This window comes from Paracoccus pantotrophus (genome assembly GCF_008824185.1).
Classification (GTDB): domain Bacteria; phylum Pseudomonadota; class Alphaproteobacteria; order Rhodobacterales; family Rhodobacteraceae; genus Paracoccus; species Paracoccus pantotrophus.
The window spans coordinates 1,028,148-1,252,647 of record NZ_CP044426.1; the positions used below are offsets into that span (position 1 = coordinate 1,028,148).

Annotated in this window: 214 protein-coding genes, 4 tRNA genes and 14 pseudogenes (2 of these 232 only partly in view); 112 read left to right on the plus strand and 120 right to left on the minus strand. The window is 64.9% G+C overall.

Annotated elements, in window-relative coordinates; translation table 11 throughout:
* On the minus strand, positions 1-2,113 hold the 5' portion of the coding sequence (gene putA / locus ESD82_RS15530; RefSeq protein WP_024844379.1) for a bifunctional proline dehydrogenase/L-glutamate gamma-semialdehyde dehydrogenase PutA. 1,307 nt of this gene lie to the left of the window's left edge; 2,113 of the gene's 3,420 nt are visible here — the first part of the coding sequence; the start codon lies at positions 2,111-2,113; its stop codon lies off the left edge, out of view.
* Between the two features lie 109 nt (positions 2,114-2,222).
* Here putA and ESD82_RS15535 point away from each other — a divergent pair, with 109 nt between their 5' ends.
* The 4 genes and pseudogenes from ESD82_RS15535 to ESD82_RS15550 all read left to right on the plus strand — a co-directional run bounded on the left by ESD82_RS15535 (position 2,223) and on the right by ESD82_RS15550 (position 4,448).
* Positions 2,223-2,687 carry an Lrp/AsnC family transcriptional regulator gene (locus ESD82_RS15535; protein WP_024844378.1) on the plus strand — a complete coding sequence of 155 codons (465 nt, stop codon included), beginning with the start codon at positions 2,223-2,225 and terminating at the stop codon, positions 2,685-2,687.
* A 270-nt stretch (positions 2,688-2,957) separates the two neighbouring features.
* Positions 2,958-3,523, plus strand: a pseudogene (locus ESD82_RS22690) (IS110 family transposase); the annotation flags it as partial.
* Positions 3,517-4,203: pseudogene (locus ESD82_RS15545) on the plus strand (IS256 family transposase); the annotation flags it as partial. The pseudogenes ESD82_RS22690 and ESD82_RS15545, both read left to right, overlap by 7 nt.
* Before the next feature lie 14 nt (positions 4,204-4,217).
* A complete protein-coding gene (locus tag ESD82_RS15550; RefSeq protein ID WP_036765689.1) occupies positions 4,218-4,448 on the plus strand; it encodes a hypothetical protein in 231 nt (76 codons plus the stop codon).
* Between the two features lie 138 nt (positions 4,449-4,586).
* Here the strand turns inward: ESD82_RS15550 and dnaE are convergent, their stop codons facing one another.
* On the minus strand, positions 4,587-8,057 hold the full coding sequence (dnaE, locus tag ESD82_RS15555; protein WP_147427964.1) for a DNA polymerase III subunit alpha: 3,471 nt from the start codon (positions 8,055-8,057) through the stop codon (positions 4,587-4,589).
* 92 nt (positions 8,058-8,149) lie between these two features.
* On the opposite strand from dnaE, the gene ESD82_RS15560 reads away from it, so the two are divergent.
* Genes ESD82_RS15560 through ESD82_RS15575 form a run of 4 tightly spaced genes read left to right on the plus strand, consistent with a single transcriptional unit; the run spans position 8,150 to position 12,705 of the window.
* Positions 8,150-9,664: an ABC transporter ATP-binding protein gene (locus tag ESD82_RS15560; RefSeq protein WP_147427963.1), complete on the plus strand. Its 1,515-nt coding sequence runs from the start codon at positions 8,150-8,152 to the stop codon at positions 9,662-9,664.
* Complete coding sequence (locus tag ESD82_RS15565; RefSeq protein ID WP_147427962.1) at positions 9,651-10,721, plus strand: ABC transporter permease; 1,071 nt, start codon at positions 9,651-9,653, stop codon at positions 10,719-10,721. Before ESD82_RS15560 ends, ESD82_RS15565 begins: the two co-directional genes overlap by 14 nt.
* A complete protein-coding gene (locus ESD82_RS15570; protein ID WP_024844373.1) occupies positions 10,718-11,605 on the plus strand; it encodes an ABC transporter permease in 888 nt (295 codons plus the stop codon). Before ESD82_RS15565 ends, ESD82_RS15570 begins: the two co-directional genes overlap by 4 nt.
* Positions 11,606-11,628: 23 nt before the next feature.
* Positions 11,629-12,705, plus strand: coding sequence for a BMP family ABC transporter substrate-binding protein (locus ESD82_RS15575; protein ID WP_024844372.1), 1,077 nt, complete (start codon positions 11,629-11,631; stop codon positions 12,703-12,705).
* A 55-nt stretch (positions 12,706-12,760) separates the two neighbouring features.
* Here ESD82_RS15575 and dps read toward each other — a convergent pair whose 3' ends face one another.
* The 5 genes from dps to ESD82_RS15600 all read right to left on the minus strand — a co-directional run bounded on the left by dps (position 12,761) and on the right by ESD82_RS15600 (position 16,887).
* The gene (gene dps / locus ESD82_RS15580; protein WP_256233597.1) at positions 12,761-13,252 is read right to left on the minus strand and encodes a DNA starvation/stationary phase protection protein Dps; all 492 of its coding nucleotides are present in this window, start codon (positions 13,250-13,252) and stop codon (positions 12,761-12,763) included.
* Positions 13,253-13,379: 127 nt separating this feature from the next.
* The gene (locus ESD82_RS15585) at positions 13,380-13,613 is read right to left on the minus strand and encodes an acyl carrier protein (protein WP_011748063.1); all 234 of its coding nucleotides are present in this window, start codon (positions 13,611-13,613) and stop codon (positions 13,380-13,382) included.
* Between the two features lie 136 nt (positions 13,614-13,749).
* The gene (fabG, locus tag ESD82_RS15590; RefSeq protein WP_024844370.1) at positions 13,750-14,487 is read right to left on the minus strand and encodes a 3-oxoacyl-ACP reductase FabG; all 738 of its coding nucleotides are present in this window, start codon (positions 14,485-14,487) and stop codon (positions 13,750-13,752) included.
* A 63-nt stretch (positions 14,488-14,550) separates the two neighbouring features.
* Positions 14,551-15,477 carry an ACP S-malonyltransferase gene (gene fabD / locus ESD82_RS15595; protein WP_024844369.1) on the minus strand — a complete coding sequence of 309 codons (927 nt, stop codon included), beginning with the start codon at positions 15,475-15,477 and terminating at the stop codon, positions 14,551-14,553.
* Between the two features lie 72 nt (positions 15,478-15,549).
* The gene (locus tag ESD82_RS15600) at positions 15,550-16,887 is read right to left on the minus strand and encodes an ATP-binding protein (RefSeq protein WP_024844368.1); all 1,338 of its coding nucleotides are present in this window, start codon (positions 16,885-16,887) and stop codon (positions 15,550-15,552) included.
* A 58-nt stretch (positions 16,888-16,945) separates the two neighbouring features.
* Between ESD82_RS15600 and ESD82_RS15605 the strand changes: the two genes are divergently transcribed.
* Together ESD82_RS15605 and ESD82_RS15610 are read left to right on the plus strand one after the other, a co-directional pair.
* Entirely contained in the window at positions 16,946-17,812 is an 867-nt protein-coding gene (locus ESD82_RS15605) for an MBL fold metallo-hydrolase (RefSeq protein WP_147427961.1), read from the plus strand.
* Positions 17,813-17,915: 103 nt separating this feature from the next.
* Positions 17,916-17,990 (plus strand) — tRNA-Asn (locus tag ESD82_RS15610).
* Positions 17,991-18,068: 78 nt separating this feature from the next.
* On the opposite strand, the gene ESD82_RS15615 is transcribed toward ESD82_RS15610, so the two are convergent.
* From ESD82_RS15615 to ESD82_RS15685, 15 genes are all read right to left on the minus strand, one after another.
* Positions 18,069-18,365 carry a hypothetical protein gene (locus ESD82_RS15615; RefSeq protein WP_147427960.1) on the minus strand — a complete coding sequence of 99 codons (297 nt, stop codon included), beginning with the start codon at positions 18,363-18,365 and terminating at the stop codon, positions 18,069-18,071.
* Positions 18,365-19,438 carry a phage portal protein gene (locus tag ESD82_RS15620; RefSeq protein WP_147427959.1) on the minus strand — a complete coding sequence of 358 codons (1,074 nt, stop codon included), beginning with the start codon at positions 19,436-19,438 and terminating at the stop codon, positions 18,365-18,367. The genes ESD82_RS15615 and ESD82_RS15620 overlap by 1 nt, the downstream gene beginning before the upstream one ends.
* Positions 19,431-19,943 carry a hypothetical protein gene (locus tag ESD82_RS15625; protein ID WP_147427958.1) on the minus strand — a complete coding sequence of 171 codons (513 nt, stop codon included), beginning with the start codon at positions 19,941-19,943 and terminating at the stop codon, positions 19,431-19,433. Before ESD82_RS15625 ends, ESD82_RS15620 begins: the two co-directional genes overlap by 8 nt.
* Entirely contained in the window at positions 19,943-20,545 is a 603-nt protein-coding gene (locus tag ESD82_RS15630; protein WP_147427957.1) for an HK97 family phage prohead protease, read from the minus strand. The genes ESD82_RS15625 and ESD82_RS15630 overlap by 1 nt, the downstream gene beginning before the upstream one ends.
* Entirely contained in the window at positions 20,545-21,768 is a 1,224-nt protein-coding gene (locus ESD82_RS15635; protein ID WP_147427956.1) for a phage major capsid protein, read from the minus strand. The genes ESD82_RS15630 and ESD82_RS15635 overlap by 1 nt, the downstream gene beginning before the upstream one ends.
* A 39-nt stretch (positions 21,769-21,807) precedes the next feature.
* Positions 21,808-22,197: a hypothetical protein gene (locus ESD82_RS15640; RefSeq protein ID WP_147427955.1), complete on the minus strand. Its 390-nt coding sequence runs from the start codon at positions 22,195-22,197 to the stop codon at positions 21,808-21,810.
* Positions 22,197-22,487: an HNH endonuclease gene (locus ESD82_RS15645; RefSeq protein ID WP_147427954.1), complete on the minus strand. Its 291-nt coding sequence runs from the start codon at positions 22,485-22,487 to the stop codon at positions 22,197-22,199. The genes ESD82_RS15640 and ESD82_RS15645 overlap by 1 nt, the downstream gene beginning before the upstream one ends.
* Positions 22,487-24,016, minus strand: a complete 1,530-nt coding sequence (locus ESD82_RS15650) for a terminase large subunit domain-containing protein (RefSeq protein WP_208852080.1) — start codon at positions 24,014-24,016, stop codon at positions 22,487-22,489. Before ESD82_RS15650 ends, ESD82_RS15645 begins: the two co-directional genes overlap by 1 nt.
* A 164-nt stretch (positions 24,017-24,180) precedes the next feature.
* Entirely contained in the window at positions 24,181-24,615 is a 435-nt protein-coding gene (locus ESD82_RS15655; protein WP_147427953.1) for an HK97 gp10 family phage protein, read from the minus strand.
* A gap of 101 nt (positions 24,616-24,716) precedes the next feature.
* Positions 24,717-25,010, minus strand: coding sequence for a hypothetical protein (locus tag ESD82_RS15660; RefSeq protein WP_147427952.1), 294 nt, complete (start codon positions 25,008-25,010; stop codon positions 24,717-24,719).
* A 108-nt stretch (positions 25,011-25,118) separates the two neighbouring features.
* A complete protein-coding gene (locus tag ESD82_RS15665; protein WP_147427951.1) occupies positions 25,119-26,318 on the minus strand; it encodes an AAA family ATPase in 1,200 nt (399 codons plus the stop codon).
* Positions 26,315-26,794, minus strand: a complete 480-nt coding sequence (locus ESD82_RS15670) for a hypothetical protein (RefSeq protein ID WP_147427950.1) — start codon at positions 26,792-26,794, stop codon at positions 26,315-26,317. Before ESD82_RS15670 ends, ESD82_RS15665 begins: the two co-directional genes overlap by 4 nt.
* 99 nt (positions 26,795-26,893) lie before the next feature.
* Positions 26,894-27,073, minus strand: coding sequence for a hypothetical protein (locus ESD82_RS15675; RefSeq protein WP_147427949.1), 180 nt, complete (start codon positions 27,071-27,073; stop codon positions 26,894-26,896).
* The gene (locus ESD82_RS15680; protein ID WP_147427948.1) at positions 27,073-27,300 is read right to left on the minus strand and encodes a helix-turn-helix transcriptional regulator; all 228 of its coding nucleotides are present in this window, start codon (positions 27,298-27,300) and stop codon (positions 27,073-27,075) included. The genes ESD82_RS15675 and ESD82_RS15680 overlap by 1 nt, the downstream gene beginning before the upstream one ends.
* A 64-nt stretch (positions 27,301-27,364) precedes the next feature.
* Entirely contained in the window at positions 27,365-28,522 is a 1,158-nt protein-coding gene (locus ESD82_RS15685) for a tyrosine-type recombinase/integrase (RefSeq protein ID WP_147427947.1), read from the minus strand.
* 790 nt (positions 28,523-29,312) lie between these two features.
* Between ESD82_RS15685 and ESD82_RS15690 the strand changes: the two genes are divergently transcribed.
* The gene (locus tag ESD82_RS15690) at positions 29,313-30,749 is read left to right on the plus strand and encodes an alanine/glycine:cation symporter family protein (RefSeq protein ID WP_231486722.1); all 1,437 of its coding nucleotides are present in this window, start codon (positions 29,313-29,315) and stop codon (positions 30,747-30,749) included.
* A gap of 118 nt (positions 30,750-30,867) precedes the next feature.
* Here ESD82_RS15690 and ESD82_RS15695 read toward each other — a convergent pair whose 3' ends face one another.
* Both ESD82_RS15695 and ESD82_RS22000 read right to left on the minus strand, forming a co-directional pair.
* Positions 30,868-32,367 (minus strand): inorganic phosphate transporter, encoded by a 1,500-nt coding sequence (locus ESD82_RS15695; protein WP_147427946.1) that lies wholly within the window; start codon positions 32,365-32,367, stop codon positions 30,868-30,870.
* A 212-nt stretch (positions 32,368-32,579) separates the two neighbouring features.
* Positions 32,580-32,765, minus strand: a complete 186-nt coding sequence (locus ESD82_RS22000) for a hypothetical protein (protein ID WP_208852081.1) — start codon at positions 32,763-32,765, stop codon at positions 32,580-32,582.
* An 88-nt stretch (positions 32,766-32,853) separates the two neighbouring features.
* Here ESD82_RS22000 and ESD82_RS21845 point away from each other — a divergent pair, with 88 nt between their 5' ends.
* Positions 32,854-33,774: a cupin domain-containing protein gene (locus ESD82_RS21845; RefSeq protein WP_167521754.1), complete on the plus strand. Its 921-nt coding sequence runs from the start codon at positions 32,854-32,856 to the stop codon at positions 33,772-33,774.
* Positions 33,775-34,253: 479 nt separating this feature from the next.
* On the opposite strand, the gene ESD82_RS15710 is transcribed toward ESD82_RS21845, so the two are convergent.
* A protein-coding gene (locus tag ESD82_RS15710) for an IS630 family transposase (RefSeq protein WP_147427944.1) occupies positions 34,254-35,196 on the minus strand; the annotation gives its coding sequence in 2 pieces (ribosomal slippage) (positions 34,254-34,865 and positions 34,867-35,196; 942 coding nt in all).
* Positions 35,197-35,304: 108 nt separating this feature from the next.
* On the opposite strand from ESD82_RS15710, the gene ESD82_RS15715 reads away from it, so the two are divergent.
* The 4 genes and pseudogenes from ESD82_RS15715 to ESD82_RS15730 all read left to right on the plus strand — a co-directional run.
* Complete coding sequence (locus ESD82_RS15715; protein WP_147427943.1) at positions 35,305-35,970, plus strand: IS110 family RNA-guided transposase; 666 nt, start codon at positions 35,305-35,307, stop codon at positions 35,968-35,970.
* 47 nt (positions 35,971-36,017) lie between these two features.
* A protein-coding gene (locus ESD82_RS15720) for an IS5-like element ISPso2 family transposase (protein WP_147427942.1) occupies positions 36,018-36,775 on the plus strand; the annotation gives its coding sequence in 2 pieces (ribosomal slippage) (positions 36,018-36,342 and positions 36,342-36,775; 759 coding nt in all).
* 238 nt (positions 36,776-37,013) lie between these two features.
* Positions 37,014-37,145: a transposase gene (locus ESD82_RS22635; protein WP_198019401.1), complete on the plus strand. Its 132-nt coding sequence runs from the start codon at positions 37,014-37,016 to the stop codon at positions 37,143-37,145.
* 121 nt (positions 37,146-37,266) lie between these two features.
* A pseudogene (locus ESD82_RS15730) lies at positions 37,267-37,647 on the plus strand (transposase domain-containing protein); the annotation flags it as partial.
* Between the two features lie 147 nt (positions 37,648-37,794).
* On the opposite strand, the gene ESD82_RS15735 reads toward ESD82_RS15730, so the two are convergent.
* The 7 genes from ESD82_RS15735 to ESD82_RS15765 form a co-directional block, all read right to left on the minus strand.
* Positions 37,795-38,055 (minus strand): hypothetical protein, encoded by a 261-nt coding sequence (locus tag ESD82_RS15735; RefSeq protein ID WP_036714651.1) that lies wholly within the window; start codon positions 38,053-38,055, stop codon positions 37,795-37,797.
* 155 nt (positions 38,056-38,210) lie between these two features.
* Positions 38,211-39,980, minus strand: coding sequence for an alpha/beta fold hydrolase (locus tag ESD82_RS15740; RefSeq protein ID WP_028714576.1), 1,770 nt, complete (start codon positions 39,978-39,980; stop codon positions 38,211-38,213).
* 341 nt (positions 39,981-40,321) lie between these two features.
* Positions 40,322-41,944: an ABC transporter ATP-binding protein gene (locus ESD82_RS15745; RefSeq protein ID WP_147427941.1), complete on the minus strand. Its 1,623-nt coding sequence runs from the start codon at positions 41,942-41,944 to the stop codon at positions 40,322-40,324.
* The gene (locus ESD82_RS15750; RefSeq protein ID WP_028714574.1) at positions 41,937-42,851 is read right to left on the minus strand and encodes an ABC transporter permease; all 915 of its coding nucleotides are present in this window, start codon (positions 42,849-42,851) and stop codon (positions 41,937-41,939) included. Before ESD82_RS15750 ends, ESD82_RS15745 begins: the two co-directional genes overlap by 8 nt.
* Before the next feature lie 3 nt (positions 42,852-42,854).
* On the minus strand, positions 42,855-43,769 hold the full coding sequence (locus ESD82_RS15755; protein WP_028714573.1) for an ABC transporter permease: 915 nt from the start codon (positions 43,767-43,769) through the stop codon (positions 42,855-42,857).
* A gap of 52 nt (positions 43,770-43,821) precedes the next feature.
* Positions 43,822-45,324, minus strand: coding sequence for an ABC transporter substrate-binding protein (locus ESD82_RS15760; protein ID WP_147427940.1), 1,503 nt, complete (start codon positions 45,322-45,324; stop codon positions 43,822-43,824).
* A gap of 28 nt (positions 45,325-45,352) precedes the next feature.
* Positions 45,353-46,234 (minus strand): DMT family transporter, encoded by an 882-nt coding sequence (locus tag ESD82_RS15765; RefSeq protein WP_230376507.1) that lies wholly within the window; start codon positions 46,232-46,234, stop codon positions 45,353-45,355.
* 245 nt (positions 46,235-46,479) lie between these two features.
* Here ESD82_RS15765 and ESD82_RS15770 point away from each other — a divergent pair, with 245 nt between their 5' ends.
* From ESD82_RS15770 to ESD82_RS15805, 8 genes and pseudogenes are all read left to right on the plus strand, one after another.
* Positions 46,480-47,667 (plus strand): sialidase family protein, encoded by a 1,188-nt coding sequence (locus ESD82_RS15770; RefSeq protein WP_028714570.1) that lies wholly within the window; start codon positions 46,480-46,482, stop codon positions 47,665-47,667.
* Positions 47,664-48,614, plus strand: coding sequence for a 4-hydroxythreonine-4-phosphate dehydrogenase PdxA (gene pdxA, locus ESD82_RS15775; RefSeq protein ID WP_028714569.1), 951 nt, complete (start codon positions 47,664-47,666; stop codon positions 48,612-48,614). Before ESD82_RS15770 ends, pdxA begins: the two co-directional genes overlap by 4 nt.
* A complete protein-coding gene (locus ESD82_RS15780) occupies positions 48,611-49,522 on the plus strand; it encodes a dihydrodipicolinate synthase family protein (RefSeq protein WP_028714568.1) in 912 nt (303 codons plus the stop codon). The genes pdxA and ESD82_RS15780 overlap by 4 nt, the downstream gene beginning before the upstream one ends.
* Positions 49,519-50,628 carry an iron-containing alcohol dehydrogenase gene (locus tag ESD82_RS15785; RefSeq protein WP_176224566.1) on the plus strand — a complete coding sequence of 370 codons (1,110 nt, stop codon included), beginning with the start codon at positions 49,519-49,521 and terminating at the stop codon, positions 50,626-50,628. The genes ESD82_RS15780 and ESD82_RS15785 overlap by 4 nt, the downstream gene beginning before the upstream one ends.
* Before the next feature lie 11 nt (positions 50,629-50,639).
* Positions 50,640-51,656, plus strand: a complete 1,017-nt coding sequence (locus ESD82_RS15790) for a four-carbon acid sugar kinase family protein (protein WP_028714566.1) — start codon at positions 50,640-50,642, stop codon at positions 51,654-51,656.
* Positions 51,656-52,414, plus strand: a complete 759-nt coding sequence (locus tag ESD82_RS15795; protein WP_010397930.1) for a FadR/GntR family transcriptional regulator — start codon at positions 51,656-51,658, stop codon at positions 52,412-52,414. The genes ESD82_RS15790 and ESD82_RS15795 overlap by 1 nt, the downstream gene beginning before the upstream one ends.
* Positions 52,415-52,939: 525 nt before the next feature.
* Positions 52,940-53,161 (plus strand): annotated as a pseudogene (locus tag ESD82_RS15800) (IS256 family transposase); the annotation flags it as partial.
* 191 nt (positions 53,162-53,352) lie between these two features.
* Positions 53,353-53,772 (plus strand): annotated as a pseudogene (locus ESD82_RS15805) (transposase); the annotation flags it as partial.
* Here ESD82_RS15805 and tnpC (ESD82_RS15810) read toward each other — a convergent pair.
* Positions 53,736-54,746, minus strand: a pseudogene (gene tnpC, locus ESD82_RS15810) (IS66 family transposase); the annotation flags it as partial. The pseudogenes ESD82_RS15805 and tnpC (ESD82_RS15810) overlap by 37 nt on opposite strands.
* 139 nt (positions 54,747-54,885) lie before the next feature.
* Entirely contained in the window at positions 54,886-56,277 is a 1,392-nt protein-coding gene (locus ESD82_RS15815; protein WP_147427939.1) for an FAD-binding oxidoreductase, read from the minus strand.
* A gap of 56 nt (positions 56,278-56,333) precedes the next feature.
* Between ESD82_RS15815 and ESD82_RS15820 the strand changes: the two genes are divergently transcribed.
* Positions 56,334-57,254: a LysR family transcriptional regulator gene (locus ESD82_RS15820; RefSeq protein ID WP_147427938.1), complete on the plus strand. Its 921-nt coding sequence runs from the start codon at positions 56,334-56,336 to the stop codon at positions 57,252-57,254.
* 5 nt (positions 57,255-57,259) lie between these two features.
* Here the strand turns inward: ESD82_RS15820 and allE are convergent, their stop codons facing one another.
* The 10 genes from allE to ESD82_RS15870 all read right to left on the minus strand — a co-directional run bounded on the left by allE (position 57,260) and on the right by ESD82_RS15870 (position 67,180).
* Positions 57,260-58,024, minus strand: coding sequence for a (S)-ureidoglycine aminohydrolase (allE, locus tag ESD82_RS15825; protein ID WP_322789443.1), 765 nt, complete (start codon positions 58,022-58,024; stop codon positions 57,260-57,262).
* Positions 57,996-59,120, minus strand: a complete 1,125-nt coding sequence (locus ESD82_RS15830) for a M20 family metallopeptidase (RefSeq protein WP_147427937.1) — start codon at positions 59,118-59,120, stop codon at positions 57,996-57,998. The genes allE and ESD82_RS15830 overlap by 29 nt, the downstream gene beginning before the upstream one ends.
* A 3-nt stretch (positions 59,121-59,123) precedes the next feature.
* Positions 59,124-60,062, minus strand: a complete 939-nt coding sequence (locus ESD82_RS15835) for a polysaccharide deacetylase family protein (protein ID WP_147427936.1) — start codon at positions 60,060-60,062, stop codon at positions 59,124-59,126.
* A 4-nt stretch (positions 60,063-60,066) separates the two neighbouring features.
* Positions 60,067-60,960 carry a polysaccharide deacetylase family protein gene (locus ESD82_RS15840; RefSeq protein ID WP_147427935.1) on the minus strand — a complete coding sequence of 298 codons (894 nt, stop codon included), beginning with the start codon at positions 60,958-60,960 and terminating at the stop codon, positions 60,067-60,069.
* Entirely contained in the window at positions 60,957-61,766 is an 810-nt protein-coding gene (locus ESD82_RS15845) for an aspartate/glutamate racemase family protein (RefSeq protein WP_244314595.1), read from the minus strand. Before ESD82_RS15845 ends, ESD82_RS15840 begins: the two co-directional genes overlap by 4 nt.
* Complete coding sequence (locus ESD82_RS15850; RefSeq protein ID WP_147427934.1) at positions 61,729-62,541, minus strand: ABC transporter permease; 813 nt, start codon at positions 62,539-62,541, stop codon at positions 61,729-61,731. Before ESD82_RS15850 ends, ESD82_RS15845 begins: the two co-directional genes overlap by 38 nt.
* Positions 62,538-63,380: an ABC transporter permease gene (locus tag ESD82_RS15855; RefSeq protein ID WP_147427933.1), complete on the minus strand. Its 843-nt coding sequence runs from the start codon at positions 63,378-63,380 to the stop codon at positions 62,538-62,540. The genes ESD82_RS15850 and ESD82_RS15855 overlap by 4 nt, the downstream gene beginning before the upstream one ends.
* An 11-nt stretch (positions 63,381-63,391) precedes the next feature.
* Positions 63,392-64,453, minus strand: coding sequence for an ABC transporter ATP-binding protein (locus tag ESD82_RS15860; RefSeq protein WP_147427932.1), 1,062 nt, complete (start codon positions 64,451-64,453; stop codon positions 63,392-63,394).
* A 3-nt stretch (positions 64,454-64,456) separates the two neighbouring features.
* Positions 64,457-65,488 carry an extracellular solute-binding protein gene (locus ESD82_RS15865; protein ID WP_147427931.1) on the minus strand — a complete coding sequence of 344 codons (1,032 nt, stop codon included), beginning with the start codon at positions 65,486-65,488 and terminating at the stop codon, positions 64,457-64,459.
* A 72-nt stretch (positions 65,489-65,560) separates the two neighbouring features.
* A complete protein-coding gene (locus ESD82_RS15870; protein WP_147427930.1) occupies positions 65,561-67,180 on the minus strand; it encodes a thiamine pyrophosphate-binding protein in 1,620 nt (539 codons plus the stop codon).
* A 210-nt stretch (positions 67,181-67,390) separates the two neighbouring features.
* On the opposite strand from ESD82_RS15870, the gene ESD82_RS22640 reads away from it, so the two are divergent.
* Positions 67,391-67,579, plus strand: coding sequence for a transposase (locus ESD82_RS22640; RefSeq protein WP_407672834.1), 189 nt, complete (start codon positions 67,391-67,393; stop codon positions 67,577-67,579).
* Positions 67,580-67,801: 222 nt separating this feature from the next.
* Here the strand turns inward: ESD82_RS22640 and ESD82_RS15880 are convergent.
* Positions 67,802-68,158, minus strand: a pseudogene (locus tag ESD82_RS15880) (IS5 family transposase); the annotation flags it as partial.
* A gap of 61 nt (positions 68,159-68,219) precedes the next feature.
* Between ESD82_RS15880 and ESD82_RS22010 the strand changes: the two are divergent.
* A pseudogene (locus ESD82_RS22010) lies at positions 68,220-68,704 on the plus strand (transposase); the annotation flags it as partial.
* A gap of 66 nt (positions 68,705-68,770) precedes the next feature.
* Positions 68,771-69,343 carry a terminase gpA endonuclease subunit gene (locus ESD82_RS22015; protein WP_244314600.1) on the plus strand — a complete coding sequence of 191 codons (573 nt, stop codon included), beginning with the start codon at positions 68,771-68,773 and terminating at the stop codon, positions 69,341-69,343.
* 17 nt (positions 69,344-69,360) lie between these two features.
* Here the strand turns inward: ESD82_RS22015 and ESD82_RS15890 are convergent, their stop codons facing one another.
* The 3 genes from ESD82_RS15890 to ESD82_RS15900 all read right to left on the minus strand — a co-directional run bounded on the left by ESD82_RS15890 (position 69,361) and on the right by ESD82_RS15900 (position 72,272).
* Positions 69,361-71,355 (minus strand): tetratricopeptide repeat protein, encoded by a 1,995-nt coding sequence (locus ESD82_RS15890; RefSeq protein ID WP_147427927.1) that lies wholly within the window; start codon positions 71,353-71,355, stop codon positions 69,361-69,363.
* 2 nt (positions 71,356-71,357) lie between these two features.
* Positions 71,358-71,702: a hypothetical protein gene (locus ESD82_RS15895; RefSeq protein ID WP_147427926.1), complete on the minus strand. Its 345-nt coding sequence runs from the start codon at positions 71,700-71,702 to the stop codon at positions 71,358-71,360.
* Between the two features lie 159 nt (positions 71,703-71,861).
* Positions 71,862-72,272, minus strand: a complete 411-nt coding sequence (locus ESD82_RS15900; RefSeq protein WP_147427925.1) for a hypothetical protein — start codon at positions 72,270-72,272, stop codon at positions 71,862-71,864.
* A 229-nt stretch (positions 72,273-72,501) separates the two neighbouring features.
* Between ESD82_RS15900 and ESD82_RS15905 the strand changes: the two genes are divergently transcribed.
* From ESD82_RS15905 to ESD82_RS15925, 5 genes are all read left to right on the plus strand, one after another.
* The gene (locus ESD82_RS15905; RefSeq protein ID WP_147427924.1) at positions 72,502-73,914 is read left to right on the plus strand and encodes a phage portal protein; all 1,413 of its coding nucleotides are present in this window, start codon (positions 72,502-72,504) and stop codon (positions 73,912-73,914) included.
* A gap of 28 nt (positions 73,915-73,942) precedes the next feature.
* On the plus strand, positions 73,943-75,781 hold the full coding sequence (locus ESD82_RS15910; RefSeq protein ID WP_407672835.1) for a prohead protease/major capsid protein fusion protein: 1,839 nt from the start codon (positions 73,943-73,945) through the stop codon (positions 75,779-75,781).
* Positions 75,781-75,990: a phage head-tail joining protein gene (locus ESD82_RS15915; protein WP_147427923.1), complete on the plus strand. Its 210-nt coding sequence runs from the start codon at positions 75,781-75,783 to the stop codon at positions 75,988-75,990. Before ESD82_RS15910 ends, ESD82_RS15915 begins: the two co-directional genes overlap by 1 nt.
* A gap of 1 nt (position 75,991) precedes the next feature.
* Complete coding sequence (locus ESD82_RS15920) at positions 75,992-76,336, plus strand: DUF2190 family protein (protein WP_147427922.1); 345 nt, start codon at positions 75,992-75,994, stop codon at positions 76,334-76,336.
* Between the two features lie 84 nt (positions 76,337-76,420).
* Positions 76,421-76,645 (plus strand): hypothetical protein, encoded by a 225-nt coding sequence (locus ESD82_RS15925; protein ID WP_147427921.1) that lies wholly within the window; start codon positions 76,421-76,423, stop codon positions 76,643-76,645.
* Here ESD82_RS15925 and ESD82_RS15930 read toward each other — a convergent pair.
* A complete protein-coding gene (locus ESD82_RS15930; protein WP_147427920.1) occupies positions 76,621-77,535 on the minus strand; it encodes a restriction endonuclease in 915 nt (304 codons plus the stop codon). The two genes, ESD82_RS15925 and ESD82_RS15930, sit on opposite strands and share 25 nt — an antisense overlap.
* Positions 77,536-78,133: 598 nt before the next feature.
* On the opposite strand from ESD82_RS15930, the gene ESD82_RS15935 reads away from it, so the two are divergent.
* The 7 genes from ESD82_RS15935 to ESD82_RS15965 all read left to right on the plus strand — a co-directional run bounded on the left by ESD82_RS15935 (position 78,134) and on the right by ESD82_RS15965 (position 84,703).
* Positions 78,134-78,694 carry a TetR/AcrR family transcriptional regulator gene (locus ESD82_RS15935; RefSeq protein WP_223191456.1) on the plus strand — a complete coding sequence of 187 codons (561 nt, stop codon included), beginning with the start codon at positions 78,134-78,136 and terminating at the stop codon, positions 78,692-78,694.
* 3 nt (positions 78,695-78,697) lie between these two features.
* Positions 78,698-79,843 carry an efflux RND transporter periplasmic adaptor subunit gene (locus tag ESD82_RS15940; protein WP_147427918.1) on the plus strand — a complete coding sequence of 382 codons (1,146 nt, stop codon included), beginning with the start codon at positions 78,698-78,700 and terminating at the stop codon, positions 79,841-79,843.
* Positions 79,840-80,973 carry an ABC transporter permease gene (locus tag ESD82_RS15945; protein WP_147427917.1) on the plus strand — a complete coding sequence of 378 codons (1,134 nt, stop codon included), beginning with the start codon at positions 79,840-79,842 and terminating at the stop codon, positions 80,971-80,973. The genes ESD82_RS15940 and ESD82_RS15945 overlap by 4 nt, the downstream gene beginning before the upstream one ends.
* Before the next feature lies 1 nt (position 80,974).
* Positions 80,975-81,667, plus strand: coding sequence for an ABC transporter ATP-binding protein (locus tag ESD82_RS15950; protein WP_147427916.1), 693 nt, complete (start codon positions 80,975-80,977; stop codon positions 81,665-81,667).
* Between the two features lie 76 nt (positions 81,668-81,743).
* Positions 81,744-82,226, plus strand: a complete 483-nt coding sequence (locus ESD82_RS15955; RefSeq protein ID WP_062562808.1) for a cytochrome b/b6 domain-containing protein — start codon at positions 81,744-81,746, stop codon at positions 82,224-82,226.
* Positions 82,227-82,322: 96 nt separating this feature from the next.
* Entirely contained in the window at positions 82,323-82,703 is a 381-nt protein-coding gene (locus ESD82_RS15960) for a hypothetical protein (RefSeq protein ID WP_062562807.1), read from the plus strand.
* A gap of 59 nt (positions 82,704-82,762) precedes the next feature.
* Positions 82,763-84,703: a heavy metal translocating P-type ATPase gene (locus ESD82_RS15965; RefSeq protein WP_147427915.1), complete on the plus strand. Its 1,941-nt coding sequence runs from the start codon at positions 82,763-82,765 to the stop codon at positions 84,701-84,703.
* Between the two features lie 15 nt (positions 84,704-84,718).
* On the opposite strand, the gene ESD82_RS15970 is transcribed toward ESD82_RS15965, so the two are convergent.
* From ESD82_RS15970 to ESD82_RS15980, 3 genes are all read right to left on the minus strand, one after another.
* Positions 84,719-85,369: a DUF924 family protein gene (locus ESD82_RS15970; RefSeq protein ID WP_167521776.1), complete on the minus strand. Its 651-nt coding sequence runs from the start codon at positions 85,367-85,369 to the stop codon at positions 84,719-84,721.
* A 73-nt stretch (positions 85,370-85,442) separates the two neighbouring features.
* Positions 85,443-87,362: a heavy metal translocating P-type ATPase gene (locus ESD82_RS15975; protein WP_104494091.1), complete on the minus strand. Its 1,920-nt coding sequence runs from the start codon at positions 87,360-87,362 to the stop codon at positions 85,443-85,445.
* Between the two features lie 64 nt (positions 87,363-87,426).
* On the minus strand, positions 87,427-87,645 hold the full coding sequence (locus ESD82_RS15980; protein ID WP_028714023.1) for a heavy-metal-associated domain-containing protein: 219 nt from the start codon (positions 87,643-87,645) through the stop codon (positions 87,427-87,429).
* A 107-nt stretch (positions 87,646-87,752) separates the two neighbouring features.
* Here ESD82_RS15980 and ESD82_RS15985 point away from each other — a divergent pair, with 107 nt between their 5' ends.
* Positions 87,753-88,658 carry a LysR family transcriptional regulator gene (locus tag ESD82_RS15985; protein WP_028714024.1) on the plus strand — a complete coding sequence of 302 codons (906 nt, stop codon included), beginning with the start codon at positions 87,753-87,755 and terminating at the stop codon, positions 88,656-88,658.
* Between the two features lie 33 nt (positions 88,659-88,691).
* Here the strand turns inward: ESD82_RS15985 and ESD82_RS15990 are convergent, their stop codons facing one another.
* The 8 genes from ESD82_RS15990 to ESD82_RS16025 form a co-directional block, all read right to left on the minus strand.
* Positions 88,692-89,165 carry a hypothetical protein gene (locus tag ESD82_RS15990; protein ID WP_028714025.1) on the minus strand — a complete coding sequence of 158 codons (474 nt, stop codon included), beginning with the start codon at positions 89,163-89,165 and terminating at the stop codon, positions 88,692-88,694.
* Positions 89,166-89,307: 142 nt separating this feature from the next.
* Positions 89,308-90,300, minus strand: coding sequence for an FAD:protein FMN transferase (locus tag ESD82_RS15995; RefSeq protein ID WP_028714026.1), 993 nt, complete (start codon positions 90,298-90,300; stop codon positions 89,308-89,310).
* Entirely contained in the window at positions 90,281-92,488 is a 2,208-nt protein-coding gene (locus ESD82_RS16000) for a PepSY domain-containing protein (RefSeq protein WP_147427914.1), read from the minus strand. The genes ESD82_RS15995 and ESD82_RS16000 overlap by 20 nt, the downstream gene beginning before the upstream one ends.
* 9 nt (positions 92,489-92,497) lie before the next feature.
* Positions 92,498-92,968: a DUF2271 domain-containing protein gene (locus ESD82_RS16005; protein ID WP_147427913.1), complete on the minus strand. Its 471-nt coding sequence runs from the start codon at positions 92,966-92,968 to the stop codon at positions 92,498-92,500.
* 26 nt (positions 92,969-92,994) lie between these two features.
* Positions 92,995-93,375 carry a PepSY domain-containing protein gene (locus ESD82_RS16010; protein WP_147427912.1) on the minus strand — a complete coding sequence of 127 codons (381 nt, stop codon included), beginning with the start codon at positions 93,373-93,375 and terminating at the stop codon, positions 92,995-92,997.
* Between the two features lie 111 nt (positions 93,376-93,486).
* Positions 93,487-93,789 (minus strand): PepSY domain-containing protein, encoded by a 303-nt coding sequence (locus ESD82_RS16015; RefSeq protein WP_147427911.1) that lies wholly within the window; start codon positions 93,787-93,789, stop codon positions 93,487-93,489.
* A gap of 189 nt (positions 93,790-93,978) precedes the next feature.
* Positions 93,979-94,611, minus strand: coding sequence for a cytochrome b/b6 domain-containing protein (locus ESD82_RS16020; RefSeq protein ID WP_104494095.1), 633 nt, complete (start codon positions 94,609-94,611; stop codon positions 93,979-93,981).
* Positions 94,604-94,918, minus strand: coding sequence for a PepSY domain-containing protein (locus tag ESD82_RS16025; RefSeq protein ID WP_104494098.1), 315 nt, complete (start codon positions 94,916-94,918; stop codon positions 94,604-94,606). Before ESD82_RS16025 ends, ESD82_RS16020 begins: the two co-directional genes overlap by 8 nt.
* A gap of 141 nt (positions 94,919-95,059) precedes the next feature.
* Here ESD82_RS16025 and ESD82_RS16030 point away from each other — a divergent pair, with 141 nt between their 5' ends.
* The 3 genes from ESD82_RS16030 to ESD82_RS16040 all read left to right on the plus strand — a co-directional run bounded on the left by ESD82_RS16030 (position 95,060) and on the right by ESD82_RS16040 (position 97,474).
* A complete protein-coding gene (locus ESD82_RS16030) occupies positions 95,060-95,719 on the plus strand; it encodes a response regulator transcription factor (RefSeq protein ID WP_028710783.1) in 660 nt (219 codons plus the stop codon).
* Positions 95,716-97,086, plus strand: coding sequence for an ATP-binding protein (locus ESD82_RS16035; RefSeq protein WP_104494096.1), 1,371 nt, complete (start codon positions 95,716-95,718; stop codon positions 97,084-97,086). The genes ESD82_RS16030 and ESD82_RS16035 overlap by 4 nt, the downstream gene beginning before the upstream one ends.
* A 163-nt stretch (positions 97,087-97,249) precedes the next feature.
* Positions 97,250-97,474, plus strand: a complete 225-nt coding sequence (locus tag ESD82_RS16040; RefSeq protein ID WP_084637888.1) for a LysR family transcriptional regulator — start codon at positions 97,250-97,252, stop codon at positions 97,472-97,474.
* On the opposite strand, the gene tnpC (ESD82_RS16045) is transcribed toward ESD82_RS16040, so the two are convergent.
* From tnpC (ESD82_RS16045) to ESD82_RS16065, 5 genes are all read right to left on the minus strand, one after another.
* A complete protein-coding gene (gene tnpC / locus ESD82_RS16045) occupies positions 97,423-98,922 on the minus strand; it encodes an IS66 family transposase (RefSeq protein ID WP_058099329.1) in 1,500 nt (499 codons plus the stop codon). The genes ESD82_RS16040 and tnpC (ESD82_RS16045) overlap by 52 nt on opposite strands.
* A gap of 59 nt (positions 98,923-98,981) precedes the next feature.
* Positions 98,982-99,329 (minus strand): IS66 family insertion sequence element accessory protein TnpB, encoded by a 348-nt coding sequence (gene tnpB / locus ESD82_RS16050; RefSeq protein WP_018000156.1) that lies wholly within the window; start codon positions 99,327-99,329, stop codon positions 98,982-98,984.
* Positions 99,326-99,889: a replication initiator protein A gene (locus ESD82_RS16055; protein ID WP_449302614.1), complete on the minus strand. Its 564-nt coding sequence runs from the start codon at positions 99,887-99,889 to the stop codon at positions 99,326-99,328. Before ESD82_RS16055 ends, tnpB begins: the two co-directional genes overlap by 4 nt.
* Before the next feature lie 18 nt (positions 99,890-99,907).
* Positions 99,908-100,189 (minus strand): helix-turn-helix transcriptional regulator, encoded by a 282-nt coding sequence (locus ESD82_RS16060; protein WP_012092626.1) that lies wholly within the window; start codon positions 100,187-100,189, stop codon positions 99,908-99,910.
* 608 nt (positions 100,190-100,797) lie between these two features.
* Positions 100,798-101,259, minus strand: a complete 462-nt coding sequence (locus ESD82_RS16065; protein WP_147427910.1) for a c-type cytochrome — start codon at positions 101,257-101,259, stop codon at positions 100,798-100,800.
* A gap of 94 nt (positions 101,260-101,353) precedes the next feature.
* Here ESD82_RS16065 and ESD82_RS16070 point away from each other — a divergent pair, with 94 nt between their 5' ends.
* The 7 genes from ESD82_RS16070 (at position 101,354) to ESD82_RS16100 (ending at position 109,213) form a co-directional block, all read left to right on the plus strand.
* Positions 101,354-101,734 carry a hypothetical protein gene (locus tag ESD82_RS16070; RefSeq protein ID WP_244314528.1) on the plus strand — a complete coding sequence of 127 codons (381 nt, stop codon included), beginning with the start codon at positions 101,354-101,356 and terminating at the stop codon, positions 101,732-101,734.
* Positions 101,735-101,807: 73 nt separating this feature from the next.
* A complete protein-coding gene (locus tag ESD82_RS16075; RefSeq protein ID WP_147427908.1) occupies positions 101,808-103,316 on the plus strand; it encodes a multicopper oxidase family protein in 1,509 nt (502 codons plus the stop codon).
* Between the two features lie 158 nt (positions 103,317-103,474).
* Positions 103,475-105,859 (plus strand): heavy metal translocating P-type ATPase, encoded by a 2,385-nt coding sequence (locus tag ESD82_RS16080; RefSeq protein ID WP_147427907.1) that lies wholly within the window; start codon positions 103,475-103,477, stop codon positions 105,857-105,859.
* Positions 105,860-105,967: 108 nt separating this feature from the next.
* Positions 105,968-106,453: a DUF411 domain-containing protein gene (locus ESD82_RS16085; RefSeq protein WP_147427906.1), complete on the plus strand. Its 486-nt coding sequence runs from the start codon at positions 105,968-105,970 to the stop codon at positions 106,451-106,453.
* 115 nt (positions 106,454-106,568) lie between these two features.
* Positions 106,569-106,979, plus strand: a complete 411-nt coding sequence (locus ESD82_RS16090) for a hypothetical protein (RefSeq protein ID WP_147427905.1) — start codon at positions 106,569-106,571, stop codon at positions 106,977-106,979.
* A gap of 131 nt (positions 106,980-107,110) precedes the next feature.
* Positions 107,111-108,664: a CopM family metallochaperone gene (gene copM, locus ESD82_RS16095; RefSeq protein ID WP_244314529.1), complete on the plus strand. Its 1,554-nt coding sequence runs from the start codon at positions 107,111-107,113 to the stop codon at positions 108,662-108,664.
* 129 nt (positions 108,665-108,793) lie between these two features.
* A complete protein-coding gene (locus ESD82_RS16100; protein ID WP_147427903.1) occupies positions 108,794-109,213 on the plus strand; it encodes a c-type cytochrome in 420 nt (139 codons plus the stop codon).
* Between the two features lie 266 nt (positions 109,214-109,479).
* On the opposite strand, the gene ESD82_RS16105 is transcribed toward ESD82_RS16100, so the two are convergent.
* From ESD82_RS16105 to ESD82_RS16155, 12 genes are all read right to left on the minus strand, one after another.
* Positions 109,480-110,556 carry a DUF2793 domain-containing protein gene (locus tag ESD82_RS16105; protein WP_147427902.1) on the minus strand — a complete coding sequence of 359 codons (1,077 nt, stop codon included), beginning with the start codon at positions 110,554-110,556 and terminating at the stop codon, positions 109,480-109,482.
* Positions 110,557-110,565: 9 nt separating this feature from the next.
* Positions 110,566-114,531, minus strand: a complete 3,966-nt coding sequence (locus ESD82_RS16110) for a baseplate multidomain protein megatron (RefSeq protein ID WP_147427901.1) — start codon at positions 114,529-114,531, stop codon at positions 110,566-110,568.
* A gap of 9 nt (positions 114,532-114,540) precedes the next feature.
* Positions 114,541-114,975: an NlpC/P60 family protein gene (locus ESD82_RS16115; protein WP_147427900.1), complete on the minus strand. Its 435-nt coding sequence runs from the start codon at positions 114,973-114,975 to the stop codon at positions 114,541-114,543.
* Positions 114,972-115,856, minus strand: a complete 885-nt coding sequence (locus ESD82_RS16120; RefSeq protein WP_147427899.1) for a DUF2163 domain-containing protein — start codon at positions 115,854-115,856, stop codon at positions 114,972-114,974. The genes ESD82_RS16115 and ESD82_RS16120 overlap by 4 nt, the downstream gene beginning before the upstream one ends.
* Positions 115,853-116,062 carry a hypothetical protein gene (locus ESD82_RS16125; RefSeq protein ID WP_119896236.1) on the minus strand — a complete coding sequence of 70 codons (210 nt, stop codon included), beginning with the start codon at positions 116,060-116,062 and terminating at the stop codon, positions 115,853-115,855. Before ESD82_RS16125 ends, ESD82_RS16120 begins: the two co-directional genes overlap by 4 nt.
* On the minus strand, positions 116,059-116,703 hold the full coding sequence (locus ESD82_RS16130; protein WP_147427898.1) for a lysozyme: 645 nt from the start codon (positions 116,701-116,703) through the stop codon (positions 116,059-116,061). Before ESD82_RS16130 ends, ESD82_RS16125 begins: the two co-directional genes overlap by 4 nt.
* A 5-nt stretch (positions 116,704-116,708) precedes the next feature.
* Positions 116,709-116,840 (minus strand): hypothetical protein, encoded by a 132-nt coding sequence (locus ESD82_RS22475; protein ID WP_269846609.1) that lies wholly within the window; start codon positions 116,838-116,840, stop codon positions 116,709-116,711.
* Positions 116,833-117,183 (minus strand): hypothetical protein, encoded by a 351-nt coding sequence (locus ESD82_RS16135; protein WP_058248933.1) that lies wholly within the window; start codon positions 117,181-117,183, stop codon positions 116,833-116,835. The genes ESD82_RS22475 and ESD82_RS16135 overlap by 8 nt, the downstream gene beginning before the upstream one ends.
* Positions 117,180-117,806 carry a DUF2460 domain-containing protein gene (locus tag ESD82_RS16140; protein ID WP_147427897.1) on the minus strand — a complete coding sequence of 209 codons (627 nt, stop codon included), beginning with the start codon at positions 117,804-117,806 and terminating at the stop codon, positions 117,180-117,182. The genes ESD82_RS16135 and ESD82_RS16140 overlap by 4 nt, the downstream gene beginning before the upstream one ends.
* A gap of 3 nt (positions 117,807-117,809) precedes the next feature.
* Positions 117,810-120,245 (minus strand): phage tail tape measure C-terminal domain-containing protein, encoded by a 2,436-nt coding sequence (locus tag ESD82_RS16145; RefSeq protein ID WP_147427895.1) that lies wholly within the window; start codon positions 120,243-120,245, stop codon positions 117,810-117,812.
* Positions 120,238-120,381, minus strand: coding sequence for a DUF7697 family protein (locus ESD82_RS16150; protein WP_244314530.1), 144 nt, complete (start codon positions 120,379-120,381; stop codon positions 120,238-120,240). Before ESD82_RS16150 ends, ESD82_RS16145 begins: the two co-directional genes overlap by 8 nt.
* Positions 120,382-120,917: 536 nt before the next feature.
* Positions 120,918-121,675 (minus strand): IS5-like element ISPso2 family transposase gene (locus ESD82_RS16155; RefSeq protein WP_147427659.1). Its coding sequence is split into 2 segments (ribosomal slippage): positions 120,918-121,351 and positions 121,351-121,675, totalling 759 coding nucleotides; the frame shifts between segments, so codons are not numbered across the junction.
* A gap of 290 nt (positions 121,676-121,965) precedes the next feature.
* Here ESD82_RS16155 and ESD82_RS16160 point away from each other — a divergent pair.
* The 4 genes from ESD82_RS16160 to ESD82_RS16175 all read left to right on the plus strand — a co-directional run bounded on the left by ESD82_RS16160 (position 121,966) and on the right by ESD82_RS16175 (position 128,373).
* Positions 121,966-123,972, plus strand: coding sequence for an AAA family ATPase (locus ESD82_RS16160; RefSeq protein WP_147427891.1), 2,007 nt, complete (start codon positions 121,966-121,968; stop codon positions 123,970-123,972).
* 39 nt (positions 123,973-124,011) lie between these two features.
* Entirely contained in the window at positions 124,012-125,346 is a 1,335-nt protein-coding gene (locus tag ESD82_RS16165; protein WP_208852060.1) for an SIR2 family protein, read from the plus strand.
* Positions 125,343-127,538, plus strand: a complete 2,196-nt coding sequence (locus ESD82_RS16170) for an ATP-binding protein (RefSeq protein ID WP_147427889.1) — start codon at positions 125,343-125,345, stop codon at positions 127,536-127,538. The genes ESD82_RS16165 and ESD82_RS16170 overlap by 4 nt, the downstream gene beginning before the upstream one ends.
* A 77-nt stretch (positions 127,539-127,615) precedes the next feature.
* Positions 127,616-128,373, plus strand: a protein-coding gene (locus tag ESD82_RS16175) for an IS5-like element ISPso2 family transposase (RefSeq protein ID WP_147427659.1) whose coding sequence is annotated in 2 segments (ribosomal slippage) — positions 127,616-127,940 and positions 127,940-128,373 — 759 coding nt in all. Because the reading frame shifts where the segments join, the coding sequence is not laid out codon by codon here.
* Here the strand turns inward: ESD82_RS16175 and ESD82_RS16180 are convergent.
* Positions 128,361-128,660, minus strand: a complete 300-nt coding sequence (locus ESD82_RS16180; protein WP_147427888.1) for a DNA -binding domain-containing protein — start codon at positions 128,658-128,660, stop codon at positions 128,361-128,363. The two genes, ESD82_RS16175 and ESD82_RS16180, sit on opposite strands and share 13 nt — an antisense overlap.
* Before the next feature lie 463 nt (positions 128,661-129,123).
* Here ESD82_RS16180 and ESD82_RS16185 point away from each other — a divergent pair, with 463 nt between their 5' ends.
* The 8 genes and pseudogenes from ESD82_RS16185 (at position 129,124) to ESD82_RS22020 (ending at position 135,257) form a co-directional block, all read left to right on the plus strand.
* Positions 129,124-129,393: a helix-turn-helix transcriptional regulator gene (locus ESD82_RS16185; protein WP_147427886.1), complete on the plus strand. Its 270-nt coding sequence runs from the start codon at positions 129,124-129,126 to the stop codon at positions 129,391-129,393.
* Positions 129,394-130,470 carry a replication initiator protein A gene (locus ESD82_RS16190; protein WP_147427884.1) on the plus strand — a complete coding sequence of 359 codons (1,077 nt, stop codon included), beginning with the start codon at positions 129,394-129,396 and terminating at the stop codon, positions 130,468-130,470. It begins immediately after the preceding gene.
* Between the two features lie 58 nt (positions 130,471-130,528).
* On the plus strand, positions 130,529-131,047 hold the full coding sequence (locus tag ESD82_RS16195; protein ID WP_147427883.1) for a DUF2840 domain-containing protein: 519 nt from the start codon (positions 130,529-130,531) through the stop codon (positions 131,045-131,047).
* The gene (locus ESD82_RS16200; protein ID WP_147427882.1) at positions 131,044-131,589 is read left to right on the plus strand and encodes a S26 family signal peptidase; all 546 of its coding nucleotides are present in this window, start codon (positions 131,044-131,046) and stop codon (positions 131,587-131,589) included. Before ESD82_RS16195 ends, ESD82_RS16200 begins: the two co-directional genes overlap by 4 nt.
* Before the next feature lie 35 nt (positions 131,590-131,624).
* On the plus strand, positions 131,625-131,960 hold the full coding sequence (locus ESD82_RS16205; RefSeq protein WP_147427880.1) for a DUF736 domain-containing protein: 336 nt from the start codon (positions 131,625-131,627) through the stop codon (positions 131,958-131,960).
* Positions 131,957-132,889, plus strand: a complete 933-nt coding sequence (locus tag ESD82_RS16210; protein ID WP_147427878.1) for a lytic transglycosylase domain-containing protein — start codon at positions 131,957-131,959, stop codon at positions 132,887-132,889. The genes ESD82_RS16205 and ESD82_RS16210 overlap by 4 nt, the downstream gene beginning before the upstream one ends.
* A gap of 460 nt (positions 132,890-133,349) precedes the next feature.
* Positions 133,350-133,808, plus strand: a pseudogene (locus ESD82_RS22645) (hypothetical protein); the annotation flags it as partial.
* 327 nt (positions 133,809-134,135) lie between these two features.
* Positions 134,136-135,257, plus strand: a complete 1,122-nt coding sequence (locus ESD82_RS22020; RefSeq protein ID WP_244314601.1) for a DUF3363 domain-containing protein — start codon at positions 134,136-134,138, stop codon at positions 135,255-135,257.
* Positions 135,258-135,346: 89 nt separating this feature from the next.
* On the opposite strand, the gene ESD82_RS16220 is transcribed toward ESD82_RS22020, so the two are convergent.
* The 3 genes from ESD82_RS16220 to ESD82_RS16230 form a co-directional block, all read right to left on the minus strand.
* Positions 135,347-135,883: an AAA family ATPase gene (locus ESD82_RS16220; protein WP_147427874.1), complete on the minus strand. Its 537-nt coding sequence runs from the start codon at positions 135,881-135,883 to the stop codon at positions 135,347-135,349.
* An 18-nt stretch (positions 135,884-135,901) separates the two neighbouring features.
* Complete coding sequence (locus tag ESD82_RS16225) at positions 135,902-136,537, minus strand: LysE family translocator (protein WP_208852061.1); 636 nt, start codon at positions 136,535-136,537, stop codon at positions 135,902-135,904.
* A gap of 94 nt (positions 136,538-136,631) precedes the next feature.
* Positions 136,632-137,231, minus strand: a complete 600-nt coding sequence (locus tag ESD82_RS16230) for a TetR/AcrR family transcriptional regulator (protein ID WP_147427872.1) — start codon at positions 137,229-137,231, stop codon at positions 136,632-136,634.
* Positions 137,232-137,381: 150 nt separating this feature from the next.
* Here ESD82_RS16230 and ESD82_RS16235 point away from each other — a divergent pair, with 150 nt between their 5' ends.
* The 18 genes from ESD82_RS16235 to ESD82_RS16320 all read left to right on the plus strand — a co-directional run bounded on the left by ESD82_RS16235 (position 137,382) and on the right by ESD82_RS16320 (position 153,772).
* Entirely contained in the window at positions 137,382-137,744 is a 363-nt protein-coding gene (locus ESD82_RS16235; protein WP_147427871.1) for a DoxX family protein, read from the plus strand.
* A gap of 25 nt (positions 137,745-137,769) precedes the next feature.
* Positions 137,770-139,191, plus strand: a complete 1,422-nt coding sequence (locus ESD82_RS16240; protein WP_147427870.1) for an MFS transporter — start codon at positions 137,770-137,772, stop codon at positions 139,189-139,191.
* Between the two features lie 9 nt (positions 139,192-139,200).
* Positions 139,201-140,193: a LysR family transcriptional regulator gene (locus ESD82_RS16245; protein ID WP_147427868.1), complete on the plus strand. Its 993-nt coding sequence runs from the start codon at positions 139,201-139,203 to the stop codon at positions 140,191-140,193.
* Between the two features lie 129 nt (positions 140,194-140,322).
* Complete coding sequence (locus tag ESD82_RS16250; RefSeq protein WP_147427866.1) at positions 140,323-142,311, plus strand: conjugal transfer protein TraG; 1,989 nt, start codon at positions 140,323-140,325, stop codon at positions 142,309-142,311.
* Between the two features lie 10 nt (positions 142,312-142,321).
* Entirely contained in the window at positions 142,322-142,786 is a 465-nt protein-coding gene (locus ESD82_RS16255) for a CopG family transcriptional regulator (protein WP_208852062.1), read from the plus strand.
* A 30-nt stretch (positions 142,787-142,816) separates the two neighbouring features.
* Positions 142,817-143,335, plus strand: coding sequence for a ClbS/DfsB family four-helix bundle protein (locus ESD82_RS16260; protein ID WP_147427864.1), 519 nt, complete (start codon positions 142,817-142,819; stop codon positions 143,333-143,335).
* Between the two features lie 15 nt (positions 143,336-143,350).
* The gene (locus ESD82_RS16265; protein WP_147427862.1) at positions 143,351-143,980 is read left to right on the plus strand and encodes an NAD(P)-dependent oxidoreductase; all 630 of its coding nucleotides are present in this window, start codon (positions 143,351-143,353) and stop codon (positions 143,978-143,980) included.
* Between the two features lie 269 nt (positions 143,981-144,249).
* Positions 144,250-145,197, plus strand: a complete 948-nt coding sequence (trbB, locus tag ESD82_RS16270; RefSeq protein ID WP_456152431.1) for a P-type conjugative transfer ATPase TrbB — start codon at positions 144,250-144,252, stop codon at positions 145,195-145,197.
* On the plus strand, positions 145,194-145,526 hold the full coding sequence (locus ESD82_RS16275) for a TrbC/VirB2 family protein (protein ID WP_147427858.1): 333 nt from the start codon (positions 145,194-145,196) through the stop codon (positions 145,524-145,526). Before trbB ends, ESD82_RS16275 begins: the two co-directional genes overlap by 4 nt.
* Positions 145,526-145,807 (plus strand): VirB3 family type IV secretion system protein, encoded by a 282-nt coding sequence (locus ESD82_RS16280; protein WP_147427857.1) that lies wholly within the window; start codon positions 145,526-145,528, stop codon positions 145,805-145,807. Before ESD82_RS16275 ends, ESD82_RS16280 begins: the two co-directional genes overlap by 1 nt.
* Before the next feature lie 10 nt (positions 145,808-145,817).
* Positions 145,818-148,310: a conjugal transfer protein TrbE gene (gene trbE, locus ESD82_RS16285; protein WP_147427856.1), complete on the plus strand. Its 2,493-nt coding sequence runs from the start codon at positions 145,818-145,820 to the stop codon at positions 148,308-148,310.
* Positions 148,307-149,080 carry a P-type conjugative transfer protein TrbJ gene (gene trbJ, locus ESD82_RS16290; RefSeq protein WP_147427854.1) on the plus strand — a complete coding sequence of 258 codons (774 nt, stop codon included), beginning with the start codon at positions 148,307-148,309 and terminating at the stop codon, positions 149,078-149,080. Before trbE ends, trbJ begins: the two co-directional genes overlap by 4 nt.
* Before the next feature lie 14 nt (positions 149,081-149,094).
* Positions 149,095-149,361 carry a putative entry exclusion protein TrbK-alt gene (gene trbK-alt / locus ESD82_RS16295; RefSeq protein ID WP_147427852.1) on the plus strand — a complete coding sequence of 89 codons (267 nt, stop codon included), beginning with the start codon at positions 149,095-149,097 and terminating at the stop codon, positions 149,359-149,361.
* A gap of 2 nt (positions 149,362-149,363) precedes the next feature.
* Positions 149,364-150,722: a P-type conjugative transfer protein TrbL gene (trbL, locus tag ESD82_RS16300; protein WP_147427850.1), complete on the plus strand. Its 1,359-nt coding sequence runs from the start codon at positions 149,364-149,366 to the stop codon at positions 150,720-150,722.
* Entirely contained in the window at positions 150,719-151,408 is a 690-nt protein-coding gene (trbF, locus tag ESD82_RS16305) for a conjugal transfer protein TrbF (protein ID WP_147427848.1), read from the plus strand. Before trbL ends, trbF begins: the two co-directional genes overlap by 4 nt.
* Positions 151,405-152,400 carry a P-type conjugative transfer protein TrbG gene (trbG, locus tag ESD82_RS16310; RefSeq protein ID WP_147427847.1) on the plus strand — a complete coding sequence of 332 codons (996 nt, stop codon included), beginning with the start codon at positions 151,405-151,407 and terminating at the stop codon, positions 152,398-152,400. Before trbF ends, trbG begins: the two co-directional genes overlap by 4 nt.
* Positions 152,397-153,533: a TrbI/VirB10 family protein gene (locus ESD82_RS16315; RefSeq protein ID WP_147427845.1), complete on the plus strand. Its 1,137-nt coding sequence runs from the start codon at positions 152,397-152,399 to the stop codon at positions 153,531-153,533. Before trbG ends, ESD82_RS16315 begins: the two co-directional genes overlap by 4 nt.
* Before the next feature lie 2 nt (positions 153,534-153,535).
* Positions 153,536-153,772 (plus strand): DUF2274 domain-containing protein, encoded by a 237-nt coding sequence (locus ESD82_RS16320; RefSeq protein ID WP_147427844.1) that lies wholly within the window; start codon positions 153,536-153,538, stop codon positions 153,770-153,772.
* Positions 153,773-153,819: 47 nt separating this feature from the next.
* Here ESD82_RS16320 and ESD82_RS16325 read toward each other — a convergent pair whose 3' ends face one another.
* On the minus strand, positions 153,820-154,239 hold the full coding sequence (locus tag ESD82_RS16325) for a VOC family protein (RefSeq protein ID WP_147427843.1): 420 nt from the start codon (positions 154,237-154,239) through the stop codon (positions 153,820-153,822).
* A gap of 210 nt (positions 154,240-154,449) precedes the next feature.
* Between ESD82_RS16325 and ESD82_RS22255 the strand changes: the two genes are divergently transcribed.
* The 5 genes from ESD82_RS22255 to ESD82_RS16350 all read left to right on the plus strand — a co-directional run bounded on the left by ESD82_RS22255 (position 154,450) and on the right by ESD82_RS16350 (position 157,858).
* Complete coding sequence (locus ESD82_RS22255; protein ID WP_147427841.1) at positions 154,450-154,770, plus strand: hypothetical protein; 321 nt, start codon at positions 154,450-154,452, stop codon at positions 154,768-154,770.
* Positions 154,767-155,120, plus strand: a complete 354-nt coding sequence (locus ESD82_RS16335) for a toxin-antitoxin system TumE family protein (protein ID WP_147427839.1) — start codon at positions 154,767-154,769, stop codon at positions 155,118-155,120. Before ESD82_RS22255 ends, ESD82_RS16335 begins: the two co-directional genes overlap by 4 nt.
* Positions 155,117-155,506, plus strand: a complete 390-nt coding sequence (locus ESD82_RS16340) for an HVO_A0114 family putative DNA-binding protein (RefSeq protein WP_147427837.1) — start codon at positions 155,117-155,119, stop codon at positions 155,504-155,506. Before ESD82_RS16335 ends, ESD82_RS16340 begins: the two co-directional genes overlap by 4 nt.
* Complete coding sequence (locus ESD82_RS16345) at positions 155,503-157,191, plus strand: recombinase family protein (RefSeq protein ID WP_147427835.1); 1,689 nt, start codon at positions 155,503-155,505, stop codon at positions 157,189-157,191. Before ESD82_RS16340 ends, ESD82_RS16345 begins: the two co-directional genes overlap by 4 nt.
* 280 nt (positions 157,192-157,471) lie before the next feature.
* Positions 157,472-157,858: a hypothetical protein gene (locus ESD82_RS16350; RefSeq protein ID WP_147427833.1), complete on the plus strand. Its 387-nt coding sequence runs from the start codon at positions 157,472-157,474 to the stop codon at positions 157,856-157,858.
* A gap of 597 nt (positions 157,859-158,455) precedes the next feature.
* Here the strand turns inward: ESD82_RS16350 and ESD82_RS21855 are convergent.
* Both ESD82_RS21855 and ESD82_RS22650 read right to left on the minus strand, forming a co-directional pair.
* On the minus strand, positions 158,456-158,878 hold the full coding sequence (locus ESD82_RS21855; RefSeq protein WP_167521778.1) for a hypothetical protein: 423 nt from the start codon (positions 158,876-158,878) through the stop codon (positions 158,456-158,458).
* A gap of 132 nt (positions 158,879-159,010) precedes the next feature.
* The gene (locus ESD82_RS22650; protein ID WP_147427831.1) at positions 159,011-159,133 is read right to left on the minus strand and encodes a helix-turn-helix domain-containing protein; all 123 of its coding nucleotides are present in this window, start codon (positions 159,131-159,133) and stop codon (positions 159,011-159,013) included.
* A gap of 69 nt (positions 159,134-159,202) precedes the next feature.
* Here ESD82_RS22650 and ESD82_RS16365 point away from each other — a divergent pair.
* Positions 159,203-160,392, plus strand: a protein-coding gene (locus ESD82_RS16365; RefSeq protein WP_114669626.1) for an IS3 family transposase whose coding sequence is annotated in 2 segments (ribosomal slippage) — positions 159,203-159,455 and positions 159,455-160,392 — 1,191 coding nt in all. Because the reading frame shifts where the segments join, the coding sequence is not laid out codon by codon here.
* Between the two features lie 19 nt (positions 160,393-160,411).
* Here the strand turns inward: ESD82_RS16365 and ESD82_RS16370 are convergent.
* A pseudogene (locus ESD82_RS16370) lies at positions 160,412-160,846 on the minus strand (recombinase family protein); the annotation flags it as partial.
* A gap of 444 nt (positions 160,847-161,290) precedes the next feature.
* Between ESD82_RS16370 and ESD82_RS16375 the strand changes: the two are divergent.
* The 3 genes from ESD82_RS16375 (at position 161,291) to ESD82_RS16385 (ending at position 164,202) form a co-directional block, all read left to right on the plus strand.
* On the plus strand, positions 161,291-162,223 hold the full coding sequence (locus ESD82_RS16375) for an IS5 family transposase (RefSeq protein ID WP_147427828.1): 933 nt from the start codon (positions 161,291-161,293) through the stop codon (positions 162,221-162,223).
* A 441-nt stretch (positions 162,224-162,664) separates the two neighbouring features.
* Entirely contained in the window at positions 162,665-163,090 is a 426-nt protein-coding gene (locus ESD82_RS16380; protein WP_147427826.1) for a transferrin-binding protein-like solute binding protein, read from the plus strand.
* A 188-nt stretch (positions 163,091-163,278) separates the two neighbouring features.
* Positions 163,279-164,202 carry a hypothetical protein gene (locus tag ESD82_RS16385; RefSeq protein WP_147427824.1) on the plus strand — a complete coding sequence of 308 codons (924 nt, stop codon included), beginning with the start codon at positions 163,279-163,281 and terminating at the stop codon, positions 164,200-164,202.
* A gap of 24 nt (positions 164,203-164,226) precedes the next feature.
* Here ESD82_RS16385 and ESD82_RS16390 read toward each other — a convergent pair whose 3' ends face one another.
* From ESD82_RS16390 to phaC, 5 genes are all read right to left on the minus strand, one after another.
* Entirely contained in the window at positions 164,227-165,558 is a 1,332-nt protein-coding gene (locus ESD82_RS16390; protein WP_147427822.1) for a tyrosine-type recombinase/integrase, read from the minus strand.
* Between the two features lie 114 nt (positions 165,559-165,672).
* Positions 165,673-165,762, minus strand: a tRNA-Ser gene (locus ESD82_RS16395).
* Positions 165,763-165,812: 50 nt separating this feature from the next.
* Positions 165,813-166,400, minus strand: a complete 588-nt coding sequence (gene phaR / locus ESD82_RS16400; RefSeq protein WP_024844657.1) for a polyhydroxyalkanoate synthesis repressor PhaR — start codon at positions 166,398-166,400, stop codon at positions 165,813-165,815.
* A 148-nt stretch (positions 166,401-166,548) separates the two neighbouring features.
* Positions 166,549-167,022 carry a phasin gene (locus tag ESD82_RS16405; RefSeq protein ID WP_024844658.1) on the minus strand — a complete coding sequence of 158 codons (474 nt, stop codon included), beginning with the start codon at positions 167,020-167,022 and terminating at the stop codon, positions 166,549-166,551.
* A gap of 113 nt (positions 167,023-167,135) precedes the next feature.
* A complete protein-coding gene (gene phaC / locus ESD82_RS16410; RefSeq protein WP_244314532.1) occupies positions 167,136-169,175 on the minus strand; it encodes a class I poly(R)-hydroxyalkanoic acid synthase in 2,040 nt (679 codons plus the stop codon).
* A 395-nt stretch (positions 169,176-169,570) separates the two neighbouring features.
* On the opposite strand from phaC, the gene phaZ reads away from it, so the two are divergent.
* Complete coding sequence (gene phaZ, locus ESD82_RS16415) at positions 169,571-170,914, plus strand: polyhydroxyalkanoate depolymerase (protein ID WP_051419784.1); 1,344 nt, start codon at positions 169,571-169,573, stop codon at positions 170,912-170,914.
* A gap of 33 nt (positions 170,915-170,947) precedes the next feature.
* Here the strand turns inward: phaZ and ESD82_RS16420 are convergent, their stop codons facing one another.
* Positions 170,948-171,691, minus strand: a complete 744-nt coding sequence (locus ESD82_RS16420) for an alpha/beta hydrolase (RefSeq protein WP_147427820.1) — start codon at positions 171,689-171,691, stop codon at positions 170,948-170,950.
* A 166-nt stretch (positions 171,692-171,857) separates the two neighbouring features.
* On the opposite strand from ESD82_RS16420, the gene thrS reads away from it, so the two are divergent.
* The 5 genes from thrS (at position 171,858) to ESD82_RS16445 (ending at position 179,013) form a co-directional block, all read left to right on the plus strand.
* Complete coding sequence (gene thrS / locus ESD82_RS16425) at positions 171,858-173,804, plus strand: threonine--tRNA ligase (RefSeq protein WP_024844662.1); 1,947 nt, start codon at positions 171,858-171,860, stop codon at positions 173,802-173,804.
* 226 nt (positions 173,805-174,030) lie between these two features.
* Positions 174,031-174,237, plus strand: a complete 207-nt coding sequence (locus ESD82_RS16430) for a cold-shock protein (RefSeq protein ID WP_011747293.1) — start codon at positions 174,031-174,033, stop codon at positions 174,235-174,237.
* Between the two features lie 211 nt (positions 174,238-174,448).
* Positions 174,449-175,939 (plus strand): class I adenylate-forming enzyme family protein, encoded by a 1,491-nt coding sequence (locus ESD82_RS16435; RefSeq protein ID WP_147427818.1) that lies wholly within the window; start codon positions 174,449-174,451, stop codon positions 175,937-175,939.
* A complete protein-coding gene (locus ESD82_RS16440) occupies positions 175,936-176,595 on the plus strand; it encodes a DsbA family oxidoreductase (protein WP_024844664.1) in 660 nt (219 codons plus the stop codon). Before ESD82_RS16435 ends, ESD82_RS16440 begins: the two co-directional genes overlap by 4 nt.
* Positions 176,596-176,748: 153 nt before the next feature.
* The gene (locus ESD82_RS16445; RefSeq protein WP_147427816.1) at positions 176,749-179,013 is read left to right on the plus strand and encodes an adenosylcobalamin-dependent ribonucleoside-diphosphate reductase; all 2,265 of its coding nucleotides are present in this window, start codon (positions 176,749-176,751) and stop codon (positions 179,011-179,013) included.
* Positions 179,014-179,756: 743 nt separating this feature from the next.
* Here ESD82_RS16445 and hisD read toward each other — a convergent pair.
* Positions 179,757-181,067 (minus strand): histidinol dehydrogenase, encoded by a 1,311-nt coding sequence (gene hisD, locus ESD82_RS16450; protein ID WP_024844666.1) that lies wholly within the window; start codon positions 181,065-181,067, stop codon positions 179,757-179,759.
* Positions 181,068-181,230: 163 nt separating this feature from the next.
* On the opposite strand from hisD, the gene ESD82_RS16455 reads away from it, so the two are divergent.
* On the plus strand, positions 181,231-182,214 hold the full coding sequence (locus ESD82_RS16455) for a LacI family DNA-binding transcriptional regulator (protein ID WP_024844667.1): 984 nt from the start codon (positions 181,231-181,233) through the stop codon (positions 182,212-182,214).
* 108 nt (positions 182,215-182,322) lie between these two features.
* Here ESD82_RS16455 and ESD82_RS22260 read toward each other — a convergent pair whose 3' ends face one another.
* The 7 genes and pseudogenes from ESD82_RS22260 to ESD82_RS22265 form a co-directional block, all read right to left on the minus strand.
* On the minus strand, positions 182,323-182,481 hold the full coding sequence (locus ESD82_RS22260) for a histidinol dehydrogenase (RefSeq protein WP_244314533.1): 159 nt from the start codon (positions 182,479-182,481) through the stop codon (positions 182,323-182,325).
* 138 nt (positions 182,482-182,619) lie between these two features.
* Entirely contained in the window at positions 182,620-183,564 is a 945-nt protein-coding gene (locus ESD82_RS16465) for a pirin family protein (protein ID WP_024844668.1), read from the minus strand.
* A gap of 43 nt (positions 183,565-183,607) precedes the next feature.
* Positions 183,608-184,000 (minus strand): DoxX family protein, encoded by a 393-nt coding sequence (locus ESD82_RS16470; protein WP_147427815.1) that lies wholly within the window; start codon positions 183,998-184,000, stop codon positions 183,608-183,610.
* 54 nt (positions 184,001-184,054) lie between these two features.
* The gene (locus tag ESD82_RS22480) at positions 184,055-184,456 is read right to left on the minus strand and encodes an MFS transporter (RefSeq protein ID WP_276330373.1); all 402 of its coding nucleotides are present in this window, start codon (positions 184,454-184,456) and stop codon (positions 184,055-184,057) included.
* Positions 184,342-185,202: an MFS transporter gene (locus ESD82_RS22485; RefSeq protein ID WP_276330372.1), complete on the minus strand. Its 861-nt coding sequence runs from the start codon at positions 185,200-185,202 to the stop codon at positions 184,342-184,344. The genes ESD82_RS22480 and ESD82_RS22485 overlap by 115 nt, the downstream gene beginning before the upstream one ends.
* Positions 185,166-185,582: an MFS transporter gene (locus ESD82_RS22490; protein ID WP_256233628.1), complete on the minus strand. Its 417-nt coding sequence runs from the start codon at positions 185,580-185,582 to the stop codon at positions 185,166-185,168. Before ESD82_RS22490 ends, ESD82_RS22485 begins: the two co-directional genes overlap by 37 nt.
* 414 nt (positions 185,583-185,996) lie before the next feature.
* A pseudogene (locus ESD82_RS22265) lies at positions 185,997-186,972 on the minus strand (amidohydrolase family protein); the annotation flags it as partial.
* A gap of 17 nt (positions 186,973-186,989) precedes the next feature.
* Here ESD82_RS22265 and ESD82_RS16485 point away from each other — a divergent pair.
* The 3 genes and pseudogenes from ESD82_RS16485 (at position 186,990) to rhaI (ending at position 189,407) form a co-directional block, all read left to right on the plus strand.
* Positions 186,990-187,932: pseudogene (locus ESD82_RS16485) on the plus strand (IS5 family transposase).
* 51 nt (positions 187,933-187,983) lie between these two features.
* A pseudogene (locus ESD82_RS16490) lies at positions 187,984-188,127 on the plus strand (SDR family oxidoreductase); the annotation flags it as partial.
* Between the two features lie 5 nt (positions 188,128-188,132).
* Positions 188,133-189,407 (plus strand): L-rhamnose catabolism isomerase, encoded by a 1,275-nt coding sequence (rhaI, locus tag ESD82_RS16495; protein WP_147427814.1) that lies wholly within the window; start codon positions 188,133-188,135, stop codon positions 189,405-189,407.
* 273 nt (positions 189,408-189,680) lie between these two features.
* Here rhaI and ESD82_RS16500 read toward each other — a convergent pair.
* Positions 189,681-189,764 (minus strand) — tRNA-Leu (locus ESD82_RS16500).
* Positions 189,765-189,938: 174 nt separating this feature from the next.
* Complete coding sequence (lipA, locus tag ESD82_RS16505) at positions 189,939-190,886, minus strand: lipoyl synthase (RefSeq protein WP_024844672.1); 948 nt, start codon at positions 190,884-190,886, stop codon at positions 189,939-189,941.
* A gap of 142 nt (positions 190,887-191,028) precedes the next feature.
* Here lipA and ESD82_RS16510 point away from each other — a divergent pair, with 142 nt between their 5' ends.
* Positions 191,029-191,577 (plus strand): peroxiredoxin, encoded by a 549-nt coding sequence (locus ESD82_RS16510; RefSeq protein WP_024844673.1) that lies wholly within the window; start codon positions 191,029-191,031, stop codon positions 191,575-191,577.
* Positions 191,578-191,653: 76 nt separating this feature from the next.
* On the opposite strand, the gene ESD82_RS16515 is transcribed toward ESD82_RS16510, so the two are convergent.
* Positions 191,654-192,841: a DUF6456 domain-containing protein gene (locus ESD82_RS16515; RefSeq protein WP_147427813.1), complete on the minus strand. Its 1,188-nt coding sequence runs from the start codon at positions 192,839-192,841 to the stop codon at positions 191,654-191,656.
* Positions 192,842-193,053: 212 nt separating this feature from the next.
* Here ESD82_RS16515 and ESD82_RS16520 point away from each other — a divergent pair, with 212 nt between their 5' ends.
* Positions 193,054-193,386: a DUF6477 family protein gene (locus tag ESD82_RS16520; RefSeq protein WP_147427811.1), complete on the plus strand. Its 333-nt coding sequence runs from the start codon at positions 193,054-193,056 to the stop codon at positions 193,384-193,386.
* On the opposite strand, the gene ESD82_RS16525 is transcribed toward ESD82_RS16520, so the two are convergent.
* Positions 193,373-194,947 carry a helicase HerA-like domain-containing protein gene (locus ESD82_RS16525; RefSeq protein WP_024844676.1) on the minus strand — a complete coding sequence of 525 codons (1,575 nt, stop codon included), beginning with the start codon at positions 194,945-194,947 and terminating at the stop codon, positions 193,373-193,375. The genes ESD82_RS16520 and ESD82_RS16525 overlap by 14 nt on opposite strands.
* Before the next feature lie 475 nt (positions 194,948-195,422).
* On the opposite strand from ESD82_RS16525, the gene ESD82_RS16530 reads away from it, so the two are divergent.
* Positions 195,423-196,169: an invasion associated locus B family protein gene (locus ESD82_RS16530; protein ID WP_244314534.1), complete on the plus strand. Its 747-nt coding sequence runs from the start codon at positions 195,423-195,425 to the stop codon at positions 196,167-196,169.
* A gap of 78 nt (positions 196,170-196,247) precedes the next feature.
* Here ESD82_RS16530 and ESD82_RS16535 read toward each other — a convergent pair whose 3' ends face one another.
* The 7 genes from ESD82_RS16535 to ESD82_RS16565 form a co-directional block, all read right to left on the minus strand.
* Positions 196,248-197,792 (minus strand): DegQ family serine endoprotease, encoded by a 1,545-nt coding sequence (locus tag ESD82_RS16535; protein WP_147427807.1) that lies wholly within the window; start codon positions 197,790-197,792, stop codon positions 196,248-196,250.
* A 213-nt stretch (positions 197,793-198,005) separates the two neighbouring features.
* Positions 198,006-198,257: a hypothetical protein gene (locus ESD82_RS16540; RefSeq protein WP_028710835.1), complete on the minus strand. Its 252-nt coding sequence runs from the start codon at positions 198,255-198,257 to the stop codon at positions 198,006-198,008.
* 59 nt (positions 198,258-198,316) lie between these two features.
* Positions 198,317-201,934, minus strand: coding sequence for a vitamin B12-dependent ribonucleotide reductase (locus ESD82_RS16545; protein WP_147427805.1), 3,618 nt, complete (start codon positions 201,932-201,934; stop codon positions 198,317-198,319).
* A gap of 393 nt (positions 201,935-202,327) precedes the next feature.
* A complete protein-coding gene (locus tag ESD82_RS16550) occupies positions 202,328-202,912 on the minus strand; it encodes a 5-formyltetrahydrofolate cyclo-ligase (RefSeq protein WP_147427803.1) in 585 nt (194 codons plus the stop codon).
* Positions 202,897-204,282, minus strand: a complete 1,386-nt coding sequence (mgtE, locus tag ESD82_RS16555) for a magnesium transporter (protein WP_024844682.1) — start codon at positions 204,280-204,282, stop codon at positions 202,897-202,899. The genes ESD82_RS16550 and mgtE overlap by 16 nt, the downstream gene beginning before the upstream one ends.
* 91 nt (positions 204,283-204,373) lie before the next feature.
* The gene (gene hisN / locus ESD82_RS16560) at positions 204,374-205,189 is read right to left on the minus strand and encodes a histidinol-phosphatase (protein WP_024844683.1); all 816 of its coding nucleotides are present in this window, start codon (positions 205,187-205,189) and stop codon (positions 204,374-204,376) included.
* Between the two features lie 83 nt (positions 205,190-205,272).
* Positions 205,273-205,632 carry a helix-turn-helix domain-containing protein gene (locus ESD82_RS16565; RefSeq protein ID WP_024844684.1) on the minus strand — a complete coding sequence of 120 codons (360 nt, stop codon included), beginning with the start codon at positions 205,630-205,632 and terminating at the stop codon, positions 205,273-205,275.
* A gap of 179 nt (positions 205,633-205,811) precedes the next feature.
* Here ESD82_RS16565 and ESD82_RS16570 point away from each other — a divergent pair, with 179 nt between their 5' ends.
* From ESD82_RS16570 to ESD82_RS16590, 5 genes are all read left to right on the plus strand, one after another.
* Complete coding sequence (locus tag ESD82_RS16570; protein ID WP_024844685.1) at positions 205,812-206,780, plus strand: NADPH:quinone oxidoreductase family protein; 969 nt, start codon at positions 205,812-205,814, stop codon at positions 206,778-206,780.
* Positions 206,781-206,902: 122 nt separating this feature from the next.
* Positions 206,903-207,673, plus strand: a complete 771-nt coding sequence (locus ESD82_RS16575) for a Bax inhibitor-1/YccA family protein (protein ID WP_024844686.1) — start codon at positions 206,903-206,905, stop codon at positions 207,671-207,673.
* Positions 207,674-208,252: 579 nt separating this feature from the next.
* Positions 208,253-209,254: an ABC transporter substrate-binding protein gene (locus ESD82_RS16580; RefSeq protein ID WP_024844687.1), complete on the plus strand. Its 1,002-nt coding sequence runs from the start codon at positions 208,253-208,255 to the stop codon at positions 209,252-209,254.
* Positions 209,255-209,390: 136 nt separating this feature from the next.
* Complete coding sequence (locus tag ESD82_RS16585) at positions 209,391-210,278, plus strand: ABC transporter permease (protein ID WP_024844635.1); 888 nt, start codon at positions 209,391-209,393, stop codon at positions 210,276-210,278.
* Positions 210,271-211,305 carry a quaternary amine ABC transporter ATP-binding protein gene (locus ESD82_RS16590; RefSeq protein WP_024846080.1) on the plus strand — a complete coding sequence of 345 codons (1,035 nt, stop codon included), beginning with the start codon at positions 210,271-210,273 and terminating at the stop codon, positions 211,303-211,305. The genes ESD82_RS16585 and ESD82_RS16590 overlap by 8 nt, the downstream gene beginning before the upstream one ends.
* 19 nt (positions 211,306-211,324) lie before the next feature.
* On the opposite strand, the gene ESD82_RS16595 is transcribed toward ESD82_RS16590, so the two are convergent.
* On the minus strand, positions 211,325-211,747 hold the full coding sequence (locus ESD82_RS16595; RefSeq protein ID WP_147427801.1) for a DUF1489 family protein: 423 nt from the start codon (positions 211,745-211,747) through the stop codon (positions 211,325-211,327).
* A gap of 302 nt (positions 211,748-212,049) precedes the next feature.
* On the opposite strand from ESD82_RS16595, the gene ESD82_RS16600 reads away from it, so the two are divergent.
* From ESD82_RS16600 to ESD82_RS16610, 3 genes are all read left to right on the plus strand, one after another.
* The gene (locus ESD82_RS16600; RefSeq protein ID WP_147427798.1) at positions 212,050-212,745 is read left to right on the plus strand and encodes a carbonic anhydrase family protein; all 696 of its coding nucleotides are present in this window, start codon (positions 212,050-212,052) and stop codon (positions 212,743-212,745) included.
* Between the two features lie 94 nt (positions 212,746-212,839).
* Positions 212,840-214,054, plus strand: coding sequence for a Bcr/CflA family efflux MFS transporter (locus ESD82_RS16605; RefSeq protein WP_147427796.1), 1,215 nt, complete (start codon positions 212,840-212,842; stop codon positions 214,052-214,054).
* 111 nt (positions 214,055-214,165) lie between these two features.
* Positions 214,166-214,240, plus strand: a tRNA-Glu gene (locus tag ESD82_RS16610).
* 280 nt (positions 214,241-214,520) lie between these two features.
* Here ESD82_RS16610 and ESD82_RS16615 read toward each other — a convergent pair.
* From ESD82_RS16615 to ESD82_RS16640, 6 genes are all read right to left on the minus strand, one after another.
* The gene (locus ESD82_RS16615; RefSeq protein WP_024846076.1) at positions 214,521-215,999 is read right to left on the minus strand and encodes a nucleobase:cation symporter-2 family protein; all 1,479 of its coding nucleotides are present in this window, start codon (positions 215,997-215,999) and stop codon (positions 214,521-214,523) included.
* A gap of 200 nt (positions 216,000-216,199) precedes the next feature.
* Positions 216,200-217,246, minus strand: coding sequence for a quaternary amine ABC transporter ATP-binding protein (locus tag ESD82_RS16620; protein WP_147427794.1), 1,047 nt, complete (start codon positions 217,244-217,246; stop codon positions 216,200-216,202).
* Positions 217,243-218,124: an ABC transporter permease gene (locus tag ESD82_RS16625; protein ID WP_024846074.1), complete on the minus strand. Its 882-nt coding sequence runs from the start codon at positions 218,122-218,124 to the stop codon at positions 217,243-217,245. The genes ESD82_RS16620 and ESD82_RS16625 overlap by 4 nt, the downstream gene beginning before the upstream one ends.
* Positions 218,125-218,198: 74 nt before the next feature.
* Positions 218,199-219,194 (minus strand): ABC transporter substrate-binding protein, encoded by a 996-nt coding sequence (locus ESD82_RS16630; RefSeq protein WP_024846073.1) that lies wholly within the window; start codon positions 219,192-219,194, stop codon positions 218,199-218,201.
* A gap of 427 nt (positions 219,195-219,621) precedes the next feature.
* Positions 219,622-220,695, minus strand: coding sequence for a tyrosine-type recombinase/integrase (locus tag ESD82_RS16635; protein WP_028710941.1), 1,074 nt, complete (start codon positions 220,693-220,695; stop codon positions 219,622-219,624).
* A 199-nt stretch (positions 220,696-220,894) separates the two neighbouring features.
* The gene (locus ESD82_RS16640) at positions 220,895-221,137 is read right to left on the minus strand and encodes a hypothetical protein (protein ID WP_240540236.1); all 243 of its coding nucleotides are present in this window, start codon (positions 221,135-221,137) and stop codon (positions 220,895-220,897) included.
* A gap of 118 nt (positions 221,138-221,255) precedes the next feature.
* On the opposite strand from ESD82_RS16640, the gene ESD82_RS16645 reads away from it, so the two are divergent.
* Positions 221,256-221,864, plus strand: coding sequence for a helix-turn-helix domain-containing protein (locus ESD82_RS16645; protein WP_028710979.1), 609 nt, complete (start codon positions 221,256-221,258; stop codon positions 221,862-221,864).
* Positions 221,865-221,886: 22 nt separating this feature from the next.
* On the opposite strand, the pseudogene ESD82_RS16650 reads toward ESD82_RS16645, so the two are convergent.
* The 3 genes and pseudogenes from ESD82_RS16650 to ESD82_RS16660 form a co-directional block, all read right to left on the minus strand.
* Positions 221,887-222,330, minus strand: a pseudogene (locus ESD82_RS16650) (integrase core domain-containing protein); the annotation flags it as partial.
* A gap of 132 nt (positions 222,331-222,462) precedes the next feature.
* The gene (locus ESD82_RS16655) at positions 222,463-222,951 is read right to left on the minus strand and encodes a crossover junction endodeoxyribonuclease RuvC (protein WP_147427792.1); all 489 of its coding nucleotides are present in this window, start codon (positions 222,949-222,951) and stop codon (positions 222,463-222,465) included.
* A 390-nt stretch (positions 222,952-223,341) separates the two neighbouring features.
* On the minus strand, positions 223,342-224,500 hold the 3' portion of the coding sequence (locus ESD82_RS16660) for a PriCT-2 domain-containing protein (RefSeq protein ID WP_167521780.1). The gene runs 1,115 nt beyond the window's last position; the window shows 1,159 of its 2,274 coding nt (coding positions 1,116-2,274); its start codon lies beyond the right edge, outside the window — the gene reads right to left on this strand; it ends in the stop codon at positions 223,342-223,344.

The window sequence follows — 224,500 nt, forward strand, 5'->3', positions numbered from 1 at the left end:
CCGCCTGATGCAGCAGGCCGATGGCATAGGCGGCGATGACGGGCGTCGGCTCGGCCGGCTTGGCGATGACGGCATTGCCGGCCATCAGCGCCGCCGCGATCTGGCCGGTGAAGATCGCCAGCGGGAAGTTCCACGGGCTGATCGCGCCGACGATGCCACGCGGGGCATCGGAGCAATTCTCGCCCTCGGCGGCGTAATAGCGCAGGAAGTCCACCGCCTCGCGCAGTTCAGCCACCGCATCGGCCAGCGACTTGCCGGCCTCGCGGCCGAGAATGCCGAAGATCGGGCCGTAATGCGCCTCGTAAAGATCGGCCGCACGGCGCAGCACCGCGGCGCGCTCCTCCGCCGGCGCGTCCCAGATGCGCGCGTCCTCGATGGCGCGGGCGGCGGTCTCGGCATCGACCATCATCACCCGGGCGATCCTTTCCCCCGTCGCCGGGTTGACCACATCCTGCATCTTGCCCCTGGGCTCCGAGACGGTCAGCGGCATCGCATCCGGGATCGCCACGTCGCGGGCAGCGTAGATACGCGCAAGGGTCTCCTCGTCGGTCAGGTCGAAGCCGGTCGAGTTCCGGCGCGAGGCGCCGAACAGCGCCTCGGGCGCCACCAGCGAGCGCGGCGGGCGGGCGTCCGCCAGCGCCTCGAAGGGATCGCGTGCGACCTCCTCGGGCGAGACGGATTCGTCCACGATCTGGTGTACGAAGCTGGAATTGGCGCCGTTCTCCAGCAGCCGGCGCACCAGATAGGCCAGCAGGTCGCGATGCGCGCCGACCGGCGCATAGATGCGGCAGCGACCGTTATAGTCGCGCAGCACGATGTCGTGCAGCCGCTCGCCCATGCCGTGCAACCGCTGGAACTCGAAGCGGGTCTCGCCCGCCATCTCCAGGATCGCGGCGACGGTATGGGCGTTATGGGTGGCGAATTGCGGATAGATCCGGTCGGCATAGCCGATCAGCTTGCGGGCATTGGCAATGTAGCTGACATCGGTCGCGACCTTGCTGGTGAACAGCGGAAAGCCCGGGAAGCCCTCGACCTGCGCCCGCTTGATCTCGGTATCCCAATAGGCGCCCTTGACCAGCCGCACCATGATGCGGCGGTCCAGCCGCGTGGCGGTCTGGTAGAGCCAGTCGATCACCTGCCCGGCGCGCTTGCCATAGGCCTGCACCACCACGCCGAACCCGTCCCAGCCGGCCAGAGAGGGATCGGCCAGCACCGCCTCGATCACCTTCAGCGACAGCACCAGCCGGTCCTGTTCCTCGGCGTCGATATTCATGCCCATGCCGGCAGCCTTGGCTTGCCGCGCCAGCTTCAGCACCACCGGCACCAGCTCGGTCATGACGCGGGCCTCCTGCGCCACCTCATAGCGGGGATGCAGGGCCGAAAGCTTGATCGAAATGCCGGGATTCTCCTCGACCGAGCCCTTGGTGCAGGCTTTCGCGATGGCCGCGATGGCGTCGGAATAGGCGCGGTCGTAGCGCGCCGCATCCGCTCCGGTCATCGCCGCCTCGCCCAGCATGTCGTAGCTGTAGGTAAAGCCCTGCGCCTCGCGTTTGCTGGCGCGCTCCAGCGCGGCTTCGATGGTCTGGCCCAGCACGAATTGCCGGCCCATCTCCTTCATGGCGCGGCCGACGGCGGTGCGGATCACCGGCTCGCCCAGCCGCCGCACGGCGCGGCGCAGGGTGCCGGCAATCCCGGCCTGGTCGTCGTCCAGCACCTTGCCGGTCAGCATGAGCGCCCAGGTCGAGGCATTGACCAGCGAGGACGACGCCTCGCCCAGGTGCCTGCCCCAGTCCGATGGCGCGATCTTGTCCTCGATCAGCGCGTCGATGGTCATGCGGTCGGGGACGCGCAGCATCGCCTCGGCCAGGCACATCAGCGCCACGCCCTCGCGCGTGGACAGCCCGTATTCGGCCAGGAAATGCTCCATCATCGTGGGCTTGGCCTCGTCGCGGATGCGGCGTACCAGATCGGCGGCCCGGCGCGTGATCGCGGCGCGGGCCGCGGGGCTCAGCGCCGCCTGCGCGACCAGCCGGTTCAGCAGTTCCGCCTCGTCGGCGAATTTCGCCTGGGTGGAAAACGCGCCGGAAAGCTCGGTGGGGTTGACACGTATCATGCCGATCTCCTTATTCGATAGGGCAGTATTACCAGATGCCGACTAGGCGGTGCGCCTGAAAATGGGCCACTTTCTAGGCTGTTGGAACAAAATCGAGGCGATTTTCAGAATGGACCTGAACTTGGACGCGCAGGACCGCAGGATCCTGGCGGAACTCACGCAGAACGCCCGCATCCCGATCGCCGAGCTAGCGCGGCGGGTCGGGCTGTCCAAGACCCCGGTGGCGCAGCGCATCAAGCACTTGGAAGAGATCGGCCTGATCACCGGCTATCGCGCCATCCTGTCGCCCCTGAAGCTGGGCCTGACCCATGTGACCTATGTCGAGGTCAGCATGAACGACACCCGCGAGCATGCGCTGCAGCAGTTCAACGCCGCCGTCCGCGCCATCCCCGAGGTCGAGGAATGCTACATGATCGCCGGCGGCTGCGACTACCTGATGAAGGTCCGCTCGCGCGACATGGCCGATTTCCGGCGCATCCTGGCCGAGAAGATCTCCACCTTGCCCCATGTCAGCAACACCTCCAGCCATGTCTCCATGGAAGCCGTCGTCGAGCAAAACTTCCGCCCGGGGTGAGGAGCCGGCACGCCGGCGGCGAACTGCTGCAAACAGCGTCGCCTTGGCCTTGCGCATGGCGGCCTTGGCCCGCATTGATTGGGACGGTATGGGCTCCGAACCGGGCCAGCCGCCCGGCACCGCGGAAAAGGCCGCCAAGCCGGTCCGCCCCCTATCCTGAGCCCTGAGATGCGGTGACGGGGCCTGCGTCGCGCGCCACCCGTTACCGCTTGCAAGATCAGGGGCAAGCTGTCGCCGTTCCCGTATCGGATCCAGGCGGAGGATTACAGGATGAAGTTGTTTGCTGGATTGGATGTATCGCTGGAAAAGACCGCTATCTGCGTGATCAGCGAACATGGAAAGTTCATGATGGAGGCGCAGGCTGCCAGCGAGCCTGAAGCGCGGACGCGCCGGATCCGGGAATGAGAGGACACCATCGCCGCCATTGGCCTTGAAGCAGGGCCCTTGTCGCAATGGCTGCACCGAGGGCTGACCGAGGCGGGACTGGAGGTCGTGTTGATGGAAACCCGGCAGGTGAAGGGCGCTCTGCAGGCCATGCCGGTCAAGACGGACCGGCGGGACACAGAAGGCATTGCGCGCCTGCTTCATCTCGGTTGGTTCCGGCCCGTTCATCGCAAGTCGATCTCGGCGCAGGAACCGCGCGCGGCTTGGTGCCCGCAAGGCCGGTCTGCAAGGCTTCATCGCTCTGGAGCTCTCCCTGCGGGGCTGCTGCGGAACTTCGGGTGAAGGTCGGCGCGATCTCCCCTGGCAGGTTCGAACACCCTGTCCGGGAGCTGGCGGCAGACAACCCGATGCCGGTCGCCGCGACAGAGCCGATGTTGCGGGCGCGGGCATCCGCGACGGCCTGCGCGAGGTTCTGGGCCTGTGGATCGCCGAGAGCGAGGGCGCCAAATTCTGGCGCTCGGCGATGAACGAATTGAAGAACCGCGGCCTCCAGGACCACCTGATCGCGGTGGTGGACGGGCTGAAGGGCTTTCCGGAGGCGATCACCGCCGCCTTTCCGGAGGCCATGGTCCAGACCTGCCCTCGCCATGGTCTCTCGGACCAGTGGCGTTCCCATGGCTCGATGCATCTGGTTCGCCATAGCCTGAACTTCTGCTCATGGAAGGACCGCAAGGCGGTGGCAGCCGATCTGCACCGGATCTACCGGGCCACGACCGCCGACATGGCCGCAGCCGAGCTTGATGCTTTCGAGGAAAAATGGGCCGGGAAACACGCCTCCATTGCCCCGGCCTGGCGCCGGGCATGGGCCGAGGTGATCCCGTTCTTCGCCTTCGATCCGGCAATCCGAAAGGTGGTTTATACGACCAGCGCCATTGAGAGCCTGAACCGCGTGATCCGGAAAGCCATCAAGGCACGCGGATCGCTCCTGATGGACAAGGCTGCGACCAAGCTGATCTACCTGGCGATCCGCAGCTTCGAGAAGGATGGCCGCAACGTCCGGGAATGGTTTGCGGCCCGCAACCAGTTCGCCATAACGTTCGGCGAGCGCTTCGCCGCTCGCGTAGCCGCTTGAGTATCTGAAACCGCATGGGACCGGCCAGATACACAAAATGCAGGACACTCCCTCTGCGGCATATCCTGTTCCAGGCCGCCCTCGTCGCCGCACATCACAACCCCATACTGAAGGCCTTCGCGCAGCGACTGCGCGACGCCGGAAAACCGCACAAGGTCATCATCACTGCGGTCGCCCGCAAGCTCATCACGATCGTCGACGCTCTATGCAAAGCGCGCAAAACATGGGGGCTTCAAGTCGCCTGACAGATACAGTTGCTGGCAGATGCATCGCCTGCCGACCGGCAATGGTGCAAGCTGAAGCCCGGCGCGCCCGCGCGCAGGCCCGGCTTGCGGAACGCCGGGACGGGAATGCCGGGACAATGCGGGCACCGCACCCGGCCCCTATTCCTCCAGCACCTCCAGCACGCCGGGGATCACGCGCAGGGCCTGGCGGGCGGGCGTGGTCAGCGGCGCATCCTCGGCGATCTCGATATCGACCAGGTCCGCGCCATCCTTCAGCCGCAAGGCGATGGGGCCGCGGGCGCGGGCGGGGGCGTTCAACTCGGCCAGGATGCGGGACAGCGCCTCGGCAACGGCGGGCACGGCGTCCAGCCCGGCGATCTCGACCGCCAGCCGGTTCGCCCCGGCATCCGCCACCGCCTGCTCCAACGGCATGACCGAGCGCGCCAGCAGCTTGACCTGGTCGCCCGAAGGCTCGACCTGGACCTGCAGGACGACGTTCTCGCCCGGCTCAAGGTGCTGGCGATGCGCGTCCAGCGTGTCGGAAAACACCGTGACCTCGTAAAGCCCGCTCGGGTCGGACAGGCCGACAAAGGCGAAACGGGTGCCGCGGGCGGATTTCTTTTCCTGCCGATGCGCCACGGTGCCGGCCAGTTGCGCCACCAGCGCCCCGTCGGCCGCCGCCTGCGTCACCTCGGCAAGCGTCTGCACCCCCTTGCGGCGCAGCGCCGGCTGATAATCGTCCAGCGGATGCCCGGACAGGTAGAAGCCCACCGCCGCATGTTCCTCGGCCAGCTTCTCGGCCGGCATCCAGACCGGCGCGGCAACCGGCCGCGGCGGCGGCAGATCCTCGCCCCCGCCGAAAAGCGAGGACTGGCTGGAGGCCGCCGCCGCCTGCACCGCCGCCGACCAGGCGACCAGCCCGTCCAGTGATTTCAGCACCCGCGCCCGGTTCGGTTCCAGCGCGTCGAAGGCGCCGGCGCGGGCCAGCATCTCCAGCGGCCGCTTGCCGACCCGGCGCATGTCCACGCGGCGGGCAAAGTCGTGCAGATCGGCAAAGGGCCGCTCGCCGCGGGCCTGCACGATCAGGTTCATCGCCTCGACGCCCACGCCCTTGAGCGCGCCGAGCGCATAGAGGATCTTGCCGTCCTTGACGCTGAAGGTGGCCTCGGAGCGGTTGACGCAAGGCGGCATGGTCTCGATCCCCATCCGGTCGGCCTCGCGCTTGTAGACGGCGAGCTTGTCGGTCAGGTGGATATCGCAGTTCATCACCGCGGCCATGAACTCGACCGGGTGATTGGCCTTGAGCCAGGCGGTCTGGTAGCTGACCACAGCATAGGCCGCCGCATGCGACTTGTTGAAACCGTAATTGGCGAATTTCTCAAGCAGGTCAAAGACCTCTCCGGCCTTCTTCGCGTCGATTCCCTGCTGCTTGCAGCCCTCGACGAATTTCGGCCGTTCCTTGGCCATCTCCTCGGCGATCTTCTTGCCCATGGCGCGGCGCAGCAGATCGGCGCCGCCCAGCGAATAGCCGGCCATGACCTGGGCGATCTGCATCACCTGTTCCTGGTAGACGATGATGCCCTGGGTCTCGGCCAGGATGTGATCGATGGAAGGATGAATGGATTCAAGGGGTCGCAGGCCGTTCTTCACCTCGCAATAGGTCGGGATGTTCTCCATGGGGCCTGGGCGGTATAGGGCGACCAGAGCCACGATATCCTCGATGCAGGTCGGCTTCATGCGCCGCAGCGCGTCCATCATGCCCGAGCTTTCGACCTGGAACACCGCCACGGTGCGGGCGCTGGCGAACAGGTCATAGCTGGGCTTGTCGTCCAGCGGGATGGCGTTGATCTGGTTCTCGGCCCCCTTGGCCGGCTCGTAGAGCACCCGGCCGTCGGCCGCGACATGCAGCGGCCGCCCGCCGGCATTGATCAGATCGACCGCATTCTGGATCACCGTCAGGGTCTTGAGGCCGAGGAAGTCGAACTTGACCAGCCCCGCCTGCTCGACCCATTTCATGTTGAACTGCGTCGCCGGCATGTCCGAGGCCGGATCGCGGTAAAGCGGCACCAGCCGGTGCAGCGGCCGGTCGCCGATCACCACCCCCGCGGCATGGGTCGAGGCATTGCGCAGCAAGCCCTCGATCTTGGCGGCATAGTCCAAGAGACGGCCGACCACCTCTTCGCGGGCCGCCTCGCGCAGGCGCGGCTCGTCGGCCAGCGCCTTGGTGACGCTGACGGGCTTGACGCCCTCGACCGGGATCATCTTGCTGAGCCGATCCACCTGGCCGAAGGGCAGTTGCAAGACGCGGCCCACGTCGCGCACCGCGGCCTTGGACAGCAGCGCGCCGAAAGTGATGATCTGGCCGACCTTGTCGCGGCCGTATTTCTCCTGCACGTATTGGATCACCTCCTCGCGGCGATCCATGCAGAAGTCGATATCGAAGTCGGGCATCGACACCCGTTCCGGATTAAGAAACCGCTCGAAGAGCAGGCTGTAACGGATTGGATCCAGGTCGGTAATCGTCAGCGCATAGGCGACCAGCGACCCCGCGCCCGAGCCGCGGCCGGGGCCGACGGGAATGCCGTGTTCCTTGGCCCATTTGATGAAATCGGCCACGATCAGGAAATAGCCGGGAAAGCCCATCTGCTCGATGATGCCCAGCTCGAAGCGCAGGCGTTCCTCGTATTCCTCGACCGGGGCGGAATGCGGGATCACCGCCAGCCGGGCGCGCAAGCCGTCCCAGGCCTGGCGGCGCAGCTCCTCGACCTCGTCATCGGCAAAGCGCGGCAGGATCGGCTTGTGCTTCTTGACCGCGAAGGCGCAGCGGCGGGCGATCTCGACGGTGTTCTGGACCGCCTCGGGCAGGTCGGCGAACAGCGTCGCCATCTCGGCGGCGGTCTTGAAGTAATGCTGCGGGGTCAGCCGGCGGCGCGGCGCGGTCTGGTCGACATAGGCGCGTTCCGAGATGCAGATCAGCGCGTCATGGGCGTCGAAAAGCTCGGGCTTCGGGAAATAGACGTCATTGGTCGCGACCAGCGGCAGGTCCAGCGCATAGGCGATGTCGATCATGCCGCCTTCGGAACCCGCCTCTTCGGGGACCGGCTGGCCCTCGGCATCGTGATGGCGCTGCAATTCGACGTAAAGCCGGGTCGGAAAGGCGGCGGCCAGCCTTTCCGTCAGCGCGCGCGCCTCGGCCTGCCGGCCTTGCAGCACCAATTGCCCCAGCGGGCCGCCGGCGCCGCCGGTCAGGCAGATCAGCCCCTCGGCATGGCTCTCCAGCTCCTCGACCGTCACATGCGGCAGGGCATGGTCGTCGCGCAGGTAAAGGCAGGTCGAAAGCGCCATCAGGTTCAGCCAGCCCGCCTCGTTCTGCGCCAGCAGCACCACCGGGCCGGTGACATCCCTCGCCAGCGCGACCTGGCAGCCGATGATTGGCTGCACGCCGGCATCCTGCGCCTTGACCGAAAATTCCAGCGCCGCGAACAGGGCATTGCTGTCGGTCAGCGCCACGGCGGGCATGCCGTTCTGCGCCGCAAGATCGGCCAGCTTCTTGACCGGCACCGCGCCTTCCAGCAGCGAATGTTCGGAATGGGTGCGCAGGTGGATGAATCGGGGAGAATTTTCAGGCATGGCGCCAATCTAGGGGCGACCTGCCCAACTGTGCAATTGCCCCTCGGCGGAAAACCGCTAATCTTGCGCAAAAAGCAGCGAGGCGCGCAACAGTGAGCAATGTTTTCCGGGCCGAGGGCCTGGGCAAGACCTATCCCGGCGTGCGCGCCAATGACGATGTGTCCTTCGCGGTCGAGGCCGGCGAAATCCATGCCCTGCTGGGCGAGAACGGCGCCGGCAAATCCACGCTGGTCAAGATGATCTATGGCCTGGTGCGGCCGGACGAGGGGCGGATGGCGCTGCTGGGCGCGCCCTACGCGCCGCATGATCCGCGCGCCGCTCGTGCCGCCGGCGTCGCCATGGTGTTCCAGCATTTCAGCCTGTTCGACGCGCTGACCGTGGCCGAGAACATCGCGCTGGGGATGGAGAACCCGCCGCCGCGCGCCGAACTCTCGCGCCGCATCGCCGAACTGTCGCAGAGCTACGGCCTGCCCCTGAACCCCGCGCGCCGCATCGCCAGCCTTTCCGCGGGCGAGCGGCAGCGGGTCGAGATCCTGCGCTGCCTGTTGCAGAGCCCGCGGCTGCTGATCATGGACGAGCCGACCTCGGTGCTGACCCCGCAAGAGGCCGAGATCCTGTTCGCCACCCTGCGGCAATTGGCCGGGGCCGGCACGGCGATCCTGTATATCAGCCACAAGCTGGAAGAGATCCGCAGCCATTGCGACCGCGCCACCATCCTGCGCCAGGGCAAGCTGGTGGGCACGGTCGATCCGCGCGCCCATTCCGCGCGCGAACTGGCGGCGATGATGGTCGGGGCCGAGATGCGGCTGGTGGACCGATCGGGGCGCAAGCCCGCCGCGCCGGTGCTGGAGGTGCGCGGCCTGTCCACGGTCGGCGGCGAGGGCATGGCGCTGAAGGATGTCGCGCTGTCCCTGCGCTCGGGCGAGATCCTGGGCATCGGCGGCGTCGCCGGCAACGGGCAGGAGGAACTGCTCTCGGCGCTGTCGGGCGAGACCGCCACCGCGCCGGGCACCATCGCGCTGGAAGGCCGCGACCTGTCGCGCGCCGGCCCCGAGGCGCGGCGCCGCGCCGGGCTGCTGGCCGCGCCCGAGGACCGGCTGGGCCATGCCGCCGTGCCCGAATTCAGCCTGGCCGAGAACACGCTGCTGACCGCGGGCGCCCGGCAGGGGCTGATCCGCAAGGGCCTGATCGACCGCAAGGCGGCCACCGCTTTCGCGCAAGAGGTGATCCGCGCCTTCGACGTGCGCACCCCCGGCCCGGATACGGCGGCGGGCGCGCTGTCGGGCGGCAATTTGCAGAAATTCGTCATCGGCCGCGAGGTGCTGGGCCGGCCGCGGGTGCTGGTCGTCAACCAGCCGACCTGGGGCGTCGATGCCGCCGCCGCCGCCGCCATCCGCCAGGCGCTGCTGGACCTGGCCGCACAGGGCGCGGGACTGATCGTCATCAGCCAGGATCTGGACGAATTGCTGGAGCTTTCGGACCGCTTCTGCGCCCTGAACCAGGGGCGGCTGTCCGCGCCCCGCCCGACCGAGGGGCTGACGGTCGAGGAGATCGGGCTGATGCTGGGCGGCGCCCATGGCATGGAGGTGGCGCATGTTCCGGCTTGAACCCCGCGCTTCGGCGCCGCTGGTCTGGCAGGTCGCGACCCCGGTCCTGGCGGTGCTGGCCACGATGATCGTCGGCGGCGGGCTGTTCGCCGCCATGGGCTTCGACCCGCTGGCCGCGATCCGCACCATCTTCTGGGATCCGCTGTTCGGCCCCGCCGCCGGCTATTCGCGGCCGCAACTGCTGGTCAAGGCCGGGCCGCTGATCCTGATCGCCTCGGGCCTGGCGCTGGGGTTCCGCGCCGGGATCTGGAACATCGGCGCCGAGGGCCAATACATCATCGGTGCCATCTGCGGCGCCGCGGTGGCGCTGGCCGCCTATCCGCTTGACGCCTTCTGGATCTTCCCGGCGATGATCCTGGCCGGCGCAGCGGGCGGCTGGGCCTGGGGCATGGTCCCGGCCATGCTGCGCAACTGGTTCGGCGCGTCCGAGATCCTGGTTTCGCTGATGCTGGTCTATGTCGCGCAGCGCATCGCAGCCTGGATGGCCTTCGGCCCGATGAAGAACCCCGAGGGCTTCAACTTCCCCGGCTCGCGCAACCTGCAGCAATATGACCCCGCCGCGAACCCCGAGTTGATCGCCAATTCAGGCCTGCATTGGGGCGGCGTGGCGGCGGTGCTGGCCCTGGCGGCGATCTGGTTCGTCATGTCGCGGCATGTCCTGGGCTTTCACATCCGCACCGCCGGCGCCGCGCCGCGCGCCGCCCGTTTCGCCGGCGTGCGCCCCGAGCGGCTGGTGGCGCTGTGCCTGGGCGTCTCGGGCGCGCTGGCGGGCCTCGCGGGGCTTTTCGAGGTCGCAGGCCCGGCCGGGCAGATCACCGAAAGCTTCGGCTCGGGCTACGGCTTCACCGCGATCATCGTGGCCTTCCTGGGCCGGCTGCACCCCTTGGGCATCCTGCTCGCCGGGCTCTTGATGGCGCTGACCTATATCGGCGGCGAGCTGGCGCAGATGATGCTGAACCTGCCCGCGGCGACGGTGCAGGTCTTCCAGGGGATGCTCTTGTTCTTCCTGCTCGGCTTCGACCTGCTCACCCGCTACCGCATTCGGAGGCGCGCATGATCGACCCGCTGTCCGTCTTTATCCTGCTGCTCGGGGCGGCGACGCCGATCCTGTTCGCCGCGCTTGGCGAACTGGTGGTCGAGCGCGCCGGCGTGCTGAACCTGGGCGTCGAGGGCATGATGATCACCGGCGCGTTGGCCGGCTTCGCCGCCGCCCATGCCAGCGGCAGCCCGGCGCTTGGCTTCGCCGCCGCCGCCCTCGCCGGCGCGGCGCTGTCGATGGGCTTTGCCGTGCTGACGCAATTCCTGCTGTCGAACCAGGTGGCGACGGGGCTGGCGCTGACGTTGTTCGGCCTGGGCCTGACCGCGATGTTCGGCAAGCCCTATGAGGGGATGAAGGCCCCGGCGATGATCTCCGGCCCCCTGGGACTGAACTGGATGATCTGGCTGGGCATCGTCCTGGTGCCCGCGGTCTGGTGGTTCCTGGCCCGCACCCGGCCGGGCCTGATCCTGCGCGCGGTGGGCGAGAACCACGACGCCGCGCATGGCCTGGGTTATCCGGTGCGGCGGGTGCGCATCCTGGCCATCGGCTTCGGCGGCGCGCTGGCGGGCATGGGCGGCGCCTATATTTCCATCGCCACGGTGCTGCAATGGACCGAGGGCATGACCGCCGGCGCCGGCTGGATCGCGCTGGCCATCGTGGTCTTTGCGCAATGGAACCCCTGGGGGGCGCTGGCCGGCGCCTGGCTGTTCGGCGGCGTCACCGTCCTGCAGCTGCGCCTGCAGGCGGCGGGCGTCGCTGTGCCGGTGCAACTGCTTTCCATGGCGCCCTATCTCGCCACGATCATCGTGCTGGTGCTGATCTCGGCCCGGCAGAAATTCGGCCGCTCGGGCGGGGGTGCGGCCCCCGCCAGCCTGGGCCGGCCCTTCCACGCATTAAAATAGCCACAACCTGCAAGGAGCATGACATGAAACGCAGAACCCTTCTTGGCAGCGCCGCGGCGCTGGTGGCCAGCACGGCCCTGCCTGCCTTGGCGCAAGAGGAAAAGCTGAAGGTGGGCTTCATCTATGTCGGCCCGGTGGGCGACGGCGGCTGGACCTATCAGCACGACCTGGCCCGGCAGGCGGTCGAAAAGGAATATGGCGACCGGGTCGAGACCACCTATATCGAATCCGTGCCCGAGGGCGCCGATGCCGAACGCGCCATCACCCAGCTGGCGCTCTCCGGCCACAAGCTGATCTTCACCACCAGCTTCGGCTTCATGGACGCGACGATCAACGTCGCCAAGAAGTTCCCGGACGTGAAGTTCGAGCATGCCACCGGCTACAAGACCGCCGAGAACGTCGCCACCTACGACGCCCGCTTCTACGAGGGCCGTGCCGTCATGGGCACCATCGCCGGGCGCATGACCAAGTCGAACAAGATCGGCTATATCGGCTCTTTCCCGATCCCCGAGGTGGTCCAGGGCATCAACAGCTCGTATATCCACGCCAAGAAGGTGAACCCGGATGTCGAGATGAAGGTGGTCTGGGCCTATAGCTGGTTCGACCCCGCGAAAGAGGCCGACGCCGCCGCCGCGCTGATCGCCGAGGGCGTGGATGTGATCCTGCAGCACACCGATTCCACGGCGCCGCTGGCCAAGGCGCAGGAGGCCGGCGCCATCGGCTTCGGCCAGGCCAGCGACATGGCGGCCTTCAAGCCCAGCCCGCGGGTTTCCTCGATCATCGACAACTGGGCGCCCTATTACGTCAAGCGCGTGGGCGAGGTGCTGGACGGCAGCTGGACCTCGCATTCGGTCTGGCTGGGCATCGGCGATGGCGAGGTCGAGATCGGCGAGATCACCGAGGCCGTCCCCGCCGAGGTCAAGGAGGAGGCGCTGGCGCTGAAGGACAAGATCGCTGCGGGCGAATACCACCCCTTCACCGGGCCGCTGAAGAAGCAGGATGGAAGCGACTGGCTGGCCGAGGGGCAAGTGGCCAGCGACGAGGAACTCTCCTCGATGAATTTCTATGTCGAGGGCATCACCGCGCCGATGCCGAAATAACCCGCGGCACAAGCGGCAAACCGGGGCCCTGGCCCCGGTTCACCCTGCGGAAAGCCTATTCCAGATGGCTTTCCAGGAACCACAGATCCTTGTCCGCCGTACGCGAGGCGGCGGTGAACAGGTCGGCCGTATCGGCATCGCCGGCCTCGTCGGTCGCGTCTATGGCGGCGCGCACCTTCTCGCCATAGTCGCGCATCCGCTCGCAGACGGCCTTGATATGATCCTCGGCCTTGGTCAGGTCGGTGGGGTATTCCTTCAGCGTGCTGGCCTTGGCCACCTTCTCGACCGTGCCGACGGCCACTCCGTCCAGCACCTGCACGCGCTCGGCCATCATGTCCACATGCTCGTCCAGCCGCGCCTTCACGGTGTCGAACAGCTCATGCACCGCGATGAAGTTGCGGCCCTTGACGTTCCAGTGCGCCTGCTTGATCGCCGCCGACAGCGCCAGCGCATCGGCAAGGCGGGCATTCAGCTCGGCGATCGCGGTCTTGCGGGCATTGTCGCTCAACCCTTTGACATTCACGGCCATGAAACTCTCCTTCGTCAGGTTCGCCCTTGAAACGAAGGCAGCCGCGCGGCGGTTCCCCGCGACGCTGGGTCAAACCGCCGCAGCCAAGGAAAAGGGCGGCGCCTTCCACCGAAAGCACCGCCCCGAAAAGCTGCTCAGAGCTGGATCAGACCGCGCCCTGGATGAATTTCACCGCATCGCCAAAGGTCTGGATGGTCTCGGCGGCATCGTCCGGGATCTCGATGCCGAACTCTTCCTCGAAAGCCATGACCAGCTCGACGGTGTCCAGCGAATCGGCGCCGAGATCGTCGATGAACGAGGCGGTCTCGGTGACCTTCTCTTCATCGACACCCAGGTGCTCGACGACAATTTTCTTCACGCGATCAGCGATATCGCTCATGTCTCTTCCTCGTTTTCGCGGGCAATCCGCCCAGATGTTCCAGCGATTGCCGGTCAGAGCCCAGGGCGGTTCCCCTGCGGCCTTGTTTGCGGGATATAGCACGGGAACGTGATCTTGCAACCCGCATAAACCATCATCAGATCATCGCCATGCCGCCGTTGACATGCAGCGTGGCGCCGGTGACATAGCCCGCTTCGGGGCTGGCCAGATACAGCACCGCAGCGGCGATTTCCTGGGCCGAACCCATGCGCCCGGCGGGGATCTGCGCCAGGATCCGGCCCTTCTGCTCGTCGTTCAGCTTGTCGGTCATCGCCGTCTCGATGAAGCCCGGCGCGACGCAGTTCACCGTGATCCCGCGCGAGGCGACCTCATAGGCCAGGCTCTTCGACATGCCGACCAGCCCGGCCTTGGCAGCGGCGTAATTGCCCTGCCCCGGATTGCCGGTGGCGCCCACGATCGAGCCGATGTTCACGATCCGGCCCCAGCGCGCCTTCATCATGCCGCGCAGGACAGCCCGGCACAGCCGGAAGCTCGAGGTCAGGTTGACCTCCAGCACCTGTGCCCATTCCTCGTCGGACATGCGCATGAACAGGTTGTCGCGGGTGATCCCGGCATTGTTGACCAGGATGTCGACCGAACCCATGGCCTCGGCCGCCGCCTTGGGCAGCGCCTCGACCGCCGCCGCATCGGCCAGGTTCGCGGTCACGACATGCGCCCGCGCGCCCAGCTTCTCGGCCAGCTCGCGCAACGGCGCCTCGCGCGTGCCCGACAGCGCCACCGTGGCGCCGGCGGCATGGAGCGCCTCGGCCACGGCACCGCCGATCCCGCCCGAAGCGCCGGTCACCAGCGCATTCCTGCCTGTCAGATCAAACATCAAGCTCTTCTCCGTTTTCCAAATACCCCGGGGGAATCCCGCAGGGATGGGGGCAGAGCCCCCTCATGCCTTCAGCGCCGCGATATCCGCCGGAGCGCCTATGTTCCTGACCGCGGCATCCTTGGCGATGCGCTTGATCATGCCCGACAGCGCCTTGCCGGCGCCGATCTCCCAGAACTCGGTGACGCCGGCGCCCGCCAGGAATTCGACCGACTCGCGCCAGCGCACGGCGCCCGTCACCTGCTCGACCAGCAACCGCCGGATGGCGCCGGGCTCGGCCACCGGCTCGGCGCGGACATTGGCCACCAAGGGCACCGCCGGCGCGGCGATCTCGACCGCAGCCAGGGCCTCGGCCATCGCCGCCGCCGCCGGCTGCATCAACGCCGAATGGAACGGCGCCGAGACCGGCAGCATCAGCGCCCGCTTGGCGCCGCGCTCCTTGGCCAGCGTCGCGGCGCGCTCGACGGCAGCCTTGTGGCCCGAGATCACCACCTGCGCCGGGTCGTTGTCATTGGCGGCCTGGCAGACCTCGCCCTCGGCCGCGTCGCGCGCGATCTGGTCCACCGCGGCGAAATCCAGGCCCAGGATCGCCGCCATGGCGCCCTGGCCGACCGGCACCGCCTCCTGCATGGCCTGGCCGCGCAGGCGCAGAAGCCGCGCGGTATCGGCCAGGCTCAGGGCACCGGCCGCGCAAAGCGCCGAATATTCGCCCAGGGAATGGCCGGCGACGAAATCCGCGTCCCCGATGCCGAAGCCCTCGGCCTCCAGCGCCCGGAAGGCCGCGATCGAGGTCGCCATCAGCGCCGGCTGGGCGTTCCGCGTCAGGGTCAGCGTCTCGATGTCGCCGTTCCAGACCAGCTCGGACAGGCTCTCTCCCAACGCCTCGTCCACCTCGGCAAAGACCTCGCGCGCCGCCGGATAGGCCTCGGCCAGCTCGCGCCCCATGCCGACGACCTGCGCGCCCTGCCCCGGAAATACGAATGCCCGCATCGCGGAATCCCTTCTGTCTTATGTCCTTGCGACAGCCTTAGCCCGCGACGTCCCTTGCCGCAACCGCGCCGGTCAGCGCGGAATCACGATCTCGGCCCGCAGGCCGCCCAGCCGCTCGCCCCGGCCCAGCCGCAGCTGCCCGCCATGGGCGCGGGCGATGTCGGCGGCGATGGACAGGCCCAGCCCCACGCCCTGGCCGCGATTCTGGTTGCGGGCGGGATCGAGCCGGGTAAAGGGCTTCAGCGCCTCCTCGCGCCGCTCGGGCGGGATGCCGGGCCCGTCATCCTCGACCGAGATGCGGAAATAGCTCGGCCCCAGCGCCGCCTCGACCTCGGCACGCTCGCCATAGCGCACGGCATTGCCGATCAGGTTCTCGACGGCGCGGCGCAGGCTGTCGCGGCGAAAGGTGGCGCGGCCTGCCTCGTCGCCGGCCACCGAATGCAGGACAACCCGCTGCCCGCCGCGCTGCGCATCGGCGACGATGCCACGCACGAAATCCAGCGCCGGCACCGGCTGGGGCGGTGCGTCCTGCGCCGCGTCGCGGGCATGGTCCAGGAAGGCATCGACCATGGTGCCCATGGCCGCCACGTCGCTTTCCAGCGCCGCGATCTCCTCGGGCTCGGGCGGATAGTCGGGGCTCAGCATCGACAGGCCCAGCCGCAGCCGGGTCAGGGGCGTGCGCAGGTCGTGGCTCACGCCCGAGAGCATCTGCTTGCGCTGCTCGTTCTGGCGCTCGATGCGGGCGCGCATCTCCAGGAAGGCGGTGCCGGCGCTGCGGATCTCGCTGGCACCGGCGGGGCGATAGGGGATGATCCGCCCCTTGCCGTATTCCTCGGCCGCGCGCGCCAGCCGCTTGATCGGGCGCAGCTGGTTGCGCAGGAAGATCGTCGCGATGGCGGTCATCAGAAGCGAGGTGCCCACCATCAGCACCAGCAGCTGATGCGGGTTCGAGGCGCTGACCCGGCTGCGCGGAAAGACCAGCCGGTAATGCCCCCAGCGGCCCTGAAGCGTCACACGCACCTCGCGCCGGTGACTCAGGTCGACGGCGCGCACGGCGGGCACCTGCCGGTGCAGCTCGGCGATGACGATGCGCCCCGACAGGTCGTAGAAGGTCCGCCAGTCCGCGCCCGGTGGGGCGGGCAGGAGCAGCTTCAGCCCCAAAGGCCCCGCGACCTCGCCCGCCGAATCGCGCGCCGCCGCGATATCGGGGACCGCGTCGATGCGGGCCGCGACCAGCGCGACCTCATGCGCCATGCCGGCGGTCATCTGCCGGGTCACGTCCTCGAAATGGCGCTGCAGGAACATGATGGTGACGACGACGGTCACCACCACGACCGGCAGGAACAGGATCAGCGCCGCCCGTCCGTAAAGCCCGCGCGGCATGGTCCGTTTCAGCCAGTCGAAATTCATTGCCTCATGTCCCACCCGGCCCTTGGAATATGGGCCCTGCCATGGCTAGGTTATCGCCATGACAAGCGCCGAGAAAGCCCTGCGGATCATCACCGCCGACAATCCCTCGCCCTTTACCGGGCCGGGCACCAACACCTTCCTGCTGGGACGCGAGCGGATCGCCGTGATCGACCCCGGCCCGGACCTGGCCGCGCATCGCCTGGCGATCCTGGCCGCGGCCGGCTCCGGCCGCATCAGCCATATCTTCGTCACCCATGCGCATCTGGACCATTCCGGCGGCGCCCACGCCCTGGCCCAGGCGACCGGCGCGCCGGTCCTGGGCTTCGGCCCCGCCGAAGCCGGCCGCTCGGCGGTGATGGCGCGGCTGGCGCGCGAAGGCGCCATCGACGGCGGCGAGGGGCTGGACCGCGGCTTTGTCCCTGACATCGCCCTGGCCGACGGCGCGGTGGTCGAGACCGAGGAATGGCGCCTGACCGCGCTGCACACGCCCGGCCATTTCGCCGGCCACCTGGCCTTTCGCCAGGACGAGACGATCTTTTGCGGCGACGTGGTGATGGGCTGGTCCTCGACCATCATCTCGCCGCCGGACGGCGATCTGGCGGATTACTTCCGCTCGCTGGCGCGGCTTGATTCGGCGGGCGCGCGCCTGCTGCTGCCGGCGCATGGCGATGCGGTGCGCGATCCCGCCGCGCGCCTGGCCGAGCTTGCCGCGCATCGGCGCGAGCGCACGATGCAGATCCTTGCCGCGCTGCGCGACGGTCCCGCCACGGCCGAGGCGCTGGCGCGTCGAATCTACCGCATCCCGCCGGCAATGATTCCCGCGGCGACGCGCAACGTGCTGGCGCATCTGATCGCGCTGTCCGAGCTTGGCGCGGTCTCGACCCCTGGGCTGATCGGCTCGGATTCGGTGTTTGCCGCGCATTGACCCGGCCGGGCTTAGGCCGGCCGGGAATTTTTCGGATGGATGAAAAAAATCCGCAAACCCCTCTGGACGACCCCAAAGAGCGAGGCTATACACCGCCCCGTGTTCCGGCGTAGCTCAGCGGTAGAGCAGTTGACTGTTAATCAATTGGTCGTAGGTTCGATCCCTACCGCCGGAGCCAAATAAAACAAGGGCTTAGCTAGAAATAGCTGAGCCCTTCTTCGTTGCCGGGGCACAATGGGGGCACATTCCCGTTGCGCTAGGCGGCTCTTTCCCGCTGCCATTTCGAGTTGTAGCGCCTCACAGGCTCGGGGTTGTAGCCGCGCATATAGTCAGCCGCCCATTCGTGATAGGCTTCCGTCCTGTGCCGTTCACGCTCGCACCGCAGGCATATGGTGCTGGACGTATAACGCTCGGCAATGTGACCATACTTGCAGGGTTCGCCGGTAAAGTAGCGTTTCGCGCCTTGGCTGATCGCATGTGCCCGGCTGATCTGCGGCCCGTCATAGCAGGTCACGGGCGGATCACAGACGGCAACCTTATACTTCACGCCCATCAGAATGCCCCATCGTCGTTGCCCCAGTTCACAAGCCGCAGGGCAGCATCAGGATCAATGCCCGCCTCTTTCGCCTGTGCCAGCCCCTGCACCAGCGTTGCCATCGCGCGGGCACGGCCCGACACGTCATAAGCCTGCACAGGGCGCATCACGTCGATCTCAACTTTGCCGCCCAGCTTCTCGCTGGCTTCCTCGGCCATCAGCATCGCCATCGGCTGCAACGTCCAGCCTGCCAGATGCCGCTGCACCTCGCGCACCATCGGCCCCGTGGTCGCCGCATCAAAGCCACCCGGCAGGATACCGAACGCGGTCAGGACGCTATCACGCGCGGCCTTCCAGTTCTGGGTTGCCATGCTAGCTTCTAGGTTCGGGGTCAGCCCCTGCGGTCGCCAGTCGCCATTGGGGGCAACGCTACCCTGTGCCGCCACATTGACAGACTCACGCAGCAGGACGCGCCCACGACGCCCTTTGAAGCCCCGTGCCAGCGTTTCCAGATCGGTGCCGGTCGATTCCGGGAATGGGACCACAGACGAACCCAGCGGCGCGTTGGCATAGGTTTCCGATAGCGCGGTTTCCAGCACATGCAGCATCTCGGCAGTCAGCTTTGCGCGGCGCAGCGGGCTGGTGCCGGTCCAAGGTGCCGACGAATCCACGCCGATCTTGAAGTGCAGAACCTCAGACGCCAGCGCGGTCACGGAACGCCCGCCGCCCGCATCGGGGATCGTCAGCCGGTAAGCCTTGATCTTGCCGTTAGCCGTGCTGAAATCGTAATCCGAAACAGGCTGCAAGCCATTGTCCGAGATATACCACAAGGACTCGCCCCGTAGCGCCAAGGAACGCGCCGCCTGCGCCATGACAGCCCGGGTCAGTAGATCGGTGCCCTGAACGTCAGATGCCGCCAGAGCGCCCTCCCAGAGGCCCACAGCAGCTTGCACGGTTGCAGTCAGATCAGCCAGACCGGTTTGCCCGGCGATCCAGTTTTCCCGCAGAGCCATCACTTGGCCGGTAAAGCCGTCCTGCACGGAGCGGGTTTCAGGGGCAGGTTCAGCCTTGCGCTTGAACAGATTAAACATGCGAGATACCCGCCTTTCTATATTTGGTCAGCAGATCAGCAGCGCCGGAATTGGAAAGCGCGGTTGCATCCCTGCGCCGTGACCAGCTTTCGGAAATGTCGCCGCCGATGCTCACCGAATAACGGGAATAGCCGCGCATATCCTCGCTGGCATAATATGCAGCCATCCGGCGATAGGCTTCCTCAATACCCGGCGTTACGTCCAGCCCGCCAATGGTGCATTGCACGATATGCCGACCGGCAGTCAGGTGAACCTCGCCAAACTGGTTTACTGTGGCAACCTCGCCATCAACCAAGTCGATAACATACGGATTATACGGAGGACGCCAATCCACAGCGCAAGGGCAGTTAACTTCAAAGGCAACCACAGCAGTAGACCAGCGCGTCGCAACGTAGCTTTCCAGTTTTCCCCAGATCGCAGCAGGAATACTCCCGTCAACATCAGCAGGAGCATCGGGATAAGAAATGGATAGTTCATTCTCGGCCTCAATATAAAGACTGGTCATCAGCGCCACCTATATGCAGCGGGTTTAGCAGGAACGATCAGACCGCTATCCAATTGCCGCAGGTCCAGCGCGGTATTCGGATATGCAGGACGCGTCACAAGCGACAATTCAAACAGGATTGCGGCGAATATCCAGCGGATGAGCGCATTGCCGAGTGTCTGGTCTTCCTCGACAGTTTCTTCCGGCAGCGGCACCACTTCACGCGGCGCCACACGAAAGCCGGGCGAGATGCCGCCAATCAACCCCGCAGAGAATTGCGCGTTGAAGTCAGACCACCAAGTCGATTCCTGAATTTCCGGCGTGATAATAGCCTCGAACCCTAGCGCCTCGTCAGTGTCATTCAGTAGGAAAGTGCCAGCCTTTTTGCTGGCAAGCGGTTTCCCGAAGTCATGCCCGATCAGGAGGTGAATGTCGCGCTCAGGATCATCAACGGCATAGGAAAAGGCTTTCGGCGCGAACGCTTCTTTTCGCGGTTTCTTGCCGTTTCCGCCGCTGTGGATCGTGGCGAGGGATTTATACGGGAACCGACCGGATAGCCTCCGGGTGCCGTCGCCAGCAGCCCGGAGTTCCAGCCCGCCCGAATAAACGGACAGGCTTTCCATTATTCGACCGTCAGGATGCGGGTTTGCAGGCCGCGCGTCGCGGTGAAGTCCAACGTCACGATACCGGTCAGCACCAATTGCCCAGACGCCGCTTTCGTATACGGATCGCGAATCAGGTCAACGGCACCGTAAAGGCCAAGAACAGCCGGCGCCACGCCCTGAACTGTCGTGGTCAGGATCGCGGTATCTGCGGGGATTTGATTCGCCAGAACAGGCTTGATCCCGTGCGACGCCATCCGATCCAGTTCCGTGACGGCGGTTCCGCTGACGTAAGCACCATCAAGCCCCGCCCAGATCGCAGGCGGGAACGCGAGTCGAACCTGCGAAGCGTCGGTGATCGCGTTGGCCTCCATAAATTCAACGACTTCCGCGCGGAAGTTCGCCCACGTCGCCAGCGACGCAACATCCGTGCTGGCAATGCCATAGGTCGCCGCGCCGGGGATCAGGCCCAGCGGTTGACCTGTCGCGCCCGTGCCGTTGATAACCGCGTCATCCAGAGCCGCGGCAATTGCGGCAGACATATCGGCCCGAATTGCGTTCTCGATCCCGGCAGTCTGTTTCAGCGACTTGCGCGAAATCACCATCTGAGCGCCGAGATTGTGATCCGGCTTCAGGGTAATCTCGGTAGTCGCGGCAGTCTGGGGCGCACCAACGTCACCCAATTCCGTGCCAGCCCAGCCAGCAACAGCCCCGGCGGTAAGGAACGGATATTCGACCGCGCCGAACGGGATATTGACCGACTGAACGCCGATTTTAGACGCGACACTTTGCGGGAAGATACGCCCGACCAGATCGCGGGTTTGCTTCGGTTCATAAAGCCCAGCGGCAACGGTTTCGCCCGCGCGCTGTTCCAGAACTTCCAGCGGCACCGGAATACCTTGGAAACTTCCCTGCGACCGCAATTCCGCGACAACCTCGGCAGTGCGGCCCGACAGTTGCGCGCCGTGGTCCAGCGCCTCAGCAACCTGCCGCGCTTCAAAACCGGCGATCAGGTCGCCCCATTCCTTGCCTTCGCGCTTTTCGAGTTCCGCCCCGGCTTCGCGACGCTCGGCATCTTCGGAAATCAGCGCAGCACGATACCGGATTTCGTTATCCTGATAACGTTTATCGAGTTCGTTCATTTGACGAATTTCGGTTTCGTCAGGTTGATCTTTACCCGACAGTTCAGCGAGTTTCTGGCGCAGTTCACTCTGCTCACGCTGAATCTTAGTGCTATTAAGCATTACTTCATCCTTTTACCACCAATTGGTAACAGGATAATATCAAACCCAGTCTAATCCTGCGAATAGGGCCGAATCCTCTTCAGCAGCCTCAAGCGCGATCATTCCCGTATGGGTCATATTCAGAATGTTGTCGGTATTCGTGATAAAACCTTGCCGCAAACAGCTATTCACAACGGCAACAGCATTCACGACAGCGCGGAAACCAAAAAACTGCCGCATCTCATCCTTTTCATAAGGTAGATGCCCGCCATTATCAGCAATTCGCGACAATAGCTTTTGTTCCGGCTTTTGCATGATAACATCGCTGTCCTGCCACGTCGGGATAATCATTCCGCGATCATACAGCACTTGCCGATCAGCCTTTACCTGCGCAATCAACGCCTCGCGCAGTTCGTCCTCGCGCCCGATCCATTTATCGAAACCATCCATTACATGCCACCCCGTAGCAAGCGCGACCATTTCTGCTTTTCAGGATCAATCTTGCCGCCAAAGACTTCCGCCCGGGTCTTGGTCGAGTGGCACCGCTTGCAGAGCATCTGTAAATTAGCCGGGTCATATTCTGCACCGCCATTCCGCACAGGCTGGATATGGTCGCATTCCAGAATCCCGGCAGCACCGCATTGAACGCATTTGTAATTGTCGCGCCGCAGGATTTCCCGCCGTAGCCTGCGCCAACGGGCCGTCTGGGTCACATGCCGGGAATGCCGATGCCACGTCATCAGTTAGCCCATGCAATACGGGCAGGGCCGCGTTTAACAGCAGCGCGGCGCTGTCCTTCAGCAACCGCGACCACAAGCGCACTGGCGGCATCAATACGGCCAAGGCTGCGTTTCTTGGTCAGCTTCTCATTGCCGCTATCATCAATGACCACGATAGCCTCAGACATGGCCGACCGTAGCAGCAGGCTGGGCAACGTCCTGACCTTCCCATCGAACAGGGCCGAACGGAACCGTTCAACATCCTCGCCGCCGTCCTTGAATCCGTTTCCGCGTGGCACGAACGGCATTCGCATCCCGGCAGCCTGCATCGCTTCCCGAAATTCAGCCTCACGGAACCTGTCGCCCACGATGCAGGCGATAGGATAGCCGTCCGCTACATCCAGCATACGCCGCAGCCAGTCAGCAGGCGGAACGATCAGATCGCCAAGCGTCCACAGTTCGCCCCGGTCAGCCATATCCACATACCTACGCCCGACGCCATCAGCCGCGCCCCTATCGGCAAGGCTGGGGTTGCTAGGGAACGCCCCCCACACCTCGGCACGGCCCGTCTGCGGCCAATACAGCGCCCCTGCCGTCTGGCTACGGGAACCGCCCAAGTCCGCACCAAAGATGCAAATACCTTCACGCGGCGGCAGGGTTGCAACCTCGGCAGCAAGCCATTCGTCTGTCGTGACCAGAACAGAACCTGTTTCCACGTTCACGCGCTGATTCAGGTTCAGGTTGCGATAGGACGCCAGCGCCGAACCGCCCCTTGCAATCGCCCGCGCAGCCTGTGCCTTGAGCCAGTCAATCGTTGAGCCGATACCCTCAACAGCGCCGGGGTTCGCGATCTTGATAGCGTCCACATCATCAGGGGCGCAGCCTTCCTCTGGCCTATGCTCCTGCACATATGTTCCCGGCGGGGGCTGATCGAGCCAGCGGGAAAAAGCGTTGGCATCATCCGGCGCACTGGTCGAGATGATGAACGCCCGGCCATCACGCTTCCCCAGGCCCGAAAGAATGGCGTTCTCAAGTTCCTGGCCCTTGTCGGGATTCCACGATGCACGCTCGTCCAGAATTGCCATTGTAGGGGCACCGCCGAGGATAGACTTACCATCGGCAGGGATCACACGAACAATGCCCCCGCCTGAACCGTGGTATTCCGCCTCAAGCCGTTGCCCGCGCCGAATGTCGAACAGTTCCCGTTCCTCATCAGGCAGGCCCTCAATGAAGCCTAGAACGAAATTGAAAGCTACCTTCCCTTGATCCCGATTTCTCGCTACGAGTAATACTTCTCGCTTCGGCTGCGGATCGTCATGCAACGCGCCCATGACCTCAGCCAGCGCCAACCCCGCGCACAGAGCAGTTTTTCCGTTGCCGCGCCCGATACTAAGGCACGCCACCATCACGTCAGGTTTCAGCGCACCATTAAGGAATTGCCTTTGATACTTAGCGAGTTTAACCTTATTCCCGGCCAGCTTACCCTCGGGAATATGAAGGTTCTCAAAGAAGCGAATTGCTAAAGAGGCTTGTTTCGTTGGTCTAGCCATCTATCTATACATTCAGAATTGGGAATGTGAACAGGACAGGCCCCCCGCGTGTCGCGCGCCCCAAAGGTTGCCAACGGTGGCCCCGCTGCCAATCACGCCGCAGAGCCGCACAGTTGCCCCGCTGGCTGGCATCTTGCTGCGCCCATGACCCACGACGCCACACATCACCGAACCGCCCTGTTGCGCTTCTGTGCAGCCCTACGCACAAGGCCCTTCCACTTGCTCATCGTGGCAGTAACGGCATGAGTGCCGGGGATGTTCTTATGCGTTCCGTCGCTTGACGTGCTGATGTAACCAAACTCACGACGCGCGGCATATGCAGCCCTGACACCCAACGCGATCTTGTCGCCCAATTCCACATTACCCAGCACGGCCTCATCATTGGGCCGGGGATCAGGGAATTGCTCATCATTCGCGCCCTTGGTGATGTTCCGATCAGGCGACAGCACTACACTATTGGCTAGGTTGCCAGTATCACGCGGCACAGCTTGGCGAACCTCTTCAGCCAACGTGCGGGTGGCGTCCTTGAAGATGTCTAGGCTGTCAGCCTTAGCCCGCTCGATCCACTGTTGAACAGCCTTTTCGAAATCCCCAGCCATGTGCATCTCCTTAACTACGGACCAGTATACCAAAGGCACGGCATGGCTGCGATTAGGGCGGGATGGAAAACCCCGCACTAGGCGGGGTCTCTATGGATCGATTATCTGGGTATCCACTGTTTCCATTCATACGGCCACGCGGCATAACGAACGTGATACGCGCCTCTCACTTGGTCGGCATCAGTCCAAACCACAACTAGACTTTCACCGTCGTCAATGATGATGTCATACTTCTTTGGCGCAAGTTCGCTTTCCACGAATATTTCGCCAGTGATTCTTTGGGTATTATGGTCAATGATTTTCTCGCGTATATTTTCCGGGAAACCACCGCCCACAATCGTAACTTCGTAGTCCTCTGCACTGTCGCCAGTCAGTCGTTTAAACTTCATCTTCATTTCTTCCCTCAATAAAATTCTGGGATAGCGTGACAGCGTGACACCCCTATAGGGGTGTGTCACGTCACGTCACGCCTATTTCCGGTTTCTTGTCACGTCACGTCACGGTCACGTCACGCTTGTCACGCCCGGAAGCGTCAGGATGTAGGGCGCTTCCATCTGGTTTAGCAGACCTGCCGCAATAAGTTGCTTTTTTGCGCGTCCCCAAGCCTGCCGGTTAGCTTCTGGGCTGCCGCCCTTCAACCTATTGAACTCATCCCGCCATGGCGCTTCCTCCATGCCTTCGGGTCCGCAAAACTCTTGCACAGCGGCCCACGCGTCCATGGCTAGCTGCCCATCCACTTTAACCGCTATACCTGCGGGCTTGGTCTTTTTAGGCGTTCCCGCATGCACAGGGACCAGCGATGCCCCTACAGTGACTAATTCAAACGCCATCGCATCGGGTTCGGCTGCATCCTTCATGGCCGTGCAGTCCAGATTGATATTCCCATTTGCAGCCCGCGTTACCCGATGCTCTGCATCCACTGATGCAAGCAGGTTGATTGACCCCATGGCGCGATCCTCATTCCCATGTCCGCTATGGTGAACAATCACGATAGCGGTGTCAGGGAAGAACTCGCGTATACGGTCACAGCCTGCAACAAAGGCCTGCATATCTTTCTGGGTGTTTTCATCCCCGTGGAAGTTGCGCTTCAACGTGTCGATCACGATCATTGCAGGCGCACCACCCGCAGCTTGCCTGATGACTGGAATGATATTGGCAACGCCGTTAGGGTTGATCATGGTCGGGCCGCTAGATAGCAGCACGTTTTCCATGGGGTCAGCGCCGTTATGTTCAGCCCACGCCGCAAACCGTGCGCGAATACCATAGCGGCCTTCGCCTGCGATATAGACAACCTTGCCGGGCTTTACGGGGTGCCCGTGGTAGGGCGTTCCGGTTGCGATGCAGCAAGCCATGTCGATAGCCACGAATGATTTCCCGGATTTCGGCTTGCCAAAGATTACCGACATGCCATGCTGCGGGATAATATCTCCCACAGCCCATTGAATAGGCGTATCGTCAATTTCCGATAGCGGCGTCAGACTCCACGTGTTGTTATTGGCGTTTACAACCACAGGGCCGCTTAGCGGCACGGCAGGCTCTTCTTGTTTGCGAATCTTATCGCGCAACTGAACAACCTCAGCCAAAGGCTTGTCGCTGGCCAGCACGTCACGCAGATCAACCCGCACAGCTTTGCGGAATGCATCCCCAAAGGCTTCAACGGCGCTATCGGTTTCTGCTCGGCTCATGGTAATTACGCGGCTCAATGGACCACCTCCCACTCAATATTACTGTTGTAAAGGGTTACGTCTGGCAAAAATAAGTTTTTGATGGATTCCCATTGCAGAAGATCAGCCATCAAAAGCCAAAGGCGGGCAATATGTGCCCGCTTGCGTAAAAACTTTCCTTGCCTGCTCTTGATGCTTTGCGCGATCTCGTCAGCTTCCTGCTGGCAGTCATTCGCATCGCAGCCCTCAATGGTCAGGTTCCCCTCGCCATCCAAGGCGATCTCTCGCAGCAGGTGGGCCGCCTGATTGTAAACCTCCACCTCATCGCGAATATGGCCGGGGTGAATCGCTTTCCGGCTGACTATTGCCTCAGCCACTTCATCAATCGCGGGATGATAGAAGAAAGCCCCCGTTGGCGGATGGGCACCTAATGTCTCAATGAACTTTCGGTATGTTTCGTTCCACGCGGTCACCCGCCGCCTTGCATTATCCGCCAGAGCGTCTATATTACTCATATGTGATCCCTATCACTTTATGGGGCTTCCCAACCCCGTTGCGATCCTACAAAAACTAAGGCCGGGCAGCTTGAGGGAGCGCCCGGTCTTCTCTTTTTATCAACCCATTGCTTTCAAGTTCATGCGCTTGCCTGCGGGCTTCTCTGGCGCAACCAGCTTTTCAATTTCAGAAGCAGCAGTCCGAATCTGGGCAACGTGATATCCATTTTCATCGCCTTTGATGTGAATGCACTGATTGCGGATATCTTGCAGCAGTTTCTCGATCTTCTTGATATCCATCACGCCGCACCTCGCGCCTGTGCGAAGTAATCCGCAATCACGCTTTCCGGCCAGAAGTGCTTGCCACCCACAGCCGCAGGCTTCGGAAACTTCATCGCCTCATCCTTCAACCAGCGATAAATTGTGACCCGGCCCACCCCGATGCGCTTGCACAGTTCAGCCGTCCCAATGTGTCTTTCCAGCATGTCAACCCCATCTTTGCCCTTGACAAGCAGAATATAGCGCATGAATACAAAAGAATCAAGTAGGCCCCTTGACAGCTGTATTTATGTGTTATAAGAGTAACTCCCCTCACGATTCGGCCAGCGTTTGCAGGTGATTCGCCCATGCCTCTAGTGCGGCGCGTTTCTCGGCAGCGTAATCGTGGCGGTTGTAGACGCGCCTGATGGTCGGTTGCCCGCTGATGTGGTTCGTTATCCGGTCGATCAGGCTTTCCGCCACGCCAAGACGCGCCAAGCCGGTCTCAACCGTTCTGCGCAGGTCATGTGGCCGCCAGCGTTCAATTTCTGTCCCGGCCAGTTCAATCATCGCGGAAAGGGCGTCGTTCGCCTTATCGTTCAGGTTGGTGATCGGGCTGGTGCCGTTGGTCGTGAAGATAAGCCCGGCGTCGCCCATGATGGGAATTGCTTCCAATTCGTCCAGCGCCGCCTGTGTAAGCGGCACGTCATGGGCAAGTCCGTTTTTAGAACGCGCGGCAGGAAGGTGCCACATATCCCCGACTATCTCCGCTCTGGTCATACCCACAACCTCACCATGCCGCTGCCCGGTCAGCAGCAGGAGCCGCAGTGCCTGCCGGTAAGGGGCAGCCATGATTTCGGTCGCCTGCAAGAACAATGAGATTTCAGCATCGGTCAGGAACCTGTCGCGGGATTCCTCTTTCGTGGGCATCTTCATGCGGTCTGTCGGAGCTTGGTTGATATAGCCATGTTCTGCGCACCAGTTGAAGAACTTGCGCACATGGGCAAATGTCCTGTTAGCCGTAACCTCTCGACCACTGGCGACGATATTGAGTAACAGGCGGGAAACATCGCGCTTGGTGATGTCCCGCACGGGGCGGTGCCCCCATTCCTTCACGATAGAACGTTGCAGGAAGCCAAGGGCGTTCTTGCCGCTTTTCAACGTGGATAGATGGAAGCGGTCAAACTCATCGACCACGGATGCCACCGTGTCCGTTTTGGCCTGTTCCTTATCCCCCTGCGGGTCTTTCCCGTCCTGCACATCAGCCATGACGTTGCGGGCTGTGGTGCGAGCCTCTGCAAGCGGCATATGGGGATACTGGCCAAGTGTCATGCGGCGCATCTTCCCGCCCGTCCGATAGCGCACCGCCCATGACTTCCGCCCTGTCGGCTGCACAATAAGTTGCAAGCCCGGCGTTAAATCGTCGCTGATCTGTTGCCGCTCATCTGTCGGCTTGATTGCCGCAACGCCCCTGTCTGTCAAACGTGCCATTGAAACCCCCTTTAGCTGTGCCCCCAAAGATATGGGGGCACACTTGGGGGCACAAGATGCAGATTTAGAATGAAGCAGGTTGAAACTGAATATCTATCTAATTTGTTGTTTTTACTATTATTTTGCGATACATCTGCATACGGGTGAAACTATGTGGAATCGCATCGCAGTTGACTGTTAATCAATTGGTCGTAGGTTCGATCCCTACCGCCGGAGCCAAAAATCCTTAGATTTCAGCTACATGCGGCACCGCCCTAGGCGGTCCGTCCGACCGTCCGAATGCGTCCGCGTCGGACGGTCTTGCGATGTTTCATTCCCGGCCCCCACAGCCCGTGGCCAGGCGGGCCGGCGTGACCATCCCCGTGCTGCCTGCGCCGGTGGTTCGTGATGCTTGCCCCCCCGACGCCCTCCGACGCCCCCGGCCGCGGTATCCGGCATCCGCCGCGCTTGGCAAGCCGAAGGGAGACCACCAAGGCCCTCGCCCCGCCCCAGGCCTTGCTTGCCACCGGACCATGCCATGCGCCGGGTTTCCTTCGGCAATGTCTTCGAAGCGCGCCCTCCCGCGCCCTGCCATCCCCGACCGGCACGCGCGGGGGCTTTCGCCTCGGCCCTCGGGCGGAGTGCCAGTTCCGCGGGATGTATCCTCTTGCGCGGGCCTCCGCTCGGGGTCGCCTGCCGCGGACCGTCTTGCGGTCGCCGGGCTTGACATTTCGCGCCCGGCCCCGCCGTTTGCGGGCCATTGCAACAACAAGAGACGGGATTGATGGGACTCGAACGGATAGAAGAAGTCTTGGGAAGGATCGGCGGGATCGTCTGGGGGCCGTATCTGCTTATCCCCCTGCTGCTGGGCACCGGGCTTTACCTGACGATCCGCCTGCGGGGCATCCAGCTTGTCCGGCTGGGCGCAGCCCTGCGCCTGGGCTTGCTGAAGCGCAAGGATGACGACGCCGAAGGCGACATCTCGCAATTCCAGGCGCTGACCACCGCCATGGCCGCCACCGTCGGCACCGGCAATATCGTCGGCGTGGCGACGGCCATCGCCGCCGGTGGACCCGGCGCGCTGTTCTGGATGTGGGTCACGGCGATCCTGGGCATGGCCTCGAAATATGCCGAGGCCTTCCTGGGCGTGCGCTTCCGCACCACCGACGAGGTCGGCGAGAAGAACGGCGGCCCGCAATACTACCTCGAGCGCGGCATCCCGAACGGCTTCGGCAGGGCTCTGGCGCTGTGCTTTGCCATCTTTGCCGTCTGCGCCTGTTTCGGCATCGGCAACATGACCCAAGGCAATTCGATCGCCTCGAACCTCGAGCGCAGCTTCCTGATCCCGACCTGGATCACCGGCATCGTGCTGGCCGGCCTGACGCTGGTGGTGCTGGTCGGCGGCATCAAGTCCATCGGCCGCGTGACCGCCGGTCTGGTGCCGGCGATGATCCTGTTCTACGTGCTGGGCGCGCTCTACATCCTGCTGGTCAACATCCAGGCGCTGCCCGCCGCCCTGGCCGAGATCTTTTCGCAGGCCTTCACCGGCACGGCCGCGACCGGCGGCTTCCTGGGCTCGACGATCATGATCGCGGTGCAGTTCGGCGTCGCGCGCGGCATCTTCTCGAACGAATCCGGCATGGGCTCGGCCGCCATCGCCGCGGCTTCGGCGCAGACCACGCATCCGGTGCGGCAGGGGCTGGTATCGATGACCCAGACCTTCATCGACACGATCATCGTGGTGTCCTGCACCGGGCTCGTCATCATCACCACCGGCGTCTGGAAGCAGGTCGATCCGCAGACCGGGTCGCAGATCTCGGCCTCGATCATGACGGCAGAGGCCTTCAGCCACGGGTTGCCGGGGCAATGGGGGCACTGGATCGTCACCGTCGGGCTGGTGCTGTTCGCCTATTCGACCATCCTGGGCTGGGCCTATTACGGCGAGCGCAACCTGGAACGGCTGGTCGGCCATCGCGGCGTCCTGCCCTTCCGCATCCTGTTCTCGCTGGTTGTGCTGCTGGGCTGCACGGTGCAGCTGGGCGTGGTCTGGAACTTCTCGGACGTGATGAACGGGCTCATGGCGATTCCGAACCTGATCGGCCTGCTGATCCTGTCGGGCCTGATCGCGCGCGAGACCCGGTTCTACCTGCGCCACGATCCCCGGCTGGAGGCCAACCGCCAGCAGATCGAGGCTTTCATGAAGGGCCAGCCCAGCTGGGAGGAATGGAAGGCAAGCGAGCGGTCCTGACGCATCGCCGGGCCGAAACCCGGGGCCGACCGGACCGCCGGCCGGCCCTGCGCGGACCGCCTTTCCCTGCGCTGCCCCTTTCTGTTCTTCTGCTGATTGGTCTTTGTTGTCGGGGGTATCAGGCTGCGATCTGGCGCAGGACGAGGAAGAGGATGGCCGAGAGCATTGCCGCGGCGGGGACGGTGACGACCCAGGCGGCGGCGATGGTCAGCACGTGCAGCCGGCGCACCAGCTTGCGGCGCCGGCGCTCGTCGGGGGGCAGATCGGCGGCGGGCAGGTCGGCGGGCCGGGGAACGGCCATGCGGGCCTGCCTCAGCCGCCGCTCGGCATCCCATTCGCGGAAAAAGCCCACGCCGAAGATCGCGCCCACCGCGATATGGGTCGAGCTGACCGGCAGCCCCAGCGCGCTGGCCAGGATGACCGTGATCGCCGCCGACAGCGCCACGCAATAGGCCCGCATCGGGTTGAGCCGGGTGATCTCGCTGCCGACCATGCGGATCAGCCTGGGCCCGAACAGGCTCAGCCCGAAGCTGATCCCGAAGGCGCCGATCAGCATCACCCACAGCGGAATGGTCACCTCGCCGCTGAAATCGCCGGTCTGCACCGCCTGCACGATGGCCGCCAGCGGGCCGACCGCATTGGCCACGTCATTGGCGCCATGCGCAAAGCTCAGCAGCGCCGCCGAGGCGACCAGCGGGATGCCGAACAGCACCTTCAGCGACTTGTTGCGGTTCTCCAGCCCCGCGGACTGCCGCCGCGTCACCGGGATCATCGCCAGCCAGCAGCCCAGCCCCACCAGAAGGCCCAGAAGCAGCGCCGCCCCCATCGAGATATCGACCAGCTGCCTGAGCCCCTTCATCACCAGATAGGCGGCAAAGGTGCCCGCCATGATGCCGACCAGAACCGGCACCCAGATCCGGGCCGCCGCGATCTTGTCCTCGCGATAGATGATGCGGCTCTTGATGAACCACAGAAAGCCCGCCGCCACCACGCCGCCCAGCAGCGGCGAGACCACCCAGCTGGCCGCGATCGCCGCCATCTGCTCCCAGCTGACCGCGCCGAGGCCGGCCCCGGCCATGCCCGCGCCCATGACCCCGCCCACCACGGCATGCGTGGTCGAGACCGGCGCCCCGATCCAGGTCGCCAGGTTCACCCACAGCGCCGAGGCCAGCAGCGCCGCCATCATCGCCCAGACGAAGGTCGCGGACGTGTCCAGCGCCTCGGGCGCGACGATGCCCTTGGCCACGGTCGAGACCACGTCGGCCCCGGCGATCAGCGCGCCGGCGCTTTCGAAGACCGCCGCGATCACGATGGCCCCGCCCATGCTGAGCGCATTGGCCCCCACCGCCGGGCCCATGTTGTTGGCCACGTCATTGGCGCCGATATTGAGCGCCATATAGGCGCCGAACACCGCCGCCGTGACCACGATCAGCGTCTCGCCGCTCTGCCCCAGCAGCACCGCCGCGGCCAGCCCGGCCAGGATGACGAAGACCAGGCCGATCCCCGGCGCCACCAGCGGCCGGGCGATATAGGCCGTGGCCGCCTCGATATGCGCGAAGCGGCCGAGATCGCGGTCCAGCGTCTCCAGGTGCCGCGGCTCGAAATCCTTGTCAGACATGTTCCGCCTTTCTGCTCCGGCCGGGTGCTAGGCGGGAATCGGCCCCATATCAAGACGGCGCCGGCACCGGAAGAACAGATCCGCCCGCCACCGCCGCCAGCCAGGCCCGCGAAAACCGCCCCGCAAAAAACCGGGAGCCGGGGGCCGAGACGTCGCGGGAGCGGCAAGGCCGGAGAGCAGGCGGTCCGAAAGCCATTGGAATTGCCCAGCCTTCAGACACGGGCTAGTCTTTCCGGACAGGCGTCAACCGCATCCATTCCGCCCGAACCGGAGAATCCAAGGTGACGACAGTTATCGGCTTTCTGAACACGATCTTCTGGGGATATGTCCTGATCTACGGCCTGCTGGCCGTCGGGATCTATTTCACCATCCGGCTGCGCTTTCAGCAGATCCTGCACCCTGTCGATCCGACGATTCCTGCGCCCCGTCAGCTACCAGAACTTCCCGGTGGCGCTGGTGCCCGGCGATCTGGCCGAGGGCTGAACGATGCCCCTGCCCGTAAGCCGCCGCGCCTTCTGCGCGCATCACTACCGCGACGATCCCGACCTGGTCGAGCGGGGCGGCAGCCGCACATGGATCACCCGCGGCGTGAACCTGGTGATCGCCGTCACCGAGGCGCAGCCGGGCGCGGTGCTGGCGCGGCAGGGACAGCCCGACGAATACATGGCCCTTCTGCCCGACGGAACCGAGGCTCTCCTCACAGCCGGCAAGCAGCACATCCCCTGCGCAGACGAAATCCTTGCCATCATGCCGCCCGCCGCATCAGCCATCCATCTGCCCAAGGGCGGGCGCATCGTCCGCTTCTTCACCTCGCGCGCCACGGATCTGGCGGCGCTGGCGGTGAACGCGGGGGATTATGCCGGCCGGCCCGACAGCGACGTGGCTCCGCTTTGCGACTGGCCTGCCCCGCCCGACGGGTTCCGCATTCGGGTCTATGATCTTGCACGCCATCTCACGGCCGATGGTCCACGCATCCAGCCAAGGGTGTTTCGCCGCACCAACCTGATGGTGAACGTCTTCGCACCCTGGCACGACCGGCGCGATCCCGCCTCGCTCAGCCCACATTGGCATGAGGATTTCGAGCAGGCGTCGCTGGGGCTACAGGGACATTTCATCCACCACATCCGCTATCCTTGGGGCAGCGACTCGACACGCTGGCAAGCGGACGAGCATATCGCCTGCACCAGCCCCTCGGTCGCGATCATCCCACCCCCCGCCATCCATACGACGCAGGATGTGGGCGAGGGCACGGCTCGGCTGGTCGATATCTTCGCTCCGCCCCGTGCCGATTTCGCCCTGCGGCCAAGCTTCGTCCTGAACGAGGCCGACTATCTCGTGCCGGAAGGCCTGGAAGCTGCCGCCAAAAGGTCGGGCGGCGCGATGTCAGCATGGCAGACGGGCACATAGCCCACTCTCGATACGCCTCCTGTCGCGGGCAGGATGGCATAACCCCGAGCGAGGTGATCAAGTGATGCCCGCCCTCGGCACGACTTGCTCAACCGCGCGACGATCATGCGCAATGTCGGGGCCCTCTGCATCATCAGAGGCACCTATCCGGAGTGATCCGCGAGCGTTCCAATATCCGGCAGATCGTGCTGCCCGAAAGGCGGTGGCAGAACTGTTCCGCCCGACAGTTACACGCAGCGATTCCTCGCGGCCCGCAACTGCATTAGTGAGCATTGGAAAGGCAACGATAGAACAGTCCGCTCGCAACCGGGGTAGAGGCGTTAACCTTTGGCTCGTCCTGCCCAATATGGAGAAGCGCTGGCCAAAATTCACCTAATATACTGTTATATATTGATTATCAGCGAATTATGACAGCGGTGGTTGCGGGGGCACGCAACTACCGATGCCGACATTCCTTGGCAGTAGAAATCTAGAGCGTTTCAGGTTTTGACGGAAGCGTATCCTGCGCTTTCGAGATAATTGCTGCATTCGGTTGGTTGGATTGTCGAGACGAGATGTCCGACGTGGCGCCAGGTATCCTCGATGGTGCGCTTCTGGGCGGCTCGCATCCAGTGCTTGATCTTGGCGAAGGCCTGCTCGATGGGATTGAGATCGGGCGAGTAGGGCGGCAGATACCAGAGCCTGGCACCGGCTGCCCGGATCCTCTGTTTGATGGCGGCCGATTTGTGGGAGCCGAGATTGTCCATGACGACGATGTCGCCGGGTTCGAGCACGGGGACAAGCTGTTGCTCGACATAGGCGCGGAAGCACTGGCCGTTGATCGGCCCGTCGAACACGCAAGGTGCCGTGAGCCTGTCGCAGCGCAGCGCGCCGAGGAAGGTCCGGGTGCGCCAGTGGCCGTGCGGGGAGAAGCCGCGCAGGCGCTTGCCCTTCTGCCCCCAGCCACGCAGGGGGGCCATGTTGGTCTTGATCCACGTCTCATCGATGAACACCAGCCGCCGTGGATCGAGATCGGCCTGAAAGGACCGCCAGCGCCGTCGCCGCCGCGCGATGTCGGCGCGGGCCTGCTCAAGGGCGAACAGCGTTTTTTTTGAACCGGAGCCCCTCGCGGCGCAGGAACTTCCACACCGTGTCGTGCGATACCTTCACCCCGCGCGCCGCCAGTTCATCCTTCAAGCCATGCAGCGTCAGATGCGATGTCTGGTTGATGCGCTGCACGATGAACGCCCGGTGTGGCTCCAGTACGCGCTTGCGACGCCCACCCATCTTGCCTGGCGCAACCGAACCGGTCGCCCGGTAGCGCTGGTGCCACTTCACCGCCGAGGAAACGGCAAAGCGGGTCGCAGCCGACCGGCAGCTCTCGTCGGCCTCGATCGCACCGACCACGCGCTCACGAAGATCATTGGATAGAGGTGCTGTCAAAAGATGCCGGCCTCCTTCCCAGCAAGCATCTTGATGATGTGGACGCCGTCGGCCGCGCAGCCGCGTGTATTGTGCTGAGAAAGAATGGAACTGGGAAGGAGCATCGAAATGCACATACGAACAATGGGCCTCGATCTTGCGAAGAGTGTCTTCCAGGCTCACGGCGTGGATGACGCCGGTAATACCGTTCTGGTGAAGAAGCTGCATCGCAAGCAGATGATACCCTTCTTCTCCAAACTCGCACCATGCCTGATCGGAGTGGAGGCATGTGGAACGGCGCACTATTGGGCACGGACGCTCATCGCCATGGGGCATGAGGTTCGGATAATGCCGCCTTCTTATGTCAAGGGATATGTGAAGCGGGGTAAGAGTGACGCCCTGGATGCCGAGGCTATCTGCGAGGCCGTGCAACGTCCGACGATGCGGTTCGTGCCGGTCAAGACCGTCGAACAGCAGGGCATTTTGATGGCGCATCGCACCAGAGCGCTGCTTGTGCGCCAGCGTACGATGGCAGCAAACGCATTGCGTGCTCACTTGGCCGAGTTCGGATTCGTCGCCAACCCGGGTGTCGCCAATCTGGTGAAACTGGCGGATCAAGCCTTCACCGATGAGGTTCTGCCTACCTACGCCCACCGGGCCCTCGAAATTCTGATCCGGCGAATGGCGGAGCTGACTGAAGAGATCGGAGAGCTCGATCAGGAATTGCGTACATGGCATGAAGGAAGTGGCGTCAGCCGAAGGCTCACCACCATCCCTGGGGTCAGGATGCATTGATTTCTGTTGCGCTGCGTGATTCACGCCTCCGAAAACGGAGCGGTGACATGAGCGATCTCTTCTGGCTGACCGACGCGCAGATGGCGCGCCTGGCTCCCTTCTTTCCCAGGTCGCACGGGAAGCCCCGGGTTGAAGACAGACGGGTGCTGAGCGGGATTATTTTCATCAATCGCAATGGCTTGCGTTGGCGCGATGCGCCCGCCGCGTATGGCCCACATAAGACGCTCTACAGCCGGTGGAAGCGTTGGAGCGAAAAGGGCATCTTCGCGCGGATGATGGCCGGGCTGGCGGCGGAACACGGCGAGAAAACGACCGTGATGATCGACGCAACATACCTCAAGGCCCATCGAACGGCGACCAGCATGGCCGCCAAAAAGGGGGGCGTGGTCGCCTGATCGGTCGAACCAAAGGCGGTATGAACACCAAGCTGCACGCCATCTGCGACAGTCAGGGGCGACCGATCGACCTGTTCGTCACCGCTGGACAGGTCAGCGATTATATCGGCGCTCGGGCCCTGCTGAGTGGTCTGCCAAACGTCAAATGGCTACTCGGGGATCGTGGCTATGACGCTGACTGGTTCAGAGAAGCGTTGCAGGACAAGGGGATACGTGCCTGCATCCCAGGCCGGAAGAAACGCAAGACGCCGATCAAATACGATAAGCGGAGATACAAGCGGCGTAACCGCATCGAGATCATGTTCGGCAGGCTCAAGGACTGGAGGCGCGTCGCGACCCGCTATGACCGATGCCCCAAGGTGTTCCTCTCAGCCATCGCCCTCGCGGCTCTCGTCATCTATTGGTTATGAATCCTGACCCTAGAAATGCGGCTTGGGACAGGACGGACGGTGTCGGTGAAGGAGATCAGAAGCAGCTTTCTGGGTATCCGTCCTTTGCGTCCCATTCAGATTTGCGGTTTCCGACCTGCGGCTGAGGGGCGATTTTTCTTCTGAAGTTTCAGAAGGGTGTCGGAATGGCGGAGATGGATTTGTTGGGCAGTTCGAGGTTGGGGAGGCTCGACGGAGCAACCGGCATTGGCCTGACGATGTGAAGGCGCGGATTGTCGCAAAGACTTTCAAACCTGGGGCGACGGTGGCGGCTGTAACACGGCGTCATGACGGGCAGCCCCACCACCATCTTTTGGAATGGCGAAGCCGTGCAGGCGGAAGCTCTGTTTGAGGGGCTGGTGGCGCGGCCGGTTGCGCGGCGCGTTGCGAGACCGACTGCGGCGGGGTGATCCGTCGGGTATATTTTGACTTGTTTTAATGGGCTTTCCGGTCCGGATCGGATAGGGAGGCATATGTCGCAGCCTATCGATCTCAGCTTGTTTCCCGATCTGCCTTCCGAGGTAAGGAGGGCATTTGCGGCGATGCAGTTCGAGCTATCGGTCGAACGGGCGGCCCGCCAGCACGAGCAGGCGGCGGTGGTCGAGAAGGACACCTTCATCATCGAATTGAAGGCCCTGATCGAACGGCTGGAAGGCCAGGTTCAGGATTACCGGCACACGAAGTTCGGGCCTAAATCGGAGAAGCTGGATCCGGCGCAGCTGTAACTAGCGCTGGAAGACCAGGAGACCGCCATCGCCGAGACGCAGGCGCAGGCGCAGACCACCGCGCTCGAAGCGAGGATCGCGACCAGGGAACCCGATCCCGAGAAGCGCCAGCCTCGGGGGGCTGCAGCCGCAGCTTACCCTTCTCTGCTAAGCGGGTCGAAACATGGCTCAGAATGATGCATTGCAAACCGCATTCCCTGCCGATGGGAAGAAGTGACGATATTCCAAAAACTAAGACGGAGAAAATGGCCCGAAAACCCGGTGCTGCCGGCTTGTTCAGGCAGCCTGATTCCTCAGGGAGTTTTCGATGTAACGAAGCGCCCCGAGGGCCATATCGGCGGTTACCCGCGCAGCGACAGCGTCACCTTGCCCAGAGGCGATCCTTGCCAGATGCCTGTGTAGCGTCTCGACGGAAAGCACGCCATCTTCCCTCAACCTAACAAGGGCGATCTGCCCGATGGTGAAGGCTGCCATGTCTGGATTGGCCACGTATTCCGGGGCCCGGCGGGGCGGCCGCATGATGGTTGCGTCGCTCATCAATCCCTCCTTGCATTGCAAAGCCGTCAGCCCAAAGATCGGTCTGGCGCTCAATATCCAAGCTGAACAATTTATTACGCACCAACCGTGCGCCCTGCGCGGTCGCTCTAGAGGATGGCGAACCGCGTTGTCATACGCCGAATGGTGTATGCAGCTCAGTTTCGGTGTGCCGCGGCGATGATGCGATCCAGAATGAGGTCATTGCGCTGATAAAAAACCAACTCGGCCGCATCGGTGACGGGCTCGACGGTGATCAGGGGATTGATCCTTTCCAACTGCCTGCACGCAGCCAGATCGATGCCGGGATCTTCGGTGGGCGCCAGATATCGCATGGGTATGAGCAACTCGCGCAGCGCGGTGTCCATGCGGTGGCGTGAAAGCTGCAACTCCCGAACAAAGGTCGCGTGGCCCTGTTTCAGCAGATGTTCACAGGCGTTCCGGATCAATGCCGTCCAATCGGGGTTGCGCACCGTTTGCTGGTTCAGCGGCGTATGGCGGAAGGCGCGTTCCAGATACCAGTCCAGGCCGTGCTGGCGCATCATCCGGTGTCCCGATTTGGCCATCAGTTCGGCGACCCATGGCGCACTGTCTGCGAGTTGCAGCATGATGCGTTGAATCTGCGGCAAGCGCTGGACTCCCGAAGGGTCGATCCCGGACGAGAAACCGACTGCCAGTATCCCGTGGAAGCGCGTGGGATTTGCCACCGCTTCGACGACCAGAGGCAAGGTGCCGCTGGCCAATCCGACGCCAAGGCAAGGGCGGCCGATGACCTGGTCGAGAAAGACCCGCAATGCGACAAGATTGTCGCTCATCACATCAAGCGAGGAGTCCATGGTGCTGTTCCCGTGACCGGGTCGCGACGGAACATAGAGGCAGATGCCCGCGTCGCGCAGCCGGGCCTCTCCATCGCCCGGCAGCAGATAGGTCATCGGCAATCCCCGCAGCATGACCACGGGGATGCCCCGCTTCGCGCCCATCCAGGTCCAGGCGATCTTGCGGCCATCGGGCATCTCGATCAGCTTTTCGCGGCCCAGGGGATCGTGCCAGACAGGGGCTTCGCCCCGAAGCCCGACATGTTCACGGCTGGCGATCATGGCCAGCAGGCGCATCAGGTCGATATTCGAGGGGGCGCCCATCTTGGCCATGATCGTCTTGATCTGGGTGCGCACCGTCAGCAGCGACACGCCTCGCTCTATCGCGATCGATTCGAGGTTGCGCAGACGAAAGAACAGATGCGCGACCTCGGATTCGGCCTGCGTCAGGCCGAAGGCCTGTTGCAAGCGCTCGGCGATCCGCGGCCCCCAGGCGATTTCCAGGGAACGGATGGCGATATGGGCGCCGCTCTGGCCCGGCACGCGGATCAGGTAGCCCTCGGCCAGGAAGGATTCGCCATAGCCCTCGGTGGCCGGCAGGATCGTCAGGATTGCTTGCGCCGCGTTGCCCTGACCGGTGGCGGCACGCAACAGGGCACGATAGTCCTCCAGAGAATTCGGCGCGATGACTGCAGCGTCCATGAACGCGCCCTGGCGCTTGCCGAACGCGCGTTCGCCCGCAATGTTGATGACCGCGACATTGCCGTTTGGAGACAGCACAGTCGCCGGTCCCGGCACTTCGGAAACCGCCAGTTTCAGCGGGTCGTTCTCGGTCGGGACGTCCAGCTTTTCCAAGGTGTTGCGGAAGGTCAGCAACTGGCTGAACAGCCCCTTGGAGACTTTGGGATGCTCGGCATCTCCGCCGGACGATGCGAGCTTGGCTTCCCAACTCGCCACCATCTCATCGAAAGCATGCTCATCGATGATCGAGCGATAGGTGCTGGCGATGATGTTCAGATCGATATCGTCGTCCGAACTCTGGCCTTCGCTCAACTGAGGCGACAGAAAGAAATGCTGATCGGCCAGTAGCGTCCTGGATTTGGAATCGGGCATGAGCAGGCCTTTTTCAGGCGGACCCTTCCCACATTGCATTTTGCCCGGCTGCTTTCAACCGGGACGGACGTGGTATCGGAATGACGCCAAGGGCGGCGCTTCAGCGATCCCGCCTATCTTTGACCCTCACCACAAACTTGGCACGGTTCATCCCCTGACAACGGGGCTTATCGTAGTTTAGCGTATTCTGGCGTAGGTTCCGCTCCAGGGCATGCAACCAACGATACTTGCGATTGGTCGAACAGCAGGTGCCAAAACTTGCCGCGTAGCATATCCGCACTGGGCATCGGGACGATGCCGATCAGGTCAAACGGCCCGAGTAAGCCGTTCCGCGCGACCTTTCAGCCTGCCGCCATCGCCAGGCGCGCGGCCCGGCGTTCGGCCTGCACATCCGGGTCGGGGTCCAGTCCCGCCGCCAGCAGCGCCTGCGTATAGGGTTGGCGCGGGTTGTCGAAGATCTGGCGCACGGTGCCTGCCTCGACCACCCTGCCCTTCTGCATCACCATGACGTGATCGGCGAAGTCGCGCACCACCGGCAGGTCATGGGCAATGAAGATGAAGGCGATGCCCAGGGACTTGCGCAGCCCGTCCAGCAGCTCGATCACCTGCGCCTGGACCGACACGTCCAGCGCCGAGACCGCCTCGTCGCAGATGATCAGTTCCGGCTCCAGCGCCAACGCGCGGGCGATGGCGATGCGCTGGCGCTGCCCGCCCGAGAACTGGTGCGGATAGCGCCCGGCCATCTCGGGCTTCAGCCCGACCTGATGCAGCAATTCGGCCACGCGGGCCTTCCATTTCGACCGGGGCAGGATGCCGGGATGGATGACCCAGCCCTCGGTGATCAGCTGCCAGACGGTCATGCGCGGGTTGAGGCTTTGCGTCGGGTCCTGGAACACCATCTGCAAGTCGCGGCGCAGCGCGAACAGCTGGCGTTCCGGCATGGAAAACAGGTCCTGGCCCTTCCACAGGGCCTGGCCGCCAGTTGGCTCCTCCAGCCGCAGCAGCATCTTGGCCACGGTCGATTTGCCCGAGCCGCTTTCGCCGACGATGGCCAGGGTCTCGCCCGCCATCAGGTCGAAGGAGACATCCTCGACGGCGGCGAAATCGCCATAGACCTTGCGCGCATTGCGCACCGACAGCACCGGCTCGGCGGGCGGCAGCGGGTCGTGCATCGCGCCCTTGCCAGGCGCCGCACCGATCAGCTTGCGGGTATAGGGATGGGCGGGGTTGCGATAGACCTGCCGCGTGTCGCCGGTCTCGACCACCTCGCCCGCATTCATCACCACGACGCGGTCGGCGATCTCGGCCACGACGCCAAGGTCGTGGGTGATGATCAGCACGCCCATGCCGGTTTCCTGCTGCAATTCCTCCAACAGGGCCAGGACCTCGGCCTGAACGGTCACGTCCAGCGCGGTGGTGGGCTCGTCCGCGATCAGCAGGTCGGGCTTCAGCGCCAAGGCCATCGCGATCATCAGCCGCTGGCGCTGCCCGCCCGAGAACTGATGCGGATATTTCCCCATCGAGCCCTCGGGGTCCGGGATGCCGACGCGGCCCAACAGCTGCAAGGCCTCGGCCCGCGCCTTCGACCGGGCCATGCCGTGGGTGGTCATCGTCTCGACGATCTGCCAGCCGACGGTATAGACCGGGTTCAGATGGCTCAGCGGGTCCTGGAAGATCATCGCGATCTTGTGGCCGTTGACCTTGCGGCGTTCCGAGGCGCTCAGCTTCAGCAGGTCGCGGCCCTCGAAGATGATCTGGCCGCTGGTGATCCTGCCCGGCGGCATGTCGATCAGGTCCATGATCGCCGAGGACGACACGGACTTGCCCGAGCCGCTTTCGCCCAGGATCGCCAGCGTCTCGCCCCGGTCCAGATCGAAGCTGACATTCCTGACCGCGCGGACGGTGCCGGCCGCCGTGTGAAACTCGACCGACAGGTCTTTCACCTGCAACATCGGCTCAGCCATTCCTGCGCCCCCTCATTTCAAGCCGCCAGCGTTGGGTCGGGTCCAGCGCGATGCGCATCCAGCCCGACAGCAGGTTCAACGACAGCGTGGTCAGGATGATCGCAAGGCCCGGCCAGAAGGACAGCCACCACGCGGTCGTCAGATATTGCCGCCCCTGGCTGATCATCAGCCCCCAGGTGATTTCCGGCGGCTGGATGCCGATGCCGAGGAAGGACAGAGAGCTTTCCGCCAGCATAACGAAGGCGAAATCCAGCGTGGCGATGGTCATCAGCGTCGGCAGCACCACCGGCAGGATATGGCGGAAGACGATCCGCCGGGACGAGGCGCCCATCACCTTGGCGGCCTGCACGAACATCCGCTCGCGCACCTCCAGCACCTCGGCGCGGGTGGTGCGCAGATAGACCGGGATGCGGGTGATCGCCAGCACGATCACCAGGTTCAGGATCGACGGCCCCAGGATATACAGCACCACCACCGCCAGCAGCAGCGACGGAAACGACATGATCACATCGGCCAGCCGCATGATCACCTGCCCGGTGCGCGGCCCGGCATAGCCCGCGACCAGCCCCAGCACCGTCCCGATCAGGGCCGAGAAGAACACCGCGCCCCCGGCCACCATCATCGTGTTCTGGGTCGCGACGATGATCCGCGCCAGCAGCGGGCGGCCAAGCGCATCCGCGCCCAGGATCCACAGCCAGCCGCGTTCCCACTCGAAGGGCGGCGCGTTGCGCCCGCGCAGGTTCTGCTTTTGCGCCACCTCGCCCAGCCACGAGGGGCCGATCAGCGCGAGGACCAGCACCAGCGTCAGGAACAGCACCGCCGCCAGCGCGAACTTGTCGGCCCAGAGCATGCGGGCGAAACGGACCAGCGGCTTCGGCTCGTCGGGAATGATGTCGATGCTGGTCATGGCTCAATACCGGATGCGCGGATCGAGCAGCGCATAAGCCAGGTCGATCAGCAGGTTCATGATGAAGATGGCGATGGCGGTGACCATGATCGCCGCCAGCACGACGTTGAAATCGCGTTGCAGGATGGAATCGATCATCAGCTTGCCGACGCCGGGAAAGCCGAAGATCGTCTCGATCACCACCGCGCCGTTCAGCAGCGCCGCCGCCTGATCGCCGATCACGGTGATGACCGGCAGCATGGCGTTGCGCAGCGCGTGGACGAAGATGATCGGGCGCGTCCTCACGCCCTTGGCCCGCGCGGTCTTCACATAGGCCGAGGACAGCGCGTTGATCATCGAGCCGCGCACCACCTGCACGATCAGCCCGAAGGGGCGGATGAACAGCACCCCGATGGGCAGAATCCAGTGCCAGAGGCTGCCCGTCCCCGAGGTCGGCAGCCAGCCCAGCCCCACGGAAAAGACCACGATGGCGACGATGGCCACCCAGAAATCCGGCGCCGAGGCCCCGATCAGCGAGGTCAGCGAGGCGATGCGGTCGAAGAACCCGCCCACCCGGAACGCCGCCAGAGAGCCGACGACGATGGCCGCCCCCGTCACCAGCGTCATGGTGATGACGGCCAGTTGCAGCGTCCACAGGAAGGCCTCGCTGACCACCTCGAAGGCCGGGCGCGCGCGGCGCACGGAATCGCCGAAATCCAGATGCAGCAGGTCCCAGACATAGCGACCGAACTGCACCAGCAGCGGATCGTTCAGCCCGTGTATCTCGCGGAACTGCCGGCGCATCTCCTCGGAGGCTTCCGAGGGCAGGTAGAGCGCCGCCGGATCGCCCGTCAGCCGCGACAGGAAGAAAACGGCGACGACCAGCAGGATCAGCGAGATCAGGCTGGCGAAGGCGCGTTTGCGTATGAAACTCATCATGGCCGAAGGCTCCGGTCGTTTGGGCGGGGATGGCCCCCGCCCGGCTGTCAGGTCACTTGAAGGCGATATCCGCCAGCGGAAGCTGCGAATTCGTCGCCATCGTCGGCTTCCAGTCCAGGCGCTCGTTCACGCGGCTGAAGCCGACCATGTGGAACAGCAGCAGGTCGGCCACCACCTCGTCGTGCAGATAGGCGTGAAGCTCCTTCCACAGCGCCTCGCGCTCGTCCCCGGTCGCGGCCTGCGCGCGGTTGATCAGATCGTCGACCTTGGGATCGCTGATCCCCGACTGCCGCCCGTCCGAGGCATATTTGAAATACATCGAGAAGGACGGATCGCCGCGCGAGTTGTCATGCATGGCGACGACCACCATCGGCCCGCGGCCTTCCGGGTAAGGCTTGGAGTAAAGCTTCTCGAACTCGGCCACTTCGTAGAATTGCAGCTCGACGGTGAAGCCCGCCTCTTGCAGCATCTGCTGGACCGCCTCCAGGATTTCCACGTTGTTGGGGAAATTCGCGGTGCGGCCGATCAGAGTGATCGGCGTATCGACGGCGACGCCGTCGGCCTTGGCTTCCTCCAGCAGGCGCGCGGCCTCCTCGGGGTCGTAGGGCCAGACCTCGACGCTCTCGTTCCAGCCAAGCGTGGGGGGCGGATAGACGGCGCTGGCCAGCAGCGCGCCCTCGGGGACCAGCGTGCCGATGAAGGCCTCGCGGTCGATGGCCAGGTTCAGCGCCTTGCGCACCCGCAGGTCGTCGAAGGGCGCGACCGAGTGATCCAGCCGGCCATAGACCGTCTCGCTGTCCAGATAGGAAAAATCGGTCGCCGGATTGGTCGCGTCCAGCGCCGCGATCGAGGGCGAAATGTCGGCCTCGCCCGTCGCCACCATCGCCGCGCGAACCGCAGGATCGGCCCGGAACAGATAGGTCGCCCCGGTCACCGCGGGCATCTCGCCCCAGTAATCGTCGCGCTGGCTCAGCACGATGCGCTGGCCCGGCGTCCATTCGGTCAGGGTATAGGGGCCGGTGCCGATGGGCTCGCGCACGAATTCGATCGGCGTTTCCTCGGGCACGATCGAGATCAGGGTCAGCAGCAGGGGCAGGATCGGCTGCTGGGGATCGGCCTTGAAGTCGATGGTATGGTCGTCCACCACCTCGGCCTCGATGGTCATGCCGCCGAAATAGCGCGGCACCTCGCAGGTGATCGAGGGGTCCATCGCCCGGTCGAAGGAATGCTTCACGTCACGCGCGTCGAAACCCGTCCCATCGGAAAAGGTCACGCCCTGCCGCAGGTGGAAGCGCCAGGAACCGTCCTCCAGCTGTTCCCAGCTTTCGGCCAGCTTCGGCTGCAACCCACCGCCCTCGCGCAGGTCCAGGAAGGCCAGCGTCTCGTTGATGTTCTGAAGCGTCACCCGCCCGATATTCGAGCGCGTGGACATGCAGGGCTCCAGCAGGTCCACCTCCTCGTTCAGCACGATGCGGACGGTGCTGTCCTGCGCGAAAGCCGGGGTCAGCATCGTCGCGACGGCAAGCGTCCCCCATATCAAGGATCTTTTGATCATTCGTTCCTCCCGTGGATATCGGATCAATTCATTCGACGGCTCTTGCGCGGCGCGAGGCGCGGGACGCGATCAGGGCCGCAAGGCAGATCAGCACGCCGCCGATCCAGACCGAGGGCTTCGCCACTTCCGAAAACAGCAGATAGCCCAGCACGGCGACCAGCGGCAGCCGCAGGAAATCGACCGGCGCGACGATGGACGCATCGGCCAGGCTGAAGGCATGGGTCATCAGCGCCATGCAGCCTGCGCCCAGAACGCCTTGCAATGCCAGCAGGCCCAGCTGTCCGGCGCTCGGCATGGTCAGGAATGGCAGCGCCAGCAGGAAGGCCAGCGGGACGGTCAGCAGCAGGTTCCAGATCACCAGCGTCGCCGTCCGGTCGCCCGAGGACATGCTTTTCAGCATCAGCTGGATCACCGCCTGCACCACGGCCCCGATCAGCGCGAAGCCGATCGCCGGCGTCAGGCCGGCACCGGCCGGTCCGGCCACCAGGAACGCCCCGCAAAAGCCGGTGGCGACGGCCAGGATCTTCAACCCGCCCAGCCTTTCGCCCAGCATCAGCGATGCGCCAAGCACCACGAAGATCGGCGAGGTGAAGGCGATGGCCGTCACATCCGTCAGCGGTCCCTGCGCGAAGGCGGCAAAGAATGCGACCAGTGCGACCAGCTTCAGCGCCGCACGGATCAGATGCTGGCGCAGCGGATAGGCCGATTCCAGCACCGAGGGCCGCATCACCGCCATCGGCAGAACCGCCAGCGCGCCGAACAGGGCGCGGGTGAAGGCAATCATCATCGGATGAACGCCGCCGTCCAGCTGCCGCACGATGGCGGCATCGACGGCAGAAAGCGCGGCACCCATCGCCGCCAGCCCGACCGCCAGCATCGCTGTCCCGCCTCGTGCAACCGTCCAGGCCATGCCCCCTCCGAAAACCCGCGCCGACACCCCTCCAGCACGGTTGCCGAACCATCGGACAGGCCATCAATTTTGTCAATAAAAAATCCCCAGAAGATCACGGCCTCATGATGCTCGCATTTATATAACTGTTTTTACTTAATTAATTTACACAACGCGCAACGCATTCATTCAGTTTTTAATCTTTCAACTTGACAACTGCTTTCGTTATGCGCTGTCTTCCCGTCAATTCGACGCAGGAGGAGCATATGCGACCAGAGGATATCGCGCAGCGCATGGACGGGCGCCTGACCAGCGCCGCGGAGGGGATGCAGCAGGCATTCCTGCCCTCGCCCATGGTGCAGAATCATGCCGCATTCCTGTCGCTGGCCGATGACGGCGCGCTGATCTGTGCCTGGTTCGGCGGCACGCTGGAGGGCAAGTCGGACATCTCGATCCATGCCTCGGTGCTGCTGCCCGGCGCGGATGCGTGGGGACCCGCGCAAAGGCTCAGCCACGATCCCGATCACTCGGAACAGAACCCGGTGATCTTCGCTGCACCCGATGGCGGGCTGTGGCTGTTCCACACCTCGCAACCCTCGGGCAATCAGGACCAGTGCCGCATCCGCATGGCGGCGCTCAACCGCGACGGGGTGGCGATCACCGCCGAGGAGGGGCGCTTCCTCGACCTGCCGCGCGGCTGTTTCGTGCGCGCCCCGGTCCGGCTGCGCGACGACGGCGCCTGGCTGCTGCCGATCTTCCGCTGCGTTCAGCGCCCCGGCCGGAAATGGAACGGCAGCCACGACACCGCCGCGATGGGCGTCTCGATGGATGGCGGGCAAAGCTGGCGGCTGGAGGACGTGCCGGACTCTGTCGGCTCGGTCCATATGAGCCCGGTCGATCTGGGCGAAGGGCGCATGGCCGCCTTCTATCGCCGCCGCCAGTCCGATTTCGTCCACCGCTCGGACAGCGCGGATGGCGGGCACAGCTGGGCCGCGCCGGTGGCGACGGACGTGCCGAACAACAATTCCTCGATCGCCGCCATCACCCTGCGCGACGGGCGGATCGCGATGATCTGCAACCCGGTCAATGCCGCGATGTCGCCCGACCGCCGCGCCTCGCTGTATGACGAGCTGGGCGAGGAGGACGACCGCCCGGACGCCGATCCCGCAGGCGGCTGCACCCCGATCTGGGGCGTACCGCGCGCGCCGGTGACGATCTGCATCTCCAGCGACGGCGGGCGAACCTTCCCGCGGCGTTACCTGGTCGAGGACGGGCCGGGCACCTGCACCTCGAACGATTCCACCGACGGGCGCAACAAGGAAATGTCCTATCCCTGGCTGCTGGAGGGCCCGGACGGCACCCTGCACCTCGCCTATACCTACCACCGCCGCGCCATCAAATACCTGCAACTGCAACCTGGCTGGGAAAGCCGCCTTTCGGAGGCTCTGACATGAGCGACATCATCGGCATCACCATGGGCGACCCCGCCGGCGTCGGCCCCGAGATCAGCGTCAGGGCGCTGGCCGACATGTCGCCCGAGGACCGGGCGCGGACGCTGATCTATGGCAACCGCGCCACTCTGGAGGCCGCGAAGGCGGTCGCAGGCATCGAGCTGGACCTGGCCGAGCGGGTGGTGAACATCGACTATGACGGCGCCCCCCTGCCCTGGGGGCAACTGTCCCCGGTCGCGGGCGACGCGGCCTTCCGCTTCATCGAACGCGCCGTCCAGGACGCGCAGGCCGGCCGGATCGGCTGCATCGTCACCGCGCCCATCAACAAGGAGGCGCTGAACGCCGCCGGCCATCACTATGACGGCCATACCGGCATGTTGCGCAGCCTGACAGGGGCCGAGGCCGCCTATATGCTGCTGGCGTCCGAGCGGCTGAAGGTCATCCATGTCTCGACCCATGTTTCGCTGAAGGACGCCATCGCCCGCGCCACGACCGAGCGGGTGCTGGCCACGATCCGCGCGGGCAACGCCCATCTGAAGCGCATCGGCGTCAGTGCGCCACGCATCGCGGTCGCCGGGATCAACCCCCATTGCGGCGAGAACGGGCTGTTCGGGACCGAGGACGCCGACCAGATCGCCCCCGCCATCGCCGCCGCCCGCGCCGAGGGGATCGACGCCTACGGCCCGATCTCGGCCGATACCGTGTTCCACCGCGCCTATTCCGGCGCATTCGACCTGGTGGTCGCGCAGTATCACGACCAGGGCCATATCCCGATCAAGCTGGTGGCTTTCGACACGGCGGTGAACGTCTCGGTCGAGTTGCCCATCGACCGCACCTCGGTCGATCACGGCACCGCCTTCGACATCGCGGGCCAGGGCGTCGCCGATCACGGCAACATGAATTCCGCCATCGCCTATGCCCGCAAACTGGTTTCCGGAGGATCGAGATGAGCTTCGCCATCGAGGGCGTCTATTGCGCCGCCGCCACGCCCCTGAAAGCCGACGGCACCCCCGACCTGCCCCTGTTCGGCGCCCATGCCAAGGCACTGATCGAGGAAGGCTGCCACGGCATCGCCATGCTGGGCTCGACCGGCGAGGCGAACAGCTTCTCCGTGCGCGAGCGCATGGACCTGCTGGAAGCCGCGATCGCCGGCGGCACCCGGCCCGACCAGATGCTGCCCGGCACCTCGTCCTGCGCGGTGACGGATGCGGTCGAGCTGACCCGCCACGCGGTGCAGGCGGGCGTCAAGGGCGTGGTGCTGCTGCCGCCCTTCTATTACACTGCCTTCAGCGATGAAAGCCTGTTCCGCTTCTATGCCTCGATCATCGAAAAGGTCGCGGATGATCGGCTGAAGGTGATCCTCTACCACATCCCGATGCTGACCGGCGTACCGATCAGCCATGAATTGATCGCGATGCTGGTCGAGGCCTTCCCCGATACCGTCATCGGCATCAAGGACAGCGACGGCAAGATCGAGAACATGCACGCGATGGCCGCCCGCTTCCCCGGTTTCGCCGTGCTGGCCGGGGCCGATCCGCTGCTGCTGCCGGTCCTGCAAGGCGGCGGCGCGGGCTGCATCACCGCCAGTTCCAACCTCGTCGCGCGGGAATTGCGGGTGGTTTACGACCATTGGAACGACCCGGCGAAGGCCGCCGAGGTGAAGGCCGCGCAGGACGTGATCGTCGCGTGGCGCAACCTGACCAACAGCTACACCCAGCTTCCCACCGTCAAGACCATGCTGGCCCGGCGCCGCGGCGACATGGGCTGGATGAACGTGCACCCACCCTTCTCGCCCCTCTCCGAGGGCGAGGCCGCGAAGGTCTGGGCCGTCATGGACGAATTGGAGAGCAAGGCATGAGCATGAGCCGCATCATCACCCTGCATCAGCCGAAACGGCTGGAAATCGGTGCGGGCGCCTCGGCCCGCACCGGCGCATGGGCGCATGACGCGCGGAATGTCCTGGTCATCGCCAGCCCGCATACCGCCGGTTTCGCGGACAGGCTGGGGCTTGCGGGCCAGGTCTCGGTCTTCGACGCCATTCCGGGCGAGCCCGACATCGCGACCTTCGACGCCGCCATCGCCGCCGCGCGCGAGGCCCGGCCCGACCTGGTGATCGGGCTTGGCGGCGGCTCGGTCATGGACGTGGCCAAGTTGGTCGCGGCGATGTGGGACGGCGAGCAGTCGCTGGCCGATGTCGCCGGCCCGAACCGGGTCTCGGGGCGCCGCTCCGGCCTTGTGCAGGTCGCGACCACGGCGGGCACCGGGTCCGAGGCGGGCATCCGCGCGCTGATCACCGATCCCGGCAAGGGCAACAAGATCGCGGTGGAAAGCCCGCATCTGATCGCCGACCTGGCGGTGCTGGACCCCGAGCTGACCTTCTCGGTCCCGCCTGCGGTGACGGCCGCGACTGGGATCGACGCGATGGCCCATTGCGTCGAGGCCTTCACCAACCGCAACGCCCATCCGGTGATCGACGGCTTCGCCCGCATGGGGATCGGCCTCGTCGGCCGCTACCTTGCACGCGCCGTCCGCGACGGTTCCGACACCGAGGCGCGCGAGGGGATGATGCTGGCATCCTTCTACGGCGGCATCTGCCTTGGCCCGGTCAACACCGCGGCGGGACATGCGCTGTCCTATCCGCTTGGCACGCTGCTGCACCTGCCGCACGGGCTGGCCAATGCGATCATCTTCCCGCATGTGCTGGCCTTCAACGAACCCGTGGCCCAGGCCAAGACCGCCGAGATCGTGGCCGCCCTGGGACTTGGCGAAGGCGATCTTCTGACCCGCGCCCATGCCTTCTGCGCGGATCTGGGGGTCGAGATGCGGCTGTCCGCGCATGGCGCGACCGAGGACCAGCTGCCCCGCTTCGCCAGTGACGCCCATGCCATCCGCCGCCTGATGGACAACAACCCCCGCGACATGACGCCCAAGGAGGTTCTGGCCATCTATCGCGCCGCTTTCTAGGGCGCGCGCCGATGAAGCTGTGCATCATCGCCGACGACCTGACCGGCGCGCTGGACAGCGCCGCGCCCTTCGCCGGGCGCGGGCTGGCAGTCCAGGTCGCGCTGTCGCCCGAGGCGGTGGCCTCGGTCGCGGCAAGCGGCGCGCAGGTGATGGCGGTCAGCACCCGCTCGCGCGATGGCACCAAGGACGCGGCGCGCAAGGCGATGGCGCAGGTCGTGGCGGCGCTGCCCGCAGGCGTGCCAGTCCTGAAGAAGATCGATTCGCGGCTGAAGGGGCATGTCGCCGCCGAACTCGCGGTGCTGGACCCGGCGCGGATGCTGGTCGCCCCCGCCATTCCCGATTTCGGGCGGATCACGCAGGCCGGCCATGTCGGGGGCTACGGCGTCGCCCGGCCCCTTTCCATCGCCGAAGCCCTTGGCCCGCTGGCCGGCCGCGCCGTCATCCCCGACGTGACCAGCGCCACTGAGTTGGCCGCCGCGCTGGACAGGACGCAACCGGGCGACCTGCTGGTCGGCGCGCGCGGGCTGGCCGAGGCGCTGGCGATCCGCATGACCGGGCAGCCCGCAGCCACGCCGGTCCTGCCGCGCGCCGCGCGCAGCCTGCTGGTCATCGGCTCTCGCGATCCGATCACGGTGGAACAGGCACGACAGGTGCAGGCCTCGGGACTGGCGGCGGTCCTGCCCGCCCCCGCGGGCGAAGCGGTACCAGACGCCACCGCGCCGCATCTGCTGGTGCAGGCAGTGGCGGGGCAGGCCACGCGAACCGGATCGCAGGTCGCCGAAGCCCTGGCCCGCAGCGTCCATCCCCGGCTTACCGCCGGTCGGCAGGCGCTGCTCTTGTCCGGCGGCGCGACTGCCGAGGCGGTGCTGGCGCATATGGGCATCACCTCGCTGCGGCTTGCGGGCGAATGCCTGCCTGGGTTAGCTGTGGCATATGGGGGCGAAATCAGCATCATCGCCAAATCCGGGGGCTTCGGCGCGGCCGATACCCTCGCCACCTTGCTGGAGATGTTTCGGGGGCAGAACTGATGGCGGAGCCGGAAAAGCGGGCGCGGAAATCCCTCAGCGAGATCGTCTTCGAACGGATGGAACGGGCGATCAAGTCGGGCTCTTATCGCCCCGACGAAAGACTGCCGACCGAACATGACCTGGCCGCCGAATTCGAGGTCTCGCGCCCCGTGATCCGCGATGCGCTGAAAAAGCTGCGCGAGCGCGGCCTGATCTATTCGCGCCAGGGCGCGGGCAGTTTCGTGCGCACCATCGGGTTGAAGCAGCCGCTCGGCTTCGGGCCGCTGGAAAACGTCTCGGACCTGCTCAGCTGCTATGAGTTCCGCCTGACGCTGGAACCCGCCGCCGCCGCCTGCGCGGCCGAGCGGCGCGACGACGCCGCGCTGGAACGGATCGCCGCCGCGCTGGAGCTGATGCGCGACGCCACCAACCGCCAGAGCCACCGCGAGGATGCCGATTTCCAGTTCCACCTGGCCATCGCGATCGCGTCCGAGAACAGCTATTTCTCGATCGCGATGGAGGCGCTGAAGGACCATATCGCCGTCGGAATGCGCTTCCACGGCGCCTCGGTCAAGCGCGAGGCCAGCGGGCTGGCGCGGGTCTTCGACGAGCATGCGGGGATCTTCGAGGCGATCCGGCTGCAGGACGGTGCCCGCGCGCGCGACCTGATGCGCGATCACCTGACCCATTCGCGCGACCGGCTGTTCACAAGGCGCAAGCCCGCCCTCGTCTCCGACGCCGGCAACGGCCCGCCGCTGGCCACCCAAGGCCAGCCCTGACAGCGGGCATGCCGTGTTTCCGCTGTTCGCAAAATTCCTCGACCTGCTTTTCCTCGCCCAGACCCCGCAGCAAGAGCGCAGCGCCAGTTAAAGCAAATCGGGCAGACAGAGCCCCGGACGCTCCTCAGCTAGTCGGGGTCCCGGCGTACGACCCATAGTGCCCGATCCAGCTCGCCTCGTAATTTGTCAACGGCGGCGCAAAAGTCGGCCATGGCGGCGGAGCAAAACCAGGCCAGTTGGTGAGGGTGTGCGCCATGGCACGCGCGCTTTCCACATACCCAAGCGTTCCGGGGCGGCTTCCTGGTTGCGCGCAGAGCCGGCGAAAGAGGGCCCGTCAAAGCCAACAGCCCGGAAGTAGGCAGCCTTCGAGATCGAGCGAGTGTATCGGTCACCCACTGGATCAGCACGAACCCGGTCGACGCCGAACTTGCGAGCCTGGCTGACTGCCCACGAAGAATGCCCGCAACAGCGTTTGCCAACCCAGTCCAGGATCGATTTCCCGCAGCACCACAGCGGAATCGTCACCGGACGTCAAACCCGATCGAGAGCACCTTCGCCACCGTCCGGCACCGCACCCGGCGAACCAAGGGCTGCCTGAGCCGAAAGACCGGGCTCGCCATGGCCTTCCGGCTGATGATGTCGGCGCAGAAGAAATGGCGAAAGCTAGACGGTCGGAACCGCCTGCCCGAGGTCATTAGCGGGGTTGAGTTCCGCGACGGCGTCCGCCACATTCAAGCTGCCGCCTGATCAAGCGTCACCAACTTTCGCCCATATCTCGGGGTCAGGCCACCGAGGGTCTTCAGCCTGCGTGCGAAATTGTAGGCTGAGCTGCTGCCGGTTTCGTGGACAGCGGGTTTAACACGTTGCTGAAAAACGCCGGGGTCGACGCTGGACGCAGAACATGATTCACGGTTCCTGCAAGACGAGAGGGAAAGTGGATGCGGGGATCGGACGAGGCGAGCGGTTCGCTTTTCAGCTATGTTGATCTTGAGCAGCGTATCCCTGCCCGGCATCCGTTGCGCAAGATCCAACAGGTGGTGAATGACGCGCTCGTCAGCCTCGATGGTGAGTTCGATCGGATTTATGCCATGGGCGGTCGCCCCTCGATCGCACCTGAACGTCTGATCCGGGCCAGTCTGCTGCAAATCCTGTTCTCGATCCGCTCCGAGCGGCAACTGATGGAACAGATGCAGTATAACCTGTTGTTTCGCTGGTTCGTCGGCCTCGGGATCGATGATCCAGTCTGGGTCCCGACGGTCTTCACCAAGAACCGCGACCGGCTGCTGACGATCGAGATGTCGCGCAAGGTAATGGCGGCAATCCTCGCGCATCGCGACGTGGCACCGCTTTTGTCGGACACCTGGAGGATGCCGCCGTAGCGGCCGAGATGTCGGCGCACGCATTCTCCGGATCGGCTGTCCTCGAAGCGATAGGCCACCATGGGTGGCCCGCTGCCGCCGAAGGTGCTGTCGTCGCGGGCATAGGCCCAGAGCCAGGCCTTTTTCACCGCGCCGGTGCCGGGCGCGAGGGTCGGCAGGCTGGTTTCATCGGCGAAGACGCGCGGGCCCTTCAGGATTTCGCCCAGCACATGCGCAGCGAGGATCTCCAGCTCGAAGCCGACCCGGCCCATCCATTGCGCCATCAGACGCCGGTCGATCTCCACCCGGTCGCGGGCATAGATCCCTTCCTGCCGGAACAGCGGCAGGCCATCGGCATATTTGGAGACCGCGATCTGGGCCAGCAATGCCTCGGTCGGCAGGCCGCTTTCGATGATGTGGGCCGGGGCGAGCGCCTGGACGACGCCATCCGCGTCCTTGAACGCATATTTCGGGCGGCGGGTCACGATGACACGGAACCTGGCCGGAATGACATCCAGCCGCTCCGAGATGTCTTCGCCGATCAGCACTTTCTTTCGGCCCGCGTGTTCCGGCAGGTTCTCGGGTTCGATCACCACCTCGACCCGCTCGAGATGGGGCGCAAAGCCCTTGCGCGGCCGCGGAGCCTGCTTCTCGCCCGAGGTCCGGCCTTGACCTGTCTACGACTTCAGCGCCGAGATGCCGGTCTCGATCTCCTCGAAGACGAAGGCCTGCTGCGCCTCTTCGTCAGCACCAGCCCCAGCAGTGCCAAGCTTCTCGGAGCGTCGCCCGAACCGGGCCCGGTCATAGGCCTTCAGGATCTGCATCAGCCGCTTGATCCGCGCGTCGGCATCGAGGCTGCGGGCCTTCAGGGCCGCATTCTCGTCCTCCAGCACGGCCGTCTTCTCCGCCATGGCGCGGACCATGGCCTTGAGCAGGTCCATGTTATCGGGCAGGGAAAGATCGTCGGTGCGCATGCCGCTGAGGATAGCAACGACTAATTCAGCGGCCTGCTAAACCGCGACAGGTCCAGCCCCCTCGAAAATACCGAAGAAGCGCAACTGTGTTGGGTCTTCTGCGGCACATAAGTGCCGTACACAGCAGCTATCCAACCCATCATTTAAAAATCAACGCGCCCGGGTTCATGATCAGCTTTGGATCCAAACTTTCTTTAAATCTCTGCATCAGAGCAATCTCCACAGGAGTCCGGCAGTAGGTCAGCCAAGGCGCTTTGACACGCCCGATACCATGCTCTGCAGTGATGGTTCCAGAATAACCCCGAAGCAGGTCATAGACCATCGTCTCGATCCTGGCCTTCGCTTCATCCCTGTCGGCACAAGCGACCAGAAGATGGACGTTGCCGTCCCCGATGTGGCCGACCTTCAGCGTACTTGCCGGGAAAGGCAGGTCCTTCAAACTTTGATCAACCGCATCGCAGAACCCACCAAGCTGGGACGGCGCAATCCCGATGTCGAAATTTACATGCGGGCCGAAACTCGCATCAACCTCACCAACCACTTCACGGATCTGCCACAGCGCCTGTGCCTCAGCCAGAGATTGCGCAAGTACGCCGTCCTGCACCAGCCCGGCCTCATGCGCGGCTTCGAAAAAGCCTTCCATCTGCACTGTGTCCTGAGGCTGGTCGCACGCGGCCTCGATTAGCAGATAAAAGCCGTGCCGCTCGTGAAACGGCGAGCGGGCAAGACCATGCTGGCAAACATGGTCCCAATAATCCGGCCACATTCCCTCGAACGCGGCGAGAGCGTCTTTGAAATGGCTGCGTGCCAGCGCCAGACATTTCAGTGCAGCTTCATGGTTGCGTAGCCCCAGCAGCGCGGTGGAATACCCCGGCGTCATCGGGCGCAGTTGTAAAACCGCGCGCGTGATGATCCCGAATATGCCTTCAGATCCGATGAAAAGCTGTTTCAGATCAAGTCCGGAATTATCCTTGATGGTCTTGCCCAGCCTGCACATGATCGAGCCATCGGGCAGCACAGCCTCCAGCCCCAGGACATTCTGCCGGGTCATCCCATGGCGGAGAACCCTGACCCCGCCAGCATTTGTCGCGATGGTTCCGCCAATGGTCGCGCTGCCGCGCGCGCCGATATCGACCGGGTAATCAAGACCCTGTTCACGGGCGGCCTCTTGCACGACCTGAAGCGGGGTTCCTGCGTGGACGGTCATGGTCATTGCGCCGAGATCGATCTCTTCGATCCCAGTCATGCGTTCACAGTTGAGCACCACGGATCCCGGCAGCGCACAACCGCCTCCTGACAGGCCCGTTCGTCCTCCCTGCGGAATGATCGGAAGGCCGTGCGCAGCGCAGATCTTGACGGCGACAGATGTCTCAGCAGTATCGGCGGGCCTCAGCACGACCCCCGGGGTTCCAAGAACCAGCCCAGATTGGTCTGCGGCGTAACCCGCGCAGGCATCCGGGCCGGTCAGGATGCCGCGGGTGCCAAGGGCCGCTTCCAATTCTGTCAGCACGATGCCCATGTCGTCTTGCATCACCTTTCCCTTCAACTATGCTGTCGAACTTGCAGTGTTTTCTGTGCAGGTTCCCCGTGATCTCCAGTGCGATCCTCGCTCGGCTTCAAGGCCTGCGCCATTTCGTCGAGGTGGCGCGGCAGGAATCCTTTCGTGGCGCGGCCGACAAGCTGAATGTCGCACCCTCTGCCGTCAGCAAGCAGATCAAGAACCTCGAGGAGAATCTGGGGGTCGAACTGTTCAGCCGGGCACGGGGCCGCGCCGGTCTTGAACTGACCGAGGCTGGGCGCGTGCTGTTGTTCCGTTGCGCCTCGGTCATCAATGAACTGAACATCGCCCGCGAGGAGCTGGACCAGTTGCAGGGTCTGCAACTGGGCCATCTGCGGCTGGGCGTCAACGAAGTGGTCGCCACCGACCTGTTGCCGGGGATGCTGCGCAATTTCAACCGCAACCATCCGAACCTTCAGTTCACCATCATGGTCGAAAACACGCCGGTGCTGCTTTCCTGGATGCGGGATGGCGATATAGATATCGGGCTGGGCTATAATGTTCCGCCCTCGCCGGATATTGAAACCCTGTCCACGCTGTATCGCCGGGTATATCTGGTCACCGCGCCGGATCATCGCCTTGCAACGCGGCGCAAGGTTCGCCTTGGCGAGATCGCGGGAGAAAAATTCATCTTCCCCGACCCGACGCTCGCGCTGCACCAGATGTTGCACGATGCCCTCGAACGGGGCTCGATCAGCGTTCGAAACGTCATGACGACGAATTCCTTCACCCTGCTGCGACAGATGGTGCAGAACGGCATGGGGGTCAGCGTGGTCATCGGGCGTTTCCTTCAAAACAAGGGCGAAAACATTGCTTTCATCGAAATCGACGACCCTGCCTTCGTGCAAAAACCGCTGACCTGCTGCCGTCTGGCAGGGCGCGCGCCGACGGCATCGTCGGTCGCTTTCGCCGCCGCCGTCAGGACATTGTTCGCGCAATATGGCGGCTGAGCCGCTCATCGCCGGGCAAGCGGAGAACGGTTGTAGTTCTTGTAGATCAGATAGCGCGCAGGTGTGCGGCCAAGGGCGCCGAACCATTGCGGCACATGGGGCCCCATCCAGATCGCGTCACCTGCCTCGACGGGATACCAGCGATCATCCAGCCGATAAACACCGCCGCCGTCCAAAAACAACAGCCCATGTTCCATGAAATGCGTTTCCACATAGGCCAGCGAGGCGCCGGGATGGAAGGTCATGACGTTGAATTCGGCGTCAAAGGCCGGATCCGTGGGCAGCAGTTTCTGCACGATCAGCCAGTCATTACCGCGCAGCGGCTGCCCCGTCACCGCGTCCACAGATCCGTGCAGGGCCGCAGGAACCGGGCCCGAGGCAAGAAAGCACCATTCGAACAGCACCAGCCGCGATCCCTGCGTGATGCGCAATGCGGCCGTATCCTCGGGCGGCAGAAAGGCGAAATCTCCTGTATTCAGGGTCGTAGAGGCATCCAGTTGAAATTCACCCTCGAGGCACAGAAGGAATCGCGCAACGCCCGGCAGCGCCGGTGGCGCCATGCAATCGGCCGGAAAGCGCAGCAGAAACATCGCGAATTTCGCCCCCATGTCGGGCGAGATCAGGCAGGAAAATTCTGCACCTTCCCATCCCGGCTGGATGATCCATTCGTGGCTTTCGGGGGTCAGCAGCGCATGCCGGCTGCGAATGTCAGAGCGCGTGGCGCCAAAGTTCGGGGTCATGTCAATGTCCTTCCGGCGCCCTGCCGGCATAGGTCAGGATCAGGTCACGCAGAAGCGCCGCCCGCCGTTCCAGCGGCGACACGAGGATATGTTCATTGGGCGAGTGCCAGTGATTTCCGATCACGCCCAGCCCGTCCAGCGTTGGCACGCCGATCGCACTGGTGAAATTGCCGTCGCTGCCACCGCCCGACCGGGTTTCGATCAGGGGGAGGCCGAGGGTCTTGTTGATCGCCTGTGCAGTTCGGAACATCTCGATGTTCTGCGCGGTGCGCTGGAGGCAGGGCTTTTCGATCTCGCCGCCGGGATAGAGCCGGATGTCGGGATCGTCGGCCGTCAGGCCAAGGATCGCGTCCTCGACCTGCTGACCCAGCAGATCATCGGTAAAGCGCAGATCGATATCGCAGCGCGCCTGTCCGGCCACGACATTGGGCTCGGTGCCGCCGACCACACGACCGACATTGACCGTCGTGCCGGCCTCCAGATCGGTCATCGCATCCAGTTTGCAGATCACCCGGGCCAGTTCGGATATGGCCGAGCGTCCGTCGCGAAAGGCCGAGCCGGCATGCGCCTCGCGCCCCTCGATGCGGACCGAGAACTTGGCCCGGCCCTTGCGGAAGGTGATCGCCTCGTCACCCCGCGCCGGCTCGGGGATCAGCGCCGCACCATGCTGGCGGGCCAGATCCTGAATCATCCGATGCGATGTCGGAGAGCCGATTTCCTCGTCGCTGTTATAGATCATCGTGACCGGCCCCGGCAGAGACCTGCCCGAGGCGCGGATATCGCGCATCGCGCATAGGGCCAGAAAGCCGCCGCCCTTCATGTCGGCGATACCCGGTCCGAACTGGCGGTCGCCATCGCGGCGCAGCGCGACCGTTCCCGGCTGGCAGACCGTGTCTATATGGCTGGTGACAAGAACGCCCGGACCCGGGCCGCCCTCGAACCGTGCAACAAGGTGGTCGCCCATCCCGTCCCGCCCCGGCACCCGTTGCAGGCTGGCCCCCAGCGGGGCCAGTTGCGACGCGATCAGGTCAACCAGCCGCGCGATCCCGTCAACATGGCCGGTCAGCGTGTCGATGCGGACCCAATCCATCAGCCCCTCAAGAATATCTTCGCTTTTCGATGTCATGGCTCAACTCAGGCTGTCGGCATAGTCGCGCCAGATCGAGGGCGCCAGCTTCAGCGTCGTTTCCGCCGGATAGTGAAGATGCCAGTAATCCGCGATCTCGGCCCCGGTTGCAGCCCAGATACCGGGCAGAGCCATCGTCTCGCGCAGGAATGTCGCCAGATTGTCGAACCGATGCCCCCATCCCGACCGTGCCGGAGAGACGCAGATGTTGAAATAACGACCCCGGCGATACTGGGCGCGCAGTTCGGCCCGCCAGCCTCGCAACAGCGCCTGCGGCCGTTCAAGCCCGGTCCCCTCGCGCGGGAACATCAGGAAGAAGGTGTCGTCGAAGTGATAGTAGTATGGCAAGGCCAGCAGCGCCTGATGCCGGTCGAAGTCGCTGACCCACCAATAGGGCGCATCGTCCGCCAGCCCGTTGCCGATATAGCGATAGCCGCGTTCACGCAGCAGCCCGGCGGTGTGATCGGTCGCGCAGCCGGTTGCCGCCCGGTCGTCGGGGCGCGACAATGCGAACCATCCCCTGGGTGCGGCGCCGATGATCCGCGACAGGATCTCGGTCGCACGCTCCATATGGGCGGCCTCGGTCTCGGGGGACAGTTGCAGGCTGTCCTCGCCGAACAGGCCCTGTGCGGCGATCTCGTGACCTTCGGCAAGAATGGTTTCGATCTGGCGGGGATAGGCCACGGCGATGATAGCCGGCACGGCAAAGGTGGCGCGGACCCCCAAGTCGTTGAATAGCTTCAGAAATGCGTCCAGCCCATGACTCATGCCGAAATGCCAGGTCGGATAGGCAAGGTCTTTCCCGGTCACCCCCTTGCCGGTGCCGGCGGGGTTCAGGTTCACGGTCAGCCCCAACGCCATCTGCCGCGCTTCGGGCCAGAGGATCTGTCCGTCACGCAGGCCGATCTCGTCACTGGTGGTATAATTGCTTTTCCACGGCATGATCTTACCTCGGCGCTTTCTGATAGGGATGGTTAGTCAGGATATGGCGGGCCAGTTCGGCGCAGGTCGGGAACCAGACGTCCGGCAGGGTCTTCATGCGCCGGATCAGGCGTTCCAGCATATCGACCCGCATCGCACGGCCGGAAACGAACGGGTGCAGCAGGAAGTTGGCATAGCCGCCCCGCCGATACTGCTGTTCGAACGCGGCCCACCAGATCTCGAACACCTCATCGACATCCATGATCCGCTGCGCATCATTCGGCGTGTCCAGCCAGCCAAAGCTGAAATACATCGCGTCATCCAGCGCATAGTGGAACGGCAGTTGCAGGATCGGGTTCTCGCCCGCCGCGTCCAGTTCGTAGAAGGGCAGGTAATCGGCCGAGGTGAACGAATTATAGACGATGCCCTTTTCCCGCAGAAGCCGGGGGGTGTGACTGGAGCGCGTGCCGATGATGGGCGTGCCGGCAAAGCCTTCCAGTGCCGCAATGGCGCGGGTCAGATGGGCGTCTTCGATGGCCGGATCCTCGGGCACCTCGTGTTGCCACATATGGTCGGCCAGTTCATGACCGGCAGCGACAGCGCGCTTCAGCGCCTCTGGGTACAGCTCGCAGATCCGGCCCGGCGTGAACAGCGTGACCTTGACCCCCTGCGCGTCGAACATGTCAAGGATGCGCCAGATGCCGACACGCCCGCCGAACTCTCCCTTGGCACGCTGGCCCCAGGGCTCGTTCAGCAGGCGGCGTAGCAGCATGGCATCGAAATCCAGCGTGAAGTTGACAGCAATCTTCACACCCTCGGGATAGGTGAAATCGGTGATCGGCTGGCGGCGGTGCTGATGCAGCGTGGCGGCCTTCAACAGCGCGTCATGGCGTTCGGTGATCGAGGTCTGGATGGTCAAGACGGTACGCTCCCATAAGACGATGCGCAGCGGCCGCGCGAGAGGCCGGAATGATAGAAAACAGCCGCCTCGGCGGCCTTGAGACCGGCGATGACGGGGTTGATGACCGGAACACCGGTTGCGGCCGACAATTGTCGTGGCAGGTCGGGCGCGAAGGACATCGCGAAACAACCGATCACCAGCACCTCGGCACCCTGCTCGACACAATTGCGGGCCTGGGCGATGACCGAAGGCAGGTGCGGGTCGGGATCGCGCACCAGATCGGCGACCGAGCCGCTGACCAGCGCCTCGGTGACGAACATCGGCTCGGCCCCGATGGCGCGGACCCGGCGGCGCAGGCCCGGCGGCGTCGGGTTCGACGACAGCACGGCAAACCGCCCGCCCATCTGCACCGCGGCCAGGAGGCCCGCCTCGCCGGGGCCGATCACCGGCAGGCCCGATATCTCGGCCAGCGCCTCGACGCCGGGATCGCTGAAGCACCCGATGACCACGGCATCGATCCCCCGGTCCTGCCAGCCCCGGGCGCTGTCCTGCAAATGCGGGTACACCATCGCGATATCTGTCGCGGATTGCACCGCCGCCGGCCCGCTCTCGGGTGAGGCGATGTGGATATCCGCCCCCGGCGCCCAAAGTTTCAGCATCGACAAACGGCGCGCAATCTCGGCCTCGCCGGCGCTTTTGTGCAGCGGGCTGACAAGCTGGTAGAGAATGCACGGACGGTCCGGCAGATCGGTCATAACGGGTGCTTTCGCAGTTGGGGTCGATTGGTCAAAAGGCGCGTTGAAGCCCGACGAGGCGTTGAACAATGGCAACACCCGCAACGGACAGCAGGATCGAGATCGTCGCGGCGGCAGCGGCAGTCGGCTTGAATTCGTAGGTCAGGAAATCGAACAGCGCGAGCGGCAGGGTATTGCCCCCAAGCGGCTTGAGCAGCAGCGAGACCGTATAAAGGTCAAAGCTGTTGATGAAGGCAAAGATCCCGCCCATTGCGACGCCCGGCATGATCAGCGGCAGGATCACCAGCCGGAAGGTCTGCCAGCCCGTCGCGCCCATGCTGGAGGATGCCTCTTCCAGCGAGGGCGGAACCTGCCGCAATGCCGCTGTAACCGACACATAGGCATAGGGGAAGGACATCAGGATATGCCCCATCTGCAAGCCCGTGACCGTCTTGCCAAGATCGATCTTGTAAAGAAAGAACAGTAGCCCAACCGCCGTCAGCAGTTCCGGCACCAGCAGCGGCAAGGTCATGCCGATCTGGAACCAGCCCGACAGCCTGCCACCGATGGCCTGACCGGCCAGCGCGGCCATCACGGCCACGACTGTCGTCACCAGTGCCGTTATCGCGGCAATCCGCAAAGACATCAGCAGCCCGTCAACAAGATCCTGCCGGTTGAAGAATTCGCGATACCATTGCAGCGAAAACCCCTGGGGCGGGAATTCGATCATCAGCCCGCTGGTAAAGGATGCGCCGATGATGGTGATCAGCGGCATGATCAAAAAGACATACAGCGCGACGATCAGCAGGGCGAACCCAAAGGACGCCACGCCCTGCCCCCCGAAAATGCTCGAACGCTCGCTCATGCCCGCGCCCTTTCCATCAGTTTCCAGGTCAGCGCGGTGAAGATCGCGACGATCAGCAGGGTCGAAGCCGACAGCGTGATGGCCAGCGCCGATCCAAGCGGCCAGCGATAGGTGCCCGTCAGTTCGGCCACGATCAGCGTCGGCATATAGCTGACCATCTGCCCCCCAAGCAGCGCAGGGGTCACAAAGGCGGCCACCGACAGCACATAGACCAGGATCATCCCCGGATAGATCCCCGGAAAACTGAGCGGCAGGATCACGTTGCGAAAGGTCTGGGCGCGTGTCGCCCCCATCGAGGCGGCGGCCTCGGTCAGTGCCGGCGGGATATTGCGCAGCGCATTGTTGATTGGCAGCACCATGAAGGGCACGAAGACATGCACCAGCGCCAGAATGACAAGGGTCTGGGTGAACAGCAGACGCAAGGGCATGTCGATGATGCCCAGGGCGATCAGGCTCTCATTCAGCGGCCCGTTCAGCGCCGTGACGATCATCCAGCCGAAGTTGCGGACCAGAACGCCCGTCATCAGCGGCGAAGCGATCAGCGCATAGAGCAGCACCGCCTTGAGCCCCGTTGCTCGCGACAGATGCCATGCGATCGGATAGCTGACGATCAGGCACAGCACCGTCACCGCGCCCGCCGTCATCAGGGATCGCAGCAGGATCGCCCAGTAATAGCCGTCGGTCAGGATCCGGCCGTAATGCGCCATTGTATAGTCGTCACCGAAAGGGCCGGTGGTTCCAAGGGTGCGGAAACTCATCTCGACCATGTTGGTGATCGGCAGGATCATGAAGACGAAGATCAGCGCGACTGCCGGGATAGCAAGGGACAGCCGAAGCATGCGCCGCCGTGTCATGGTGCAACCTCGGACATCAGCCATGCATGGCCCAGATCGACGACCACGCCCATCTCGGCACCGATGGCGACGGGATGATCCGGCGGGGCCGTCAGCCTGAGGTTACCGCCCGTGGACAGGACCAACTCGCAGTGAAGCGACGCGCCCAGAAAGGCCGATTTCACAACCGTTCCGACAAAGGCCCGCGGCTCGTCAGGGGCGGCAAAGCGCAATGCTTCGGGGCGCAGCAGCAACTCGGCCGTGCCGGCAATGCCGGGGATCCCCGCCACCTCAAGCTGTGCGCCGGCGACATCGACGCGATAGTGCCCCGCCCTGATCGCCGCATACCGCGTGCAGGTCAGGAAATTTGCCTCGCCAGTGAAATTCGCGACGTAGCGTTCGCTCGGAGATTGATAGATCTCGCGCGGGGTAGCAAATTGTACGACGCGGCCGGCCTTCATCACCGCGACCATATCTGACATGGCCATCGCCTCGGATTGGTCATGGGTCACATAGAAGGCTGTAATGCCGGATTGCTGCTGCACATCGCGGATCAGCCAGCGCACCTCGTCGCGCAGTCTGGCGTCGAGATTGGCCAGCGGCTCGTCCAGCAGCAGCAGGCGCGGCTTCATGACCAGCGCACGGGCCAAAGCTACCCTCTGCTGCTGCCCACCCGAAATCGCACGCGGAAGCCGATCACCCAGACCTTCGAGTCGCACCAGCCTCATCACCTCGGCAACGCGGGTGGCGATCTCGGCCTTCTGCACTTTCTTCAACCTCAGTCCGTAGCCGATATTCTCGGCTACGGTCATATGCGGGAACAGGGCGTAGTTCTGAAACACCACGCCAAATCCACGACGGTTGGCAGGGGTGGCCAGAACACTGGCGCCCTCAATGGTGATATCCCCTCCATCGGGTTCCAGAAACCCGGCAAGACAGCGAAGCGTCGTGCTCTTGCCGCAGCCCGAAGGCCCCAGCAGAGTGACCAGTTGACCTGATCCTGCCGTCAGGGACACTCCATCAAGGGCGATAAAATCTCCATACTGCTTGCGCAGATTCCTGACTTCAACCGTCGCCATAGTTCAGATGGTCCGTTCCCAGAGGTCGTTCAGCCGCGGCGTGATCGCAAGGGTGTCATCCCAATCGAAACGGATCGCCTTCGAGACAAGCTCGGGCTGGAGCGGCCATTTGTTCAGTGCTTCAGGCATCTGCACCGTCGTGTTGACCGGCGCGATCAGCCAGTTCTCGGCCATCCACAACTGGATTTCCGGGCTGAGGACAAAGTTGACATAGTCGAAGCCGAGTTGTTTGTCCTCGCTGTGCTCGAACACGCTGAACGAGTGGTCAAAGACCATCATGCCTTCCTCGGGCACGACATAGTCCACCGGGATGCCCTGATCCTGCATGGCCTTGACTTCGCCGACGTCCAGTGGGGCGACGGTGATCTGCCCTTGGATCAGCAGCGGTGTCAGCTGCGCGGAATAGCCAAGCTGCGGGAAGGGAGCGAGTTCCTTGAACTTGGCGACGGCCGTCTCGATATCATCGCGCCCCGAGCCAAAATGCTCGCCCGCCCAAAGCGCCATCATCGTTGCGGCAGAGTTGGTGATCTGATACAGGCCCAGCTGTCCACGGAAACGGGGATGCCAGAGATCGGCCCAACCGCGCGGCGGCTCTTTAACCAGGTCGGTGCGATATACCAGAACCAGCGGCGCCAGCATGCCGGTAACGGCCGTGTTGCCCTTAAGAATGGCGGGAGTGATCACGTTGGCCATATTCGGCACGTTTTCAGGCGTCAGCGTCGCAAAATAGCCGTCGTTGCGCAGCATTGCGGTATATTTCTCGTTCAGCATCACCGCCGGGAAGGGCGGATTTTCAGGGCCTGCGGCGCGGAAGTTTGCAATCCACGATGTGCCCATGCCGATATCAAGGCTGAACGGCCGGCCGACTTGCTCGGCAAATTTCGGCATCACATGCTGGCGCCAGTCGTTCTCCCAGCGTCCACCGAACATGTTGACGACGAAGGGCTTTTCCTGGGCGAAAGCTGGAACGCCGAAGCTGCTGGCCGCGACCAGGCCCGCTGTCGAACGGATGAAACCGCGTCTGGACAAGTTCATTTCATTTTCTCCTGTTGGATCTGCCTCGCGACTACCCGCGAGATCTTTTCAATAGGCCCCGCAAGGGGCTGGCTACATCTCGATCCGTTCTGGATCGAGATGCAGGTCAATCAGCAACGGGCCCTTTCGTTGGCGGATGGCTATGCAGGCCTGTTCAAGCGTAGTCTCGTCGCGGACAGAGACGGCATCCATTCCCAATGCGCGGGCCACTGCGGCAAAATCGGGATGAACGATCATTGAGAGATCGGTCGGCAGCTGGCGGTTCGTGAACTGGACATGCTCTGCGCCATAGCTGCCGTCATTGCACAGGATGATGACCAGATCTGCACCATCACGAACCACCGTGGCCAGTTCGCTCAGCCCCGAGAGCAGGAACCCGCCATCCCCTGCGACAAGAACAGTGGGGCGGTTCGTGATCGCGCTCATCGTGCCGATGGCCTCGCCCAGACCACAGCCAATGGCACCGAAATGGCTGGTATAGACCAGATCACGTGGACGCGTGACTGGCAGGTGCCGCCAGGCGGTGGTGACGAACCGGCCCAGATCCGCGACCAGAACGCGATCTTCAGGCAAGGCGTTGTTCAACCGACGCAAGGCGGGCACGAAATCCACCGTGCCCTCGGCCGTGGGCGCAGGCGCGGGCAGGATTTCGCGGGCACGTGCCTCATCGGCCAGCGCCGCCGCCAGCGCGGGATCGACTGCCCGAGAGCCCGGGATCTCGGCCATATCCAGCATCTCGATCATCGCCTGCGCGGTGGCCGCAATATCGCCGATCAGCCGCATCGTTGGCCGGTCGAGGCGCGGTGTTTCCTCGCCATCTGGCAGGATCTGGACGACACGCTTGCCCCTGGTATAGGCGCCGTCCTCGGTCGTGTGCTTGCTGAGGCTCGCACCGAAAGCCAGGATACAGTCGGACTGCATGATCGTGGTGATGGCGGTCGGATGACTCAGCCCGCCGCAAATCCCCAGATCGAAAGGGTGCCCCCGGAACAGGCCCTGAGCCTTAAGTGTCGTGGCGACGGGGGCCTCGATCCGGTCGGCCAACGCGATCAGGGCGTCACGCGCGCCAATCGCGCCGCGCCCCGCAAGGATCAGCGGTCTGCGCGCCGAGGCAAGGATGCCGGTCGCATCTTCAAGCGCCTGCCCAGACGCGGCGGCCAGGGTAACAACTGCGGGGGGCGACAGGTCTGGCAGACCATCCACTTTTGCCCATTGCAGGTCGACGCGCATGTTAAAAACCACTGGCAACCGCCGGATCGCCGCCAGATGAAATGCCCGCTCGAGGTCTACCAGCGCTGTGTCGGGGCGGCGCATCTCTACGAACAATGCACCCGATGCCGCCACGACCTCACGCTGGTTGATCTTCTGCAGGTGCTGCATGTCGCCCGGCGCGGTATCGCCGCAAAGCACCACCAAAGGGATCCCGCCCTTCACCCCCTCGGCAAGCGCTGTCACGACATTGGTTAGTGCTGGTCCGTGAGTGATCGTTGCCACGCCGATTTCGCCCGCTGCCTGGGCGTGACCGATGGCGGCCAGAACCGCGTTCGCTTCATGAGTGCAGGCGACATAGGTGCCGAGACCCGCAGCGATATAGGCGTTGACCATGAAAAGGTTGGCGTCGCCGACAAGCCCATAGAGTCGAGTCGCGCCCAATCGGGATACCCCATGAGCCAAAGCCATGTGCAGCTTCATTCCGCCCTCACCACGAGTTTAAAGTCGATGGTACCGACGCTAGCGCGCGAGGATTGGTGAGAAAAGTTCATAATAATTTACATTAAAATTCTTTTTCGGAATTTATATGGCAAGACTCCGCCGAAGGCCGTCTGACGGACCGGCTGTCTGTAAGAGCCTGAAGCTATGGCAGACCATAGCATCATGTCCCAAGTTGAGGTCCTCTCGGTCATGGATACCGGGCGGCGTCGTCGTTGGACCGAGGAGGAGAAGTTTCGCATAATCGAAGAGAGCTACGCGGCACGGCGAAGGGCGGCAGCCACGGTGCGGCACTACGAAATCTCCCGCTCGCTTCTGACTGGGTGGCGTCGGGAGGCACGGGAGGGTCTGTTGGCCGCTGCAGATAGCCCTCGCAATTGACCAGCACATCAAGCCGTTTCAGCGCGCCAAAGAACGCATCGACCGCCGCAATGTCGCACGGATCGATGCAGACCTTGCCGAAACGCTGCATGATGAAGCCGATGCCCTTTTGCTCGATGCCAATCCGGGGCGGGCGCGCAACTGGTGGGTTCGTGTTGGCGCAAAGGACAGCGACACGGCGCTGACGGTGGCCTCAAACCTTGTCGCAGCCGCAGGCCTAGGTCATGTTGACAAATGGCGGAGCCAGAGCCTGATGCAGGCGACGTCGACGAAGCCAAGGAAGCTTTCGGCGGTTTTGTCGTAGCGGGTTGCAAGGCGGCGGCTATTTTTCAGCTTGTTGAAGCAGCGCTCGACCATGTTGCGCAGGGTGTAGATGGTCATGTCGACAGCCTTGCGCACCCTTCGGTTCCTTCGCATCGGTATCATGGGCAGGGCGTTGCGGCTCTCGATGTCTTCCCGAATTTTATCAGAGTCATAGCCCCTGTCGGCGACCAGAACTGCTGGTTGCGGCAGGTTGTCGGCCATCACCATATCATAGCCGGTGTAGTCGGAATCCTGCCCCGGCGTGATCTCGGTCTGACCTGCCACGGGATTTTTCCTCCAGATGCGATTAGAGTCCGGCCCAACTTGAGGACGGACAATGAAGCGAACGCGATTTACGGACGAGCAGATCATCAGCATCCTGGCCGAGCATGAGGCCGGTGCGAAGTGTGCCGATCTGTGCCGCAAGCACGGCATGTCGGAAGGCACCTTTTACAACTGGAAGGCCAAGTTCGGCGGCATGACCGTGTCGGAGGCGAAGCGGCTAAAGGCGCTCGAGGACGAGAACGCGAAGCTGAAGAAGCTGCTGGCCGAACAGATGCTCGACCTGGCGGCAATGAAGGACCTGGTTTCAAAAAAGTGGTAGGGCCCGCCGTGAAGCGCGAAGCCGTCGCATATCTGCAGGCTGAGCACGGCCTGTCGGAACGACGGGCCTGCCTCATCGCCGGTGCGGATCGGAAGATGATCCGCTATCAGTCACAACGCCGGCCCGACACGGAATTGCGTGGGCGGCTGCGAGAGCTCGCCAATGAGCGCCGTCGGTTCGGCTATCGGCGACTCTTCATCCTGTTGCGACGCGAGGGGGAGCCTTCCGGGATCAATCGGGTCTGGGGCGACCCGTCCGGGCCGCGGCTCTGGTCCGATCTCGACATGGTCCTGCAGGCGACCTTCCCGCATCCCGCCGGGCACGACCTGCCCGTGCGCGCCGCCGCCATCGACACCGGCGGCCACCACACGAAGATGGCCTACGAGTTCTGCCGCACGCGCCTCGCGCGCCGCATCTGGGCGATCAAGGGCCGCGGCGGGCCCGGTATTCCCGTGTGGCCGCGCCGCCCGACGCGCACGAACAAGGGCAAAATCCCGCTCTTCATCGTCGGCGTGGACGCGGTGAAGGACGCGGTCTACGCCCGCCTAAGGCTCGCGGAGTCCGGCCCCGGCGCCATCCACTTCCCCCGCCGCCTCGATGCCGACTACTTCCGCCAGCTGACCGCCGAGCGCGTCGTCACCCGCTTCGAGCGCGGCCGCCCGATCCGCTCCTGGCAACCCAAGCGCGACGGCGAACGCAACGAGGCCCTCGACACCTTCGTCTACGCCCACGCCGCCCTGCACGGGCTGATCAGCATGGGGCTCAGGCTGAACGAGGAGGTGGACGGGGTGAGTAGGCAGTGTCCTATGGCGAGAAGCGCACCATCCCCGGTGCGCTCCCAATGGATGGAACGGTGAGGACCCGTGCCCTCGATTCAAGCCGCCACCAATGAGACAACACTCGTTGAGAGCGTCGACGCAGCGAAGTCGCGCAGCAGCAGGGTGCGACGATCTTCGCTCCCGCCTTGCTGCTGGAGGGTTCGCTCCAGATTCTGCAGGCGCTCATCTCTTTCCGCGTCCGCAAGAAATTCTGAGAATGCCACAACCCGGCCTTCGCTGACAGCGACTGCTTCCTCGACGATAGCACGTTCCATCGGACGCCCCCGGGCAACGAGCGCACGCAGTGCGGATGGCTCGGCTTTCTCGAGCGCGTCTTCGAAGGCGATGGCAAAAGTCGTCTTGAATGGAATGTCCGACAACCCGGCCCTCTCGGACACGTAGGTCGCGTAGCTGTCCTGCGGCGTATCTGCGAGAAACACACGCAGACCGTCCTCGGAAGAAAGCCCAGACTCGAATAGAAAGAGCTGCCGCCGCGCCATTGCCGTTGGCAGAGTCAACGTGCTTGCATCTTCGACAGCTACCGCCTGCGGCCTGACGCGACGCAGCGCGCGCCCTTGGTCTAGCTTTTGCAGCAGGGACCGGGTCGCATCATCGGCCACACCCTCCGCAATCGCGCCATCAAGAACATGGCGTGCCTCGTCGGTGCGTCGCATGTCGTCAGCCAGAACCGTCGCTAGCTGGTTGCGCGCATACGGTTCTTCGGGGAACAGAGCTATCGTCTCCCGCAGGAGGGCCGCTGCTTCTTCCGCTTTGCCGGAATAAACCGTCAGCACCGTCGCAAGCTGGGTGCGCCACTGATGGTTTTCAGGGAAACGTCGGATCGCTTCCCAGCCAACAAGCTCCGCATCGGCAATGCGACCAGCGGCAGCCAGCGCATCCCGCATAAGGGACCAGGCGAATACATTCACTGGGTCATAGTCGAAGGCAAGGTTCGCGAGCGACGCGGCCAGTGCACCCCTCTCCGCTTTCTCAACCTGCGGGCCATTCTCAAGCAGCCGCATTCCAATATTGCAGGCCGTCCGGACAAGATAGAAAACGTCGCCGGTCGTGTCGGCATAGCGCCTGTGACCCTTCATCAGCGTGTCGATGCGCGGTGCCACGTTGGTCAGTGCGCCGCCAATATCACGCAAAATCGCTTCACGCGCTTCCCGGGCAGGCGGCTCATTTGCTCCCGCGCCCCTCAGGGAATGATCCCCGGGGTGGATATCGACATCCTCTCGCCACCAAGCGGCGATGGGAAATGTCGTCTCGGCACCTTTCGTGCGTTCCGACAGCTCGCGCTCGGCAGCCGTGATGGCGGCTTGGACGCGATCCGTCCAGAAGCCGGCATCCCGCGGGAAGTCACCTTCAAGAATGCGCCATTCACGCTCGAAGGCAGCCGTGCTCGGCCGCTGTGTCACGGCCCAGCGCGCAAGTCCCTGAAGCGCAAAGTCCTCGTTTGCATCGAAATCATCACCCAGCGGAAGGCGACGCAGCCCCAGGAGCGCGACCCGCAAGTAGCTGGCGTCGTAACGTCCAGCGTCGCCGCTCTCCGCACAGACTGACAGCCAGAGCGGCATCAGCCGGCGCGGCTCCAGGCCATGATCCGCAGCGACGTCCTGGCTGAGCGCGAGGATGCGGAAATACTCGCGACGCAGGTCAAGACCGCGATCCACGACGAAATTCTCGAAAAAACCGCTCCAAAGAACATAGCGGCGATGGAGGTCCGCAACCGTCTGCTCGGGCAACAACCGCCGAATGATGGTGACAAGCGTTACGAGTTTCGCCAGCTCGATGCGAAACGAACGGCCTTCCTGCTGCAGGAGCGTTGAGCGGAATTCCTCGAGGAGCTCGGCGCAGCCGCGGTCGAAGCCGCGAACGACATCAGAGTCGCGAGGTTCCGAAGCTAGAATTGTGTCCACAGCGTCTTCAGGCTCAGCAGCCGAAAGCCGCGCGAGCGACGCCGTCCCATTTAGGAGAGCCCGAAGTGCGGCCTTCCCGTCATCCCGTAGCTGGGCTTTCCATTTTTCCAAGGCTGAAGGCGTCGCCATGCTCAGATCCCGACTTCGCCAAAATCCGTGCGCCCCGTTTCCGTTCGCAGGGTATCAAGGTGGCGACCGCGCGCGACCTCTATGTCGGGAACATCCGCTCCCGACCATTCGGCCAGCCGCTTTACATGCCTCCAGGAATAATCGAAGCGGATGTGGAGGATCTCACGCACGCTCGGCTTTTTCGGATTGCGCTCGCGCAGGTCCACCGTGAACCCATGGCTGGTGGAGCGCGGAACGGGAAAGAACGCAGGGTTGTCCTGGCACTCAAGAACGGTCGCCAAAGAGAAACACCGATCAATCCCCTTTGCATGAGCCTGCTTGATGACTTCATCAGCGGTGTATTCCATGAGCGCAAACCTGTACGGCTTACCCGGAACAAACGGGTAATGGTGGTATAATCCAAGACGGTCAATAATTCTTTGCAGCCAGTCCGCTTCCTTCAGATCGTCCGAAACCTCACTCTTGAATGCGGAAAATGAAGGACGCTCGCCCGGATAATTCTGGAACTAATCCGTGAGCGCCGAGAGCCTGTGATGATCGCCTGTCCGGAGAGCTTCAACCAAGCTGTCGAAGTCGAGTCCTCCTTGCGGTTCCAAATGGCGGTCAATCCGCTCGAGGCGGATGATCTTCTGCACTGGTTCCACAGTAGCAGAAAGTAGTGCCAAATCATTGGTAGCTTCATCGAAAGTCGATGAGTTGTGGCCCCGCGCCAGCCCCTGAACGCTATCAACGAAGTAGCTGTTCACCACCATACGGACATCTTCTGATAGCGGTTCGTAGGTCTCCACGTCGTCCCGCCGCTGATCAGAGACGTTTTCTTCGATCAGATAATTGCGGCCGACGCAGCTTTCGTCCACGTCGGATGCCCCGGCGAGGGAAACAGCCGAAGCATTCAGTTCGGATCGATTGAACTGCATGCCGCTCCTCAAATACAACCCCAACACAAATGGGCGCCGGTGAGCCGACGCCTCCATCCTCTATCTATTCGACATCCGAGCCAATGAGAAGCCCATGCAGGTCGGCGGCTCTCCAACTGCCCGCCGATGGTGCATCGAAGGGCACGCGCATCGGCGACCCACTACAAGAACCGCAATTCCCAAACATTCCCAATAGCTTGAGGGTCCGTTTCGGGCGATTCTGTCGCCCATGCGGACCTTCCTTCATCGCCTTCTCGGCCTCGCGCGCGCTCGCGGCTTCGACGCTGCGGGTGGCGGACGGCGTTGGGAGGGGGCGCGGACGGTCGACGGGCTGAACGCGGCGATCCTCGCGGGCGCGACCACGGCGGCGCGGCGGGCCGGGTGGTATGCGCGGAACAACCCGTGGGTCGCGGCGGCGGTGGACAGCCTGGTGGGCAATGTCGTCGGCGCCGGGATCAAGCCGCAATCTACCCATCCCGACCGGGCCGTGCGCGAACGCCTCCAGGCGCTCTGGCTGCGCTGGACCGATCATGCCGCCCCGGACGGGCTGGCCGACTTCTACGGGCTGCAGGCCATGGCCGTGCGCGCGATGGTCGAGAGCGGCGAGAGCTTCGCCCGGCTGCGCGTCGCCGGCGAGGCCAGCACCATCCCCCTCCACCTCGAGCTTCTGGATCGCGAGCAGGTTCCGATGGACCTGCACCGCGAGATCGGCGGCGGGGCGCGGATCCGCGCGGGCATCGAGTTCGATACCGCCGGTCGCCGGGTCGCCTACCGGGTCTTGTCCTCCCGCCCGGGCGATCCGCTAGGGTCTCTCCGCATTGACCCGCTCCGCTTCCCCGCCGCCGATTGCCTGCACCTGTTCAAGCCGCTCGCCGCGGGCCAGCTGCGCGGGATCACCTGGCTCGCGCCCGTTCTGCTGCGGCTGCACGAGCTCGACCAGTTCGAGGATGCGGCGCTGGTCAAGGCCAAGGTCGCGGCGCTGTTCACCGGCTTCATCACCGATCCCGACGGCACGGCGGGTGGGCTCTCGGGCACCAACACCGGTGGCGCGCTGACGGTCGGCATGGAGCCCGGCAGCCTGATCCCGTTGCCACCCGGTACCGACATCCGCTTCTCGAACCCGACCGAGCACGATGCCTACGCCCCCTTCGTGAAGAACCACCTGCGGGCCGTCGCGGCCGGGCTCGGGCTGCCCTACGAGCTGGTCTCGGGCGACCTGGAAGGCGTGACCTATTCCTCGATCCGCGCCGGACTCATCGAGTTTCGCCGTCGGGTCGAGCAGCTCCAGCACAACGTGGTGGTGCACCTGTTCTGCCGCCCGGTCTGGGAGCGGTTCGTGCGGCTGGCGGTGCTGACGGGCGAGCTGCCCGCGCGGGACTTCGACCGGAACCCCGAGGCGTATCTGGGGTGCGAATGGCTGCCGCCGAAGTTCGACTACGTCGATCCGATGAAGGACGTGCAGGCCGAGATCATGGCGATCGGCGCCGGGCTCAAGAGCCGGTCCCAGGCGATCTCCGAGCGCGGTTACGACGCCGAACAGGTGGATGCCGAGATCGCCGCCGACCGCGAGCGCGCGGTGGGGCTGGGGCTCGCCTTCGGCAAGACCGCGTCGCCACAGCAGAAGGAGGCGGCCGATGGCTGAGACCGAGATCGCGCTTTCCACGACCATAGTGCCACCGGGCCGGTTGGCAGAAACCGTCCAGGACAGGAACGGATTTCTCACCCGTCACGCGACGCTCGCGCCCGCCACGGCCGATCCCGAGGCACGAACGGTCGAGGTGGTTTGGTCCACCGGCGCGCCGGTGCGCCGCCGCGACATGGCGGGTCAATACATGGAGCGGCTGAGCCTTGCACCCGAGGCCGTGGACCTGTCGCGCCTCGAAGGCGCCAGCGTGCTCGATGCACATCGCCAGACCGCCGTCCGCGACGTGCTCGGCTCCGTCCGCAGCGCCGCAGTCGACGGAAAGCGCGGCACGGCGCTCATCCAGTTCTCGGCCAGGCCCGAAGTGGAGCCGGTCTGGCAGGACGTGCTGGCAGGCATCCTGCGGCATGTCTCGGTGGGCTACTCCGTCGAGGACTGGGTTGAGAACACGGAGAACGGCGCGCGCGTGCTGACCGCCGTGCGCTGGACGCCCCACGAGATTTCCCTGGTGCCGACGCCCGCCGATCCCGGCGCCCACATTCGCATGGAGACAGAGATGACCGACACGACCACCCAAGAGGCCGTCGACACGGCGCGGACCACCGAGACCCGCGCCGAGGCCAATGCCGAGATCCGCTCCATCGCCCGCATCGCAGGGCTGGACCAATCCTGGGTCGACGGTCAGATCGATGCCGCCGCCGATGCTGATACCGCGCGCCGCGCGGCCTTCGAGGCGCTGGCGAAGCGATCCGCGCCGTCGATCCGGACCGAGCAGGTTCGCGTCGAGATGGGCGAGAGCCAGGACGATCCCGCGCTCCGCACCCGGCAGATGGGCGAGGCGCTCTATGCGCGGATCAACCCGCGCCACGAGCTCTCCGAGCCCGCCCGGCGCTACGCCTATTCCACGCCCGTCGACATGGCGAAGGAACTGCTGACGCTCCGCGGCGAGTCGACCATGGCGCTGTCGCCCGCGAGTCTCGTCACCCGCGCGCTGCACACCACCTCCGACTTCCCCATCATCCTCGGGGACACGGTGGGCCGGGTGCTGCGCGACGCCTACCAGGCCGCGCCCTCGGGCATCCGCCGCCTCGGCCGCCAGACCACGGCGCGGGACTTCCGAGCGGTGAACAAGATCATGTTGGGCGAGGCCCCGCTGCTGGAGAAGCTGAACGAGCACGGCGAGATCAAGGCCGGGACCATGGCCGAGGCCCGCGAGGCCTACAAGGTCGAGACCTGGGCGCGGAAGATCGGCATCACCCGGCAGGTGCTGGTGAACGACGACCTCGGCGCCTTCGCGGACCTCGCCCGCCGCATGGGTCAGGCCGCGGCCGAGACCGAGGCGCGCATCCTCGTCACCCTCCTCGAGGCGGGCAGCGGCAACGGGCCCACGATGTCGGACGGCAAGACGTTGTTCCATGCCGACCATGGCAACAAGGCGGGCACCGGCGCGGCGATCTCCGACGCCACGCTGTCCGCGGCGCGGCTGGCGCTGCGCACCCAGAAGGGCATCGAGGACCGCACGATCCGCGTGACGCCCCGCAACCTCTTGGTGCCGCCCGCGCTGGAGACCACCGCCGAGAAGTGGCTGGCGAGCATCGCCCCGGCCACCGCTGCGGACGTGAACCCGTTCTCAGGCTCGCTGTCGATGGTGGTCGAGCCGCGGCTGTCGAGCGCCACCCGCTGGTATGTCACCGCCGACCCCGGCGAGATCGACGGGCTCGAGTTCGCCTATCTCTCGGGTGCCGAGGGCCCGCAGGTCGAGAGCCGCTCGGGCTGGGACGTGGACGGCGTCGAGATCCGGGTGATCCTCGATTTCGGGGCGGGCTTCATCGACCACCGCGGCTGGTTCATGAACGCAGGCGCGTGATGGCCGACCTCGCCCAGCTCACCGCCTGGCGGGACGCCCTGATGGCCGCGCGCTACCGGGGCGTCCGCACCGTCGAATACGACGGCAAGCGCATCACCTACGCGAGCGACGGCGAGATGGCCGCCGCGCTCGCGGACCTCAACCGGCAGATCGCAGGGGCGACCGAGCGTATCTCGGTCGTCCGGATCCAATCCTCGAAAGGGCTCTGAGATGAAGAACTACCTCCAGAACGGCCACATCGTCCGGGTCACGACGCCCGCGGGCGGCATCGCCTCGGGCGACGCGCTGATCGTGGGCAGCATCTTCGGCATCGCCGCCTATTCCTCGGCCGAGGGTGACCCGGTCGAGCTCTCCACCACCGGCGTGTTCGAGGTGCCGAAGGCCAGCGCCGCGGTGCTGACCGTCGGCGCGCGCGTGGCGTGGGACAACACGGCCAAGGAAGTCACCACACCGGCCGTGGGGCGGTTCCCCATCGGCGTGGCGGTGGAGGCCGCCGGGAACGGCGTCACCAGCGTCGCGGTGCGGCTGGACGGGATCGCGATGGCGGCGGCCTAAGGATCGATCAAGCCGCTGTAACTGCTCGCTTTCGCCGCGCACCTATGGATCGCTGCTCCGCGACGACACAGCGAGGAGGGCCCGATGAGCCAAGACGAGAACGATAGGGTTGTGAGCGCTTTCATCAGCAGCAAGGCCGAGTTCGACGGCTTGCTGGAGAGGCTCGCCGCCCTGTCGGCCGACCATTTCTGCGTTTCCCCCGATGATGTTCACTGGGGCCATGTCGGCACTGTGGCGGATGCCGTTCTGCTCCTGCGACAGGCACTGGCGCAGCTAGAACCGGGTCAGCCTTCGGCCTCGTCGAAGTAGTCGGTGTCGACCTTCTTCAGTTCGAGAATGCGGTAACCCCTAACCGCCACGCCGTATTTCACCAGCAGCCGGGTCAGTTCTTCTCCATCTATCAGTATAAGGCGCTTCGGGCTGCGCTGCGCATATTGGATCGCAGCCGGCGCGAAGTGGCTGGTGGTCACGAACACGCCCTTCGTGGCACCGCGCTCGTCCAACGCCCCGGCGAACTCGCGGATCTTCTCCACGCCGATGCTGTTACCGGTCGCGTAGCGCTTGGCCTGGAGGTGGATGATGTCGAGGCCGAGGACGTCCTCGTTGATCACGCCATCGATCCCGCCGTCGCTCGTTCGGCCGAGCCGCTCACCCGATCCATTCGCGCCGTAGCCCATCCCCAGCATGAGATCGACGATCAGCTTCTCGAACGCGGTCGGATGCATCACCAGGATGCGTTCCAGCAGTTCTTCTCGTAGCGCGGCGTTCAGATCCTCGAATGCCGCCTCCACCCGTTCCTCGGGGGTCCCGGCCGCAAGATCCTGCGTCGGTTCTACTTCAGCCGGGTGATCCTCATTGGCCTTCGTTCGGAATTCGTCGAAACCGTCGAACTGGGACAGGAACGCGATGTCGATCCGCTCTGGCGGGCTCGACAGGACCGATTTCCCTTTGGGCGTGATCGCGAAGTAGCCACGCCGAGGGCGCTCAACGAGGCCAGACTTCACAAGGTAGGTGACCGACCAGTGGACCCGGTTAGCGATCTTCGCCTGGCGGCCACTGGGCAGCAGTTCCTCGCGCTCCTGATCGGTAAGGGCAAATTCATCGGTAATCCGACCCACGGCATCCGCAACCTTGATCTCCCCAGCATCGGCAAGGCGAAGGACGGGCAGCATCAAAGTCTGGAAATCTGGAATCGGCATATCACCACTCGGAGCAACTATCTTGCTCGCGATTATGTCAGGGCAACTCCTCGCGCACTAGCCCGGGATTGTGGGAACGCCTGCGGAACATCAGCCCGGTCCTGTGTCGCATCCGTGTTGCACGGAGGAATCGGGCTTAGTCGTAAGCCTTTGGAATCTTTGGGGAGTGTTCGGGACGGCCTTGCAACACGACGCGACACGCAAAAGCCGCCCGGAGGGCGGCCTAAGTGTTTGATATATTTTCGGGAATTTTGGTTGCGGGGGCGCGCAACCATCTTTATCGGCGCTCCCCCGCACCAAACGTAATCCTCCTAATTAAACAACTTGAACCAGATGGTTCTGCACTTTTCAGAGCTGCGGCTTAGCTTCCGTTAGACGAACTTACGTGTTGTCTTCCGTATTCGCGGCGTCGGGGGCAGAGATAGGCCGGCCTCCCTCTTGCGCACCTAGTTCCCGGTGTCGCGGCAATCAATGCATGCAGAAAATGATGCCCAGTGATTGACGCATCGCATGAGGCAGCCTAAATATGTTTGTGACCACTCACTAACTAACGAGGTGCCCCGTGCGAAAGCCAGCGGAGCTTCGCAAGGCCGAGATCGTGGCCACCGTGCTCGACCTGGCCGACCGGATCGGGCCGGACCGGGTGACGACGGGGGCGGTCGCGTCGCAGATCGGCGTCACGCAGGCCGCGCTGTTCCGGCACTTCCCGACCAAGGCGGCACTCTGGCAGGCCGTTGCCGAGCATGTAGCCGAGGGGCTGGCAACGGCGTGGGAGGATGCATTGTGCCTCGGAGACACGCCGGTCGTCAGGTTGCGCGCCCTGATTTCCGCGCAATTCGCGCAGATCGACGCGACCCCCGCGCTGCCGATGCTGCTGTTCTCGCGCGAACTGAACGTCACCAACGCAAAGCTGCGCGCCACCTTTCACGGCAGGCTCACGACCTTCCACAGCCTTCTGGCGATGGAGGTCGGGGCCGGCCAGAAAACCGGCGCGTTGCGCGGCGACATCGCCGCAAACGATGCGGCGGCGCTGCTGACGTCGCTCGTGCAGGGCGTGGCGATCCGCTGGGCGCTCGGCACTCGCGATTTCGACTTGCGAGCCGAGGGGCTGCGCCTGTTCGACGCACAGTGCCGGCTTTTGGCTGCGGAAGGAGAATAGACGATGCGGCGCATTTGGCTGTCGAGTCTTCTTCTGGCGGCGGCTGTCGCTGCCGGCTTTCTGTTCTTCACCGAACGCCCGCTGACGGTGGTGGTCGTTCAGTCCGAACATGATGTGGACCTTCGCATCTACGGGCTCGGCACCGTCGAGGCGCGCATCCTCAGCCGCGTCGGCTTCGAGGTGGGCGCCGCCCTGACCTCGCTGGCCGCCGATGCAGGGGACAGCGTCACCAAGGGGCAGGAACTCGCCGTCCTTCACTCGGCCGAGCAGGAGGCGCGTGTCGCCCGCGCGGACGCAGCGGTGACGGCCAATGAGGCCAATCTTGCCAAGGCCACCGCAGCCGTGGTGCGCGCCCGTGCCGTTCTGGCCGAGCGCGAAGCGGCGAACCGCCGCCAGCAGGGGTTGGCGCAGCGCGATGTCGCCTCGGTCCAGCGCGCCGAGGAGGCGCAGCGCGACGATGATGTGGCCCGCGCCGATCTGGCGGTAGCCGAGGCCGATGTCGCGGTGATCCGGGCCCAGGGCATGGATGCGGCGGCAGCCCTGCGGCAGGAGGAAACCCTGCTGGCCCATCACCGCCTGATCGCGCCCTATGATGCGCTGGTCGTTGCCCGCCATGCCGAGGCGGGAACCGTGGTCAAGGCCGGCGATCCTGTCCTGACCCTGATCGACCCCGCGACCGTCTGGATTCAGGCCTATGTCGACGAGGAACGCGCCGGCCAGCTTGCCCTTGGCCAGCCCGGCACGATCCGCCTGCGCTCGCAGCCCGCGGCCGAGTTTCACGGCACCATTGCCCGCATCGGCATCGAAAGCGACCGGGTGAACGAGGAACGCCGCGTCTGGCTGACCTGCGCCGACTGTCCCGCGGAGATGTTTCTCGGTGAACAGGCCGAGGTGCGCATCCTGACCGGCACCCGCGCGACCGCGCTGATGGTACCCGAACTGGCGATCACCGGCTTCGACGGGCATCGCGGCACGGTCTGGACGGTTGTGGACGGACGCCTGACCCGCGCGGAACTGACCTTCGGCGCCCGCGACAATCGCGGTCGGGTCGAGGTCATCGGCGGCCTGCCCGAAGGAGCCACGATCGTCGCCCGGGTGCCGAAGGGCGCGGCCGAGGGCCGGCGCGCGCGCATTGGGGAGGCGCCATGAACCTCGCGCTCAAGGACATCCGCCACGGGCTGTTCCGCTTCGTGCTGACCTGTTTCGGGCTCGGGCTGCTGATGACGGTCGTGCTGGCGATGATCGGCATCTACAACGGCCTCGTCTCGGACGCGCTGGCAGTGGTGAAGGCGCCCGCCGCGGATGTCTGGGTGGTGGAGGCCGGAACCAAGGGCCCCTTCGCCGAAGCCTCCAGCATTCCCGCCGATACGCGCGATGCGGTGGCGCGGATGCCCGGCGTGGCCGAGGCCGGCGCGGTCAACTACCAGAACGTCGAGGCGCCGCATGGCGGGCGCACCCTGCGGCTCTATGTTGTCGGCTACGAGCCGGGTCGCCCGGGCGGGCCGCGGGCAATCGCCGAGGGGCGCGGCATTGGCGCCAGTCATTTCGAGATGGTGGCCGACCGCAAGACCGGCCTTTCGCCGGGGGAGACCATCCGGCTCGGGCGCGACCGCTTCACCGTGGTCGGGCTGGTGGAAGGCGCGATGAACTCGGGCGGCGATCCGGCGGTCTATGTCACCCTTGCCGACGCGATGGCGCTTCAGACCGAACTCGACCCGGCCGCCCAGCGGGTACAGGCCGCGCGCGGGGCTGTCTCCGTCAAGTCCGCCTCCGTCGCCGCGGTCATCGCCCGCATGGCACCGGGCGCCGACGTGGGCCTGCTGACCGCGACCGTGCGCCAGTGGAAGCACCTTGCCGCGATGACGCAAGGAGAACAGGAGGAATTGCTGCTGGCCTCCGTGGTCGACAAGGCGCGCCGCCAGATCGGGCTGTTCCTCGGCATCCTTCTGTCCGTCAGCGCCGTGGTGATCGCGCTCATCATCTACACGATGACGATGGAGAAGCTGAAGCAGATCGCCACGCTGAAGCTGATCGGCGCGCCCGACCGCACCATCGTCGCGCTGATCGTGCAGCAGGCGCTGATCCTCGGCGCCTCGGGCTGGGCGATCGGCCTGATATTGATCCTGACCGTCAAGGACTACTTCCCCCGCCGCGTGGTGCTGGAGCCGTTCAACGCCGTGGTGCTGGCCGGCATCATCGCTGCGGTCTGCCTGCTCTCCTCGGCGCTCGGCGTGCGGGCGGCGATGAAGGTCGATCCGGCCACCGCGCTCGGGAGCTGACATGGCGCTCGGCGACATCCTCATCGAGGTTTCGGGCGTCGCCAAGCATTTCGGCGAGGGCGAAACCCGCGTCGATGCCCTGCGCTCGGTTGATCTCACCGTGCGCGCCGGCGAGGTGATCGCGCTGCTCGGGCCGTCAGGTTCGGGCAAGACGACGCTACTCAACATCATCGGCTGCATCCTCGCCCCATCGGCGGGACGGGTGGTGCTGGACGGCGAGCCGGTCTTCGACGGCAAATGGCTGCGGCGCGACCTGAGGCGTCTCAGGCTCGACAAGATCGGCTTCATCTTTCAGAGTCACAACCTACTGCCCTTCCTGACGGCGCAGGAAAATGTCGCGGTCGTGCTCGATCTTGCCGGTCTGCCCGCCGAGGAAGGCCGGACACGGGCGCGCGAACTGCTGGACTATCTGGAAGTCGGCCATCGCGCCACGGTCAAGCCGGCGCTGCTGTCGGGTGGCGAGGCCCAGCGTGTGGCGATCGCCCGCGCGCTGGCCAACCGCCCCCGCATCATCCTTGCCGACGAACCCACCGCAGCCCTCGACGGCGCCCGCGCCGGGCTGGTGATGGACCTCATGCGCAAGCTCGCGGTCGAGCAGGAAGCCTGCATCGTGACCGTCACCCATGACGAAAAGATCTTCGACCGTTTCGACCGCCTGATCCACCTGCGCGACGGCCATCTGGTCAGCACATGACGGGCAGGATTCAGGAGGCAGACATGACCACAAGACCCCGCACGCCGATCCTCGCCCTTGAAAAGGTATAACCAAGATGCAGCCGACATCCTATTCCAGAACCCAGATCGCCCTGCACTGGACGATTGCTGCCCTCGTTTTTTTCCAGATCCTCATGCATGACGGCATCGTCAAGGTATGGGACGGGCGGATGGAGGGCACGCTCCCGAACCAGCCGACAATCAATCCCCATGCCATTGCCGGCGCGCTGATCCTCGTTCTCGTTCTGTGGCGGCTGGTGCTGCGCCGTCGGCGCGGCGTCCCCGGCCTGCCGGAAGGCGAGCACCCGGCCCTGAAAGTTCTGGCCACGGGCATGCATGCGGCTCTCAACCTCCTGCTGATCCTGATGGCGCTTTCGGGAATGGCGGCGTGGATTTCCGGCGTCGAGGCGATCGGCGAAGCCCATTCCATCGCGCGGCTGGCGCTGGTTCCGCTGGTCCTCCTGCATGTCCTCGCCGCACTTTACCATCATTTCTGGCTCAAGACCGATGTGCTGCGGCGCATGCTTGGCCGGGCCTGAGGCGGGGTCCGTTCCGCGCGCCGCAACCCGCAACCCATGGCAGGCCGGGCCACACCCGCCCGGACGCTCCCCAAACCCCGAACTTCGGAGGCAGACATGACGAGACGACCGCGCAGCCAGACCGTTGCCGCCGCCGTCGCGGTAATCTTCGGCCTGCTGACCATCGTTTCGGGCGGCAGGGCGCTGTTCGGCGGCGTCGATATGGGCGCAGTGGTGCCATTCGTGCTGTGGTTCAACTTCTTCGCGGGCTTTGCCTATGTCCTGGCCGGGATCGGCCTGTGGCGCGGCGCGGGCTGGGCGCCGATGCTGGCGATTGCCATTGCCACGGCCACGGTGGCCGTCTTCGCTGCCTTCCTGTGGCATGTCGGTGCCGGCGGCGCATGGGAAGCACGCACCATGGGCGCGATGATCCTGCGCAGCGCCATCTGGATAGCCGTCGCGGCCTTTGCATTTCGGTGCCATAAGCCATCCGATTGATACTCACCCAGCCAGCGATGGCGGCTGCCAGCCGCGACCTCGCCAGCCAGGAGCCTGACATGAAGCGATTTCCAACTATTGACCTGTCACTGACCCTATCGCTCGTCACCGTGCTCGGCATGGCAATGGCGGCGGCCGGCAGGTGGCTGCCAAGCGGAGCTTTCGACGCTCTGGAGCTGCCGGGACTGGTGCTGGTCTATCTGGCTGGCGGCCTGCCCACCGGCTGGCGCGCACTGTCGGAACTGTGGCGCGCGCGCGTGCTTGACATCGACCTGTTGATGATCGTCGCGGCAATCGCCGCCGCAATCGTCGGCGCCCCGTTCGAGGGTGCGGTACTGCTGACGCTGTTCAGCATCTCGACCACGCTGGAGGAACGCGCGCTTGGCCGCGCCCGCCGCGCCATCGAGGCGCTAATGGCGCTGCGCCCCGAGACCGCCTTGCGCAAGACCGCGGGCGGCGCTGTCGAGGAAGTTCCCGCCGGGGTGCTGACCGTTGGCGAAGTGGTGGTGCTGCGCCCCGGCGCCCGGGTGCCCAGTGATGGCGTGGTCACCGCCGGGCGGGGCGGCATCGACGAGGCCAATATCACCGGCGAATCCATGCCGGTGTCGAAAGAGGCCGGTGCGCAGGTGTTCGAGGCCACAATCAATCTGGACGGCGTGCTGGAGGTCGAGGTTACGCGCAGCGTCAGCGACAGCACCATCGCCCGCATGATCCGGCTGGTAACCGAGGCACAGGCCGCCCGCGCGCCCTCCGAACGGTTCAGCGAATGGTTCGGGCAACGCTACACGGTCGCGGTGCTGGCGGGTGCGGTGATCGCCTTTGCCACGTTCTGGTGGCTGGGCGGCGACTGGGAACTGGCGCTTTACCGCGCCGCCACGCTGCTGGTCGCCGCCAGCCCCTGCGCCATCGTCATTTCCGTCCCCGCCGCGATCCTGTCGGCCCTTTCGGCGGCGGCGCGGGGCGGTGTTCTGTTCAAGGGCGGCGGCGCGCTGGAGACGCTGGCCGAGGTCGATATCTTCGCCTTCGACAAGACCGGCACCCTGACCACCGGCCGCGCCGAGGTGACGGAAATCGTCGCGCTGGATGGCGACCAGGCCGGGTTCCTGTCGCTGCTGGCTGGGCTGGAGGCGCATTCCGAGCACCATATCGCCGCCGCGATCCGCCGTGAGGTCGCCAGCCGCGGGCTTGATCCGGCGCAGGTGGCCGATGTGAACGCCCGGCCAGGCATCGGCATCGAAGGGTCCGATGCGCTTGGCCCGGTTTGGGCGGGCAATGCCTATCTTGCCGAGGACATGAAGGCCGCAACGGATCACCCCGCGTTGCAGGCGCTGGCGGATGGCGCCAATACGGTCGTCTATCTGGGTCGCGGCGCCACCGTGCTGGGCGCCGTCAGCGTGGCGGATGAGGCACGGGCCAGTTCCGCCGGGGCGATCGCGGCCCTGCGCGACAGTGGTGCCCGCCGCATCGTCATGATGACCGGGGATCGCAGGTCGGTGGCGCTGCGCATCGGCGCCCGGCTTGGGCTGGGGCCCGAGGAGACTCACGCCGAAATGCTGCCACAGGACAAGGTTCGCGCGGTTGGCGAACTGGCCGCAACCGGCCGCGTCGCCTTTGTCGGCGACGGCGTGAACGACGCCGCGGCGCTGGCCCGCGCCGATGTCGGCATCGCCATGGGCGCGGCCGGGTCCGAGGTGGCGCTTCAGGCCGCCGATGTGGCGCTGCTGTCCGAGGATATGGAGCGGCTTGCGGACGCGCACCGCCTGTCGCGCCGAACGTCAAGGGTGATCCGGCAGAACCTGACCTTCGCCATCGGCGCCATGGTGGTTCTGGTCATCGGCGGGCTGTTCTTTGATCTGCCGTTGCCGCTGGTGGTGATTGGCCATGAAGGCGGCACCGTGCTGGTGGTGCTGAACGGGCTGCGGTTGCTGTCGGACCCGATTCGCCGGCCGAAGGCGTCTGTTGCCGGACAGGCGCTGACGGGTGTCGCGCAGCCCACCTAAACCGTAGGGATGCGCTCACCCCCGAAAGACGCGCAGATGCGGAAACGCGCCCTTTTCCAGATAGGCTTCCTCCTCGGGCGTCGATCTGCGGCCAAGGATGGCGTTGCGGTGCGGGTGGCGGCCAAAGCTGGCGATGATGCGGCGCACCTGCCCCGCTTGATCGACGAGCGAGGCATAGAGCGGCCGCAACGGCGCCGGCGCGCGGGCGGCGATGTCGCGGCGCAGGGCGATCAGCCGGTCGATGCGGGCCAGATGGTCCGACCCCTCTGCATGGCCCAAAGGCTGGGTGAAGGCGATCTGGAACCACGGCAGGCCAAGTGCCGCCCAGTCTCCGTTTTCCAACCCTTCCAGCGCCTGCGCCAATGCCGCCGGGTCTTGCGCCCAGGCCCGCGGGCTGCCCCGCCACAGCGAGCGCGGGAACTGGTCCAGCACCACGATCAGCGCCAGCCGGCTCTCGGGCGTCCCTGCCCAATGATCGAGGTCCCCCGCCGCGCCGCGTTCGGTCAGCGGGCCAAAGCGCGCCGCAATCGCACCATCCGCGCCGCCATGCATCCGCCAGCGCCAGTGCTCGGCATGGCGGTCGGGGTCAATGTCCAGCGCGCGGCCCTCGGGGAACCAGAAATCCAGAACCTCGCCGATCTGTCTGGCATCATTGCTATCGGCCATGTCATCCCCCCATTGAAAACGCCCCCGCGCCATGGGCACGGGAGCGGATTTGCCGATGAAGCACAAGCGCGCTCTATGCCGTCGCGGGCACCGTTGCCGGCACAGGTCGGCGCCCGCCGGGCCCGCGCGGGACGCGCAGCAGGCGCATAGCGTTGGCGATCACCACCAGTACCGAAAGCTGATGGATCAGCATGCCCTCGGCCATATGCACATCGCCGTTGAACACGCCCGCCAGCAGCCCGGCCACAGTCAGCAGCGCGATGGCCAAGTTCTGGCGCATATTGCGCAGCGTCGCGCGGGAAATCGCCATGGCCTCGGGCAGTTTCTCCAGATCGTCGGCCATCAGCGCAATGTCGGCGGTCTCGATCGCCACGTCCGAGCCCACGGCCCCCATGGCAACGCTGGTGTCGGCGGCAGCCAGCGCCGGCGCGTCGTTGATGCCGTCGCCGATCATGGCGACATGGCGGCCCTCGGCCTGAAAGTGGCGGATCAGCTCCAGCTTGTCCTCGGGCAGCAGCCCGGCATGAACCTCGTCGATGCCGATTTCGGCGGCGATGGCGTGGGCGGCCTGCGGCTGGTCGCCGGTCAGCATGGCGATGCGCCCCACCCCGATATCGCGCAGCCGGGCGATGGCGCTTTGGGCCGAAAGCCGGGGCTGGTCGGACAGCCCGAAGATGCCCGCGATGCGCCCGTCCAGCGCCACGATGATCGGCGTGCAGCCGCGGCCCAGAACCCCGGCCAGCGCGGCCTCGGCCTCGGCGTAGAAACCGATGCCCAGCCGGTCGAACAGCCGCCGGTTGCCGGCCGCGACCTGCCGCCCCTCGTGGTGGACCACCAGACCCATGCCAGCCACTTCCTCGACCGTCTCGGGCGCGGGAATCTCGCCCTCGGCACGGCCGGCCTCGATAATCGGGCGGCCCAGCGGGTGGTCCGAGCCGGATTCGGCGATCGCCGTCCAGTGCAGCAATTCGGCACGATCGATGCCGCCAAGAGGCACGATCTCGACCAGGCTGGGGCGGCCCTCGGTCAGGGTGCCGGTCTTGTCCAGCGCCAGCATGTCGATGCGGCCGGCGCTTTCCAGATGCTGCCCGCCCTTGATGAGGATGCCCGAGCGCGCCGCCCGCCCGATGCCGGCGACGATGGAGACCGGCGTCGAGATCACCAGGGCGCCCGGACAGGCCACCACCAGAAGGGTCAGCGCGAGGCGAATATCCTGCGTCACCGCCCAGGCACCCAGCGCCAGCATCATGATGCCGGGCGTATACCATTGGGCGAAACGCTCGATCATGCGCTGGCTGGGGGCGCGTTCCTCCTGCGCCTCTTCGACGCGGCGGATGATCCGGGCCAGCGTGGTATCGGCGCCGATGCCGGTGGCGCGGATGCGCAGCACGCCATTTTCCGCGATGGTGCCGGCATGGACGTGGGAGCCGGGGGCTTTCTCGGCCGGGATCGGCTCGCCGGTGATGGCGGCCTCGGACACGGCGGCGTTACCGTCGATCACCTCGCCATCGACGGGGATGCGGTTTCCGGCGCGCACGAGCACGACCTCATTCGGCTGGACGGCACTGGCGGCAATCTCGACCGGCTGGCCGTCGCGGATCACGGTGGCGACCTCGGGCGCGGCCTTCAGCAGATCGGCCAGTGCGCCACGGGTCTGGCGCAGGGTGCGGGCCTCAAGCCAGGCGCCGAAGCTGAACAGGAAAGTAACGGCGGCCGATTCCCAATATTCGCCGATGAACAGCGCGCCAATAGCCGCAACGGTCACCAGCAACTCGATCGAGAAATGGCGAATGCGCAGCGCGTGGTACGCCCGCCAGGCGATGTCAGAGCCGGCGACAAAGGCCGCCACCAGCATAGATGCCGCCCAGAGCCCGCGCAGGTCGAACCCGTAAAGGGCGATCAGGCCCAGCACGATCAGGCTGCCGCTGATGATGGTCAGCCACTTCCTGCGGCTGGCCGGCTGGTGAAGAATTGTCAGGATAGGGGTCAACATGCGGGGCCTCATGATGTGAAGGCCCGGCAGCGCGGGCAGGCACGGCCGGGCTGGAAGGGATGGGTCAGAATGCGGCGGGGCGGGCCTCGTAGCCGGTGGATTTCACCACCGAGACAAGGGCCTCGACCGGGGCGGATGCGGGGTCATGCTCGACCTCGATGCGGCCGGTGTTGAAGTGCACCTTGGCGGCGGTCACGCCAGGAGTTGCCGCCAGCGCCTTTTCGATTTTGGTGACGCAGGAGGGGCAGGAAAATTCGTCGCTGCGCAGGATGGTCTTGGTCATGGCTGGTTCCTTTCATGTCGCCGCCCGGTGGGCGGTCATTGCTTGTGAACTCAAGATATGCTGTCCTTTCAGGATCAGGATTGGCAACTCAGGCAAAGATTCATTGCATGAATGCACAGGCGCAGGATTGGGACGATCTGCGGTTGTTTCTGGCCGTGGCACGGGCGGGGTCGCTCTCGGGGGCGGCGCGCAGCCTTGGCGTTACCCATTCCACCGTCTTCCGCCGCATCGGCGCGTTCGAGGCGCGGCTGGGGGTGCGCCTGTTCGACCGGCTGCCCGGCGGTTACGCGCTGACCCAGGCCGGCGAGGAGATGCGCGATTCCGTCATCCGCATCGAGGAAGAAATCACCGCGCTGGCGCTGAAGGTTACCGGACAGGACCAGCGGCCCACTGGGACGATCCGCATCACCACGACCGACCTGCTGGCGGTGGGGGTGCTGCCCCGCCATGTCGCCGCCTTCCGCGCCGAATGGTCCGAGATCGAGATCGAGGTAATCGTTGCGGATACGGTGCTGGACCTGACCCGGCGCGAGGCGGACGTGGCCCTGCGCATCGGCAATCCGGGACAGGAAACACTGATCGGGCGGCGGGTCGGGCGGTTGGCCTTTGCCGCCTATGGTGCGGCGGACCGGCCGCCGGGCGATCCTGCCAAGGGTGACTGGATCGGCTACGGGTCTGCGCATGGCCCGCTCAGCCGCAATCTGACCCGCTGGTGGCCGGATGCGCGACAGGTTTACCGGACAAACTCGATCATCGCCGCCCATGCCGGTGCGAAGGCGGGGATCGGACTTGCTGCCTTGCCTTGCGTGATTGCCGATTGCGACCCCAGCCTGATCCGCGCCGCCGCGCTGCCCGAGGATTTCATGCTGGACCTGTGGTTGCTGATTCACGAGGATCTGCGCCAAACCGCGCGCATCCGCCTGTTTCTGGACTTCATGGCGACGGCCCTGGCGGCCGATGCCGACCTGCTGGAGGGGCGCTGCCCGTGCAAGACAAGGCCGGCGCAGGCGTAACGCCCGCGCCGGCCCATGCCTGCGCCCGTGGCGTCAGTCGATCATCTGCCAGCCCGGATGCTCGAAATGCTCGCCATATGCGTTCAACGCCTGAACGATCGTCACCGCGCCAGTCTCGACCTCGCCGGCCTCCAATGCCGAGATGCCGGTCATCACCTCACCAAGGACGATATGGAACTGCTCGTCCACCTCGGGTTCCAGCACACAGTTCTCGACCATGAAATCGACCTGCTTCTGGACATCGGCAGCGACCCCATTCGCGGCATCGGCCGGCAGGGTGCCGTTGTGGATCGCGTCCAGGTTCGCGGCCATGGTTCCGTGAATCGCGGTCATGCCGGTGATCATGTTCTGATCGCCCTGCCATTTGGCGCCATCGTTCAGCGTGATCTCGATAGCCCCCGCGCCATGGCTGTCATGATCATGGGATTGCGCGGCTGCAATGCCAGCTGACCCCAGCGCAAGGGCGAGAGCAACAGCGACGGCGGTGAAAGATTTTACAGTCCTCATAGTGATCTCCTGTATCTGCCAAGTGGTTCTGGCCGCAGCGGGCATCGACAGACGCCGCCGGGCTTGGGATAGACATAGGCTGTCCGTTTTCGCACGAGAATTGACGAAAACTGCAAAGACCCATTGCACGAATGGACAGACCTCAGGCACGAACCAGACCCTCGCGGCCTGCCGCCGATACCATCGGGCTGTCGAACAGCGCCCCGACGGCATGGGTCCGGATGCCGCCTGCCTCGCGCATCAGAAACAGCGCATCGAGGTCGAGACGCGCGGCGAGTTCGCCGCCAGCTTGCGGACCCAGCACCATCAGCGCGCTAGCCCAGGCATCGGCCTCCGCACAGGTTCCGGCGACGACCGTAACCGAGGCCGGTGACGAGCGCAGCGGGCCGCCTGTCGCGGGGTCCATGGTGTGTGACAGGCGCTGGCCCCGAACGGTCACATGATGCCGGTAGTCGCCCGACGTGGCGACGGCAGCATCCATCAGCGTCAGGATGGAGCGGGGCGCGCGGCGTTCGGGATCCGGCGTCTCGACGGCGACCGTCCAGGGCATGCTATCGGGCCGTAGTCCGGATGCACGCATTTCGCCGTCGATGCCGACGAGGAAAGCCGTGATGCCGAAGCCTTGCAACGTCCCTGCCAGCTTGTCCACGCCGAACCCCTTGGCGATCCCGTTCAGGTCCAGCGTGATCGGCGTGTGTTTCCGGACTAGCCCGGCCGCGCGGTCGATCTCCAGCACCTCATGCGCGGGCCAGCGCGCAGCAGCCATCACCGCGCGGATGGCCCCGGCGCTGACCGCCTCGGGTCCAAACCCCCAGGCCCGCACCGCATCGCCCATGCCGATGTCAAAAGCACCGCCCGATAGAGCGCCGATCCTTACCCCAAGATCGAGCACTTCGGCCAACCCAGCGGGAACGGCCACCCAGACATTTTCGGACGTCCGGTTCAGGCGCATCAGGTCACTGTCGGGTTTCCATGTCGACATGGCGGCATCGACCTCCGCCACGGCCGCCTGCAAGGCCGCCTGCACCGGGGCGGGGTCCAGCCCGGCATCGGCATGGAAAAGCGCCGACCAGCGTGTCCCCATGGTCGGGCCATTCAGCGCGTGGCGGATCGGGTCAGTAGACGTCTTCGGCATAGCGTCCCTCCGTTTTCAGCGTGAGCGGGGTGAGGCCGACCGGCGCGAGAATGTCCGTCAGCGCCTCGGCCACGCCCGCCGCCATGTCGCGCCCGCCGCAGACCATGATGCGCGCCCCGTCCCGGATCAGCCGGATCAGTTCAACGCTCTCAGCGCGCAGCACGTCCTGCACATAGCGCGGCTTCGCTCCCCGCGAGATGGCGGTGGTCAACTGGGCAAGACGGCCATCGGCCTGCCAGGCGGCCAGATCCTCACGATAGAGGAAATCGCTGTCGGGGTGGCGCATCCCGAAAACGAGATGAACCGGCCGCTTCCCACTGTTGCCCCGGATGAACCCTGCAAGCGGGCCGATCCCCGTGCCGGCGCCGATCAGGATCAGCGGCGGCTTTCCTCCTTCGTTATGGAAAGCAGGATTGTGCTGGACGAAGGCGTGGATCGCCTGATCGGGCTCCAGTGCCAGAAGCTGCCCGGAGCAGAGGCCGCCGGGATGCTTGCGCACCACGATCTCGACGAAGCCGTCGCGCCATCCGGACGCCAGCGAGTAGAAGCGCGGCAGATCCGCACCCTCGGGCAGAACGCCGAGGAGATCACCGGCCTGAAACCGGCCAAACCCCCGACCTGTCAGCCGTTGCAAAAACGTCGCCTCGGGTAGGGCAAAGCGCAGGATCGTGGTCGGCGCCTGCACCTCCGCCCCGTAATCACGGCGCGAGATCAGGGTGAGCCGCCCCGTCACGGGCGGGGTTGGCACATGTTCGAGCGTAAGCTCGATCCCCAGCGCCGCCCCCAGCGCGCGGCCCCAGCGGGCGAAATCCTGCGGCGACTGGCGATCGACCGTGTCGAAGGGCATCAATTGCGCCCAGCCTTTGGCAGCAGCCCGACTCCCGACTTCATCGGCGAACGCGCAGAACGCGGGAAAGCTGCGATCGCCGAAACCAAGCACCGCAAGCGGGGCCTCAGGGACAGATTCCAGCGCCGCGAGGCGTTCAATGAACCCCTTCGCCGTGGCGGGAGCCTGTCCCTCGCCCCAGGTGGCGGCAAGAATGACGAACCGTTCGGCCTGCGGATAGCGCGCCGGCTCGAAACCGGACATTGGCGCGACATGAACATGCTGGCCCGCCGTGGTCAGCGCATGTTGGAGCGTCGCAGCGAAACCCCAGGTGCTGCCGCCCTCCGAGCCCACCAGCAAGATGGTCGCAGCGCGGTTTGCAGGATGATTGCCACGGAGACGCGGTCTTGACCGCCGCCCCGCGAACCAGAGCACAAGACCACTCACCCCCATTGCCGGCACGCCGAGCGCCAGCACACCCAGCACGAGGCCGAGAGATGCGGCCCCCTGCCCGGTATGCAGCATGTAGATGGTTTCAGATATCTGTTCCCACATCGTCAGCTCGGCCCAGGCCAGAAGCTCACCCGTCCCCTGATCGAGATAGCCGGTGCCGCGATCCGTCTTCAGAGTGAAGGCGTCCGTGGCGTCGCCAGGATAGGGAAAGCTCAGCTCGCGCAACTCCGTGACAGCAATCACGGAGAGCGGCTCCATCGCAGCAAGCGAGACCCCAGTGCTTCCGCTGACCTCAGTCGGAAAGGTCGGCGGTGCGGCTCCATCCGGCAGAAGATCGAAGGTCGAGGCGGCCATCCACAGTGCAGTCGCCGAGGACAAAACCAGCCCCGTGACCGCCACGCGGGCGATCCCGGTATGGATGCGGCTCGACGCCGGCCCGCGCAAAGGGGCGAACCAACGCCGCCAGCCGCCCATGCGCCGCGCGACTAGCATCGCGCCGGAGACCGACAGGATCAGCATCGCCACGGCGCCAATGGCCATGGCGATACGACCGGCATCGCCTAGGAATAGCGAACGGTGAAGGTTGGTCAACCAGCGTTTGACCGGATCGGGATCGGCGCTGGCGATACCCTTGCCGGTCGCCGGGTCGATTACCGCCGCGCCGGGCGTGCCGTCGTCGAACCAGAACGCGGTGATCCGGCCCGACGGCGCGCGCCGGATCTGCTCCACCCCCGGATAGGCAGCCAGGATACGTCCTGCGAGATCGGCGACGGTCAGCCCGGCCTCGGCCTGCGGCGTGGAAAGCCGCTCGGCCGCGGGAAAGACCGAGAGCGCCGCGCCGCTCAACGCAAGGGCCATGACGAGAATGAGGGCCAGCAGACCCGACCAGCGATGCAGCGTGCGGATCATGGCGTTGCCTCACATGTCGTAGCGGAGGCTGGCGACATACCTGCGGCCGGGCGCAGGCTTTCCCGCTCCTGCCGTCGTCAGCGGCACGGCGATGTCGTTCGGGCTGTCGCGCATTTCCTCCACGGCGGCGTCGACATGCAGCGTATAGCCCGCATCGAACAGCGCATCGGCAAGGTCGAGGGTGATTTCGAGTGACCGGCCCGCGCCGACACTGGCGCCGGTGATGCCGTCGACCTGCGCCAGGTCGCCGCCGGTGGCGCGATACCAGTCGCTGAGATGTTCGTAATACTTCGACTTGCCGCCGGCCATCCACAGGGTTCCGGCATACGCCCCCTGCGCATCGGTGACGTAGAGGACGAGATAGGCGCCATCGCCGCCGTAAGTGTTCAGGGTGGTGGTGAGGGTGACCGGCCGGGCCATGGCAAGGCCGGGCGCTACAATGGCCGAGGTCAGTGCAAGGGCTGCGAGGATGGATTTCATGATCCTGCTCTCCTTTGTCCAATGCTTCAGTTCACCCGCACCATCGGCGGGGTGCCGTTCTGGAACAGCGGATTGGCGGGCGGTGTCGCCGGAGCGGCGGCGGGTGCGCGGTCGCGATCCCGCGCGCGGTCGTCTTCGCCGTCGCGGTGGCGCAACTTGACGACCTGCAACGTCGCGGGATCCAGTTTGGCCTTGATGCGACGGCCCTGGGCATCGCGCCCCTTGACCTCCCAGCAGCCGTCGTCGGCCTCGATTTTCTCGACCCGCCAGCCGAGGCCCGTCGCCGCCTGCATCGCCGCCTCGCGCTGCTGCCAAGCACTGCGCGGCACATGGCAGTCGTCGTCGGCAATCGCCGCCACGGCGGGCAATACCGCGAAAGCGGCTACGGCGAGCAATAGAGTTTTCATGGTTCGAATGTCCTTTACGATCATCTCGGGGGGACTTTCCCGGCTATGGCCGAGGCGAACGCCCGTGTGGAAAGAGGTCAGCCTCCGTAGCGAGGCGGACCCTTGTGGCCATCAGTTGCGCTTTTCGGGCTTGGTGCCGTCGCTCCAGCGTTTGACCTTGCCGTCGATCACCTCGAGGGTTCCGGGATCGACGGTCATCTTCAGGGTGTTGCCACCCTGGTCGATGACGTTCAGCTCGTAGCAGCCATCATCAAGTTCCATTTTCGAGATGCTCCAGCCGAATTCGTCGGTCACTTGGATAAGGGCTTCCCAGGACTGCATGTTCTCGGTCGGCACGTTGCATTTCTCGTCGGCGAGCGCGGCCCCGGCGGGGATCGCGAGGGCGAATGCGGTGGCGGTCAGGATGGTTTTCATGGCTATGCTCCTCAGCCTTGGTTGCCTGATGAAACCAATCTGGAGGGCGCGGCTGACGTGATCCTGATCGCCGCGGAAAACCTGCGTCAGCTTTCCGTCAGCCTGCCCCGACGAACCGCAACGGTCGCGCAAAACAAACCGGCCCCGCCAGACAGACGGGGCCGCAACAACAGTGGGAATGCGTAATGTTCAGGTCACGTCATTTGCGCCAGGGGGGCGCTTTCGGCCCGTGACCATGGCACGGGGCAGGTTCTCCCGATGGCGCCATGAGGTGAGCGCCACACCTCCGACATGCAGGGCCACGAGGACCAACGCCAGGTTGGCCAGCGTTTCATGCACCTCCTTCAAGGTCTTGTCCCCCCTGACTTCCCGGCCGCCATGCTCGCCCACAACCCTCACGGCACGGGCTTCCTCGATCGACTGTTCGAGCAGCCAGCCGCTTAGCGCGGTGCCGGAAAGCGTAACCATAAGTGCCACGATCATCGCGGCGCCGGCCGGGTTGTGCCCGAGATGGCGCCGCTCCCGCCCGCGCAGCATGTCTCCGAGATAGACCAGCGTTGCGGCAGGGCCACGCATGAATTGCGCGAAGCGGGCATGGTGACTGCCGACAAAACCCCAGATCAGGCGGAGCACAAGCAATGCCGCCACCGCATAGCCGGCCGCCTCGTGAAGCGGCCGCACCTCGTCAGCCGCGAGCCATGCCACTGCAAAGGCGGCAACCAGGCCCCAATGAAAGCTGCGCACCACCGGATCCCAGACCCGCACCATGCGCGTGGTATCGGCAACGTCCGAAATACCGCCGTCCCTTTTCGCCTCAATCATGTTTGCGTCCCCTGCCCTCACGGAAGTGCCGTTCACCTCCGTCCTCGTATTCGACCTCGATTACCTGAAGCGTGCCGGGATCGACCGTCACCTCGATGCGGCGTCCTTCCCGGTCCGTGCCTTTTATCTCGTAGCAGCCGTCGTCGATCTTGATGCGCCGCACCACCCATCCGTTTTCTTCCGCGAGCCGCACCACCGCGCTTCTTGGCTGCCAGTCTGCCAGCGGCACGGCACAGTCGTCGCCGGCAAGTGCAGCCCCGCACGGAAGGGCCGCGAGAAAGGTCAGAATTGTCAGCGATCTCTTCATGGACCACACTCCGCATAACGGCCATCGGATGACATTCTGCGTCGCGAACCTGACGGGATGCTGAAGCCTGGGGCGTCCCGCCATCAGCTTTGCGTCAGCCCGGATCGCCATAATGGCCAGAGGCAAATGAGTAGGAAGATCATGCGAATCCTGCTGATCGAGGACGACACCGTTCTGGGCGCCGCCGTGCGGGACCAGATCGCCGCGGGTGGCCAGTCGGTGGACTGGGTCACGCGCCTGGATGCGGCCGGCGATGCGATGGCCGGCGCCGGCTATGATCTGGTATTGCTGGACCTCATGCTGCCCGACGGACGCGGCATCACCTTCCTTCGGTCGCTGCGCGCCGGCGGCGACGTGACGCCGGTGATCATCCTGACCGCGCTGGACCAGATCTCGGACCGGATCGAAGGCTTGAACGCCGGCGCCGACGACTATCTGGTCAAGCCCTTCGATCTGGCCGAGCTTTCCGCGCGCATCGGCTCGGTCGCGCGGCGCTATAGCGGCAATCCCAACCCGATCATCGTCCACGGCGCGCTTGCCGTCGACCTTGCCTCGCGCAGCATCCGCCGCGACGGCCGGCCGGTGCAACTGACGGCGCGCGAATGGGCGCTGTTCGAGGCGTTCCTCACGCGCCCCGGCCAGCTTCTGTCCAAGGCACAACTTGAGGAAAAGCTTTATGCCTTCGATACCGAGGTGGAAAGCAACACCATCGAGGTCCATGTCAGCCGGCTGCGCAAGAAGCTGGGCGCCGAGGTGATCGAGACCGAGCGCGGATTGGGCTACCGGCTGGGTTCGCCATGACGATGCCACGCAGCCTTCAGATGCGGTTGGGGGTGTCTCTGGGCATCCTTCTGACGCTGCTGTGGATCGCCGCGGCCGCCACCACGGCGGTCATGCTGCGGCACGAGATGGACAGGATCTTCGACTCGTCACTACAGGAGGCGGCGCAGCGCCTGTTGCCGCTGGCCGCTGTCGAGATCGTCGGACGTGAGGAGGAAGGTGTGACGCAACACCTTGCCGACCTGCGCGACCACGACGAATTCCTCACCTATATCGTGCGGGATGACATGGGGAGAATCCTTCTGCAATCGCATGAGGCCGACCCCTCCATCTTCCCGGAATGGGATGGGCCGGGCTTTCACACGACCGCAACCCATCGCCTGTATGGCGAGGACGCCCTGCAAGGCACGATCCGCCTCACGGTCGCCGAGCCGCTTGCCCATCGCGCGGCGGCGGCACGCGATGTCTGGGCGGGCCTGGGACTGCCACTGCTGGTGTTCATCCCGGCCGCGCTGCTGGCGATCGTATTGACCGTCCGCTCGGGCCTGGCCCCGCTGCGCCGCTACCGCGACCGGCTGGCCGCGCGTTCACCGCGCGACCTTGCCCCCGTCGCCTGCAACGATCTCCCCGTCGAGGTCACCCCGGTGGGGCTGGCGGTCAATGTGCTGCTGGCGCAGCTCAAGTCCACATTCGAGGCCGAACGCACCTTCGCCGCCAACGCAGCGCATGAATTGCGAACACCGCTGGCAGGCGCAATCGCGCAGGCCCAGCGGATACAGGTGGAAACGAAAGATACCGGCGCCGGCCACAGGGCCGCCGAGATCGAGGCCTCGCTGAAGCGGCTGGCCCGGATCGCCGAGCGGCTGCTGCAACTGGCTCGGGCGGAGGGCGGGCGGTTGCGGCTCGATCACCTATCCGATCTTCGCATCACCGCCCGTCTGGTCGTGGACGATATCGAGAGGACCGCACCGAACCGGATCGCACTCGCTCTGCCGGAGCACCCGGTAATGTCCGACCTCGACCCCGATGCGTTTGGCATCATCTGCCGCAACCTGGTCGAGAACGCCCTGCGGCACGGCGCATCTGACGAGCCGATCGAGGTAAGCCTCGGTGAGGATGGCACGTTCCGCGTCGCCAATGACGGCCTTGTTGTGCCGACAGAAGCACTTGGCCGGCTGGCCCGCCGTTTTGAGAGGGGGACAACCGGAACGGAAGGCAGCGGGCTTGGCCTTGCCATCGTCGCCAGCATTGCGGACCGGATTTCGTCAAAGCTCACCTTGCAGTCGCCGAGACCGGGAAGCTCGTCTGGCTTTGAAGCGGCGGTGGTTTTGCCGACAGCTTCAAAGCAACCAATACCGCCCAGCCAGGCGAGCGCAGTCTTTCGTTGAGCCGATAGCCGGCCAGCAGATCTGAAAACTATTGGGCTGGCTGTGTCCGCCGGAACAGGATGCATCTGTATATAAGGGGCGCAGAATGTTGATCTCGAAAGGACAAAGCCTAGCGCGCGCCCGTGGTGACAGTAGCCCTGCCGACAAAGGCGGACGGGGCAGCATGACCAGAAAATTGGTTACATCTTCGGATGCTATTGAATTTCGCCACCTACGTTACTTCATAGCCGCTGCCGAGCACGGCAGCTTCCGAAAGGCAGGAAATTCACTGGGTCTGTCGCAATCGGCAATCAGCCGCTGCATTGCCGACCTCGAAGTAAGCGTCCGGCCTGAGCGCTACCCGGGCCATTTCCAAGGCAGCAGGTCATCGACCTTTGTGATCTTGTAATCAGGGATACGGGCCAGGGTGTCGGCGAGCCAGGCATGGGGATCGCTGACGTTGAGCTTGGCTGTTTCGATCAGGGTGTAGGCGATGGCGGCGGCCTTTCCACCTGCCTCGGAACCGACGAATAGGTAGTTTTTCCGCCCGAGGGCGATGGCGCGCATGCCGCGTTCGGCGGCGTTGTTGTCGAGTTCGAGGATGCCGTTGTCGAGGTAGGGGCGCAGGCGTTCCATCCTGGTGAGGGCGTATCGGATGGCGGCCGCTAGCGGGGATTTCCCCGAGATCGTGGTGAGTTGCATGGCCAGCCAGACTTCCAGGTCATCGAAGACCGGGGCGGCATGTGCCTTACGGAGTTCGGCGCGGCGGTCCGGTGGCGAACCTCGGGCTTCCTTCTCGACGGCATAGAGCCGGGCGATGCGGCCGATGGCCTCCTCAGCGATCGGCGAACCTTGCGATCGGTGGATGTCCACGAACTTGCGCCTGACATGGGCCATGCAGGCGACCTCGCGGATGGCGCCGGAACGGTAGAGATCCTCGAACCCGGCATAGCCGTCGGCATGCATCCAGCCGCGGAAACGGGCCAGATGATCCTTGGGGTGCTGACCCTTGCGGTCGCCCGAGAAGCGATACCATGCGGCAGGCGGAGCATCGCCATCCCATGGGCGCTCATCGCGGGCATAGGTCCAGAGCCGGGCCGTCTGGGTCTTGCCGGTGCCGGGCGCCAGCATCCGCACCGGCGTATCGTCGGCGAAGATCGCCTCGGCCGACAGGACATGGCGCCCGATGGCCTCGGCCAGTGGCTCCAGAAGGGTGGTGGTCTTGCCGACCCAGTCGGCCAGGGTCGATCGGTCGAGATCGAGCCCTTCGCGGCCGAAGATCTGGCTCTGGCGATAGAGGGGGAGATGGTCGGCATACTTGCTGACCAGCACATGGGCCAGCAGACCCGGCCCGGGGCGACCGCGCTCGATCGGGCGCGACGGCAGCGGGGCCTGGACGAAGCGTTCGCAGCAAGCGCAGGTCAGCCGGGGGCGGACAATCCGGTTCACGATGAAGCGCCCAGGAACATACTCCAGCTCTTCCGTGACGTCCTCGCCGATCCGGCGCAGGCGACCGCCGCAATCGGCACAGGCATCGGCGCCGGGCATCAGTTCCACCTCCATCCGGGGGATATGATCCGGGATCGGACGGCGCTTGGGTTTGCCCTTCTCCTCGATGTCCGGCAGACGCATCCGCGCCGTCATCGCGGCGGCCGCGATCTCGCTGGCCTCAAGAGCCAACTGAAGCTGTTCTGCCGTCTCCGAGGACGCGCCGAACCGGTGTGCCCGGTGCCCGGCCAGTTGGTGCCGCAGCCTCTCGATCAGGATCGCCTGCGCCTTCACCTCGGCCAGAAGCCGCGCGGTGAAGCTGCGCAACTCCTCGGGATCTTCCGGCAGGGTCAGGGTCTGATCGAGCATGCAAGGAGTTTATCCCACGGGATTCCTTATGGGAATCATTCTCTTGTGGCCCCCCCTGATTATCCCGCTGCCAAGGGCCGCCACGTTCGCTCCGGGGCACGCCAGTCGATCCCTTCCAGGAGCATCGACAACTGCGCCGGTGTCAGCGCCACCTTCCCCTCCTTGGCCGAGGGCCAGACGAACCGGCCCCGCTCCAGCCGCTTCATGAACATGCAGGCCCCCTGGCCATCCCACCAGATGACCTTCACCAGATCACCGCGACGGCCGCGGAAGACGAAGAGATGCCCGCCGAAAGGATCCTGCTTCAGCACCGCCTCGGCCTGCGCCGCCAAGGAAGCAAAGCCCTTGCGCATGTCGGTGACCCCGGCAGCCAGCCAGACCCGCGTGTTGGCCGGAACCGGGATCACGCCGAAAGTCCCCGGATCAGCCGCGCCAGCGCCTCCAACCAGTCCGGCACGATCATTTCGATACCATCGGGCCGACCGCTACGGTCGGTGCGCTCCTGCCACTCGTTGATCCACGAGAAGCGATGCCGACGGCCTTCGACCGGCTGGCGGATCGAGGTGGAAATCGTGGTCGATTGCAGCCGGTCGAGCGCCGCCTTCAGGCGCTGATAATCGCGCAAGCCGGTGCCGCGCCCGACATAGGTGAGGATCTCATAGGGCGTGGCGGCCATCAGCCGAGAGGTGCGAAGGCCACTGTCGCGGGCTTCGACGATCTGACTGGCCGCCCAGATCAGGATATCGGCGTCCCAGATCGTGGCCATGCCGTGATCGGGAACAGCCTCGACCCGGATGGAGACATTGCCGGCTGCGAAGTCGATCGGCGCGATGCGCTTCGACTTGGCGAGGGAGAAGAAGGGATAGGCCATGAGATCCTGTGCGTCTCGTGGCGCGAAATCGCCGGGGAGCGCCCTGAACAGATCCAGTTGCCCACGCTCGGAAAGGGATCGACGTCGCACCGTCATGAAGGAAACCGCGAGAGATCAGCGGGCGTAACGACCGGCCTGCGGGCCGGACGGAAACGCATGACGCTTGGCGGGCAGCACGGAGCCGCGCGGATCGGAGGTCGAGGTCACCGCGCCGCGTTCGGTCCAGGCTTCGAGATCGTCGATGGCATAGACGACGCGGCCGCCGAGCTTGCGATAGGCTGGCCCGGTTCCATAGGTGCGGTGTTTTTCGAGCGTCCGGGCCGAGAGGCTCAGAAAGGTCGCGGCCTCCTTGGTCCGTAGAAAACGCGGCGGCAGGACGACGGGTTCATGTGGCATGATCGGGCCTCCGTGGTGTTGCAAACGGCCACTGCGGATCAGCGGCGGGCAATGACCACGGTGGCGAAGGAAGACCGGCGAGGTGCAGGGCGAAGTTGGGGGGTATCGAAATCGCCCACCATCAGGGGCGAAAGATACCCCCTCCGTATCCGCGACGAGAGCAGCACGGAACTATTCTGAGGGCGATAGCTCGATTTATTCTCCCCCTCACGAACGCCACCGGCATCGAAGTATTCGGGCCGGCGATCCCGAAAAGCCGAAAAGCACACAATTTCAGCTTGCTGTAAGAAATTCACCAACCGGCACAGTCATCAGGTCAGGAGAATATCGGCCCCGAGAGACCGATTTCGGGCATCTTGGAACTGGGGGCAGTGCTCAGCCGCTCCCGCATAACCCTCGAAAACAACGGGAAAATCCGGCCGCGGCCGGATCGGGAGACACCTTTCGCGAGGGCAAGTGGCGGAGCGGATGGGCCTGGCGTCCAACCTTCTCTATCTTCTAAATTATTGTTTTAAAATAATTTTACGACCCGCGCGGCAGCATGGACCCATCCGCAACGACTGCTGCGCGGCGCGGATTGACCGCGATAGGGAAGCGGCCGCGGCATTTCAGTCGCGGCGGGAAACCTCCTTCTGATATCCGCGCTCGCGCTCCGGCCAGGTGCTCTTGATATAGGCGAGGACAGCCTGGATCTCGGCGTCGCCGAGGACATCGGCAAACCCCGGCATGTCGCTCTCATAGCCGCCCCCGACAATGGCGGCCGTGCCTTCCTTGACAATGCGGAACAGGATGTCATCGGGATGGTGCCATGTGTGGCCGCCGGCATCGTGCGGTGGCGCCGGGAGACGCCCGGACGGAAGCGGCGTCTTCCAGTCCGGCTGCCCCTCGAGCTGCGCACCGTGGCAGGACGCACATTGGTCTGCATAGACCTGCCGGCCCTGTTCGATGACTTTCGCAGAAGACGCGGTGGTGGATGCAGTACGGACCTGATGCCATCCGACGAGGATCGCCAGGATCAGGCCGCCGAGGAGCAACCCGAGCCACAAGATAGTACGAAGTTCTTTGCGCATGAGTTGAATGATTGCTGGTGAAGAATTTCAATCGGCTACATGCCGAAATTGAACTTCTGCCAGAGGCGTGACGCCGGAGGCAATGGACATTCCTGTGACCAGCGCCTATCTTCCCGGCATGTTCGCCCGTCTCGTAGCCCTGCTTGCCGTGCTCGCGATCACCGCCATGACGACGGTGACGTCCGCGCATGCGGCGCGCTTGAGCGCAGAGCCGGATCACGCGGTGCATGTCACCGAAATGATGCAGGTTGCTGTCGGCAGCGAAAATCCCTGTGATGGCGACCAGCACTGCGGATCGGGTCACGTCGCAAGCTGTGAGATGCTTTGCGCCGGCCTTTCGGTCTCCCTGACATCCCCGAGCGAAAGCTCAGGCCGCGATTACGCGCCTGCCAGCCATGACCTCCCCACCGGCGTGATCCTTGCCGGTCGGGCGCCCGGGTTGAACGAACGACCTCCCAAGCTCCGTCTCCTCTGATCGCGCCCGGGCTGAGGCCTGTGGCGTCCCATCGGCTTTGATGAACGGGACTGGCTGTCCCGAGGAGACGACCATGAATACCATTTCACGACGCGGCTTTCTTGCCGCTGGCGCCGCCATGCTGGCTTATGCGCAGTTGCCCCGGATCGCGGCAGCGCAGAGCGTGGCCCCGCTGTCTTTGCAAGCCGCCAGCCGGGTGCTGGACATCGACGGCCGCGCGGCCGCCGTCTGGGGTCTTGCCGGGCCGGCCGGACAGGGCCTGACGCTCGACCCCGGCGAACGGTTCCGGGTGGATCTGCGCAACGATCTCGATACCGCCACCCTGATCCACTGGCACGGCCAGATCCCGCCCAACGCGCAGGACGGTGTGCCCGACATGCCGCTGCCCATGCTCGCCCCCGGCGAGACCCGCGCCTATGACTTCGCGCCGCTGCCCGGCACCTACTGGATGCACGCGCATGTGCCGCTGCACGAGATGCGCCTGCTGGCCGCGCCGCTGATCGTGCGCAGCGCCGAGGATATCAGCGCCGACCGGCAGGAGGTGGTGCTGTTCCTGCATGATTTCTCGTTCAAGGCGCCCGAGGAGGTGCTGGCCGAGATCCTCGGCGGTCACGGGACCGCGGGCGGTCACGCTGGCGGCCAAGGTGCAGGCATGGGTGGCATGGCCGGCATGAACCACGGCGCGCTGGGGAACATGCCGATGGGTGGCATGGATCACGGCGCCATGGGCGGCATGATGGGGACGGGCGCCATGGGTGGCATGGCGATGGACCTCAACGATTACGACTGGGACGCCTATCTGGCCAACGACCGCACGCTGTCGGATCCCGAGGTGGTGCAGGTCGAGCGCGGCGGGCGCATCCTCCTGCGGGTGATCAATGCCGCCGCGGCAACGGTGTTCTGGATTGAGACCGGCGAGCCGCAGGCCCGGCTTGTCGCGGTGGACGGACATGCGGTTCAGCCCGTTCCGGGGACGCGCTTCGGCCTGGCGATGGGCCAGCGGCTGGATCTGGAGATCGACCTGCCGCAGCAGGGCGGCGCCTGGCCGATCCTCGCGCTGCGGGAAGGCGCGCGCGAGCGCACCGGCCTGATCCTTGCCACGCAGGGCGCCGAAATCCGGCGCATCGACACCATGGCAGAAGCCGAAGCCCCCGCCTTCGACACCGACCTGGCGCAGGAGCAGCGCCTGATTGCCGCCGACGCCCTGCCGGATCGGCCGGTGGACCGCAGCCACATGGTGATGCTGGGCGGCTCGATGCAGCCCTATGTCTGGACCATCAACGGTGCCGTCTGGGGCCAGCATCGCCCGATTGCCGCGCGCGGCGGTGAGCGGGTGGTGCTGTCCTTCCACAACATGTCGATGATGGGCCACCCGATGCATCTGCACGGGCATGTGTTCCAGGTCGTCGGTCTGAACGGACGTGCCGTCCGGGGCGCGCTGCGCGACACGGTATACGTGCCGCCGATGTCGATGGTCGATGTGGCGCTCGACGCCGGTGAGGCGGCGCGCTGGATGCTGCATTGCCACCACATGCCGCATCTTGAGACCGGCATGATGACCGAATTTGCCATCAGCGCATGATCGTATGATGCTGGGGGCGCCCATGCCAGCGCCCCCAGCGGGAAAGCTGCAAAGGGCAATATTCCAAGCCTCCTGATCGCCTCTTGACCTTCCAGCGGTTGGAAAGTGCAGAACAGGTGAAACGCAAGCTCAGGATGAAACGCCGAGGAGGCGTAAAAATGAACAGCAAGATCGAACACGATCACCAGAACCACGCTCATTCGGCCAACGATCACGCACATGACCACGCCGCCGCGTCGGACACAGCCCACAAGGTCAAGGACCCGGTCTGCGGCATGATGGTCGATCCGCACATGACCGAGCACAAGGCCGAGCACGCCGGGCGGCCGTATTACTTCTGCTCGGCCGGGTGCCGGGGGAAATTCCTGGCCGATCCGGAGCGCTATCTCGGTCCGGCAGCGGCGGCCACGAAGGCCGAACCGGTTCCGGAGGGGACGATCTACACCTGCCCGATGCACCCCGAGGTCCGGCAGGTCGGCCCGGGGTCATGCCCGATCTGCGGCATGGCGCTGGAGCCGGTGCTGGTCAGCCTCGAGGCCGGGCCGAACGAGGAACTGATCGACATGACGCGTCGGTTCTGGATCGGGCTGATCCTGACGCTGCCGGTGTTCGTGCTGGAGATGGGCGGCCACCTTCTCGGTCTGGACCACCTCATCAGCCAGCGGACGTCGAACTGGATCCAGATGCTGCTGGCGACGCCTGTGGTGCTGTGGGCGGGCTGGCCCTTCTTCCAGCGCGGCTGGCAGTCGCTGGTCAACCGCAGCCTCAACATGTTCACCCTGATCGCGATGGGCACCGGGGCGGCCTGGGTCTACAGCATGGTGGCGACACTCGCGCCCGACATCTTTCCTGACCAGTTCCGGCAAGCCGACGGCTCGGTCGCGGTCTATTTCGAGGCGGCGGCGGTCATCACCGTCCTTGTCCTGCTCGGGCAGGTGCTGGAACTGCGCGCCCGCGAAAGCACCAGCGGTGCGATCCGGGCGCTCTTGGACCTTGCCCCCAAGACCGCGCGGATCATTCGTGACGACGGCAGCGAGGAGGAGGTGCAGCTCGATACCGTTCATGTCGGCGACCGGTTGCGGGTCCGGCCCGGCGAGAAGGTGCCCGTCGATGGCGAGGTGCTGGAAGGCCGCAGCGCTGTCGACGAGTCGATGGTGACAGGTGAGTCGATGCCGGTCACCAAGGAGGTCGGCGCCACCGCCATCGGCGGCACCATGAACCAGTCCGGCGCGCTGGTGATCGAGGCCCGCAAGGTCGGCCGCGACACCATGCTGTCGCAGATCGTCCAGCTTGTCGCCGAGGCGCAGCGCAGCCGCGCGCCGATCCAGCGGCTGGCCGATCAGGTCTCCGGCTGGTTCGTGCCGGCGGTGATCGTGGTCGCGGTGCTCGCCTTCGTCGCCTGGTCGATCTGGGGGCCGGAGCCGCGCTTCTCCTTCGGTCTCATTGCCGCCGTGTCGGTCCTGATCATCGCCTGTCCCTGTGCGCTGGGGCTGGCGACGCCGATGTCGATCATGGTCGGCGTCGGCCGTGGCGCACAGGCGGGCGTGCTGATCAAGAACGCCGAGGCGCTGGAGCATATGGAGAAGATCGACACCATCATCGTCGACAAGACCGGCACGCTGACGGAAGGGCGCCCCGCCGTCACCGCCATCGTGCCGGCGCCGGGGTTCACCGAGGAAGAGGCGCTGCGGCTTGCCGCCAGCGTCGAGCGGGCCAGCGAGCATCCGCTGGCAATCGCCATCGTGCGCGCCGCCGAGGAACGCGGCATCGCGATGGCACCGGTTGCGGATTTCGACTCGCCCACCGGCAAGGGTGCCTATGGCACGGTCGAGGGCAAGCGCATCCCCCTCGGCAACGCCAAATTCCTCGCCGAACAGGGCGTCGATGTGGCGCCGCTGGCCGAGGAGGCCGACCGGCTGCGCGAGGATGGGGCGACCGCGATCTTCATGGGCGTGGACGACCGCGTCGCCGCGATCTTCGCCATCGCCGATCCGGTCAAGCCCTCGACGCCCGAGGCGCTGGCGGCGCTGAAGGCGCAGGGCATCCGGGTGGTCATGCTCACCGGTGACAACTGGACCACGGCCAAAGCCGTCGCCCGCCAGCTTGGCATCGACGAGGTCGAGGCCGAGGTCCTGCCCGACCAGAAAAGCGCGGTGGTGCAGCGGCACAAGGCAGCGGGCGAGGTGGTGGCGATGGCGGGCGATGGCGTCAACGACGCCCCGGCGCTGGCCGCCGCCGATGTCGGCATCGCCATGGGCACCGGCACCGATGTGGCGATGGAAAGCGCGGGGGTCACGCTGCTGAAAGGCGATCTGACCGGCATCGTCCGCGCCCGAAAGCTGTCGGAAGCGGTCATGGGCAACATCCGCCAGAACCTGTTCTTCGCCTTCATCTACAACGCGCTTGGTGTGCCGGTCGCGGCGGGCGTGCTCTATCCGTTCTTCGGCATCCTGCTGTCGCCGATCATCGCCGCCGCCGCCATGGCGCTGTCCTCGGTCAGCGTGATCGCCAATGCAGCAAGGCTGCGGAGGGTGAAGCTGTGATGTTGGCGGAGCCATCAGCCGGCCCGCACGGGCGCCGGCTCACCCCTTTCCTGCGTCGCGCCCGGACCGTGACGGTGAGACAATGAATCCATGCAACGAGGTTTGACGATGAGAGACAATCGCAGCATCAGCCGACGCGCCATTCTTGCCGCTGCCGGCGCACCTCCCTTGCTGATGGCCACCGCAAGCTGGGGGCAGGCAGAGCCTCTGCCGCTGGTGAACGTCAGCAAGGATCCCTCCTGCGGCTGCTGCGACGGCTGGGCTGCGCATATCGAAGCCGCAGGGTTCCCGGTGCGGGTGGTGGAATCCGCTGATATGGCCAGCCTCAAGCAGCGGCTCGGCGTGCCGGCCGATCTGGCATCGTGCCATACCGCCGAGGTCGACGGCTATGTGGTCGAGGGCCATGTGCCCGCCGAAGCGATCCGCCGCCTTCTTTCCGAGCGGCCCGAGGCAACAGGGCTGGCCGTTCCCGGCATGCCCGCCGGCTCGCCCGGCATGGATTTCCCCGGCGTCGACCCCGAGCCCTATGAAGCGTTCCTGTTCGGCCCGACCACCCGGCGCTTCGGGCGCTTCCTCGGCCCGCGGGAAATCTGACACGGGGTATACCGACATGACCGCCCGGCTTGCGAATGATCCGAAACAGCACCTGACCGAGGCGGCTTGCCTCCGTCAGCGGGGCTGTCTCGCGGCGTCGAGTAGGAGACGGCGCATGACCGGGCAGGCGCATTCTGCTTTCCGGGCGGGATACAGCCGATGGCGCCGGTTCGCGATCTGCATCCTGCTGCTTGCCATCGGCGCCCTGGTTCTGCAGGTCCCGGTACATGCCGGCCCCGCCCGACACGCCATCCACCAGCAACAGGCCGCCGCCACGGCAAGCCACTGCGCCGAGCACCACATGCCGGACGGCCATGGCGCAGGTTCATCCGCGGGCTGCGTCAGTGATGACATCGGCTTCAGTCTGGCCGACTGCTGCCCGACCTGTCTGACCGCCGCGGTTCTCGTCGCGCCGCCGACGGTCGGCCCGCCCGTGCGCGGTGAGGTTTTCACGGTTGTGCGCCCTGATCCGCACGACCGATCACCCGAAGGCATCCTGAGGCCGCCACGTCTCATCGCTGCGTGATGCGCAGGGATCGGCGCGAGAACGAGAGATGTCTCCGGCCGCTCCGGCGCAACCCGAAAGACCAGCGACCACAACGGAGACCTGCGTCCGCGAATCCGGGCCGGCGCTCCGGAAACCAAAGGATGAAATCAATGAACAGAACCGCAATCGCACTTTCCGTCGGCATCCTGGCAGGCCTGCCGGGCACTGCCCTCGCGCAGGCCGGGCACGACATCCACCATCCGGGGACCCCGCCCGCGCAAGCGGAGCAGGCTCCATCGCCGACGCCTCCCTCGGGCCAGATGCCCGGCATGCAAGGGATGATGCCCGAGCAGTGCCAGGCCATGGTGCAGGCCATGACCCCGGAATGCATGGGCGCGATGCAGCAGATGATGCAGGGAATGATGAACGGAGGGATGATGGGCACGCCGCAGGCCGCGACGACCCCGGCGAAGGAAAGCCTGCCCGACTTCACACAGGCCAACATCGACGCCATGAACGCAATGCACGGGCCGATGATGGACGGGGTCATGGCCGACGACCCGGATGTCGCCTTCGTCCGGGGCATGATCCCGCATCATCATGGCGCGATCGACATGGCCAGGATCGTCCAGCAATACGGGGACGACCCGCAAACCAGGAAGTGGGCCGGCCAGATCATCGCGGCGCAGGAACTTGAGATCGCCGAAATGCAGGCCTGGCTGGTGGCGAACGCCGGCGAGACGCCGGCGGCGCTGGGTCAGACCGGCGGAACCGTCTGGTCCGCCAATGAAGGCGGATATTCCATCAGCGCCATCGATCTCGGCACCGGAGCAGTCGATACGGTCTCGATCCCCGTCGCACCGCACAACGTCGATCTGACGCCGGACGGCAAGCTGCTGCTGGCGGTCGGCGATCCCGCCGCCGAGGGAGATCACGGGTCCGGCGGGCACGGTCACGGCGCGGAAGGCGCGGCCGAGGGTCAGTTGGTCATCCTCGATCCGCGGAACCTCTCGGTGCCCACGGCGATTGTTGCAGTAGGCTTGCATCCGGCGCACGTGGTCGCTGACCGGCAGGGGCGCGCTTTTGTCTCGCTGGCCGGCGGCGACGAGATCGCCGTGATTGACCTTGCAAAGGCCGAGGTCATCGGGCGCATCGCGACCGGGGATTATCCGCACGGCCTGCGGCTCAGCCCGGACGAGGCCGAGCTTTACGTCGCCAATGTCGAAGACGGGTCCGTGTCCGTCATCGACACGCAGGCGCTTTCCGAGGTCGCGCGCATTCCGGTGGGCGCGGCACCTGTCCAGGTCGGGTTCACGCCCTCGGGCGCTCAGGTCTACGTCTCGCTGCGGGATGAAAACCGCGTGGCGGTCATCGACACATCGTCCCGTGAGGTGACGAACAGGATCGACGTTGGACCGAACCCGATCCAGATGTTCGTGACCCCGGACGGAGCCCATGTCTACGTGGCAAACCAGGGCACCGACGCGGAGCCGAACGACACCGTGTCCGTCATCGACACCGCGACCGGAGAGGTGGTGAAGACCCTCACCACCGGCGGCGGCGCCCATGGCGTCTCAGCATCGGCGGATGGGGCATTCGTGTTCGTAACCAACATTGCCGACGATACCGTGTCGATCATCGACGTGGGGAGCCAGGAAGTGGTCAAGACAGTGCCGGTCGGCGATCGGCCGAATGGCATCGTCTACGGCGGCCCGACCCGCTGAGCGATCGGCGCCGGAGCCCGCTCCGGCGCCAAGGCAATCGAGACTACCTCACCAAACCAGACCCTTCCGGCACTGCTCGCGCGGCTCTCCATCCGCGCGAGCAAACCCGAGGAAAGGAGGAAAGACATCATGCGAACTGTTCTTGTCGTGGTGATTGCCGCGATCGCCACAGGCGGTGCCTGGTGGCTCTGGGGCCAGCCCGATGCCGCAAACCCGGCAGAAGAGGGCCAGGCTCTTGTTGCTGTAACTCTGCCGGCCACGCTGTCACCCGAAGCCGAAGTCGGTCAGCAGGTATTCGCCGCCAACTGCGCATCCTGCCACGGCACCAACGCTGAAGGACGTGCGGGGACCGCGCCCCCGCTCATTCACAAGATCTATGAGCCGGGCCACCACAGCGACATGGCTTTCGTCATGGCAGCACGCAGTGGAGTGCGCGCCCATCACTGGCCCTTTGGAAACATGGCCCCGGTGCCGGGACTCACGGATCCAGAGCTGTCCAACATCATCCGTTTCGTGCGCGAGGTTCAGGTTGCAAACGGCATTCGCTAAACCGCTGATCTTTGGTGACCTGGCCGTGATCGAGTCCGTGTCCCGGCTGGGGCCGTGGCGCATACTTCGCCACCGATCGTCGAGAAGGCCAAGGACCGCCTCGTATGGCAAATCGACGTGATCACCCAGCAGGCCGTCAGCACGGTACCGGACGGAGATCGGTCGAGCGGCATTCTCTACGGTGGTCCGGCCCGCGGCGATCGGCGCCCGGCATGCGCACATAGCCCTCGAATCGGGGTGGTGTCATCGAGTCCTCCCTCCGCCGCTCAACCCACCTTCGTTCCCCAGAAGGACGTGTGATCGGCGGCGAAATACCCGTCGGCGGCACGAAAGGTGCCCTGCAGTTCGACCGTGTCGCCTTGGGCGAGCGGCACCATGGTCTGCAGCCAGAGCGCCGTCGCTTCGGAGTTATGCGCGCCGGAAACCTCGCCCCGCGAGCCCCGGATTTCGGTCGAGCCGTTCAGCACCAGCCGCCCGCGCATCCGCGCATTGGTGCTGGAATTGATTTTGTAGAGCAGCGTCGCGCCGAAGAGGTAGGTGCCAGCGACGGGCGCGACGAAGCGGTTGTTGGCTGCGTCAAACGCCCCCTGATCGTTATAGTCGGTGTTGTTGATGCCGATTTTCGTCCAGCTGTCGATGGCGACGTAGTTGTCGTAGTTGGTGTAGCCCTTGAAGCGCGGCAGCCGGGGCTGGTCGACGATGCCGGTGGCGTTGTCGACAATCAGCCCGTCGAAGAAGCTGCTGCCGTCGGCGGAGACCGCCAACCGGAACCGGTCAGAGCCGAACAGGCCGACCAGCGCCTTGGTCACGAAGCCGGTCTGGAGGGTGAGGCCGAGATCGTCGGCCGCAGTCTCCTTGTTCATGGTGTAGAACAGATCGCCGGTCCCGCCCTCGGCGATGGTCTTCGCGGTCCAGAGCGCCGCATTGAGCTTGGCGGAGAACGGGTTGGCCGGGTCGGCGGTGGTGCCAACGCCAAGCAGCGCCATGTTCTGCAGCGTCGCAGGCGTAGTGCTGTTCCAGCCCGAGCCGTCGTAGACCAGCAGCAGACTCTCGTCCTCGACCCATGCCCGCCATCCGGCCCGCGGCGGCAGGCGAAGCCAGGCACCATCGGTCCAGAGCGCGACGTTCAGGTCCCACCCCGCCCACAGGCCGGTGGCACCCGAGGCGACGATGTAGCGGTCGCCATCGGCGGGGCTGGCGGGCGGTGCAGTCAGGTCGCGGTCATGGACGGAGAGATGGACGAGCCCGTCGAGGAGGCGCAGCGCCTCGTTGTGGGTGATGTGCTTCTGTGCCTGCGCCGCGAGGATGTAGGGCAGCAGGAGATGGGTCGTGGTGTCGGACATGGGATGGCCTCAGAACGTGAGCGTGATGGTCTCGGGCGCGCCCCGCCCCACGAGGGCGGAGAGCTGGGAGATGCGAATGGTGAGCGTGTCGCCAGGCCCGAGCGGCGCGCCCCAGTCGGCGGTCTGCTGGGCGGCGGTGTAGAGCGCGTTGGTGGCGCCCGTGCCGAGCACCCGCTTCACGGTGGCGCCGTCGAGGATCTCGACCTCGTAAGCTTCAACTTCCTCGGCGAGCGGCACTTCGACCGCGCCCCAGTTGTCGGCCGAGAGCACGCGGGACCGCCGCGTCCAGCGGATTGTAAGGTCGCCCAGTGTGCGCGGCGTGCGCCATGGCTGCTCCACATGGGCGACCGAGAACGGCCGCAGCCCCATGCCCACCGGTGTGAAGCTCTGCGCCACATAGGTGTCGTCGCTGACCGGGCGGCTGGCCGGGCCGATGCGCCAGTTCCACGGGATGCCGAGATCGGCCTCGGCGATCGGCAGCACGGCAAGGCTCTCGTCCAGCACCACGACCCGCGCGCCTGCCGGGGCCGGGTTGCCCATCGCCCCCTCGGTGCCGCGCTGGCCACGCAGGAGCCGGGTCAGGCGATAGCGACCAGGCGCCAACAGTTCGGCTGCACCCGCCTGGACGATCTCACAGAAACCCGGCGTGCTCTCCACCGCCAGCGCATTGGCGCCGCCGAACAGCGTCAGGTCGGTGACGCTTTCCAACGTGCCGGTCAGCAGATCGATCACCAGCGCATTGCCGAGGTCGAAGCGCGAGACCGGCCCCGCGTAGAAATCCGAGAACAGCGTCCCGATCCGGGCGCGGCTGCCAAAGCTGGTCAGCAGTTCGAAGCCATCGGCCGAAGGGCTGCGGAACACCGCCATCTCGCCGGGCCACGGCACGGCATGGGCTGCGATGAGCGGCCGATGCGCCGGCTGGTCCTCGGTCAATTGCGGCAGGTCCATCAGCACCGCATCCGGCGCGCCGAACACCACCGCCCGCGTCAGCGAGGCCGCGCGGGGATCGCCCGGCGGCAGATCGTAACTCGCGCGATCCTGGCGGACCGCCTCGATGCCGCGCGCCTCGGCGTCGGCGATGGAGACTAGCCGTAGGTCGACCAGCCGCCCGTCATGCACGAGCCGGATCGCGTCGGCCGGATCGAGCGCGAGACGCGAAGGCGGCAGACGGAACGCCGCTGTCTCGCGACCGACCCATGCTTCCATCAGCGCGCGGCGGCAGCGGCGCCCGGCCTCCTCGGGCGGCACCGCCATCGGGAAGGACTCGGAGGCAATCCGCGTCGTGTCGACGGTGATGCGCCGCGCCTCGACGAGGGCGGCGTCGTAATCCTCGTCGGCACGGGCCAGCTGCCATTTCAGGACCTGCGGCAGTTCGGTCTCCTGGCCGCGGGTCAGTTCGAGGACGTCGCCCTCACGGGCAGCGACCAGATCGTCGGGCGCGACGGTCGCGACGGAGGCCCGCCCGCGCATGACAAAGCGGATCACACCCTCGGTCTCGACAGCGTCGAAACCGAAATGGCGCGACAGCGTGGTGATCGAGGCGCGCGGGCTTTCCAGCGCCCCGATCACATAGCCTTCGACCGCGCCCCAGAGGCCGGAGACGTCGATGCGGGATTCCGGCATGCTTGCCCGCAGACAGAGGTGGCGGACGAGCGCGGCCAGCGACACAGCGCCAAGCCGTCCGGTCAGCCAGTGGCCGAGCCGCCAGTTCGCGCCGTCGGTCCAGACGTCGGTCAGCGCCGGAAAGAACGGATAGGGCCGCGCGTCCCAGGTCCAGGCGGCGCATTCGGGGACATGCACCATCCGGCCGCCATAGACCGACGAGATCGGGTTGTTCGCGGGCTTGCCCCACCAGAGATAGCTCGCCTCGAGATAGGCGCGCTGGATCGCGTCGTCGCGCCAGCCGCGCGAGAAATGCGGCGTGAAGCTCTCGGAAGACTTCGGGTCGAAGAAGACATTGGGCTGGTTGGTACCGCGGTCGATGGCCGGGCAGCCGAGCTCGGTGAACCAGACGGGCTTCGACTGCGGTGCCCATGCGGTCGGCGTCGCGCTCTCCACGCCGCCCTGGCGGCTATAGTGCGCGTTCGACCACCAGGCGCGCAGGTCCTTGTAGCGGAACACCCACGGCTTTCCGGCGGCGCCGTCGGTGATCGGAGTCCGCAGCTGCGCGGTACGGTCGGCGGCGCTGGCGTAGAACCAGTCGAAGCCCTCGCCACCGGCGATATTCGCCTGCAGGTAGGCCCGGTCGTGGATCGCGGGCCAGCCCTCGGCCGCGTCGGCATGCTCGAATCCGTCCCGCCAGTCCGACAGCGGCATGTAGTTGTCGATACCGATGAAGTCGATCTCGGGATCCGCCCAGAGCGGATCGAGGTGGAAGAACACGTCGCCGCTGCCATCGCCCGGCTGGTGCCCGAAATACTCAGACCAGTCGGCAGCATAGCCGATCTTTGTCCCGGCCCCGAGAATGCTGCGCACATCGCCAAGAAGATCCCGATAGGCCTGCACCGCGGGGTAGCTGCTGGCCCCGGAGCGGATGGTGGTCAGCCCCGGCATCTCGGTGCCGATGAGGAAAGCATCGACCCCGCCCGCCACCGTGCAAAGATGGGCGTAGTGCAGCACCATGCGGCGCAGACCCCAGTCTCCGGATGGCCCGGTCCATGAAACCGACTGACCCGAGACCGCAAAACTCGTGGGCGCCGCCGCGCCGAAGAGCGTCGAAACCTGCGTAGCGGCGGTGGCTGTCTTGTCCACGGTTCCGGCGAAGCCCGCCGCAGGTGAACAGGTGATCCGTCCTCGCCAGGGGAAAGCGGGCTGACCCGTCTCGGCGGCGTTGTCGGACCAGGGGTTCGGCAGGTTGTTCCCGGGCGGGACATCCATCAGGATGAACGGATAGAAGGTGACGCGCAGCCCGCGCGCCTTCATCTCCTGGATCGCCTGCACCACGGCGAAGTCGGACGGCGTGCCGCCATAGACGGGGCGATTCTGATCATCGCGGCTGACGAGAAAGGCATTGGCGCGGCCGACGCCATTGACCGACCAGCTGCGCGGCGTGGTGGATTTTGCCGATACCTCGACGCCCGGCCGCACCTTGCAGGTGCCCGCGCGCAGGTCGTCACCGAACCAGGCGACGACGAGGCTGACACTCTCGACCGCCGGGGCCATCGCCTGCAGCCGGTCGAGCGCCACCACCATGTCCGCCTCGTCCGGCAGCGCGTTCAGGTTCTCAGATACCGTCGCGCCGCCATCGGTCTTGCGGATCGCCTGAGTGGCATAGGTGAACTCGCCCGAGGCGGGGATCATGGTGACGGCGCGGGTCAGCCCCTCGGCGGTGTCGGGATCGGCAAGCGGCCGGAATACCTCGAAAGAGAGCTGCGGCAGGCGGTTGCCGTAGCTGGAGAGCGGCAGTTCCTCGAAAACCACATAGGCCGTGCCGCGATAGGCCGGCGTGTTCGCCGCGCCCATCTTCGCGGCGATGAACGGATCGGCCGCCTGCGCCTCGTCGCCCGGATACCAGCGCCAGGTCACGCCGGTCAGGTCCATCGGCTTGCCGTCGGCCCAGATGCGGCCGATGCCGGTGATCTGCCCCTCGCAGAGCGCCACGGCAAAGCTTGCATAGTACAGATATTCGGTCGTCTTGACCTTGCCGCCCCCGCCGCCCTTGCCGCCACCCTGCGTGGTGGTCTTCGTCTCCTCGCGGAAATCGGTGGCCCAGATGATGTTGCCGCCGATCCGCATCCGGCCATAGAGCCGCGGGATCACGGCCCCCTCGGTGGAGGATGTGATGCGCAAGCTGTCGAGCCGCGCCCCTTCGATCCGCTGCGTCGGCGCGAGCGAGGAAACGATCCAGCTGTCGACAACCGAGCCGATGGTGGAGCCGATGAAGCCGCCGATGGTCGCCGCACTGACACCGAGGATCGCGCCACCGATCGAACCGCCAATGGCGGCACCGGCGGCGCCGAGAATGAGGGTGGCCATGTCGTGGTCTCAGCGTTGCGGAAACAGGAAGACGAAGGCGATGCGCCGCCGCCAGGCTTGGGTCAGCGGCTCCTCGATCACGCCGAGTCGCTCGTAGGCATGGAGGAAGGTGTCGGGGCCAGTCAGGATCCCGACATGCTTTGCGATGGCGCGCGACCTCATCCGAAAGAGAACCAGCGCACTGGGACCGGCATCGGCCGGGGCGATCTCCGGCATCATGCGCCGCGCGCTTTCGGCCAGCACCTCGCGCGGACCGGTCTCGCCCCAGTCCCGACTGTAGGGCGGGATCGGGAATGGCTCGGGGCCCACGACTTCGCGCCAGACACCCCGGGCGAGACCAAGGCAGTCGCAGCCGACGCCCTTGAGGCTCGCCTGGTCGTGATACGGCGTGCCGAGCCACGACCGTGCCGCCGCGATGACCTTGTCGGGATCGGCGGTGTTCACAGCACACCTCCGTCGTGACCACCGTCCTTGGTGGCATAGCGCAGCACGGCATCCTGGCCGGGGATGTGCGGGAAGCCGCGGAAACTGGCGCTGTTCGCGAACTTCGCGCCGCAGGTCTCGATCCGCTTGTCGCAGCCCGCGCGGATGGTGAAACCGTCGTCCTCGCTGATGGCCCGCACCGGGGCCTCCAGCAGGGTCAGCACGGCGATGCCATCCGTAAGGTCATGGACCAACACCTCGGTGCGCCGCCCAGCGTTTGCGCCGGAGGTCCAGTCCAGCGTCCCGAATGTGAACCAGCCCGCCTCGAAGCCGCCGAGACCGGAGGCGGTGAACGCGCGATCCCGCAGCAGATCGACCGCAGCACCCGCTCCCTTGAAGGCCGGGTCCTCCAGATCGACGCCACAGCGCGCATCGCCGAGCGCCGCGTCGCAACTCGCCTGGAATGTCCGCCCGACCGTCTGGCCCAGCACGTGCGCAAGCGAGCGCACCTCCGCCACGAAGGCGAGCCGCCCCCGCCGGATCTGGCCGATGGCCCCGCGCCGCATCAGCACGCGCTGCGCGGTGTCGGCCCAGTTCACCCGCCAGACCTCGACCGCCGCGTTGTCCCAACGGCCATCGAGGATGTCGGTCTCGGTGATGCGGTCCGAAGTCAGCACGCCTTCGGCGTCCTGCGCATCGACCGACAGGTCGGAACCCGAGCGCACCTCGGAGGCCGTCAGCCCGCTCTCGGGTTCGAAATCGGTGTCGTCGAAGCTGAGCGTCCGGTCGTGATCGGTGAAGCCGAAGGTGACACCATCGGCCCGCGTGATCCGCCAGCACCAGGCGAGCGTGGTCGTGCCCTCGTCGAGATGGGCCTGCAGAGCGGGCGAGAGGGATTTCACTTCCGCCCCCAGCCGCGAAGCAACGCCAGAGAGGCCAGTGCGGACGAGACGACACCGCCGCCAGCGCCGGTCAGGGCGTAGAGGTTGAAGGGCCTCAGGTCGAAGGTGCCGGTTGCCAGATCGAAATCAGCCAGCCCGGCCATCGCCAGACCAGAGGCTGCCAGACAGGCAAGGTAGATCAGCCCACGCGCGAGGTTCCAGTTCATGACGTTGCCTTTCCTTTGAAATGGTCCAACAGCCTCCGCCACCAAGACGGAGCGAAAATGGTTTGCGTCGGCACCGGCACGCTTGCGGGATGCAGCAGCGCCAGCGCCTCGCCCTCGGTCAGACGCCGGATCGGTTTCGAGAAATCGACCCGGCCGTTGCGGTCGACCGACCAGACGGGGATCGTTCCGGCGGGATAGCGGCCCGTGGCGAAGAGATCGCGTTCTGCCTCGCGGCGCGGGCGGATCGCGGCGGGTTTGAGCCAACCCATGAAGGCTGTTGCCGCAGCTGCCCGGTCGCCCGCGTTCAGGTGCCGGGTCAGCGCCGCCTTGGCGATGCCGCCCGTGTTGTAGTGAAACGAGACCAGCGCATCGAATTCGTGCGGTTCGAGCGGCACCTTCACGGCACGCAGGACGGCGGCCTCGTAGCGCGTGAGATCGGCGCGGAATACCCGGAACGCCTCGCGGATCCCGGCATCGAGATCAACGGGCATGCCGCGCGGCATTGTGGCGGGATCGGGCAGACCGGCTGCGGCCGTGTGGCCGATGCCGGAGGTCCAGACCTGTTTCACATCCGTGTAGGGTCCGGGCACGATGCCTTCGTGCCGGACGAGGGCCAGCAGCCCCCGGTCAGTCATCTGCATGGAAATCACCCCAGAAGCGAGAGGATCAGGATCAGCGCGGCGATGGCGATGCCGACGCCCAGCCGGTGGCGGAAGGCCTGGCCGGGATCGGACGGGTCGCAGCGCAGGGAGCGCGCGAGGCGGAGAAGGTCATGCATCGCCATCGCCTTTCCCGGCATGGCGCAGACGGGCGAGCAGCACCTCGATGAAGGCGGGACCGAAGACGCCGACCAGATAGGCCGCCGATCCGGCCGCGCCCCCGGCCGGGATCGCCTCGGGCGGCAGGCCGAGCCAACGGGTGATGATCGCCATCGACAGGCTGCCCATCCCGGCCGCGATCAGACCGCCAAGCAGGATGTGGCGTAGCGCATCGCGCAGCCGCATCTTCGTCGTCAGCGCATTGGTCGCCCCCCCGAGCGCGCCCCAGGCGGCGAGGATCACCGCCGTGGAGGCGAGCAGTTCCTTCAGCGCTGCCGCCAGAAATCCGGTTTCGTCGTTCATCGTCGGATCTCCAGAAGCGGGATGGAGGTGATCGAGCCCAGCCGCTCGAGGTCGAGCGTCACGTCGAGCACGTCGGTGTCGAAGCGGACCGGGACATCGAACTCGAAGCCTGCGGTGACCGCGACGCCAGCGCTCGGCGGGGTGGTGAAGGTGATGACGCCGGTCGTGGTATCGACGGACCAGCCAGACGCCTGCGGTGCGCCATTCAGGGCGATGGTGACCGAGCCCGCGACCGGCTTGGTGATGGTCCGCACCCACGACTGGCTGCCCGAGGCGTATCGCTTCACCAGCTGGAAGGCGGTCGTCGCGCCATTGCCGGTGCCGATCGCCTGGTCGGTCGGCGAAGGCGTGCCCGAGGGAAGGCAGGATTTGTGATCGCCCCAGTCCTTGAACCGGAAGCCATGGAGGCGACCGTTCCGCGTCTCGAAGAAGGCAACCACGGCGGCTAGATCGTCGGCCCGGCGGATACCGTAGGCCACGTCGTAGCGACGGCGCGAATTGGCCCAGCTGGCGTTGCGCTCTTCGTCGCCCGAGGCAAGTTCGACGATCTGGGTGCGCCGTTCGGGCCCGCCGCGCGCGCCTCGGCTGATGTTGTCCGGGAACCGGACCTCATGGAACGCCATGGGTTACATCCCCCGGCGCCCGAGCGAGACCGCCCGGGCGATGTCGGCCGCGACCTGCGTGCGGGATTGCCGGAAACTCTCGGCGTCGCGGGCCATGATGGTGACGTAGATCCCACCGCCCGTGCCGTAGCTCTGCGCATCTCGCCGGGAGAGCACGCGTTCGCCGCGCTGCAGGATCGCAGGCACCTCATCATGGCGAAGCCCCACCGCACCGCCCGAATGCATCCGGGGTGCGGCGGCGAAGGCCATGGCCGGGACCATGCGCGAGGGGCCGGACGATCCGACGATGCCGCCTGCGTGCAGGATATTGGCGAAGATCCCGCCCGCGCCGCCAAGCGCGCCCGAGAGCGCGTTGGCGATGGGACCGAGGATGAACCGCCGCGCCGCGAGCTTGGCGAGATCGGCGATGAGCGAGGTCACCAGATCGCGGAAGTTCAGCTTGCCGGTCTTCACGAACTCTCCCACCGCGTCCTCGGCCGACTGGAAGGCGCTGACGAGGCTCTGGCCGATATCGCCGCCAATCTCCCGAGCCCGGCTGGCATAGTCCGAGAGCGCCGCCGTCACGGCCTGCCATCCGGTCAGCGCGCGCTCCGCCCCGTCTCCAGCAGCGGTTCCGGCATCGCGGGCAGCACCTCCGGCGCCATTGGCCGCGGCAGCGGTGTCGTCGAGCCCGGCCGCCAGTGCATCGGCGGAGGTCGCGGCATCTGTCAGCGCGGTCCCAGCTTCCGTGCCGGACCCGGTCACGGCATCCTTCAGCGCCTGCCAGGCGGCAAGCGGCCGGGTCGCGGCATCGGTCAGCATACCCGCAGCCTCGCGATAGGCATCGGCCCGGGCACGCGCGTCATCCGCCATGGCACCGAGCCCGAGATCGGGCGGTGCGATATAGGTCCGGGCGAGCGCGTCTGAGAACGCATCGGCCGCTGCCGTACCGGCCGCCGTCGCGGCCCCCTCGAATGGGTTGTCGATCCGGCTCAGGTCCACTGCGTCGAGCGTGCCGATCCGCACGCCGCCTTCGCCGACCGCCCATTCGGGCAGCAGGGCCAGCGCGGCGTTCAGCGTTTCGATAAAGCTGTTGATGCGCGTGACGACGCCGTTCAGCATCGCCTCGACCCCGCCGATCAGCCCGTTTGCGGCCTGGTAGGTGAAGTCGCCGATGGTGCCCGGCAGGCTGCCCCAGATCGCCACCGCACCGTCATACGCGCCCTGGAAGATTGCCACAGTGCGGTCGCCGAACCCCACAACGCCCGCGACGGTGCCGTCGAGCGCCGAGAGCGCGGCGGCCCTTAGCCCCTGCCACCCGGCCGCCATGCGGGCCAGCGCGGCATCGAGCGCGAGCCCGATGCGCGACCAGACCTCGGAGGCCAGATCGGAGAGCAGCCGGAAGGCTTCGCCGACCCCGCCCACGCGGGCGACGAATTGGGACAGCTGATAGATCAGCTCGCCCACACCGACGATCAGCGCACCGATGCCGGTGCGAATCAGCGCCCCGCGCAGGACGACGAGCGCGGTGGCGAACCCACGCACCGACAGCGCGGCGGCGGCCAGCCCGGCGACCCAGCGGCCCGCGAGGAAGGTCGCGAAGGTCACGGCATAGGTGGTCAGGCGGCCGATGTTGTCGAAAAGCCCTCGGATTGCGATGCCGAGCGGACCGGTACGGCTGGCAATGGCGGCCATGGCGTTTGCGATCGCCTCGAGCGCGGGTGCCGCGGCGACGGCAAGCTGGTTCGACAGCCCCCGCCAGATCAGCCCAAGCCGGGAGAAGGCATCGTTCGTGCGCTCGATCTGGTCGGCGTCCTGTTCGGAAACGACGACGCCGAAGGCAAGCACGTCCTCGGTCGCCTTGCGCAGTGTCGCGGTGTCGATGCGCGACATGGCGATGGAGCCTTCCTCGCCAAAAAGCTGACCCGCGACGGCAGCACGCTCGGCGGCAGGCACGAAATTCTCGATGGCGGCGTTGATCGCGCCGACGCGCTGGTCCAGCGGCAGCGCGATCAGGTCGTTGGCCGAAAGACCCAGCCGGTCGAGCGCGTCGGCCGCGGGACCGCTCCCGGCGGCCGCCTGGCTGAGACGGCGGGTCAGGTCCTTGGTGGCCTGCTCGATCCCGGACATGGACACGCCCGCCAGCTCGCCCGCGCGTTCCAGGGTCTGTATCGAGGCGACGGTGGTGCCGAGCGACTGCGCGAGTTTCGCCTGCGCATCGACGGTCTGGAGGCCCGACCGGATCATCGCCACGCCAGCGGCGGCAGCCGCTGCCACGGCAGCTGCGGCGGCCACACGCACCCGGCGCGAGAAGGCGGCGAGCCGGGCGTTGGCCGCCTCCATCTCCCGGCTGAGCCGACCGAAGCCTCGGGCACCGGCTTCGCCGACGCCTTCCAGTTCGGCGCGCACCTGCCGACCACCGACCGCCGCTAGGCGGACGCTGACGCGTTTTTCAGCCATTGGGGCGTTCCATCTGTTCGTTGAGTTTGGCCACCATCGCCGCTTCGATGATGGGCAGCAGTTCGGCCGCAGCGAGCGGCCGCACGCCGAGGGCGTCGCCAAGGGCGAGCGCCGCCGACATATCCCAGCCGATCACCGCGCCGGGCAGAACCCGGAGTTGGCCGCCGAGGCGGCCGACCAGGTCCCAGACCTGCCAGCCCTCATAGGTCAGCGGCCGGTTTAGCCGCGCCGGGCAGTCCGGGCACGTCGTTTGGCAGGCGTCGCAATATCGATCGCCCCCGCCGAAGGACCATTCGGCGAGAGCGCGGAGGCGTTTTTTTCCTGTTCCAGCACGCCACTGGCATCGAAGTGCTCAGGTGCACGTTCGAAAACTCAATCGTTTCAGATCTTTGAAAGCTATTCACCAAATCCGCGCAGTCATCAGGTCCGGAGAATATCCCGCCTGAGAGACCGCTTCCGGACGGCCCGGCAGCGGGGGCAGTGCTCAGCCCCACCCGCATAACCCTCGAAAACAACGGAAAAATCCGGCCGGGGCCGGATGGGGAGAACGCTTTCGCGAGGGCAAGTGGCGGGCCGAAGCCGACGAAACAGAGAACTACACCTACGCCATAGCCCTCCAAAATGACCTATAAGGCTTTGGCTGCTTGGGCTCCGCGCCCCTAGGGTCAGGATTCATAACCAATAGATGACGAGAGCCGCGAGGGCGATGGCTGAGAGGAACACCTTGGGGCATCGGTCATAGCGGGTCGCGACGCGCCTCCAGTCCTTGAGCCTGCCGAACATGATCTCGATGCGGTTACGCCGCTTGTATCTCCGCTTATCGTATTTGATCGGCGTCTTGCGTTTCTTCCGGCCTGGGATGCAGGCACGTATCCCCTTGTCCTGCAACGCTTCTCTGAACCAGTCAGCGTCATAGCCACGATCCCCGAGTAGCCATTTGACGTTTGGCAGACCACTCAGCAGGGCCCGAGCGCCGATATAATCGCTGACCTGTCCAGCGGTGACGAACAGGTCGATCGGTCGCCCCTGACTGTCGCAGATGGCGTGCAGCTTGGTGTTCATACCGCCTTTGGTTCGACCGATCAGGCGACCACGCCCCCCTTTTTGGCGGCCATGCTGGTCGCCGTTCGATGGGCCTTGAGGTATGTTGCGTCGATCATCACGGTCGTTTTCTCGCCGTGTTCCGCCGCCAGCCCGGCCATCATCCGCGCGAAGATGCCCTTTTCGCTCCAACGCTTCCACCGGCTGTAGAGCGTCTTATGTGGGCCATACGAGGCGGGCGCATCGCGCCAACGCAAGCCATTGCGATTGATGAAAATAATCCCGCTCAGCACCCGTCTGTCATCAACCCGGGGCTTCCCGTGCGACCTGGGAAAGAAGGGAGCCAGGCGCGCCATCTGCGCGTCGGTCAGCCAGAAGAGATCGCTCATGTCACCGCTCCGTTTTCGGAGGCGTGAATCACGCAGCGCAACAGAAATCAATGCATCCTGACCCTAGAACACCTCGTTCGATGTTTATCGCCGTACTTGAGGACCGTTTGCGGTTTCTAGCTGATGGCTCGGGAGCATCCCATCGCTCTTCAGTTTGTGGACGCTATGCTAAAGCCAGTCCGATGGAGGCGGTCCTGCCGTGACCGCTTCGTCGATGGTCCGGATGCTACGTACTGTATTGAGGCCGGATCACGAACAGCCTATCCTCTTGCCTCAGGGGGAGGCGTCGAATGCAGCTCAAGTCTTTTCGCGTAAGGAATTTTCGATCCATCAACGATAGCGGTGAAGTTGATGTTTCTCGTATTACGGCGTTACTAGGTCGAAACGAGAGCGGCAAGTCGAACGTCTTGCGGGCGCTTCATAGTCTAAACCCAGCAGACGGCTTCAAGGCGCTCAATCCCATCAAGGATTTTCCGAGACATCGTAAGCTTTCAGAATGCAACGACCACACCCCGGTTGTCGACTCCACATGGCAATTGAGCGAGTACGAACAGCGCCGCCTAGCTGAGATTTGGCCGGCCGCTGAAGGCGTGACTGAAGTCACAGTTGGCCGTCGATATGGTGACAAGCGTTATGTTGGCATCGACGCACCAGAAGCGACTTTCGATCTAGCCGCGATCAAGGCCGACGCGCGTAAGATTGACGCGGCGGTGAAGGCGAAAGCGTCGAAGTTGCCGGACGATGCAAAGGCCGAGTTGAAGCGTGCTTCAGACGCATTCGTTGCCGCTATCGGTGCCGGAGCTACCGCCGTAAAATGGGCCTCAACGGCAACCTCGGCGCTTGCCGCGCTTCGGCAGGCGCTTGCAGCGGCCGATACTGAGCTTACCGACGCCCAAGACCAGAAAATCGTCGCGCTGGAAGAAATGGCCGAAGCCATCCCCGGAAACGAGGAAGCGCACACAAAGGCTCGCAACTGGATTATCGAACGCCTACCGAAGTTCATGTATCTTGAAGACTATCCAGAAATAGAAGGCCATCAAGATATTTCTCAATTCCTCAAACGTAAGACCGAAGCACAGCAGACCGCGGCCGACATAAACTTTGAAAAGCTTTGCAAGGTCGCTGGTCTTAGCCCTGAAAAGCTCCACGAACTGTCGCAAAGCAACGGCCAAGAGACGCGCGGACAGTTGGCTAACCGCGCTGGTGCCGTCGTCACGACCGCTATTCGCAAGCGGTGGAAAGACCGCGAACTAAAGGTTCGCTTCAATCTAGATGCGCACCATTTCGATACGCTGATCTCCGACCCAAACAGCACATATGATGTTGAGGTGAACCTTGACGAACGGAGCCGTGGGTTTCAATGGTTCTTCGCGTTCTACATTGTGTTCGCGGCAGACACGGAAGACGGGGATGCGGACGGCGCGATTTTGCTTCTGGATGAACCCGGCCTATATCTTCACGCGAGGTCACAGGCCGATTTGCTTCGCCACCTAGAAGACGATTTCTCCAACCAAATCGTCTACACAACGCATTCGCCGTTCATGGTCCCAACGCACCAGTTGGATTGGGTGCGGACGGTTAACATCGCCGAAGACGACGGCACGACCGTCTCCAACGACCCGAATGGAGACGCCCGCACATTGTTTCCTCTGCAAGCTGCGCTTGGATACGACCTTGCCCAAAGCCTGTTCGTCGGGCCGAACAACTTGGTCGTTGAGGGCGTCACCGATTTTTGGATTCTGTCGGCAGTTTCTGCGTATCTGAACGACCAAGGTAAAGTCGGCCTTGATGAACGGCTGACCATAACGCCAGCCGGAGGCGCGCAAAAAGTCCACTACATGGTAGCGCTGCTAACGTCGGAACGACTGAAGGTCTTGGTTCTCTTTGATGAGGAAAAAGACGCGAAGGCAACACGAGACGATTTGGTCAAGGGCAAACTTATCCGGTCCGATAACGTAGTGTTCGCCAGCGAAGCCTTTGAAACACCACCCGCTGAATCTGATATTGAAGATATATTGGACCCGGCGGTTTACGAAGCCCTTGTGCGCGAAACTTATGCAAAGGAACTGAAGGGCAAGAAGTTAGAGCTTAATACCCATATTCCTCGCATAGCCCGTCGCTTCGAAGCGGCATTCGAAGCGCTCTCGATTGGCTTTCATAAAACACGACCGACAAGGCTGTTCCTGCAAAAAATGGCGGACGACCCGTCATCGGTCTTGCCAGCGGCAATTGAAAGTCGGTTCGAACGCTTGTTCAAAGCGATTAACAGTGCTCTCGAAAAACACCTTTCAAGGTAGTCACGCGTCAGAGCGTTTAGGATGTGTTCGGGGGGAAACATGAATCTGGATGACGGGCATGCGTATCGCGTCGGGAGCCATTCCGAATCATGGAGCGATCTGCCTGCGGGTGACGACGAGCTAGATAAATTCATCGCGTCAGCGCGAAAGCGGATCGAACCTTGGTTATCCGCTGTTTTTCAGGCCGAACATTTGAATCTTTTGATAGGTAGCGGCTTCACGACCGCCGTGGGATATATAGCCGGAGTCAATGCCACAAGCATGGGGAAGGTTGTATTCGGGAGCGAGTTCGACAAGCAGATCGACGACTTCTCTGCGAATGAGGCGGCACGCATGGGGCGTGGTTCGGCCAATATCGAGGATCAGTTCCGGGCAGCCCTTTCGGTTTATGAGGGGTTGAAGATCATCAATCCGGCTAAAGCCGCCACCCTTAAATCCGCGATGGATGTACAACTCCGTAATTTCCTTGAATCACTTCTCAAAACTGAAGCCGGGCTGATCAGCGGCGATCCGGCAAAGCGAGTCATTGCAGAAGGGGCAGTTCAGTCGTTCCTACTCAGCTTCGCCAGTCGCGCGGCTTCGCGCGAGAGGCTTCATGTCTTCACTACGAACTACGACAGGTTGATTGAGCACGGTTGCGACCTCGCCGGGCTTCGTATTATCGACCGTTTTGTTGGAGCGCTCACGCCTGTTTTCCGGTCAGCCCGCGTCGAGGTTGATGTGCATTACAACCCGCCGGGCATTCGCGGGGAACCACGCTTCATGGAAGGCGTCATCCGCCTGACCAAACTTCATGGTTCTCTCGACTGGCTATTCAGCACGACAGAACGGAAGATTTTGCGGAAGGGCATACCCTTTGGTGCCCCTACCGATCACACCGATCTGCCCAAAAACCCGGTCGATACGGTGATGATCTATCCGAACCCGGCGAAGGATGTCGAAACGACACAGTATCCGTACGCTGAGTTGTTTCGTGATTTTGCCGCCGCAACGTGCAGGCCCAACGCGGTTGTCGTCACTTACGGCTATGGCTTCGGGGACGATCACATCAACCGCGTGTTGCTCGACATGCTGACGATCCCATCAACCCATCTCGTGGTGCTCGCCTACTCGGCGGATGACCGCTTGAAAGGCTTTCTTTCACGGATTCGCGAGGCGCAGGTATCGCTGTTGATCGGTCCCCATTTCGGCGATCTCACAACATTGATTGAAAACTATCTCCCGAAACCAACGCTTGATTACATCACCGGGCGCATGACCGAACTCTTGAAGCACCGCCCGCCAGAGCATCCGTCCGCACCAGACGCTGCTGCTGCTGCTGCTGCGGCCACCGATGAGTTCGACGAATTGTTAGGCGGCGGAACAACAGCATGACCACGCCCATAGAGTCCATTGCTGGCTTGGTTATCGGCGCGGTTGAGTCTGTCTCGCCTGATGAAATCCGCATCCTGCTCGAATTGGATGCACCCCAGGCAACGGCGCTGAACACAGGAACACCTGCCGCATTTCCTCGCCTCAATGGCTATGTCCTTATTCCTAACGAGGCCGGCGCGACGGTCGCCTACATATCATGGATCGGGATAGAGCGGTCGCCCTATCCCAAACGGTCGGGCTTGAAAGATTTCGGTCTGATCGACCTCCCGTTTCCACTGCGAAAGATGTGCGTCTCGCCTGTCGGTACACTCACGTCTCGGCGGGACCGAGCATCGAAGCAGACAGTGTATGAACTGTCGCGCGGCGTCGCCGCGTTTCCGTCAGTGGGCGATCAGGTACTCATGCCGACGCCTGAACAGGTCGAGGCTATCGTTGGTGCGAAGGAGTCGGATCGGCGTGTCCGTATCGGGACTTCGGCCCTTGCATCGAGCGCCGAGATCAAGGTCGATCCCGACAAGCTGTTCGGCAGACATCTCGCCGTGCTCGGCAACACGGGCAGCGGCAAGTCCTGTACGGTTGCCGGGCTGCTCCGCTGGTCGCTCGACGCGGGAGCAAAAGCGATGAGTGACGCGGGCCGAAAAGGCCATCCGAACGCGCGCTTCATCGTTCTTGATCCCAATGGCGAATATGCCAAAGCCTTTGCGGATCGAAAAGATCAGCTCCGTCTGTTCCGAGTCCCACCAGTCGTTGGATCTGAAAGAGAACTGGATGTTCCGGCATGGCTTTGGAGCGGCCATGAATGGACTGCCGTTGCCTATGCCCAGCCGGGCGCTCAACGTCCGCTTCTGTTGCGCGGGATACGAGAACTGAAGAGCGGCCATCATGAAGATGTACCGCGAGAAGCCACCATCAAGCGGCATCTGCTTGTTTCAAGTGGCCGCATTACCGCTATGCTCAATATGGGAAGCACCGCCTTCGCCGGAGCGGTCGGTCCCCGGTTTGATTGCGCGCGCTTGCTGGGCGGCATCGGCGAGGATTCCGCGCATTTTGCGGCATCGGTCGACGACCCAGCGATGACGCTGCTGCAAACGCTTTCTGCAACAATCACTGAGATTGTTGACTCCCGGCGATCGGGACCGACCTATTTCAATGACTTCTTGGTCAGCGATCTTGAGTCGGCCCGTGACGCCATCGCTGTTGTTACAGACGCCCTACCGGATATTGTCGGCGCAGCCGCCGCAATCAGTGAAGACGCTCCTGTTCCCTTCGATGTCTCACTGCTTGCCGAACATCTGGATCATCTGGCTGCCGAGCAAGGCGGAAATTTCGCAGCATTCATTAGCACGCTTGGCCTTCGTATTCGCAGCATGCTCGCGGATCAACGGCTTGGAAGCGTCATTGGGAAGGCACCGCCAACCAGTTTTGAGGAATGGCTAAAAAGTTACATCGGTGATGACGGCGCACGCAATGGCCCACTAGCTGTCGTCGACCTCTCCTTGGTCCCCTCCGAGGTCGTGCATGTCGTTGTGGCCGTGCTGGCGCGGGTGATTTTTGAATCTCTGCAACGCTATCGGCGGCTCCATGCAGAGGGGCTATCACTGCCCACAGTCCTCGTGCTGGAAGAAGCGCACACATTCATTCGACGCGGCAAGGACGACGATGGCCCAGCGTCCAGTCCTAACCAGCTCTGCCGGGAAATTTTCGAGCGCATTGCCCGCGAGGGTCGCAAATTCGGCCTAGGTCTGGTGCTGTCGTCGCAGCGACCATCAGAGCTTTCGCCGACCGTTCTGGCTCAGTGCAACACCTTCATTCTCCATCGTATAGTCAACGATTCCGACCAAAACCTTGTCGCGCGTCTTGTACCAGACAACGTGGGTGGGTTACTGCGCGATCTACCCAGCTTGCCATCAAAACAGGCGATCCTGCTGGGATGGGCGACGCCTATTCCCGTGCTGGTCGAGATCGACGAGTTGGCAAAGGAGCATCAGCCCCAATCTGCCGACCCTGATTTTTGGGATGTTTGGACAGGTGCCAACAAGCGCGAAGTTGATTGGCATCAGATCGCCGGGCACTGGACAGCCCCTATCGAAGGTGACGCTCAAAGTATGGAACCGCCAACAGCATCTACCGAGGGTGCGGTTCCCATGGACAATTCCAGTTCTCCCGATCTGGATGACGAAATTCCTTTCTGAGGACTGAGACTTAGGGTCAGGATGCATTGATTTCTGTTGCGCTGCGTGATTCACGCCTCCGAAAACGGAGCGGTGACATGAGCGATCTCTTCTGGCTGACCGACGCGCAGATGGCGCGCCTGGCTCCCTTCTTTCCCAGGTCGCACGGGAAGCCCCGGGTTGATGACAGACGGGTGCTGAGCGGGATTATTTTCATCAATCGCAATGGCTTGCGTTGGCGCGATGCGCCCGCCTCGTATGGCCCACATAAGACGCTCTACAGCCGGTGGAAGCGTTGGAGCGAAAAGGGCATCTTCGCGCGGATGATGGCCGGGCTGGCGGCGGAACACGGCGAGAAAACGACCGTGATGATCGACGCAACATACCTCAAGGCCCATCGAACGGCGACCAGCATGGCCGCCAAAAAGGGGGGCGTGGTCGCCTGATCGGTCGAACCAAAGGCGGTATGAACACCAAGCTGCACGCCATCTGCGACAGTCAGGGGCGACCGATCGACCTGTTCGTCACCGCTGGACAGGTCAGCGATTATATCGGCGCTCGGGCCCTGCTGAGTGGTCTGCCAAACGTCAAATGGCTACTCGGGGATCGTGGCTATGACGCTGACTGGTTCAGAGAAGCGTTGCAGGACAAGGGGATACGTGCCTGCATCCCAGGCCGGAAGAAACGCAAGACGCCGATCAAATACGATAAGCGGAGATACAAGCGGCGTAACCGCATCGAGATCATGTTCGGCAGGCTCAAGGACTGGAGGCGCGTCGCGACCCGCTATGACCGATGCCCCAAGGTGTTCCTCTCAGCCATCGCCCTCGCGGCTCTCGTCATCTATTGGTTATGAATCCTGACCCTAGACGCCGCCTGTTCCAGAATCTTCCGATAGCCCTCACGCGATAGCCATTGCGCGCGTTCGAGATGGCTTTGCCAGCAACGGCGGGTGCGAAGTTTATCGGCGACCGGATCACGGTGCAGCACGATCCGCGCGACTTCCTTCCAGTCCGCCCCCTCGGCCTTGGCGTCGAGCAGCCGAAGATAGGTCACGAAATGCCGTTCGTCATAGACGGTTATGGTATCGCCGGTCGGCGCTTCATCATCCACACCGGGATCGAGTTCGACGGGAACCCGCATAGTCATTCCCCGTATCCGAGAGAGCTTTGTCTGCGGTGCGCCCCCGCAAACGATTCTCTCTGACTCTTGGTGATCGGGGAGTTCGAAACCGCTGTTACACGGCCCCATGGCCTTTAGCTCGGAAAGCCTGTTGTATACGCCACAGGCTCCCCGACCATAGGTCAAGGAGTGCGGTGCCGTAACGGCCGGCACCAAACGGTAACAGAGGGGTTTCGACGCCCCGGAGCAGCGCGTCTGCTCCACTCACATTATTAGCCGAACCGCGTGGGAATGTCTCTGGCTTTTCGGCGCGGCAGGCAGCGAGCCCCTGAAATCCCTCACCTATTAGCGGCGCACCGCCCAAAGGGGGGTGCCGCCAACGCATAGGCGCAAATGCGGCACGCTACGCGCCGCCGATCCCTCGCCATGGTTCGCCACAGTCCGCTGCCGCCCCCGGCAGCCCAATCCCGACTGGAGGTGATCCATGCCCAACCCGCTTGCGGGCCTGCCGCCGCGCCTGTTGCGCACCAAGGAGGCCGCGCGCTTCCTCGGCATATCCATCCGCACCCTTGAGAAGCATCGCACCTACGGCACCGGCCCGACCTATCGCAAGGTCGGTGGCCGCGTCCTCTACACCGTCCGCGATCTGGAGGACTGGAGCGCGGTCGGCGAACGTAAATCCACCCGCGACAAGACCGCCGGCATCGTCTTTCCGGCGCGTCCGCTCACACCCGAAGAACGGGACGAGTGCTAGATGCTGCGCGAGGACGATCACGCCCCCGCACCGCCGAACGACGACAGCGAGCGCAGCCGCCTAGACCCCTTCGTGGTTGCCACGGGCGATGCGCCGCCGCGCGATCAGCGTGACTTGATGGAACGGCCGTTCTTCTCGCTGGCAAAGACCCCGCGCACCAAGCCGATTCTCTACAAGGCCGCCGATATAGAGGTGCAGGTGTTCGGGATGCCCGAACACGGCATGGCGACCATCTGGGATGCCGATGTGCTGATATGGGCGGCCTCGCAGATCGTCGCGGCCGAGAACAACGGCCTCACCACGTCGCGCTTCTTCCGGTTCACGCCCTACTATCTGTTGCGTGCCATCGGGCGGCCGACCGGCAATCACCAATACCGGCTTTTGAAAGCCGCGTTGGCGCGGCTGCAATCGACCGTCATCGCCACCACCATCCGCAACGGCCCGCATTGGCGTCGCCGGCAATTCTCGTGGATTAACGAGTGGGAGGAAATGACGACGCGCGCCGGGCGCGTCGAGGGCATGGAATTCGTCCTGCCCGAATGGTTCTACAACAGCGTCATCGACCGTTCGCTGGTCCTGACCATCGACCCTGCCTATTTCCGGCTGACTGGCGGCATCGAGCGATGGCTTTACCGCGTCGCCAGAAAGCACGCCGGGCACCAGCGCCACGGCTGGATTTTCGAGGTCGCGCACCTTCACCAGAAATCCGGCAGCCTCGCCCGGCCGTCCGACTTCGCGCTTGACCTGCGCCGCATCGCGGCCCGCCAGCAGCTCCCCGGCTACCTGCTCCAGATCGAGCGGGAAGACGGCCGCGAGCTGCTGCGCATCCGCCCCGAAAACCTGTCAACAGGCACTGTTGATAACCCTGTTAATGCCATCGGCAGATCAGGCGCACGGGGTATCGGCAGATCAGGCGCATCACTATCGGCAGATCAGGCGCACGAACCGCAGCTAACGCTTTGGCCTGAAACGCGGAATCCGACCGCTAACTTATCTAACAGAGAATCTAACTCTTTTTCTTTGACGCGCGCGCAGGCGAAGCGTGGTGCCGGTTCTGCCCGAAGGGGCGAGCCATGACGGCCGCGCTCGACGCGCTGCGCCCGCGCAGCCCCCAGCACATCACCGGAGACGAACAATGACCCGTCGCGCCCACCGCAGCGCGCACGGCCGTCCGCTGCCGGACGGGCCTGCGCCCTTCACAACATTGGTCGAGCTGACCTTCGAGAAACGCAAGGTCGAGCACTGGATACGCTTCGGCCGCAAGAGCTACGAGCAGATCATCGACCGCCGCCGCAGCGTCGTCGGCTTCGCGCCGGGCAGCGTCTTTGCCTTCGTGCGATGGGCAAAAGGCGAGCACGGCACTGTCGTTTCGCGCATCGACATTGTGCGCGCCATCGGTCGCGGCGAGCCGTTCCAGACATTGCCGTTCGTGCGCCCCGGCGGCGAAATCCTGTTGCGCCTCGACGGCTGGCCGAAGGTGCAGCGTGCGCTTGTCGCTATCGACGCCGTGGATGCGCTCGGCCTCGATCCGGCCGACGCCTCTCCGGAGCATTGGCGGCACGTCCATAACCGTTTGACCGCCAATCTGGAGCCGCACGCCTACACCCCCGAGCGACATGCCGCTTGGCTTCATCGCCGGAGGATCGACCCATGACACGCCGCCGCACCCTCACGGTGACGGCGCTGGCGGTGCTCGGCATCGCCGCTGCCAGCGCGGTCGAGACGCCGCCGAAACTGATCTGGAACGCCACGGCCAGCGCGCCCCTCGGCTTCTACACCGTCGAACCGGCCGAGCGGATCGACGTGCCCGAGCTGGTCGCCGTCATGCCGCCCGAACCGCTCGCCGCTTTCATGGTCGAGCGCGGCTATATCGCACGAGGCGTCTCGCTCTTGAAGCGCGTCTTGGGCCTGCCCGGACAGCGGGTTTGCCGCGCTGGCCGCACGATCACGGTGAACGGGATCGAGATGGGCGAGGCGCTGGAGCGCGACAGCTTCGGCCGCGATCTGCCCATCTGGCAGGGCTGCCGCGTCATCGGCGACGACCAGCTTTTCCTCATGAACTGGGAAGTCCGCGACAGCCTCGACGGCCGGTATTTCGGACCCATCCCCGCAGTTTCCGTCATCGGCCGAGCGGTCCCGCTCTGGACCGATGAGGAAGGCGTCGGCCGCTACGAGTGGCGCGCGCCGACCCACTGAACCACCCCCCGAAAATCAACCGCAGGAGATTTCCCATGGCAGAGATAGGCACCTTCACCCGCACCGAAACCGGCTACGCCGGGAAGCTTCATTCGTTCGGCCTCCGTGACAAGCTGTTCATCGTCCCGGCCAAGCCGAGCGACGTGAAAAACGCGCCCGACTATCGCGCGCGCCTCGATAGCGACGACGGCCCGGATGCCGGCCCCGCATGGAAAGACTCCAGCGAGAACGCTGGCGAGTTCGTGTCGATGCGATTGGAGGGGCCAATCTTCCCGTCCCCGATCCGCGCCAAACTGTTCCAGTCCAACGACGATCCTTCGGTCTGGACCCTGCGTTGGAAGCACGCCCGGAAGATCGAGGATGAGGAATGACGGCCGCGCGCGTCCGGCCTGTCATCCGGTCCAAGATCGGCATCCCTTTGTTCGCGGGAAAACCGTCTCATCCCTTCGTCCCGCTCGGCGACCAGACGGCCGGCGCGCGCAGCGAAGGTCAGGGGCGGCCATCGGCCGGCGCTTGCGCCTCGCCCTTGACCGCAGCGAGCACGATGGCAGACTGGCGGCGAAGCGGAGACAGGCAGGCATGGCGTTGTGCCGTCCTGCTGCTGGCGGGGGCGCTTTCCGTCTGCATCGGATCGAGCGTCGCTGTCGCACAATCCGCGTCGGTCGAGCGCCCGGCCGCCGCCCATCCCTATGCAGCCCATATCGCCGAGGCGTCGCAGCGTTTCGGCATCCCCGAGCACTGGATTCGCGCCGTGCTGCGCGCCGAGAGCGCGGGCGATGTGCGCGCGGTTTCGTCGGCCGGGGCGATTGGATTGATGCAGGTGATGCCCGACACATGGGCGGGCCTGCGCGCCCGCTATCGTCTCGGCCGCGATCCCTACGCTCCGCGCGACAACATCCTCGCCGGCACCGCCTACCTGCGCGAGATGTTCGACCGATACGGCAATGTCGGCGCGATGCTGGCGGCCTACAATGCCGGTCCCGGCCGCTACGACGAGCACCGCGCGACGGGCCGACCTCTTCCCGCTGAGACACGCGCCTATGTCGCCGCGCTCGCCCCGATCCTTGGCGGCGCGGCTGCAACCGAACCGCCGTCATCCGCACCGCCACCCCCGCCCGATTGGCGCGCGGCACCGCTGTTCGTCATGCGGTCGGGCGACGCGCGGCCTGCCGCCGCGCCGCCGTCCGAGGCGCAATCCGCCGACGGCCGCGCTGCCGTTCCGGCGCGCGATCCCGTCGATGCAGAGTCGCAGGGCGACAGCATTTTCGTGGCGAGCGCCAGCGACGGGGGAACGCCATGAGGGCGGCGTTCCCGCGCTCGGCGGCGCTAATTTCGGCATCCGGTCGGGCAGGTTTGCGCCCGGCAGGATTCCCGGCAGGAGGGGCAGAAAAGACAGAAAGGGCGGAGGGCAAGATTAAAGAAGACGGCACCATATCGGGCCGCTTCTGGAAATTATTGTTGTCTGCACACTGTTTAGATGGCCGGTTCCGGCACCATGGTTTTGAGGGGCGGCGTGCCGCGATTTCGCGCAAAGCCTTGGCTTTGCAGGGTTTCGAGCGGCACCATAGGCCCATATCGGCCGTTTTCCGGCGGTTTTGGCTGGAGTCGTGCCATTGAGCGCCGACGACGAAAACCGCTTCCGTCCGAAGCCCGGCCGCATCCGATCCGACACGCCCAAGGCCGGCAAGACCAAAAGCTTTTTCACGCAGGTCAGGAAAATCACCCGGCAGCATCAGGCAACGGCCTCCCGCGATCCTTCCATGCCGTCATCCGTTCGCCCGTCATCGCCGGGCCGTTCCCGCGCCGTGGTCGCCAGCGGCAAGGGCGTGAAGCGCGGCCGGGGCGCGAGCTTCGTGCGCGCCCGCAATATCTCCGGCCATTGGCATCATCGCCAGCCCGGCAGTCGCCGCGTGATCGTCAAGCAGCGCAGCGTCCGGGCCGCGTGGAAGGGCGGCCGCGCCCGCGCGCATCTGCGCTATGTCCAGCGCGACGGCACGTCACGCGATGGCGAGCGCGGCCAGCTCTATTCGGCGACCGAGGACCGCGCCGATGGCGACGCCTTCCTTGATCGCGGTAAGGACGACCGCCACCAGTTCAGATTCATCGTCTCGCCAGAGGACAGCGCGGAGCTATCGGACCTCACGGCCTACACCCGCGATTTCATGAAGCAGGTGGAAGCCGACCTCGGAGCGAAACTCGATTGGGTTGCCGTCAATCACTACAATACCGGCCATCCCCATGTGCATGTGATCGTCAACGGCCGCGACGATACCGGCGGGGATCTGGTCATCAATGGCGACTACCTTTCCGCCGGCCTGCGCGAGCGCGCCAGCGAGCTTGCCAGTCTCGAACTCGGCCCCGTCACCGAGATCGAGCAGACCCGCAAGCTGTCGGCCGAAATCGACCAAGACCGTTTCACCCGGATCGACCGCGCCATGGTCGAGGAAGCCGATGCCCGTTTCCTCGACCTGCGCCATGAACCGGCAGAGCCGAAGCGGCAGTTCGAGCGGACGCTGCGCCTGCGCCGTCTCGGCAAGCTGGAGAAGATGGGGCTGGCGACCGAGCACGCGCCCGGCGTTTGGGAATTGAGCAAGGACATGGAGCCGGCCCTGCGCGAGTTGGGCGAACGGGGCGACATTATCCGCACCATGCAGAAGGCGCTCGGCCCGCAGGGCGGCGAACGCGATCCCATGAGCTTCCAAATCCATGACGGTGCGCCAGAGACGTCCATCGTCGGCCGCGTCGTGGACAAGCACCTGTCCGACGAGCTGGGCGAGAACCTGACAATCGTGGTGGACGGGATCGACGGGCGGACGCACCACATCGCCGGCATCGCGCCCGAGCGGCTGGAGGACGCTCGCATGGGCAGCATCATCCAGATCGGACCGGCCGAGGTGGCAACCCGGCCGTCCGACCGCACCATCACCGCAATCGCAGAAGACGGCATCTATCGGCCGAGCCGCCATCTGGAACAGGCCAAATTCGAGGGCCGCGTTCCGGGCGGCGACTATGAGGGCTATGTCGATGCCCATGTGCGCCGGCTGGAGGCGCTGCGCCGGGCCGGGATCGTCGAGCGGATTGACGCCGACCAATGGCGCATCCCCGATGATCTGGTCAGCCGCGCCGCCGCTTATGACGCCGGCCGCGACCGGCAGGCCAGCGTTCGTGTCCTGTCCCCGGTCGATCTAGGTAAGCAGATCGGATCGGATGGCGCGACATGGCTGGACCGGCGATTGGTCCATGGCGAAACCGCCGACCTTGCGTCGACCGGCTTCGGTCAGCAGGTGCGCGAGGCGATGGACCAGCGCCGCGAGCATCACATCGAACAGAGCGACGCCACCCGAGCGCGGAACGGCCGCATGTTCTACCGCCGCAATCTTCTCCCCACCCTACTCGAGCGCGAGGTTGCCCGTGTCGGTGCGGAGATGGCAGAAAGCAAGGCGCTACCGTTCCGGGCCGCCGCGGACGGCGAGAACGTTAGCGGCAAGTTCACTGGCACCGTGCAGCTATCGAGCGGCAAGTTCGCCGTGATCGAGAAATCCCATGAGTTTACCCTTGTCCCATGGCGGCCCGTCATCGACCGCCAACTCGGTCGCGAGGTCATCGGCGTCGTGCAGGGCGGATCGGTATCGTGGCAGTTGGGAAGGCAGAGGGGGATTTCGCTGTAACGAGGAAGCGAGAGCCGGATAAGTGACGGCGCATCCGTGCCATTATCTTTGCCAAATTTGTAAATTCAAGCAACTGGCGTAACGCAACGTCACGTTCCCAAGGTTCGCAGACTGTCGATAACAAAGTCGGCGCGCTGCTCAATTCCCACCAGCGGCAGCTCGACTATCTTATATCCAATCCTCCTATAAGTCTCAGCCATAACCTTGGCGGTCGCCTCGGCCTCTTGCCTGTCCTGTTTGCGCTCAGTGTCCTGCGTGAAGATGGCGTCCCAATACGGGGCAAGGAAAACCCGCTTATTGTAAGGGTAGGTTTTGGCCGCCGCTTCGAAATGAGCAGGCACAGGTAGGCCGCAGAGTGTGAGATAACCAACAACATCCGGTATTCCACGATCCATAAGGACAGGCTCATCACTTTGAAGAGCGTCCTGATAGGAACGCAGTTCCCAGCCCAACATGAGTTCGGCGAAGAGTGCGCGATCCGCCCAAGGCAAAGCTTTACCGCCGATCTTGATCTGGTCTCGAATGATCGCCCTGCCGGCCTCGGGCATGGTGCGGAAGCCGCGCAGTGCCATGGCATCGATCAGACTGCTTTTGCCGGAACCGGGACCACCGGTTACGACGATCATGTGTTCAGCATTTTTCATCTATGCCACGAAGATCGGATAGAGTGAGACAACCAGCAGCGTTGCCATGGTAAGATTGAAGGCGCGCAGCTTCGCAGGCTCCGTAAAAAGCCGGCGGAGGCCCACGCCGAACGCAGCCCAAATACCGACGCAGGGCGCGTTGATCACTGCCATCAGCAGCGCAGCTGCGGCCACGGACGACAGCGAGGGGGAACCCGGAAGATAAGTGGCGACGGCACCGAGCGCCATGACCCATGCCTTGGGGTTGACCCATTGGAACGCAGCAGCGCCAATGAAGCCCAAGGGTCTGGCAGCCGATCTTTCTGCATCCTCCGGTGCTGCGGCCCCGGCGATCTTCCATGCCAGATACAGAAGATAGGCGCCGCCTACCCACCGCAGGACGATGTTGAGCATGGGATACGCCTCGAAAATCACTCCAAGGCCCATCCCGATGATGACGACCATCGCGGCGAAACCAATGCTGATGCCCGCAATATGTGGCAATGTCCGCCGAATGCCGAAATTAACACCGGATGCCAGCACCATCATGTTGTTCGGTCCGGGCGTGACCGATGTTACGGCTGTATAGAGACACAGCGCCAGAAATGCTTGCAACCCGGACAAGTCGGGCGAGGTTAGCTGTGAAACATCTGTCATGACTTGACGCGATCCGCCACATCAACGGGAAGTTTTCGGCGCGACTGGCACCAATGCTTCGACCGGCCGCCATCCTCCATTTTCATGATCCGCCTCATTGTTGAGGCTTCAGAAATCGGCCGACCATGGTCGTGATCAGTTTTCGGCTCTCCTCGAAGTTAAGGTCCGCTGTCATCAATGGCAGCATCGGCGCGGCATCAAGGACCGCCACCAAAACCGCGCTCGTGTGCTTCGGATCAAGAGCGGAATCGACTTCGCCACGTGCCTGGCCGGCTGTCAGCGCTTCTGTCAGCAATGTTCGAACACCATCGGTGTTCTCTTTGAGGATGGCTCTGATTCTTTCGTTGCGTCCCGCTTCTGCCAACAGCTCGAACAGAATGCGGCAATGACCGAGATCGTCCCACCCCTTCATGCTCCACAATTCCGATAGCAGAACAGTCGCCGTCTGTTCGCCTTCGGGGTGCCCGCTGAAATGGCTGTGGAGGCTGGCAAGGTATTCATCCGCCATCTGCTCAATGATAGCGTCCTTGCTAGGGAAGTAGTGATAGAGGTGGCCTGGGCTCATCGCCGCCTCTTTGCAGATCATCGAAATCGACGCGCCTTGCAGACCATGGCGCAGGAAGCATCGATGTGCCGCTGCGAGAATCTCCTGCCGTCTGCCTTCATGCTGCTCGGGAACGCGCTTGCGGACCATGGGGCCTCCATAAACATAGAATGATCGCTCTAATATAGCTTGACCGCACGCCGATCATAACTAGAGTGAGCATTCAATCTATGTCGGAACGGCTGGTGGGTCCAGTCCTATGCTGCGTCAGCCGGTCCGATTTCCAAGGTGCGAGGCCACATGAACAGACCCCTTCCGATCATAGCGACCAGCCTGGCTTGGCTACTGGCGGCTTTCTTTCTCTTCGGCGCTTACGGCAACATCTTCATCTCAGAGGAAAATGCGGCGGCCTATGTGGCTTGGGGTTACCCCGACTGGTTCCACTACATCACCGCCATTCTCGAACTGGCCGCTGGGCTGTTGCTGATCCGCGCTGGCTCGCGGCCCTATGGAGCCGGCCTTGGCGCGATGGTGATGGCCGCTGCTTCCCTCACGACACTGCTGAACGCCGATTACGGCCATACAGTCGCTCCCAGCATTGTCCTGCTCGTCTCGCTGGTCGCGCTGGGCCTGTCCTTGGCCGTCCGGCGCGCAGCCGACTGAACCTTCCCCTTTCGGAGAATCCCCGATGAATAGCTCACCAACTCCGGCCGGTTCGGCCGATCCCGCAAATGCGCCTGCGGCGCATCTGGACGGATGGTCCGATCTTCTGTCCGGCCGCCACCTCGCCATTGTTCTGGTCATGGCTAGCGGCGTGCTGCTCTATGCCATGAACCTCTATTTCACCGCCGCACTGATGCCCTCCATCGTCGCGGATATTGGCGGGCAGCAATATTATGCCTGGGTGACGACTGCGTTCGTTATCTCGGCAATCGTAGCCTCACTGTTTGTCAGCCGTATCCTCGACTGGAAGGGGCCGGCGCTTGCCTATGTTACGGCGTTCGTCGTCTTCGGGCTCGGCGCAGCGGCCAATGCCGCCAGCCCAACGATGGAACTGCTGATCGTCGGTCGTGTCGTGCAAGGACTGGGCGGCGGTTTGTTGGCAGGGCTTGGCTACGCGGTGATCCGTGCCGCACTCCCCGAACGCCATTGGGCGCGGGCAACCGGCGTCGTGTCAGCCATGTGGGGCTTGGGAACGCTGTTCGGGCCGGCCCTTGGCGGTGTGTTCGCGGAACTCGGACTCTGGCGCTGGTCCTACGGTGTGCTGGCGGTGGTTTCGCTGCTGTTTGGAATCATCGCGCAGCGCGCGTTCGGCCGTATGGCCGGCTCGGGGCATCGTTCGCCTGTTCCCGTTGGCTCTCTCATTCCGCTTGTCCTTGCCACCATCGCTATCAGTCTCAGCGCCATCGTGCCGATAGGCTGGCCGACGCTGGCAATGGTCGGGATCGGTTTAGTGCTGCTCTGGCTGTTCGTCGTCGTGGAGCGGCGGGCAAAAGAGACCATCCTTCCGCATATCACCTATCGGCGCGGCAACTCTCTGAAATGGGTTTATCTCACCGTCGCTGCGCTCAGCGCGGGCGTGATGGTGGAGAACTTCATTCCGCTGTTTAGCCAACAATTGGCGGGCCTCTCCCCGCTGATCGCAGGATTTCTCGGCGCGGTTCTCTCGTTGGCGTGGGTCATCGCTCAGCTTTTCGTGGTGTCGGTCAAGAGTGAGAGCGGCCGCCGCCGGGCTATCCGCGTCGGCCCATTGCTGCTGACGGCCGGGCTGATCGCTTATGGGCTTCTACAGGTCTCCGGTGCCGATATTGCGATGGTGCTGATTTGGGCGGCCGTCCTCGCTTTCGCTGGCATCGGCATCGGACTGGCATGGCCGCTGCTCGGTGTGGCCGCGATGAGCAGTACCCACGACCCCGCCGAAGGGGGTAAGGCTGCCGCTGCGATCACCATCACACAACTTATTGCTTTCTCGATCACCTCTGCGCTCGCCGGCACGCTGATGGCGGCAGGCGGGGAATCTGCGGTGGATTCAGCTCGCTATGTTACGCTCGGCATCGCGCTTCTTACCCTGTTGGGCATCTTCGCCGCTGGCGTGGCAACGAGAAAGTAGCCTGCCACCATGCGACGGCGGCATCTGAAATATGCGCAACTGGATAGATCGTCGCAAATCCTCGGCGGTCGCATTCCCCTCGCGTCGCTGATCCAGACGTTGGCCGTCGCCGAATATCTCAACTTCCGTCACGCCGCCAATGCGCTCGGCGTGGCGCAATCCAGCGTCAGCGCGCGTGTGAAGACGCTGGAGGAAGACCTTGGCGTCCTCCTGTTCGAGCGTCATGCGCGGGGCGTGCGACTGACTGAGGCCGGACGCCACTTCGTCGAGCGGATAGCTGCCGGCGTCGATCAGCTTGACCATGCGGTGAAGACCGCAAGCATGACGGCGGCCGGCAAATGGGGACGCCTGCGCATTGGCATCCACGCCCTGATACCGGGCAGCTTCCCCGCCGAGCTTATCGCGCAGTATCGCAAAACCCATCCCGGCATCGAGGTCGAGATGACCGAAGGCACGGCCCGCGATGCGGTCATCCAGCTTCGCGCCGACCGGCTGGATGTGGTGTTCGTCGCGGGCAAGCTTGAATCGCCCGACTGCCATACCCGCCCGATCTGGACCGAACCCTTAATGGTCGTGCTGCCGGAACAGCATCGCCTTGCCGGGCAATCGGCAATCACATGGGCCGATCTGGTGGGCGAGACCTTTCTCGTCCGCCATGGCGGCACTGGCCCACAGGTTCATGACCATATTGTGCTGCGCTTCGCCGGACGCTGGCCTCCGCCGTCAATCCTGCGCTTCGAAGTGGGGCGCGGCACGCTGCTGTCCATGGTTGGACAGGGTTTCGGCATCACCATCGTCGGCGCGGCCTCGGCGCTGCTACCGACAACCGGCATCGTCTTTCTGCCCTTCGCCGACGAGCCAGAGCCGGTTGTTTTTACCGCCGTCTGGTCGCCGTTCAACCGCAGCGCCGCACTGCAAAACCTGCTCGACCTCACAGGCAAAATGAACCGTGAAAGCGTTTCGCCCAATCGGTTGCGCGGTGGCACTCGGACGGCACGATAACGGTGAAGGCGATCCGTCCTATTTGCCGCCGATAGTATCCGGCAGCCCTCCCGCATCCTCTTTCCTGTTGCCCATCCCAACTTTGCCTATCTCTGATCGGCTCCGTCTCTTTTGCCGACTGGAGCCCGTATGCGCGGAGGCCGAATCCTTTGGGGTCAAATCGCTGTCGTCTTCACCATCGTTCTGGTGATGACGTGGGCGGCGACGCAATGGGTTGCCTTCCGCCTCGGCTTTCAGCCGCAGCTTGGAGCGCCATGGTTCGAGCTGGCGAGCTGGCCCGTCTATTATCCGCCCGCGTTCTTCTGGTGGTGGTTCTCCTTCGACGCCTATGCACCCGCTATCTTCGTCGAGGGCGGCATAATCGCGGTATCAGGTGGCTTCCTAGCGATCGTGGCCGCCATCCTCATGTCGATCATCCGGGCGCGGGAAGCACGCAACGTCGCCACATACGGATCGGCGCGATGGGTCGAGGATCGGGAAATCCGCAGCGCCGGATTGCTCGGTCCCGATGGCGTGGTGCTTGGCCGATACGACAGGGACTATCTGCGCCATGACGGCCCCGAGCATGTCCTATGCTTCGCCCCGACGCGCAGCGGCAAGGGCGTCGGACTGGTGGTGCCGACGCTATTGACATGGCCCGCATCCGCCATCGTCCACGACATAAAAGGCGAGAACTGGACGCTGACAGCGGGCTTTCGAGCAAAGCATGGCCGCGTCCTGCTGTTCGATCCGACCAATGCGAAGTCGTCGGCCTACAACCCGTTGCTGGAGGTCCGGCAAGGCGAATGGGAAGTCCGCGACGTGCAGAACATCGCGGATATTCTGGTCGATCCCGAAGGGAGCTTGGACAAGCGCAACCATTGGGAAAAGACCAGCCATAGCCTGCTGGTCGGCGCGATCCTGCATGTTCTCTATGCGGAGAAGGACAAGACTCTGGCGGGCGTCGCCAACTTCCTGTCCGATCCGCGCCGCCCGGTCGAGGCGACCTTGCGCGCCATGATGGACACGCCGCATCTCGGCGAGGCCGGCGTTCATCCCGTCATCGCATCGTCGGCTCGCGAGCTGTTGAACAAATCCGAGAACGAACGGTCGGGCGTGTTGTCCACCGCCATGTCGTTTCTTGGCCTCTATCGCGATCCCGTGGTGGCGAGGGTGACGGCACGATGCGACTGGCGCATTGCCGATCTGGTCGGCGGCCGGCTGCCGGTCACGCTCTATCTGGTCGTGCCACCGTCCGACATAAACCGCACCAAGCCGCTCATCCGCCTGATCCTCAACCAGATCGGCAGGCGGTTGACGGAGGAATTGACCACCTCCGGCACGCGCCATCGCTTGTTGTTGATGCTGGACGAGTTTCCGGCGCTCGGCAGATTGGATTTTTTCGAGTCCGCCTTGGCCTTCATGGCGGGCTACGGAATCAAAGGCTTCCTGATCGCGCAGAGCCTCAACCAGATCGAGCGCGCCTATGGGCCGAACAACGCCATTCTCGACAACTGCCATGTGCGCGTCAGCTTCGCCACCAACGACGAGCGCACCGCCAAGCGGGTGAGCGACGCGCTCGGCACCGCGACCGAGCTGCGCGATTCCACCAACTATGCCGGCCATCGCCTTGCGCCGTGGTTAGGGCATCTCATGGTATCGCGGCAGGAGACGGCCCGGCCATTGATGACGCCCGGCGAAATCATGCAGCTTCCGCCGACCGATGAAATCGTCATGGTCGCGGGCACGCCGCCTATCCGCGCGACCAAGGCCCGCTATTTCGAGGACGCGCGGTTTCAGGAGCGCATTCTGACCCCGCCCGATCTAGTCGCCGCTCCGCTGGCGCCCAGCCGATCCGCCGATGATTGGTCCGGCCGCGTGGTCGCGGAGGAAAGCCGTTCCGCGACGGTCGCCGCAGACGGGGCCGAGGGCGATCCGGCCAATGCCGGCATCCGCCGCGAGCCGGAATTGCCAAGCCAAGAGGAAATCATCCCTCCGCCGCCGTCGCCCGAACAGGAGTTCGAGTTTCTGGACGACGAGCCGGACGTTGACGCGGCCAAGGCCCGCGCCATGCGCCAGCGCATGAGAATGGTGGCGCGGCAGGTGGCGATGAACCCCGATGATGGAATCGAACTTTAAGGATACGCCCATGGCAACCAGAACCCGCCTGAATCTCTATTTCGACCCCACGCTCATTCCGCAGATCGAGGCAATGGCGCTGCGCCGCTCGGTGGCGCTGCGCCGCAATGTCTCGAAATCCGCCATCGTGGAGGCGGCGGTCATGTCCTACCTGTCCGGCGATGCCGACGATCAGCTTGAAGCCGCCATGTCTCGCCGCTTGGACAAGCTCGGCCGCCAGATCGACACGCTCGACCTAGATCTCGCCGTCCTCGGCGAGACGGTCGCGCAGTTCATCCATTTCTGGATGACCATCACCCCACCGCTCACGGGAGCCGCGCAGTCCGCTGCCCGCGCCAAAGGCGCAGAGCGGTTTGAGGGTTTCATGCAGAATCTCGGCCGGCGTCTGGCGAGCGGCGACAGCTTCCTCAAGGAGCTGTCGCGAGATATAGATGCAACCATAGAAGACGAGACGAATCCCGATCCGTCTTCTTGACCTGCCTTGTATTCTATTCGCGGTGACTGAATGGCCGTTCCGCAAAACACCGACGAACTTCTAAAAGCGATCAACACCAACTTCGACAAGTTGCGCAGGGAGCTTGCTGACATTCCGGACAACATGGTCCGAAGCAGGAGCCTTGAAGGTCACGCCAAGGGCACGATGATGAGCGTTGCCGATCTGGTCGCCTATCTTGTCGGCTGGAACGAGCTGGTGCTGAAATGGCTGGACCGAGATGCGGCTGGCCAACCTATCGACTTCCCCGAAACAGGCTTCAAATGGAACGAATTGGGCCGGCTCGCGCAGAAATTCTATCACGACTACGAGGCAGTTCCCTATCCGCAGCTTGTCGAGCGTCTGGAGGTGGCCAAGGATCGTATCGTCTCGCTTATCGAGGCGCGCAGCAACGACGAACTTTACGGACGTCCATGGTATGAGAAATGGACGATGGGACGGATGATCCAGTTCAACACGTCCTCGCCATACGACAATGCGCGGGGTCGCCTGCGTAGGTGGAAGAAGGAATCCAAGCAGGTTTCATCCTGAAGAATCGGAGGGGCAATGCGCTTGTTCGTGCTCGGAGCATCAGGCGGAGTCGGCTCTAAACTGCTGGCCGAAGCGGCCGCGCGCGGCCACCAGATTACGGCGCAGACGCGTACGGTGGGGAAAATCACGGAAACTCCGTCAGTCAAGGTGGTTGTCGGTTCGCCGACCGACGAGGCGTTTCTCCGCCGTAATCTCCATGAGCGTGATGCCGCGATACTTTGCATCGGCGTTGACAGTATCGGCAGGACGACATTGTTCTCCGACACCACACGGGCACTGGTTGCCGCTATGCAGGCCGCGAAGGTGAAACGGCTGGTGGCGATCACCGGCATAGGCTCCGGCGACACGCGGGGACATGGAGGGTGGTTCTACAATCGCGTCATCTTTCCGCTGTTCACGCGCAACCGCTATGCGGACAAGGATCGGCAGGAGGCGCTGATCGAGCGCTCCGGGTTGGACTGGACCATTATACGACCTGCGCCCTTTACGGCCCATACTGGCGATGGACCGTTGCAGATCGTCACCGATATTCCGCCCGGTTTGCAACTGCGTTCGATTAGCCGTGCCGAGGTGGCGACTTTCATCCTCGATACTTTGGAGAACGGGCAATTCAGCCATCAGAAGCCGTTCATTGGTTATCCGTGACGCAAATGAGCTTTCCGCCTAACCGGTTGTGCGGGCTCGATTCGTCGGGGGAATTGCTGATCGGGTAGACGGTCGGACAAAGCACCCGTCCTATTTGCCGCCGATAGCCGCCGATCACCGCACGCAGCTAGATACTTGTTGAACCGGCCCAATTCCGGGCTTTCTTAATCGACCCCGATCCGGGGACCGACTGTCGCGCCCCATGAAGAAACGGGGCCGACATGACCACCAACCACCAAAGACCGGAAGCCATTGCGCGCGGCGCGCGCATGTTGCGCACCGCGCTAGGCCCCGCCATTGCCCGGCTGCTCGAAGACCCGGCCGTGGTCGAAGTGATGTTGAACCCGGACGGGCGGTTGTGGATCGACCGCCTGTCCGAAGGGCTGTCCGATACGGGCGAGCGCCTGTCCGCCGCCGATGGCGAACGCATCGTTCGGCTGGTCGCGCATCATGTCGGCGCGGAGGTTCATGCCCGCAGCCCGCGCGTCTCGGCCGAGTTGCCGGAGTCTGGCGAAAGATTCGAGGGCCTGCTGCCGCCCGTGGTCGCCGCCCCGACCTTCGCAATCCGCAAGCCCGCCGTCGCCGTGTTCAGCCTCGACGACTATGTGGCGGCGGGGATCATGTCCGCCGATCAGGCCGCGACGCTACGCGCGGCCGTTTCTTCCCGAGCAAACATCCTCGTGGCGGGCGGCACCAGCACCGGCAAGACCACCCTGACCAACGCGCTGCTCGCCGAGGTGGCGAAGACGCAGGATCGCGTCGTCATCATCGAGGACACGCACGAGCTGCAATGCGCCGCGCCCAACCTTGTCGCCATGCGCACCAAGGATGGCGTCGCCACGCTATCGGATCTCGTCCGCTCGTCGCTGCGCCTGCGCCCGGATCGCATCCCCATCGGCGAGGTGCGCGGATCGGAAGCCCTCGATCTTCTGAAAGCGTGGGGAACGGGACACCCCGGCGGCATCGGCACCATCCATGCAGGCACCGGCATCGGCGCGCTGCGTCGCCTTGAACAGCTCATCCAGGAGGCTGTCGTCACCGTCCCGCGCGCCCTGATCGCGGAGACCATCGACCTTGTTGCCGTCCTTTCCGGGCGCGGTTCCGCGCGCCGGCTGGCCGAGCTTGCTCGCGTCGAGGGGCTAGGGCCGGACGGCGACTACCGCATCACGCATCCCATCCCTTCGGCAATCCCCACCAGCACAGGAGAATCTTCATGATCCGCACGCTCACGCGTGGCTATCGCTTCGCCGCGACCGCCGCATCCACCCTTGCCATCAGCCTCATGCTCGCCCCGGCCGCCCATGCGTCCGGTTCGTCGATGCCATGGGAACAGCCCTTGCAGCAAATCCTCCAGTCCATCGAGGGACCGGTCGCCAAGATTATTGCCGTCATCATCATCATCGTGACCGGCCTGACCCTCGCGTTCGGCGATACGGGCGGCGGCTTCCGCAAGCTGGTCCAGATCGTGTTCGGCCTGTCCATCGCGTTCGCAGCATCGAGCTTCTTCCTGTCGTTCTTCTCGTTCGGCGGCGGGGCGCTCATCTGATGGCGGGCGGCCTTGAACAACTCGACACGGTGCCGGGATTTTCAATCCCGGTCCACCGCGCGCTGACCGAGCATATCCTGCTCGGCGGCGCACCGCGCTCCATCGCGATTCTGAACGGAACGCTGGCCGGGGCCGTGGGCCTCGGCCTGCGCCTCTGGCTGGTCGGCCTCGCCATCTGGGCCATCGGCCATTTCGCTGCCGTATGGGCAGCGAAACGCGATCCCCTCTTTGTCGAGGTCGGGCGAAGGCATCTGCGCATCCCCGGCCATCTGGCGGTGTGAGGGCGCGGTCATGATGAACCTTTCCGAATATCGCCGCACCGCCACCCGGCTCGCCGATTATCTGCCATGGGCCGCATTGGTCGGCTCCGGCGTCGTCCTGAACAAGGACGGCAGCTTTCAGAGGACGGCGAAGTTTCGCGGTCCCGATCTGGATTCCGCCGTCGCCGCCGAGCTGGTCGCCGTTGCCGGCCGGATCAACAACGCCGTGCGCCGCCTCGGCTCCGGCTGGAGCATCTTCGTCGAAGCCGTTCGGCTTGCGGCTCCGCAATACCCGGAAAGCAAATTCCCCGATCCTGCATCCGCACTCGTCGATGCCGAGCGGAAAGCACAGTTTGAGGAACAAGACGCTCACTTCGAGTCCCAATATTACCTGACTTTCCTTTGGCTCCCGCCTGCCGATGAGGCCGCGCGCACTGAGGCATGGCTCTACGAGGGCCGCGGGAAAACCGGCGTGGACCCGTGGGAGCTACTGCGCGGCTTCATAGACCGCACCGACCGCGTGCTGGCCTTGCTCGAAGGCTTCATGCCCGAGTGCCGTTGGATGGATGACGGCGCGACGCTGACCTATCTCCATTCCACCATCTCGACCAACCGCCATCGCGTGCGCGTGCCCGAGGTGCCCATGCACCTCGACGCGCTGCTCGCCGACCAGCCGTTGACCGGCGGGCTGGAGCCGCGCCTTGGCGACGCGCATCTGCGCGTCCTGACCATCGTGGGATTCCCGACCGCGACGACGCCGGGCCTGCTGGACGAAATGAACCGGCTGCCGTTCCCCTACAGGTGGAGCACGCGCGCGATCCTGCTCGACAAGACCGATGCGACCCGGCTGCTGACCCGCATCCGTCGCCAATGGTTCGCCAAGCGCAAGAGCGTCGCCGCGATTCTGAAAGAGGTGATGACGAACGAGGCGTCCGCCCTTGTGGACACCGACGCCGCCAACAAGGCGCTCGACGCCGACATGGCGTTGCAGGAGCTTGGGGCGGACGTGGCGGGCATGGCTTACGTCACGGCGACCGTCACCGTTTGGGATGCCGACTCGCGCCTTGCCAATGAGAAGCTGCGCCTGGTCGAGAAGATCGTTCAGGGCCGCGACTTCACCGCCATGCCCGAGAGCGTCAACGCGGTTGACGCATGGCTCGGCTCGCTACCCGGACACGCCTACGCGAATGTCCGTCAGCCGCCCATCAGCACTTTGAATCTCGCCCACATGATCCCGCTTTCAGCGGTGTGGGCGGGGCCGGAACGGGACGAGCATTTCGGTGCACCCCCTTTGCTCTTTGGAAAGACCGAAGGCTCAACCCCGTTCCGGTTGTCTTTGCATGTCGGCGACGTAGGCCACACCCTTGTCGTCGGCCCCACGGGCGCGGGCAAGAGCGTGCTGCTCGCCCTCATGGCGCTCCAGTTCCGTCGCTATGCGGCCAGCCAAGTCTTCGCCTTCGACTTCGGCGCTTCGATCCGTGCCGCGTCGCTCGCCATGGGCGGCGACTGGCACGACCTCGGCGGTGGGTTGACCGATGGGGCCGAGGCGTCCGTTTCGCTCCAGCCGCTTGCCCGCATCCACGACACCTATGAACGCGCATGGGCGGCGGACTGGATTGCCGCCATCCTCATGCGCGAGGGGCTGGCGATCACGCCAGAGGTGAAGGAACATATCTGGACGGCGCTGACATCGCTGGCGTCAGCACCCGCCGAGGAACGCACGATCACCGGCCTTGCGGTGCTGCTGCAATCCAACGATCTGAAACAGGCGTTGCGGCCGTTCTGCGTCGGCGGGGCCTATGGCCGGCTGCTCGACGCAGAGACAGAGCATTTGGGATCGGCGGACGTGCAGGCGTTCGAGATCGAGGGGCTGGTCGGGACCGGCGCAGCCCCGGCCGTGCTTGCCTATCTGTTCCATCGCATCGGCGACCGGCTCGACGGGCGGCCGACGCTGCTCATCATCGATGAGGGCTGGCTTGCGCTGGACGACGAGGGGTTCGCCGGCCAGCTCCGCGAATGGCTGAAAACGCTGCGCAAGAAGAACGCCAGCGTGATCTTCGCCACGCAAAGCCTGTCCGACATCGACGGCAGCAACATCGCACCCGCCATCATCGAAAGCTGCCCGACGCGGCTCCTGCTGCCGAACGAGCGTGCCATCGAGCCGCAGATTACGGCCATTTATCGGCGCTTCGGCCTCAATGACCGGCAGATCGAAATCCTCGCACGGGCCACGCCCAAGCGCGACTATTACTGCCAAAGCCGCAGGGGCAACCGCCTGTTCGAGCTTGGCCTGTCCGAAGTCGGCCTCGCGCTCTGCGCCGCATCCGCCAAATCCGACCAGACCGAAATCGCGCGCATCCATGCCGAACACGGCCGCGAAGGCTTCCTAGCCGCATGGTTGCGTGAGCGCGGCGTCGATTGGGCGGCCGACCTGATCCCCAACCTCACCAATCTTGCCGACCGACCGGAAGCCGCCGCGCCGGCCCGGCTCGATACCCACCCCACACAGGAGATTCTTCCATGACCTGGTCCAGGATCATCGGGGCCTCGGCCCTCGCGCTGGCGCTCGCCGTGCCCGTCGCGCTTTCGCCCATGCTGGCAAGCCCGGCCCATGCGCAATTCGGCTTCGGCCGCATCGTCTATGACCCGTCGAACTACGCGCAAAACGTGCTCACGGCCGCGCGAACGCTTGAGCAGATCAACAACCAGATTCAGAGCCTCCAGAACGAGGCGCAGATGCTCATCAATCAGGCCCGCAATCTGGCGAGCCTGCCGCATTCCTCGCTCCAGCAGCTCCAGCAGAATGTCCAGCGCACGCAGCAGCTTCTCGGGCAGGCCCAAAATCTCGCGTTCGAGGTCGGCCAGATCGACCAAGCGTTCCAGAGCCAATACGGCAATGTCTCGCTTTCGGCGACCGACGCCCAGCTTGTCGCCGACGCGCGCGGCCGTTGGGAAAATACGGTTGGCGGCTTGCAGGACGCTATGCGCGTGCAGGCGGGCGTCGTCGGCAATATCGACAGCAACCGCGCCGAGATGGCCGCGCTTGTCGGCCAGAGCCAAGGCGCGACCGGGGCGCTGCAAGCCACGCAGGCCGGCAACCAGCTCCTTGCTCTCCAATCGCAGCAGCTTTCCGACCTGATCGCGGTCATCTCGGCGAACGGCCGAGCCGACGCGCTGACCGAAGCGGAACGCGCCGCCGCCGCCGAACAGGGCCGCGAGCAGCGCCGCCGCTTCCTGACGCCGGGCAGCGGCTACCAGCCGGGCAACGCGCAGATGTTCAACGGCAACAACTAACCGGGAGGCTCGCCATGGACGGCAAGATGCTGGCCCGGCTCGGGGCCGTGGTGTTCGTCGCGATTGCCTTGACAGTGACCGCAATCGACATGGCGCGGAAGGACGAACCTTCCGCGCCGCCCCCTGCGCCGGCCTTCCAGCCCCCGGCCGACCCGTTACGCGAAACTCTGCGCCGCTGCCAGCAGCTCGGCGAGGCTGCCGCCAGCGATGCCGGCTGCCTCGCCGCATGGGCCGAATCCCGCGACCGCTTCCTCGGCCGTGATCGCAGCGAGGCGCGCTGACCATGGGCAACACGGGCGTCATCGACAATTTCCTCGGCGTATTCACGTCCTACATCGACAGCGGTTTCGGCCTGCTCAGCGGCGAGGTCGCCTTCATCGCCACGACGCTCATTGTCATCGACGTGACGCTCGCCGCGCTCTTTTGGGCATGGGGCGCGGATGACGACATTATCGCGCGGCTGATGAAAAAGACCCTGTTTGTCGGCGTCTTCGCCTACATCATCAGCAATTGGAACAACCTCGCCCGGATCGTCTTTGACAGCTTCGCCGGCCTTGGCCTCATGGCGTCGGGCACCGGCTTTTCCGTCACCGACCTGATGCGGCCGGGCCGGGTGGCGCAGACCGGCCTCGATGCCGGCCGCCCGCTGCTCGAATCCATTTCCGACCTGATGGGGTGGATCGCCTTCTTCGAAAACTTCATCCAGATCGCGTGCCTGCTGTTCGCATGGGCGTTGGTCGTGCTGGCCTTCTTCATCCTCGCCATCCAGCTTTTCGTCACCCTGATCGAGTTCAAGCTGACCACGCTTGCCGGCTTCGTCCTCATCCCCTTCGGCCTGTTCGGCAAGACCGCGTTCATGGCCGAGCGCGTGCTTGGCAACGTGGTGTCCTCCGGCATCAAGGTTCTGGTGCTCGCCGTCATCATCGGCATCGGCTCGACCCTGTTCAGCCAGTTCACGGCCGGTTTCGGCGGGGCGACCCCGACTATCGACGAGGCCATGGCAATCGTGCTTGCCGCGCTGTCGCTGCTCGGCCTCGGTATATTCGGCCCCGGCATCGCTAATGGCATCGTCTCGGGCGGCCCGCAGCTCGGCGCAGGCGCGGCCGTGGGAACCGGCCTTGCCGTCGGCGGTGCAGCCGTCGCCGCAGGCGGTGCAACCATGCTCGCCGCCAAGGGCGGCGCTGCTGCCTTGTCCGGCGGGGCCGCGGCCGTCCGGGGCGGTGCGGCCACCGCAGGCGCGACAACCGCAGCCTACAGCGTCGGCTCGCTCGGCCAGTCCGGCGCGGCTGGTGTCGCTTCCGGCCTTGGCGGTGTCGCACGCGCCGCAGGCTCGGCCGCCGTCTCCCCCTTGAAGCGTGCCGTCTCGAAAGCCACCGAATCCGTCAAATCCAGCTTCTCGGCTGGCGCGAAGGCCGGATTTGGCGCGACGGGCGGCAGTTCCACCATGGGCACGGTCGGCGGCGGGAGCGCCGCCCCGGCCGCATCATCCGCATCGGCCGGCACCCCTCCCGCGTGGGCGCAACAGATGCGGCGCTCGCAGGCCATGAACCACGGCACGACGATGGCCGCCCATGCGGTGCGCTCCGGCGACAGCCACGGCTCCGGTTCCTCCATCAACCTTTCCGAAAGTGACCGCTCATGAGCATCTTCAAACGACCAGCAACCCATTACGGCAAATCGCCGGAACCCGAGACGCCTTATCAGAAGGCCGCGCAGGCATGGGACGAGCGTATCGGCTCGGCCCGCGTGCAGGCGAGGAACTGGCGGCTGATGGCCTTCGGTTCCCTGATCCTTTCGGCGGGCTTCGCCTCGGCGCTGGTCTGGCAGTCCGCACGCGGGACCGTGGTGCCTTGGGTCGTGCAGGTGGACAATCTCGGTCAGGCGCAGACCGTCGCGCCTGCCAACGCCGACTATCGGCCGACCGATCCGCAGATTGCTTTCCATCTCGGCCGGTTCATCGAGCAGGTGCGCGCGATCCCGGCCGACGCCATCATCGTCCGCCAGAACTGGCTTCGGGCCTATGAATGGACCACGGATCGCGGCGCGGCAGCATTGAACGATTACGCGAGGGCGAACGATCCTTTCGCCAAGGTCGGCCGCCAGCAAGTCGCCGTCGAGGTGTCGAGCGTCATCCGGGCGTCCCCCAACAGCTTCCGCGTCGCGTGGACCGAACGCCATTTCGAGAACGGCCAGCTTTCCAGCACGGAACGATGGACGGCCATCCTCACCATCGTGATCCAGCCGCCGCGCGACGCCGAGCGTCTGCGCGCCAATCCGCTTGGAATCTACGTCAATGCAATTTCGTGGTCGCGGGAGATGAGCCAATGAGGACGATCACCCGCACCCCGACAATCGCGGCTATGCTGCTTTCGGCCACCATGCTCGCAGGCTGCGCGACCAACCGGACGCCGCAATTCAGCTACGATACCAGCGTGCCGCCGCTGCCGACCGTGCAGGCGATAGCAACCGACAACACGCCCCGGCCTTTGCATGTGCCCCCGGCATGGACCGTGGCGCGTGGCGGAACCGCCGCAGGCACGCCGGCCGGCCGCGTCGAGAACGCCAATGCAGCCGCCCGCGTCGAACCGCGCAGGGAAGGCTACTACAACGCGATCCAGATTTATCCGTGGTCCGAAGGCGCACTCTATCAGGTCTATGCCGCAGTCGGACAGATCACGACGATCGCGCTGGAGCCGGGCGAGAGCCTGACAGGCGCGGGGCCGATTGCGGCGGGCGACACCGCCCGCTGGATCATCGGCGACACCGAGAGCGGCAGCGGTGCAAACCGCCGTGTCCATATCCTCGTGAAGCCGACACGGCCGGACATTTCCACCAACCTTGTCGTCACCACCGACCGGCGCACCTACATGATCGAGCTGCGCGCGCGGGAATCGCTCTACATGCCGGCCGTGGCATGGGCCTATCCCGCGACGCCAGCAGGCCAGCGCCAGTCCGTTCCAGCCGCACCGATTATCCCGGCCGAGGCCGCGAGGAATTACCGCTACGGCCTGACAGGTGACAGCCCACCATGGCGGCCGGTTTCCGTCTTCGATGACGGCCGGCGCGTCTATGTCGTCTTCCCGGCCGGGATCGTGCAGGGCGAAATGCCGCCGATTTTCGTGCTCGGCACGAATGGCGAACCGCAGATCGTCAACAGCCGAGTCCACCAGAACGTCCTGATCGTGGACCGCCTGTTCGGCGCGGCCGAGCTGCGCCTTGGCAGCGGCAACCGCCAGCAGGTCGTCAGGATCGTTCGCATCAACCCGACGCAGGCCGCTGCCGCACAGCCCGCCAGCGCGACCGGAGATTCCCCGTCATGACAGATAACACCATCACCGACACCGCCGCGCCCATGCGGCTGCGCGCCGAACCGCCGCGCGTCACCCGCCTGTCGCGCAAGATGCTGGCAGGCGTCGGCGCGGTCGTCTTGCTCGGCATCGGCGGCGCACTGATCTACGCGCTCCAGACCCGCGATGCAGGGCCGGGAGGCGAAGAACTCTATTCGACCGAGAACCGGCCCACGGCGGACGGCCTGTCCGGCTTGCCGCGCGACTATACGGGGCCGGTGCTCGGCCCGGCGCTGCCCGGCGACCTCGGCCGTCCGATCCTCGACGCGCAGAACAGGGGACAGCCGGTCGCGCCGCCCGTCATGGCGACGCCCGCCGTCGATCCCGAGGAAGAACGCCGCCGCGCCGAGGAAGAAGCCGCGCGCTTGAGCAATGTGTTTTTCCAGTCCGGCCCGCGCACGGGATCGCCAGCAGGGACGGCCATGCCCGGCCTTGCCGGTCTCGGCCTCGGCGGACAGCCAGCGACGCAGGACCGGCACACGGCGTTCCTCAATGGACCCGTGGAGCGGCAGACCGTCGCGCCGGATCGTGTCACGCCGCCGGCATCGCCCTACATCCTTCAGGCGGGGGCCGTGATCCCGGCCGCGCTCATCACCGGCATCCGTTCCGATCTGCCCGGCCAGATCACCGCGCAGGTGACGGAGAACGTCTATGACAGCCCGACCGGCTCGCTGCTCCTGATCCCGCAGGGCACGCGCATCATCGGCCAATACGATGACGGCGTGACCTTCGGCCAGCGCCGCGTGTTGCTGGTGTGGAATCGCCTGATCCTGCCGGGCGGCCGTTCCATCGTCCTTGAGCGCCTGCCGGGCGCGGACGCCAGCGGCTACGCCGGCCTTGAGGATGGCGTCGATTATCATTGGTGGGGTCTGATGAAGGCCGCAGGGCTGTCCACGCTGCTCGCAGTCGGCACGGAGCTGGCGACCAGCGACGAGGACCGGCTGATCCGCGCCATCCGCGACGGGGCGCAGGATACCGTCAATCAGGCGGGCCAGCAGATCGTCCAACGCCAGTTGCAGGTTGCGCCAACGCTGGCCATCCGGCCGGGCTTCCCGGTCAGGATCATCGTCACCCGCGACCTCGTATTCGAGCCGGCAGGAGGTTGACCATGACCAAGCTGAAACTCGGCCCGCTGCCCGACGACAAGCCCGTCAAAGTCACAGTGGAGCTGCCCGCGCCGCTTCACCGCGATCTGGTCGTTTATGCCGAGGTGCTGGCCCGCGAGAGCGGCCAGCCCGCCGCTGATCCCGTCAGGCTGATCGTGCCCATGCTGGAGCGATTCATCGCCACGGATCGCGGTTTCGCCAAGGCGCGGCGAGCGATGCCTCACCCCCGAATTGAGTGACAGCTTTAGCGGACAAAGCGGTCATAGCGAACTGCTGCTAACTTGCCCTAAAACTCGATGGTGACTGACGAGGCGTTGCGCTTTGCCTCGCCTTGGTAGACAGCTTCGATGTTGTTGCCATCGGGGTCCAATACGAAGGCGGCATAATAGCCCGGATGATAGGGCCGGATACCGGGTGCTCCATTGTCGCGCCCACCATGCGCCAACGCCGCGCTGTAGAAAGCATCAACCGTTTCGCGATCCTTCGCCTGAAATGCCAGATGGTGCCGCCCCGTCAACTCGCCCGAAGCGGTCGGACTGTCAGCGGAAGATACTGTAAGCTCATCGGCTATGAAGTAGCCTTTATCCGTGCTGAGAACCGGTATCCCCAGCACGGCCATCACCGCCGTATAGAAGCTCTCGCTCGCTTGCAGGTCGCGCACGACAAGCTGAATATGATCAATCAAGCGGCCACGGTGCAATTGCATCGGCTTGCATCTCTTTCTGTGAAGTCTTCAGCGCAAAATTACGCACAATTCTGAAGGACTGGTAAGCGCTCTTTTGTGTCAAGCATCAGGGGTGCCGCCAGCGCGTAGGCGAAAATGCGGCACGCTACAGGCCGCCGACTGCCCTCCATGGTTCGCTTAATTCCAGGGCCTTGAGCGCCCCGGAATCCACACCGAACCAAGGAGGATTCCATGTGCGCAGAGCGCCGTCGCGCCCACAAAGGGCGACCGCGACAGCCAGTCCCCGAGACACTTCCCGACGATCTTTTCGATTATGCCGACGAACCCACGCCGGACGGCCGGGAGCGCCGCAGGTCGCCGCTTCGCATCGTCGATGTAGAGTCGTTGCCCGTCTTCGACGACTGGCCCGAGAAGGTGCCGATCACCGAGGAAGAACTGCAAATCTTCGAGCGGTATTTCGGTGACGTGCTCGACCGGCTGTTCGGCCCAATCGACGATCCTGACAATCAGGGCTTGCAACGGTTATCCTCTGATGATAACACTAAGCCATGAGCGAGGATCGTGACCCGAGCCTCGACACGCTTCTGGACCTCGACGGACAGGTGCTCGTTGTCGATCCCGAGGGCGGCCATTGGGTGAAGTTCGTTGTCACCCGCGTTCCGGCATCGCCGGAGAAGCCGCACGGCCTCGATTACTCGCTCACGCTTCACGGGCCTTCGGGCGAACGACTGGTCGGCTTTGACAACGCCCATCCGGTCGGCCGAGGCGGGCGCGGCGAGCCGATGGACCATCGGCACCGCCTCCAGACCGTGAAGCCATACGCCTACGAGGATGCGGCCACGTTGCTGGCCGACTTCTGGCAGGCGGTGGACGCGGTGTTGAAGGAGCGAGGCGTAACATGACCACATTGAAAGTCGGGATTGCCGGCTACGAAGAGATGAAGGCCCGCACGTTGCGGATCGCCAAGGGCGAGGAAAAGCCCGCGCCTGACGATCCGAAGGTGTGGTTCACATCCATGGAATCCTTCGCGCAGCTCCTTTCGAGCGGGAACCGCGAGTTGCTGCGCGTCATCGACGAGCAGTCACCCGGTTCGCTGGAGGAACTGTCGCGGATCACGGGACGGGCGAAGCCTAACCTGTCCCGAACCCTCAAGAAGATGGCGAGCTATGGCCTGATCCGCATGGACCCCGGCGAGGGCCAGAAGCTCGTCCCCAAGGTGCTGCATGACCGCGTGGAGCTGGAATTGCCGCTGATAGAACGCCGCACGGCGGAAGGAATCCGGTCATGAATATGCAAAGTCCCCATGTCGCGCTGCGCGCCGCGCTCTACCTGCGCGTCTCCACGACGCGGCAGGCCGAGCATGACGTGTCGATCCCTGACCAGCGCAAGCAGGGCGAGGCTTATTGCGCCTCGCGCGGCTATCAGCTTGTCGAAACCTTCGTGGAGGCCGGCGCGTCCGCCACCAATGACCGCCGCCCCGAGTTCCAACGGATGATCGAGGCAGGCACGTCCAAGCCCGCGCCCTTCGATGTGGTTGTGGTCCATTCGTTCAGCCGGTTCTTCCGCGATCACTTCGAGCTGGAGTTCAACGTCAGGAAGCTCGCCAAAAACGGCGTCAAGCTGGTGTCCATCACGCAGGAGATGGGCGACGATCCCATGCACGTCATGATGCGGCAAATCATGGCGCTGTTCGACGAATACCAGTCGAAAGAGAACGGCAAGCACGTCATGCGGGCCTTGAAGGAGAACGCCCGGCAAGGCTTCTGGAACGGCTCGCTGCCACCCATCGGCTACCGCGTTGTCGATGCCGAGCAGCGCGGCGCAAAGATGAAGAAGAAGCTGGAGATCGACCCGCTTCATGCCGACACCGTGCGGCTGATCTTCCGCCTTGCGTCGGAAGGCGACGGCACGTCCGGCCCGATGGGCGTCAAGAATATCGTCAACTATCTGAACAAGCACAACCTGTTCACGCGCAACGGCGGGCGTTGGGGAATCGGCCAGCTTCACCGTGTCCTGACCCGGCGCACCTATATCGGCGAGCATCGCTTCAATCGCCGCTCCAACAAGGGTGTGGTAAAGCCGGAGGAGGAAATCGTCACCGTCCCGGTGCCGCCGCTGATCGACCTTGAGATATTCGAGGCCGTGCAGAACCGCTTGAAAGTCAACAATCCGAAGGTGACGCCGCCGCGCGTCGTCAGCGGCCCGAACCTGCTGACCGGCATTTGCCATTGCGGAAATTGCGGAGGCGCGATGACGCTGCGCACCGGGAAGAACGGCCGCTATCGCTACTATGCCTGCTCGATTCGGGCACGGCAGGGCGAAACTGGCTGCAAAGGCCGCGCGATTCCCATGGACAAGCTCGACCGCATGGTGGTGACGCATATCGAGGAAAGGCTGCTGGACCCCGAGCGGATCGAAGACGTTCTCGCCTCGCTTCTGGATCGCCGGCAGGAAGGCGTCGAGCGGCGCGGCCAGCATATTGCCGAGTTGAACCATCGCGCGGCCGAGGCCGACAACCGCCTCAAGCGCCTCTACGACGCTATTGAAGCCGGTTCGCTCGACCCGGCCGAGTCTTCCCTCGGCGAGCGCATCGCGGGCCTCACGGCGCTTCGGGATCAGGCGCGGGCCGATGCCACGCGGATCGAAGCTATGCTCGCAAGCTCCACCCACCAGCGTCTAACAGGGGCAGCCGTGCGGGAATTGGCGAGCGAAGCACGCACCCGACTTCGGCTTGGAAAGGGCGGCTATCGGCGGGAACACGTCCGGGCCTTCGCCCAGCACGTCGAGGTCGCGGATGACGCGATCTACATCAAAGGAAGCAAAAACGTCCTGTTGAGGACACTGGTAGCCACGAAAGGAGGGAAAACGGCGGGAATCGGCGTTCCCGGTTTTATACCGAAGTGGCGGACGGTGAGAACCACAGGTTGGTTTATGGGCGGAATTTACCTAAGTAATAACAACATACTACGTTGAAGCTGGCAAGTCTGTGTAACCTTGCGACACTTTTTGTGTCACCTCTCCTCGTACAGCTTCTCTGCTGACCGCTTACGCTCAGAAAGTGTTCGCCAAGCGGACTATATAGAACGAAATAGTCCCTCGGAATGAAATGCGACACTCTCCGATTATCTGCCCGCAGTGCCAAAGCACCTTTACTCCGCACCGCCGCAATCAGAAATATTGCTCGGACAATTGTAGGAAGTACTTCAATCGTAAGGACCGCTCAAACGAGTACCTTAGAGAATCCAGGGAGGACATGGAGAGAGTTCATGATCTGACAGATTCTTACATCCGCAATCATAAGCCAGATGAACGTGGCCTGTTCCTTGCCAGCCTTATTGTCGCTGCCATCGCTGGCAACCGAGGCGTGATGCGAGCATTGCAATATCGAGGATACCTTAAGACCAGCAACGAAGATTTCGGACGCTACCCTAGCATTGGAAGGCAAGCTGACCGTATTTGCCGATCTGTGTATGGGAAGGGCTTATCTGTGTTCCTCAACAAGCATGAACTCTTTGATCCTCAGAAGCTTGCCTTGTGGGCGCCAAACCCGCCTCCCCCACCCATGCCTAAAGGATGGGACTACCGGGAGCTCCTTGGCAGTCATAACGAAGCTACGGAGAAAATGGCTTACGCCGCCTAATCCGCCACCGGCATATATAGAGATAACCAAAAGCTGAGAACCCGCAAACTTTGAGCAGGCTCCCGACGGCCTTTGGCTAGTCCCAGAGAAGGGGATTGCTATCCTCACCATTGAGAGATAGCCAAAGCGCCCAACCCTAAGACGTAAGGAGGCACCTTTGGTAGTCACTCCCCGGCGGAGGATGATAATCCTCCTACCCTAGGGAGAAGCCAGAGGCCCAAACCCTGAGACCTTAAGGAGCCCTCTGGCTCTGCATTGGATCAATCCAAAACAGCAGCAGCGTTAAAGCCCATCCTTGAGAAAGCTCTAGTAACTATCTGAGCAAGCCAAGGATGGCTCTTTCGTGTTTCCAAGTCGTCCTTCGGAATCCTATGGGCGGGGTTGGGTGTTGCCCAAAAGAAGCAGTTCAACAATATTTTTACATACCAGCTAGTTAGCTCAACCCCTCATCGACGTTTATCGGATGACCACTATTCAGCGCCGAACATGTCTTGGTTCAGCAACTTCAGTGTGCTTTTTCTGCATCACCTAGATCACAAGACTCGCAAGAGCCTAAGGGCTCCGTTGCATAAGCGAGAAGTCGCTCATAAGGCATCCTCACTTTCTTGTGAGGGAAACAAATGAATCTTCGTATTGCAACCATTTTGGCTGCTTCAGTCCTACTGGCTGGATGCCACCATTACTCGCGGGACCAATGATGTGCTCGTCGTGAACTCGACTCCCTCCGGTGCGCAGGTCAAAATGAGCGATGGTCAAACCTGCACCGGCACTCCGTGTACATTCAAAGTTCCCCGGAAGTCGGAACTGAACGTTCTTTTGACCAAGGAAGGCTGCAAGCCTCAGCAGGTCCGAGTGACAAATCGTGTAGCTAGTGGGGGTGGCGCAGCGATGGCTGGCAACGTCCTTGTTGGCGGGATCATCGGTGCCGGCGTAGACGCGAGCAGCGGTGCCATGCTTGAGCTTATTCCCAACCCCGTTGAAGTTCAGCTCGAATGCCGCAGATGAGCTAAACTCACGCAAGTGTTAGTCTGAGGTAGTGTCCACCATCCGTAGTGGACACTATCGGTTACTGTCTGAGCACGGCACAGTAGTCGGACCGGGCGGATGCTTTTAGAGAGCCTGAAGCATCTCCCCGGAGCCTCTGCGGCCCTTCTAGGCGGCAACCTTCCCCAATGCCCGATAGACGGACCTCTCCGATACCCCAAGTCGCTGGGCGATAGCTGACTTTGTGAGACCCTCAGAGGCAAGCTGTCGGATGGCCTGGGCCTGCCGCATCGCCGTTGACCTGCCCCGGGATTTTTCCTCCAGATGCGATTAGAGTCCGGCCCAACTTGAGGACGGACAATGAAGCGAACGAGATTCACGGACGAACAGATCATCGGCATCCTGGCAGAGCATGAGGCAGGCGCGAAGTGCGCTGACCTGTGCCGCAAGCACGGCATGTCGGAAGGCACCTTCTACAACTGGAAGGCCAAGTTCGGCGGCATGACGGTGTCGGAGGCGAAGCGGCTGAAGGGGCTCGAGGATGAGAACGCCAAGCTGAAGAAGCTGCTGGCCGAGCAGATGCTGGATCTGGCGGCGATGAAGGACCTGGTTGCAAAAAAGTGGTAGGGCCCGCCGTGAAGCGTGAAGCCGTTGCGTATCTTCGGGCCGAGCATGGCCTCTCGGAACGGCGGGCCTGTCACATCGTCGGCGCGGATCGAATGATGATCCGCTATCGATCCCGACGCGCGCCGGATACGGCGTTACGCGGTCGGTTGCGGGACTTGGCCAACGAGCGCCGGCGGTTCGGTTACCGGCGCTTGTTCGTATTGCTGCGCCGCGAGGGCGAGCCCTCGGGGATCAATCGGATCTATCGGCTCTACCGCGAAGAAGGGCTGACGGTGCGCAAGCGGAAGGCACGGCGCAAGGCGGTCGGAACACGGGCCCCTATCCTGGTCGAGGCGCGGCCCAATGCACGCTGGTCGCTGGATTTCGTCCATGACCAGTTCGATTGCGGGCGAAGATTCCGGGTGCTGAACATCGTCGATGACGTGACCCGGGAATGTTTGGCGGCGATCCCGGACACCTCAATCTCGGGGCGGCGCGTGGCGCGAGAACTGGCCGCCCTGATCGAACGCCGCGGAAAGCCCGGGATGATCGTCTCTGACAACGGCACCGAACTGACCAGTAACGCGATCTTAACCTTTGCCGCCGATCGCGACATTGAGTGGCATTACATCGCCCCGGGCAAGCCGATGCAGAACGGATTTGTGGAAAGTTTCAACGGGCGGATGCGGGACGAGCTGCTCAACGAGACCATGTTCCGCAACCTGGCCCATGCCCGTATCGTGATCGCCGCCTGGGCTGCCGACTACAACACCGAACGCCCGCACTCGGCCTTGGACTACCAGGCCCCGGCTGACTACGCGCGGACCCTGACCGCCGCAATCGCCCGCCCCGCTGCGCGAGATGAAAGCTCCGCGCGTCGGGCGATTGCTCAACCTGCGCCAATTGGCGTAAACACTAACCGGGCTCCGGTCGCGGCTGGATGAAAGTTCAGGGGCAGGTCACCGTTGGTATCCGGCCCTTGTACCGTCCCTCTGCCTTCGCCTTGGCGATCCCTTCCCGCTGGCGCTCCAACATCATGGCCCGCTCGAACTCTGCGATTGATCCCATGATGTGCAGCAGCAGCTTCCCTGTAGCGGTGCTTGTATCAATGGCAGGGTCTAGGATGCGGAGAGCGACGCCCTTAGCTGTCAGGGTTGCCACAAGCTCCCCAAGGTGGGCGACGTTCCTTGCCAGCCGGTCGAGCTTGGTGACGACTAAGGTATCTCCTTCCCTCAGGTAATCCAAACAGGCCCTAAGCTGGGGCCGATCCCCGACCGAGCTAACCTGTTCCTGAAAGACCTTGGTGCATCCCTCACGGCTCAGCGTCTCAAGCTGGGCCTCAAAGCCTGCAACCTGTTCAGTGGTGCTTGTTCGCGCATAGCCAACGATGGCGCTCATTGTGTCATCCTCTCTGCCAATAGACTCTAGGACCTTGTGCTATGGATACTGCCAAAAATCAGCAGCCATCCATATGGCAGCCAATTCAGCACGGTCCTGTCAGTGACACTGAGGCAAGCCCATTGGCAGACCCTTGAGTGACCGGAGACGATCTCAAGGTCTCTTCTCTCCGCGAACTCCAAGGTAGGGACTATGGTGCGACGCTAGGCTAGGTAAGCTGGGGCGGGGCTTCCCCATAGTACTCGATAGGGGTCCCAAAGGGGGGTGAGGGGTTTCGCTGATCGACTTCAAAAAGCGGGGTCATTATTGCTCTTGTTATTTTTTCGTTGAGCTTTCCGGTGTTCAAACTAAAGGATCGCTGTACGAGCCCTCAGAGGGGCGTTGTTGCAGAAGTCGCGCTCGATCAGGATTCCCGCGGCGAATCCATGTGGTTAGGCTTCTGGCATGACTAAGCCTGCCCCTGTCCGCTACCGGACGACGAACTGGAAGTCCTACAATGATGCGCTGAAGCAGCGCGGATCTCTGCTGATCTGGCTGGACAAGGACATGACGTGGCTCGCGCCGAAGGTCGGTCGCAATGGTCGTCCTTCGGTTTTCAGCGATGCCGCGATCCAATTCTGCCTGATGGTGAAAGTTCTGTTCGGGCTACCGCTGCGGCAAACGACCGGGATGGTGACGAGCATTCTGTCGATGGCCGGCCTCGATTGGCCAGTGCCTGACTTCTCAACCCTGAGCCGCAGGCAGAAACGTATCACGGTGCAGGTATCGACCCGCCGTGCGCCCGGCCCCCTGAACCTGCTGGTGGACAGCACGGGGATCAAGTTTCTCGGCGATGGAGAATGGCTTGCGCGCAAGCATGGCGCGCAGCGCCGACGCCAATATCGCAAGGTGCATCTGGCGATGGACACGGCCACCGGCGACATCCGTGCTGTAGAGTTCACCTCAAGCGACAAAGGTGACAGCCCCATTCTGCCTCATTTGCTGGACCAGATCCCGCCCGATGAACAGATCGACACCGTGACCGGCGATGGCGCCTATGACACTCGGCGTTGCCACGCTGCAATCCTGGAACGCGGTGGCGCAGCGGTCATACCCATCCGCAGGAATGGGCGACAATGGCGCGAGGACTGCCCCGCCGCCAAAGCTCGCAACGAAATCCTCAAGGCCACACAGCGCCTGGGAAGGGCAGCCTGGAAACGCTGGTCCGGATATCACGCCCGAAGCCGGATCGAGGCGAAGATGAGGTGCCTGAAAGCCTTCGGGGAACGCATCGCCTCACGCGATCCGGACCGACAGACAGCCGAAGTCCAGATCCGCGTTGCACTCATGAACCGCTTCAATGCACTCGGCACCGCCGAGATCGAACGCGTGGTATGAGCCCAAAGGGGGAAGGGGGGCGTCCGGCAACTGCCTGACTTCTGCAACAACGCCCCTCAGAGGCACCGTTCATGCTTGGCAGCTGCTCAGTATAGAGTTGGCGTTCAGGCGTGGAGACAGGCGCCTCAACGGGTCACGTATCCCTTTGCCACGATCCACGGCTCTTCGGGCAACACATGCCCCACCGTGCTGCCGCATCGAGTGCTGTGCATGTGTGTGATTCCGGCAACAAACTGATTGAAAATTCACGGTGCCGTGAACAAACACTCATTTGTATGTAGAAGTGCGCAGGCGACATTTCGCCTAGTCTAACGATAGGTTTGAACAATGAAGTATCTTGTATGCGCCATGACTGCAGTGGCCCTTCTTAGTGCGTGTGGCGGCGGAGGTGGCGGCAGCGGTGGTACGCCTACGTCGTGGAGCGGCCTAGAACGACAGGGCATGGGCCTGCTAGAAGATTGGGAAAACGCTCCTTATACTACGGTTTCCCAGATGCCTCAGACAGGGACAGCCACTTACCGTGGCGTTGCCATGTATGGGGAGGGCGAAGTTCTTTCCTCCGCCGAAATGCAAGCAAATTTTGCGAATGACTCCATCTCAGGGCGTCTTCACAACTTCCAAGCACAGAACGGCACCCCAATTTCAGGTGAGGTTGCGATCCGAAACGGTGTGATCACAGGGGCTGAATATTCAGCAACTCTTGCAGGACAGCTAAGTGCTGCAGGGGAACGAGCTTCTGTTTCCGGCACGGCTTACGGTGACTTCTCTGGACGTCAAGCGGAAATAGTCGATGGGTCGATCTCCGCGCAAGTAGAGACATCTTATGGCACTGAGTATGTATCGGGCGAGATGATACTTAAGCGCTAGAAGAACAACCAACTATAATGACCGGCGCCTCGTTGCGCCGGTTACTTGATTCAGGCGCTTGCTCAATGAAAATAATCCACGTCTGGTTTTTGCGGCTCGCAATGATCTTCGTTACCTGTCCTCTGCCTGAGGCGCACGCATGGACCCGTGATCAATTCACAATAGCCCCAACCCTAATGAAGTTGAGGATGCTAGGCGAAGAAATTCATGAGCCACAGGTCTGGCAGCTTGCGGGCCGCCTTGCTTATCAGGAGGGATTCGGCAGTTCAGGGTTTCAGAAGCGAGCATCGAACTGGTCATTACAGCCAATCATAAATTACGACACAAACGTCAACAATGGCTTCTCCAACGATGCTATCAATATTGGCGGCTTGGACTTCCTTGTTGACGAGCAGTTCCGACGCGAACAAGCTCCGGTCGTTGGTGCATCACTGAGTGGAAGCCATGTATGGGGATTGTCAAGAAAGTTATCCTTCAATGTGGACCATACTGCACGGTATGTTCACGCATGGAATGGCAACTATGATAAGTGGTCAGTGGCAGTCCAGCCTTGCGTCGCTTACTTTATCGCCTCAGCATCTCGGGCTTATGCCTGTGGAGCGACCGAGCGAGCGGTGACTGAACTAACGGAAAGAAAGGAGAAATCAATTTCTCTAGGAGCGTCGACAGCATATACCATAGGAACTTACTTCCAAAGCAGTCAGATTACGATGAAGCGATCCACTATCAGCAGTGGAGTAGACTATGTACAGGACTCCATCACTTACCAGCACGAAACCCTCCTCGGCGATGGAACGCTAGTAGGCGTGAAGGTAAAGCTCTCAGAAGCAGTAGATAATGTTTTTGTGAGCCGTGAGTTCTTTCACCTCACTGCTGCAAAGATAGTAGCTGGGCGCCGCCTTGAAGCGGGATACATACAAGAAAATAGACGCGGGGGAATGTTCCTCAATGAGGCGCGGAAAGAAAAACTGCGCGGCATTATTGTCTCTGCAAGAATCTCGAACAGCCTTAGCATGCGAGTCGGAAGATTTCATAACGAAGCATCTAACTCTTTCAATAATGATCAGTTTACGGTCTTTGACATAAATATCAACCTTTTGAAATTACGTTAATGTAAGCGCCACCATATCTTGCCGCTAACCTGTTATGACAACCTTTAGCATTGCCTCTCGCAATCTCGCGAGGCTGAACCCCTGCCCATAGCCTTCACTCACGCCCTGAGGCTTCCACCCTCCGATTTGCTCCCGAATGTCTTTAGGCACCCCAGCGTCCCTGAGGCGATCCACAAAGGTATGGCGAAAGCTATGGAGTCCTTGCCCTTTCTTCGCCAGTTCCTTGTCCTTCATCCACTTGTTTAGAGCAGCAGATGCTGTGTTGGCGTTGAACTCTTTGTCTAAGGATTTTGGCTGAAAGACAGGGAACAGGTTTTCGCCCTCTGTGGTCATAGCCCTCTGGACCGCCCACAAAGCCTCCCCAACTAAGGGAACCCGTCGCTCCGACTGCTTGTTCTTGAGCCTTCTATTCTGGTTGGGGCGGATTAAGATATGCGGAACATGGTCGGACAAGAAGACGTCCTCCTTCCGTAGCCCCACAATTTCTGCCTGTCTTGCCCCGGTGTCTGATAGCAGCGAGATAGCCCAGCGCCTTTGATCATCGGTCTCCCGGCATTTTTGCTGAATAGCCCGTAGCTCGTCGGCACTATACGGTAGCCGCTTACTTGGCTGAGAAGCCTCGCCTTCCGAGACGGTGAGTCCCTCGAAGGGGTTTCCCCGTTCCAGCTTTAGCTCAAACTCCCTGATAGCTGTGTCGAGAACTGGCTTGACCTGATAGACATACTTCCGGATCGTTTCAGCAGAGACACCCCTCTCCCGTAGCTTGGCGACAAACTGGTTGGCGTGGTCTCGTCGAACATCAGTGATGATTGCATCTCCGGTGATGCCCATGAGCAGGTCCCAAGCGCGGTCAAACTGCTGCTGACCGATTTTGTTCCTTGGCCCCTTCCCTAGTTCGATGTGCTTGCCCTTGGCATCGCTGAGAGTGCGAGGGACTTGCTTTCCCATCAGCAGGTCAAGGGTAAGCCGGTTTTGGGGGCTGGGCTCCGGCTGGTACTCAAAGGGCTCGTAGGGACCGCCCGTCAGTTCATCTATCAGCCGATCAATGGTGAGAGTGTCCCGAAACCGCACCCCGTCTCCGGGCTTCACTCCGGCGGCCTCTAGACGTGCCAGCGCCGCCTTGGGGCTGACAGCTTCATCAGTGCCTCTCAGGTGATTGGCCCAAAGAGCATCCTGCCTGCGGGCGTGTTCATCTGCCCTCTTGGCGGCCTCTCTCTGGTCAACGGTCTTCAAGGAGAAGAACAGAACCGACTGAGGCTTTCCTGAAGCGTCTCGGTGCAAGCCCTCACATCCAGCCTTCACGCGGCGGCGGAAGTACCAGACATTTCCTCTCTTCTGAATGTACTTAGCGGACAAGCGAAAGGCCCCTGAGTCGAACAGCAAGACCACAGTGTGTCACCTCTTGTGTCACCTTGTGGAAGCTCAGAGAACGCTTAATCATTTGATTTCAAACAAGAAACTCAGATGATTTGGCGGACGGTGAGGGATTCGAACCCTCGAGACGGTTCCCCGCCTACACACTTTCCAGGCGTGCGCCTTCGACCACTCGGCCAACCGTCCGTGGCGGTTCCTCTAGCGCGACGGACCGCGGGGCGCAAGACGCAGTTCTCTCAAAGCTTCGAAATCCGCTTCTGCAACTCGGCAAGCTGGCGGCGGATCTCGGCCATGTCCTCGGGTGCGGAGCCCTTCTGGCCGCCACGGCGGGTCTCGTCCGTCTCGGTCTCCTCCATCTCGGGGCCGCTGCTGCCGGCGCCCCAGCCCGCCGCCATCGCCTTCAAAAACAGCTGCTGCTGGCGCTGGAGCGCCTCGAAACCCGGCATCGAGGACATCGGGTTGGGAAAGGTCGACAGATTCTCCATCATCTTCGACTGACCCTCGCGCAGCATCTCGAAGCTGGCGGCCAGGAATTGCGGTACCACCGATTGCGCCTGGGTCGTGTAACTGCGCACCAGGTCGATCAGAACCTCGATGGGTAGCACGTTCTCGCCCCGGCCCTCATGCTCGGCGATGATCTGCAACAGATATTGCCGGGTCAGGTCGTCGCCGGTCTTGAGATCGACGATGCGGACCTGCCGCCCGGCACGGATGAAGCCCGCGATATCCTCAAGCGTCACGTAATCGCTGGTCTCGGTATTGTAGAGGCGGCGGCTCGCATAGCGCTTGATCAGAAGCGGGGTCGTGTTCTCGGGCTCAGCCATGGCTCCTCCGGCAGTGCATTTGCAGCATGATGGGAAATGACCCGGAAAAATGCAAAGAAAATCGCCATCCTGCGCCGGAAGCAGGGGCGAGGCATAAGAAAAGGGGGCAGCGAACTGCCCCCTGTCCCGAAACCGTCAAGGACCGCAATCAGGCCTTGGTCACGGTGCTGGCCGAAGTCGCGGCGGCAGCGGCTTTCTTGACCGCGGCCTGGGTGTCGCGGCTGGCCTTTTCGGCGGCCTTCTGCGCGTCGGCAGCCAGATCCTTGCCGGCGGTCAGCATCAGGTCGACGGTGTCCATCTGGACCTTCTTCGCCACTTCGGCAAAGGCGGCCATGTGCTCGGCAGCCATTTCGGCGGCGGCGGTGGCGAAATCGCTCAGCGCCTTGGCGTATTCGGCCGGCTCTTCCTTGGACGAGGTCAGCTCGCCCATGCGCGCGATGGTGTCCTTGGCCCATTGGGCCGAGATCTCGGTCGAACGCTCGGCAGCGGCCAGCGCGACGCGGGCCATCTTTTCGCCCAGCGCGGTCTGCGACTTGAAGGCGTCCTGGAACGACGAGGTGTCGACCGGGAATTTCGCCATAACTTCTTGCATGGTCTTGGTAAAGTCAGGGGTCTTGGCCATTTGCTCTCTCCTAGGTCGGCGCGAAGCTTCGGCACCGGTTGAACTGTTCTGTCCAACATATACTTTCTGCACCGCAGCATTGCAAGGTTTTCTTGCTGCGGTGCAGAAAAATTTTACGCCCGCTCGTGGACGTAAAGGCCCGGCGCAGGGCCGAAGCCCTCGCCCGGGTCGCGGGCATCGACCATGCCCCCCGCCCGCCGGGCCAGCCATTCGCCCCAGCGGCCCCACCAGCTGCCCTCGTGATGGCTGGCCTTGTCCAGCCAGTGCTGCTCGCCCTGACCGAAACCGGCGTCCGAGGTATAATGGCCGTATTTCTTCTTGCTAGGCGGGTTGACGATGCCGGCGATATGGCCCGATTCGGACAGGATGAAGGTCTTGTCCCTGGAACCCATCTGCGCGATGCCGCGCCAGCTGTCCTTCCAGGGCGCGATATGGTCGGTCTCGCAGGCGATGGCGCAAAGCGGCACGGTCACGTCGCCGACATGCAGGCGGTGGCCCATCAGATCGAACCCCTCCTTGACGAAGCGGTTCTGCTGGCACAGGCCGCGCAGGTATTCCACGGCCATGCGCCCGGGCAGGTTGGTGCCGTCGCCGTTCCAGAACAGCAGGTCGAAGGCCGGCGGCGTCTCGCCCAGCATGTAGCTGCGGATCGCCGGCCCCCAGACCAGGTCGTTGGCGCGCAGGAAGCTGAAGGTGCGCGTCATCAGCTGCGCGCCCAGGATGCCGGTCCGCGCCGCCTCCTCCTCGATGCCTGAGACGAAATCCTCCTGCAGATAGGCAGTGAACTCGCCCTGGTCGGCGAAATCGGTCAGCGCGGTGAAGAAGGTGGCCGCGTTCACCCGGTCGTCGCCGCGCTGCTTCAGCAGCGACAGGGTCAGCGCCAGGGTGGTGCCGGCGATGCAATAGCCCACCGCATTCAGCTTTTTCTGGTCGGTCAGATCCAGAACCCGGTCCATCACCTCCAGATAGGCGCTGACGTAATCGTCCATGCCGGTGTCGCCATAGCTGGGGTCGGGGTTCTTCCAGGCCACCACGAACAGCGTATGGCCCTGGTCCACGATCCATTTGATCAGGCTGTTCTGCGGCTTGAGGTCGAGGATGTAGAATTTGTTGATCCAGGGCGGAAAGATCACCAGCGGGATCTCATGCACCTGCGCGGTGGTGGGCTTGTACTGGATCAGCTCGTAAAGCTTGGTGCGCGCGACCACCGTGCCCTCGGTGGTGCCGATGTTCTCGCCCACGCGGAAGGCATCGCGGTCGGCCAGCGACACGATCAGCTCGCCGCTGTTCTGCTCGACGTCGCGCACCAGGTTCTCAAGGCCCCTGACCAGGCTTTCGCCCTCGGTCTCCAGCGCCTTTTCCAGCGCGTCGGGATTGGTGGCCAGGAAATTCGTCGGCGCCATCATGTCGATCATCTGGCGGGTGAACCATTCGATCCGGCGCCGGTCGGTCATCTCGGGCAGGTCCAGCGCGCTGGCCGCCTCCTGCAGGGCCTGGGCGTTGATCTGGTATTGCCGCTTGATGAAGTTGAAGAAGGGATGCGCCTCCCACAGCGGGTTGGCAAAGCGCCGGTCCCGCGGCCCTTCGCTGGGCGGCGGCGTCAGCGTGCCGCGGGCAAAGGCGGCCTGGGCCTCGGCGAAATGGCGCAAGGTTTCGCCCCAATAGCTGACCTGCTGGCCGATCACCCGCTCGGGCTGCTCGGCCAGAAGCTTGATCCAGGCCGAGGTCGCGGTGGCGAAAAGGTCGGGGCCCGGCATCTCGACGCCGGGATTCGAGGGACGGCGCTGCGCCAGCGCGCTGATCAGGCGCTGGGTCAGCGATTCGATGCGCTCGATGTTCTGGGCCAGCTGCTCGGGCAGGCGGCTGCCGGGACCGAAGGCCGCCTCGACGAAGGCGGCGGTGGTCGGGCTCGGATGCGGCTCGGCAGCGAGTCCGGCAGACTGGCCGGTCCCCGCCGGGGCGGCAGCCTGGGCGCGGGGCGCGGCCATGGGCGGCACGCCGCCGCCCGGTCCGACGGCGCCCAGCGGACGCAGCGCCTCGTCGGCCATACTGAGCGAGGCGGTCTCGGCCTGCGCCTTCGCGGCGGCCTTGCCCGAGGGCTTGCGGCGCGGACCGGGGCGCGGATCGCTGCGACCGGCCCCCCGCCCGCGCAACGCGGGCTTGCGTGTGCCGGCCTTGGCGGCAGGCTTGGCGGGATCGGAGGCCGCGGCCGCCTTGGACCTGGCAGGCGCCGCGGGCTCCGGCACGGGCTCGGGCGGGGTCTTTGCCGCGGCCTTTTCGCGCCGCGGTCGCGCCGGCTTTTCCGAATCGGCAGGCTTCGGCTCCTGTTTCGCGGCCCCGGCGCGGCCCTTGGCCCCTGCCCCGCGGCCCCTGCGTGGTTTGCCCCCGGCTTCGGCCGCGCCCGCAGCTTCCGGTTTTTCGTCCTTGCCCGCCATAATTGACAATCCTCCCTGAACCGTAAAATCATTATGCCCAGCACAATACGCAGGTAAAGCCGTGTCCTTCCCCGGCAAGGCCGAATCCGGCGGGTTCATGGGAGAAGGTTGCAATGACGACGTACAAGGGTTTGAGAGGGATCATCTCCTATGATGCGATGGAGACGATCCGCAACACCAATGAATGGATGGGCGCCAGCGCGCGGGCCCTGGCCTCCTACCCGGCCTTCGCGCTGCTGCCCAATCCGCTGTTCAAGCTGATGTCGGCCTGGGGCCGGGTGACCGAGCGCAGCTTCGCGCGCATGGTCATCAAGCCGGACTGGGAAATCCCGCCCGTCGTCTCCGAGGACGGCCAGGACCATGTCGTCTATGTCGAGCCGGTGATTGAGCGCCCCTTCGGCGACCTGGTGCATTTCCGCGTCGCCCGCCGCGCGCCGCTGGCGCGCAAGGTTCTGCTGGTGGCGCCCATGTCGGGCCATTACGCCACGCTCCTGCGCACCACGGTCACGTCCCTGCTGCCCGATTGCGAAGTCTATGTGACGGATTGGCACAATGCCCGCGACATCCCGGTCAGCTGCGGCAAGTTCGACATCGACGATTACACGCAATACCTGGTCGATTTCATCCGCCATCTCGGCCCCGACACCAATGTCATCGCCGTCTGCCAGCCCGCGCCGCTGGCGCTTGCCGCAACCGCGCTCCTGGCCGAGGAAGACCCCAAGGCCCAGCCGCGCTCGCTGATCCTGATCGGCGGCCCGATCGACCCCGACGCGGCGGCGACCGAGGTGACCGATTTCGGCAACCGCATCACCATGGGCGAGCTCGACTACCTGATGATCCAGCAGGTCGGCTTCAAGTATCGCGGCGCCGGGCGCATGGTCTATCCGGGCCTCGCGCAGCTTTCCTCCTTCATCGCCATGAATGCCGAAACCCATGCCAAGGCCTTCCTCGACAAGATCTTCGCCGAGGCGCGCGGCCAGGGTTCCGAAGGCGACAAGCACAACACCTTCTACGACGAATATCTCGCCGTCATGGACATGACAGCCGAATTCTACCTCTCCACGGTCGAGCGCATCTTCAAGGAACGCGAGATCGCGCAGAACCGCTTCACCGTGAACGGCAGGCCGGTCGATCTGGGCAAGATCACCGATGTCGCGGTGATGACGGTCGAGGGCGCCAATGACGACATCTCGGCGCCGGGCCAATGCGTGGCGGCGCTGGCGCTTTGCACCGGCGTGCCCGCGAACCGCAAGACCCAGCACCTGGAACCCGGTGCCGGCCATTACGGCATCTTCGCCGGGAAAAGCTGGCGGTTGAACATCCGTCCGCTGGTGCTGGATTTCATCGACGAGCAGGTGCAGCCCGCCGGCCAGCGCAAGCGCCGCCGCGGCGGCCCGGTCCCGGTCGATTGCGGCCTCGCCAACCTGTCCGAACACGACTCCAAGATCGCGGTCTAGGAAACCCGGCGCGGCCAACCGGCCGCGCCCCTCTCACCCCCGCGCCAGCACCTCCTCGACTGCCGCGCCGATCAGCGCCAGGCAATCGGGCGTCGAAAAGCGGTGATCCGCCCCCTTCACCAGCGTCAGCCGCATGTCCTCGCCGCGGGCATGGTCCAGCAGGTCCAGCGCCCAGGCCATCGGCACATCGGCATCCGCGGTGCCCTGCAGGAAGCGCGCCGGAAAGGGCAGCGGCAGGGGCTGGTCCAGCACCAGATGGTCGCGCCCGTCCTCGATCAGCCGGCGGGTGATGACATAGGGCTCGCCATAGTCGCTGGGCTGCTCGACCCGGCCCCGCTCCTGCAGCGCCGCGCGCTCGGCCGGTGAAAACCCGGCCCAATAGCCGCGCTCGGTGAAATCCGGCGCCGCCGCCACCGTGACCAGCCCGGCCAGCCGCTCGGGCATGGTGCGTGCCAGCAAGAGGCTGATCCAGCCGCCCATGGACGAGCCGACCAGCACCTGCCGCCCCTCGGTCAGCCCGCGGATCGCTGCCATGGCATCGGAAAACCAGTCGCCGATGCAGCCCTCCTCGAAAGCGCCCGAGGATTCGCCATGGCCCGAATAGTCGAAGCGCAGGAAGGCCCGCCCCTGCGCGCGCGCCCAATCCTCCAGCCACAGCGCCTTGGTGCCCTGCATGTCCGAGCGGAACCCGCCCAGGAACACTATGCCGGGCCCCTGCCCCTCGATCCGCTCATAGGCGATGCGTCGCCCCTGCGGCCCTTCCATGAATTGCGTCATTTCTCCGTTTCCCAAATACCCTGCGGGGGAGTCGCGGAACGCGACGGGGGCGCAAAGCCCCCTTGCACACCTAGCCGCATTGACAACGCCCGGCAATCGCGCCACACCCGCGCCACATACCCGCAGCCGGGCGTTCCGTGGGCGCCAAACCGACGAGGAGGACTCCATGTCCCAGATCTCCCTGACCTTTCCCGATGGCAATGCGCGCGACTATCCCGCCGGCATCACTGCGGCCGAGGTCGCGGCCTCCATCGCCCCCAGCCTGGCCAAGAACGCCATCTCGGCCAGTCTCGACGGCCGCCATATCGACCTGCAATGGCCGATCACGGCCAGCGGCAAGATCGCCATCAACACCATGAAGGACAGCGAGCCGGCGCTGGAGCTGATCCGCCACGACCTCGCCCATATCATGGCCCGCGCCGTGCAGGAGCTGTGGCCGGACGTGAAGGTCACCATCGGCCCGGTGCGCGACCAAGGCTGGTTTTACGATTTCGACCGCGCCGAGCCCTTCACCCCCGAAGACCTGGGCGCCATCGAGGCGCGCATGAAGCAGATCATCGCCGCCCGCGATCCGGTGCGCACCGAGGTCTGGGACCGCGCCCGGGCGCGCGCCCATTACGAGGCGCAGGGCGAGCCCTTCAAGATCGAACTCCTCGACCGCATCCCCGAGGGCGAGCCGATCCGCATGTACTGGCACGGCGACTGGCAGGATCTGTGCCGCGGCCCGCATCTGCAGCATACCGGCCAGGTGCCGGCCGACGCCTTCAAGCTGACGCATGTCGCCGGCGCCTATTGGCTGGGCGACGCCTCGCGGCCGATGCTGCAGCGCATCTACGGCGTGGCCTTCAAGAACCGCGACGACCTCAAGGCGCATCTGACCATGCTGGAGGAGGCCGCCAAGCGCGACCACCGCAAGCTGGGCAAGGAAATGGAACTCTTCCATTTCCAGGAGGAAGCGCCGGGCATGGTGTTCTGGCACCCGAACGGCTGGTCGATCTATCGCGAGCTGGAGGCCTATATGCGCCGCCGGCTGATCCGCGCCGATTACAAGGAAATCAAGACGCCCCAGGTCGTGGACCGCATCCTGTGGGAGAAATCCGGCCATTGGGAAGCCTATCGCGAGAACATGTTCATCGTCGAGGTGGACGAGGAGGGGGCTCGCGAAAAGCGCATCAACGCGCTCAAGCCGATGAACTGCCCCTGCCATGTCCAGGTCTACAACCAGGGCCTGAAGAGCTATCGCGACCTGCCGCTGCGGCTGGCCGAATTCGGCTCCTGCCACCGCTACGAGCCCTCGGGCGCGATGCACGGGCTGATGCGGGTGCGCGGCTTCGTCCAGGACGATGCGCATATCTTCTGCACCGAGGACCAGATCGAGGCGGAATGCGCCGGCTTCATCGAACTGCTGTCCTCGGTCTACCAGGATCTCGGCTTCGGGAAATTCGACATCAAGCTCTCGACCCGCCCCGAGGTCCGCGTCGGTTCCGACGAGATCTGGGACAAGGCCGAGGCGGCGCTGAAAGGCGCCATCGAGCATCTCGGCCTGCCCTATGAGGTCAATCCCGGCGACGGCGCCTTCTACGGGCCGAAGCTCGACTTCAAGCTGACCGACGCCATCGGCCGCGAATGGCAATGCGGCACCTTCCAATGCGACTTCAACCTGCCGCAGCGGCTCGAGGCGGAATATGTCGGCGAGGACGGCATGAAGCACATGCCGGTCATGCTGCACCGCGCCGTGCTGGGCAGCTTCGAACGCTTCATCGGCATCCTGATCGAGAACTATTCGGGCAAGCTGCCGCTCTGGCTCGCGCCGCGCCAGGTGGTGGTCGCCTCGATCGTCTCGGGCGCCGACGATTACGTGCATCAGGTGGTGGCCGCGCTACGCGATGCCGGGCTGCGGGCCGAGGCCGACACCCGCAACGAAAAGATCAACTACAAGGTGCGCGAGCATTCAGTCGGCAAGGTGCCGGTCATCATGGCCGTGGGCCTGAAGGAGGTCGAGGAGCGCAGCGTCTCGATCCGCCGCCTCGACCGCCAGGGCAGCGAAAGCCAGGGGCTCGAAGCGGCCATCGCCGCGCTGCGGGCCGAGGCCACCCCGCCGGATCTGCGCTGAACACCCGGCTTGGCGACAATTTGCCGATGCGAACGCGCAAGATGACCCTACGTCACCTTGCGCGGCGCATTCGTGCTTGCGTTTTTTGGCGAATCGTTCATCCTCTCGTCCGCGTGAGCACGACTTTCTACCGCCTCCCTTCACGGGGCAGCCGGACTTGACGGGAAAGGGCTGCACGGCCTGGGCGCAATCTCGCCCCAGGATGACTTGAAGGAGAGACGGTATAATGGCTACCGGCACCGTAAAATGGTTCAACGCCACCAAAGGCTATGGCTTCATCGCGCCCGATGACGGCGGCAAGGACGTGTTCGTCCATATCTCGGCGGTCGAACGCGCCGGCCTGACCGGCCTGAACGACAACCAGAAGATCGCCTACGAACTGCAATCGGGCCGCGACGGCCGCAGCTCGGCCTCGGATCTGAAGCTGCTCTGATTCGGCGACACCCGGAATTTCGGAAACGGCCGGCCCGCATGGCGCCGGCCGTTTTCATTTGCCTCTCCCGGCTTCTTTCTTGTCCAAATATCCTGGGGGAGCGCCTTGCCTGGCCCAGCGGGGGCAGGCGAGGCGCGGGGGCAAAGCCCCCTTCCCATGCGCGCCGCCAGCCTCTATCCCCAGGCCCGGGACGGAAAGAAGGGGCGACGGGATGAACCTGGCCGAACATGTGCTCAGCGCGGGGCTGGCTACGCCGGACAGGCTGGCCATGTCGGTGCTGGGCCTCAGCCGCGCCGACCGCTGGTCGCATGCCCGGCTGCGCCAGGCGGTGCTGGGCACCGCCACCGGCCTGCTGCAATCCGGCCTCGTCCCCGGCGACCGGCTGCTGATGCGGCTGGGCAACGATCCTGGCTTTCCCGTGACCTATCTCGGCGCCATCGCCGCCGGCATCGTCCCGGTCCCGACCTCGCCCATGCTGACCGCGCCCGAGATCACCCGCATCGCCGCCGCGATCCGGCCGGCCATGGTGATCGCCGCCCCGGACCTCACCCTGCCCGACCACCCGGCGCCGGTGCTGCCCGCGGCGAGGCTTGCCGATTTCGCCGCCCTGCCGCCGGCCGGCTTCGCGCAACGCGATCCCGGCGACCTGGCCTATATCGTCTTCACCTCGGGCACCTCCGGCCAGCCGCGCGCCGTCTGCCACGCGCATCGCGCCATCCTCGCCCGCCGGATGATGTTCCAGGGCTGGTACGGGCTGACCGCGCAGGACCGGCTGCTGCATGCCGGCGCCTTCAACTGGACCTTCACCCTCGGCACCGGGCTCATGGATCCCTGGACCCTCGGCGCCACGGCGCTGATCCCGGCCCAGGGCGTCGCACCCGAACAGATCCCGCTGATCGCCAGCCGCCACGGCGCCACCATCCTTGCCGCGGCGCCCGGCGTCTTTCGCCGCATGCTGCGCGCCGACTGGAAGCCCTGGGCCGGGCTGCGCCACGGGCTGACCGCCGGCGAAAGGCTCGATCCCGGCCTGCGCCGCGCCTGGCAGGCGCGCACCGGCACCGACCTGCACGAGGCCATGGGCATGTCGGAATGCTCGACCTTCCTGTCCGGCAGCCCCACGCGCCCCGCGCCAGAGGGCACGGCCGGTTTTCCCCAGCCCGGCCGCCGCATCGCCATCCTGGACGACAGCGGCGCCGAAGCCCCGCCCGGCGCCACCGGCATCCTGGCCGTCCACCGCTCGGATCCCGGCCTGTTTCTGGGCTATCTCGACCAGCCCGAGGAGACCGCCGTCCGTTTCCGCGGCGACTGGTTCCTGACCGGCGACCTGGCCGAAGTCGCGCCCGATGGCGCGATCCGCATCCTGGGCCGGGACGACGACATGATGAATGCCGGCGGCTTTCGCGTCGCGCCGGGCGAGGTCGAGGACGCGCTGGCCCAGGTCTCCGGCATCGGCGAGGTTGCCGCGGCGGAATTGCCGGTCGGCCCCGGCTCCAGCATCATCGCCGCCTTCTGGACCGGTCCCGCCGACGAGGCGCGTCTGCGCGAAGCCGCCAGCAGCGGCCTTGCGCGCTACAAGCAGCCGCGCGAATACATCCACCTGCCCGCCCTGCCCCGCACGCCGACGGGCAAGATCAACCGCCGCGCCCTGCGCGACCTCCATTCGCGCACACGGCACGACACCCATAGCAAGGACCAGCCATGACCGAACCCCTTCCCGGCCAAGTCCGCCTCGACATCTTCGCCGACCCCGTCTGCCCCTGGTGCCTGATCGGCAAGGCCGAACTGGACCGGGCGCTGGAAAGCCGCCCCGACCATCCCTTTGCGATCACCTGGCAGCCCTTTCGCCTCGACCCGCAGATGCCGCGGGCGGGAATGGATTACGTCGCCTACATGAAGATGAAATTTACCGACGAGAAGGGCATCATCGCCGCCATGAAGCCGGTGATGGAGGCCAGCGAGCGGCTGGGCCTGTGGATCAATCCCTCGCTGATCGAGCGGGTGCCGAACACGCTCGACGCCCACCGCCTGCTGCATTGGGCCGCGCTGGAAGGGGTGCAGACCCCGGTCATGGCGGCACTGATGCGGGCGCATTGGCGCGAGGGCAGGAACATCTCGAACCCGGACGTGCTGGCGGCGATCGGCGAAGGCGCGGGGATGGAGGGGGCGATGATCCACCGGCTGCTCGCGTCGGATGCCGATGCCGATACGGTGCAGACGCGCGAGTTCCATGCAAGGCAGCGCGGCGTGAACTCGGTCCCGACCTTCATCGTCGCCGATGCCCATGTGGTGACAGGCGCCCAGCCCGCCGATCTGTGGCTGCGGGTGATCGACGAGTTGGCGGGCACGCAGCACCAATAGGTTGCGCAGATACGCACAGCCGCCGCAATATCTGGAAATCGGCGCCGGTTTCGTCTATATTTCATTCTCTCACCCTTTCCGACTGGAACCGGGCGCGCGCGGCTGTATAAGACCCGCTCGCCAATTTCCGACCACGAACCAAGGACACCCGCCATGAGCCGATTCTCTGCCCCTATCGCCGAACAGATCTGGGACATGAAATATCGGCTCAAGGATGGCGCCGGCCAGCCGATCGACCTGTCGGTCGAGGATAGCTGGCGCCGCGTCGCCCGCGACCTTGCCCGCGTCGAGAAGGAGCCGGCGCTGTGGGAGGACCGCTTCTATGCCGCGCTCGAGGATTTCAAATTCCTGCCCGCCGGCCGCATCCTGGCCGGCGCCGGCACCGGGCGCGAGGTGACGCTGTTCAACTGCTTCGTCATGGGCACCATTCCCGACAGCATGGGCGGCATCTTCGACATGCTCAAGGAAGCCGCGCTGACCATGCAGCAGGGCGGCGGCATCGGCTATGACTTCAGCACCATCCGCCCGCGCGGCGCCGAGGTGAAGGGCGTGGCCGCCGATGCCTCGGGGCCGCTCAGCTTCATGGATGTCTGGGACGCCATGTGCCGCACCATCATGTCGGCGGGCAGTCGCCGCGGCGCGATGATGGCGACGATGCGCTGCGACCATCCCGACATCGAAGCCTTCATCGAGGCCAAGCAGGACAGCGCCCGGCTGCGCATGTTCAACCTGTCGGTGCTGGTCACCGATGCCTTCATGCAGGCGGTCAAGGCCGACGGCCCATGGGATCTGCAATTCGACGGCAAGATCTATCACACCGTGCGGGCGCGCGACCTGTGGAACCGCATCATGCGCGCGACCTATGACTATGCCGAGCCGGGCGTGATCTTCATCGACCGCATCAACCAGCAGAACAATCTGAACTATGCCGAGACCATCGCGGCGACGAACCCCTGCGGCGAACAGCCCCTGCCGCCCTATGGCGCCTGCCTCCTGGGCTCGGTCAACCTGGCCCGGCTGGTCGAGGCGCCCTTTACCGCCGATGCGCGCCTGAACCCCGAGGCGCTGGACGAGCTGGTCCGCACCGCGGTGCGGATGATGGACAACGTGGTCGATGCCTCGAAATTCCCGCTGCCGCAGCAGGCGGCCGAGGCGCAGGCCAAGCGCCGCATCGGGCTGGGCGTCACCGGGCTTGCCGATGCGCTGCTGATGCTGGGCCTGCGCTATGGCGCGGCGGATGCGGTCGAGCAGACGCGGGCTTGGATGAAGGCCATCGCGCGCTCGGCCTATCTGGCCTCGGTGGATCTGGCCCGCGAAAAGGGCGCCTTCCCGCTGTTCGACGCCAAGAAATACCTGGCCTCGGGCTTCATGCGCCGGATGGATGCGGATCTGCGCGAGGCGGTCAAGCAGCACGGCATCCGCAACGCGCTGCTGACCTCCATCGCGCCGACCGGGACGATCAGCCTTTACGCCGGCAATGTCAGCTCGGGGATCGAGCCGGTCTTCGCCTATGCCTATAGCCGCAAGGTGCTGCAAAAGGACGGCTCGCGCACCGAGGAAGAGGTCGTGGACTATGCCGTGCAGATGTGGCGCGACCTTCATGGCGACGCGCCCCTGCCCGACTATTTCGTCAATGCCCAGACCCTGGCGCCGCTGGACCATGTCGCCATGCAGGCGGCGGCGCAGGAATGGGTGGATAGTTCGATCTCCAAGACCATCAACTGCCCCGAGGACATTTCCTTCGAGGATTTCAAGGACGTCTACCTGGCCGCCTGGGACAAGGGTTGCAAGGGCTGCACCACCTATCGCCCGAACGACGTCACCGGCTCGGTCCTGTCGGTCAGCGAAAAGGCCGAGGAGGCGCCGCAGGCCGACAAGGGCGCCGACGTGGTCTATCTGACCGAGCCCTTGGACCGGCCGGCGGCGCTGGAGGGCGCGACCTACAAGCTGAAATTCCCCGGCAGCGAGCACGCAATCTACATCACCATCAACGACATCGTGCAGGGCGGGCATCGCCGGCCGTTCGAGGTGTTCATCAACTCGAAGAACATGGAGCATTTCGCCTGGACGGTGGCGCTGACGCGGATGATCTCGGCCGTGTTCCGGCGCGGCGGCGACGTGAGTTTCGTGGTCGAGGAGTTGAAGGCGGTCTTCGACCCGCGCGGCGGCGCCTGGATCGAGGGGCGCTACGTGCCCTCGATCCTCGCCGCCATCGGCGGGGTGATCGAGCGGCACATGATCGCCACCGGCTTCCTGGCCGGTGAGGGCATGGCGCTGAAATCCGACCCCCAGGCCGAGGTCATGGCGGTGGGCGAACGCCCGCGCGGCCCGGCCTGCCCGGCCTGCGGCCAATACGGCATGCGCATGATCGAGGGCTGCATGACCTGCCCCTCCTGCGGCCATTCGAAATGCGGCTGACCGGTGCGGCACACTGTGCGGCCATGCATAAAATACCCCTTGCCAGGTATTCTTGACCCTTCCTGCAAGCACAAAATGACTCCCGGGAAATCCAAGTTTGGATTTCCCATTTAAAATCAAATCAATACTGAATAACCTGCCTACGGCTCCTGCCGCCGTTTCAGGCATCGCTGATACGGCCCAGCCCCCGTTGACGAAGCAGCCATCGCCGAAGATGGTCGCAACATGTCCTCTGGGGCTGGCGGTTAGGCAACGCCCCCGTCCGCCCGGCTCTCAGTCGTTTCCACTCTCTCCGGGACAGCGCCACCGTTTCCGACGCCTCGCATCCGACAGGGCGGGCGCGACCGCTCAGCGTCTATCGGTTCTGGCGCGACCTCGGCCATGCCATCGGCGCCTTGTTCGCCGGGCGGATCGCCGACCGGTTCGGCTTCGCCGCCGCCATCCTCGCCGTTGCCACGGTCGGCTTCCTGTCGGAAACCCTTGTCGCCCTCCTCATGCGCAAGAACCGCGACCGGCTTTCGCGCATCAGCCGGGACACGGGGCAAGCCGGCGGGGCTGGCCTGGCGCGGCAGGCCGGCCGGCATCGCGCTATTTCACGCCGCGCACCACCGCCTGCACGGCAAAGACCGCAGCGCGGGTCCAGCCCGATCACCGCGTCGAGATCCTCGGCCGAGCGGGCGCAAAGCGTCACCGCCGCCCCGGCCGAGGCCAGCGCTTGCCGGCCGGCTCGAAGCTTGCCGCGATCATTCCACCGCCGTCCCATAGGCGACATCCGTGCCGCCATAGCGCCGGACGCGGATATTGGCCTGCTCGGCATGGCCGACAAAGCCCTCGAGCATGCATAGCCGCGAGCAATAGGCGCCGATCCCGGCCGCCGCCGCATCGGTGGTGATGCGCTGGTAGCTATGGGTCTTGAGGAACTTGCCGACCCACAACCCGCCGGTATAGCGTCCCGCCTTCCTGGTCGGCAGGGTGTGGTTGGTGCCGATGACCTTGTCGCCATTGGCGACATTGGTGCGCGGCCCCAGGAACAGCGCGCCATAGCAGGTCATCTTCTCAAGATACCAGTCGTCGCGATCCGTCATCACCTGCACATGCTCCGAGGCGATATCATTCGCCACCGCCAGCATCTCGTCATGGCTGTCGCACAGGATCACCTCGCCATAGTCGCGCCAGCTGGCGGCGGCGGTCTCGGCGGTGGGCAGGATCTTCAGCAGGCGCTCGATCTCGGCCAGCGTGTCCTCGGCCAGGCGGCGCGAATTCGTCACCAGCACCGCCGGGCTGTTATAGCCATGCTCGGCCTGGCCCAAGAGATCGGTGGCGCAAAGCTCGGCATCGACGGTCTCGTCGGCGATCACCATGGTCTCGGTCGGCCCGGCGAACAGATCGATGCCGACCCGGCCGTAAAGCTGCCGCTTGGCCTCGGCCACGAAGGCATTGCCGGGCCCGACCAGCATATGCACCGGCGCCATGCTCTCGGTCCCCAGCGCCATGGCGCCGATGGCCTGGATGCCGCCCAGCACATGGATTTCATGCGCGCCGCCCAGATGCATGGCCGCGATCACCGCCGGGTTCGGCTTGCCCTTGAAGGGCGGCGTGCAGGCGACGATGCGCGGCACCCCGGCGACGCTGGCCGTGGCGACCGACATATGCGCCGAGGCCACCATGGGGAACTTGCCCCCCGGCACATAGCAGCCCACGGATTGCACGGGGATATTCTTGTGGCCCAGGATCACGCCCGGCAGCGTCTCGACCTCGATATCCAGCATCGAGTCGCGCTGCGCCTGGGCGAATTTCCGCACCTGCTCTTGCGCGAAGCGGATATCCTCCAGCTCGCGCGGGCTGAGCTGGGCGATCAGCGCCTCGATCTCGGCCTGCGACAGGCGGAAGCTGGCGGGCGCATAGCCGTCGAATTTCTCGCTCAGCTCGCGGACGGCGGCGTCGCCGCGCGTCTCGATATCCTTCAGCGTGGCCTCGACCACGGCGCGGGTGCGGGCGTCGTCCTGGCTTTTCTCGGCCTCGGGCTTGCCGCGCTTGAGATGGGTGATTGCCATCGGGTGATCCTCCAAAATCCTGCGCCGACTGTTCCCGGAAGGCCGGATTCGGAACAAGAAAGACCCGCATGACTGAAAATTTTTCATCCATGACCGCCAAGCATATCGCGGTTTCGGCACGATCGCGCTAGAAATGCCGTGAAATTTTTTGCAAGGCAGGGCCATGCCGAAAGTCACCGCCAAGATGGTCGCCGATGCCGCGGGCGTGTCGCTGGCGGCGGTGTCGCGGGCATTCCGCAGCGACAGCGCGCTGGCCGAGGACAAGCGCGCCCGCATCCTGCGCGTGGCCGGGGAACTGGGCTACCTGACCCCCTCGGGCCGGACGCTCAGCCGCATCGCCACCGGCACGGTCAGCCTGGTGGCGGGCGACCTGACCAATCCCTTCTATCCGGTGGTGCTGGAAGAGCTGTCACGGCGCCTGCACCAGCAGGGCCGCCGGCTGGTCCTGCATGCGGTGCCGCCCGGCGGCTCGGTCGATCTGGTGATGCAGCAGGTGCTGGACTATCGCTCGGACGCGGCCATCGTCACCTCGGCGACCATGCCGTCGCGGCTGGTGCGGGAATGCCGCAAGCAGAACCTGCCGGTGGTGCTGTTCAACCGCGTGCAGCTGGATGCGCGGATGCTGGCGGTGACCTGCGACAATTACGGCGGCGGCCGGATGGCGGCCGAGCGCCTGCTGGCCCGCGGCTGCCGGCGCATCGGCCATGTCACCGGCCTGCGCGAGACCTCGACCCATCTGGAGCGGGCGCGCGGCTTTCTGGACGCGCTCGGCCAGCACGGGCTTGCGCCCGCCTGCTCGGCGCGGGGCGAGTTCTCCTATGACAGCGCCCGGCAGGCGGCGCTGTCGCTGTTGCAGGCACCCGACCGCCCCGAGGCGCTGTTCTGCGAAAACGACATCATGGCGCTGGCGGCCCTGGACGTGGCCCGTTCGCTGGGCTTGCGCATCCCTCAGGATCTGGCGGTGATCGGCTTCGACGACATCCCGCTGGCGGAATGGGGGGCCTACCGGCTGACCACGATCCGCCAGCCGGTGCGGCAGATGGTGGCCGAGGCGCTGGAGCTGATCGCACAGGTCCGCTCGGGCCAGGGCAGCGAGGGCACGATCCGCGTCCTGCCGGTGCGGCTGATCGAACGCGACAGCGCCTGAACCGGACGGAGCCGCGGGGATGGCGCGGCCTTTCCCCGGTCAGGCCCTTTGCAGCCGGTCCAGCCGCGGACCAGCCGGCACCCGGCCTCGGCGGCGATCATCTTTGCGTCACCGCCGGCATCCGACAGGATGAAGATCTCGGCGGTGGCCGGCAAGCTGGCCGATACCGATGGGGCCGAAGACCTGGCGCCTGGCTTCGTTCACGAAGGCATTGCCGGGGCCGACGATCCCATCCACGCCGGGCACCGTTTGGGTATCGCAGGCCATGGCCGCGATAGCCTGCGCGCCGCCAACGCGGAAGATGCGGTCGGCGCCCGACAGCCGGCTCCGACCATCATCGCCGGATGCGCGTTCGGCGGGGAACAGGCAATCACCACGCCATCGGCCGCACCACGCAGAAGCCCCTCACCTCAACTGATCGGGCAAGGGAATGAACTCGTCCTGGTCGCCCGGCGGCAGTTGGAAGCGGCCATGTTCCCAGTCGCCCTGCGCCCATGCCTCCTTGGCGGCGTCGATGCGTTCCTGCGACGAGGCGACGAAGTTCCAGGAAATGTAGCGCGGCCCGTTCATGGTCTCGCCGCCCAGCACCATCAGCCGGGCACCGGCCTCGCCGGCCTTCAGGCTGATGCGATCGCCTGGGCGGAACACCATCATCCGGCCGGCCTCGAAGCTTTCGCCGGCGACAAGGATGCTGCCCTCGACCACATAGACGCCGCGGTCCTCGTGATCGTCGGGCAGCGGCAGGCTGGCCCCGGCGGCAAGGACGGCATCGGCATAGAAGGTCTCGGTGAAGGTCTTGACCGGCGCGCGCTCGCCCCAGGCCGAACCCAGGATCAGCCGCACCTGCTTGCCGCCTTCATCGAGGAAGGGCAGCGCCTCCTGGCCGTGGTGCTCGAAGGCCGCGGCGCGATCCTCCTCGGCTTCCGGCAGCGCGACCCAGGTCTGGATGCCGAAGAGCGAGCCGGGCCGCTGGCGCATTTCCTCGCTGGTGCGCTCGGAATGGGTGACGCCGCTACCGGCGATCATCCAGTTGACCTCGCCGGGATAGACCATCTGGTCGGCGCCGGTGCTGTCGCGATGATGGAACGCGCCCTGGTAAAGATAGGTCACGGTGGCCAGCCCGATATGCGGGTGCGGGCGCACGTCGATGCCGCCGCCGGTCAGGAACTCGGCCGGGCCCATCTGGTCGAAGAAGATGAAGGGGCCGACCATTTGCCGGCGCGGCGCGGGAAGCGCGCGGCGCACCTCGAAGCCGCCCAGGTCGCGGGCGCGCGGAATGATCAGCGTCTCGATGGATTCCAGGCCCTCGCGGTCGGGGCAATCCGGGTTCTGCGTGGGGTTCCAGCTCATGTCGGGCTCCTGTCATGGCTCCGGGGATGCAAAGGTTACGGTATCAGGTCTTGCGCCGCGCCGCATCGACACTGATCGGGCCGGCGCCCGCCGCCGCAAGATGGAGAAAGACCAAGCAGAACAGGATCGCGGCAACGCCGCCGTTCTGCGCCGGATAGAATCCCTGCGGCGCATGGACCAGGAAATAGGCAAAGGCCATGACTCCGGACAGGACGAAGGCCGCGATGCGGGTCTGGAAGCCGACAGGGACCAGAAAACCCGCGACCAGCTCGAAAATGCGCGCGATCCAGGACAGCGAGCCCTTCGGCGGCGCGGCCTCGCTGGCCGGAAAGCCCAGGATCTTCTGCGTGCCGTAGCGGAAGATCACCAGCGCAGCCACGATCCTGAGGATGCTGAGCAAAAGCGGTTCATGGGGTTTCAGGGCGTGTTTCATCATGTCTGTCCTTGGCTGGTGTCATGTCTGATCGTCTTGCAGGGCGACCGGACGCGGTCACAGCCGCCGCAGCAGGTGCCGGACCGGCGGCGGTCCTTCGCCGATATGGAAGGCGTTGAGCATCTGCTGGTCCAGCTGGTCGGCATGGGTGACGCGGGCGTGCTGGCGCTGATGCTCGGCCCAGCTTTCCACCACGAAGGCCTCGACCAGCCGCCCCGACTCGGCAACGTCCTCCCACAGGTTCCGGCGGATCGCGCCGTCGCGCTGACGGGTGGCGGTGAACCTGCGCAAGGCTGCGGTGAACGCGAGCAGCCGGGCCGGATCGACGCGATATTCGATCTCGATCAGCACCGGGCCGCGATCATCCCCCGGCGGGATGGCGACGACGGATTCCGCCCAATGGTTCGAGGGCGCAAGGTCGGTCGTCGCATCCTTCGGCAGCCACCAGATCCGTGCCAAGAGCACCAAGGCGGCCAGCCCCGCGACCACCAGCGCCGCCGGCACGCCGGCGCCCAGGCGATGGTGCCCCAAAACACGCTGCCGCCGGTCACCGCGCCCTGGAAGACCAGCAGATAGACCGCGAGCGCCCGCGCCTTCACCCAGCCCGGAGAGGCCGTCTGCGCCGCCACGTTCAGCGAGGCCAGCATCCCGATCCGGGCCAGTCCCGCCAGGAACATCACCACGCCCCCGATCCAGGCATTGCGCACCAGGCTCAGGGTCAATGTCGCCCGCGCGAATAGCAGCGTCGCCCAGACCGAGATGCGGTTGGCGGGAACCGTCCGGCGCAGCCGCTTCAGCAGCAGCGCGCCCATGCAGCCCGGAAGCGCGCCATAGCCCGCGGCGTCGAGCCCCAGCATCCTGTCGCCGACCAGCGGCAGCATGGCCCAGAGCGCGCTGCCGAACAGAAGGAACCCCGCCGCCCGGATCAGCACCAGCCGCATGGCGGGCGAATGCCGCGCATGGCGGTATCCGGCCATCAGGGCACCGAAGAAATGACCGGGCGGCAGGCTCTGCGCCGTCTCGGCGCATTCCCAAAAGAACAGCACGCCCAGGACGGCGAACACCGAAACCGCATTCAGCGCAAAGACCGCCGGGGTGCCGGCCAGCGCGACAATCACCCCGCCAAGCGCCGCGCCGATGGCGCGCACGATGTTCACGCCCAAGCTGTTCAGCGCCATGGCGTCGGGGAGGGCCTGCTTGTCCACCAGTTCCGGGACGGTGGCCTGGAACACCGGCGCGCTGACCGCCGCCAGCAGAACCCAGGGCCGGTCAGGTCCAGCAGGGTCAGGACCGAAAGCGCAGCCGCGGCGGCAAGGCCAAGCAGCTGCACCGCCAGCAGCAGCCTGCGCCTGCCGACGATATCGGCCATCGCCCCGGCGGGCCGCGCCAGCAAGAACATCGGCAGGGTCGTCGCCGCCTGCACCAGGGCGACCAGAAGCGGGCTGGGCGACAGCGAGGTCATCATCCAGGCGGCGCCGACATCGTGCATCCAGGTGCCGATCTTGGATATGATCGTCGCGATCCACAGCGCCCGAAAGACCGGGAAAGTCAGGAGACCGGATGTCCCGGGGCTCGGTTCGGCCATCTCGACGCCTCTCGAAAGGGAAATGGACACCAGGCACCGGCATCCGTGGCCGGCAGGATCGTGCATCCCGCCGCTGCAATCCCGTCCGGCGCAGACCGCCCAGCAGCAGCAGCAACTGCCGAAGCTGCCCCAGAAGCTCCGGGCGTCCGAGGCCGGCACATCGGCGCCAAGCGCCGCGGCGTGGTCATGGCCACGGGCCGCGCAGCCCGGCCCGCATCCGCAGGCGGCGGCGAAGCGGGTCCGGTCCTGCTGCAATTCCGCCCTGCGATAATAGCCGCCAAACCGCACCACCGGCGACCAGTCGGGCATCGGCGCGGGCAGCGCCGGCGCCAGCGGGCCGAATTCGTCGCCGCCATGCACGACCTTGCCGCCCAGCACGGTCAGGACCGAGCGGAGATGCACAATCCCGCTTTCCGGAACCGCGAAGTAATCCGCCGACAGCAGCGCCAGGTCGGCAAGCTGTCCCGCCTTGATCTGGCCCTTCTTGCCCTGTTCGTTCGAGAACCAGGTGTTCGCCTCGGTCCAGAACCGCAGCGCCGTCTCGCGGTCCAGCCGGTTCTCGGCCGGATAAAGCCGGGCGCCGCCCAGGATCCGCGAGGTCACCCCAGGACAGCGAGACCCAGGGGTTGTCGCTTGCCACCCGCGTCGCATCGGTGCCGGCGCCGACGGGCAGGCCCGCCTCCAGCATCCGCCGGATCAGCGGCGTGGTCTCGGCCGCCTTCCCGCCGTAGCGTTCGGTGAAATATTCGCCCTGATACATCATGCGGTGCTGCACCGCGATGCCGCCCCCCAGCGCCGCGATCCGGTCGGTGCTGCGCTCGCTGATCGTCTCGGCGTGGTCCAGAAACCAGTTGACGCCTTGCAGCGGCACGTCGCGGTTCACCTTCTCGAACACGGCCAGCGCGCGACGGAGGGTCTCGTCATAGGCCGCGTGCAGCCGCCAGGGCCAGCGGTTCTCGGCCAGCAGGCGGATGACGGGTTCAAGGTCGGCCTCCATGTTCGGCGGCCTCTCGGGCCGCTCCACCCGGAAACCCTCGAAATCGGCGGCGGAATAGACCAGCATCTCGCCGGCGCCGTTGTGGCGATAGGTGTCGTCGCCCTGTCCGGGGCCGACCTGCTTTACCCAGCCCGAGAAATCGGCCAGCTCCTCCTTGGGCTTTTGCGTGAACAGGTTGTAGCTGATGCGCACCGTCAGCTGGTCCTCGGCATGCAGCCTTTCGATGATCGCGTCATCGTCGGGATAGTTCTGGAAGCCGCCGCCGGCATCGATGACCGCGGTGACGCCCAGCCCGTTCAACTCGCGCATGAAATGGCGCGAGGAATTGAGCTGGTATTCCGGGTGGCATTGTTGCAGCACACTGACCGTGAAGGATTCACCTCGTGAATCCATGCGGTTAGACGGGCTGCATGAGCAAGCCCGAGCCCGCCCGCTACCGCACAACGAGCTGGCCCGCCTACAATGATGCGCTCAGGCAGCGCGGGTCGCTGCTGATCTGGCTGGACAAGGAGATGGCCTGGCACGCGCCGCATGAGGGTCGCCCCGGGCGCCCGCCGGTCTTCTTGAATGCGGCGATCCTGTTCTGCCTGTCGATCAAGGTGCTGTTCACGCTGCCGCTCAGACAGGCCGCCGGAATGGTCTCCAGGCTGTTGCGGCTGGCCGGGCTGGACCGGCCCGTTCCGGACGATTCGACCCTGCGCCGCAGGCAGAAGACCGTGGAGGGGCATATCCCATCGCCGCGCTGCCGGGCCGCTGAACCTGCTGGTGAACAGCACAGGGATCAAGTTCCTCGGCGACGGGGAATAGCGGGCGCGCAAGCATGGTGTTCAGAGCCGTCGCCAATGGTGCAAGGTCCATCTGGCCATGGACACCGCCACATCCGACATCCGCGCGGTGAAGTTCACCCCCCAGCCGGGAAGGCGACAGCCCCGTCCTGCCGGACCTTCTGGGCCAGATCCCCGAAGATGCGGAGATCGGCACCGTGACCGCAGACGGCGCCTACGACAGCCGCCGCTGCCACAGCGCCATCATCGCGTGCGGTGGCACGGCAATCATCCCGATCCGCAAGACTGGTCGAGCGTGGAAGGAGGACAGCCCAGCCGCCCGGCCCCGGAACAAAACCCTGCGCGCCACGCACCACTCCGGCCGCGCGTTCTGGAAACGATGGACAAGATACCATGCCCGCAGCCGAGCCGAGGCAAGGATGCGCTGCCTCAAGGCATTCGGCGAGCGCATCGCCGCAAGAGACCCAGGCCGCCAAACCGCCGAAATCGAGGTGAGCTCCGCGTCGCACTCATGAACCGCTTCAATGCACTCGGCACCGCCGAGATCGTCCGCGGGGTCCGAACATGAAGGGAGAAGGGGAAGTCACGCCTCAGTCCGACTTTCTGAAAATAATGCCGTCGCCATCGGTCGATGCTGAAACGCTCGGTCCTGCCCGAGGACATTGCCGAGGCCGCCTATTTCCTTGCCAGCGACCTTTCCGCGAAATCGACCGGCAATATCCTGAACGTGGACGCCGGCAACGTCCAGGCTTTCACCCGGTGACGACCATGATCGAGAAAACCGTGATCGAGGCGGAAAACGCCGCCCGCGAGGCCGATCTGCAGGCCGATTACCAGGCCCTTGGCGCCCGCCTGGCGCGCCGGAGCGTCGATATCGAGGCGTTGACCGCCCGCGCCATGTCCTTCGGCGTCGCCATCCCCAGCTGGGGGACCGGCACCGGCGGCACCCGCTTCGCCCGGTTTCCGGGCGAGGGCGAGCCGCGCGGCATCATGGACCGGCTGGACGATTGCGGCACCATCCACCAGCTCACCGCCGCCACGCCGCGGGTCAGCCTGCATATCCCCTGGGACAGGGAAGACCCGTCGCTGCTGCGCGAAAAGGCCGAGGAGGTCGGGCTGGGCTTCGACGCCATGAACTCGAACACCTTCCAGGACCAGCCCGGGCAGGCGCGCAGCTACAAGTTCGGCTCGCTCTCGCATACCGACCCGGAGACGCGCCGGCAGGCGGTCGAACACAACCTGGAATGCATCGAGATCGGCCGGGCCATCGGATCCAGGGCGCTGACCGTCTGGATCGGCGACGGCTCGAACTTTCCCGGCCAGACCTCGCTGTCGCGGCAGTTCGACCGCTATCTCGACTCGATGAAGGCGATCTATGCCGGGCTGCCCGAGGACTGGCGGATCTTTTCCGAGCACAAGATCTATGAACCGGCCTTTTATTCGACCGTGGTGCAGGACTGGGGCACCAGCCTGATGACCGCGCAGGAACTGGGTCCGCAGGCGCAATGCCTGGTGGACCTGGGCCATCACGCCCCGAACGTCAATATCGAGATGATCGTGGCGCGGCTGGTGCGGGCCGGCAAGCTGGGCGGCTTCCATTTCAACGACAGCAAATATGGCGACGACGACCTGGACAGCGGCACCATCGAGCCCTTCCGCCTGTTCCTGGTCTTCAACGAACTGGTCGAGCTGGAGGACCGGCCCGGCCTCGACCTGGCCCATATGATCGACCAGAGCCACAATGTCACCGATCCGATCGAAAGCCTGATCGTCTCGGCCGGCGAGATCCAGCGCGCCTTCGTGCAGGCTTCGCTGGTCGACCGCGCGGCGCTGGAGGGCTTGCGGGCGGAAAACGATGCGCTGATGGCGGCGGCGACGCTGCGCGCGGCCTTCCGCACCGATGTCGAGCCGATCCTGCAGATGGCACGGCTGCGCGCCGGCGCGGCCATCGATCCGGTCGCGACCTTCCGCGCCTCGCGCTATCGCCACCGCGTTGCCGCAAAGAGGCCCCGGACACGATCCGACGGCGGAGGTATCGTCTGAATCAGGGGCAGCGAACACGCTGTTTCGGCCAGCCGGACATCATCGCTGGCCCAAGGGCGGCAAGGCCATGTGCGGTGATCGCCCCACACGGGCCCTGTCGCCCAAGCCTTATCCGGGGACGCATCTGGTCTGGCAGGATAAGAGGCGCGACAGTCCCGACCTGCAGGACCGGAGACGGGCGAGCCAGCCGCAGGCCACGCCCTCTCGGCGAAGCGATCCGGGATCGCCGCAAATTCGCAAACAGGACCGGAAGCGAAAACCCGTAAAGGGCGCTGGTAGGGGTGGTCGGACTCGAACCGACACTTCTTGCGAAACCTGATTTTGAGTCAGGCGCGTCTACCATTCCGCCACACCCCCGTGGCGCCCTTTTCCTGGCCGGTGCGGCGCGGCGCGGCGGAACGGCACGACCTTCTGCAAAGGCGATGCTTTCCCGCCGCTGGACGCTTGGAATCCAAAACACCCGCTGCGCCCGGCACTCGGCCATCTCTGCGTTCCGCCTAAGGCGCAACGTAGGGTTTTGCAAGCCCCGACTTAGGCCTGGCCCAGCTTTGCCAGCCGCGCCTCGCGCAGCTGGGCGAAGTCGTCGCCGGCATGGTAGGACGAGCGCGTCAGCGGCGTGGCCGAGACCATCAGGAAGCCCTTGCCATAGGCGGCTTTCTCGTAGCCCTTGAACTCCTCGGGGGTGACGAATCGGTCCACCCGGTGGTGCTTGGGCGTCGGCTGCAGATATTGCCCGATGGTGATGAAGTCCACGTCCGCGGCACGCATGTCGTCCATCACCTGCAGGACGCCCTGGCGATCCTCGCCCAGGCCGACCATGATGCCCGATTTGGTGAACATGGCAGGGTCGAGTTCCTTGACCCGCTGCAACAGCCGCAGGCTGTGGAAATAGCGCGCGCCGGGCCGGACGGTCGGGTAAAGGCCGGGCACGGTTTCAAGGTTGTGGTTGAACACGTCGGGCCGCGCCTCGACCACCGCCTCCAGCGCGCCGGGCTTCGACTTCAGGAAATCGGGTGTCAGCACCTCGATGGTCGAGCCGGGCGAGCGGTGGCGGATGGCGCGAATGGTCTGGGCGAAATGCTCGGCCCCGCCATCGTCCAGGTCGTCGCGGTCCACCGAGGTGATGACCACATGCTTCAGCCCCAGCTTCTGCACGGCATGGGCGACGCGGCCCGGCTCGAACACGTCGAGCGCGTCCGGCTTGCCGGTCATCACGTTGCAGAAGGAACAGCCGCGGGTGCAGATCTCGCCCATGATCATCATGGTGGCGTGGCCCTGGCTCCAGCATTCGCCGACATTGGGGCAGCCGGCCTCTTCGCAGACCGTGGACAGGCGGTTGTTGCGCAGGATGTCGCGGGTGTCCTTGTAGCCCTGGCTGGTCGGCGCCTTCACGCGGATCCAGTCCGGCTTTTTCGGCTGCGGCTGGTCGGGGCGATGGGCTTTCTCGGGGTGGCGCAGAACCGGGGGCATATCCGCCATATCGGCATCCTTTGCTGGGAGTCGGCCGAACTTACGGGTTTTTCGGGTCTTGATCAACGCCCATGCAGGGTGCATCTATGCCCCTTCGATGCTGCGCCGCGGCATCGACCGAAGGGAGGAGCGGATGATGAAAGGACCAATGATGAAACAAGGCGATCTGCTTCCCGAAGTGACCTTCCAGACCCGCGTGCGCGACGAATCCGTCGGCGGCGACAACCCCTATCGCTGGCAGGCGATGACCACCGCGGATTACTTCAAGGGCAAGCGCGTGGTGCTGTTCTCGCTGCCCGGCGCCTTCACGCCGACCTGCTCGACCTATCAGCTGCCGGGGTTCGAGAAGGCGGCCGACGAGATGGCCGAGCTGGGCATCGACGCGATCTATTGCATGTCGGTCAACGACAGTTTCGTGATGAACCAATGGGCCAAGGCGCAGAATCTGCAAAACGTCAAGGTGATCCCGGACGGCTCGGGCGAGTTCACCAAAAAGGTCGGCATGCTGGTGCGCAAGGACAACCTGGGCTTCGGCGCCCGCAGCTGGCGCTATGCCGCCATCGTCGAGGACGGCCGCATCCAGGCCTGGTTCGAGGAGCCCGGCCGGATGGACGATTGCCCCGAGGATCCCTATGGCGCCACCGCGCCCGAGGCGGTGCTGGACTGGCTGCGCGCCAATCCCGCCAAGGCCGCGGCCTGATCCGGGGCCGGCGACGATGCGAAAAGGGCGCCGCCGGGCGCCCTTTTTCATGGCCGTCCATGACCATGCCCGATCGTCAGCCGATCAGCGGTGCGCCCGAGCCATAGGTCTCGCGATAGTGGCGTTCCAGCCGCATCAGGCCCAGGCGCAGCACGATCTTGCCCGAGCGCGCCGACCAGCCCAGCCGCCGCTCGGTCATCTCGATGCCCTCCAGAAAGCAGCAGACCCGCAGGCACAGGTCGCCCATGCCGGGGCCCAACTCGCGCAGCGCAGCGGCGACGCGGTTGCGCGCCCCTTCCGAACCGTCGCCATGGCCGGACGAGACGCGCGAGACATCGACGCCGGCGGTCAGGAAGCGATCCCAGTTCTGGGTGACGCGCGGCCCCATCTGCGCCAGTTCGAAATCCTCGCGCAGCTGTTCGCCGGCCGCGACCAGGTCCGGCGCCAGAAAGGGCCGCCCATCCGGCTCGCGCCGCCGCGCCAGCATCAAGAGCGGGCTTTCGGCGATATTGACGCGGGCACGGCGGCGTCGGCCATCCTCGGGGTCGGTGATCTCGCGCTCGTCCCATTGCCGGTGCCGGTCGGCATGGCGGAAGCCGGCCGCGTCCTCGGCGCAGCCCTGGACCGGGGAAGCGACCGGGGCCGCCAGCACGAAATCCTCGCCCCGCGGCAGGGCGCCGCCGCGCCGGGCGGCCAGGATCGCCCGCAGCGCCTCGCGCCCTTGGGCCGAGAGGGCATAGCGGTCGATCCTGCCCTGGCCCAAGAGCTGCACCCAGCCGCGCATCGCCATATGCTCGGCCAGTTCGCGGTCGAGGATGGCGGTGCGGATCTCGTCGCGCACGACGATGGCCTTGTCCATGCCGCCGGCCACCACCATCTGCGCCCCCGGCTCGGCCAGGCGTCGCAGGATGCGGGTGATCTGCTTGCGGCCCGCCAGCCCCGGATCGGCCGGACCCGCCCCCGCGCCCCTGCCCTTGCCCGCAACGCGCTCGACCGCGCGATCGACCAGCGGATCGTCGCGCCGCGCCTCGAAGCGCCGGATGCGGCGCAGGATGGTCGAGGCATGGCAGCCCGTCTCGCGGGCCAGCGAACGGATCGATTCCCCGCCCTCGACATGGCGCAGGTAAAGCTTGAGATCGCCGTCCTCGGCCTGCGGGACAAGCGCGGTTTCGGGCTGATTGCCGTCCGTGGGCCCGACGCCGGCCGGCAGGGCGGCAATCAGGGCGTCCGGCGCGAAATCTCCCGTCAAAATCGTCATGGTCATTCCTTCGCTTCCTGCAGACGAGCGGGCAGAGGCTCGCCGGTGGGTTGTTTCCCGCCCCGGTCCGGCACAGCGGGACCAAGGCAAGATGCGGCAGTATTTGCTAAGAATTCCTAACGATTCCTTGCTGCGGCGCGCGCAGCACGGGCGGGTGGCGCAACACACGCCATGGTTGCAAATAATTCCCCCGGCCTCGACCGGAAAGGGAAACCGCCATGACGATGATGAGCAATGTGATCGCCTTTCAGCCGCGTCCCGGACAGCCGCATCTGCGCCGCCCCCGACTGCTGGTGCGGGCCGCCAGGGCTGGCCAGGTCGGCTGGCGCCGCAGCCGCGACCTGCACCGGGTGCTGAAATGCGAGACGCCGCCGCCCGCCGGCAAGGCGCTGTCGCGGCTTCTGGCCGAAGAGGAGCGGCTGGACCTGCTTCGCCGCAGCGGCCAGGCCGGCTACGACATGCACCGTCACATCCTGCTGCTGATCGCCATCCTGGCCGAGACGGCCGAGGCCGCGCCCCGCCCGGTGCCGAACCCGGTCACTTGCCCCTGAACAGAGACCCCAGCACCCCGCGCACCAGCGCCTGCCCGGTCCTGGTGCCCAGTTGCCGGGCCAGGCTCTTGCCGAAGGTCACGGCGATCGAATCGCTGTTCGAACGGCGGGCACGGGGCTTGGGCTCGGCCGGAATCCGCAGGCCGGGGTCATAGCGGCGCGCGCGGGTATATTCGCGGTCCATCTGCCACAGATCGTCATCCGCCCCCTTGGCCCCGGCCCCGGCGCTGTCCGCGGCCACCGCCTCGGCGCGTTTCGCCAGGATCTCGGCCGCCGATTCGCGATCCAACGCCCGGCCGTATTTCAGCGCCATGGGCGAGGCCGCATTGATCGCCGCGCGCTCGGCATCCGAAATCGGACCAAGCTGCGACAGCGGCGGGCGAATCAAGGTGCGCTGCACGATGCCCGGCACGCCCTTGGCCTCCAGAAGCGAGGTAACCGCCTCGCCGGTGCCGACGGCCTGGATCGCCTCGGCGGTGTCGAAATCGGGATTGGGGCGATAGTTCTGCGCCGCCAGCCGCAGCGCCTTCTGGTCCTTGGCGGTGAATGCGCGCAGCGCATGCTGGACCCGGTTGCCCAATTGTCCCAGCACCGAATCCGGCAGGTCGGCCGGGTTCTGGCTGATGAACCACAGGCTGACCCCCTTGGAGCGGATCAGCCGCGCCACCTGTTCGATCTTGTCCACCAGCGCCGGGGGGGCGCCGTCGAACAAGAGATGCGCCTCGTCGAAGAAGAAAGCGATGCGGGGCTTGTCCGGGTCGCCCACCTCGGGCAATTGCTCGAAAAGCTCGGACATCAGCCACAGCAGGAAGGTGGCATAGAGCCGCGGCGCGTTCATCAGCCGCTCGGCCGACAGGATGTTGACCATGCCCTTGCCCGAGGCATCAAGCCGCATCATGTCGGCCAGTTCCAGCGCCGGCTCGCCGAACAGCCGGTCGCCGCCCTCGTTCTCCAGCACCATCAGCGCGCGCTGGATCGCGCCGACCGAGGCGGTCGAGACATTGCCGTATTTCAGCGCCAGTTCCTTGGCGTTCTGGCCGACCCAGACCAGCATGGCCTGCAAGTCCTTCATGTCCAGCAGCGCCAGCCCCTGCTCGTCGGCGACGCGGAAGGCGATGTTCATCACCCCTTCCTGCGCATCGGTCAGCCCCATGAGCCGCGACAGCAGCAAGGGCCCCATCTCGGCCGGGGTGGTGCGGACCGGGTGGCCGCGCTCGCCCCAGATGTCCCAGAAGGTGACGGGAAAATCCTGGTAGTCCAGCGCCATCCCGATGGTTTCGCTGCGGGCCTGAAAAGCCTCGTGCAGCTTGCCACCGGGATCGCCGGGCCTGGCGATGCCGGCGAGGTCTCCTTTGACATCCGCCATGAAGACCGGCACGCCAGCACGCGAAAACGATTCGGCCAGGGTTTGCAGCGTCACGGTCTTACCGGTTCCGGTGGCGCCGGCGATCAGCCCGTGGCGGTTGGCATATTTCAGCAGCAGCTTTTGCGGCTCGGCATGGCCAGCCCCGCCGCCCCCCACGAAGACCGTCCCGGTGTCCAGATCGACGATGCCTGTCATGTTTCCTCCACGGATCGGCAAAAAAGCGCAAGGCTCGGACGAAAGGACAATACAATCGTAAGGATTTTGTGCCAGTCTGTTCCTTGCCGGACCCCGCATCGGCGGATGGCCGGCTTCCTCCCTGTTGGACTGCCGCGCCTTCGGGCGCGGCATTTTTTCGCCCGGGCTGCCTGCAATCCGGTCAGATCGCGACGCGATCGCGCCGATGTCATATTTGACCTTTAGGACAGTTGACGGCTTGTCTTGCTGCATCTAGCCTTCCGCGCAATGATGACCGGCCAGTCCGGCAGGGAAGGAAAGCCATGGGGATCCGGGGCAGCGATCTTGCGCCCCGGATCCTCGTGTGTTGCGGCCTCGGGATGGACCCGCGCCTTCACGCCAACGCAAAGGTGACGCAGCGCGATGCGATCCGCCCTGACAAGGCGCGATGCCCATGTTAGGACCGGGGCCGATGCATGGACCAAAGGAAGAGAACATGGTCAACAGGACATCCGCGGCACTGGTTGCCGCCCTTGTTGCACTGGCGGGCAGCACCGCCGGCGTGATGGCACAGGACGCCAGCACCCAGCCCCCGGCCCAGCCGACCGCCGAAGCCCCCGCGGCCGAAGCCCCCGCTGCCGAAGCGCCTGCCACCGAGCCCCCCGCGGCCGAGGCTCCTGCAGCAGAGGCGCAGACCGCCGACGCCCCCGCTGCCGAGACCGCCGGCAACGGCGAGCCCCAGGTCGGCCAGCCCTATGCCAGGTCCACCCATGGCGACTGGACGCTGCGCTGCATGAAGACGGAGGACGGCAAGGATCCCTGCGAGCTTTACCAGCTGCTCAGGGATGACAAGGATTCGCCGGTGGCCGAGGCTTCGGTCATCCCGATGACCGGCAACGTCCAGGCCGTGATCACCTTCATCGCGCCCCTGGAAACCGATCTTCAGGCCGGCGTGGGCCTGCAGGTCGATGCGGGCAAGGAATCGCGCTATCCCTTCCTGCTTTGCGCGCAGGTCGGCTGCGTCTCGCGCGTCGGCCTGGCCGAGGCCGACCTGGCCCCGCTCAAGCGCGGCAAGGCCGCCAGCCTGTCGCTTCTGCCCTTCGGCGCGCCGGAAGACCAGATGGTCAAGCTGCCGCTGTCGCTGACCGGCTTCACCGCCGGCATGAACGCGCTGACCGAGGCCAGCAAGGGCCTTGCTGCCGCCCCCGCCCCCGCCCCTGCCGAGGCGCCCAAGCAGCAGTAAGCCGCAGCGAAAAGGGGCGCCGCAGGGCGCCCCGAGCAAGCGGGCCGGGTCACTCCCGGCCCATCTTCATGCTGCGTGTCACCCGACCGGAAGGGCGACGAAGCGCGGCTCGCCGGCACGGCGCACCATGACCAGGATGGACTTGCGCCCGGCATCGCGCGCCTCCTTGATGCGCGCCTCCAGATCGGCCAGCGTGGCGACCGGATGCTGGCCGGCCTCGGTGATGACGTCGCCCGCGGCCAGCCCCTTGTCGGCGGCGGCCCCGGTCGGCTCGACCGATTGCACCACCAGCCCCTGCATGTCGCGCGACACCCCCAGTTCGGCGGCGATCTCCGGCGTCAGCGGCGCCAGCGTCATGCCCATCAGGTCGCTGGCCGATGCCTCGGCGCTGTCCACCCTGCCGCCGCCGGTGCCCTCGGCCAGTTCGCGCCGGCCCAGCGTCACCTTCAGCTCAACGGGCTTGCCGTCGCGCTGCACCACGACCTCGACCGCCTCGCCCACCGGCGCATCGGCCACCCGGCGCACCAGGTCGCGCGGATCCTCGACCGCGCCGCCGGCAAAGCGGGTGATGACGTCGCCCGCCTTCATGCCGGCATCGGCGGCGGGGCCGGCGGGAACATCCGTGACCATGGCGCCCTTGGCCTCGGCCAGGCCCAGCGATTCGGCGATGTCTTCGGTCACCGGCTGGATCTTGACGCCCAGCCAGCCGCGCCGGGTTTCGCCATATTCCTCGAGTTGCTCGACCACCTTGCTGACCACGTTCGAGGCCATCGAGAAGCCGATGCCGATCGAGCCGCCGTTGGGCGACAGGATCGCGGTGTTCACCCCGATCACCTCGCCGTCCATGTTGAACAGCGGCCCGCCCGAGTTGCCGCGGTTGATCGCCGCATCGGTCTGGATGAAATCGTCATAGGTGCCCGAAAGCGCGCGGTTGCGGGCCGAGACGATCCCGGTCGAGGCCGAGAAGCCCTGCCCCAGCGGGTTGCCGAGCGCCAGAACCCAGTCGCCCACCCGCGCCCGGTCGCTGTCGCCGAACTTGACGAAGGGCAAGGCATCGCTGCTTTCCACCTTCAGCACGGCGATATCGGTCTTGTCATCCTTGCCGATCACCTTGGCCGGCAGCCGCTTGCCGGAAAAGAACTCAATCTCGATCGCATCGGCGCCGTCGATGACATGGTTGTTGGTCACGATCAGCCCGTCGGGAGAGATGACGAAGCCCGATCCCAGCGCGTTCGAGCGCTGCTCGCGCTGCGGCCCGCGCTGGAAGGGATTGCCCTCGCCCGGAGGGAAGCCGGGAAAGCCGAATTCGCGAAACAGGTCGCTGAACGGGCTGCCCTCGGGCAGTTGCGGCCCGCGCACCAAGGGCGTCGAGACGGTCGAGGTGGTGGTGATGTTGACCACGGCGGGGCTGACCTTTTCGACCAGGTCGGCAAAGCTTTCGGGCATGACCTGCTGCTGGCGGGCCTGGCTGTCGGGCGCGGTCAGCGGCTGGTTGTTGTTCGCGGCCTCCTGCGCTGCATCGGCGCCGGGGGCCGCCGGTTCTTGCGCGATGGCCGGCGTCAGCGCCATCAGCAGCGCAAGCCCCGAGGCGGTCAGGAAATGGCGGGAAGAGGGTCTGTTCATCTGGATTGTCTCCTTCCATGCCCGGGCGGCGCTACCCGGTCTCCTGGCAATATGCTCATGTTCAAGGGGATTTTCGAGCCCGTTGCAAATGAACCACGCTCGCAAAGGATGAACTGATCGTGACTTGCAGGCAATGCCGGGCGCAGGCCTCGGGCCATAAAAAAGTTCCGCACCCCAGGGGACGCGGAACAGGTTTCATCGCAGCGATGATCTTCAGTGCAGCGCCGCCGCCTTTCCCGCGCAAATCAGCGTGACCAGGGTCGAGGCGCCGCGCATCTCGATGCCGGCCACGTCCATCGGCCGGCGATCCATGTCGCCGCCCAGGATCTCGACCCGGCCCGCGCCGTAAAAGGCCGCATCCAGCAAGGGCAGCACCGCGTCGCCCCGCAGCTCGGCCTCGACCCCGCCGGGGATCGGGTGGATGGCGGCGGGGGTGATGCGCCTGGCGCCGACGATCAGTTCCATGTCCTGCCTTTCGTCCTGGTCGGGGCCCGGCCGCGCGCTGCGCCCGGACCCGGATCGCCTCAGCTGCAACCGCTGGTCGCGCCGCAGGTGTTGCACTTCATGCAGGTGCCGTTCCTGACCAGCGTGTAATTGCCGCATTCGCCGCAGGGATCGCCCTCGTAGCCCTGCATCCGCGCCTTGGCGCGCGCATCCATGGCCACGACGCCGACCGCCGTCGCCGCCTCGACCGTCGAAACCGCCGCGACCGAGACCCCGGATTGCAGCGCCACCAGATCCTGCGGCAGGCGCTTGCGCAGATAGCCGGTCGAGCTGATCTGCTTGAGCATCTCGAGCGAACGCGAGGCGCCCTCGCTGACCGGGGCGAGATTGGGCTGGCTCTCGGCCTCGCCGCCGCCCAGGTCGTCGAAGCGCGCGCCCTGCGGCTTCACATGCGCCAGGTCGGTGCGGTCCAGATAGGACACGGCCAGCTCGCGGAACACATAGTCGAGGATCGAGGTCGCGTTCTTGATGCTGTCATTGCCCTGGACCATGCCCGCCGGCTCGAAGCGGGTGAAGGTGAAGGCGTCGACGAACTCCTCCAGCGGCACGCCGTATTGCAGGCCCACCGACACGGCGATGGCGAAATTGTTCATCATCGCCCGGAAGCCCGCGCCTTCCTTGTGCATGTCGATGAAGATCTCGCCCAGCTTGCCGTCGTCATATTCGCCGGTGCGCAGATAGACCTTGTGCCCGCCGATGATCGCCTTCTGGGTATAGCCCTTGCGACGCTGCGGCAGCTTTTCGCGATGGCTGCGCACCGCCTCCTTGACGATGATCTTCTCGACCACTTTCTCGGCGATGACCACGGCCTTTTCCTGCGCGCTGCCGCTGGCCAGGATCTCCTCGGCCTCCTCGTCGTCCTCGACCAGCGCCGAGGCCAGCGGCTGCGACAGCTTGGAGCCGTCGCGGTAAAGCGCATTGGCCTTAATGCCCAGCGACCAGCTCAGCTCATAGGCGGCCAGCGCATCGGCGATGGAGGCGCTGTTCGGCATGTTGATGGTCTTGGAGATCGCGCCCGAGATGAAGCTCTGCGCCGCCGCCATCATGCGGATATGGCTGTCCACCGACAGGTAGCGGGTGCCCTTCTTGCCGCAGGCATTGGCGCAGTCGAAGACCGGGTAATGCGCAGGGTCCAGATGCGGCGCGCCCTCCAGCGTCATGGTGCCGCAGACATGGTCGTTGGCGGCGTCGATCTGCGCCCGGGTAAAGCCCAGGTGCCGCAGCAGGTCGAAGCCGGGGTCGTTCAGCTTCTCTGCCGGGATGCCCAGGGTCTCGCGGCAGAAGGCTTCGCCCAGCGTCCACTGGTTGAAGACGAAGCGGATGTCGAAGGCCGAGGCCAGGGCCGCGTCGATCTTTTCCAGCTCGCGCGGTCCGAAGCCGTGGCCTACCAGGCTGGCATGGTTGATGCCGGGGCAATTGCCCAGGCTGGCATGGCCCACGGCATAGGCGATGATCTCCTCGATCTGGGCCGAGCCGTAACCCAGCGCCTCCAGCGCCGCCGGAACCGAGCGGTTGATGATCTTGAAATAGCCGCCGCCGGCCAGCTTCTTGAACTTCACCAGCGCGAAATCGGGCTCGATTCCGGTGGTGTCGCAATCCATCACCAGCCCGATGGTGCCGGTGGGCGCGATCACCGTCGCCTGCGCGTTGCGATAGCCATGCGCCTCGCCCAGGGTCAGCGCCTCGTCCCAGGCGCCCTGCGCCAGCGCCACCAGCCGCGGGTCGGGGCAGTTCGCGGCATCCAGTTCCACCGGGGCCACGTTCACGCCCTGGTAGGCGCCGGTGCCATAAGCCGCCGCGCGATGGTTGCGGATCACCCGCAGCATGTGCTGGGCGTTCTTGGCATAGCCGGGGAACGGCCCCAGTTCCGCTGCCATCTCGGCCGAGGTGGCATAGCTCACCCCGGTCATCACCGCGGTCAGCGCGCCGCACAGCGCCCTGCCCTCGTCGCTGTCATAGCCAAGGCCCATGTTCATCAGGAGCCCGCCGATATTGGCATAGCCCAGGCCCAGCGTGCGGAAGTCATAGCTGCGCTGCGCGATCTCCTTGCTGGGGAACTGCGCCATCATCACCGAGATTTCCAGCGTCACCGTCCACAGCCGGCAGGCATGGACATAGCCGTCGGCGTCGAACTCGCCGCCCTGCCAGAAGCTCAGCAGGTTCATCGAGGCCAGGTTGCAGGCGGTGTCGTCCAGGAACATGTACTCGCTGCACGGGTTCGAGGCGCGGATCGGCCCGTCCTCGGGGCAGGTGTGCCAGGCATTGATGGTGTCGTGGAACTGGATACCCGGATCGGCGCAGGCCCAGGCGGCATGGCCGATCTGGCTCCAGAGTTCGCGCGCCGAGACGGTCTTGGCCACCTTGCCGTCGGTGCGGCGCACCAGCTCCCAGGGCAGGTCGTCGCGCACGGCGCGCAGGAAGGCATCCGTCACCCGGACCGAGTTGTTCGAGTTCTGCCCCGAGACCGAGACATAGGCTTCCGAGTCCCAATCCGTATCATAGGTCGGGAACTCAATCGAATCAAAGCCCTGGCGGGCATATTGAAGAACCCGGTTGATATAGGTTTCCGGGATCATCACGCGTTTTGCCCCGCGGATCGCCGCCTTCAGCGCGGCGTTCCGGGCGGGATCGGTGGCATCCTCGACGCTGCCGTCCCATCCGCGGATGGCGGCGAAGATGGCATTCAGCTCGCGCTCATGCATCTTCGAACCCGCCACCAGCGAGGCGACCTTCTGTTCTTCGATGACCTTCCAGTTGATGAACTGCTCGATGTCGGGGTGATCCATGTCGCAGATCACCATCTTTGCCGCGCGCCGGGTCGTTCCGCCCGATTTGATCGCGCCGGCTGCGCGGTCTCCGATCTTCAGGAAGCCCATGAGCCCCGAAGATTTCCCGCCGCCCGACAGTTTCTCGCCCTCCCCTCGAAGGGACGAAAAATTGGTGCCCGTGCCCGAGCCGTATTTGAAAAGCCGCGCCTCGCGGACCCACAGGTCCATGATGCCACCCTCGTTCACCAGGTCGTCGGCGACGGACTGGATGAAGCAGGCATGCGGCTGGGGATGTTCATAGGCGCTGTCCGACCGGACCAGCTTGCCGGTCTTGTAATCGACATAGAAATGGCCCTGGCCGGGGCCGTCGATGCCATAGGCCCAATGCAAGCCGGTGTTGAACCATTGCGGGCTGTTCGGCGCCCCCATCTGGCTGGCCAGCATGAAGCGCATCTCGTCGTAATAGGCGCGGGCGTCTTCTTCGTTCGAAAAATACCCGCCCTTCCAGCCCCAATAGGTCCAGGCGCCGGCCATGCGGTCGAAGACCTGCCGCGCGCTGGACTCGCCGCCAAAGCGCGCCTCCTGGGGCAACGCCGCCAGCGCCGCCTCGTCGGGGACGGAACGCCACAGGAACTCGGGCACGCCCTTTTCCTTGACGCGTTTCAGCCGCGCCGGCACCCCGGCCTTGCGGAAGTATTTCTGGGCGATCACGTCCGAGGCGACCTGGCTCCAGCCCTGGGGCACCTCGACCGAATCGTTGCGAAAGACGACGGTGCCGTCCGGGTTGCGGATCTCGCTGCTGGTGGTGGTAAAGGAAAGCGCGCCGTAAGCCCCGCTCTCGACCGTGGTGAAGCGCCGTTCGATCCGCATCCTGACTGTCCCCCGTCATCCGCAACAGGACCGCATGCCGCCCGCCGCCGCCCGCGCCAAGCACGGGCCCAGGCGGCCGGATCGCACGGCACCCCGAAGCATTTTTCCTGATCTTCGCCCCGGCGCCGGACCGGATCACCTGTCGAAAAAGACACAAGATCTGGTGGCACCGAGGGCCTGGGCCACAAATTGACCCGAGACAGGACGCATTTCAATCAAAATTTTCGCTGGACTTCGCCACCGATTCCGACCCTCGCGGCGCCGCGAGATTCGCTGCAAATGCACTGTTAACAACTGCCCCTTGGCGGCCGGCGGCGAAAAGCCAAGCGATCTGGCGGGGTTCCTTGCGGCCGCTCACCCGGTTTCCACAGGCTTATCCCCAGTCGCAAGGCATCAAGGTTGCAATTTCGTTCCCGCACTCGCGCCTCGCGATTTTTCCGGCTGCGGCAGGATGACGCCCCGGTCGGTCACGATCAGGTCCAGGGGCTGGTCGGTCGCCTCGGCGGGGATGGCGCGAATCTCTTGCGCCGCGTAGGCCAGCCCGATGGCGACCACCGCCCCCTCAGCACGCAGCCGGGCCAGCGTGCGGTCATAGAATCCGCCGCCATAGCCCAGCCGATGCCCGGACCGGTCAAAGCCGGCCAGCGGCACGATCAGCACCTCGGGGCGCAGCAGCGGCGAATCGGCTGGGGGATGAAGGGTGCCGAAGCGGCCCGGCTCCAGCCGGTCGCCATGGGCGCGGAACGCCAGCGGCTGGGCCGGGCCGATCACCACCGGCAGGCAGACCGGCCCCTGATGCGCGGCCATGGCCGGGCGCGGATCGGCCTCGCCCCGCATCGGCCAGTAGCCGGCCAGCACCCTGCCGCGATGGGGCGCCAGCGCCGCGATCAGATGGCACGTCAGCGCGGCATCGTCGCCGCCCGCCGCGCGCGCCGCCAGAGCCGCCTGGCGCAAAGCGGCCTTCAGACCAGTATCCATGAAGCCAGCCCAAGGAATGCAAAGAACCCCATCATGTCGGTCATGGTGGTGACGAAGGTGCCCGAGGCCAGCGCCGGATCCAGCCCCAGCCTGCTCAGGCTCAGCGGCACCAGCACGCCGCCCATCGCCGCGACCACCTGGTTGGCGATCATCGCCATGCCCAGCACCAGGCCGATCTGCAAGCTGCCCAGGATGATGGCGCCGGCCAGGGTCAGGATCACCGCCAGGCCGAGGCCGTTGAGCATCCCCGCCATCAGTTCGCGCAGGATCACGCGGCGCGCATTGGCGCTGGTCAGCTCGCGCGTGGCCAGCGCGCGCACCGCCACGGCCAGCGACTGCGTGCCGGCGATGCCGCCGGTCGAGGCGACGATGGGCATCAGCGCCGCCAGGATCACCAACTGCGCCAGCGTCGATTCGAAGCGCGAGATCACCAGCGCCGAAAGCGAGGCGGTGCAGAGGTTGATCACCAGCCAGGGCAGGCGCTGGCGCGCGGTCTGGAACGGCCCGTCCGAGACGTGGCTGTCATCCGAGACGCGGGCCATGCGCAGGAAGTCCTCTTCGTGCTCCTCGTCCAGCACCGACATGGCGTCGTCGATGGTGATGACGCCGACCAGCCGGTCGTCGTCATCGACCACCGGGGCCGAGATCAGGTGATACTTGTTGAAGGCATAGGCCACGTCGCCCTCGTCCTGCCGGGCCGAGATGGTGCGGAAGCTGTCCTCGGTGATGTCGCGCAACAGCACCTCGCGGCGCGAGGCCAGAAGCTTGCCCAGCGTGACATAGCCGGTCGGATGGCGGCGCGGATCGACCAGCACCACGTGATAGAACTGGTCGGGCAGCCATTCCTCGGCGCGCAGGAAGTCGATGGCCTCGCCCACGCTCCAATGTTCGGGCGCGGTCACCACCTCGGATTGCATCAGGCGGCCGGCCGAATATTCCGGCCAGGTCAGCGAGCGTTCGACGGCGGCGCGGTCGGATTCGTCCAGCGCCGCCAGAATGGCCTGCTGCTCGGGCTCCTCCATGTCCTCGATCAGGTCGACGACATCGTCGCTGTCCATCTCGCGCACCGCCTCGGCCACCACCTCGCGGGGCAGCTGCTCGATCACTTCGTCGCGGATGGATTCGTCGATCTCGGACAGGATCTCGCCGTCGATCTCGCCGGAATAGAGATGCAGGAACTCGCGCCGGCGCGCCGGCGTCAACTGCTCGATCAGGTCGGCGATGTCGGCGGCGTGCATCGGCTCCAGCGCGGCATCCAGCGCCGGGCCGTCGCCGTCGTCCACGGCCTTGTTGATCGCGTCGATGTCCTGCCGGCTCAGCTGGAAATCGGCTTCGGGGGCATCCGTGTCGGTTTCGCGCGGCTCGGTCATCGGCTGGCTCCTCGGGGTTCGGGTCTTGCGACGAGGATGGCGGTCGGGGCAGTTCGATAGGGGCGCACCATAGGGGGCCCGCGCCGGGGTCTCAATCGTCCTTGAGCAGGGCTAGCGCCTCGGCATGTAATTCTTGTGAACCCGCGGCCAGGATGGTGCCGCCGCCATGCGCCGGCCCGCCCCGCCAGTCGGTCACCACCCCGCCCGCGGCCTGCACCACGGCGATGGGCGCGGCCACGTCATAGGGTTGCAGCCCGGCCTCGATCACCAGGTCGACATGGCCGGCCGCCAGCAGCGCATAGGCATAGCAGTCGAGCCCATAGCGCACCAGCCGCGCCCGTGCCGCGACGCGGGAAAAGGCGGCATGTTCGGCGGGGCTGCCGACCTCGGGATAGGTGGTCATCAGCGTGGCCTGTGCCAGCGCGACGCCGCGGCGCGCCCGCAAGGGCACGGTGCCGCGGCCCGAGATCAGCCGGGCATGGCCCAGCCCGCCCTCGAACCGCTCGTCCAGATGCGGCTGGTCCACGATGCCGTAGATCGGCCCCCGCGCATCGCTGAGCCCGATCAGCACGCCCCAGCTCGGCGCCCCGGCCATGAAGGCGCGGGTGCCGTCGATCGGGTCCAGCACCCAGGTCAGGCCGCTTCGCCCTGCCTGGGCACCGTATTCCTCGCCCAGGATCGCGTCCTCGGGCCGCTCGGCGGCCAGGATGGCGCGCATCGCGCGCTCGCTGGCCCGGTCGGCTTCCGTCACCGGATCGAACCCGGTCGCGGATTTGTTGTCGGGCCGCAGGGCCGGGCTGCGGAACAGGCTCATCGTCTCGGCCCGCGCCGCATCGGCCAGACGATGCGCCACGGCCACGATCCGCTCGGCTTCTTCGACAGGATTGGTCTTGTTCGCGCTTGTCATGACCTGCCCCCGCGGACTGCTTCGGGCGCAGGTTTAGCCGCAGTATCCCGCAAGCGAAAGCCCCGGAACGCGGCAGGTCTGGATCAGGCCGCGTCCGACAGCACGCGGGCGAGTTCGAAGATCTGGCGCCGCTGCGCCTCGGGCATGGCGTAATAGGCCCGCACCAGTTGCAGCGCCTCCTTGTCGGCCAGGATGTCGCCCTCGACCGAATTCTGGACCTGGCCATCCTCGAGCCCCTCGAAGAAGAAGCTGATCGGGACATCCACCGCCCGCGCGATGTCCCAAAGCCGCGAAGCCGAGACGCGGTTCATCCCGGTTTCGTATTTCTGGATCTGCTGGAACTTGATCCCGACCTTTTCGGCCAGCTGCTGCTGGGTCATGCCGATCATCCATCGACGATGGCGGATCCGCTTTCCGACATGGACATCCACGTTATGTTTCATGGTAACACCTCACTCAATCTAAACGGGCGCTACATCAGAACGGCGCAATTTTCGAGGTCGATAATGGCCACTTGTCCAAAAAGACAATCGCTTGCGGGCACCGAAAGCCTCTGGCCGAACCCCCCGAAAACATGGAAAAAAGCCGGGAAAAGGACAGGCGGAACGCGCCGGGAGGAATCATGAAGACGACCTGGAAAATGATGCAAATCAAAGAAATGTCGGGTTCTCCCGTCGCGGGCTGCCTGTCGCTTGCCGCGCCCGGTCCGGGCGAGGTGCTGGTGGGCCTGCGCGCGGCCGCCCTGAATTTCGCCGATCTGCTGATGACGAAGGGACAGTATCAGGAAACCCCGCCCCTGCCCTTCATCCCCGGACTCGAGGGCGCGGGCGAGGTGCTGGCGGCGGGCGCAGGCGTGGCCCTGGCGCCGGGCACTCGCGTCGTCGTGCAAGGCCAGGGCACCATGGCCGAGGCCAACCTGTTTCCCGCCGAAAGCTGCCACCCGATCCCCGACGCCATGGGCTATGACGAGGCGGCGGGCTTCCTGATCGCCTATGGCACCAGCCATTTCGCGCTGACGCTGCGCGCGGGCCTGCGCAAGGGCGAGACGCTGGCCGTTCTGGGCGCCGCGGGCGGGGTCGGGCTGACGGCGGTCGAGATTGGCGCCGCCCTGGGCGCGCGGGTGATCGCCGTGGCACGCGGGGCCGACAAGCTGGCGGTGGCGCGGGCGGCGGGCGCCTCGGATTGCATCGACAGCGAGACCTGTCCCGACCTGCGCGCCGCGCTGCGCGATCTGGGCGGGGTCGATGTCGTCTACGACCCGGTCGGCGATGCGCCCGGCGAGGCAGCCTTCGGTGCCCTGCACCCCGGCGGCCGCTTCCTGGTCATCGGCTTTGCCGGCGGCAAGCCCCCGGCCCTGCCGCTGAATCATGCGCTGGTCAAGAACATCGCCATCCACGGCTTTTACTGGGGCGGCTATCGCAAGCTGGACCCCGCGCTGCTGCGCCAGGACATCGCCGCGCTTTTCGCGCTTTACGAACAGGGCCGCCTGCGCCCGCATGTCGGCGCCACCCTGCCGCTGGAGCGGCTGGCCGAAGGCTATGAGCTGCTGGCCAGCCGGCGCTCGACCGGCAAGGTGATCGTTAGCATCTGAAATTTTCGTCAGCGAGGGCCGAAACCGCCGGTTCTGCATTGAAAAACCGGCGTGCTTTGCCAATATCTGCGTGGATGGTCGGCCATGCGGGCCGCACCGCGATTTTCGACCGGGGAGAACCTATGCAAGACTACAATTCGATCCGCACGGCCGGGACCGCGACGCGCTCGGCTGCCGTGGATGAGGGCCTGCGCGCCTATATGAACAAGGTCTATGGCCTGATGGCCGTGGGCATGCTGGTGACCGCCGGCGCCGCCTGGGGCATGGCGGGCCTTGCGCTGTCCGACACGCCGACGCAATGGGCGCTGGGCAATGGCCACTACCTGACCGAGTTCGGCAAGACGCTGTATCTGTCGCCGCTGAAATGGCTGGTGATGTTCGCGCCGCTGGTCATGGTCTTTGCCTTTGGCGCCGCGCTGAACCGGCTGTCGGTTCACGGTGCGACGACGCTGTTCTATGCCTTCGCCGCGGTGATGGGCATCTCGATCAGCTGGATCTTCGCGGCCTATACCAGCTTCTCGATCATCCAGACCTTCCTGATCACCGCCATCGCCTTCGCCGGGCTGTCGCTTTACGGCTATACCACCAAGCGCGACCTGTCGGGGATGGGCACGTTCCTGATGATGGGCCTGATCGGCCTGATCGTCGCGATGATCGTGAACATCTTCCTGCAATCCAGCGCGATGCAATTCGCCATCTCGGTGATCGGCGTGCTGATCTTTGCCGGCCTGACCGCCTATGACACGCAGAACATCAAGAACACCTATCTGCAACTGGCGAATTCGGACCGCGACTTCCTCGGCAAGGCCGCGATCATGGGTGCATTGCAGCTCTACCTGGACTTCCTGAACCTGTTCATGTTCCTGCTGCAATTCCTGGGCAACCGAGAATAAGACCGGAAGCATCCCGGAGCTTCCCTTTTCGGCCCCGCCGGTGCATGATGCCTGGCGGGGCCTTTTGTTGCGCGGAGCGGCCGCGCGCCGCGATGGCCCTCGCAACACCGGAATGCAAAAGCCCATGGCGATCCCCTGGCATGCCTTCACGGTCGGCCGATCGAGGCGATCGGACCGCGATCCTCTCCTCCAGATCCGGCGATGCCGGCATCGGAATGGCTGGCGATCCTGCTTGCGCGGACAGGGCCAGCCGCTTGCCGCGACGATGCACGGGGCCCAAGCCCGGAATGCCAGGCCGGCATGGCGCCCCAGACTGCAACCGCGGATCCGGGTCCGGCTGACGATATTGTCGCAAGATGTGCCGCTATCGTTGCATCCGGGACAGGACGAGGCGGGGATGATGCGGCATGAACACGTCCGGCTGCCGGTTGGCGCCTTGCCAGGCAAGCATCGCATTGCCCGAACTGCAACCGCAGGCCAGGATGACGACCGGCAGGAACCCGGTTCCTGCCCAAAGAGCCCCCGGTTGGAGCGACGCGCCGGGGAGCGGAGGATAGTTGTCGCAACAGGGAGATAACGATGAAACGACGCTTCTTTCACGGGACTGTTGCCGGGCTTCCGTTTCTGGTGCTGGCCGGCACTGCCTGGGCCGATTGCGGCAGCCCGACCATCGCCAGCATGAACTGGCAAAGCGCCGAGCTGGCCGCGGCGCTGGATGCCTTCATCCTGAACAACGGCTATGGCTGCCGCGCCGAGGTGATCCAGGGCGACACGGTGCCGACGCTGACCTCGATGGTGGAAAAGGGCCAGCCCGAGATCGCGCCCGAGGGCTGGGTCGACCTGGTGCCCGAAGTCATCCAGTCGGGCCTCGCCGAGGACAGGATCGTGGTCACGGGCGACATCCTGACCGACGGCGCCGTCCAGGGCTGGTGGATCCCGAAATACCTCGCCGATGCCAATCCCGAGTTGAAGACCATCGACGACGTGCTCAAGCGGCCCGACCTGTTCCCCGATCCCGAGGATCCCTCGAAAGGCGCCATCTTCAACGGCCCGGCCGGCTGGGGCGGCACGGTGATCACCAGCCAGCTCTACAAGGCCTTCGACGCCGAGGCGGCCGGCTTCACCCTGGTCGACACCGGCTCGGCCGCCGGGCTCGACGGCTCGATCGCGCGCGCCTATGAACGCCAGCAGGGCTGGGTCGGCTATTACTGGGCGCCGACCGCGCTGCTCGGCCGCTACGAGATGGTCAAGCTCGAGCACGGCGTGCCGCTCGACATGGACGAATGGCAGAACTGCACCTCGAATGCCGACTGCGCCGATCCCAAGAAGAACGACTGGCCGGCCGACAAGGTGCAGACCGTCGTCGCCAAGGGTTTCGCCGACAGCGCCCCGCCCGAGGTGATGGACTACCTGTCCAAGCGGTCCTGGTCGAACGACACCGTCAACGCGCTGATGGCCTGGATGACCGAGAACCAGGCCCAGGGCGAGGAAGGCGCGCGGCAGTTCCTGCGCGAGAACGAGGCGATGTGGACCGAATGGGTCACGCCCGAAGCGGCCGAAAGGATCAAGGCCGCGCTCTGATCGCGGCCGCGCCGCGGCCGGGCGGGCCGATCCCGCCCGGCCATTTCTCCGGCCACTCCCCCGATGCCGGCCGCCGCGGCGGTGCCGGCCCTGCCATGCCGCCCCGGCCCTGACCCAGCCCTTGCGCGAGGATCCCATGACCTGGCTCACCACATTTCCCCAATTGAAAAGCACCTGGCTGCGCGATCTCCAGCGGCTGATTGACGACGGTTTCCGCAGCTTCACGCGCAGCTACGGCGACCTGATCGAAGGCTTCTTCAGCCCGCTGCAGAGCCTGCTGATCTGGTTCGAACGGCTGCTTCTGGGCACGCCCTGGCCGGTGATCCTGCTGGTCGTGGCCGGCCTGGCCTGGGGCGCCAGCCGCAGCCTGCGCGTGGTGATCGGCTCGGTCGCCACCCTGGTGCTGATCGGCCTCTTCGGCATGTGGGACGACACCATGAAGACCATCTCCATGGTGCTGGCCGCCACGCTTTTGTCGATCGCCGTCGGCCTGCCGCTGGGCATCCTGATGGCGCGCTCGCAGCGGGTGCAGCGGATCATCAGCCCGATCCTCGACATCATGCAGACCATGCCCAGCTTCGTCTACCTGATCCCGGTGGTGATGCTGCTGGGCATCGGCCGGGTGCCGGGGCTGATCGCGGTGGTGATCTATGCCATCCCGCCGATGATCCGGCTGACCAACCTGGGCATCCGCCAGGTCGATCCCGAGGTGCTGGAGGCGGCCGACGCCTTCGGCTCCTCGGCCTGGCAGAAGCTGGTCAAGGCGCAGCTGCCGCTGGCGCTGCCCACCATCATGGCCGGCATCAACCAGACCATCATGATGGCGCTGGCCATGGTGGTGATCGCCTCGATGATCGGGGTGCAGGGGCTGGGCCAGCCGGTGCTGCGCGCCATCAACAACCAGTATTTCACCATGGGCCTGTTCAACGGCTTCGCCATCGTCGGCATCGCCATCCTGTTCGACCGTATCAGCCAGGCCTGGGGCAAGCGGCTGCAGAAACACCATGAGGCCAGCCATGACTGATCCCATCGGCATCGAGATCAAGAACCTCTACAAGATCTTCGGCGCGGACCCCCAGGCCCATGTCGCGGCGGTGCGCGCCGGCATGACCAAGGCCGAGCTGCAGGCCCGCCACGGCCATGTGCTGGGGCTCAGCGACATCAACATCTCCATCGCGCCGGGCAGCATCCAGGTGATCATGGGCCTGTCGGGTTCCGGCAAGTCGACGCTGATCCGCCACATCAACCGGCTGATCGAGCCCACCGCCGGCGAGATCGTGATCGAGGGCCGCAACGTCGTCGGGATGTCCCGCGACGAGCTGCGCGCCTTCCGCCGCCACAAGACCGCGATGGTGTTCCAGAAATTCGGCCTGCTGCCGCATCGCACGGTGCTGGACAATGCCGCCTACGGGCTGGAGGTGCAGGGCATGGCGGAGGCCGAGCGCTATCGCACCGCCATGCGCTGGATCGAGCGGGTGGGCCTTGCCGGCTTCGAGAAGAGCTACCCGAGCCAGCTTTCGGGCGGCATGCAGCAGCGCGTGGGCCTGGCCCGCGCCCTGGCCAATGACGCGCCGATCCTCTTGATGGACGAGGCCTATTCGGCGCTGGACCCGCTGATCCGCTATGACATGCAGACGGTGCTGCTGGATTTGCAGCAGGAGGTGAAGAAGACCATCGTCTTCATCACCCACGACCTCGACGAGGCCTTGCGCATCGGCGACCGCATCGCGCTTTTGCGCGACGGCTCGGTGATCCAGCAGGGCACGGCGCAGGACATCGTGCTGCGCCCGGCCGACGATTACGTGGCCAATTTCGTCCAGCATGTCGACCGCGGCAAGGTGCTGAAGGTCGGCGCGGTGATGCTGGCCCAGCACGGTTTCGACGCCCTGCCCGAGGCCGCCATCGCCCCCGAGGCCAGCATCGCCGAGGCCCTCCAGCACATGGCCGCAAGCCGCCTGCAGGCCCTGCGCGTCCAGACCGCCGACGGAAGCACCATCGGCATCATACCCTTCCAGGAAGCCATCAACGCATATACCGGGCAGCGGGCATGAGGCGCCGCCATCGGCCGGCTCAGCGCAGGCCCATCTCGGCCAGCGCCCTGGCGATTTCAGGGGGCAGGTCCGGCTCGGCCCCGCGTCCTGCCGGCAGGTCGGGCGGGGCCTCGGTGCCGGGCAGATAGCGCCAGCCCTGAAAGGGCCGGCGCGGCACGGCCGCGACGCGCACCAGTTCCGGGTGGAGGATCAGCGCGCAGCGGCGGATGCCGTCCTCGCCCTGCACCTCCTGCAAATCCAGGATGCGCTGGCGGGCCTGCATCACGCCCTTGAACACCCAATAGATCGAGCCGCCGTCCAGCAATTCGGCCTCGCGCCTGGGCCACATGCGGGTGACGTGGCGGGCCGGGCCACCGCCGAAACGGTGTTTCTGCCATGCCGCGAGTTCGGCCGGATCGTCGCAGCCGACGCAGAGTTTCATCAGATTCAGGGACGCGCTCATGCGCCAGATATAGCCCGGCGGCGGGCGGGTGCAATGGACCTGCGCGCCGGCGCCATGATCGCTGCGCGGCGGCCGGCAAGCAGGACGAGGCGCGGCCGGGCCGGAGCGTGCCGTTTCCCCCGAGGCGATGACCGCCCTGCGACAGCATGGGCGCTAGGCCGAATCCGGTTCTTTGGCCAGACAGCGTTCATTCAAGAGAAATATTGCAAAACAATGCAGTCCGGTGCAGTCCGGTCCGGTGCAGTCCGCGCGCCCGGCCTCCTTGGGCTGTGAACCCATGAACACAACGGGAGGAGTAACCCATGATCAACCGCCGCATGTTCCTTTGCAGCACCGCTTCGCTCACGCTGGCTTCCGCCGGCGCGGCCCTGGCGGAAACCGCCTGCCTCATGCCAACGCAGGCCCGGCAGGCCGGCATGTCCCCCGCCGATGTCATCGCGGCGCTGAAAGAGGGCAATGCCCGCTTCGCCGCCGGAGCAATGCGGAACTGCGATCTGAACGCGATGGTGCGCGAAACCTCGGAAGGGCAATATCCCATAGCCGCGGTCGTGGGCTGCATCGACAGCCGCGTGCCGCCGGAACTGGTCTTTGACCAGAAGATCGGCGACCTGTTCACCGCGCGCATCGCCGGAAATTGTGTGAACACCGACATCATCGGCAGCCTGGAATTCGCCTGCAAGGTCTCGGGCTCCAAGGCCATCGTCGTGCTGGGCCATAGCTCTTGCGGTGCGGTCAAGGGCGCGATCGACAAGGTCGAACTGGGCCATCTGACCCATGCTCTGCAACTGATCGAGCCGGCCGTCGCGGCCGTTGCCCCGACCAATCGCACATCGAAAGACAAGGCTCTGGTGCAGAAGGTGGCCGAGAAGAATGCCGAACTGACCCTGGCCAAGATCCTGTCGGAAAGCCCGATCCTGAAGGACATGGCCGATGCGGGCGAAATCGTGGTGATGGCCGCGATGCATGACATCGCCACGGGGGAAATCCGCTTCCTGTAAGCGGAAAGCGCCGGGAGGATGCCGGGCGCCCCCAGGGGTTGAACCTGGGGGCCTGCGGGGATAGGCCGCAAGCTGCCCTGCCATGGAAACCGTCATGCCCGACCCGATTGCTCGACCGCCCCGCAGCCAGCCCCTGCCGGAGTTCATCGCGATGCTGGCGCTGATCTTTGCCGTCATCGCCTTTTCGATCGATTCCATGCTGCCCGCCCTGCCCGAGATCGCGGCCGCCCTGACACCCGGAAACGTCAACCGCGCGCAGCTCGTACTGACCTCTTTCGTGGGCGGGCTGGGGATGGGCCTGCTGGTCGGCGGGCCGCTTTCCGACGCGCTGGGGCGCAAGCCGGTCATCACCGCCGGCTTTGCGCTTTACGCCATCGCCGCCGTGGCGGCGATCTTTGCCGATTCGCTGGACCTATTGCTGGCGGCGCGTTTCGTGCAGGGCATCGGCGCCGCCGCGCCGCGGATCGTGGCGCTGGCCATGGTGCGCGACCTGTACCAGGGCCGCGAGATGGCGCGGATCACCAGCTTCGTGATGATGGTCTTCATCCTGGTGCCGGCGGTGGCGCCCTCGATCGGGGCGGTGGTGATCCATTTCGTCGGCTGGCGCGGGGTGTTCGGCTCTTTCGTGGTGCTGGCGCTGATCGGCAGCCTGTGGCTGAACCTGCGCCGCCCCGAGACCCTGCCCGAGGCCGCGCGCCGGCCGCTGAACACGCGCAGCCTGGTCGCCGCGGCGCGCGAGGTGATGGGCAACGGCCAGGTGCAGCTGGTGACGGTGGTGATGACGTTGGGCTTCGGGCAGATGTTCGCGCTGCTGAGTTCGGCCCAGCAGCTTTTCGTCGACACCTATGGCAAGGGCGACAGCTTCCCGCTGTGGTTCGCCGCCATGGCGCTGCTGTCGGGCAGCGGCACGGTGCTGAACGCGCGCTATGTCGTGCGGCTGGGCATGCGGCGGATCGTGGGCTGGGCCTATGGCATGCAGGTGCTGGTCTCGGGCTTGATGACGGTGCTGGTGTTTTGCGACCTGCTGCCCGAGGCGCTGCGCTTTCCGGCCTTCTTCTTCTGGGCGGTCAGCGTGTTCTTCATGGCCGGCGTGACCTTCGGCAACCTCAATGCCATGGCCTTGCAGCGCATGGGCCATGTGGCGGGGATGGCGGCCTCGGTGATCGGGGCGATCTCGACGCTGGGCGCGGTGCTGATCGCGGCGCCGGTCGGCCTGCTTTACGACGGCACGGCACGGCCCATCGTCCTGGCGACGCTGGTCTGCTCGGGGCTGGCGCTGATGCTGATGCGCGGCGTGCGCGAGGGCTGACGGCGCCGGAGCGCGAGTTACCCACAGGGAATGCACCGCGCCCCCTTGCGCAGCCGCCGAAGCTGGCCTAAAGAGCAGCCGTGTCGCCGGCCAAGGTGCAGGCGCAGGCATGGCCCGTTCGTCTATCGGTTAGGACGTCAGGTTTTCAACCTGAAAAGAGGGGTTCGACTCCCCTACGGGCTGCCACTTTCCCTTTTACCCCGATCCCGATCCCGCCTTGCGCAATCCGCCTGGGCCAGGCGGCAGGGCGCATAGGCGCGAAATGCGACCGACCCGGCCATGGTGCTTAGGGTGGCCTGCCGGCCGCGGCCATATTGCGCGGGCGCGAGGCTTGGCCGGCCCGCGGGTGGCATTGTGACACCGGCCCGTGGTCAGCCTGGAATATCCCGGCACGGCGCCTGCCGCTGACGGGCGGCGGTTTGGGCCGGATACGGGCAGGCCGCCAGGAAGGCGGCCCGCCTTGCGATCAATGGCTGGCCGGCCGGATCAGCGGCACCTCATTGCCGTTCGCGTCGTAAAGCCGGCCGTCCATGAAATAATCCCCGTCCTCGAGCTGGGCGATGTCGGTATAGCGGATGGTTCGTTCCGCCGCGGCACCGAAGACCGAGGGCTGGTCGGAATTGCCGGCCGTGAAATGGTTGAACAGCAGGTTGAGCGTGATCGCCATCAGCGCCGAGGAGCTGATACCCGAATGGAAGATCGTCTCGACCCAGGCCGGGAACTGGTGGTAAAAGGCCGGAAGCACGATCGGGATGGTGCCAAAGCCGATCGAGGTCGCCACGATGATCAGGTTCATGTTGTTGGCGTAATCGACCTTGGACAGGGTGCGGATGCCGCTGGCCGCAACCGTCCCGAACAGGACGATGCCGGCCCCGCCCAGCACCGGGCTGGGAATCGCCGCGACGATCCGGCCCATCACCGGGAACAGCCCCAGCGCCACCAGGATCAGCCCGCCCGTCGCCACGACATAGCGGCTCTTGACACCGGTCACGGCCACCAGGCCGACATTCTGGGCAAAGGCGCTTTGCGTGAACGAGCCGACAACCGGCGCCAGCATGCTCGACAGCATGTCGGCGCGCAGCCCGTCGCCCAGCCGCCGCCCGTCCACCTTGGTCTCGACGATCTCGCCCACGGCGAAGATATCCGCCGAGGTCTCGACCAGGGTCACGAGGATGACGATGAACATCGAGATGGTGGCCGCGACGCCGAAGGTCGGATAGCCGAAATGAAAGATCTGCGGCAGCGCAAAGACCGGCCCCTGCCCGACCTGGGAAAAATCGGTCATGCCGGTCGCATAGGCGATGGCAGTGCCGATCACCAGCGCCAGCAGGATCGACAGCCGGGAGATCGCGGCATTGCCGACCTTGCTGAGCAGCAGCACGATGGCCAGCGTCACGCCTGCCAGCAGGATATTGGCCGGGCTGCCGAAATCGGCCGCGTTGCGGTCGCCGCCCATCGCCCAGGTGCCGGCGACCGGCATCAGCGTCAGGCCAATGGTGGTGATCACGATTCCCGCCACCAGCGGCGGAAAGAAGCGGGTGATGCGGGAAAACACCGGCGTGATCAGTAGGCCCAGCAGCGACGAGGCGATGACCGCGCCGAAGATCGCCTGTATGCCGCCATTGCCCGAGATGGCGATCATGGTGGCGACCCCGGCGAAGGAAACGCCCTGCACCAGCGGCAGCTGGCAGCCAAAGAAGGGCAGGCCGATGGTTTGCAGGATGGTCGCGACCCCGCCGGCGAACAGGGATGCCGTGATCAGCAACCCGATGTCGGCGGGCGACAGGCCGGCGGCCTGGCCGACGATCAGCGGCACCGCCACGATGCCGCCATACATGGTCAGGATGTGCTGCATGCCATAGGCCAGGTTGGCGGCAAGGCCCAGCCGTTCGTCCTCGGGCCGGATCGGCCCCGCTTCTGCATTCGTTGCCGTTTGCACAGTCATCTCCCCCTCTTTCTCCGCAAGCAGACGCTCTCCCTGTAAAGATTGGCGGAACTTATCGGGATAAGCCGGGGGTGACTTTTACAGAAATCTATATGCTGACTTAAAATACAGTAGAAAGTCGGCACGGCCGGGGGCGCGGCGGACCAGGCCCGCGGCAGGGTTTCCGCCCTGCCGCTAGCCTGGGCCAGGGACGCAGGGCTTCAGTCGTCGCTGGCCGCATCGGCCGGGTTGACCATCGCCTCCAGGATCGAGGGCAGGTCGATGATGCCGACCAGCCTGTCGCCGTCGCGGACCTGCGCCTCGGACACGCCGGCCTTGGTCATGCGGCGCGCGACCAGGTCCAGCCGCGAGCGCGCCTTGACGGCAAAGCCGGGCAGCGCGCGCCCATCGGCAGCGGGGGCGGCGATGGTGCGCGCCTCGATGATGCGGCCGCGGTTCACCTCGCGCACGAACTCGGCGATATAGGCGTTGGCGGGGCGCAGCACGATCTCCTGCCCGTCGCCCACCTGCTCCATGGCGCCGTCGCGCAGGATGGCGATCTTGTCGCCGAGCCGCAGCGCCTCGTCGAGGTCATGGGTGATGAAGATGATGGTCTTGCGCAGTTCCTGCTGCAATTCCAGCAGGATCGACTGCATGTCCATGCGGATCAGCGGGTCCAGCGCCGAAAAGGCCTCGTCCATCAGCAGGATCTCGGCATCATTGGCCAGCGCCCGCGCCAGGCCCACGCGCTGCTGCATGCCGCCGGAAAGCTGGCGGGGATAGTATTCCTCGTAGCCCTGCAGGCCGACGCGGCCGATCCAGTGCCGCGCCCGCTCCTCGGCCTCGGCGATGCCGCGGATGTCCAGCCCATAGGCGACGTTGCGCAGCACGGTGCGATGCGGCAGCAGCGCGAATTTCTGGAACACCATCGCGGTCTTTTGCCGGCGGAAGTCGCGCAGCTGCGCCGGCGTCATCGTCACCACGTCCTGCCCGTCGTAAAGCACCTGCCCCACCGTCGGCCGGATCAGCCCGTTGATATGGCGGATCAGCGTCGACTTGCCCGAACCCGACAGCCCCATGATGACCGTGATCCGGCCATGCGGGATGGTCAGGTTGATGTCTTGCAGGCCCAGGACGTGATTGTGCCGGTCGTTCAGCTCGGCCTTGGTCAGCCCGGCCTTGACCGCCTCGACATGGCGACCGGCCTCGGGGCCGAAGATCTTGTAAAGGTCGCGGATCTCGATGTCATGCATGCCCGCCTCGGTCATTTGCCCGCCTCCGTGTGCTTTTGCAGCCGCTTGCCATAGGCCTGCGTGGTGCGGTCCATGATGATGGCGATGGCGACGATGGCCAGGCCGTTCATCACCCCCATGGTGAAATATTGCTGGTTGATCGCCTGCAGCACCGGCTGGCCCAGGCCCCGCACCCCGATCATCGAGGCGACGACGACCATGGCAAGGCTCATCATGATGGTCTGGTTGACGCCCGCCATGATCGTCGGCAGCGCCAGCGGCAATTGCACGTCGCGCAGCTTCTGCCAGCTGGACGAGCCGAAGGCCTCGGCGGCCTCCAGGACGTCCGGCGCCACCTGGCGGATACCCAGGTTGGTCAGCCGGATCACCGGCGGGATGGCATAGATCACCACCGCGATCACGCCCGGCACCTTGCCCAGGCCAAAGATCATCACCACCGGGATCAGGTAGACGAAGCTCGGCATGGTCTGCATCATGTCCAGGATCGGCGTCACCAGGGCGTTCATCCGGTTCGACTGCGCCATCAGGATGCCGATGGGAATGCCCAGCACCACGGCGATCAGGGTGCAGACCGCGACCATGGCGATGGTGCGCATCGTGTCCTCCCACATGCCGAAATATCCGACCACCAGCAGGGCCAGCACCGAACCCAGCGCGATCTTCCAGCTTCGGCTGGCCAGCCAGATCGCCGCCGCCAGCACCGCCAGCACCAGGATCCAGGGCGAGCGGATCAGCAGGTTCTCGATCAGGGTCAGCAGGTCTTGCAGCGGCGCGAAGATCGCCTCCAGCGTGTCGCCCCAGGCGCGGGTGAAGTCCCGGAAGCCGCTGTCGATGGTCTGGCGCATCGCGCGCAGGCTCCCGCGGCTCATTTCCGGGAAACGGATCAGGTCCATGTCGTTCATCCTTTGGAAATGGAAATGGGCAAGACCGCGGCGGCGGCCTTGCCCGTCAGGCGCGAAGGCGCGGATTACAGGGCGGCCCTGACCTTTTCGGCCACCTCGGCGGGCACCCATTGGGTCCAGATCTCCTCGTGCCGTTCGAGGAACTCATAGGCGGCGTCCTCGTTGCTGGCCTGGTTCTCGACCATCCAGGCCAGCATCTCGTTGACGGTGTCATTGCTCCAGGCGCGGGACTTGACATAGTCCATGGCCACGCCGGCCTTGTCGGCAAATTCCCGGGTCACGGCGGTATAGACATCCGAGACCGGCCATTCCGTCACCTCCGGCTCGGCGCAATCGGGCTTGACCATGCAGCTGTCCCAGCGTTCGCGGTCGAACTCGGCCTCGAGGTCCAGCCGGGTCATCTCATACTGGCCCAGGATCGCGGTGGGTGCCCAGTAATAGCCCAGCCAGCCCTCTTTGCGGTTCGCCGCCCGCGCGATCGAGCCGTCCAGCGCCGCGGCCGAGCCGGAATCGACCAGTTCGAACCCCTTTTCCGCGGCGCCCGAGCCGACGAACTGGTTGCGGTTGATCGCCTGGCAGGCCCAGCCCGAGGGGCAGCCGAACCAGGCGCCCTTGCTGCTGTCCTCGGCGCCGGGGAACAGTTCGGGATGCTCCAGCGCGTCCGCGAGCGTGCGGATGCCATGTTCCTCGGCCAGCCAGGTCGGCACCCAGATGCCCTCGACGCCGCCATCGGACAGGATCTTCGAGGCGATGACGATCCGTCCCTCCTCGACCGCCTGGTCCAGGGGTTCCTTGACGGCATTGACCCACAGTTCGGGCGCCATATCCGGTTCGCCCTTTTCGTTCATCGAGGCGAAGGTGGGCATGGTATCGCCCGCCACCAGCCCCACGTCGCATCCGTAGCCCTCTTCAAGAATGATCTTGTCGACCCAAGCCGCCAACCCCGCCGAGGCCCAGTTCATTTCCGCGACGGTGATGCTGCCGCATTGCTCATCCGCGGCAAAGGCGGGAACGGTCAGCGCCAAGCAGGCAAGCGTGGTCGAAGCAAGAATTCTGCCCATCAAACATGATCTCCGGATTTTCAATGCGCACGCATGCCGCGGCGCAGGGCGAAACCAACCGGCGCGCGGCGCCGGTCACCTCCGCGGGTCGATTGCGACCCTGTTGCGTGGAATGGGGCATGAGCCCCGATTTCGGTGGGCGATATTATACAGTTCCGCGAGAAAAGTTCAAATCCGCATCAGGGTTTTCTGCCCGCGGGGGATTTGCGCCACCATCTCCGGGTCGGTTCGAGGGCCTGACGCAAGCCGTCGGCAGCCCACCGGACGCAACCCATCCCGATCCCCCGGGCGCTGAATCGCGCGCCGCGAATCCACCATTCAAACCGCTGGTCTGGAGGATAATGGTGGGCGACCCTGGAATCCCATTCCCTCATTTCCTTCAGTGATTGTTGCCATATGTGTCCCGCAAATCCATGCTGCGGGACACTCACCAATCTAGCGCGGCCAACACCTTAACGCCATCCGCCGCAAGAGTTTGTCGCTCAGCACCCTTGGTGTAGATTTCGCTGGTCTTGGCCTGGGTATGAGCCATGACCGCCATCACCTGATACTGCGAGCACCCGTTCTGGGCCATCATCTCTCCCACCGCCTTGCGGATGCCGTGCGACGAGCGATCCGGTATCCCTGCCGCGCTGCACCAGCGCTGGACGCGAACGCGCAGAGCCTCGACGCTGGCGAAGGGCTTGCCCTTTTCGTTCAGAAGGTATGCCGGGCCGTCGGCTGCACGAGTTGCCGCGATCAGGGGCGGCATCATGGGGATGGAAACGAAGGCCGATCCGCGCTTTCTGGGTTGCCAGCCCAGCCAGAGTTGCCCGTCGCGCATCACTTCCTGCGCGCGCCCCAACCAGATCGCATCCCCGATCCTGCACGCCGTGAAGGCATGCAGCGTCAGCCAAAGATGCGCAGTCGTGCCTCTGGGATGATGTTCCCTGAATTTCTTCAGTTCGGCGACGGACCAGGGGACGGCGCCCCCAGCAGGATTGACGTTGATGGCCTTTATCGCCGCCGCCGGATTGTGCTTGATGTACTCGCGCTCCTGCGCCCACGTATAGACCGCCCGAACAGTCTTGATGAGATTATCCGCAGCGCCCGGATGCGTAGCCCAGGCATCCCGGATTTCGATGAAAGCGGCAGCGGGGGCATCCATGTCGAAATCGCCATAGCGCACGCTACCCTCGCCCGAATAGTCGCAGAGGCGGCGCAAGACGCTGCGCCGTTGCTTCAGCGTTGCGGGCGACATCTGCCCGGCCTCGACCATCCGCGCGACAAAGGACAGGTATTCGGCGCAGAGCCAGTCAATCGAGCCCTTGACCGCCTTCGGCTCGGACGGAAGCCATCTCTCGCCTGCTCGCGCAGCGTGATAGTAGTTGGCGAAGTCCTTGTCCTCCGGTCCGACCGGAAGGTGAATACGAACATGCTTCCGGCCCTCGACGCGGACGCGATAGCGAGGAGAGCCATTGCGATGGCTCTCGATCAACAATCCGGGGAAGTCCACTCTCACGGTCTACCTCGTTGCCCAGGATTTCGGGGCGGTCTGACGGGGCGCGGGACGTGCATGTTGCCCGGCGTCGGCACCGGCCACCGTCACAGAAATCGTACCGTCTTTCGCCACAGTATAGCCAGCGACGTTCAACCCGATATCCTTAGCCGCTTCCAGCGCCCGGCGGATCGCAGCCTGAGTGGTAGTTGGTGCCGGCATGTCATCCCCCCTTTGGGCCGCTGTTGTGCTGAAGCTCTGCAAAGCGCGATGTGCGGTCGGCTTCCCGCAGCAGGATCTCATCCATTTGATCGGGGGTGATGAAGATGGCGCGCCCGATGGAAAAATACTGTCCGTGCTCCCGCGCCTTGGACCTTAGCGTCCGTGGCGACAGTTCGACACCGCGCGGGCGAAGCTTTGCCGACCACTCCTCGGGGGTGCGGCCCAGATCGAAAATTTTCGACATGGCAGGTCTCCTTTCCTGTAGGCTGGAGACCACGCAAGGTTCGCTTTGGTCAAGACTTTGAGAAATATCCTTTATTTTAGTGCAGGAACTTGCACCTTTTGCAGGGAGATGTCGCGAGATGGACGGGAAACTGCCTGAAGCAGCCGTGGATTTCAGCTTTGACGATGATGATCTCGACTGGGATGATTGGATAACCGCCGATTTTGATTCGCCGGACGTGCAGAGTGAGCGCGCACCTGTCGCGCCGGTCGGCGCCATCCTCAAGCAAATACGTCAGCAGATCGGGCCTAAAGGTATCTCGCAAAAAGAGATGGCGGAACGGCTGCGCATCCCGAAGCGCACGTACATATCCTACGAAACGCAGGAAACAGCCAAGGTGCCCGCCGAAGTGCTGAGACGAATCGCGGCAACAACCGACGTTGATGCTGAGTTCATCCTGACCGGACGCACACGTTACATTGATCATGGACCGATCCTTGACGACGCATTTCGGCTGGCGGAGCACCTTGCGAAGCATATTCACGACGGTGAGGAACGGCTCTCCTACAACGACATCCAAGAAGTTGTCATCAGGGTGCTGGCCGAACGTGAAGAAAGACGTCAACTTACCGGAAATCCAGCTGCCCAGTACACGCGAGGGGATATCGCCGATGCGGTCTGGGAGCACACGGAGTACAGCCTGCGTTATCGGCGTGCTCTCGCTGAAGCACCCGATGACGGTCGGTAGACGTTGACCTGCCTCTGAACTTTCATCCAGCGGCAACTGGAGCCCGGTTGCTATTTACGCCAATCGGCGCGGATTGAGCAATCGCCCGACGCGCGGAGCTTTCATCTCGCGCAGCGGGGCGGGCGATTGCGGTGGTCAGGGTGCGCGCATAGTCGACTGGGGTCTGGTAACCCAAGGCCGAATGCGGGCGTTCGGTGTTGTAGTCGGTCACCCAAGCCGCGATTACGACGCGAGCGTGAGCCAGATTGCGGAACATGGTCTCATTGAGCAACTCGTCCCGCATCCGCCCATTGAAACTTTCCACGAAGCCATTCTGCATGGGTTTGCCCGGCGCGATGTAATGCCACTCGATCCCGTGCTCGGCGCACCACTTCAGAATGGCATTCGAGGTCAGCTCTGTTCCGTTGTCGGATACGATCATACCGGGTCGACCACGCCGTTCGATCAGCGCGGTCGAGGATGTCGCACGCTGCACGGTAGAGAGGTTGATGCGCAGCCTGGGGATCAGGGGTGGCCAGCACGCCCTGTTCGCGCCAGCCGTCGCGCTTCACCTCATCAGGCGACCGGCGCTGGCCGCCATAGCCTTTGGGATGGAACCTCATGCCGCACCTCCACGGGCGTCGAGGGCCCAGAGCAGGATGGCGATCGCATCGGCCTCGTTGTCGTCTTCTGGGCTGAAGCCCTTCGCGCGGGCCGCATCGATCATGGCCTGCTTGGGCGCATTGCCCTTGCCGGTGGCGTGGCGCTTGATCGTGCCCACCGGCACGCCCTCGTAGGGAATGCCCCGCAGCTCGCCCCAGCTGGTGAGCGAGGCCATCAGCCCGCCATAGACATGGGCCGCATCGGTTCCGGCGTGGCGGCGGACCTCCTCGAACCAGATCGCGGCGATCGGACCGGACAGGCGATCCAGTTCGGTCAGCCAGTTGGTGAAGCGCAGATAGCGCATGCCACCGCCGTCATAGCGCCCGGGCCGGAAACTGGCGGTGCCGCTGGTGATCAGCCCCTCGTGGCTGCGCAAGGCCCAGCCGGTCGTGGTACCGAGATCGAGCGCCAGGATGCAGCGCGGGTGTTCGTTGGATTGGGTCATGAGAGACCTCCTCTTCGCGTTTGCGAGCGAGGCGAGCGGGCTGGCCGGTGAAGGCTGCGGTCTCGCCAGGCCCCGAAGGGTGGTCTGGTCAGTTCATGGGCTGGGCAGCTGGGCCGCCCGGCAAATCTTTCAGAACCTTCAGAGGGACGTCTTGAAGGATTTCCGCCCCTAAGTAGTTGTCCTGTATGTGTAATATATGATCTTTCAATTATTCAATATTTCAATAGGTACCTGTCACTCTCTATTAGAACGCGCGTGCACGCGTATAGGGGAAAGGGGTCCTCTTGAAAGATTGAAGGATTTGAAGGATCCGGTTTTTCCCTTTCGTTTCTGCTGCTTGTCGGCATTTTGGCTTCAAGGACCGCTTCAGGCGGATTGAAGGATCTCCGGTCACCCGCCCCACCGCGCCATCCGATACACCATGGCCTGCTTGGTCGAGGAGCCGCGCATTCCCGTCGTGATGTCGCCGCTCTCGATCAGCGTCAGCAAAATTTCGTCGCGGTCGCGCGATTTCAGCCATTGGGAGGCGCGGGTGATCTCCGATTTGGTGATCCCTTTCGGCCCGGCTGCGCGGACGATCTCCTTCAGCCGCTTCAGATGCGCCTCGGTTTCGGTATCCGCCACATGGCGCTCGACCGCTTCCATGGTGCGCCGCGCGTAATGGCGCACGAAACCGATGGCCCAGCCCGCAGCGGTAATGTCGATCTCAGGGCGCACAGGATCGCGCCCGACAGCGACGATCAGCGCCAGTTTCAGCGCATTCTCTCCGATGCGGGCGAGGATGGCGGTGAAGGCGGTGCCGGCCGCTGCCCGCAGCTCCTCGGTCAGGGCGTCGCTGAGGTCGGCAAAACGGGCGCGCGCCGCATCCGACATCGGCACGGTCATCGGGTTCACGGCGGTGTTCTGATCGGCGGTCTTGCCGGTCAGGTTGCCCTTCACGGCCCCGCCGCCTTTCGCGGCCAGCTGGAGCGCCTGGATCAGCGCGGGCGGTGCCTGCCGGATGCCGACGGCGAGGTTCTCGTCCGGATAGTCCTCATCACTCGGCAGGATCAGAAAGCGCGCGAGCGAGCCGTCGACCACATTCGCGCCCTGCAGCGCGCCCCAGAAATGCAGTGGCGTCGTGGTGCCATAGACGCAAAGGCAGGGCTGGTTGATGTCGCGCCGCTCATTGGTGCCGTCGCGGTTCGCATATTCCGCCCCGAGGAAGATCCCGCCCGCGGCCGTGAACAGCTCGGTCATGTTGTCGAGGATCTCGGTGATATGGCGCGGGCTACGCTTCCGGTCGGCGGCGGCCGAGAGAAACATCCCGAATTCGTCGATCTGAAACAGGATCGCGGGCTGCCGATGGAGCGCAGTCAAGAGCCCCGCGCCGGAGGCGATCTTGTTGCCGCCGAGATGGTGGGCAAGGCCTGCCTCGAAGAAGACCTCGTTGATGATCTCGCGGGCGTGGTTCTTGCCCGAGCCGCTGTCCGCGATCCCCACGACATAGAGGTTCGAGCGCAGGTTGCTGGTCGTGCGATACCGCCGTCCCATCAACGCCCCGATGGCG

Coding starts and splice junctions, on each gene's coding strand:
- ESD82_RS15535 (WP_024844378.1), top strand. CDS start 2,223: ATGGACCTGAACTTGGACGCGCAGGACCGCAGGATCCTGGCGGAACTC.
- ESD82_RS15550 (WP_036765689.1), top strand. CDS start 4,218: ATGGGACCGGCCAGATACACAAAATGCAGGACACTCCCTCTGCGGCAT.
- dnaE (WP_147427964.1), bottom strand. CDS start 8,057: ATGCCTGAAAATTCTCCCCGATTCATCCACCTGCGCACCCATTCCGAA.
- ESD82_RS15565 (WP_147427962.1), top strand. CDS start 9,651: ATGTTCCGGCTTGAACCCCGCGCTTCGGCGCCGCTGGTCTGGCAGGTC.
- ESD82_RS15570 (WP_024844373.1), top strand. CDS start 10,718: ATGATCGACCCGCTGTCCGTCTTTATCCTGCTGCTCGGGGCGGCGACG.
- ESD82_RS15575 (WP_024844372.1), top strand. CDS start 11,629: ATGAAACGCAGAACCCTTCTTGGCAGCGCCGCGGCGCTGGTGGCCAGC.
- ESD82_RS15585 (WP_011748063.1), bottom strand. CDS start 13,613: ATGAGCGATATCGCTGATCGCGTGAAGAAAATTGTCGTCGAGCACCTG.
- fabG (WP_024844370.1), bottom strand. CDS start 14,487: ATGTTTGATCTGACAGGCAGGAATGCGCTGGTGACCGGCGCTTCGGGC.
- fabD (WP_024844369.1), bottom strand. CDS start 15,477: ATGCGGGCATTCGTATTTCCGGGGCAGGGCGCGCAGGTCGTCGGCATG.
- ESD82_RS15600 (WP_024844368.1), bottom strand. CDS start 16,887: ATGAATTTCGACTGGCTGAAACGGACCATGCCGCGCGGGCTTTACGGA.
- ESD82_RS15605 (WP_147427961.1), top strand. CDS start 16,946: ATGACAAGCGCCGAGAAAGCCCTGCGGATCATCACCGCCGACAATCCC.
- ESD82_RS15615 (WP_147427960.1), bottom strand. CDS start 18,365: ATGGGCGTGAAGTATAAGGTTGCCGTCTGTGATCCGCCCGTGACCTGC.
- ESD82_RS15620 (WP_147427959.1), bottom strand. CDS start 19,438: ATGTTTAATCTGTTCAAGCGCAAGGCTGAACCTGCCCCTGAAACCCGC.
- ESD82_RS15625 (WP_147427958.1), bottom strand. CDS start 19,943: ATGACCAGTCTTTATATTGAGGCCGAGAATGAACTATCCATTTCTTAT.
- ESD82_RS15630 (WP_147427957.1), bottom strand. CDS start 20,545: ATGGAAAGCCTGTCCGTTTATTCGGGCGGGCTGGAACTCCGGGCTGCT.
- ESD82_RS15635 (WP_147427956.1), bottom strand. CDS start 21,768: ATGCTTAATAGCACTAAGATTCAGCGTGAGCAGAGTGAACTGCGCCAG.
- ESD82_RS15640 (WP_147427955.1), bottom strand. CDS start 22,197: ATGGATGGTTTCGATAAATGGATCGGGCGCGAGGACGAACTGCGCGAG.
- ESD82_RS15645 (WP_147427954.1), bottom strand. CDS start 22,487: ATGACGTGGCATCGGCATTCCCGGCATGTGACCCAGACGGCCCGTTGG.
- ESD82_RS15650 (WP_208852080.1), bottom strand. CDS start 24,016: ATGGCTAGACCAACGAAACAAGCCTCTTTAGCAATTCGCTTCTTTGAG.
- ESD82_RS15655 (WP_147427953.1), bottom strand. CDS start 24,615: ATGGCTGGGGATTTCGAAAAGGCTGTTCAACAGTGGATCGAGCGGGCT.
- ESD82_RS15660 (WP_147427952.1), bottom strand. CDS start 25,010: ATGAAGATGAAGTTTAAACGACTGACTGGCGACAGTGCAGAGGACTAC.
- ESD82_RS15670 (WP_147427950.1), bottom strand. CDS start 26,794: ATGAGTAATATAGACGCTCTGGCGGATAATGCAAGGCGGCGGGTGACC.
- ESD82_RS15675 (WP_147427949.1), bottom strand. CDS start 27,073: ATGGATATCAAGAAGATCGAGAAACTGCTGCAAGATATCCGCAATCAG.
- ESD82_RS15680 (WP_147427948.1), bottom strand. CDS start 27,300: ATGCGCTATATTCTGCTTGTCAAGGGCAAAGATGGGGTTGACATGCTG.
- ESD82_RS15685 (WP_147427947.1), bottom strand. CDS start 28,522: ATGGCACGTTTGACAGACAGGGGCGTTGCGGCAATCAAGCCGACAGAT.
- ESD82_RS15695 (WP_147427946.1), bottom strand. CDS start 32,367: ATGTCTGACAAGGATTTCGAGCCGCGGCACCTGGAGACGCTGGACCGC.
- ESD82_RS21845 (WP_167521754.1), top strand. CDS start 32,854: ATGCCCCTGCCCGTAAGCCGCCGCGCCTTCTGCGCGCATCACTACCGC.
- ESD82_RS15715 (WP_147427943.1), top strand. CDS start 35,305: ATGCACATACGAACAATGGGCCTCGATCTTGCGAAGAGTGTCTTCCAG.
- ESD82_RS15735 (WP_036714651.1), bottom strand. CDS start 38,055: ATGAGCGACGCAACCATCATGCGGCCGCCCCGCCGGGCCCCGGAATAC.
- ESD82_RS15740 (WP_028714576.1), bottom strand. CDS start 39,980: ATGCCCGATTCCAAATCCAGGACGCTACTGGCCGATCAGCATTTCTTT.
- ESD82_RS15745 (WP_147427941.1), bottom strand. CDS start 41,944: ATGGCTGAGCCGATGTTGCAGGTGAAAGACCTGTCGGTCGAGTTTCAC.
- ESD82_RS15750 (WP_028714574.1), bottom strand. CDS start 42,851: ATGACCAGCATCGACATCATTCCCGACGAGCCGAAGCCGCTGGTCCGT.
- ESD82_RS15755 (WP_028714573.1), bottom strand. CDS start 43,769: ATGATGAGTTTCATACGCAAACGCGCCTTCGCCAGCCTGATCTCGCTG.
- ESD82_RS15760 (WP_147427940.1), bottom strand. CDS start 45,324: ATGATCAAAAGATCCTTGATATGGGGGACGCTTGCCGTCGCGACGATG.
- ESD82_RS15765 (WP_230376507.1), bottom strand. CDS start 46,234: ATGGCCTGGACGGTTGCACGAGGCGGGACAGCGATGCTGGCGGTCGGG.
- ESD82_RS15770 (WP_028714570.1), top strand. CDS start 46,480: ATGCGACCAGAGGATATCGCGCAGCGCATGGACGGGCGCCTGACCAGC.
- pdxA (WP_028714569.1), top strand. CDS start 47,664: ATGAGCGACATCATCGGCATCACCATGGGCGACCCCGCCGGCGTCGGC.
- ESD82_RS15780 (WP_028714568.1), top strand. CDS start 48,611: ATGAGCTTCGCCATCGAGGGCGTCTATTGCGCCGCCGCCACGCCCCTG.
- ESD82_RS15785 (WP_176224566.1), top strand. CDS start 49,519: ATGAGCATGAGCCGCATCATCACCCTGCATCAGCCGAAACGGCTGGAA.
- ESD82_RS15790 (WP_028714566.1), top strand. CDS start 50,640: ATGAAGCTGTGCATCATCGCCGACGACCTGACCGGCGCGCTGGACAGC.
- ESD82_RS15795 (WP_010397930.1), top strand. CDS start 51,656: ATGGCGGAGCCGGAAAAGCGGGCGCGGAAATCCCTCAGCGAGATCGTC.
- ESD82_RS15815 (WP_147427939.1), bottom strand. CDS start 56,277: ATGCAAGACGACATGGGCATCGTGCTGACAGAATTGGAAGCGGCCCTT.
- allE (WP_322789443.1), bottom strand. CDS start 58,024: ATGCCGGCAGGGCGCCGGAAGGACATTGACATGACCCCGAACTTTGGC.
- ESD82_RS15830 (WP_147427937.1), bottom strand. CDS start 59,120: ATGACATCGAAAAGCGAAGATATTCTTGAGGGGCTGATGGATTGGGTC.
- ESD82_RS15835 (WP_147427936.1), bottom strand. CDS start 60,062: ATGCCGTGGAAAAGCAATTATACCACCAGTGACGAGATCGGCCTGCGT.
- ESD82_RS15850 (WP_147427934.1), bottom strand. CDS start 62,541: ATGAGCGAGCGTTCGAGCATTTTCGGGGGGCAGGGCGTGGCGTCCTTT.
- ESD82_RS15855 (WP_147427933.1), bottom strand. CDS start 63,380: ATGCTTCGGCTGTCCCTTGCTATCCCGGCAGTCGCGCTGATCTTCGTC.
- ESD82_RS15860 (WP_147427932.1), bottom strand. CDS start 64,453: ATGGCGACGGTTGAAGTCAGGAATCTGCGCAAGCAGTATGGAGATTTT.
- ESD82_RS15865 (WP_147427931.1), bottom strand. CDS start 65,488: ATGAACTTGTCCAGACGCGGTTTCATCCGTTCGACAGCGGGCCTGGTC.
- ESD82_RS15870 (WP_147427930.1), bottom strand. CDS start 67,180: ATGAAGCTGCACATGGCTTTGGCTCATGGGGTATCCCGATTGGGCGCG.
- ESD82_RS22640 (WP_407672834.1), top strand. CDS start 67,391: ATGGATACCGGGCGGCGTCGTCGTTGGACCGAGGAGGAGAAGTTTCGC.
- ESD82_RS22015 (WP_244314600.1), top strand. CDS start 68,771: ATGGTCCTGCAGGCGACCTTCCCGCATCCCGCCGGGCACGACCTGCCC.
- ESD82_RS15890 (WP_147427927.1), bottom strand. CDS start 71,355: ATGGCGACGCCTTCAGCCTTGGAAAAATGGAAAGCCCAGCTACGGGAT.
- ESD82_RS15895 (WP_147427926.1), bottom strand. CDS start 71,702: ATGGAATACACCGCTGATGAAGTCATCAAGCAGGCTCATGCAAAGGGG.
- ESD82_RS15900 (WP_147427925.1), bottom strand. CDS start 72,272: ATGCAGTTCAATCGATCCGAACTGAATGCTTCGGCTGTTTCCCTCGCC.
- ESD82_RS15905 (WP_147427924.1), top strand. CDS start 72,502: ATGCGGACCTTCCTTCATCGCCTTCTCGGCCTCGCGCGCGCTCGCGGC.
- ESD82_RS15915 (WP_147427923.1), top strand. CDS start 75,781: ATGGCCGACCTCGCCCAGCTCACCGCCTGGCGGGACGCCCTGATGGCC.
- ESD82_RS15920 (WP_147427922.1), top strand. CDS start 75,992: ATGAAGAACTACCTCCAGAACGGCCACATCGTCCGGGTCACGACGCCC.
- ESD82_RS15925 (WP_147427921.1), top strand. CDS start 76,421: ATGAGCCAAGACGAGAACGATAGGGTTGTGAGCGCTTTCATCAGCAGC.
- ESD82_RS15930 (WP_147427920.1), bottom strand. CDS start 77,535: ATGCCGATTCCAGATTTCCAGACTTTGATGCTGCCCGTCCTTCGCCTT.
- ESD82_RS15940 (WP_147427918.1), top strand. CDS start 78,698: ATGCGGCGCATTTGGCTGTCGAGTCTTCTTCTGGCGGCGGCTGTCGCT.
- ESD82_RS15945 (WP_147427917.1), top strand. CDS start 79,840: ATGAACCTCGCGCTCAAGGACATCCGCCACGGGCTGTTCCGCTTCGTG.
- ESD82_RS15950 (WP_147427916.1), top strand. CDS start 80,975: ATGGCGCTCGGCGACATCCTCATCGAGGTTTCGGGCGTCGCCAAGCAT.
- ESD82_RS15955 (WP_062562808.1), top strand. CDS start 81,744: ATGCAGCCGACATCCTATTCCAGAACCCAGATCGCCCTGCACTGGACG.
- ESD82_RS15960 (WP_062562807.1), top strand. CDS start 82,323: ATGACGAGACGACCGCGCAGCCAGACCGTTGCCGCCGCCGTCGCGGTA.
- ESD82_RS15965 (WP_147427915.1), top strand. CDS start 82,763: ATGAAGCGATTTCCAACTATTGACCTGTCACTGACCCTATCGCTCGTC.
- ESD82_RS15970 (WP_167521776.1), bottom strand. CDS start 85,369: ATGGCCGATAGCAATGATGCCAGACAGATCGGCGAGGTTCTGGATTTC.
- ESD82_RS15975 (WP_104494091.1), bottom strand. CDS start 87,362: ATGTTGACCCCTATCCTGACAATTCTTCACCAGCCGGCCAGCCGCAGG.
- ESD82_RS15980 (WP_028714023.1), bottom strand. CDS start 87,645: ATGACCAAGACCATCCTGCGCAGCGACGAATTTTCCTGCCCCTCCTGC.
- ESD82_RS15985 (WP_028714024.1), top strand. CDS start 87,753: ATGAATGCACAGGCGCAGGATTGGGACGATCTGCGGTTGTTTCTGGCC.
- ESD82_RS15990 (WP_028714025.1), bottom strand. CDS start 89,165: ATGAGGACTGTAAAATCTTTCACCGCCGTCGCTGTTGCTCTCGCCCTT.
- ESD82_RS15995 (WP_028714026.1), bottom strand. CDS start 90,300: ATGCCGAAGACGTCTACTGACCCGATCCGCCACGCGCTGAATGGCCCG.
- ESD82_RS16000 (WP_147427914.1), bottom strand. CDS start 92,488: ATGATCCGCACGCTGCATCGCTGGTCGGGTCTGCTGGCCCTCATTCTC.
- ESD82_RS16005 (WP_147427913.1), bottom strand. CDS start 92,968: ATGAAATCCATCCTCGCAGCCCTTGCACTGACCTCGGCCATTGTAGCG.
- ESD82_RS16010 (WP_147427912.1), bottom strand. CDS start 93,375: ATGAAAACTCTATTGCTCGCCGTAGCCGCTTTCGCGGTATTGCCCGCC.
- ESD82_RS16015 (WP_147427911.1), bottom strand. CDS start 93,789: ATGAAAACCATCCTGACCGCCACCGCATTCGCCCTCGCGATCCCCGCC.
- ESD82_RS16020 (WP_104494095.1), bottom strand. CDS start 94,611: ATGATTGAGGCGAAAAGGGACGGCGGTATTTCGGACGTTGCCGATACC.
- ESD82_RS16025 (WP_104494098.1), bottom strand. CDS start 94,918: ATGAAGAGATCGCTGACAATTCTGACCTTTCTCGCGGCCCTTCCGTGC.
- ESD82_RS16030 (WP_028710783.1), top strand. CDS start 95,060: ATGCGAATCCTGCTGATCGAGGACGACACCGTTCTGGGCGCCGCCGTG.
- ESD82_RS16035 (WP_104494096.1), top strand. CDS start 95,716: ATGACGATGCCACGCAGCCTTCAGATGCGGTTGGGGGTGTCTCTGGGC.
- ESD82_RS16040 (WP_084637888.1), top strand. CDS start 97,250: ATGACCAGAAAATTGGTTACATCTTCGGATGCTATTGAATTTCGCCAC.
- tnpC (WP_058099329.1), bottom strand. CDS start 98,922: ATGCTCGATCAGACCCTGACCCTGCCGGAAGATCCCGAGGAGTTGCGC.
- ESD82_RS16055 (WP_449302614.1), bottom strand. CDS start 99,889: ATGACGGTGCGACGTCGATCCCTTTCCGAGCGTGGGCAACTGGATCTG.
- ESD82_RS16060 (WP_012092626.1), bottom strand. CDS start 100,189: ATGCCACATGAACCCGTCGTCCTGCCGCCGCGTTTTCTACGGACCAAG.
- ESD82_RS16065 (WP_147427910.1), bottom strand. CDS start 101,259: ATGCGCAAAGAACTTCGTACTATCTTGTGGCTCGGGTTGCTCCTCGGC.
- ESD82_RS16075 (WP_147427908.1), top strand. CDS start 101,808: ATGAATACCATTTCACGACGCGGCTTTCTTGCCGCTGGCGCCGCCATG.
- ESD82_RS16080 (WP_147427907.1), top strand. CDS start 103,475: ATGAACAGCAAGATCGAACACGATCACCAGAACCACGCTCATTCGGCC.
- ESD82_RS16085 (WP_147427906.1), top strand. CDS start 105,968: ATGAGAGACAATCGCAGCATCAGCCGACGCGCCATTCTTGCCGCTGCC.
- ESD82_RS16090 (WP_147427905.1), top strand. CDS start 106,569: ATGACCGGGCAGGCGCATTCTGCTTTCCGGGCGGGATACAGCCGATGG.
- copM (WP_244314529.1), top strand. CDS start 107,111: ATGAACAGAACCGCAATCGCACTTTCCGTCGGCATCCTGGCAGGCCTG.
- ESD82_RS16100 (WP_147427903.1), top strand. CDS start 108,794: ATGCGAACTGTTCTTGTCGTGGTGATTGCCGCGATCGCCACAGGCGGT.
- ESD82_RS16105 (WP_147427902.1), bottom strand. CDS start 110,556: ATGTCCGACACCACGACCCATCTCCTGCTGCCCTACATCCTCGCGGCG.
- ESD82_RS16110 (WP_147427901.1), bottom strand. CDS start 114,531: ATGGCCACCCTCATTCTCGGCGCCGCCGGTGCCGCCATTGGCGGTTCG.
- ESD82_RS16125 (WP_119896236.1), bottom strand. CDS start 116,062: ATGAACTGGAACCTCGCGCGTGGGCTGATCTACCTTGCCTGTCTGGCA.
- ESD82_RS16130 (WP_147427898.1), bottom strand. CDS start 116,703: ATGCAGATGACTGACCGGGGGCTGCTGGCCCTCGTCCGGCACGAAGGC.
- ESD82_RS22475 (WP_269846609.1), bottom strand. CDS start 116,840: ATGCATGACCTTCTCCGCCTCGCGCGCTCCCTGCGCTGCGACCCGTCC.
- ESD82_RS16135 (WP_058248933.1), bottom strand. CDS start 117,183: ATGAACGACGAAACCGGATTTCTGGCGGCAGCGCTGAAGGAACTGCTC.
- ESD82_RS16140 (WP_147427897.1), bottom strand. CDS start 117,806: ATGGCGTTCCATGAGGTCCGGTTCCCGGACAACATCAGCCGAGGCGCG.
- ESD82_RS16145 (WP_147427895.1), bottom strand. CDS start 120,245: ATGGCTGAAAAACGCGTCAGCGTCCGCCTAGCGGCGGTCGGTGGTCGG.
- ESD82_RS16160 (WP_147427891.1), top strand. CDS start 121,966: ATGCAGCTCAAGTCTTTTCGCGTAAGGAATTTTCGATCCATCAACGAT.
- ESD82_RS16165 (WP_208852060.1), top strand. CDS start 124,012: ATGAATCTGGATGACGGGCATGCGTATCGCGTCGGGAGCCATTCCGAA.
- ESD82_RS16170 (WP_147427889.1), top strand. CDS start 125,343: ATGACCACGCCCATAGAGTCCATTGCTGGCTTGGTTATCGGCGCGGTT.
- ESD82_RS16180 (WP_147427888.1), bottom strand. CDS start 128,660: ATGCGGGTTCCCGTCGAACTCGATCCCGGTGTGGATGATGAAGCGCCG.
- ESD82_RS16185 (WP_147427886.1), top strand. CDS start 129,124: ATGCCCAACCCGCTTGCGGGCCTGCCGCCGCGCCTGTTGCGCACCAAG.
- ESD82_RS16190 (WP_147427884.1), top strand. CDS start 129,394: ATGCTGCGCGAGGACGATCACGCCCCCGCACCGCCGAACGACGACAGC.
- ESD82_RS16195 (WP_147427883.1), top strand. CDS start 130,529: ATGACCCGTCGCGCCCACCGCAGCGCGCACGGCCGTCCGCTGCCGGAC.
- ESD82_RS16200 (WP_147427882.1), top strand. CDS start 131,044: ATGACACGCCGCCGCACCCTCACGGTGACGGCGCTGGCGGTGCTCGGC.
- ESD82_RS16205 (WP_147427880.1), top strand. CDS start 131,625: ATGGCAGAGATAGGCACCTTCACCCGCACCGAAACCGGCTACGCCGGG.
- ESD82_RS16210 (WP_147427878.1), top strand. CDS start 131,957: ATGACGGCCGCGCGCGTCCGGCCTGTCATCCGGTCCAAGATCGGCATC.
- ESD82_RS22020 (WP_244314601.1), top strand. CDS start 134,136: ATGGGGCTGGCGACCGAGCACGCGCCCGGCGTTTGGGAATTGAGCAAG.
- ESD82_RS16220 (WP_147427874.1), bottom strand. CDS start 135,883: ATGATCGTCGTAACCGGTGGTCCCGGTTCCGGCAAAAGCAGTCTGATC.
- ESD82_RS16225 (WP_208852061.1), bottom strand. CDS start 136,537: ATGACAGATGTTTCACAGCTAACCTCGCCCGACTTGTCCGGGTTGCAA.
- ESD82_RS16230 (WP_147427872.1), bottom strand. CDS start 137,231: ATGGTCCGCAAGCGCGTTCCCGAGCAGCATGAAGGCAGACGGCAGGAG.
- ESD82_RS16235 (WP_147427871.1), top strand. CDS start 137,382: ATGAACAGACCCCTTCCGATCATAGCGACCAGCCTGGCTTGGCTACTG.
- ESD82_RS16240 (WP_147427870.1), top strand. CDS start 137,770: ATGAATAGCTCACCAACTCCGGCCGGTTCGGCCGATCCCGCAAATGCG.
- ESD82_RS16245 (WP_147427868.1), top strand. CDS start 139,201: ATGCGACGGCGGCATCTGAAATATGCGCAACTGGATAGATCGTCGCAA.
- ESD82_RS16250 (WP_147427866.1), top strand. CDS start 140,323: ATGCGCGGAGGCCGAATCCTTTGGGGTCAAATCGCTGTCGTCTTCACC.
- ESD82_RS16255 (WP_208852062.1), top strand. CDS start 142,322: ATGGCAACCAGAACCCGCCTGAATCTCTATTTCGACCCCACGCTCATT.
- ESD82_RS16260 (WP_147427864.1), top strand. CDS start 142,817: ATGGCCGTTCCGCAAAACACCGACGAACTTCTAAAAGCGATCAACACC.
- ESD82_RS16265 (WP_147427862.1), top strand. CDS start 143,351: ATGCGCTTGTTCGTGCTCGGAGCATCAGGCGGAGTCGGCTCTAAACTG.
- trbB (WP_456152431.1), top strand. CDS start 144,250: ATGTTGCGCACCGCGCTAGGCCCCGCCATTGCCCGGCTGCTCGAAGAC.
- ESD82_RS16275 (WP_147427858.1), top strand. CDS start 145,194: ATGATCCGCACGCTCACGCGTGGCTATCGCTTCGCCGCGACCGCCGCA.
- ESD82_RS16280 (WP_147427857.1), top strand. CDS start 145,526: ATGGCGGGCGGCCTTGAACAACTCGACACGGTGCCGGGATTTTCAATC.
- trbE (WP_147427856.1), top strand. CDS start 145,818: ATGATGAACCTTTCCGAATATCGCCGCACCGCCACCCGGCTCGCCGAT.
- trbJ (WP_147427854.1), top strand. CDS start 148,307: ATGACCTGGTCCAGGATCATCGGGGCCTCGGCCCTCGCGCTGGCGCTC.
- trbK-alt (WP_147427852.1), top strand. CDS start 149,095: ATGGACGGCAAGATGCTGGCCCGGCTCGGGGCCGTGGTGTTCGTCGCG.
- trbL (WP_147427850.1), top strand. CDS start 149,364: ATGGGCAACACGGGCGTCATCGACAATTTCCTCGGCGTATTCACGTCC.
- trbF (WP_147427848.1), top strand. CDS start 150,719: ATGAGCATCTTCAAACGACCAGCAACCCATTACGGCAAATCGCCGGAA.
- trbG (WP_147427847.1), top strand. CDS start 151,405: ATGAGGACGATCACCCGCACCCCGACAATCGCGGCTATGCTGCTTTCG.
- ESD82_RS16315 (WP_147427845.1), top strand. CDS start 152,397: ATGACAGATAACACCATCACCGACACCGCCGCGCCCATGCGGCTGCGC.
- ESD82_RS16320 (WP_147427844.1), top strand. CDS start 153,536: ATGACCAAGCTGAAACTCGGCCCGCTGCCCGACGACAAGCCCGTCAAA.
- ESD82_RS16325 (WP_147427843.1), bottom strand. CDS start 154,239: ATGCAATTGCACCGTGGCCGCTTGATTGATCATATTCAGCTTGTCGTG.
- ESD82_RS22255 (WP_147427841.1), top strand. CDS start 154,450: ATGTGCGCAGAGCGCCGTCGCGCCCACAAAGGGCGACCGCGACAGCCA.
- ESD82_RS16335 (WP_147427839.1), top strand. CDS start 154,767: ATGAGCGAGGATCGTGACCCGAGCCTCGACACGCTTCTGGACCTCGAC.
- ESD82_RS16340 (WP_147427837.1), top strand. CDS start 155,117: ATGACCACATTGAAAGTCGGGATTGCCGGCTACGAAGAGATGAAGGCC.
- ESD82_RS16345 (WP_147427835.1), top strand. CDS start 155,503: ATGAATATGCAAAGTCCCCATGTCGCGCTGCGCGCCGCGCTCTACCTG.
- ESD82_RS16350 (WP_147427833.1), top strand. CDS start 157,472: ATGGAGAGAGTTCATGATCTGACAGATTCTTACATCCGCAATCATAAG.
- ESD82_RS22650 (WP_147427831.1), bottom strand. CDS start 159,133: ATGCGGCAGGCCCAGGCCATCCGACAGCTTGCCTCTGAGGGTCTCACA.
- ESD82_RS16375 (WP_147427828.1), top strand. CDS start 161,291: ATGACTAAGCCTGCCCCTGTCCGCTACCGGACGACGAACTGGAAGTCC.
- ESD82_RS16380 (WP_147427826.1), top strand. CDS start 162,665: ATGGGCCTGCTAGAAGATTGGGAAAACGCTCCTTATACTACGGTTTCC.
- ESD82_RS16385 (WP_147427824.1), top strand. CDS start 163,279: ATGCTAGGCGAAGAAATTCATGAGCCACAGGTCTGGCAGCTTGCGGGC.
- phaR (WP_024844657.1), bottom strand. CDS start 166,400: ATGGCTGAGCCCGAGAACACGACCCCGCTTCTGATCAAGCGCTATGCG.
- ESD82_RS16405 (WP_024844658.1), bottom strand. CDS start 167,022: ATGGCCAAGACCCCTGACTTTACCAAGACCATGCAAGAAGTTATGGCG.
- phaZ (WP_051419784.1), top strand. CDS start 169,571: ATGACGACGTACAAGGGTTTGAGAGGGATCATCTCCTATGATGCGATG.
- ESD82_RS16420 (WP_147427820.1), bottom strand. CDS start 171,691: ATGACGCAATTCATGGAAGGGCCGCAGGGGCGACGCATCGCCTATGAG.
- thrS (WP_024844662.1), top strand. CDS start 171,858: ATGTCCCAGATCTCCCTGACCTTTCCCGATGGCAATGCGCGCGACTAT.
- ESD82_RS16430 (WP_011747293.1), top strand. CDS start 174,031: ATGGCTACCGGCACCGTAAAATGGTTCAACGCCACCAAAGGCTATGGC.
- ESD82_RS16435 (WP_147427818.1), top strand. CDS start 174,449: ATGAACCTGGCCGAACATGTGCTCAGCGCGGGGCTGGCTACGCCGGAC.
- ESD82_RS16440 (WP_024844664.1), top strand. CDS start 175,936: ATGACCGAACCCCTTCCCGGCCAAGTCCGCCTCGACATCTTCGCCGAC.
- ESD82_RS16445 (WP_147427816.1), top strand. CDS start 176,749: ATGAGCCGATTCTCTGCCCCTATCGCCGAACAGATCTGGGACATGAAA.
- hisD (WP_024844666.1), bottom strand. CDS start 181,067: ATGGCAATCACCCATCTCAAGCGCGGCAAGCCCGAGGCCGAGAAAAGC.
- ESD82_RS16455 (WP_024844667.1), top strand. CDS start 181,231: ATGCCGAAAGTCACCGCCAAGATGGTCGCCGATGCCGCGGGCGTGTCG.
- ESD82_RS22260 (WP_244314533.1), bottom strand. CDS start 182,481: ATGGCCTGCGATACCCAAACGGTGCCCGGCGTGGATGGGATCGTCGGC.
- ESD82_RS16465 (WP_024844668.1), bottom strand. CDS start 183,564: ATGAGCTGGAACCCCACGCAGAACCCGGATTGCCCCGACCGCGAGGGC.
- ESD82_RS16470 (WP_147427815.1), bottom strand. CDS start 184,000: ATGATGAAACACGCCCTGAAACCCCATGAACCGCTTTTGCTCAGCATC.
- ESD82_RS22490 (WP_256233628.1), bottom strand. CDS start 185,582: ATGGCCGAACCGAGCCCCGGGACATCCGGTCTCCTGACTTTCCCGGTC.
- rhaI (WP_147427814.1), top strand. CDS start 188,133: ATGATCGAGAAAACCGTGATCGAGGCGGAAAACGCCGCCCGCGAGGCC.
- lipA (WP_024844672.1), bottom strand. CDS start 190,886: ATGGCGGATATGCCCCCGGTTCTGCGCCACCCCGAGAAAGCCCATCGC.
- ESD82_RS16510 (WP_024844673.1), top strand. CDS start 191,029: ATGAAACAAGGCGATCTGCTTCCCGAAGTGACCTTCCAGACCCGCGTG.
- ESD82_RS16515 (WP_147427813.1), bottom strand. CDS start 192,841: ATGACCATGACGATTTTGACGGGAGATTTCGCGCCGGACGCCCTGATT.
- ESD82_RS16520 (WP_147427811.1), top strand. CDS start 193,054: ATGACGATGATGAGCAATGTGATCGCCTTTCAGCCGCGTCCCGGACAG.
- ESD82_RS16525 (WP_024844676.1), bottom strand. CDS start 194,947: ATGACAGGCATCGTCGATCTGGACACCGGGACGGTCTTCGTGGGGGGC.
- ESD82_RS16530 (WP_244314534.1), top strand. CDS start 195,423: ATGGTCAACAGGACATCCGCGGCACTGGTTGCCGCCCTTGTTGCACTG.
- ESD82_RS16535 (WP_147427807.1), bottom strand. CDS start 197,792: ATGAACAGACCCTCTTCCCGCCATTTCCTGACCGCCTCGGGGCTTGCG.
- ESD82_RS16540 (WP_028710835.1), bottom strand. CDS start 198,257: ATGGAACTGATCGTCGGCGCCAGGCGCATCACCCCCGCCGCCATCCAC.
- ESD82_RS16545 (WP_147427805.1), bottom strand. CDS start 201,934: ATGCGGATCGAACGGCGCTTCACCACGGTCGAGAGCGGGGCTTACGGC.
- ESD82_RS16550 (WP_147427803.1), bottom strand. CDS start 202,912: ATGGATACTGGTCTGAAGGCCGCTTTGCGCCAGGCGGCTCTGGCGGCG.
- mgtE (WP_024844682.1), bottom strand. CDS start 204,282: ATGACCGAGCCGCGCGAAACCGACACGGATGCCCCCGAAGCCGATTTC.
- hisN (WP_024844683.1), bottom strand. CDS start 205,189: ATGACAAGCGCGAACAAGACCAATCCTGTCGAAGAAGCCGAGCGGATC.
- ESD82_RS16565 (WP_024844684.1), bottom strand. CDS start 205,632: ATGAAACATAACGTGGATGTCCATGTCGGAAAGCGGATCCGCCATCGT.
- ESD82_RS16570 (WP_024844685.1), top strand. CDS start 205,812: ATGAAGACGACCTGGAAAATGATGCAAATCAAAGAAATGTCGGGTTCT.
- ESD82_RS16575 (WP_024844686.1), top strand. CDS start 206,903: ATGCAAGACTACAATTCGATCCGCACGGCCGGGACCGCGACGCGCTCG.
- ESD82_RS16580 (WP_024844687.1), top strand. CDS start 208,253: ATGAAACGACGCTTCTTTCACGGGACTGTTGCCGGGCTTCCGTTTCTG.
- ESD82_RS16585 (WP_024844635.1), top strand. CDS start 209,391: ATGACCTGGCTCACCACATTTCCCCAATTGAAAAGCACCTGGCTGCGC.
- ESD82_RS16590 (WP_024846080.1), top strand. CDS start 210,271: ATGACTGATCCCATCGGCATCGAGATCAAGAACCTCTACAAGATCTTC.
- ESD82_RS16595 (WP_147427801.1), bottom strand. CDS start 211,747: ATGAGCGCGTCCCTGAATCTGATGAAACTCTGCGTCGGCTGCGACGAT.
- ESD82_RS16600 (WP_147427798.1), top strand. CDS start 212,050: ATGATCAACCGCCGCATGTTCCTTTGCAGCACCGCTTCGCTCACGCTG.
- ESD82_RS16605 (WP_147427796.1), top strand. CDS start 212,840: ATGCCCGACCCGATTGCTCGACCGCCCCGCAGCCAGCCCCTGCCGGAG.
- ESD82_RS16615 (WP_024846076.1), bottom strand. CDS start 215,999: ATGACTGTGCAAACGGCAACGAATGCAGAAGCGGGGCCGATCCGGCCC.
- ESD82_RS16620 (WP_147427794.1), bottom strand. CDS start 217,246: ATGACCGAGGCGGGCATGCATGACATCGAGATCCGCGACCTTTACAAG.
- ESD82_RS16625 (WP_024846074.1), bottom strand. CDS start 218,124: ATGGACCTGATCCGTTTCCCGGAAATGAGCCGCGGGAGCCTGCGCGCG.
- ESD82_RS16630 (WP_024846073.1), bottom strand. CDS start 219,194: ATGGGCAGAATTCTTGCTTCGACCACGCTTGCCTGCTTGGCGCTGACC.
- ESD82_RS16640 (WP_240540236.1), bottom strand. CDS start 221,137: ATGTCGAAAATTTTCGATCTGGGCCGCACCCCCGAGGAGTGGTCGGCA.
- ESD82_RS16645 (WP_028710979.1), top strand. CDS start 221,256: ATGGACGGGAAACTGCCTGAAGCAGCCGTGGATTTCAGCTTTGACGAT.
- ESD82_RS16655 (WP_147427792.1), bottom strand. CDS start 222,951: ATGACCCAATCCAACGAACACCCGCGCTGCATCCTGGCGCTCGATCTC.